This window comes from Pseudomonas sp. B34(2017) (assembly GCF_002112915.1).
GTDB lineage: Bacteria > Pseudomonadota > Gammaproteobacteria > Pseudomonadales > Pseudomonadaceae > Aquipseudomonas > Aquipseudomonas pharyngis.
Genome location: NZ_NEJA01000001.1, coordinates 398,720 through 623,587, shown reverse-complemented (window position 1 = coordinate 623,587; position 224,868 = coordinate 398,720). Strand labels below are relative to the sequence as shown.

The following is a 224,868-nucleotide window of genomic DNA, read 5'->3' as shown; positions in this document are numbered from 1 at the left end:
AGACGCTGGGTCAGCGGTGCCCCGCGCCGGGGTTGCAACCCCGACAGCGGCACCATGCCCAGGCTGAAGCGCGCGTATCCGTGACTCTTATAGTGTTGAATCAGACCGACCATCATGAATTCCATGGTCAGCTTGGGGGCGTCCGGGTGCGCGCGCATCAGGTCGAGACTGGCCAGGTCGTGGCTGTAGGTCTCGAGCAGGTTGGCGAACGCTACCGGACGCCCTTCGAAGCGAATCACCGCGATGCGGAAATGCTTCAGGTAATCGTCGCTGAAACGGCCAAGGGAGAAGCCTTTCTCGCGCACGTTCTTGCCGGTCAGCCAGGCATCGGAAATCACCTTGAGCTCATCCATTGGCGCCTGGCCCGGCTCATGGATTTCCAGTGACAGGCCATCGCGAGTGCCACGGTTCCAGGTGTAGCGCAGGTCCTTCATCTCCTTGCCCTTGGCTTCCAGGTCAAAGCGATGCAGATCGACCCGGGCTTCCTCGCCCAGCTTGATCGCGGTCAGGCCGATGTCCATGTAGTACGGCAGGTTCTCGGCGCGCACCTGATAGAACACCGGGCGGGCGTGGTGGATGTCGCACAGGTCGCGGAATTGCCAGATCATCTCGGCCCGTTGCTGGCCGGGGCCGATCGGGTCGTACAGGGCCACCAGACTGCGACCGCGGCGGGCGTACATCAGGAAGGCTTCGTCGTTGGGATGAAACAGCAGCGCCTTGTCACCGGTCAGGGCCAGGCCGCCGTCCGGTTGCGAGGAGGCCATCAGAATCTTCGAGGCGCGTTCCAGCTCATCGGGTGTCGGCAGATGGATCACCGGGCGAGCGGTGCGCAGCAGCCAGGTCAGGGCGATCACCAGTAGCAATACGGCGGCGCCGAGCAGCGAGCGCAGGCCGCGCGGGGCGTCGGCGTCGAGGGTGAACTGCCACCACAGTTGATGGCTGTACGGAACGTCCTGATAAGCGAACAGCAGCAGCCAGGTCGAAGCACCGAGTACGCACAGGCTGGCCACCAGATACAGCGGCGAGAACGGCAGTTCGGTCAGACGGCTCGGGCGGTAGAACGAGCGACGGAACACCCCCAGCAGCGCGGCGGTGAGGGTCATCAGGGTCGCTTCTTCCCAGTCGAAACCCTTGAGCAGCGAGAGCAGGGCGCCCACCAGCAACAGAATGGTGGTCAGCATCCACGCCGCCGACAACCGGCGACGCAAGCCCTGGGCGAGCATCAGGCACAGCACGCCGATCAGGCTGGCGCCAAAGTGCGAGGCGTCGACCAGGCGGTGAGGAATCAGAAAGCCGATGTGTTCCAGACGGGTGTCGATCTCTGGCGTCGCGCCGGAAAACAGCAGCACCACGCCGGACAGGAACACCAGCACCGCGAGAATCGGTGCCGCCAGACCGGAAGCCGCACGCATGGTCTGCGACTGAAACAGGCGCTGGCCTTCGTTGAGCAGCAACAGCACGCACGCCACCAGCAACGGCAGCACCACATAGATCAGGCGATATAGCAGCAGAGCGGCAGCCAGTGGAGCGGCGCCGAGCTTGTCGGCGAACGCCGCGAGCAGAATCGCTTCGAAGACCCCCACGCCACCCGGAACGTGACTGAGTACGCCCGCCGCCAGCGCCAGCAGATAAACCAGCAGGAACGCACCGAAGGGCGGCGCTTCCGGCAGCAGCAGATAAAGGACGGTCGCAGCGGCGGCGACGTCGAGGGCGGTGATGACCAGTTGCAGGAACGTCAGGCGACGACCCGGCAGGCGCAGGGTGCGACGACCGGCCCGGACCAGCAGGTTGTCCGGATAAGGTTGTTCCGGCAGGCGACGGCGATAGATGCCGATGGCCAGGATCGCGCCGAGCAGCAGCACCACGCCGGCAATCGTCCCCAACAAGGTCTCGGACAACCCCAGTGCCTGCGATGCAGCAGGCAGGTTGCTCAGGGTCGCAAGAGCAGCCAGCGGCGGCAGGGCGCAGCCCAGCGACAGGCTGGCGAACAGGGTCATGTGCGCGACTTCGGAAGCGCCCAGGCCATGCCGTGCATATAAACGGTAACGCACCGAACCACCGGACAGCATCGACAGGCCGATGGCGTTGCCGATGGCAAACGCGGTGAAGCCGCCAAGGGCCAGAACTTTCGGTGCCAGCGTCACGCGGGCATAACGACTGGCCGACCATTCATAGCCGAGCAGAATAATGAAGCCGACGACCGTCGCACCGAGGGCGCCGAGCAGGGCCGGTTTCGGCACGTCGAGAATCGAGTCGTGCAGGGCGTCGAGATCGAGTTCGCTGAGCAGATGGCGACAGGCAATCAGCGCGATGGCGAACAGCAGCAAAGTGACCGCCAGACCGATCGGCTGCCGGTATTTGCTGATCCGATCCAGCAGGCGCAGACGCTCAGGCTTGATCGGTGGGGTCGCTGTGACGGTGTCTTGTGAATCAGACGAGTTGGCGCGCATCAATCACCTCTTGGATTGTGCGCGACAGGATGGAGGTATCCAGCCAAGTAACCAATCCCTGTAGAAAAAAATAATCACAAAATACTACGCCTCTCACCGGGTATCGGCGAGGGCAGCTCCTGGATTGCAGATGCCTTGTCCGCGACTCAAGCATAGTCGCATCTCGGCGGGTCTGAAGATCCTGAACGGTTCACTGCACAGTGACAGATCATTGTTGCGAAAGGACTTTTTCCACAGATACAAAAAAGGCCACTCTTTCGAGTAGCCTTTTTTGATGTTTGGTTGCGGGAGCCGGATTTGAACCGACGACCTTCGGGTTATGAGCCCGACGAGCTACCAGACTGCTCCATCCCGCGTCTGTGTGGCGGCATTCTACAGGCGAACGGCGAGGTGTCAACCGATAATCCCGTGATGGGTCAAATAAGTGTGCAATCGCGGCAAACGGTCGCAGGGGAAGCGCTAAGTTTCGGAATCGGAACGATTTCCGCTTTGCGCGACTGGATCCGAAAAACCGACGCGCACAAAAAAGGCCAATCTTTCGATTGGCCTTTTTTGATGTTTGGTTGCGGGAGCCGGATTTGAACCGACGACCTTCGGGTTATGAGCCCGACGAGCTACCAGACTGCTCCATCCCGCGTCTGTGTGGCGGCATTCTACAGAGGAACGCCGGGGTGTCAACCTTCAATTTGGATAAAACCTCTTCAGCTTCAATCGGTTAGCGCTGACGGACGGTCTTTTCGGGGGCTGCAGGTCAGGCAGGGCAAGGGTTTCAGCTCTATTGGAGGTTGGTTTTCGATTGAGAAAATAAATTCAAAGTCCGTTTCCTACAAACTGAAAGGAACATTCATACCACTGGTGCTATATACAGGTGTCAGTGAGATACTGCCGGTCCGGCTCGCCATGTTTCCTTTTCTGTCATGACTCAGCGAAAAATCATCCACGTCGACTGTGACTGTTTCTACGCCGCCATCGAGATGCGGGATGACCCGAGCCTCGCCGGCAAGCCGTTGGCGGTCGGTGGTTCGGCGGACCGGCGCGGAGTGATCGCCACCTGCAACTATGAGGCGCGGGCTTACGGCGTTCGCTCGGCGATGTCGTCCGGGCACGCCCTGAAACTGTGCCCGGACCTGACCATCGTCAAGCCGCGGATGGACGCCTATCGCGAGGCATCGAAGGAAATTCACACGATCTTCAGCGATTACACCGACCTGATCGAGCCGCTTTCCCTGGACGAAGCCTATCTCGACGTCTCGGACAGCGCGCACTTCGGCGGCAGCGCCACGCGGATCGCCCAGGACATTCGCCGCCGGGTTTCCAATCAATTGCACATCACCGTCTCCGCCGGCGTGGCGCCGAACAAGTTTTTGGCCAAGATCGCCAGCGACTGGAAAAAGCCCAACGGCTTGTTCGTGATCACCCCGGATCAGGTCGAAGACTTCGTCAGTGGCCTGCCGGTGAGCAAGTTGCACGGGGTGGGCAAGGTCACGGCCGACAAGCTGGGCAAGCTCGGTATCAGTGACTGCCTGCAATTGCGCGAGTGGGACAAGCTGGCGCTGGTGCGGGAATTCGGCAGTTTCGGCGAGCGTTTGTGGAGTCTGGCCCGTGGGATCGATGAGCGGCTGGTGCACAACGACAGCCGCCGTCAGTCGATCAGTGTCGAAAACACCTACGATGTCGATCTGCCGGATCTGCGCAGTTGCCTCGACAAACTTCCGGAACTGTTGGAAACCCTGAAAACCCGCATGGCGCGGATCGACAGCAGCTACCGGCCGGGCAAGCCGTTCGTCAAAGTGAAGTTTCACGATTTCACCCAGACCACACTTGAGCAGGCCGGGGCAGGGCGGGATCTGGGCAGTTACCAGTTGATGCTGACGCAGGCGTTCAACCGCGGTGGCAAACCGGTGCGGCTATTGGGAGTGGGCGTGCGGCTGGAGGATTTACGCGGCGGGTTCGAACAAATGGAGTTGTTCGAGCGATAGACGGACAAAAAAATGCCCGAAGCAGGTTCGGGCAATTTTTCAGGGGATTCAGTTCGGCCCCGGATCCGCCACCAGACGCCCCGCATCCCGGGTCAGGGACTTGAGGAATTCAGCTTGCAACTCGGGATCGTTGCGGGTCAGTTCGATCAGGCTTTGTTCCAGTTCACTGGCTTCTTCTTCCAGACCCAGTTCCGACAGACGCTTGACCCGGTGCACCCATTGGCTCACTTCGTCGTCTTCCAGATCGTCGTAGATCAGCCCGTGAGCTTCCAGCAGCTTGCCGCGCAGGTGACTGCTGATCGCCAAAGACGAGTCGGAATGCACGTCATCCTTGCCGTCTTCGACGCTGATCTGCAGTTTGTCTACATGATTGAGGTCGTTTTCGGCGAACGGGCTGTCCAGCAGGTTCAGACGCAGCACGCCGTTGCGATCGGTGGTCATGTCGAAGGTCTGCTTGCCGGCCTTGACCTGAACCGGGCGCTCGCTCCACGGCAGGCTCGAATATTCCGTGCGCTTGTCGCGCTGGACTTCGTCGATACCGGCCAGGTTCTGTTGCGCGCGACCGTTGGATTGCACGTTCATGAACGGGTTGAGCCCGGCGAAACCGTAGCTGAGCCAGTCCCGTGTCACGCTGTCGGGCAGATTGCCGAGGGCAAACACGTTGACCACGTTCGCGCCGACGCCGCCGACCACCGCGACCGCGCCCAGCGGGATCTCGTAGATCTCCCGCCATGGCTGGTAAGGCGTGTAACGGTCGTAATGGCGGGTAACCTCGAACTCGGTGACTTCGAAAGTCTTCTGTTCGTTGATCTTCACGCGCCGTTGCGGCAGCTCAAGCACCTTGGGCTCGCCGACATCGATCTGCAGGCTGTGATCGAGCAGTTTGCGCTCGACACGTTCCTCGTGCTCGCTGCGTTGTGACATGTGATTGGCACAGCCGCTGACCAGCAGGGTGCCGCACAGGGCGGCACCACCGAGGCCTAAGGTGTTTCGCTTGAACATGACGTCTCTATCTGGTTTCAGCGGCGGATACGGGCCTGAAGGAAGGACAGCACGTCGGCAACCGGCAGCGCTTGCGCCTGGCCTTCGGTACGGCTCTTGTATTCCAGGTTGCCTTCGGCGAGGCCGCGGTCGCTGACCACGATCCGGTGCGGAATGCCGATCAGCTCCATGTCCGCGAACTTGATGCCCGGGCTGGTTTTCTTGTCGCGGTCGTCCAGCAGCACTTCGAAGCCGGCCGCGGTCAGTTCCGCGTACAGCTTGTCGGTGGCTTCGCGTACCAGCTCGGTTTCATAGCGCAGTGGCACCAAAGCGATCTGGAACGGTGCCAGGGCGTCGCTCCAGATGATGCCGTTTTCGTCGTTGTTCTGCTCGATGGCGGCAGCCACCACGCGGGACACGCCGATACCGTAGCAACCCATTTCCAGGGTCACCGGCTTGCCGTTCTCTCCCAGCACTTCGCACTTCATCGCCTTGCTGTACTTGTTGCCCAGCTGGAAGATGTGCCCGACTTCGATGCCGCGCTTGATTTCCAGGGTGCCCTTGCCGTCCGGGCTCGGGTCGCCGGCCACGACGTTGCGCAGGTCGGCCACGGTCGGAACCGGCAGATCACGCTCCCAGTTCACGCCGAAGTAGTGCTTGTCGTCGATGTTGGCACCGATGGCGAAGTCGCTCATCAGCTCCACCGAACGGTCGATGATGATCGGCAGCGGCAGGTTCAGCGGGCCGAGGGAACCGGCGCCGGCGCCAATGGCGTCACGCAGTTCGGCATCGGAGGCCATGACCAGCGGGCTGGCAACGCCTGGCTGGTTGGCAGCCTTGATTTCGTTCAGCTCGTGGTCGCCGCGAATGATCAGGGCGATCAGCTTGCCTTCTTCTTCGGCGTGCACGATCAGGGTCTTGATGGTCTTTTCGATCGGCAGACCGAATTTCTCCACCAGGGCCGCGATGGTCTTGGTGTCTGGCGTATCGACCAGACGCAGCTCTTCGCTTGGCGCGGCGCGCGAGGTCTCACGCGGCACGGCTTCGGCTTTCTCGATGTTCGCCGCGTAGTCGGAACCGTTGCTGAAGACGATATCGTCTTCGCCGGACTCGGCCAGCACGTGGAATTCGTGGGAACCGGCGCCACCGATCGAACCGTTGTCGGCTTCCACCGGACGGAATTTCAGGCCCAGGCGGGTGAAGATGTTGCAGTACGCTTCGTGCATGCGGTCATAGGTGATCTGCAGCGACGCCTGATCCGCATGGAACGAGTAGGAGTCCTTCATGATGAATTCGCGACCGCGCATCAGGCCGAAGCGTGGACGGATCTCGTCACGGAATTTGGTCTGGATCTGGTACAGGTTGATCGGCAGCTGTTTGTAGCTGCTCAACTCGTTGCGCATCAGATCGGTGATCACTTCTTCGTGGGTCGGCCCCGCGCAGAAATCACGACCGTGGCGGTCTTTGATGCGCAGCAGCTCAGGGCCGTATTCTTCCCAGCGCCCCGATTCCTGCCACAGCTCGGCCGGTTGGGTGCTCGGCATCAACACTTCCAGAGAGCCGGCGGCGTCCATTTCTTCACGAACGATGGCTTCCACCTTGCGCATCACTCGCAAGCCCATCGGCAGCCAGGTGTACAGGCCCGAGGCGAGTTTGCGGATCATGCCGGCGCGCAGCATCAGCTGATGGCTGATCACGACCGCGTCGGAAGGCGTTTCTTTCTGTGTGGCGAGCAAAAATTGACTGGTGCGCATGGTTGGCCGTTGTCGGTTGCTATGACTGGAAATGACGGAGCAGTGTAACGGCGAGATCCGCCGACGTACAGAAGTGCAGCCCCGGCGCAAACCCTCTCGCCGGGTGCGAGATGTCTTACGATTCTTCCACGACGGAGGTCGGTGCAGGTTCCGGCGTCGGCGTCGGGCCTTCGCGGCGGCTTTCCTGGAACCAGTGCAGGGCGATCAGCACCAGGGTCGGAACGCCGAGCAGCGCGGTGATCAGGAAGAAGTTGTGATAACCGAACTTCTCCACCATCACCCCGGAGTAGCCGCCGATCAGGCGTGGCAGCAGGAGCATGATCGAGCTGAGCAGGGCGTACTGGGTGGCGGAGAACTTCAGGTTGGTCAGGCTCGACAGGTAGGCGACGAACGCTGAGGTGGCCAGGCCGGAGCTGAAGTTGTCGAGGGAGATCGTCACCACCAGCATCTGCAGGTTCGGGCCCATGTCGGCGAGCATCAGGAACAGCAGGTTGGTGCCCGCCGACGCGGCACCGCCGATGAACAGGATCGGCAGGATACCGAAGCGCACGATCAGCAGACCGCCCATGCCGGCGCCGACGAGGGTCATGATCAGGCCGAAGATCTTGCTGACGCTGGCGATCTGGTCCTTGGTGAAACCCTGGTCGATGTAGAACACGTTGGCCATCACGCCCATCACCGTGTCGGACATCCGATAGGTGGCGATCAGGCCGAGCAGCAGCAACGCCTGCCAGCGGTAGCGCAGGATGAAGTCGTTGACCGGTGTCAGAACCGGCGCCAGACCACGGCGCCCCATGGCCGAGAGGCACAGGCAGGTCAGCGTGGTGTAGAGAATCGCGCGCAGGAACGCCCGGTCTTCCAGCAGCAGGTCCAGCGGGCTCATGTCGCCAAACAGCACGCTGGCGAAATCGGTGTTGTAGAGCTGGGTGAACATGGCCGGTACGGAGACCAGCAAAATGATCAGCACGAACACCGACATCAACTGATGCATGAAGGTGTAACGCCCCGCCTGCAACTGGGTGCGCAACGGCACCGGCGGCTCGCGCATCAGCAGGGTGGTGAGCAGGGCAGGCACCATCAGGGCACCGAACAGCACGTAGGTGCCGGTCCAGGCCGAATGCTGGTACTTGAAGCCTGTAGAGCCGAAGCCCTCGGCGAAGAACAGCGCACCCGCGGTCGCGAGCAGGGCGGCGATCCGATAGCCGGACATATAGCTGGCGGCCAGCGCGGCCTGACGGCTGTCTTCGGCGATTTCCAGGCGATAGGCGTCGACCGCGATATCCTGGGTGGCGGAAGCGAACGCCACGACCACGGCGATGGCGATCAGCCAGGACAGGTGTTTCTGCGGGTCGCAAAAACCCATACCGATCAGGCCGAGGATTACCAGCGTCTGTGAGAGCACCAGCCACGAACGGCGACGACCCAGCTTGCCCAGCAGCGGCAGGCGCCACTGGTCGAGCAGGGGCGACCAGACCCATTTGAAGGCATAAGCCAGACCAATCAGGCTGGCGTAGCCGATCGTCTCACGGGCCACACCGGCTTCACGCAGCCAGACCGAAAGTGTCGAGAACACCAGCATGTACGGCAGGCCGGCGGCGAAACCCAGCAACAACAGCACGAGCGTCGAAGGACTGGCATAGGCGGCGAGCGCGGCGCGCCAGGTTTTACGGGGCATGGGCTGAAGTCTGCCTCAAGATTGCGAAAACAAAGCGCGCACTCTAACCGCTGTGCTCTACCGGACGCCAGCCATGGCGCCGAATATCCACACGATTGTTCAGGACGGTGATGCCTTCCATGCGCAATCGCGCCCGCTGTTCGTCCCCGGACGGGCTGCCCGCCGGCAGGCTGATCCGACCGCCGGCGCCGAGCACGCGGTGCCAGGGCAGTTTGGTGTCGCCGGGCAATTGGCTCAGGGTCCGACCGACCCAACGGGCGGCGCGCCCCAACCCCGCCAGTTCGGCCAACTGACCATAGCTGACGACTTTGCCCTCAGGCACTTGGGCGAGGGTGGAATAGAGTGCCGTGCGTCGGATTTGCGGATCGTTTTCGCAGGCATGCATCGGGTCTGTCACGTGCGCGGTTCCTGAACTTGATCGCGTTATGTGCTTAAGCGTAATCGGTGGATGGGCAATTGAGAAATGAACTCAACAGAATTAGCCGGGTCACTCCTTGTCAGGGAATTATTCCTACGGATAATGCCGACCCTTTTTTCGCAACCTTGAGTCTTCGATTCGCTTATGTTGTCCAGAACCCTGCTGTGCCTTGCTGTCTTCAGTGCGTCCACACCTTTGCTTGCCGACACCGTCTGGTTGAAGAACGGTGACAAGCTGAGCGGTAAAATCACGCTGTTCGACGGCGGCAAGTTGCTGGTCCAGACCCAGTACGCCGGGGCCGTTACCATCGACTGGAAGCAGGTCAAGACCCTGGAGAGCGATCAGGAACTGCTGGTCAAGCAGGACGCCTACAACGGCGAGAAGGCCAAGTCCCTGAGTGCTGCCGAAGAGGGCAAGGTCACCCTGGCCAACGGCGAGGCGCCGAAAACCGTGGAGCTGGCGAGCATTCAGCAGATTCTCAAGCCGAAACCGGTGGTCGAGGATCTGGTGTGGAAGGGCAACGTCGATCTGGCGCTCGACTACCAGCGCGCCGAGAAAGATACCGACGACTACGATGTCGGCTTCAAGACCACTGCTCGTCACGGCCGCTGGCGCCATATCGCCGAGGGCGAATACAACCGCGAAGTGCAAGACGACGTGACCACCACCGATAACTGGCGCGCCGAGTACTCGCTCGACCGCTTCCTCACTGATCAATGGTTCTGGCAGGGGCGGTTGAACTACAAGCGCGATCACATCGAAGAGCTGGCGCGCCAGCGCGTGGTGGGTACCGGCCCGGGTTACCAGTTCTGGGATGACGAGCTGGGAGCGTTCTCCCTCGGTTCGCTGCTCAACCGAACCGATTACGAGTACCGCGATGGCAGCAAGGACAACTTCTATTCGGTCGCCATGAAGTGGGACTACAACCGCTACCTGATCGGGAAGAAGGTCGAGTTCTTCACCAATGGCGAAGTCGGCAAGCCACTCTCCGGCGTGGCCGACTACGCGCTGGATGCGGAAATGGGCCTGCGTTACAAAGTCACCGAGTGGGCGTCCCTCAACCTCAAGGCCGAACGCGACATCATCAGCGGCACCGAGGACGCGGATCTGAGCAAGACCCGCTACACCGCCGGCTTCGGCGTGGCCTGGTAAGCAACGCAAAAGATCGCAGCCTTCACGGGCTGCGATCTTTTTTGCGCCCGGAAAAACAGACGCCCACAAAAAAGCCCCGCTTTTGAGGGCGGGGCCTTTTTCTAAAGAAGCTACAAGTTAGATAACTTGTACTTCTTCAGCTTGCATGCCTTTCTGACCGCGGGTAGCGATGAAAGAAACCTGTTGGCCTTCTTTCAGGCTTTTGAAGCCGTCGGATTGGATAGCTTTGAAGTGAACGAACAGGTCGTCACCGGATTGTGGAGTGATGAAGCCGAAGCCTTTTTCATCGTTGAACCACTTAACGGTACCGGTTTGGCGATTAGACATGGTGTAACTCCTTGAACAAAGATAACTGCGACTCAGGAAGAACCCTGGCCGAGACTGAGTGCAAAGAGCAGGAAAAATTCTTGTAGATGGTTGGATCGAAATTCAACATATCGTGTAGAGATTCTCAGTGACACAAGCAGCACAGTGGCGCCACCTTAACCCTTTTTCCGGAACGTGCCAATGCTTCTTGCGAAGGTTTCTCTGTTTTAGGGATCGACGGTGTGACGGTTCGTCGCGAAGCCGCGTAAATCCCGCACGTTCGGCGAGAATTGCACCCCGCACTTTGAACCCGGCGGCGCGCCCGGTAAGATGCCGGACAGATTTTTTCCACCTCGCTATTCAGGACACCCGCCATGAGCATCAAATCGGACAAGTGGATTCGCCGCATGGCGCAGGAACACGGCATGATCGAGCCGTTCGTCGAGCGCCAGGTACGTGGCAGCGACGACAGCCGTGTGATCTCCTACGGTGTGTCGAGCTACGGCTACGATGTGCGTTGCACCAATCATTTCAAGGTGTTCACCAACATCAATTCGGCCATCGTCGATCCGAAGAATTTCGACGCCGGCAGCTTTGTCGACGTCCACAGCGACGTCTGCATCATCCCGCCAAACTCCTTCGCCCTGGCCACGACCGTTGAATACTTCCGTATTCCACGCAACGTCCTGACCATCTGCCTGGGCAAGAGCACCTACGCCCGCTGCGGCATCATCGTCAACGTCACCCCGCTCGAGCCGGAGTGGGAAGGCCAGGTGACCCTGGAATTCTCCAACACCACCAACCTGCCGGCGAAGATCTACGCCAACGAAGGTGTGGCGCAGATGCTGTTCCTGGAATCCGATGAGGAATGTGAAGTCTCCTACAAGGACCGTGCCGGCAAGTATCAGGGCCAGCGTGGCGTGACCCTGCCGCGTACCTGATCCGTCCATCCGGCAGTTACCGGGAATTCTTCGGCGGGTAGACACTCTATGAGGTGTACTGCCCGTTTCGCGAACAGCGGGACGGGCCTTCGCCGAGGAGTGCTCCATGAAGATCGATCCGCAAATCACTGCCGAACTGGCAAGGCTCGAGCCCAATCAGGTTGGCGTAATGGCCTGGTCGTTGTTGGCACACCCCCCCATCACCACGGCCGGCGGAATCCCTCACCAGCCCGATCCCGATACCCCCAACGAAGAACCGACCGAGCCCGGCGAACCTACGTTGCCGGACAAACCGCCACCCGCGCCCGTCGCCTGATTGAACGTATGGCCCGTCGGCTGAATCCTGAACAGGACGTCAGCCGACGGGCCATATTTCGTTGTCGCCAATGACGAAGATCCGACAGCTGTCTTCCTTCTCTACCGGATAACCGCCGGTGAAGGCGCCGAAGGCCGGCAACAGGCTGATGCGTTCCCCCAGCCTGAAACACGCCAGCCGCAAACGCTGGCGCCCCTTGCCGATCAATCGATAAACCGGGTGTACGTGCCCTGCGAGGACATGCCGTTCAGGGTGCGGATCCGGCTCGTGCTGCAGCGAGAAGGGACCCAGCAGCATGGGCTCCGGCACCACCCGGATGTTCAGCGCTACCGGTGGATCGCCCGCGCGCTTGTCGTGATTGCCGCGAATCAGTGTCATCGGCAGATCGGCATGACGCGCCCGCCACTGCGCCAGTGCCTGCAAGGTGCCGGGTGCATGGGAGCCGGGTCCGTGCAGGAAATCCCCCAGGAAAATCAGTTGCCGACATGGCAGCTTTGCCAGCAACTGCTCGATCACGGCGATATTGCTCGTCGTGGTGCCCTGCGGCACCGGCTGTCCCAGGCGACGATAAGCGGCCGCTTTGCCGAAATGCACATCGGCAATCAGCAGCTTCTGCTGCGCCGGCCAGTACAGCGCCTTTTCCGGCAGCAACCAGAGGTCTTCGCCCGCCAGGCGCACGGGGTAGGGCGCGTTCATCAGGATTGGCCCTTATCGGCGGTGTTCTCCAGATCGCCGACCATACGCCGGATGCGGTCAGCGAGTTTTTCCGAGCTCATGCTTTCGCGCATGCGTTCCACCAGCAATGGAAAGCCGAGCGGTGTCGGACGTTTGATCAAGTGCATATCGAGTTCCATCCGGTTGATTCGCTCCAGTGTCTGCTCCAGCCGACGAATATCCAGTTCTTCCCGCAGGACTTCTTCCCCGGCCTGGGCCAGCAGCAGATTGTCGGCGTCGTATTGTTTGAACACTTCGAAGAACAGCCCGCTGGAGGCCTGGACCTGACGGGTACTTTTCGGCGCGCCGGGGTAACCGGCGAACACCAGTCCGGCAATCCGCGCGATTTCCCGAAACCTGCGCAGCGCCAGTTCGCCCGCGTTGAGGCTGGCCAGCACATCCCTCAACAAACCCTCGGGACCGAGCAGGGCGCCATCCAGTTGCACAGACCAGTCAACGGGCGTGGCGCTGAGCAATTCCAGTCCGTAATCGTTGACCGCAATCGAGAAGGTCACCGGCAGGCGCTGGCTCACCCGCCACGCCAGCAGGCTGGCCAGCCCCAGATGCACCTGACGTCCGGCAAACGGGTAGAGGAAAAGGTGCCAGCCTTCGCGGGATTTCAGCACTTCGGCCAGCAGATTGTTGACGGTCGGCAGGCCTGACCAGCGCATCTGGGTTTCCAGCAGCGGTCGCAAGGCCTGCATTTCCGGGCCGGCAAACTCGCCTTGTGCCGCCGCGCTGAACCGGTTGACCACCGCTTCGGCCAATTCATTGGAGAGCGGCATGCGTCCACCATTCCAGCGCGGTACGGCGGCTTTTTTCGCCGTGCTGCGTTTGACGTAGGCGGTCATGTTTTCCACCCGCACCAGTTCCAGCAAGCGCCCGGCGAACAGAAAACCATCGCCGGGTTTGAGGCGTGCGATAAAACCTTCTTCAACACTGCCCAGTTGTTTGCCGCCACCGCCCTTGCTCCAGAACTTCAGATGAATGCTGGCATCGCTGACGATGGTGCCGATGCTCATCCGATGGCGGCGCGCCAGGCGGGCATCGGGGACGCGCCAGATCCCGTGTTCATCCGGCTCGACCCGGCGGTAATCCGGATACGCCGTCAGCGACATCCCGCCGTGACGCACGAACGCCAGCGCCCAGGCCCAGTCGGCGGGTGTCAGGTCGCGATAGGCCCAGGCGCCACGGACTTCTTCGTACAGCTCATCGGGAGCAAAGCCACCGCCCAGGGCCATGCTGACCAGATGTTGCACCAGCACATCCAGCGGTTTGTGCGGTGACAGTCGCGGTTCGATCCGCCGCTGTGCCACGGCATCGCCAGCGGCCGCAGCTTCGATCAGCTCCAGGCTGTGGGTCGGCACCAGGGTGACCCGCGACGTTCGACCGGGCGCATGCCCCGAACGTCCGGCACGCTGCATCAGCCGCGCCACGCCTTTGGCCGAGCCAATCTGCAGCACCCGCTCCACGGGCAGGAAATCCACCCCCAGATCCAGACTTGAAGTGCAGACCACGGCTTTGAGCTGGCCATTCTTCAGCGCTTGCTCGACCCAGTCGCGAGTGTCGCGGGATAGCGAGCTGTGATGTAGCGCGATCAATCCGGCCCAGTCCGGCCGCGCTTCCAGCAAGGCCTGGTACCAGATTTCCGACTGCGCCCGGGTGTTGGTGAACACCAGGCTGCTGGCGCAGACGTCCAGTTCGGCGACCACCTGCGGCAACATCTTCAAGCCGATATGCCCGGCCCAGGGAAAACGCTCGATGGCCGGTGGGAGCAAGGTATCGACCTTGAGCGACTTTTCGCTTTGCCCCTGAATACTGACGCCACCGCCCTGTGGGATCAGCACCTGTTCGGCGTGGGACTGATTGCCGAGCGTCGCGGAAACGCCCCAGACGATCAGCCCCGGCTGCCAGCGCCGCAGGCGGGCGAGGGCCAGTTGCAATTGCACGCCGCGCTTGTTGCCGAGCAATTCGTGCCACTCGTCCACCACGACCATGCGTAGCGTCGACAGCGCCGTTTGCGCGTCGGCACGGGCGAGCATCAGGGTCAGGCTTTCCGGGGTGGTGATCAACGTGGTGGGCAGGCGCCGGTTCTGCCGGGCGCGTTCGCTGCTGCCGGTGTCGCCGGTGCGCAGGCCGACGCTCCAGGGGATCTGCAGATCGTCCAGCGGCGCTTGCAGGGCGCGCGCGGTGTCGGCGGCCAGCGCCCGCATTGGGGTGATCCACAAGACAGTCACCGGTTCGGCGGGCGGTTTGCGTTTACGGGTGGTTTCAGCAACAGGCCCGGAGCGGGCAAAGCGATTGAGCGCGGCAAACCACACCGCGTAGGTTTTACCGGCGCCGGTGCTGGCATGCAGCAGGCCGGATTCGCCACGTTTGACCGCGGCCCACACCTGTTTCTGAAAGGCGAACGGCTTCCAGTCGCGGGCGCTGAACCAGTGTTTGGCGAAGTCGGTGGAGGTGCCCATGCCGGCGACGTGTGCTCTGAAGATGTTCCTTCAATGACCGCGCCGACCGGGCAATAGTTTTACTTGAGATTGCCGCTGAGAAATTGCTTCAGGCGTTCGCTCTTCGGATTGCCCAGCACTTCTTCCGGCGCGCCTTCCTCCTCCACCAGCCCTTGATGCAGGAACAGCACCTGGCTCGACACCTTGCGGGCAAAGCTCATTTCGTGGGTGACCATGATCATGGTCCGACCTTCTTCGGCCAGGCCCTGAATCACCTTGAGCACTTCGCCGACCAGCTCCGGATCGAGCGCCGAGGTCGGTTCGTCGAACAGCATGACTTCCGGCTCCATCGCCAAGGCTCGGGCAATCGCCACCCGTTGCTGCTGGCCGCCGGAGAGGAACGCCGGATACTGATCGGCCACCCGTGCCGGCAGACCGACCTTTTCCAGATAACGCCGGGCGCGGTCGTCGGCTTCCTGTTTGCTGCAGCCCAGCACCCGGCGCGGGGCCATGGTGATGTTTTCCAGCACGGTCATGTGGCTCCACAGGTTGAAGTGCTGGAACACCATCGCCAGCCGTGTGCGCAGGCGTTGCAGTTCATCGGCGTCGGCGACGTGCATGCCGTGGCGGTCGGTGACCATGCGGATCGCCTGGCCATCGAGGCTCATCGCGCCGTCGTTGGGTTGTTCGAGAAAGTTGATGCAGCGCAAAAAGGTGCTTTTGCCCGAGCCGCTGGCGCCGATCAGGCTGATCACATCGCCGGTCCTGGCCTTGAGCGAGACGCCTTTGAGCACCTGATGGTCGCCATAGCTTTTGTGCAGGCCTTCAACGGTCAATTTGTACATGGGACAGGGATCCTCAAGGCGAAAGTAGATAGCCGCTGCGATAGGCTTCGGCGCCCGCGACGTGGGCGATCACCATCCCGGCGGTGGCCATGCGCCGCAGCGAGCGGGCATAGAGCAGACCGGAAGCGGTGCAATGGACTGGCGTGACCCGGTCACTGATCGGGTCGATGATTTCGGCGATTTTCTGCCCGGCTTCCAGCCACTGGCCGGGCGTGGCGCTGTACACCAGCAGCCCGCCGACAGGAGTGGCCACCGGTTCCACACCGGCCAGCGGTGTGGCGGGATGTGGCAGGGCCGGCAAGGCTTTGGGTTCGCCGACGATGGCGCCGAAATGGATCAGGTAATCGATCAGCGCCTGGCAATCGCGACTGGCCAGCGGATGGGTGACATCCCCCTGGCCGCGCAACTCGACGGTGACCGAAAAGCTGCCGAGCGGAATTTCGAAGTGTTCGCCGAAGCGCTCCTTCAATTGCCACCACAGCAGGGTGAAGCACTCGTCGAACGACTGGCCGCCGGAGTCGGTGGCCAACAGGCTCGCCTGGGATTCGATATAGCGCGCCAGCGGCTCGACCTGCGACCAGGCCTCGGGCGTGGTGTAGAGGTGAACCACGGATTCGAAATCGCAATGCAGGTCGAGCACCATGTCCGCATCGCAGGCCAGCCGTTGCAGGGTCAGGCGCTGGGATTGCAGCTGAGTCGTGGCGGTGTGGCGGGCGAGGGCGTTGCGCAGGCTGGACCGGATCAGCTCAAGGTTGCGCTGCGGGTCGTCGCACAGCTGTGTTTCGATCTCGTTGCCGATTTCTTCGCTGAGGTCGATGAACCAGCGGTTGAAGTTCTGCCCGCTCTCCAGTTCGTAGCGGCCCAGCGGCACATCCATCAGCACCTGTTCGAGGCCGACCGGGTTGGCTACCGGCACCAGCACGATTTCGCTGCGCAGGCGGCCGGCAGCTTCCAGCTCCGCCAGACGCTGCTTGAGGTGCCAGGCCACGAGCATGCCGGGCAGTTCGTCGGCGTGCAGCGAGGACTGGATGTAGATCTTGCCCTGGGCCTTGTCCGGGCCGAAATGAAAGCTGTGGATCTGTCGAGCGGTCCCCGGCAGCGGGGCCAGCAGGTCGTGTATCTGATGACGCATCTCTAAAGGGTCCTAGTGGGTCGGGCCGAGGAACGCCAGCCATCGGCGTTCGGCAAGACGGAACAGGCCGACCAGCGCAAAGGTGATGGTCAGGTAGATCAGCGCGGCGATGCCGAACGACTGGAAGGTCAGGAAGGTCGCCGAATTGGCGTCCCGCGCGACTTTCAGGATGTCGGGGATGGTCGCGGTGAAGGCCACGGTGGTCGAGTGCAGCATCAGGATCACTTCGTTGCTGTAGTACGGCAACGAACGGCGCAGCGCCGACGGCATGATCACGTAGGCATAGAGCTTCCAGCCGGTCAGGCCGTAGGCCTTGGCTGCTTCGACTTCGCCGTGGTTCATGCTGCGGATAGCCCCGGCGAAAATCTCCGTGGTGTAGGCGCAGGTGTTGAGGGCGAAGGCCAGGATCGTGCAGTTCATCGCATCGCGAAAGAAACTGTCGAGCAGCGGTTGCGCACGCACGGCGGCCAGGCTGTAGATCCCGGTGTAGCAGATCAGCAATTGGATATAGAGCGGCGTGCCACGGAACAGGTAGGTGTAGAACTGCACCGGCCAGCGAATGTAGAAGTGCGGCGAGACCCGGGCGATCGACAGCGGAATCGACACGATAAAACCGAAGAAGATCGAGGCGCTGAGCAGCCACATCGTCATCGCCAGCCCGGTGATGTTCTGGCCGTCGGTATAAAGGAAGGCTTTCCAGTATTCCTGCAGGAGTTCGATCATCGTACGGCCTCCCGGGCACCGGCGGCGTAGCGGCGTTCGAGCCAGCGCAGAATGAAGTTCGAGGCACTGGTGATCAGCAGGTAAATCAACGCGGCGAGGACCAGGAAGTAAAACAGTTGATAGGTGCTTTTACCGGCGTCCTGCGCGGCCTTGACCAGATCGGCCAGACCAATGATCGAAACCAGCGCGGTGGCCTTGAGCATCACCATCCAGTTGTTGCCGATGCCCGGCAGGGCGAAGCGCATCATTTGCGGGAACACCACGAAACGAAAGCGCTGGCCGCGCTTGAGGCCATAGGCGGTGGCGGCTTCGACCTGCCCGCGCGGCACGGCGAGAATCGCCCCGCGAAAGGTTTCAGTGAAGTACGCGCCATAAATGAAGCCCAGGGTCAGCACCCCGGCGCTGAACGGGTCGATCTCGATGTATTCCCATTCCAGGTAATCGGTGAGCGTCGTCAGCCAGGTTTGCAGGCTGTAGAAGATCAGCAGCATCAGCACCAGGTCCGGCACCCCGCGAATCAGCGTGGTGTAGAGCTGGGCGGGCAGGCGCAGCAGTTTGACTTTTGACAGCTTGGCACTGGCGCCGAGCAGGCCGAGCAACACGGCCACCAGCAGCGACAACGCCGACAATTTGATGGTCATCCAGGTGCCTTCCAACAGCAAAGGGCCAAAGCCCTTGAGGCTGAAGGCGGAGAGCCCCAGATTTTGCAGGAGGTTTTCGAACATAAATCAGCAACCTGACTGAATGAAAAAGGCGCCCATCGAGGATGGGCGCCGGGGCATTATTTGCCGCTGTACAGATTCAGGTCGCCAAAGTGTTTCTTTTGAATCTCGGCGTATTTGCCATCATCGTGTAACGCTTTGATACCTTTATCCAAAAGCGCTTTCAGCTCGGTGTTACCTTTCTTAATACCGACAGCGGTCTTGGCTGGCAGCAAGTGGTTGTCGACCGGCTTGCTGACTTCATAATCAGCACCTTGCGGCGACTTCAGAAAGCCCAGTTCGGCCTGCAGCATGTCCTGAATGCCCGCATCGAGACGGCCGGAAGTCAGGTCGGAATACACCTGGTCCTGGTTCTGATAGGCCTGGGTCTTCACGCCGGCCTTGTCCAGCACGGCTTTGGCATAGGCTTCCTGGATGGTGCCTTGCTCGTAGCCGACGGTTTTGCCTTTCAGCGAAGCGACGTCGTCGGTGATGCCCGAACCTTTTTTCGACACGTAGGCCGTCGGGCCGGAGAACAGCTCGCTGGAGAAATCGATGACTTTTTCACGGGCTTCGGTAACGGTCATCGACGAGATCACGCCGTCGAATTTATTGGCCTTGAGGCCCGGAATCATACCGTCGAAGTCACTTTCGACCCATTTGCACTTGACCTTCAGCTCGGCGCAGATCGCGTTGCCCAGATCGATGTCGAAGCCAACCAGGCTGCCGTCTGCCGCTTTCGACTCGAACGGTGCGTAGGAAGGGTCAACGCCAAACCGCAGTTCTTTGTATTCCTTGGCCAGCGCGGAGCCGGCGGCCATGCACAACGCCAGTGCAGAAAGGGTCAGCAATGCTTTTTTCATTATTCAATCCCTAAGAACCAATATGAGCGCTTGTGGCGCGGAATGATTGTTACTGGAGCGCTTACGACTTATAGAAAGTAGCAATTTCCGAACCAGAGTCCCGAACAAGTGTTTTAAAAGGTGTAGCAAGTGCATGCCGGGGCCGGTCAGTGCACGAAAACGGGCACGCCGGAAAAGCTGCACCAGGTTGGTTCGGGGGATCGTTCCCACGCTCTGCGTGGGAATGCAGCCCGGGACGCTCCGCGTCCCAAAGCGGACGCAGAGCGTCCATTGAGGCATTCCCACGCGGAGCGTGGGAACGATCGGGGTGAGGGGGGAGTATCGGGGGAAGGGAATCAGACCAACAGGTTCTGCAAGGTCGCCAGGCTGTCGGCCTCGTCCACGGTTTTGTCCTGGCGCCAGCGCAGCATGCGCGGGAAGCGCACGGCGATGCCGCTCTTGTGTCGACGGGAGAGGGCGATGCCTTCGAAGCCCAGTTCGAACACCAGGCTCGGCTTGACGCTGCTGACCGGGCCGAATTTTTCGACGGTGGTCTTGCGCACGATGCTGTCGACTTCGCGCATTTCCGCGTCGGTCAGCCCGGAATAGGCCTTGGCGAAGGGCACCAACGCCCGGGCACCGGAACCGGGCGGGCCGTCCCACACCGCAAAGGTGTAATCGCTGTAGAGGCTCGCGCGGCGACCATGCCCGCGCTGGGCGTAGATCAACACCGCGTCGACGCTGAACGGGTCGACCTTCCATTTCCACCACACGCCCATGTCCTTGGTCCGGCCGACGCCGTACATCGCGTCCCGGGCCTTGAGCATCATGCCTTCGACCCCCAGGCGCCGGGAGGCTTCACGTTGGCGGGCGAGATCGAACCAGTCGTCACCGGTCAGGGTCGGCGAAGGCAGCAGTACCGGGTTGTTGCAGTGGGCGATAACTTGTTCCAGTTGTTCACGACGCCTGGCCTGGGGCTGGTTGCGCCAGTCTTCGCCCTGCCATTCGAGCAGGTCGTAGGCGAGTATCACCACCGGCGCGTCTTCGAGGATTTTGCGGTCCAGCGACTTGCGGCCGATCCGTTGTTGCAACAGTGCGAAGGGTTGCACCGCCGGGGCTTCTGTCGACTGCAGATCGAACGCGTCTTCGGTGACCGGGCGGTTGTTTTTCCAGACTACGATCTCGCCGTCGATCACCGTGCCGTCGGGTAAACCGTGCAGGAGCGTGTCGAATTCGGGAAAACGCTCGGTGACCAACTCCTCGCCGCGCGACCAGACCCACAATTTTCCATCACGCTTGACCACCTGCGCCCGAATGCCGTCCCACTTCCATTCCACCTGCCAGTTGCTCGGCGGCCCGAGCAGGGCCTCGAAGGTTTCTACCGGTTGCGCCAGCGCATGGGCGAGGAAGAACGGGTAGGGCTGGCCGCCGCGCTGGGCGTGCTCGTCGCTGGATTCGGGGGCGATCAGTTTCAGGTAAGCGGCGGCGTTCGGCCGGTTGGACAGGTCGGTGTAACCCACCAGCCGTTGCGCCACGCGTTTGCTGTCGAGCCCGGCCATGGAAGCCAGAGCGCGGGTCACCAGCAATTTGGACACGCCGACCCGGAAGCTGCCGGTGATCAGTTTGATGCACAGCATCAGGCTCGGCCGATCCAGTTGCGCCCACAGAGCGGGCAATTGGTGGGCGAGGTATTCCGGGGTTTCACCGCGCAGGGGCAGCAGTTTGTCTTCGATCCATTCGGCGAGCCCGGCCTCGGAGGTGTGCGGGTGTTCCGGCAGCACCAGCGAGATGGTTTCCGCCAGATCGCCGACCGCTTGATAGCTCTCCTCGAACAGCCACGGCGAAAGCCCGGACACTTCGACCGCGAGTTCCCGCAGGATCCGCACCGGCACCAGTTGCCGAGGCCGCCCGCCGGACAAGAAATACACCGCCCACGCGGCATCCTGCGGTTGCGCCTGGGCGAAGTAGGCTTGCATGGCCGCCAGTTTGGCGTTGCTGGAGGTGGTGGCGTCGAGTTCGGCGTATAACCCGGCGAAGTCTTTCATGGTTGCACCTCGGCAACCGCAGGCGTGGCGGTGGAAAGCTCTTCTTCATCGTCACCGTATTCGGTGTTGAAACCTTGTGCGTCCAGCCCTTTTTCGCGCAGATGGCGCACCAGCACGCCAATCGAGCCGTGGGTGACCATCACCCGTTCAGCACCGGTCTGTTCGATGGCCCACAACAGACCGGGCCAGTCGGCGTGATCGGAAAGCACGAAACCGCGATCGACCCCGCGCCGCCGACGGGTGCCGCGCAGGCGCATCCAGCCGCTGGCGAAGCTGTCGCTGTAATCGCCGAACCGGCGCATCCAGCTGCTGCCGCCGGCCGAGGGCGGGGCGATGACCAGCGCCTGGCGCATCATCGGGTCGTTCTTTTTCACCTCGCCGGCGTAGATCGTCGGCGGCAGGTAGACGCCGGCCTCGCGGTACACGCGGTTCAGCGGCTCGACCGCACCGTGGCTGAGGATCGGCCCGAGGGTTTCGTCGATGCCGTGGAGAATCCGCTGGGCTTTGCCGAACGAATAGCAGAACAGCACGCTGGCCTTGCCGGCCTCGATGTTGGCCTGCCACCACTGATTGATTTCGGCGAACACCTGCGCCTGCGGCTGCCAGCGGTAGATCGGCAGGCCGAACGTCGATTCGGTGATAAAGGTGTGGCAGCGCACCGGTTCGAACGGCGCGCAGGTGCCGTCGGGTTCGATCTTGTAATCGCCTGACGCGACCCAGACTTCGCCGCCGTATTCCAGCCGCACCTGGGCCGAGCCGAGCACATGACCGGCGGGATGAAAGCTCAGGGTGACGCCGTGGTGGGTCAGGCGCTGGCCGTAGTCGAGGGTTTGCAGGTTGATGTCCGCGCCCAGACGCGCACGCAAAATCCCTTCGCCGGCGCTGGCGGCCAGGTAATGCTGATTGCCGCCACGGGCGTGGTCGCCGTGGGCATGGGTGATCACCGAACGCTCGACGGGCCGCCACGGGTCAATGTAGAAGTCCCCGGCGGGGCAGTAGAGGCCTTCGGGGCGGGCGATAACAAGGTCCATGGCGTTACCGGAATGGAGGGACTTGTTAGCTATGAGGTTGGCGCGAAGTCAGAAGTTCTATTGATTTTCTGAACTGTCGCATGATCGTTCCCACGCTCTGCGTGGGAATGCCTCAGGGGACGCTCTGCGTCCAGTGACGCGGAGCGTCACGGGCTGCATTCCCACGCGGACGGTTCGACGCCTCGACGTGGGAACGATCATGGGGGGTTACTTGCCGGGAGTCAGGGTCAACCGCGTCTTGCCATACACCCGGTCAAAGTTCTGCGGCTGCATCGGCAAGCCGATGTACTGGCCCTTGAGCCAAGCATCGATGCCGTTCAGGTAGTTCGGGCTCACTGGATTTCCGGATTGCCCCGTCCCGTTCTGGCCCATCAGTGGCTCGCTCTGACCGAAATCGACAATGAAACGCATCGACGGCGCACGCGTGGTGTTGAAATCCTGGCCCCAGGCAAACGCCGCGGTGTTGAGGGTGGTGTGGTCGCCGCCTGCCGCGAGCGGGCCGCGGACGGTCTGGCCGTTGGCATTCTTCCACTCGTAGCGGTGCAGTTTGCCCCACTGCCAGGCCCGGCGGTCGCCGCCCAACTGACTGTCGCCGGCGCTGATCGCTGCCGCCAGGCTGCGGGCGAGGATCGCCGGTTTGTCTTCTTTTTGCGGGGTGCGGGCGTCGTCCCAGAACGGACTGTCTTCGCGGCCCAGCAAATGATCGGCCTGGGCGGCGTAGGACAGATCGCCATTGGCGATAAAGGCTTTCCACGCCGGGCTGCTCTGCGGGCCGAGCTCGTCAAGGAAGATCTGTTTCATGCTTTCCTGCAGGAACAACTCGTAGATCGCCGCATCGGCGGAAGTCGGGCTGAGCTTGCCGTCGAAGGCCATCAAGCGGGTATAGGCTTCGCGCGCCTTACTGCGCTCGGCTTCCGGCAGTGCGTCGATCGCCTGTTTCAGCGGCTGCGCCATGCCCGGTGCTTCAAACATTTTCTTCAGTTTGGCGGCGAAGGTGGTGGTCTGGTCGTACTGCATGGCAATCACGCTGCGACTGTCATGCTTGCCGCTGCCGGCCAGTTCGGCCAGGCGCTCGCCACGCTCCGGCGCGGCCCAGGAATTGGACAGTTGCATGCCGTAGCCGTGGGGAATGACCCGCTGGTTGGCGGTGCCGAGCCAGCCCTGGGCCGGATCCTGATCGTACGGGTGCAGCATCGGGTCGGCGTAACCGTCCCAGTCGTAGCGACCTTCCCAGCCCGGCGACGGCAGCAGGCCCTCGCCTTCGCGGCGGTTGGGGAAGCGCCCGGTAACTTGCCAGCCGATGTTGCTGGCGTCAGCAAACACCAGGTTCAGCGCGATGGCGCGGATTTCCCGGCTGGCGTCCGAGGCGCGTTCCACGTTCTGGGCGCGGCTCAGATCGAAAAACGCATCGAGGGATTTGTCATCGGTGAAGCTCGGCGTCTGCAAGGCCAGGCCGAAGCCTGCGCCCTGAGCAGCGGCCTGGGCGCTGTTGAGCAGCGCGCCATGGCGGGTTTCGTACACCGCTTCGCGAATCGGCCGCTGGCCTTTGACGAAGTAGGTTTCGTTGCGCACGGCGACCGGTTGCCACTTGCCGTTGACCTCGTAGGACAACGTGCTGCCCTGACGACGGATTTTTTCCAGAAACAGGTCCTGGTTATCGCCGAGCACGCTGGTCAGGCTCCACGCCACCTTGCCGTTGAAACCGCCGAGCACCATCGGCAGACCGGCCACGGTCACGCCGGCGGCCTGGTATTTCGGCGCGCGGATCTGCACGAAACTCCACAGCGACGGCGCGGCCAGCGGGCCATGGCTGTCGCTGGCCAACAGGCTCTTGCCGCTGCGGCTGCGTTGTGGGGCGATGGCCCAGTTGTTCGACGACTGAGTGCCCAGCAGGTTGATGGCGGCCAGTTGTTCGCTGGCGTTGCTCAGCTCCGTCAGCCCCGGAATCTGCCCGTTGAGCTTGATGCCTTGCAGCTTGTCGGCCTCGGCCAGCGGCAGGTTTTCATCGGGAGCGGACGGGGTCAGCCACGCCAGTTTGTCATTGGTCACGGTCTGCGCCAGCACCAGCGAAGCGATTTCTTCCGGCAGGTTGGCCGACTGGCTGAAGTTCAGCAGGCAGAAGATCAGCGCCGAATCTTCCGGTTTCCAGTATTCAGGCTTGTAGCCGCTGGAAGCCAGATCGCCCGGCAACTTGTCGGCGTAGCGGAACAGGTAGGCGTTGACGCCCCGGGCATAGACCTCGAAGAAGCGCTTGAGCCGTGGCGACGAAACCTTGTACAGCTCGCCGGCGCTTTTCTTCAGGTTAACGGCGCGCATATAGCGGTCGGCGTCGAGCATCGACGAACCGGACATTTCCGCCAGACGGCCCTGGGCCAGCAGGCGCAGGGTGACCATCTGATTGATCCGGTCGCTGGCATGCACGTAACCGAGGGCGAACAGTGCGTCGTGGAAGCTGTTGCTTTCGATCAGCGGCATGCCCATGGCATTGCGGCGGACCGAAACGTTCTGCGCCAGGCCCTTGAGCGGCTGCACACCGGAGGTCGGCGGGAGGGTGTCCTGGGCGTTCCAGGTCTGACAACCGGTCAGGCTCAGAACACCGGCCACTGCTGCGGCAACGCCGAACCGGGGAAGAAAATGTGAAAGGGCTGGCGAGGCCATGGCAAAGCTCCTGCGGGGGTGTAGAGGCTGGGGGCGCAATAAAGCCGCTACGTTAGTGAGCAGGAGGGGGCCGCGCAAGCGGGGCGAGCGGTTATTTCTTCCCGCTCACGCAGATCGTTCCCACGCTCTGCGTGGGAATGCAGCCCGGGTCGCTCCGCGGCCCATTTCTACGCGGGCGGTTCGACGCCTCTACATGGGAACGATCAAGGCAGGTCAGGACTTCGGCGGATTGATCTTCTGCACCAGCGCGTAGGCCTTCACGGTCGCCGGGCGATCCTTGATGTGGTTGAACCAGCGCTGCACGTTCGGGAAGTCTTCCAGGTTCTGGCTCTGCCATTTGTGGGAGACGATCCACGGGTAGATCGCCATGTCGGCAATGCTGTATTCACTGCCGGCGACGAACTCGTTGTTGGCCAGTTGCTTGTCCAGCACTCCGTACAGGCGGGCGGTTTCATCGATGTAGCGCTTTATCGCGTAGGGGATTTTTTCCGGGGCGAACTGGCTGAAATGATGGTTCTGCCCGGCCATCGGCCCCAGCCCGCCCATTTGCCAGAACAGCCATTGCAACGCCACCTGGCGGCCACGCAGATCCTTGGGCAGGAACTTGCCGGTCTTTTCCGCGAGGTACAGCAGGATCGCCCCGGACTCGAACAGCGACAACGGTTCGCCGCCGTCAGCCGGTTCATGATCGACGATTGCCGGGATGCGGTTGTTCGGGGCGATTTTCAGAAAGTGCGGCTGGAACTGCTCGCCCTGGCTGATGTTGATCGGGTGCACGTTGTAGCGCAGGCCCGCTTCTTCGAGGAACAGGGAAATCTTGTGGCCGTTGGGCGTGGTCCAGTAATACAGGTCGATCATGGAAAGCTCCAAATCAGGAAAATGGCTTACGTGCGGACAGCAAACGCCGGCTTCAGGTTGTCCTGTGTGCGTTCGATAGCTTGCTTAGTCACAGGAGGTGATGCTCAAGTACGGGAAATTCAATGACCCCGCGTGAGAAAAATCGCCATGGAACTCAAGGCCAACGCTGCACTGATCATCATCGACCAGCAAAAAGGCATTCTGGAACCGCGTCTGGGTCGACGGAATAATCCGTTGGCCGAAGAACGAATCCTCGACTTGCTGAACTTCTGGCGGCGCAGCGGACGGCCGGTGATCCATGTGCAGCACCTGTCGCGCTCGCCGGATTCGGTGTTCTGGCCCGAGCAATCAGGCGTGGATTTTCAGGAAAGGTTTTTACCGCAGGAAGGCGAGTGGCTGATCCAGAAACAGGTGCCGGATGCGTTTTGTGCGACGGGGCTTGAGGCGAAGTTGCGTGAGGCGGGGATCGGGCAGTTGATCATTGTCGGCGTGGCGACGAACAACTCGGTGGAATCCACGGCGCGCACGGCGGGCAATCTGGGGTTTGACGCGTGGGTGGCGGAGGATGCGTGCTTTACCTTCGACAAGGCCGACTATTTTGGCACGTTGCGTTCGGCGCAAGAGGTGCATGCGATGTCGCTGGGGAATCTGCACGGGGAGTATGCGACGGTGGTCAGTAGTGCCGAGATTCTTGCGGCCCGATAGGGCTTTGCTGAATGTGCCGCCGCCATCGCTGGCAGGCCAGCTCCCACAGTGGGGTGTATTCCATCTGAGGGAACCGGATCCCAATGTGGGAGCAAGCCTGCTCGCGATGATGATCGATCAGGCGAAGAAAGTCTTCGCCCGAAACATCAAGCGCCGTGGCACTTCTTGAATTTCTTGCCATTGCCACAGGGGCAAGGGTCATTGCGGCCAACGTCTTTCAGGGCGTTGCGCACCGGTTCCTGGTGAGCGTGGCCGCAGTTCGGGCCGTGGACATGGCCATGGTCGTGATCATGGTGGTGATGGTCATGATCGTGGTTGCAGTCTGGGCCATGGACATGAGGTTGCTGGGTCATCGGGGTCACTCCGTAATCAAATCGGCGGGGATTATCACGCCATTGCGCGCCAGGTGCACGTAGTGAGCGATGAATAAACCGGTTTCCATCTCGCCCTCCAGTCGATAGGGAATCTGTTGATTCGGGTTTTTCAGCATTTTCACCACCTCTTTCACCTTCGGCCACAGGTTGGTACGGATCGGCACCTTGTAAAACGCGCTGCTTTTGGGGTTCACCGTGATCCAGTGTTCGTGCTCGCCTTCGGCCAGCAGCATGTCGGCCAGGTGTATGCGGTATTCCAGGCCGCGCACGGTCAGGTCGCTGTCATTGGGGTTGTCGATGCGAAAGTGCAGGATGAATTTCTGTTCCAGCAACTTGGCGCGCACCACTTCGACTTTCACCAGGTGCACGGCGGGGTCGCGGGCGTCGTCGGTAAACCAGGACGCGCAGCCGCCGACCCCCAGAAACATGAGCAGTGAGAAGACCTGGATTGTGCGCCAATGACCGAGCATGGTTTAACTCCCTTTGCTGCCCAGTCTAGCCTCAGCTGCCGAAATACCCCGCACAGCATTTCTTGAACTTCTGGCCGCTGGCGCACGGGCAGGCGTCGTTGCGGCCCAGCTTCAGTTGCACGGTCGGGTCGATGAAGTACCAGCGCCCGCTGTTCTGCACGAATGACGAGCGCTCGCGGTGGCTGTGTTCGCCCTGACCGTCATGCCAGCGCGCGGTGAAGGTGACGAACGCGTGCTCCGGCTGGCCGCCGAGCACTTCCGAGCTTTCCACGTCCAGACCGAGCCAGGTGCTCTGGGCGCTCCAGTTGCTGATCGACTGGCGATCCAGCCCCGCTTGCTGGGCGGGCAGGGTGGTGGCCACCAGATAATCGATCAGGCCCAGCACGTAGGCGCTGTAGCGCGAGCGCATCAGGGCTTCGGCGCACGGGGCCGGGTGGCCGGCGTGATAGTGACCGCAGCAGGCATCCAGCAGGTTGCCGCTGCCGCAAGGGCAAATGGCTGTACTCATTGCATTACCACCAGTATTTCCCGAAGTTTTCCGGATTGGCCCAGAACCGCGAGTTGAGCCAGTCGGGGACTTGTTTGTAGTCAAGCAGATCGTAGGTGAAGAGTGTCAGTACCTGCTCGTCACGGGCGAAGCGTTCGCTGGCTTGCAGGGCCAGAGAGTAAAAATCGGTTTCCTGCCAGCCGCTGGCCGGCAGATCCGCCAGCACGGCGATGCGGCTGGCGTTGAGGTTGCGGATCCCGCCCAACAGATTCAGGCCGTCGCGCTTGGGCAAATGTTCCAGGCAATCGACCACCAGCGCCAGGTCGAAACGGCGGGCCGCCAATTCCGCCGGCAGCGCACCGGGCGCGGCGTGCGCGACGCAGGTGTCCGGGTGCGCTTCCTTGAAGGCAGCCAGCGCCGGGAACTCGCTGGCGCCGATCAGCAGCAGACGTGCAGGGGCGTAGCGGTCGAGCAGGGCGGCCAATGCCTGCTGCGGCGTGCGGGAAGAAATGGCGACGTTCATCGAAGCTCCTCAATCAGAGCGCCAAGACTAGCCTGCCCGGGCGCCAAGGCCTAGATCTCTGTCCTGCGGGTTTGCGGCAAATTCGTCGAAGTCCCGTGAACAGGCGCACAAACAGCAATGGCCTATTGCTGGCGGAGATTAAAACTCCGGTCTTTACTCCCTGAATCGGTTCTAAGCCGATCCCTCAGGAGAAAACTAGATGAGCATAGTTCGGACAGCATTACCCTTGGTTCTGCTAACCAGTGTGTTGACTGGTTGCGCAGGTTTGCAGAAAACCGACTGGCCGACCTGTGCGGCAGTCGGTGGTGTCGTCGGTGCGGGGCTCGGTGCGACCGAAAGCTCCGCATGGGCGGGGTATGGCGCGTTACTCGTCGGCGGTACGGCAGCGGCCTATTGCTGGGTTCACGGTGACGGCGATGAAGACGGCGATGGTGTGCCGGACAGTCGCGACAAGTGCCCGGGCACGCCTAAAGGCGTACAGGTCGATGCCGACGGCTGTCCTCCACCAGCCCCTGCACCAGTGGTCGAAGAAGCTGTAGTGGTCAAGGAAGAAACCATTGTCATCCGCGATGTTCACTTCCAGTTCGACAAGGCCACGCTGACCCCGTCCGACAAACTGGTCCTGGATAAGGTCGCTTCGCGCCTGAAACAGGAATCCAGCACGGCGCAACTGACCGTGACCGGCCACACCGACAGCGTCGGCAGCGATGCCTACAACCAGAAACTGTCGGATCGCCGCGCGCACTCGGTGGTCAAGTACCTGGTTGAAAGCGGCGTACCGCAAAGCAGCTTCGTGTCGGTGACCGGTGCCGGTGAAAGCCAGCCGGTGGCAGACAACAAAACTGCTGACGGTCGCGCGCTGAACCGTCGTACCGAAATCAAAATCAACCGCTAGCCCCCTCGCATCCGCGGCTTGTGCAGTCGCGGATGCGGGTCTTTACTCCTGTGTAACCGGTATGGGCCGGTGACACAGGAGCTTTAACGATGAGTGTTCTTACAAGGTCCGTCTTGCCGGTTCTGCTGCTGGGCAGCCTGTTGACCGGTTGCGCCACCCACAGCGATGGCACCGCTCCCCTCAATCAACGTACCTGGCCGATCTGCAGCCTTATTGGCGGACTGGTCGGCGGCGGTCTCGGCGCGCTCGAAAGCAGCGGTTGGGCCGGCGGTGGCGCTGCGCTGGGGATCCTCACCGGCGGATTGATCTGCTATGCCCAGGATGGCGATGAAGACGACGACGGCGTGTTCGATCGCCGCGACCGTTGCCCCGATACCCCGGCCAACACACCGGTTGACCACCGTGGCTGTCCGCTGCCGCAATATCCGGTCACCGAGAAACCCGCCGAACCGGCCCCGCAAACCGAAGTCATCACCCTCAACGATGCCGGCAACGTGTTGTTCGATTTCGACAAGTCGGATTTGAAACCGGCCGCAAAAAGCCAGCTCGACACGTTGATGGACAAACTGCGCAATGCCGATGTGGTGAGCATCAAGGTCATCGGCCACACCGACAGCAAGGGTTCGGATGCCTACAACCAGGCACTTTCGGAACGTCGCGCCAGCAGCGTGGCGGAATATTTGCTGAGTCAGGGCCTGGCGCCGAACAAACTCACCAGTGAAGGGCGCGGCGAGAGTGAACCGGTCGCCGATAACAATACGGACGAAGGGCGTGCGCAGAACCGTCGGGTGGAACTGCACATCAATCGTTAGGATGAGTCTGTAGTCCGCAGGCTAGAGCTGTCGGTCGATGAACGTCATCGAACCGGCAGCCATCCGGCGGCAGTCCGCATTTTTTCATTTTCCCCTCTGGCTTATCCCCTGCAGAAGCCGTTACTGTGCGCCCAAAGAATAATTCGCAACACGGGGGAGCGTATGAAGGTGTTCTGTGGGCTGGGGCGATTGTTGACCCTGCTGTTCTGCTGCGTGGTGCTGGCCAATCAGCTGGTGCCGTTTGTTCATCCGCTGCACCTGCTGGTCAATCTGGCCGGCGGTCTGCTGCTGGCGATCCACGTGCTCGAAGTGCTGCTGTGCAACCGCAGCCTCAAGGGGCGTCCGCACCCTTGGCGTGATCGTGGCCGCATCCTGTTGTTCGGCGTATTCCACCTGCAAACCATCCCGGCCCCGGCCGCTCCGGAGGCTTCCCATGCGTAAACTCTGCCTGCTTGCTGCATTCATCAGTCCCCTGGCCTGCGCCCAGGTGGTCAGCGTCGAAACCAACTCGCTGATGCGTCTGCCGAACACCGCCAGCACTCTGCAACTGGAGAAACTGGTGGTCGCCGATTACGGCACTTTGCTGATTCCCTCGAACGTGACCGAACTGAGTGTCGGCGAATTGCAGCTGGGCCATGAAGCGCGCATTGCCATCGTGCCGAGCGAACAGGCGCTGGAGATGAAAGTCAGCCGCGCCGAACTCGCCGAAGGCAGCCAGATCACCGCCCGTGGCGCACCGGGCACCTACGAAAAAGCTGCCCGCGCCGGGCGCAATCTGAATCTGCAGTTCAAGGCGTTGAACGCGCCGAAACTGGTGGTCGATGCCCGTGGCGGCACCGGTGCGCCGGGATTTGTCGGGCTTGATGGCGCCAACGGTCAGGAGCCGGGTTGCACCTGGGGTCAGGCGGGACACGGTTTTGATGGCAGCAACGGCAGCGATGGTCAGCCGGGTGCACCGGGCGCGCTGGTGCGACTTGAAGTACCGCGCGAGTTTCCGGCCGAGCTGATCAAGGTCGAAGTCGCCGGCGGTGCCGGTGGCCCGGCCGGTCCTGGCGGCAAACCGGGGGCGGGTGGCAAGTCCAAGGGCTGCCTGGTGTATCGCGCCGACGGCGGCAAGAGCGGCAAGCCGGGGGCTGACGGGCAGCCGGGGCCTGCGGGTGCGGCGGGGTCTGTCACCGTACAGCGCCTGTAATCGATTGCTCCCACCCTCTACGTTGATCGTTCCCACGCTCTGCGTGGGAATGCCTTTAGGGACGCTCCGCGTCCAGTGACGCGGAGCGTCACGGGCTGCATTCCCACGCAGAGCGTGGGAACGATCAGGTAAAACGCGCTTGTCAGAACGAGGGGCGCGCAGCAGCCACGGCCACCAGCAGCACCCCGATCAGCAGGTTGAACCCGACCACCTTGCGAATCCGCCCCAGCACTGCCGCACCCGCCGGCCAGTCCTTCGCCTGCACCGCCGTGCGCAGTTCCGGCAGCATCAATGCCTGAATCCGGATGAACAACGCGGTCATCACCACATACAACCCCATCATCACCTGCACATAGCGCGGTGCGTTGTCGAAGGCGATGTGTTGCAGGTGCAGCATGCCCACCCCGGTCACCGGCAGCAGAATCACCGCTCCCCACACCCAACGAAAAAAACCTTGAAACACTTCCACCCAGAGCGTCAGGCGCCCGGGACCGTCCAGGGCCTTCATCGCCGCAGGGCGCAGCACCATCCAGGCGAAAAACATACCGCCGACCCACACCAGCGCGGCCATTACATGGATGGGGTAAACGAGGCTAAAAGGTGTCATTGGGGTACTCCGTTCTGCGCGGGATCGATTCGCGGGGTATGATAGCCGCCGAACCGAACCACTGAAAATTTATCCAGCGTTTTTTGCGCCCGACACTCAATGATCAGCACTGAACTCAAAACCACGATCCAGGGCGCCTACTCGCGTTTTCTAGAGGCCAAGAGCCTCAAACCGCGTTACGGCCAGCGCCTGATGATCGCTGAAGTCGCCAAGGTCCTCGGTGATATCGACACCGACGACGAAGGCCGGCGCAGTGGCGACCCCGCGATTGTCGCGGTGGAAGCCGGCACCGGTACCGGCAAGACCGTGGCCTACAGCCTGGCGGCGATCCCGACCGCCAAACTGGCCGGCAAACGCCTGGTGATCGCCACCGCCACCGTCGCCCTGCAAGAGCAGATCGTCTACAAGGACTTGCCCGACCTGATGCGCAACAGCGGGCTGAACTTCAGCTTCGCCCTGGCCAAGGGCCGTGGCCGCTACATGTGCCTGTCCAAGCTCGACATGCTGTTGCAGGAAGGCCACGCACAGACCGCCACCGCCCAGTTGTTCGAAGAAGAAGGCTTCAAGATCGAGGTCGATGAGGCCAGCCAGAAGCTGTTCACCAGCATGATCGAGAAACTCGCCGGCAATAAATGGGACGGCGACCGCGACAGCTGGCCCAACGCGCTGGAAGACGCCGACTGGGCGCGCCTGACCACCGATCACAGCCAGTGCACCAACCGTCATTGCCCGAACTTCGGCCAGTGCGCCTTCTACAAGGCCCGCGAAGGTATGGGCAAGGTCGACGTGATCGTCACCAACCACGATATGGTGCTGGCTGACCTCGCACTGGGTGGCGGGGCCGTGTTGCCAGACCCGCGCGACACCATTTATGTATTCGACGAAGGCCACCACCTGCCGGACAAGGCCATCGGCCACTTCGCTCACTACACGCGCCTGCGTTCCACCGCCGACTGGCTGGAAACCACCGCCAAGAACCTCACCAAACTGCTGGCCCAGCACCCGCTGCCGGGCGATCTCGGCAAGCTGATCGAGCAGGTGCCGGAGCTGGCGCGGGAGATCAAGACCCAGCAGCAGTTCATGTTCACCGCCTGCGAACAGATCGCCGACTTCAAGCCCGGTGAAGATGTCGAAGGCCGCGAACGTCCGCGTCACCGCTTCATCGGTGGGGTGATTCCCGAGCACATGCGCGAGATGGGCATCGAGCTGAAAAAAGGCTTCGCCCGCCTCAACGACCTGTTCACCCGCCTGACGGATCTACTCAAGGAAGGCATGGACGGCGAGGTCAACATCGGCATCGCCAGCAATCAGGCCGAGGAATGGTATCCACTGTTCGGCAGCCTGTTGTCCCGTGCCTCCGGCAACTGGGAACTGTGGACCGCGTTCACCGCCGAAGACCCCGAAGACAACCCGCCGATGGCCCGCTGGCTGACCCTGGCCGAAAGCGGTTCGCTGTTCGACATCGAGGTCAACGCCAGCCCGATCCTCGCCGCCGAAACCCTGCGCCGCAGCCTGTGGAACGTGGCCTACGGCTGTCTGGTGACCTCGGCGACCTTGACCGCCCTCGGCACCTTCGACCGCTTCCGCATGCGTGCCGGCCTGCCGAAAAAAGCCGTCACCGCCGTGGTGCCGAGCCCGTTCCATCACGCCGATGCCGGTGTGTTGCGGGTGCCGGACCTGAAGGCCGACCCGCGGGATGCCGCTGCCCACACCGCCGCGATCATCCGCGACCTGCCGGAACTGGTCGAAGGCTCGCGCGGCAGTCTGGTGCTGTTCTCGTCGCGCAAACAGATGCAGGACGTGTTCGACGGCCTCGACCGTGACTGGCGCAAGCAAGTGTTCATTCAAGGCAACCTGTCGAAACAGGAAACCCTGAACAAGCACAAGGCGCGGGTCGATGGCGGCGATTCCAGCGTGTTGTTCGGCCTCGCCAGTTTTGCCGAAGGCGTGGATTTGCCGGGGGCCTACTGCGAACACGTGGTGATCGCCAAGATCCCGTTCTCGGTGCCGGACGACCCGGTCGAGGCGGCGCTGTCGGAATGGATCGAAGCCCGGGGCGGCAATCCGTTCATGGAAATCTCGGTGCCCGACGCCTCGCTGAAGCTGGTCCAGGCCTGCGGCCGTCTGCTGCGTACCGAAGAAGACCGCGGCACCATCACCTTGCTGGATCGGCGGCTGGTCACCCAACGCTACGGCAAGGCGATCCTCAATGCGTTGCCTCCTTTCCGTCGTGAAATATCCTGAGACATCGGTGGGCAGTTTTGCCCGCCGCGCTGTCTATCTCTCTGTCACTGCTTTTCCATTGGCCCTTGCGGGTCGTTAGGGAGAATTCCGTTCTCATGATTCGTCGTTCGTTGCCTGCCGTTTTTGCCCTGGTTTTCGCTGCGCCTTTATTCGCGGCACCTGCCGGCCAGCAGACCCTGTTCAACTTTGTTCGCCCCGCCGATGTGGTGAAGGTCGCGACCGAAAACGCCGACCTGCCGCAAGCCAACGCCGAGCAGACTCCCGAGGGTGAAGTGCTGCGCCGGGTGACGTTCAACCCGACGGCCCGCCCGACCTTGCGTCTGTCCCCGCAGACCGGTGCCTGGGACTGGTCACAGTCCGGCATGATGAGCCTGCGTATCCAGAGCGCGATGAACTGGGCGGTGACCGTCTACGTTCAGATCCAGAGCAATGACGGCAAGACCCTGGTCAGCCGCGTTGACCTGCCGGCCGGCCCGGCGCAGACCTTGCTCGTGCCGTTGACCGCGACCTCGCCACTCAGCCAGGGCATGAAAGCCGGCCCGGTGATGCCGATGACGATCGATGGGCAGCGCATTCTGCTGGCGAGCAGCAGCGGTGAGCTGGATCGCAGCCAGGTGGTATCGGTCAGCCTGTCGATGGACCAGCCGAAAGCCGCGCAAAGTCTGTTGCTCGAGCGCTTTGGCGTGCAGGACGAGGGCGAGGTGATCAAATCCGCCTACGGCAATCTGGTGGACGCCTATGGCCAGTCGACTCGCGGCAAGTGGCCGGAGAAAGTCGCCAATGACGAACAACTGAAATCCGCCGCCGCCAAAGAACAGCAACAACTGAACACCTGGCTGGCCGAGCGCGAAAAATCCTCGCTGGACAAGTTCGGTGGCTGGAGCAAAGGCCCGGCGTTCAAGGCCAGCGGTTTCTTCCGCACCGAGAAACGTGACGGCCGCTGGTATCTGGTGACGCCCGAGGGCCATCCGTTCTATTCCCTGGGCGTGAACACCGTCAGCCCGGAGGTCAACCAGACCTACGTGGCCGGCCGTGAATGGATGTTTGAATCCCTGCCAAAACCGGAAGAGCCGCTGGCCAGCCACTTCGGCGAGGGTGATAACCGTGGCGGCAACGGCGCCGATCAGGGCCGTGGCTACAACTTCGGGCGTTGGTACGACTTCTACGGCGCCAACCTTCAGCGTCTGTATGGTGAGCCGTGCACCCCGGACAGTGGCAACAAGGCCGGAGTGGCCGAAGCCGCCAAGGCCGGGGCCGCTGAAGAAGCGGCGACCAACGCCAGTGCACCGGTAGCCGCCTCCGAACAGCCGAAATCCGGGGTTGCCGAGTCGGCCGCGACAACCGGGCAAAATGTCGCGACACCGTGCAAAAACACGGTCGACGAACAAAAGTGGGCCAGCCACACCCTTGATCGCCTGCAAGCCTGGGGCTTCAACACCATCGGTAACTGGAGCGCCCCCGCCCTCAGTGACGCCGAGCGCATGCCGTACACCTTGCCGCTGTCGATCGTCGGCGATTACACCAGCATCAGCACCGGCACCGACTGGTGGGGCGGCATGCCTGACCCGTTCGATCCGCGTTTCGCCATGGCCACCGAACGCGCCGTGGCGATTGCCGCCCGCGATCATCGCGATGATCCGTGGCTGATCGGCTACTTCGCCGACAACGAACTGGCCTGGGCCGGCCCCGGCGATGATCCGAAATCCCGTTACGCGCTGGCCTACGGCACCTTGAAAATGACCACCGACGTTCCGGCCAAACGCGCGTTCCTCAAGCAGTTGCGCGACAAGTACCGCAATCAGGCGGGGCTGTCGAAGGCCTGGGGCATTGATCTGCCGGCGTGGGAATTGATGGAAGACCCGGGTTTCGAGGCGCCGCTGCCGAACCCGGAGCATCCGGAAATCGAGGCCGACTTCAAATACTTCCAGAAGGTCTTCGCCGATACCTACTTCAAGACCATTTCCGACTCGCTGAAATGGCACGCGCCGAACCAGTTACTGCTCGGTGGCCGTTTCGCCACCAGCACCCCGGAAGCCGTGGCGTCCTGCGCCCAGTATTGCGACGTGCTGAGCTTCAACATGTACACCCTGCAACCGCAGGACGGTTATGACTTCGCCGCGCTGCGCAACCTCGACAAACCGGTGCTGATCACCGAATTCAACTTCGGCTCCACCGACCGTGGCCCGTTCTGGGGCGGCGTGACCCCGTTGAGCAAGGAAGAAGATCGCGGCCCTGCCTATGCCAACTTCCTCAAACAGGCGCTGAGCGAACCGTCGATTGTCGGCGTGCACTGGTTCCAGTATCTGGATCAACCGGTGACCGGGCGCCTGCTCGATGGCGAGAACGGTCACTTTGGTCTGGTCGGGGTCACTGATCTGCCGTTTCAGGGCTTTGTCGAAACAGTGCGCAAAAGCAACCTGGCGACCGTCGATCAGTTGAGCAAAGAGGCGCAGAAAGCGGCTGCCGCAGCGGACAAGGCCGGCCACGAAACCGAAGGCGGCCGCAAGGCTGACGCCGGCAAAGGCCCGGGGCATGGCGCAGGCCACACCGGCGGGCATTCCGGCAACGGCCACTGATCAATACGAAACGTGAAGACCGCCCGGCCCGCAGCGGTTCCCAAAAGCCTCACGGGCTGGAACAATGCGGGCCACTTTGTAGAGCGTTTTCGCGGGGGAGTTGCGGGTGCAGATTCAGGGACATTACGAGCTTCAATTCGAAGCGGTGCGCGAGGCCTTCGCCGCACTGTTCGACGATCCCCAGGAACGCGGCGCCGCGTTGTGCATCCGGGTCGGCGGGGAAACCGTCCTCGACCTCTGGTCCGGCACCGCCGACAAGGACGGCGCCGAGGCCTGGCACAGCGACACCATCGCCAATCTGTTCTCCTGCACCAAGACCTTCACCGCGGTCACCGCGCTGCAACTGGTCGCCGAAGGCAAGTTGCAGCTCGATGCGCCGGTCGCCCGTTACTGGCCGGAATTCGCCGCCGCCGGCAAGGAAACCGTCACACTGCGCCAACTGCTTTGCCATCAGGCCGGTCTGCCGGCCCTGCGCGAATTGCTGGCACCGGAAGCGCTGTACGACTGGCAAACCATGGTCGACGCCCTCGCGGCCGAAGCACCGTGGTGGACGCCGGGCACCGGTCACGGCTATGCCGCGATCACCTACGGCTGGCTGATCGGCGAATTGCTGCGGCGCGCCGACGGTCGTGGACCGGGGGAGTCGATCGTCGCGCGGGTCGCCAAACCTTTGGGGCTGGATTTTCATGTCGGTCTGGCCGACGAAGAATTCCATCGCGTGGCGCACATTGCCCGTGGCAAAGGCAACACTGGCGACGCCGCCGCCCAGCGCCTGCTGCAAGTCACCATGCGCGAACCAACAGCGATGAGCACTCGGGCCTTCACCAATCCGCCGTCGGTGCTCACCAGCACCAACAAGCCGGAATGGCGCCGCATGCAGCAACCGGCGGCCAACGGCCACGGCAATGCGCGCAGTCTGGCCGGGTTCTACGCCGGTCTGCTCGACGGCAGCCTGCTGGAAAGCGAAATGCTCGACGAACTGACCCGTGAACACAGCCTCGGCGAGGACAAGACCTTGCTGACCCGCACCCGTTTCGGTCTCGGTTGCATGCTTGATCAACCCGACGTGCCGAATGCCACTTACGGCCTCGGCCCGCGTGCATTCGGGCATCCGGGTGCGGGTGGTTCCATCGGTTTTGCTGATCCGGAGCACGATGTGGCCTTCGGATTTGTGACAAATACCCTTGGGCCGTATGTCCTGATGGATCCGCGCGCGCAGAAGCTGGCGCGGGTACTTGCCACTTGTCTGTAAAGCGTCGTCCGAGGTTCCAGGGCCGGAACCTCATGGCGAATTTCGTTTCAAAGCGTCTGTTTATCCGGGCGAAAGTCCTCTGATTGTTCACTAATTATTTTTGTGGGTTTCCAATGTCGTCCAAACAAACTCTCGCCCTGGCCCTGTGTTTCGCAATGACCGGTTGTGCACAGACTCCGAAGAACGACGCCGATGGCGGCAGCTGGTGGCCGTTCGGTTCTTCCGACAAAGTCGCAGCCAAGGAGCCGGCTCCGGCGCCTGCGCCGTTGAAACCGGCCGCCACCGCGCCGGTGGCCAAGGCTGAGAGCAGCAGTCCGTGGTACTGGCCGTTTGGCTCGGACGACTCGGCGGCAGCCAAGCCAGAAGTGAAAGCTGAAGCCAAGCCCGAAGCAAAACCGGTCGAAGTCGCCAAGGCTGAGGCCGACAAGGGCGGCAAATGGTGGTGGCCGTTTGGCGGCAAGGAGCAGGACACGGCCAAAGTCGTGCCGATGCCCGATCCGAAAGTCACTCAAGCCTGGCTGGATGATTACGAACCGCGCCTGCGCACCGCGATCAAGGACAGCAATCTGCAACTCGAACGCCGTGAAAACGTGCTGGTCGTGACCGCGCCGGTGGAAGGCTCGTTCAACCCGGATCGCCCGGCCATGCTGCTGCCAGTGACTCTCGGCCCGTTCACCCGCGTGGCGAAAATCCTCGAAGCCGACCCGAAAACCGCCGTACTGGTGCTCGGTCACAGTGACACCACCGGCGCCGCTCCGGCCAACGTCAAGTTGAGCCAGGAACGCGCCCAGGCTGTGGCGGCGATCTTCCGCCTCAGCGGCCTGCAGCGTGATCGCCTGATGTTGCGCGGCATGGGTTCTGAAGCACCGCGTGCCGCCAACGACAGCGTTGAGGGCCGTGCCCTGAACCGCCGTGTCGAACTGCTGGTGACTCCGCAAAACACCATGGTCGCGCTGCTGAGCAAATACAACATGCCAGCACCTAAGCCGGTGACCATGGTCGCCGCCCAGGACGTCAAGCCTGCCGCCAAACCGGTAACCCCGGCGCCGGCTGCGAAGAAGGCCGCCGTACCGGCCACCAAAAAGGCTCCGGCCAAGAAAGCTGCTGCCAAGGCTCCAGCGAAGAAGGCCCCGGCCAAGGCTCCGGCGAAAAAGACCGCACCCGCCAAAGCCGCTGCAACCGACAAGAAAGTCGCTGCGACCGATACCACCAAAAAGTGATCCGCTAACGAAAAGGAATGCGCCGTGACCCAGTCTCTGGCAGATATGCGTCGTGATTACACCCGGGACGGCCTGACCGAGGCGCAAGCCCCGGCCGAGCCCTTTGCGTTGTTTCACCAGTGGTTTGCCGAAGCGGTGAAAACCGAACAGGCGCCAGTGGAAGCCAACGCGATGACCCTGGCCACGGTGGATGCGGACGGCCGTCCGCATTGCCGCATTCTGCTGCTCAAGGGGCTGGACGAGCAGGGCTTCACCTTCTTCACCAACTACGAAAGCGCCAAGGGCCAGCATCTGGCGGCGAACCCGTTTGCTGCCATGACATTCTTCTGGCCGACCCTGGAGCGCCAGGTGCGGATCGAAGGGCGGGTGGTGAAGGTCACGCCCGAAGAGTCGGATGCGTACTATCAGGTGCGACCGCTGGGGAGCCGACTCGGCGCCTGGGCGTCATCGCAGAGCCGGGTGATCAACGGCCGGGGTGAACTGGAAGACTTGCTCAAGGCGACCGAGCAACGCTTCACCGACACTCAGCCTCACTGCCCGGAACACTGGGGCGGTTACCGCCTGCTCCCCGAGCGCATCGAGTTCTGGCAGGGCCGCGCGAGCCGTCTGCACGATCGCCTCAACTACCGTGTGCAGGGCGCCGACTGGATTCTTGAACGTCTGGCACCCTGAGCAGTCTACCGAGCGGGATAGCCTGCCGCAGCGGCCTCAAGCCACTTCGGCAGGTCCCGGCGCTTGATCTTCTGCGCCTGAGCCTGCTTCAGCCGTTCGAGCATGAAGGCGCGTTTGCCTTCATCCTTGCCGGCCAGTGACAATGCCAGATCGCGATCCATCCAGCGTTTGATCCGCACATACAGCCACCAATGAAAGTACAGGCCGGCGGCTGTGGTGACGACAATGATGAAGTAATCCATGGAAATCCTTGGGTCGGCGGCGCAGGAAATGGAATTTGGCGCTACTGTTGGGTGAGTTCGCGGGCGCCTGTACCGGGCCTGAATGAAAGCAACTTAATCCGGGCGACGCCGTGACAGGCGTCAAGCTGCGGAGTTTAATGAATACCTGTCCTTTGGAGTTGATGCTATGCGTAAGTCTGTTCTGCTGGTTGCTTCCTTTTCCACGATGGCGATGTTGCTGACCGGCTGCCAGTCGAGCCTGACCGGTGACTCCTACTCCCGTGACGAAGCGCGTCGCGTGCAGACGATTCGCATGGGCACCATCGAATCCCTGCGTCCGGTGAAAATTGAAGGCACCAAGACCCCGATCGGCGGCGCTGCCGGTGCAGTGGTTGGCGGCGTCGGTGGCAGCGCGATCGGCGGCGGCAAAGGCAGCATCGTTGCAGCCGTTATCGGTGCCGTGGCCGGCGGCCTGATCGGTTCGGCCACCGAAGAAGGCCTGACCCGCACCCAAGGTGTTGAAATCACCGTACGTGAAGACGACGGCAGCATGCGCGCCTATGTGCAGCAAGTGCAGGAGAATGAAGTGTTCCGCGTGGGTGAGCGGGTACGGATTTCGACCGTTGGCGGGACCAGCCGCGTTTCGCACTAATCGCAAACGAGCGGTAAAAGAAAACCCCGATCAGGTGACTGGTCGGGGTTTTTCTTTATATGTTCACGAGCTCGCACGAGTACCAATGAAGTATTCCAAGCCTTGCGGAAAGTCGACTTTAAGTAGCTCAGCTGCCTGTCTGACCTGACTCTCTGTCATCTCCAGCTCTCCTGGTTCTATTTCCTCAAGTGGTTTGGATTCAGTGATTTGCGCTAACGCTTGGCTCAATCCGTAGTCTTTGACCTTAAGCTCGAATTGCAACGAGTCATCCTGTTTCTCATCGGGGAAAAATCCGGTGATCGATAAATAGCGCATCTCTTTCTCTTTAGTGAGTTATTTGGGAGTCGTTCTGCCTGGCTTTGCTTTTTTTGTTCGCTCTCCGGTCAAATGATTGAATTCTCCCAAATGAATTCCCAGCTTGTCGTACAGCTCAATAGCGCCGGTTTTGGAGTCCCATTCATATATCCGGCCTTTTCCATCAAGCCAGCGGGCTCTCTTTTTCCCACCACCTCGTACTGAGGCCTTTGACTTCACCCTTTGAGTGTCGGGGAACGCAGGAAGTGTTTCGGGATCATCGTAGTACTTATGGTCTCCAGGTTTGCTGACAACAATGTACAGCGGCTTAACCCCGGACTCCGCCGGAAACACCAATATGAAATCCCGATACTCCGGCGGATAAACCGGATTCACCAGAATCCCGTCCGCCGCTTTCGTCGGCGGGTACACCCAGATATGCGGCGCCTGCGGAGCAGCCTCCAGTTCCGGAATACCAAGAATGTCGGAACCATCCACGGCAGGCGTCCAGACCAGCTCAACACCTTCACCAAGGTCTGCGACAAACCGGCTATCGCGTGCAGCGAACTGCACAACATCAACCATCTCCCAATCGCGATTCTTGCCGGTGTAGAAGTCGTAGCCCTTAAGGCTGCCATCGGCCTGCTGTTCAACGCGCAAGCGCACACGGGTTCGGGCCTGTTTGAGGGCGAGCAACTGGTCTTCGGTATAGAGCGCGCTGTCGCCCAGGTTCGAGGGCACGAACATCGCCACCAGCCCGAGCAACGGACTGATGACAGCGGCGGAGGCCATCGCGGGCAATGCCTTGAACGCCTCACCGGCAAGGGAAAAAGTGCCCAGCCCCGCAGGAATGGCGGTGCCGCTGATTTTCTTGAGCTCAACCCCGCCGCTGCCATCGGCTTCCCGGCCACCGAGCAAAATCAGCTCGCCGTAATCCTTCAGGCTGTCAGTCGGCACCATCCCCGAAGGATTCGAGTAATCGATGATCGCGTCCGGCAACTTGCAGGACTTGGCAAATACGCAGCCCGCGCACCGGCTCAGGCTTGTTCGCCGCCACCTCACGGCTACGCTCGAAGGCGTCCTGCCTCGCTAGCATGGCGTCGTACTTGTCTTGTCGTTCTTGCTGATCGGCTAGTTCGGTGGCCGTCATGTAGCGGTAGGTAACGTGATGCCCGTCGCCTGCCGGTGGGTTGGGAACCCGGGGAATGTCCTTTTGACCAGCCACTAATTGTCCTTTCGTTCATGCATCGGCAACCCCTCGCAAGGGGCTGCACGACGTTAACGAAGCAGGAAAATCGTGGCTGTAGGACGTATCTCTAAAGACGTGGGGATTGTTCGCTACGGCTATCGCAGCGCGCTGTTCTTTCTGCTCGCCGCCAATGTCACCGCATAACCGATCAATGCCGCGAACACCGACCCGGTGAGAATGCCCATCCGGTCCATCCCGGCGTATTCACTGGCGCCCGGCACGAAGGCGAGGGAGCCGACAAACAGGCTCATGGTGAAGCCGATCCCGCAGAGGATCGCCACGCCCAGCACCTGGCCCCAGTTGGCGCCTTGGGGCAGGGCGGCGATGCCGATTTTTACGGCGAGCCAGGTCAGGCCGAACACGCCGAGGGTCTTGCCCAGCAGCAGGCCGACGGCGATGCCCATCGGGACATGGTGGGTGAAGCTTTCGGCGGTGACGCCAGTCAGCGACAGGCCGGCGTTGGCGAAGGCGAACAGCGGCAGAATGCCGTAGGCGACCCACGGGTGCAGCGCGTGTTCGAGGGTCAGCAGCGGCGAAGGCTCGGCATTCTTGGTGCGCAGCGGGATGCAGAACGCCAGGGTCACACCGGCCAGCGTCGCATGGACACCGCTCTTGAGCACGCAGACCCAGAGGATCAGACCGATGATCATGTACGGCCCGAGCTTGACCACGCCGAGCCGGTTCATCGCCACCAGCGCCGTGATGCACGCCGCCGCCAGGCCCAGCGACAGGGTCGAGAGCTCACCGGAGTAGAAGATCGCAATGATCACGATGGCACCGAGGTCATCGATGATTGCCAGGGTCATCAGGAACAGCTTCAGCGACACCGGCACGCGCTTGCCGAGCAAGGCCAGTACGCCAAGGGCGAAGGCGATGTCGGTGGCGGTCGGAATCGCCCAGCCATCCAGGGCTGCGGGATTGTCACGGTTGAGAAACCAGTAGATCAGCGCCGGCACCAGCATGCCGCCGATGGCCGCCGCGCCGGGCAGGACGATCTGCGACGGTTTCGACAGCTGGCCGTCGAGGACTTCGCGCTTCACTTCCAGGCCGATCAGCAGGAAGAACAGCGCCATCAGACCGTCGTTGATCCACAGCAGCAAGGGTTTGGCGATCTTCAACGCGCCGATCTGCGCCACCACCGGGGTGTCGAGCAGGCCGTTGTACAACCACGACAGCGGCGAGTTGTTAATGATCAGAGCCAGGATGGCTGCGGCGATCAGTAACAGACCGCTGGCAGCTTCCAACTGAAAGAAACGCGTGAAAGTGCTACGCAGAGGCAAGGTCGCTCTCCATCGATAAAGTCAAAAGGTGGCACACCCTAACCCGTACCGTTAGTTGTTAAAACAAAAGTTATATTCTTTTTTGTTATATATGGTTACAGGCATCGGCCCCCACGTGCAGGAGAGCCTAGCAGTTGCCCAAGGGATTGAAGTTCAGCTGTATCTGTCGGTGCCGTAGGTTTTTTCCTAAGCTTGGGGGCTGAGCCTGTAAAGGCACTTCTGCCCGATTCAACGAGAACGACAGCCATGAGCGACAACCGACAGTGGGCCCGCGAAGCCATCCGGATCATCGAAGCGGACTTCCAGCGCAGCGCCGACACCCACCTGATCCCCTTGCCGCTGCCGGGTTTTCCGGGCATCGAGTTGTATTTCAAGGACGAGTCCAGCCACCCGACCGGCAGCCTCAAGCATCGACTGGCCCGTTCGCTGTTTCTCTACGCCTTGTGTAACGGCTGGCTCAAGCCCGGCGCGCCGGTGATCGAGGCGTCCAGTGGTTCGACGGCGATTTCCGAAGCGTACTTCGCGCGGATGCTCGGCCTGCCGTTCATTGCGGTGATGCCGGCGACCACTTCCAAGGAAAAGATTGCGCAGATCGCCTTCTACGGTGGCCAGAGTCATCTGGTGGATGATCCGACCCAGATCTACGCCGAATCCGAACGCCTGGCCCGCGAACACGACGGTCACTTCATCGACCAGTTCACCTACGCCGAACGCGCCACTGACTGGCGGGCGAACAACAACATCGCCGAATCGATCTTCCAGCAAATGCGCTACGAACAGCATCCATGCCCGGCCTGGCTGATCTCCAGCCCCGGCACCGGCGGTACCACCGCGACCCTCGGGCGTTACGTGCGTTATCGCCAGCACTGCACCCGCGTGCTGTGCGCTGATGCCGAGCGTTCGGTGTTCTTCGATTTTTACCAGACTGGCGACGCGAGTTTGCGTCTGGACCACGGTTCGCGGATCGAAGGCATCGGCCGGCCTCGGGTGGAGGCGTCGTTCCTGCCCAAGGTGATCGACGCGATGGTCAAGGTGCCGGATGCGTTGTCGCTGGCGGCCATGCATTACCTGGCGCAGCGTCTGGGCCGGCATGTGGGCGGGTCGAGCGGCACCAACCTGATCGGCGCGCTGATGGCGGCGCAGCAGATGAAAGCGGCGGGGGAGTCAGGCTCGATCGTGGCGATCCTGTGCGATGGCGGCGAGCGCTATGCGGACACCTATTACGATCAGGCGTGGCTCAAGGCGCAGGGCTATGAGCTGGAGGGATTGATGGCGGCTGTAGCGGCGAGTGCCGAGAGGGGTGAGGCGCTGCCGACCTCGGTTCTGCGCGCCAATATTTGATACACCCGGAACCTGATGTGGGAGCAAGCCCGCTCCCACAATTTTCCGGTGTCAGGCCTCGAGACCGAGGATGTCACGCGCCACTGCTTCCGCAATCCGAATCCCGTCAACACCCGCCGACAGAATCCCGCCCGCATAACCCGCGCCTTCACCGGCCGGGAACAGCCCTTTGACGTTCATGCTCTGCAGCGCCTCGTTACGCGTGATGCGCAGCGGTGACGAGGTGCGGGTCTCGATTCCGGTCAGCACTGCATCGTGCAGCGAATAACCGCGTATCTGCTTCTCGAACGCTGGCAGTGCTTCGCGGATCGCTTCGATGGCGAAGTCCGGCAGGGCAAGGGCCAGATCGCCCAGGGCCACGCCCGGTTTGTACGACGGTTCGACTTCGCCCAGTTCAGTCGAAGGAATGTCGTTGATGAAGTCGCCGACCAGTTGCGCCGGTGCCTTGTAGTCACTGCCGCCGAGGATGAAGGCGTGGGACTCCAGACGTTCCTGCAACTCGATCCCGGCCAGCGGGCCGCCCGGATAATCGACTTCAGGAGTGATGCCGACGACGATGCCGGAGTTTGCGTTGCGCTCATTACGCGAGTACTGGCTCATGCCGTTGGTGACCACGCGGTTCGGCTCGGAGGTCGCCGCCACCACGGTGCCGCCCGGGCACATGCAGAAGCTGTAGACCGAACGGCCGTTCCTGGCGTGGTGCACCAGTTTGTAGTCGGCGGCGCCCAACTTGGGGTGACCGGCGTACTTGCCCAGACGCGCGCGGTCGATCAGCGATTGCGGGTGCTCGATCCGGAAACCCACCGAGAACGGCTTGGCTTCCATGAACACGCCACGGCTGTGGAGCATGCGGAAGGTGTCGCGGGCACTGTGGCCGAGGGCCAGGACCACGTGTTTCGAATGCAGGATTTCGCCGCTGGCCAGCTCGACGCCGACCAGTTGGCCGTCTTCGATCAGCACGTCGGTGACGCGTTCCTGGAAGCGCACTTCACCGCCGAGAGCGCGGATTTCTTCGCGCATGGTCTCGACCATGCCGGTCAGACGGAACGTACCGATGTGCGGTTTGCTGACGTAGAGGATTTCTTCCGGCGCACCGGCCTTGACGAACTCGTGCAGGACTTTACGGCCGAGGAATTTCGGATCCTTGATCTGGCTGTACAGCTTGCCGTCGGAGAACGTGCCCGCGCCGCCTTCGCCGAACTGCACGTTGGACTCGGGGTTGAGCACGCTTTTGCGCCACAGGCCCCAGGTGTCCTTGGTGCGCTGGCGCACTTCGGTGCCGCGTTCGAGGATGATCGGCTTGAAGCCCATCTGCGCCAGCAGCAGGCCGGCGAAGATCCCGCACGGACCGAAACCGACCACGATCGGGCGCTGGCTCAGGTCGCTCGGCGCCTGGCCGACGAATTTGTAGCTGACATCCGGCGCCACGTTGACGTTACGGTCGTCGGCGAACTTGCCCAACACTTTGGCCTCGTCGCGCACTTCGAGGTCGATGGTGTAGATGAAGCACAGTTCGGAGGACTTTTTGCGCGCATCGTAGCTGCGCTTGAACAAGGTGAAGTCGAGCAGGTCATCGCTGGCAATGCCCAGGCGTTGCACGATGGCAGCGCGCAGGTCTTCGTCGGGATGGTCGATCGGCAGCTTGAGTTCGGTGATTCGTAACATGACAGGATCCGGTTCGCGGGGCGCACAACTGCGCCAGGGCGTTTGAAGGCGGCGATTATAAGCCGCATCGGCCGGATCCCGTGAGGGTAAAACGATCAGTCGTTGCGCGAGCCGCCGAAATACCCGCAACCGCGCTGTACCTGGCCGTCGATACGCAACTCGGCGCTCATGTGCTGCACGCTGCCGGTGCTGCTGTCGACGCAGCGCTGCGGCGCCACCCACAGTTCGATGCGCTGGTTGTTGGCTTCGCTGCTGAGGTTGAAGCGGCCATCGCCCAGTTGTTCTTCGACGTAAGGCACGGCGAGCGGCGGCTGGCCTTCGCGGTCGATGACCAGGCCCTTGCCGCTGACTTTTACGTTCCATTCCGGACCATGGCCGGCGGCGCGCAGGATCAGCTGTTTGAAGTTGGGATCGTCGCAGGCAGTGCCGGAGCGTTCGACGCGATAGAGCTGGGTCAGGTCGAGGCGGTCGCCGGCGATCTTTCCGCGCACGTCGGCGAACAGTTTGCCCTGCTCATCGGCCAGCGTGGCGGCCTCTTGCAGGACGCTGGTGCCGCCGATGTCATTGACTACGTATTGGCGCTGCTCGCCGCAGGCCTGGAACACCAGTTTGCCGTCGGCAGCGGTCAGTTGCCCCTGCATCCGCGTCTGGCCGACGTGGGAGGCGCTTTCCCGCGCCCCATCGAACAACTGGCACGCGGCAAACAACGGGAGCAGGGCAACAACGATCAGGGAACGGGCAACACGCATCTTCGGCTCTCCAGACAAGTGCCGCCACGTTACGCAGGCTGACCGTTCATCACAAGGGTTTAGCCCACGTGAAATGTCTGACCTGTCTGCAAGCCTTCGACACTCTTGGCGTAGGCCAATGCCACATCCGCCGCAGGAACCGGCTTGTAGCCACGGAAGTACGGGGCGTAGCTGCCCATGGCTTCGACCAGCACGGTCGGGCTGATCGAGTTCACGCGCAGGCCGCGTGGCAGTTCGATGGCGGCGGCGCGCACGAAGCTGTCCAGCGCGCCGTTGACCAGTGCAGCCGAGGCGCCGCTGCGGATCGGATCGTGGCTGAGCACGCCGGTGGTGAAGGTGAACGAGGCGCCGTCGTTGGCGAATTCGCGGCCGATCAGCAGCAGATTGACCTGGCCCATCAACTTGTCTTTCAGGCCGAGGGCGAAGCTGTCTTCGGTCATGTCACCCAACGGGGCGAAGGTTACGTTGCCGGCGGCGCAGACCAGCGCGTCGAACTTGCCGGTCTGTTCGAACAGCTTGCGGATCGATGCGCTGTCGCTGATATCCACCTGCAAATCGCCGCTGCTGCGACCGATACGAATGACTTCATGACGCTGCGACAGCTCTTTGTCCACGGCCGAACCGATGGTGCCGCCCGCGCCGATCAACAGAATTTTCATCGTGATTGCCTCAAGTGATTGAACGAGGTTTCAGTCTAGAGTGGTTTTTTCTGCGGATAAGCGCACTAATGGGCAACCTTTGGTTTTCAAATGGAAACAATCCATGAGCGAGATGGATGATCTGGCGGCGTTCGCAGTGTTGATCGAAGCCGGCAGTTTTACCCTGGCGGCGCAGCAACTGGGATGCAGCAAGGGACAGTTGTCCAAGCGCATCAGTCAGCTGGAGGCGCGGTTTTCCGTGGTGTTGCTGCAACGCACCACGCGTCGGCTGAGCCTGACAGCGGCCGGCGCGGCGTTATTGCCACAGGCTCAGGCACTTGTAGTCCAGGTGGAGCGGGCGCGTCAGGCTTTGGCGCGATTGAAGGACGACATGGCCGGCCCGGTGCGTATGACGGTTCCGGTGTCGCTGGGGGAAACCTTCTTCGACGGTCTGCTGCTGGAGTTTTCCCGGAAATACCCTGAAGTGCAGATCGAACTGGAGCTGAGCAACAGCTACCGAGACCTGTCCCGCGAAGGTTTCGATCTGGCGATCCGCACTGAAGTGGCCAATGACGAGCGACTGGTGGCCAAGCCGTTGCTGGCCTGGCAGGAAATGACCTGCGCCAGCCCTGAATATCTGGAGCGCTTTGGTGAGCCGCTGACGCCGCAGGCGCTGGCCGAACACCGTTGCCTGCTCAACAGTCACTACAGCGGTCGCGAGGAATGGCTTTATCACCAGCAGCACGAACTGCTGCGGGTGCGGGTGTCGGGGCCGTTCGCCAGCAATCACTACAACCTGTTGAAGAAAGCCGCTCTGGCTGGCGCCGGCATTGCCCGCCTGCCTTCCTATCTGCTGCAGGCGGAATTGGCTGACGGCCGATTGCGCTGGCTCCTTCGCGATTTTCAGACCCGCCGCATGCCGATGTACCTGGTGCATCCGTACCAGGGCGGGTTACCGAAACGCACCCAAGTGCTGGCGGATTATCTGATCGGCTGGTTCAAGCTCAGCGGCGAGGCGCTGGACCGGTTGTAGTGCCGGGCGATCAGGTGATCGATCGACACTTTTCCCGGCCCGGTGGCCATCAGGTACAGCAACACCGCCATCCAGGTGCCGTGGGTCGGGTAGGCATCCGGATACACGAACAGTTGAATGGTCAGGGTCATGCCCAGCAATGCCAACGCCGAAAAGCGCGTGGCGAAGCCAATCAGGATCAGGACCGGGAAAAAGTGCTCGGCAAACGCGGCCAGATGCGCGGCGATTTCCGGCGACAGCAGCGGCACGTGGTACTCGCTCTTGAACAGCGGAATCGTCGAGTCCGCCAGATGCGGCCAGCCGAACTCGAAGGTGCCATCGATCAGGTCGACGGCCAGCCCTTCGACCTTGGTCTGCCCGGATTTCCAGAACACCGCTGCGATGGAAAAACGCGCGATGAAAGCGATCAGACTGTGGGGGATTTTTTCCAGCAGCGCGATGGCGCGGACAATGAGGCTGTTCATGACGACACCTTTGGATGGAAATGAGTGATGACTTGGCGACTGATCAGCAGGGCGAGGGTCTGGCTGAGGTCGAAGGCCTCGGCGGATTCCAGAGCCTGCGTGAGTGACAGGCCGGCCTTGAGCTGGCGAATGAACTGGCTGGCGCCGAGCTCCACGGCGAACACCTCGACCTCCAGTCCGTTGCGCAGGATCAGCGCGTGTTGGGCGTGATTGAGATCGATCCCGGCCAGGGTCGCGTCGTGCTGATGCGCGGCCCAGATGTCCACCACGGCGAAGTTTGAATCGAGCAGATACAGCGAAGGGTGCACGCCAATGCGCAGTTCATTCAGCGCATCGGCATCTGCGAATACGGCAGCGATCCGCTCCTGACTCAGAGGCAACGCATCGGCCGCGTGATAGGCCAGCGTACGCAGGCGTTCCAGCCTTGCGACGTCGGCCAGATAGGGAACGCTCGAGGCTGGTTCGAAGCCTCTGAGGAAATCCTCCAGCTCACTGCCGTAGTCGCTCATCAACGGACTGTGGGGCGGACGGCTTTGCACGAAAATTCCGGCCATGGCCCGGAAGAATTCGTCCCCCACCAGCTGCATCACCACGGGATAACTGTCGGCCAGTGCATTGATCAACGAACCCTGCACGTTGTTGCGGTACACCGCGAAACGGCTGGCCGGATCGGCGCCGTTGGCACTGCACAAACCCTCGGGGCAGGGCAGGTCGATATCGAGCAACGCTGCGCTGAATGCGGCTTGAGTGTTCATGGCCGACCTCCCGCGCACAGCAACAGCTCATCGGCCTGCTGCGCTTCCGCCAACAGCACGTTGAGGGCCGGCACCTGATTGTCCCGTTCGATCAGCGTCGCCACCGGGCCGACACGTTCCAGCGCTTGCCGGTACAACGACCAGACCGCTTGATCGATCGGCGCACCGTGATCGTCGATGAGCAAGCGATCACCGAGGCTGTCGGAGTCTTCGGCAAACCCGGCCAGATGTATCTCGCCCACCGCGTGCAGCGGCAGTGCATCGAGGTAAGCCAGGGGATCGCGTTGATGGTTGATGCACGAGACGTAGACATTGTTCACGTCCAGCAACAGCCCGCAGCCAGTACGCCGGATGACTTCGCGGATGAAGTCCGCTTCGTCGATTGTCGAGCGCTCGAATGCCAGGTAGGTCGCCGGGTTTTCCAGCAGCATCGGACGTTTGAGGGTGCTTTGTACCTGGTCGATGTGGTCGCAGACGCGGTTCAGCGTCGGCGTGTCGTAAGCCAGGGGCAGCAGGTCATTAAGGAACACCGGGCCATGGCTCGACCAGGCCAGGTGTTCGGAAAAGGAGTGGGGTTGATAGCGCTCGATCAGCGCGGCCAGGCGTTTGAGGTGCTGGACATCCAGCGGGCCTTCGGCCCCGATGGACAGCCCGACCCCATGCAACGACAGCGGATACGCGTCGCGGATCAAACCCAGAAAATGGTGAAACGGGCCGCCGGCCACCATGTAGTTTTCGGCGTGGACTTCAAAGAATCCGATGTCCGGACGTGAATCGAGCACTTCGCTGAAGTGCTCGCTCTTGAGCCCCAGCCCGGCACGGGACGGGAGCCCGGTGAGGGCTGCCCGAGTGCGGCGCAAGGCATGGTCGCGGGATGTGATCATGATCGACACTCGGGCGGCTCCCGGATCAGGACTTGGCTTTGAACGCTTCGAGCTGACCGAAACCGGTCGGCGAGGTTTTGCTTTCGGTGGTGGTGCAGGTGCCTTTCGGAACCAGCTTCCAGGCGTTGGCCTGATGATCCATTTTCGCGGTGCCGGCACAGGTGGTGCCCGCGCCTGCGGCGCAATCGTTCTTGCCTTTCATGGCCACGCCGAAGCATTTTTCCATGTTGTCGTCAGCGGCGTGGGCGGTGGAGACGGCAGCGATGCTCAGGGCGGAACCGAGGGCCAGAACCAGGGCGGTGGCGGACAGGGTGCGGGTGGTAGCAGTCATGATGTTTCTCCGGTTTGAACTTGGGTTTGAACAAGCGATTGCGCTTGCTTGCCCCACTAGAGAAACGACTCGGCGATGCGTTACAGCGATCGGTAAAAGTTTTTTGCCGGGCACAAAAAAAACGGCCCGAAGGCCGTTTTCTGTTTGAAGCGATCCATCAACCGCCGAGGTACGCCTCGCGTACTTTCGGGTCGGTCAGCAGCGCTTCTCCGGTGCCTTGCATCACCACCCGGCCGTTCTCCAGAACGTACGCACGGTCAGCGATTTTCAGCGCCTGGTTGGCGTTCTGCTCGACCAGGAACACCGTCACACCGTCCTTGCGCAGCTGTTCGATGATGTCGAAGATCTGCTGGATGATGATCGGTGCCAGGCCCAGCGACGGTTCGTCGAGCAGCAGCAGTTTCGGCTTGCTCATCAGCGCACGGCCGATGGCGAGCATTTGCTGTTCGCCGCCGGACATGGTGCCGCCGCGCTGGTTGAAGCGTTCTTTCAGGCGTGGGAAAAGTCCGAGAACCTTGTCCATCTGTTCCTGATAGTCGCCCTTGTCGGTGAAGAATCCGCCCATGGACAGGTTTTCTTCGACGGTCAGACGGGCAAACACCCGACGACCTTCCGGCACCACGGCGATGCTCTTGCGCATGATTTGCGACGAGTCCTGGCCGACCAGTTCCTCACCCATGTAGCGGATGCTGCCGCTGTGGGCCTGCGGCGAACCGCACAGCGTCATCAGCAGCGTGGACTTGCCGGCACCGTTGGCGCCGATCAGGGTCACGATCTCGCCCTGGCGGACTTCGACGTTGACGCTGTGCAGCGCCTGGATCTTGCCGTAGAAGGTGGAAACGTTTTCGAACTGCAGCATTTACGCTTCCCCCAGGTAGGCTTTGATCACTTCAGGATTGTCGCGGATCTGTTCCGGCGTGCCGTCGGCCAGGGGCGTGCCCTGGTTGATTACGACGATGTGGTCGGAAATGCTCATGACCAGTTTCATGTCGTGTTCGATCAGCAGCACGGTCACGTTGTGCTCTTCACGCAGCACGCTGATCAGCGCCTTGAGGTCTTCGGTTTCCTTCGGGTTCAGGCCGGCGGCCGGTTCGTCGAGCATGAGGATCCGCGGACGGGTCATCATGCAGCGGGCGATTTCCAGACGACGCTGCTGACCGTAGGCCAGGGTGCCGGCGGGGCGGTTGGCGAACTCTTTCAGGTTGACCTTTTCCAGCCAGTACTCGGCGAACTCCATGGCCTCGCGCTCGCTCTTGCGAAACGCCGGGGTCTTGAACAGGCCGGACAGGAAGTTGGTGTTCAGGTGACGGTGCTGGGCGATCAACAGATTCTCGACCGCCGTCATGTCCTTGAACAGGCGCACGTTCTGGAAGGTGCGCACCACGCCTTTGAGGGCGATCTTGTGGCCCGGCAGGCCGTGGATCGGCTCGCCGTCCAGCAGGATGCTGCCGCCCGATGGCTGGTAGAAACCGGTCAGGCAGTTGAACACGGTGGTCTTGCCGGCGCCGTTCGGCCCGATCAGTGCCACCACCTGTTTTTCCTTCACGGTCAGGGCCACGCCGTTGACCGCCAGCAGGCCGCCGAAGCGCATGCTCAGATTTTCGACTTTCAGGATCTCGCGGCTCATTTGCGCAGCTCCATGTGAGGACGTTGCATGGGCAGCAGACCTTGAGGTCGCCAGATCATCATCAGCACCATCAGGGCGCCGAACATCAACATGCGGTACTCACTGAACTCACGCATCATTTCCGGCAGCAGGATCATCACCACGGCCGCGAGAATCACGCCCAACTGCGAGCCCATGCCACCCAGCACCACGATGGCGAGGATGATGGCGGACTCGATGAAGGTGAACGATTCCGGCGTCACCAGACCCTGACGGGCGGCGAAGAAGCTGCCGGCGAAACCGGCGAAGCTCGCGCCCAGGGTGAACGCCGAGAGCTTGATCACGGTCGGGTTGAGACCCAGCGCGCGGCAGGCGATTTCATCTTCACGCAGTGCTTCCCACGCACGGCCGATCGGCATGCGCAGCAGGCGGTTGATGATGAACAGCGCCGCCAGCGCCAGCAGCAGGGCAACCAGGTAGAGGAAGATCACCTTGTTGATCGAGTTGTATTGCAGGCCGAAATACTCGTGGAAGGTTTGCAGGCCTTCCGCAGCCTTGCGTTCGAAGGTCAGGCCGAAGAACGTCGGTTTCTCGATGTTGCTGATGCCGTTCGGGCCGCCGGTGATGTCGGTCAGGTTACGCAGGAACAGGCGGATGATTTCCCCGAAACCGAGGGTCACGATCGCCAGGTAGTCGCCGCGCAGACGCAACACCGGGAAGCCGAGCAGGAAGCCGAACGTCGCCGCCATCAGACCGGCAATCGGCAGGCAGATCCAGAAGCTCAGGCCGTAGTAGTGCGACAGCAACGCGTAGCTGTAGGCGCCGACGGCGTAGAAACCGACGTAACCCAGGTCGAGCAGACCGGCCAGACCGACCACGATGTTCAGGCCCAGGCCGAGCATCACGTAGATCAGGATCAGCGTCGCGATATCCACTGCGCCGCGGGAGCCGAAGAACGGCCACACCAGCGCACCGATGATCAGCGCGATGATGAAGTAGCGCTGGGTGGAAGGCAGGGTCAGGAAGTTGCTGGCCTTGGCCGGGATCAGCGGCATGCCAGGCGAAGAACGCCACGCCTTGCTGATCTGCTGGTTGAACAGCACTCGCAGGAACATCAGCACCGAGCAGATGGCGATGGTCGCCAGAATGGCCGGGCTGGTGTTGTGCACTTCCAGGTTGATGCCGACGATGGTCAGTTTCAGACCCAGTACCGGATAGGCCACGGCCCAGACCAGCAAGGCGCTGAACAGCGCCTGTTTAAGATTCCTAGTCATACTTTCTCAACCTCCGGACGGCCCAGAATGCCGGTCGGACGGAACAACAGCACCAGAACCAACAAGCCGAAAGCCACGACGTCCTTGTACTGGTCACCGAAGATATCGGCGCCAAAGGCTTCCGCCACCCCGAGCACCAGCCCGCCGAGCATGGCGCCGGGGATGCTGCCGATCCCGCCCAGTACTGCGGCGGTGAAGGCCTTGAGGCCGACGAGGAAACCGGCGTTCGGGTTGATCACGCCGTATTGCATGCTCAGCAGCACGGCCGCGACGGCCGCCAGCGCAGCACCGATGACGAAGGTCAGGGCGATGATGTTGTTGGTGTTGATGCCCAGCAGGTTGGCCATCTTGATGTCTTCGGCGCAGGCGCGGCAGGCGCGGCCCAGGCGAGAGCGGGAGATGAACAGCGTGAGGCCGAGCATGGCGATCAGGGTCACCACGAACACCACGATTTGCATGTAGGAAATCAGCACTTCATGTGCGCCACCCGGGCCGAAGGCGAAGTTGCCCGGAATCAGGTTGGGGATTGCTTTGTCCTTGGAGTCTTGCGCCAGCAGAACCGTGTTCTGCAGGAAGATCGACATACCGATCGCGGAAATCAGCGGGATCAGACGGTTGCTGCCGCGCAACGGGCGGTAGGCAATGCGTTCGATGCTGTAACCGTAGGAACTGGTGACGACGATGCTGGCGATGAACGCCACGGTCATCAGCAGCGGGACGCTTTCGAGTCCCATCATGGTCAGCCCGGCGATGGCGATGAACGCCACGTAGGAACCGATCATGTACACCTCGCCGTGGGCGAAGTTGATCATTCCAATGATGCCGTAGACCATCGTGTAGCCGATGGCGATCAGGGCATACATGCTGCCAACGTTCAAGCCGTTAACCAGCTGTTGGAAGAAGTGATAGATGTCAGGCATTACAGCGCTCCTAAAAACCTGATACGCATTTCACTGGTGGAGTCATTTTCCCGCCCGGTCCCGTGGATCTTTATCCACTTCGAATCCGGGTTTTGCCAGCGAACCGCTGATGACGGTTTTGAGATTTTCAGGTGGGGAGACTGGCGGATCACGCCAGCGCGGCCCAATACATTCGTAAAACAAAGCCCACGGCACGCCGTGGGCTTTATTGGCAGTCAGTCAGGCAGCGCCTTACTGAGGCGACACTTCGGTTTTAGGTTTGCCGTTGTGCCACTCGTAAACCACGAATTTGAAGTCCTTCAGGTCGCCCTTGTCGTCGAAGCTCAGGTCGCCGGTAGGTGTCTTGAAGGTGCCTTTGTGGATGGCTTCAGCCACCTTGGCAGCATCTTCGGACTTGGCAGCCTTGATACCTTCGGCAATCACTTCAACGGCCGAGTAGGACGGGAACACGAACGGACCGCTCGGGTCTTCTTTCTTGGCCTTGAATGCATCGGCCAGGGCCACGTTGGCCGGATCCTGGTCGAAGGACTTCGGCAGGGTCACCAGCAGGCCTTCGGAGGCGTCCTTGGCGATCTGGGTGATCGAGTCGTTACCCACGCCTTCCGGACCCATGAATTTGGCTTTCAGGCCTTTTTCCTGGGCTTGACGCAGGATCAGGCCCAGCTCCGGGTGGTAGCCGCCGTAGTAGACGAAGTCGACGTTGGCTTGCTTGAGCTTGGCGATGATCGCGGAGAAGTCCTTGTCGCCGGCGTTGACGCCTTCGAACACGGCAACCTTGGTGCCTTTCTTCTCGAGGGTGGATTTGACGGCGGTGGCGATGCCTTCACCGTACTGCTGCTTGTCGTGCAGCACGCCGACGATTTTCGGCTTCACGTGATCGGCAATGTAGTTACCGGCGGCAGGGCCCTGGGCGCTGTCCAGACCGATGGTGCGGAAGACCATTTTGTAACCACGGTTGGTGATGTCCGGGCTGGTGGCAGCCGGGGTGATCATGATCACGCCTTCGTCTTCGTAGATGTCCGAAGCAGGCTGGGTGGAGCTGGAGCACAGGTGACCGACCACGAACTTGACGCCGTCGTTGACGACCTTGTTCGCAACCGCTACCGCTTGTTTTGGATCGCAGGCGTCATCGTATTCAACGGCTTCGAGCTTCTTGCCGTCGACGCCGCCCTTGGCGTTGATCTGTTCGATGGCCATTTTCGCGCCACTGAACTGCATGTCGCCGTACTGGGCTACTGGACCGGTTTTAGGGCCGGCGATACCGATCTTGATGGTGTCAGCTGCGAACGAATGGCTGGCAACCCCGGCCAGAACCATAGCGGCAAACAGTTTGGAAATCTGCTTAGTAGCCTTAGTCATAGTGCTCCACTCTTACTGTTGTATTTTTTTAGAGTCCTGACGCCGTAGCAGCAGAACCGGGACAGATATCTGGGCGATACCCTCCGGAAAAGCCCCCGGCAACTGTACCGGTACAGTGTAGAGCGCCGGTTGTTGGCCTGGGAAGCTGGCGCCAGGGGGCAAAACCTGAGGGTGTCGCTTTAATGAAAGAAAAAGACAGAATTGCGGCGGGACGTTCAAAGGGCTTATGCCCCAATCATCAGCATTCCTTGGCGTTCCTGCTCTTTTCGTTCGGTACGGCCTTTTGCAACCGGGTTTTTCTGCCGGACCACCGACGTTATCATTCGCGCCGATTTCTTTTCCGGACAGTCCCATGAATCAAGAACCTAGCACCCTCTATGCCAAGCTGCTTGGTGAAACCGCATCTATTACCTGGAAAGAGTTGGAGCGCTTCTATGCCCAGGGTGCCCTATTGTGGGTCGACGCCGGCCTGGATTTGATCGCGGTCGCCGAGGCCGTGGCATCGGATCATGGCGAGAAAGTCGCTGCCTGGCTGGCCGAAGACAAGGTCGCCAAGCTGTCTGAAACGCGGGCGCTGGATATCTTCGAGCGTGATCCCGAGATGTGGGCGGTGGTAGTCCGGCCGTGGATCCTGGTCCAGGAAAGGGCAGTGGTTTAATGGTTTGCACTTTGTTGGTGCTAGCTGTGATCGCGAAAAAGTGTGTAGCGGAGTAGCGTGATGGCCGATTGCCGTAGAGAAATGCCACAGGCGGGGGTGGCATAACGGTGACGTAAACGTAACGGGCACAGTTCAGTGAGCAGCCTGACGGCTGCTTAATTGTTTCGGGATGTTGGAAAAACTGAATAAACCGGGAATTTGAGCGCCTTATCGCGAGCAGGCTCGCTCCCACAGGAAATGCATTCCATTGTGGGAGCGAGCCTGCTCGCGATGGGGGCGCCTCGATCTGGTGTCAGACCGAGTAAGACTTGCCAGTATGGTTATTAAGGGAAATAACCTTGGTCTTGCCGATCCGGTGACGGTAGATCTCGCGCAGGTACTTGATCGACTTCTTCACGCAATCGCGCGACAGGCGAATGTCATTGATCGAGACAAACTTCTCTTTGTCGTTGATCAGTTCGCGGTACTTCTTCTCATACATCGGCTTGATCGCGTACCAGTTGGTATCGAGGATCTTCGCCGGGTTCTCGAATTCGTTGAGCAGGTCGTCGATGCGGTCCTCATCGAACTCTTCCTGAATGATGAAATCGAGGATCGAATTGTCCAAGGTCTCGTCGAATCGGTACGGGGTCTTGGCGAAGCAACGCTTGATGAACGCCACGATCAGCGTCAGGAAGTCGTCCGACAGGCACGGACTCTTGGCGATAAGGGTGGTCAGCGACAAGTTGGCGGACGCACCGATCACCAGCGCATAACGCTTGAGCGTGGTGTTGGGGAACAGGCTGTTGAGGTGAGTCTTCAACCGGTTCAGGTCCATGTACGACAGCTTGTAGTCTTTCGGCAGCGAAACGATCGAGACCACCGACGAGCAGTTCTTGAAGAAGTGCAGGTCGTGCAGCGCGGCCGCGTCGTAACCGGAATTCTTGTACTGCTCAAGCGAGGCGCGATAACGCTTGGACTCGATCGGCAACAGGCTGATGCCTTCGATGGCCTGGGTCACTTTATTGAAGTGCGGCAGGTCGATCGAGCGGAAGAACAGGTCGTCGATGTTCAGGCGCTGCGGCTCTTTGTCGAACACCTTGAACTTGTCGCTGCTCGGCGGCGGGGTTTCCGGCACCACGGATTCGGCGTAGGCAATCGCCACCGGGCCGGCCAGACTCATGAACAGGTCGTTGGCGTCCAGGCGAATGGTCTCGCCGATGTCGATGCCGGCGCGACGGAAATAGTTCTGGTCGTAGTCGGTCGTGACCGCCTGGGCCGTCAGAATGTTGAAGATCTGCTGCGAGATGTATTGGTTGGCGTGCTTCTCCATCGCATTGACATCAATGTTCTGGATGTTGCCGTCATCGCTCTCTTCGGCGTAACGCATGATGTCGTTGGAAATCAGCATCATCGCGTTCCATGGGCGGATACGGCCCATGACGCTGGCTTCGCTGCTGTCTTCGTTGGCGAAGTTGTACGAGAAATCCCATTCTTCCGAGAGGTATTTGCACAGCAGACGACCGGCGTTGATGTGCAGCGCCTCGGACATTTCGCTGCGGTGATCGGAAATGTTCGGCAGCACGCAGATGCCGCTGGTGAAGATCGGTTCGAACACGAAGGAATGACCGCTCTTGCCGTCATGCTCGTCCATCGGCTTGGTGTCGAACGTCTTGTTCATGTACGAGTGCTGCTGGGCCAGGCCGAATTCCGAGGCCATGCCCGAACCGGTACCACCGCCGGCACTGAAGATCGAGAAATACAGGCGCGACTGGTTGGCCTTGATGCCGCAGCTGTCGATCAGGTACGAGTGGATCATTTTCCAGTCGGGGCTGGAGAAACGCTGGGTGTCCTTGTTGAGGATGATCTTCGCCAGGTACTGGCCGAGGATCGGCGCGTTACCGGCGCCACCGGCGTGGACTTCCGACAAGTCCATGATCTTCATCTTGCTGTAGTCGCGCAGGAAACCGCTTTTTTCGCCCTTGCGCGAGAAACGGATGCGTCCGGCGATGTCCTTGTCGAGGTCGCCGAGCATCACCAGCGGTTCCACCAGGAACACCGGTTTGCTGCCCTTGTTCGGGCCGATCCGCAGGTTGGTCTTGATCCACTGGGCCGGGCTGTAGCCCTTGTCGGCCAAGCGACGATCGCTCGAAGGGCGATCCTCGTTGTTGAATTCGTTGAGGTAGAACTTGCGCGCGTTGTACACCAGCTCCGCCACATCGAGGGCGATGTTGGAGCCGCAGCGACCGAGGCCGATCAGGCACACCGACGGGAATTCCTGATCGTTGTGCTGTTCGTTGTCGCCTTCCAGGTGCGGCGGGCGCGGGAACACCAGGTCACGCAGGCCATCGAGGTTGTCGAGGATGCGGTCTGTGTTGGTTTCGGTGAAGTACAGGTATTGCTGGGTACCCAGCGGGCGCGAGGGTGGCAATGGCTTCATCGGGGCAGGGCTGTTCGCCGCAGGGCTCAGAGTCAGATCGGATACCGCAGTGGCCGGATTGTTTTTAGAAGTCATTGTGCGCCATATACCTGGACTGGTTGGATCAACGACCGCTGTCGTCGAGCCTCACGGAATGGGAATCTCGCGTCTTTTTTCTGCGCGTATTTGGCCCGTGCGTCAGGGTTATGGCCTGAGTGTCGCGCGGGGGAATCCTTTCCTGATTGATGATGGATCGGCCATTATTCGGCGATCTTTAATCAAAAGGAGGCTAAATGATGTCAACGCGACCTTCGTTGGGATTTGCCGGAATCGGCCTGATGGGCCTGCCGATGTGCCGCCGTCTGCTGGCCGCCGGTTATTCGCTGACCGTGTGGAACCGCAACCCGGCCAAATGCGCGCCGTTGGTTGAGGCCGGCGCCCGGCAGGTGGCGACCCCCGCTGAACTCTGTGCACAGGCTGACGTGGTGATGCTGTGCCTGGCCGACACGGCGGTGGTGCGCGAAGTGGTGTTCGGTCCGGCCGGCGTGGCTGAGGGGGCGAAACCCGGTCAGTTGCTGGTGGATTTTTCCAGCCTTGAACCGACGGCCACCCGTGAAATGGCCGCCGAACTGGCCGACAAGGCAGGCATGGCCTGGCTCGATTCGCCGGTGTCCGGCGGGGTGGTCGGGGCCGAGGCCGGCAGCCTGGCGATCATGGTGGGCGGTGATGCAGCGGATCTTGATCGCGTACGACCGGTACTGCTCGAACTCGGGCAGCGCGTCACGCACATGGGTGGCGTCGGCGCCGGTCAGGTAACCAAGGCCTGCAATCAGATGATCGTCGCCTGCAACGCTTTGGTGATCGCCGAAGTGGTGGCGCTGGCCGAGCAGGCCGGGGTCGATGCCAGCCTGATTGCCGAAGCGCTGGCCGGTGGTTTTGCCGATTCGAAACCGTTGCAGATCCTCGCCCCGCAAATGGCCGAAAGCCTTTTCGAACCGGTGAAGTGGCACGTGCGCACGCTGCTCAAGGATCTGGATACCGCGGTGAAATTTTCCCGGGAAACCGGCTCGGCCACACCGATCAGCGGATTGGCCGCACAACTGATGCGCCTGCATGGGGCACAAGGTTTTTTGCAGAAGGATCCAGCGACACTGGTGCAAATGTACCGCGCGCCAGACTCAGCGGATTGAGCACGTGCGCGTGTTTGCGCTGGTTGATTTCCTCCAGCACCGGGCGCAGTTCGGCCAGTGGCACCGGGCGGCTGAGCAGGTAGCCCTGAATGAAGTCGCAGCCCGAGCGCTCAAGAAACTCGTATTGCTCCAGGCTTTCGACGCCTTCGGTGACCACCTGCAAATGCAGAGTGTGCGCCATGACGATGATCGCCTGGACGATTTCCATGTCGGCGGTGGCCTTGGGAATGTCGAGGATGAACGAGCGGTCGACCTTCAGGGTGTTGAGCGGCAGGCGCTTGAGATAGGCCAGCGACGAATAGCCGGTGCCGAAGTCGTCGATCGACAATGACACGCCGAGGGCGCGGATCTGCCGCAGCAGCACCAGGGTATTGGCGATGTTGCCCATCAAGGCGTTTTCGGTGACCTCCAGTTCCAGCCGTTCCGGGGCGACCCCGGCGCTGCGCAAGGCGTGCTCGATTTCATTGGCCAGTTCTTCCCGGGCCAGATTCAGCGGTGAGCAGTTCCAGGCGATCTTCAGCTCTTCACAGCCATGGCGCGACAGCTCGCCGAGATCTTCACAGGCTTTGCGCAGGACCCAGTTGTCGAGCTCGGCAATCAGGCCGTTGTTTTCGGCGATGGCAATGAAGCGATCCGGGGTGAGCAGGCCGTGTACCGGATGCTGCCAGCGGATCAGCGCTTCGAGCTTGGTGACCTTGCCGGTCTTGAGTTCGAAGATCGGCTGGTAATACAGCAACAGACCGTTCTCCTGACGCAGCGCGTGGCGCAGTTCTTCCTCCAGTTGCAGTTCGAGGCTGGCGCGGTTTTTCAGGTTGGAATCGAAAAAGTGCACGCCGTTGCGCCCGGCGCCTTTGGACTGGTACAGCGCCAGATCCGCATGCTTGAGCAGTTCATCGCAGGTCGAGCCGTCCTCGGGAAACAGGCTGATGCCGATGCTGGTGGTCATCACCATGCGTCGTCCGGCCAGTTCGATCGGTTCTTTCATCTTGAGCATGATGCGCTGGGCCAGATTGCGCGCTTCTTCGCGGTCGCGCAGGCCGATGAGGATGCAGAACTCGTCGCCGCCGAATCGCGCCACCACGTCTTCATGGCTGCGCACCGAGCCCTTGATGTGCTGGGCGATGACCTTGAGCAGTTCGTCGCCGGCGTCATGGCCGAGGCTGTCGTTGATGCGTTTGAAGTGGTCGATGTCGAGAAACATCACCGCCAGCATCCCGCCTTCGCTGGTTTTCTGGCTGAGTTTTTCAGCGAAGATCTGATTGAAGCCGCGCCGGTTGATCAGGTTGGTCAGGGCGTCGTAGTTGGCCACGTGCTGCAGCGACATGCGCGCCTGATCGAGCTGGCTGAGCAGGGCGTTGACCCGGCGCAGATCGTGTTCCTTGTTCTGCAGCTTCTTGTCGGCCAGCGCGGCGCTGATTGCGCTGCCCAGGATCAGCAATGTGATCAGGGCGACGGTGAGGCCCAACTGCAAGTGACTGGATTGCGACGCCAGGGTCGGCAATTGCCCCTCGGGCAGCACCAGTTGCAGCGCCGCCATGCCGGTGAAATGCATGCTGAGGATGCCGGCGCCGAGAATCAGCGCGGCCAGGTATTTGAGCATCTGGATGTGCAGGCCACTGCCTTCGCGCAAGTTGCCGGCGACCCACAACGCCGCGAAGCTGGCGCCGATGGCGATCACGATCGACGACAGGAACAGGGTGGGCTCGTAGTAGGCCGTGGCGGCGGATTCGATGGCGGCCATGCCGACGTAGTGCATGCCGGCGATGCCGAGGCCGATGACGATGGCGGTCTTGAGGTATTGCAGCAGACTCGGCTGCGGATGGCTGAGGGTGTGCATCGCCAGCCAGGACGCCAATAACGCGATCACCAGAGAAAACAGGGTCACGGGCAGGTCGTACTGAATGTCGATCGGCGCCTGGAACGCCAGCATGCTGATGAAGTGCATGGCCCAGATGCCGCCGGCCAGGCAGGTTGCGCCGATCCAGCGCCACAGGCGTTGCGAACCGGGCTCTTCAGCGTGGACGACCCGTTCGGCCATGTCGAGGGTGGCAAAACTCGCGGCGCAGGCAACCAGATAGGCCACCAGCACCAACAGGGGATTGTGTGTGCAATTGAGGATGAGCTGCCCGCTCTCCGGCTGCTCGGCAACAAATTGCAAACCAAGCCACTCCATAGCATGCCCCGTCTCTGAATACGTCCTTACTGCGTCATCAACGCAGGCGAATGTTTGCAGTATAGAGGCGGTTTTTGCCGTGCAAGCGGTAGTGGCACATTGGCGCTAATGATTTCGGCATTAGCGTCATAGCGTTTGGCTCTAAGCGTTGAAGCGCCTGAATTCAGGCGACTTCGTTCCAGTGCGGTTGCAGCGGTGGCAGGCCGAACCGGGCACGTGCCTTGTCGCAGTCGGTATTCTGTTCGCCGTTTTCCCACGACGCTTCGAACTCCCGGCAGGGGCTGGAACGCTTGTCGTAGATCGTGCAACTCACGGCTGTTCCGACTTCGCCTTCCAGCGCGGTGCAGCGCGGCGCCTTGCGGTCGGTGCCGATCATCGCGACCCGGCTGGGCGTGATCTGGGTGACCAGTTCATCGGGTACGGTCCCGCCGGAGGATGCGCATTCACCCCAGAAAAATGACACACGAAAATGGGAACAGCAGGCACCGCAATTCAGACACGGACTGACTTCGGACATGGGCGGGATATCAAAGGGGTTGATCGGCAGGATCCGGACGGATCCGGCGGCCATTCTAGGCTTCGCCACGGCGTTGGGAAGGGGGGCGAGAAAGTATTTTTTCATTGCCGGATTTTTCTGCAAAACCCCCGGTTTTCGGGGGATTCGAAGCATTTCAAGGGCTTACGTTTCGTTACACGGCCATGGCCCGTCATCAGGCTGGCGAATGATCACAGACAGCCCCGACGAGCGTGACTAGATTGCAGGTTCCGGGCTCGATGCGTTGGCAGTGAAGCCCTCATAACAATAAAGAGACGGACCCATGCAGAACTCGACCCAAGCGGCGAATGCCTGGCGCATTCTGTTCCTGCTGTTCCTTGCCAACCTGTTCAATTTCTTCGACCGGACCATTCCGGCGATCATCATCGAGCCGATCCGCATGGAATGGCACCTCAGCGATTTTCAGCTGGGGATCGTCGGCACCGCGTTCACTCTGGTTTACGCGATTGCCGGATTACCACTGGGCCGCCTGGCCGACACCGGTTCGCGCAGCAAACTGATGGGCTGGGGCCTGGCGACCTGGAGCGCGCTGACGGCGGTCAACGGTCTGGTCGGCAGTTTCTGGAGTTTCCTGCTGGTGCGCATGGGCATCGGCATTGGTGAAGCCAGTTACGCGCCCGCCGCCAACTCGCTGATCGGCGATCTGTTCCCGGCCCATCGCCGGGCCCGGGCCATGGGCATTTTCATGCTCGGCCTGCCGCTGGGGCTGCTGCTGGCCTTCTTCACCATCGGCTGGATGGTCAAGGCGTTCGACAGCTGGCGCGCGCCGTTCTTCATCGCCGCCGTGCCGGGGCTGGTACTGGCGGTGTTCATGTTCTTCATCAAGGAACCCAAGCGCGGCGCGGCGGAAACCGTGCAGGTGTCCCAGGAGAAAGTCGACAAACCGATCCGCCGCGTCCTCGCCGTGCCGACCTTCCTGTGGCTGGTGATGGCCGGGCTGTGCTTCAACTTCGCGACCTACGCCTGCAACTCGTTCCTGGTGCCGATGCTCCAGCGCTATTTCCTGATGCCGTTGCAGGACGCGGCGGTGGCGACCGGGGTGATCGTCGGTGTGACCGGATTGATCGGCCTGACCCTCGGTGGCTGGATCGCCGACAAGATTCACCAGCGGGTGGCTAACGGGCGACTGCTGTTTGCCGCGTTCAGCCTGATCATCTCGACCCTGTGCACGGCGTGGGCGCTGCATGCCGGGCGCATCGAGATCGGGGTGTTTGTCGCTGTGTTCAGCGTTGGCTGGCTGTTCGCCTACAACTTCTACACCTGTGTGTACACGGCGATTCAGGACGTGGTTGAACCGCGACTGCGGGCCACGGCGATGGCGCTGTTCTTTGCCGGGTTGTATTTGCTCGGTGGCGGCTTGGGCCCGGTGGTGGTCGGTGGTTTGTCGGATCACTTCGCCAAGTCGGCGATGGCCTCGGCGGGCGCCGAGCAGATGACCGAAGCCTTCAAGGCCGTCGGCCTGCATGATGCGATGTACCTGATTCCGGTGGCGCTGTTCCTGACCATGGTGTTCCTGTTCCTCGCCTCGCGCTGCTTTGTGCGGGATGCGAAGCGGATGAAGGACGGGATGGTGGCGGTGGTTGAGCCGCAGAGTCAGGCCGTTACCGCTTGATGACCTGCATCGCCTGATCGTTCCCACGCTCTGCGTGGGAATGCAGCCCGGGACGCTCTGCGTCCGATTCGAGAACTGGAACGCGGAGCGTCCCTTGAGGCATTCCCACGCGGAGCGTGGGAACGATCAGTGAGGGGGGCAGACAAAAAAAGGCCCGCATCGCTGCGGGCCTTTTCGTTTTTGGCGATGGAGCAGGGCAGTTTAGCCCGCCACCAGCACCCGGATCGCTTCCAGTCGCAGCGCGGCCTTGTCGAGCATCGCCAGACCTTGTTCACGCTGCTTGCGCAGGGCATCCAGTTCGCTGTCGCGCACGGTCGGGTTGACCGCTTGCAATGCGGTCAGGCGTGCCAGTTCTTCGTCGGTGTCGGCTGCCAGACGGCGGCGGGCCTCGGCGACGCGCTCGGCGTGGCGCGGGGTGACCTTGTCTTCACCGGCGTTGATCCGTGGCGTCAGCTGATCGCGCTGGGCCTGGATGAACTTGTTGGCGCTGGCGCGCGGCACGCTTTCCAGTTGATCGTTCAAGGTCTCGAACGCCACGCGCGATGACAGGTCGTTGCCGTTGGCGTCGAGCAGGCAGCGCAGGGCGGCCGGCGGCAGGTAACGGCCCAGTTGCAGCGAGCGTGGGGCAACCACTTCGCTGACGTAGAGCAGTTCCAGCAGCACGGTGCCTGGCTTGAGCGCCTTGTTCTTGATCAGCGCAACGGCGGTGTTGCCCATCGAACCGGACAGCACCAGATCCATGCCGCCCTGCACCATCGGGTGTTCCCAGGTGATGAACTGCATGTCTTCGCGTGACAGCGCCTGGTTGCGGTCGTAGGTGATGGTCACGCCTTCGTCGTCGCCCAGCGGGAAACTGGCGTCGAGCATCTTCTCGCTCGGCTTGAGGATCAGGGCGTTTTCCGAATGGTCTTCGCTGTCGATGCCGAACGCGTCGAACAGGGTTTCCATATAGATCGGCAGGGCGAACTGGTCGTCCTGTTCGAGGATGGCCTCGACCAGCGCTTCACCTTCGCCGGCGCCGCCGGAGTTGAGTTCCAGCAGGCGGTCGCGACCGGTGTGCAGCTCGGCTTCCAGGCGCTCGCGCTCGGTGCGCGCCTCGTCGATCAGCGCTTGCCACTCGCCGTCGTCGGCCTCTTCGAGCAGCGGCAGCAGGCGCGAGCCGAACTGATGCTGCAAGGCGTTGCCGGTCGGGCAGGTGTTGAGGAATGCGTTCAGTGCTTCGTGATACCACTGGAACAGGCGCTCTTGCGGGCTGGTTTCCAGGTACGGCACGTGCAGTTCGATGATGTGCTTCTGGCCGATCCGGTCGAGACGACCGATCCGCTGTTCCAGCAGGTCCGGGTGCGACGGCAGATCGAACAGCACCAGGTGGTGGGCGAACTGGAAGTTGCGACCTTCACTGCCGATTTCCGAGCAGATCAGCACCTGTGCGCCGAACTCTTCGTCGGCGAAGTAGGCGGCGGCACGGTCACGCTCGAGGATGTTCATGCCTTCGTGGAACACCGTGGCCGGGATGCCGGAGCGCACGCGCAGGGCATCTTCCAGGTCCATCGCGGTTTCGGCGTGGGCGCAGATCACCAGTACTTTGGTGCGCTTGAGCATCTTCAGCTGGTCGATCAGCCACTCGACGCGCGGGTCGAATTTCCACCAGCGTTCTTCTTCGCTGGCGTCCGGCTGGGCCTGGAAGCTGACTTCCGGGTACAGCTCGGCGTGTTCGCCCAGGGGCAGTTCGAGGTATTCGTCCGGGCATGGCAGCGGGTACGGGTGCAGTTTGCGCTCCGGGAAACCCTGCACGGCGGCGCGGGTGTTACGGAACAGCACGCGGCCGGTGCCGTGGCGGTCGAGCAGTTCACGCACGAGGCGGGCGCTGGCTTCGGTGTCGCCATCGTTGACGGCGGTGAGCAGGGCTTCACCTTCGTTGCCGAGGAAACCGTGGATGGTCTTGTGCGCGGCCGGCGACAGGCGACCCTTGTCCAGCAGCTCCTGAACGGCTTCGGCCACCGGGCGATAGTTTTCGCTCTCGGCGCGGAAGGCGGCCAGGTCATGGAAACGGTTCGGGTCGAGCAGGCGCAGACGGGCGAAGTGGCTGTCCTGACCGAGTTGTTCCGGGGTAGCGGTGAGCAGCAGCACGCCGGGAATGACTTCGGCCAGCTGTTCAACCAGCGAGTATTCCGGGCTGACTTTCTCTTCGTGCCACACCAGGTGGTGGGCTTCGTCGACCACCATCAGGTCCCAGCCGGCAGCGAACAGGGCGTCCTGCGCCTTTTCATCGTCGACCAGCCACTCCAGTGCCACCAGGGCCAACTGGGTGTCTTCGAACGGGTTGGTGGCATCGCTTTCGATGAAGCGTTCTTCGTCGAACAGCGCGACCTGCAGGTTGAAGCGGCGGCGCATTTCCACCAGCCATTGGTGCTGGAGGTTTTCCGGCACCAGGATCAGCACGCGGTTGGCGCGGCCCGACAGCAACTGGCGATGGATCACCAGACCGGCTTCGATGGTCTTGCCCAGACCCACTTCGTCCGCCAGCAGTACGCGCGGCGCGATGCGGTCGGCGACTTCACGGGCAATGTGCAGCTGGTGGGCGATCGGTTGCGCACGCACGCCGCCCAGGCCCCAGAGCGAAGACTGCAACTGGCGGCTGGTGTGTTCCAGAGTGTGATAACGCAGGGAGAACCACGCCAGCGGATCGATCTGCCCGGCGAACAGACGGTCGCTGGCCAGGCGGAACTGAATGAAGTTCGACAGCTGGGTTTCCGGCAGGGTGACCGCTTCGTTCTGTGCGTTGAGGCCGTGGTAGACCATCAGGCCGTCGACGTCGTCGACTTGCTGGACGGTCATCTTCCAGCCTTCGAAGTGAGTGATCGAATCGCCCGGCGAGAACCGCACGCGGGTGAGGGGCGCATTCCGTAGCGCGTACTGGCGAGTCTCGCCAGTGGCCGGGTAAAGCACGGTCAACAAGCGGCCGTCCTGTGCCAGAACGGTGCCTAAACCAAGCTCTGCTTCGCTGTCACTGATCCAGCGTTGCCCCGGTTGATACTGCTGCGCCATGCTGCCTGACTCCCACCTTGAAAAAGCGGGCTATCTTAACGGAATGAGGGCCCGAGGCCAAAGGATAAGGAGCGGTAACGAGCTTTTGGCTGCACGCTGCAAGTAAGGCAAATGTGGTCATCTGTCAGTTTTACGCAGGGCCGGGGCACCTGTGAGTGCCAACCCGGTCACAAGTTTGCGACAGATGGTTCAAGGCAACCTCGCCCCAGCCGATAGCTTGCTGACAGGAGACCCTTCATATGCTGCCACCGATGCTCCCCCTGAGCGCCGTGCCGATCACCTCCCAGCAGGATCCGATCCGCCAGCGACCGGACATTCCCCCTGTGGTGCCGGTGCAGGAAAGCTCCAACGAAAGCACCATCGACCTGCAAAAGCGCGACCCGGAAGAGGACGGCTATCTGCTGCGCGAAGAGCAGCGCCGCCAGCAGGAACGCGATCGCCGCCGCCGCGAAGCCGACGACGACCCCGAAGCGCACCTCGCCGTTCCCGGCACCGAACTCAATGCCGACAACACTGTGCCGGTGGCGCCGCTGATGGACGATCAGCCGCGTCAGGGGCTTTGGGTCGATATCGAAATCTGAGGCCGGGCGGCCAGCTCCGTCAGGTTTTCCAGCAACACGTCGATCTCTTCTTGTGTGTTCAAGTAGCTCACCGCCACCCGCGCAATATTTGTCAGCCCGCGCGCCTGCATGTCCAGCGGCGTGTAGGCCACGCCATTGGCGCCGATGTTGATTCGTCGTTCGGCCAACGTCTGTTTCAGCGCCACGCTGTCCCAGCCTTCGAGCGTGAAGGCGATCAGCCCGGATTGTTGATTGGCCGCGCCGAGGTCCCGTAGCGTCAGTCCGGGAATCGCCTTCAGGCGTTGGCGCAATTCACTGCTCAGCTGTTCGATCCGTTGGCGGATGGCGATCGCGCCGAGGCGGTTGTGCTCCTCCAGCGCATTGGTCAACCCCGCCAGCAGGGCCAGCGACACCTCGCTGGTTTCAAAGCGCCGCGCGTCGTCACGCAGGGTAAATCGCTTGCCGTCCCACGGCGCCGACAATACATCGCGTTGCACGGGGAGCAGCCGTTGCAGAAATTGCGGCCGAATGTACATCAACGCCGTGCCGCGCGGCCCGCGCAGGAACTTGCGTCCGGCACCCTTGAGCACGTCGCACTGCAAGGCCTGGACATCGCAGGGCAACTGTCCCAGTGCCTGGCCGGCGTCGACGAAATAAGGGATGCCGTGGCGCCGCGCGACATTGCCGATCTGCGCGGCGGGGTTGATCAGACCGCCGTTGGCCGGCAGCCAGGTCAGGGCGATCAGGCGTACCTGGCCGTCGATCATCTGCGCCAGGGCTTGCGGGTCGACCGCGCCGTGGGCGTCACAAGGAATCACTTCGAGCCGCGCGCCGGCCTTCACCGCTTCGGCCATGCACGCCAGGTTGCCGGCCCATTCATGGCGACCCACCAGAATCCGTTCGCCGGGCTGCCACGGCCCCAGCGCGTTGAACGCCTGGCTCCAGGCCGCCGAGCCGCTGCTGGCGAAGGCGATGTCTTCGGGCTGGGCGTTGAGCAGGGCGGCGGCCGCATTGCGCGCGCGTTCCTGGACCCGGTTGTCCGCTGACTCCATCGGCCCGCCGAGTGCTTCGCGTTGCAGCTGTTCGATCACCGCATCGAGGGTGGCCTGGCTTGGCAGCGAGGCGCCGGCGTGGTTGAAGTGGATCACCTGGGCGCAGCCGGGCGTGGCGGCGCGCAGACGCAAGATGTCGTCGATGTTCACGGCTTGAGCTCGAAGATCGCGTCGATTTCCACCGCGACGCCGGCCGGCAGGCTCGCCACGCCGACCGCGGTGCGCACGTGTCGGCCCTTGTCGCCGAGGGCGTTGACCAGCAGATTCGAGGCGCCGTTGGCGACGACGCCCTGAGCCTTGAAGTCCGGCGTGGCGGCCACGAAAACCCCGAGGCGCAGGATGCGCACCAGCTTCGACAGGTCATCGCCCAGCGCATGGCTCAACTGGGCGAGCAGGCCCAAGGCAGCCAGTTCAGCGGCGTTGGCGCCTTCTTCGTCGGAGATCGCTTCGCCCAGTCGTCCGATGAACGCAGGTTTGCCGTCGAGCAATGGAATCTGCCCGGAGATGAACAACTGGTTCTGGCTGACCACGTGGTTGACGTAATTGGCGATCGGCTGGCTCGGCTCGGGCAGGCGCAGGCCGAGTTGTTGCACGCGTTGGCTGAGGGAATCGGTCATGGGAAGTCCTCCTGAGTGAGGGCTTCAGCATGTTGGGGCGAGCGAAGGGCGACAAACGGATAGATTTAATCCGACGCATCCAAAAAGCTCATGCGTTCGCGGTTTCCTCCAGCCATTCGCAGAAACTCTGCGCCGCCGGCGTGGGCGGGCGTTGCGGCGTGACCAGCCAATAACCGATCTCGCCGAGCATCGGCGGGGTGTCGAAGGCCGGTACCAGCGCGCCTTCCTTGATCCGCCGTTCGATCATTCGCTGGCGACCCATGGCAATGCCCTGACCGGCGACGGCCGCTTCGACGACGATGTTGTAGTCGTGGAGCATGACGCTGGGCACATGAGCCAGATCGATGCCGCTGTGTTGCTGCCAGTCGATCCATTCGAACGGCTGGTGCGACTTGGCCATCAGCAAGGGGCCGTTGGTCACGCCTTTGGCCTTGAAGGCCGGGCTGCAGACTGGCGTCAGGGTTTCAGCCATGAACCGCCGGGCCTGGACTTTCGGCCAACCGCCCTTGCCGTAGCGGATCGCCAGATCCACCTCGCCGGCATCGACGTCGGCCAGTTGCACGGCGGGCAGCAGTTCGACATGGATGTTCGGGTATTTCGCGTTGAAGTCCGCCAGACGCGGCGCCAGCCACAAGGTGGCGAAGGAGGCGAGCAGGCCGATGCGCAAGGTGGTGGGGCGCTCGCCGCGCAGGTCGTGGGTGGCGGCGGCAATCGCGGCGAGGGCCGGCTCGATCTGCCGATAGTAATGTTCGCCGGCGGCCGTCAGATCGATCGCCCGGGTGCGGCGCACGAACAGTCGCTGATCGAGGAATTCTTCGAGTTTGTGTACCTGATGGCTGATCGCGCTTTGGGTCACCGACAGCTCATCGGCAGCCTTGATGAAACTCAAATGACGGGCCACGGCCTCAAAGGCACGCAAGGCCATCAGCGGTGGCAGGTCCTGATGCAGGGGCACGGCGCAGATCCTTCGGGTTCAGGGCGAGGCGCCGATTGTGCAAGCAAATCCGGTGGGCGGTACATGAAATGTTGTAGAGGGTTCAGGTGAGTGGCTGGTCAGCGTTCGCGCCAGGCCGCATTATTGGCGCAGTCCTGCCGTTGAAGCGGCAGTTGTGATTCAGTCCAAGCGATGCACCGAACGCCATGAGCCAAGACGACAAGCTGATCGACCTCAACACCGAACGCGCCAAGCGGGTTCATGACCTCAACGAGAAGCGCCTGAATGAAGTGCGCCAGGCTTTCGAGCAGGCCATGCCGTTGGGTAAACCCAAGAAAAAGCCGAAAAACAAACCGAAAAAGCGTTGATCTCCCCTGCATCCGTTGATGCAGGTCAGTTATTTCCCTTCCTTTCCTCCTCTCTGTGACCGGCATTGATCCCGGTCAATTCCTGCGCCTGCCTGATTGGTTAACTTAGTTCCATCGCAGCAAAGCAGGGGCCAGGAGGCCAGTCATGTTTTTCGATAACGTGGTGTTTGCCGGGGTCCTGACTGTGGGGCTGATGGTTCTGTTTTTTGCAGGGTTTGGATTTTTTATCTGGAAGGATGCGAACAAGCGCAAGAAGCCTTGATTCTTCCGGGTTTGATGAGCACGCAAGGCATTTTGGGCAACTTCGGTTGCCCTTTTTTTTGTGTCTTGGCGGCCTTTGGGCCGACCATGCTCTTGGGGTTTTGGGTGAATATCCGTTTCTTCGGGGGGTGCGGCTGGCGGTTTCGCCCTTACGGCGAGTCCCTTTTTCAGACGCCAAAAAGGAACCAAAAGGCTGGGCCCCGGCGTTCGGCACCTCGCTTTGGCTCGGTGTTCCTTCGTTCCGGGATTCATCCGGGGGCATCGCCTACGGTTTGCTTCGCTGCACCTCCTCTCGATGCATGCGGCTTCGCCGCACGGTCGCTGCGCTCCCACCCCCGGATAAATCCCTCCACTCAGCCTTCCGATGGGGCCGGCACGTCAAGAGCGGTACTCGAGCTAACGCTCATCGTGTTGAGTGGTTAGAGGCGAAAAGCGACTGCTTTTGCTTTGATCGTTCCCACGCTCCGCGTGGGAATGCAGCCCGGGACGCTCTGCGTCCCATTTCTGGAAGCAACAAAAAAGGCGTGATCCTCTCGAATCACGCCTTTTTCATTTCAGCGGTCTATCAGCTACCCAGCGCCTTCGATGCCAGCCAGAACAGGCCGGCCGACAGGGCCACGGTGGCTGGCAGGGTCAGGACCCAGGCCAGCAGGATGGTTTTCACCGTGCCGCCTTGCAGGCCGCTTTTGTTGGCGACCATGGTGCCGGCCACGCCCGAGGAGAGGACGTGGGTGGTGGACACCGGCAGGCTGAAGATGTTGGCCATGCCGATCAGGCTGGCGGTGGTGATCTGGGCCGACATGCCTTGCGAGTAGGTCATGCCTTGCTTGCCGATCTTCTCGCCGATGGTCAGTACCACGCGTTTCCAGCCGACCATGGTGCCCAGGCCCAAGGCCAGGGCGACCGCCAGAATTACCCAGAACGGGGCGTATTCGGTGGTGGTGGTCAGGTCTTTGCGCAGTTTGTCCAGGTCAGCCTTTTCACGCGGGGCGAGGCCTGGCAGTTTGCTGACTTTCTTCGCAGTGTCGTCCAGGCAGAGCAGGTAACGACGCACTTCGATGCGGCTTTCCGCGGACAGCGAGTGGTAGTCGGCTACGCCTTTGAGGGTGTCGAGCAGGGCGGCGATGGTCGGTTCGGTCTGTTGCGGGTTGCAACGGAATTTCTCCGGCAGGTCGCCTTCCACGCTTTTGCCCAGGGCCAGGAATTCACCCAGGGTGTCGGCGTTGCGCTTGTAGAACTGGCTCAGGTGCAGGGTCGCGTCGCGAGTGCGTTCGATCTGGTAGGTGGTGCTGTTCAGGTCGAGTACGAACTGCGCGGGCACGATACCGATCAGTACCAGCATGATCAGGCCGATGCCTTTCTGGCCGTCGTTGGAACCGTGCACGAAGCTCACGGCCATGGCCGAGATCACCAGGACCAGGCGGTTCCAGAACGGTGGGTGCTTCTTGTCGTCGATCTTGCGGCGCTGTTCCGGCGTCTTGTGCATCTTCGACAGCGGACGCCACCACTTCAGGCCGATCAGCACCAGCGCGGCGATCAGGAAGCCGGCCATCGGCGAGAACACCAGCGAGGCGCCGATATCGATCGCTTTCTGCCAGTTGACGCCGTCAGCCAGTGGAATTTCGTTGATCAGGGCGTTGGCCAGGCCGACACCGAGGATCGAACCGATCAGCGTGTGCGAACTGGAGGCCGGGATACCGAAGTACCAGGTGCCCAGGTTCCAGGCGATCGCGGCGGCGAGCAGCGAGAACACCATTGCCAGACCATGGCCGGTGTTCACGTTGATCAGCAGTTCTACCGGCAGCAGGTGCACGATGGCATACGCCACGCCAACGCCGCCCAGCAGTACGCCGAGGAAGTTGAACACGCCCGAGAAGAACACCGCCAGATGAGGCGGCATCGCTTTGGTGTAGATAACAGTGGCTACCGCGTTAGCGGTGTCATGAAATCCATTGATGAACTCGAAGGCGAGGACAAATGTCAGGGCGAGCAGGAGGCTCACAAGCACCCAGGCATCCAGTCCGCTGAATAAATCGATCATGAAGGTTTTCTGACCCGGTCATAAGGGGGCGCGATTATGCCAGAAAAGACTGGAAATCGATCCCCTACCTGCTCATCGGTAACATTCTTCAACGAATTAATTTGTGTCAGGGGGCATTACCCAAGCTTTTTGCAGGGTTTTGCAAGGTGTTGATTTGGTTGATAAAAATTTGAGACGCCGGCGGATTCGCCAGTTGTCGGGAGGGGACTGAAACTTGTGTGAAATATCTGAGAAATGCGTCTGACATGCTCCAGACCTGTGCAATACAGGGGAGTTGGCCGCTGCCCGCGGGTAGCGGGCGCGCAAGGCATCGTCAGTCCACCGTGCTTGTAGCCCGGTGAGTACGCTTACCTTCGGAAGGTGCAAAGGACGGCTTCAAGGCTCTTCGGCTTTGAGTTCCTCTTCCATTTTTTTCAGTTCTTGCTGAAAGACCTGATCCTGAACGGTAGGGCGTTTACGCCAGGCTTTGCGTTCTGGTTCGGGCTGGGCGGCGTAGGTGGTGACTTCCCCGCCGTAAACTTCCTTGTAACGTTGTTCCTGGCGCTCAAGTTCCGCGCGCAGTTCGTCTTTCGTCACAGTGCTACCTGTATGAGTTGAGATAAATGTCTGGTGAAACGCACTGCAACGAATCATTTAACCGGTTCATCAACAAGCGCTTGCCCGGACAGGCAGCGGTGTTGTCGGGAAGACGGTCAGGACTTCCATGTTGCAGGCGGCTACGGCACCAGATTAAAACTGACGCAGCATCAGTTTCCTGTTTCAGCGAGCGCGCTGGCGGTGCATGAGTAATGAGCGTCAGGCGCTGGCCGGGGCCGGCAGCGATGGACATCGCGCCAGCGGGTGGCACCGTCGGCAAATAAGAGCGCGGTGTCACTGAGGTGCATTATAGCGGCCGAATCGGGATTGACTATCTTTGCCAAGTTAAAAACGGTTCCGGATGTGTGATTGTTTTGTGACGTGCAACTTTCATCAATAGTTGCATCGCCGTTGCGCAGTGTTTGATTTCTGGCGCCATTTAGTCGGACAACTAAGGCGCTTAAACCACACCGGCGTTCCAAGTTCAAATCTGTTCCGCACAACCCAAACGAGTAGGTGAGGGCGATTGCGATTATCGGTCGACGGTTCGATAATCGCCCGGTGTTGGCGGTCTGTCGCTTGTGTATCTGCCAGCGAGCCGCTTGTATAGCCGTTGATCCGAACAAGAAAAAAAGGACCTGACATGAACGATCAAATGCGCAATTCCTTCACCTCGGTAGCGCCGCCGATCGTCGCTTCGCCGGCCAAGCGTATCCAGGCCCTGACCGGCGACCCGGATTTCATGACCTCCCTGGCCCGTGGCCTGGCGGTGGTGCAGGCGTTTCAGGAGCGCAAGCGCCACCTGACCATCGCCCAGATCAGCCATCGCACGGAAATTCCCCGCGCCGCCGTGCGCCGTTGCCTGCACACACTGATCAAGCTCGGCTACGCCACCACCGATGGGCGCACTTATTCGCTTCTGCCGAAAGTGCTGACCCTCGGTCACGCCTATCTGTCGTCGACGCCGCTGGCGGTCTCGGCCCAGCCGTATCTCGACCGCATGAGCGAGCAACTGCACGAGGCCTGCAACATGGCCACGCTGGAAGGCGACGACATTCTCTACATTGCCCGTTCGGCCACCACCCAGCGTCTGATTTCGGTGGACCTGTCGGTGGGCGGGCGCTTGCCGGCGTACTGCACGTCGATGGGGCGAATCCTGCTGGCGGCGCTGGACGACACCTCGCTGCGAGAATATCTCGACCACGCCGAACTGGTGGCCAAGACCAGCCGCACGATTCACACCCCCGACGCCTTGCTCGAATGTCTGCAGGAAGTCCGGCAGCAGGGCTGGTGCATCGTCGATCAGGAACTGGAACAAGGTCTGCGTTCGATTGCCGTGCCGGTGTATGACGCTTCCGGCCAGGTGGTGGCCGCGCTCAATGTCAGCACCCACGCCGGTCGTGTCAGCCGTACCGAGCTCGAGCAGCGCTTTCTGCCGGGCCTGTTGAGCGCCAGTCGCGACCTCAGTGCGCAATTGTTTGCCTGATGAAGCTGTTCGATAAACGCACAGAGTTGCGTTTATCGAATTGACGCTAAAACCCCCGGATCATTAATGTCGCGGCAGCGTCATCCGGCACGAATGTGAATGAGCCCGCCGGATCGTCGACTCCCATAATAATGACAAGAGGCAACTTCCCATGCGCACGTTCCCCGACTGTCGCCGCTCCCGTTCCTGTTGCCGGTATTAGCGCAACGCCTGATTTCTTCCTTATATAGTTGTGACCGTGCCGCTCTCTGGCCGGCCGCCGTTCGACTGCGTTTTCTTGCGTGGAATAAAAATAATGAACCAGCCTCAGTCCGCTGTAGGTCACTGCCTCGACGTGCAGTCCTTCATCAACGCCCAACCGATCTCGCGCTATCAGTGGCGAGTGGTGATCCTGTGTTTCCTGATTGTGTTCCTCGATGGCCTCGATACTGCGGCCATGGGGTTTATCGCGCCGGCCCTGTCCCAGGACTGGGGCATCGACCGCGCCAGCCTCGGCCCGGTGATGAGTGCCGCGCTGATCGGAATGGTCTTCGGTGCGCTGGGCTCCGGGCCATTGGCTGACCGCTTCGGGCGAAAAGTCGTACTGGTCGGCGCGGTTTTTCTGTTCGGTGCTTTCAGCCTGGCGTCGGCCTACGCCACCAATGTCGATCAGTTGCTGGTGCTGCGTTTCCTCACTGGTCTGGGACTGGGCGCCGGGATGCCGAACGCCACCACGCTGCTGTCGGAATATACCCCGGAGCGCAAGAAGTCCCTGTTGGTGACCAGCATGTTCTGCGGCTTCAACCTGGGCATGGCCGGTGGCGGGTTTATTTCGGCCAAGTTGATCCCGGCATTCGGCTGGCACAGTCTGTTGCTGATCGGCGGGATCCTGCCGCTGATCCTCACCGTGGTGTTGCTTCTCTGGCTGCCGGAGTCGGCGCGTTATCTGGTGGTGCGCAATCGCGGCACCGACAAGGTGCGCAAGACTCTCGCACCCATTGATCCTGCCATCGTCGCTCAGGCCGCGAGTTTCAGCGTGCCGGAACAGAAAACCGTGAAAGCGCGCAACGTGTTTGCGGTGATTTTTTCCGGCACCTACAGCGTCGGCACGTTGCTGCTGTGGCTGACCTACTTCATGGGTCTGGTGATCGTGTACCTGCTGACCAGTTGGCTGCCGACCCTGATGCGTGACAGCGGCGCGAGCATGGAACAGGCGGCGTTTATCGGCGCGCTGTTCCAGTTCGGCGGAGTGTTGAGCGCGGTGGGCGTAGGCTGGGCGATGGACCGCTTCAATCCGCACAAGGTGATCGGCATTTTCTACCTGCTGGCCGGGGTGTTTGCCTACGCGGTCGGGCAGAGTCTGGGCAACATCACGCTGCTGGCGACGCTGGTGCTGGTGGCGGGCATGTGCGTCAACGGTGCGCAATCGGCGATGCCGTCGCTGGCAGCGCGGTTTTATCCGACGCAGGGCCGGGCGACGGGGGTGTCTTGGATGCTCGGGATCGGCCGGTTTGGCGCGATTCTCGGAGCGTGGATGGGCGCGACCCTGCTGGGCCTGGGCTGGAATTTCGAGCAAGTGCTGACGGCGCTGGTGGTTCCGGCGGGCCTGGCCACGGCAGCGGTGGTGATCAAGGGTCTGGTCAGTCACGCGGACGCGACCTGAGTTTCATTGCAGGATCGTTCCCGCGTCGAACTGGCCGCAGAGGTTGCTCCGCGTTCGGCTCCGGAAGGGACGCGGAGCGTCCCGGGCTGCATTCCCACGCAGAGCGTGGGAACGATCAGTGACGGAATGATAGGCAGATAACAATCTGTTCGATAAACGAACACTCAGTCGATTATCGGATTGTTTGGCGAAAATCAGCGGCTTAATCTTCAGTGACTCCGGCGCAGAACCTCGCGCCTTTTTATTCACTGGCGATTCATTACAAAAACGGGAGCCCGCTCCATGGCTGAGATCCTTTCGCTGCACGACGCGGTGAAGCAATTCGTCAACGACGGCGATACCGTCGCGCTCGAAGGCTTCACTCACCTGATCCCTACGGCGGCGGGTCACGAAATCATTCGTCAGGGCAAGAAAGATCTGACCCTGGTGCGGATGACGCCTGACCTGATCTACGACCAACTGATCGGCGCCGGCTGTGCACGCAAGCTGATCTTCTCCTGGGGCGGCAACCCTGGCGTGGGTTCGCTGCACCGTCTGCGCGACGCGGTCGAGAAACAATGGCCGCACGCGCTGGAAATCGAAGAGCACAGCCACGCCGACCTGGCCAATGCCTACGTTGCCGGCGCCTCCGGCCTGCCGTTCGCGGTGTTGCGGGCCTACGCCGGTTCCGACCTGCCGAAGGTCAACCCGCTGATCAAATCCGTGACTTGCCCGTTCACCGGCGAAGTGCTGGCGGCGGTGCCGTCGGTGCGTCCGGACGTGACCGTGATCCACGCCCAGAAAGCCGACCGTCAGGGCAACGTGCTGCTGTGGGGCATTCTCGGTGTGCAGAAAGAAGCCGCACTGGCCGCCAAGCGTTGCATCGTCACCGTCGAAGAGATCGTCGACAACCTCAACGCCCCGATGAACGCCTGCGTGCTGCCGACCTGGGCCTTGAGCGCGGTCTGCCATGTACCCGGTGGCGCGCATCCATCCTACGCCCACGGTTACACCGAGCGTGACAACCGCTTCTATCAGGCGTGGGATCCGATCGCCCGCGACCGTGAGACGTTTACCGCGTGGATCAACGAATACATCCATGGCTGCGCTGACTTCAGCGAGTTCCAGGCCAAGTTGGCCGCTGCTTCGGAGGCCAAGTAATGACTTACACCACCAATGAAATGATGACCGTCGCCGCGGCCCGTCGCCTGAAGAACGGCTCGGTGTGCTTCGTCGGCATCGGCCTGCCGTCGAAAGCCGCCAACCTGGCGCGCTTGACGTCGTCGCCGGACGTGGTGCTGATCTACGAGTCGGGCCCTATCGGCGCCAAACCCAGCGTATTGCCACTGTCGATCGGTGACGGCGAACTGGCGGAAACCGCTGACACCGTCGTACCAACCGGTGAGATTTTTCGCTACTGGCTGCAGGGCGGACGCATCGACGTCGGTTTCCTCGGCGCAGCGCAGGTCGACCGTTTCGGCAACATCAACACCACCGTGGTCGGCGACTATCACCAGCCGAAAGTGCGCTTGCCGGGTGCCGGCGGTGCGCCGGAGATCGCCGGTTCCGCCAAAAGCGTGCTGATCATCCTTAAACAGTCGGCGCGTTCGTTTGTCGACAAACTCGATTTCATCACCTCGGTCGGCCATGGCGAGGGCGGCGATTCGCGCAAACGTCTGGGCCTGCCGGGCGCCGGGCCGGTCGGGATCATCACCGACCTGTGCATCATGGAACCGGAAGAGGGCACCCACGAATTCGTCGTTACTGCCCTGCATCCGGGCGTGACCCGCGAGCAAGTGGTCGCCGCTACCGGTTGGGCCATCCGTTTTGCCGACAACGTTGACACCACCGCCGAACCGACCGAAGTCGAGCTGACCGCCCTGCGCGATCTCGAAGCCCGCACCGCAGCGGCCCACGGCCAGGCACCGGGAGAAGCATGATGCGCGACGTTTTTATCTGCGATGCGATTCGTACTCCCATCGGCCGTTTCGGTGGCGGTCTGGCGGCTGTTCGCGCCGACGACCTGGCCGCCGTGCCGATCAAGGCCTTGATGGAACGCAATCCGTCGGTGGACTGGAGCGCCATCGACGAAGTATTCCTCGGCTGCGCCAACCAGGCCGGTGAAGACAACCGCAACGTCGCGCGCATGGCGCTGCTGCTGGCCGGTCTGCCGGAGACCGTGCCGGGCGTCACCCTCAATCGCCTCTGCGCGTCGGGCATGGATGCCATCGGCACCGCGTTCCGCGCCATCGCCAGCGGTGAAATGGAGCTGGCGATTGCCGGTGGCGTCGAGTCGATGTCCCGCGCACCGTTCGTGATGGGCAAGGCTGATGCGGCGTTCTCGCGCAACATGAAGCTGGAGGACACCACCATCGGCTGGCGTTTCATCAACCCGTTGATGAAGGCCCAGTATGGCGTTGATGCGATGCCGCAGACCGCCGACAACGTCGCCGACGACTACGAAGTTTCCCGCGAGGATCAGGACGCTTTCGCCCTGCGCAGTCAGCAACGTACGGCCGCTGCCCAGGCTGCCGGCTACTTCGCCGAGGAAATCGTCGAAGTACGGATCGCCCACAAAAAGGGCGAAACCGTGGTCAGCCAGGACGAACACCCACGCGCCGATACCACGCTTGAAGCCCTGACTAAACTGAAACCGGTCAACGGCCCGGACAAGACCGTCACCGCCGGCAACGCTTCGGGCGTCAACGACGGTGCCGCCGCGCTGATTCTGGCCTCGGCCGAAGCGGTAAAAAAACACGGCCTGACCGCTCGCGCCAAAGTGCTCGGCATGGCCAGCGCCGGTGTTGCGCCACGGGTGATGGGCATCGGCCCGGTGCCGGCGGTGCGCAAACTCACCGAACGCCTCGGCGTTGCGGTCAGCGATTTCGATGTGATCGAACTCAACGAAGCCTTCGCCAGCCAGGGTCTGGCGGTATTGCGCGAACTGGGGCTGGCGGACGACGCGGCGCAGGTCAACCCGAACGGTGGCGCTATTGCCTTGGGCCACCCGTTGGGCATGAGCGGCGCGCGGCTGGTGCTGACTGCGCTGCATCAGCTGGAAAAGACCGGTGGCAAGAAAGGTCTGGCGACCATGTGCGTCGGTGTCGGCCAGGGTCTGGCCCTGGCCATCGAACGCGTCTGACGCAAGCCGTGACGAAAAAGAACAGAGGAAAGCGAAATGACTGACAAGCCTGGTTACCGCCGCCCGCAGGAAGGCACCCAGCCGCCGTACCTGCACCCGACCTATCAATCCACCAATCTGCGCTCGCCGTCCAAGCCGTTGGTGTTTCTGCCGCACTCGCTGTCGGAAATCACCGGGCCGACCATCGGTGCCGAGCGTGTGGCCGATACCGACAACGATTTGACCGCCCAGCATCAGGGCGAACCGCTCGGTGAGCGGATCATCATTCACGGGCGTGTGCTCGACGAAGACGGTCTGCCGGTGCCGGGGATTCTGGTGGAGATCTGGCAGGCCAACGCCGCCGGTCGCTACAACCATGCCCGTGACCTGCACGACGCACCGCTGGATCCGAACTTCACCGGCACCGGCCGCACCGTGACCGACGCCGACGGCTGGTATCAGTTCCAGACCATCAAGCCCGGCGCCTATCCGTGGGGCAACCACCACAATGCCTGGCGTCCGGCCCATGTGCATTTCTCGCTGTTCGGGCCGAGCATCCTGACGCGCCTGGTCACGCAAATGTATTTCCCCGGCGACCCGCTGCTGGCCTACGACCCGATCTACAACTGCGTGCCGGACACCTCGGCCAAGGAACGCCTGATCGCCGCTTTCGATCTGGAAAAAACCATTCCGTCCTACGCCCTCGCTTATCGCTGGGACATCGTGCTGCGCGGCCGCGAAGCCACGCCGATGGAGAAATGAGATGACCCTGACTGCGACCACGTCCCATACCGTCGGGCCGTATTACCACATCGGCCTGACCTGGCTGAACCGTGAAAACCTCGCCAACGAACTGACCCTCGGCCAGCGTGTGGCGATCACCGGGCAAGTGGTGGACGGCAACGGCGATGTCGTCAACGACGCCATGCTCGAAGTCTGGCAGGCCAACGCCGCCGGCAAATATGACCACCCGGAAGACGAGCAGGCCAAGCCGCTCGACCCGAATTTCGAAGGCTTCGGCCGGGTGCCGGTGGATGCGGAAGGGCGCTTTCGTTTCACCACCATCAAGCCGGGCACGGTTGAAGGCCTCAAGGGCTCGACCCAGGCGCCGCATTTGGTGGTGCTGGTGTTTGCGCGCGGGTTGGTGAAGCACTTGCTGACGCGGATTTACTTCGAGGGCGATCCGGCGAACGTCAATGATCCGCTGCTCGAATGCGTACCGGCCGAGCGCCGCGATACGTTGCTGGCGAAGCCGGACGCGGCGGGTGTCTATCAGTGGAATGTGATCCTGCAGGGCACTGATGCCGAGACGGTGTTCTTCGATTACTGAACCGGATACTGATCGTTCCCACGCTCTGCGTGGGAATGCATACCGTGACGCTCCGCGTCACATTGGACGCAGAGCGTCCATGGCGGCATTCCCACGCGGAGCGTGGGAACGATCAGAGATCGGGTCTGGCTGGTGATCCAATGTGGAACGGGGCTGTTGCAAAGTGTGTCTAGACTCTCACTGTCCCTATCGAGTGAAAAACAATGACAACCCTCACCTCCCATTACACCGGTGAAGAGCGCAGCAAGCGCATCTTTGCCATTGTCGGCGCGTCGTCCGGCAACCTCGTCGAATGGTTCGACTTCTACGTCTACGCCTTCTGCGCGATCTATTTCGCCCCGGCGTTTTTCCCCTCCGACAACCCCACGGTGCAGTTGGTCAACACGGCAGGCGTATTCGCCGCCGGGTTCCTGATGCGACCGATCGGCGGCTGGATTTTCGGCCGGGTCGCGGACAAGCACGGGCGCAAGAACTCGATGCTGATCTCGATCCTGATGATGTGCTTCGGCTCGTTGCTGATCGCCTGCCTGCCGACCTACAAGGACATCGGCGTCTGGGCGCCGCTGCTGCTGTTGTTCGCGCGTCTGCTGCAAGGCCTGTCGGTGGGCGGTGAATACGGCACCACCGCGACCTACATGAGCGAAGTCGCGCTCAAGGGCCAGCGCGGGTTCTTCGCCTCGTTCCAGTACGTGACCCTGATCGGCGGGCAACTGCTGGCGGTGCTGCTGGTGGTGATCCTGCAACAGTTCCTCTCTGAAGAAGAATTGCGTGCCTACGGCTGGCGGATTCCGTTCGTGGTCGGTGCGGCCGCCGCGCTGATTTCGCTGTTCCTGCGTCGCTCGCTGAAAGAAACCACCAGCAAGGAAATGCGCGAGAACAAGGACGCCGGCAGCATCCGTGCACTGTTCCGCGATCACAAGGCTGCGTTCATCACCGTGCTCGGCTACACCGCCGGCGGCTCGCTGATTTTCTACACCTTCACCACGTACATGCAGAAGTACCTGGTGAACACCGCCGGCATGCACGCCAAGACCGCCAGCTACATCATGACCGGCGCGCTGTTCCTGTACATGTGCATGCAGCCGCTGTTCGGCATGCTCGCCGACAAGATCGGCCGGCGTAACTCGATGCTCTGGTTCGGCGGCCTCGGCACGTTGTTCACAGTGCCGATCCTGCTCAGCCTGAAAAGTGTCGGCAGCCCGTTCCTGGCCTTTGTGCTGATTACCGTGGCGCTGGCGATCGTCAGTTTCTACACCTCGATCAGCGGTCTGGTGAAAGCCGAGATGTTCCCGCCGGAAGTCCGCGCCCTCGGCGTCGGCCTGGCCTATGCGGTGGCCAACGCGATTTTCGGCGGTTCGGCAGAATACGTGGCCCTGAGCCTCAAGGCTGGCGGAATGGAAAACGCGTTCTACTGGTATGTCACGATCATGATGGCCGTGGCGTTCCTGTTCAGCCTGCGCCTGCCCAAAGAAGCGAAGTATTTGCACCACGATCTTTAAACCGATGCGCGCGGGCCATAACGGCCCGCGCCGGCAAGGACTGTTTATGACTCAGCGACCGGGCAATCAGTTGTTCGATGCCTACTTTACTGCCCGCGATATGCGCGACGTGTTCTGCGATCAGGGCCGGGTGCAGGCGATGCTCGACTTCGAAGCGGCACTGGCCCGGGCCGAAGCACGCGTCGGGTTGATTCCGGCGGGTGCTGTCGCGTCGATCGAAAACGCCTGCCGCGCCGGGCTGTTTGATTTCGCAGCACTGAGCGAGGCGATTGCCACGGCCGGCAATTCGGCGATTCCACTGGTGAAGGCGTTGGGCAAACAGATCGCCGCGACCGATGCCGAAGCCGAGCGCTATGTACATCTGGGTGCCACCAGTCAGGACGTGATGGATTCCGGGCTGGTGCTGCAATTGCGTCAGGCGCTGGAATTGATTGAAAGGGAGCTGGCGCAACTGGCCGACGCCCTCGCCATTCAGGCGCAGCGCCACGCCGCGACGCCGCTGGCAGGACGTACCTGGCTGCAACATGCGACGCCGGTGACGCTCGGCATGAAGATCGCCGGTTGGCTCGGTGCGATCACGCGCAGCCGTCAGCGTCTGCGCGAGCTCAAGCCACGGCTGCTGGTGCTGCAATTCGGCGGCGCGTCCGGCACCCTCGCGGCGCTCGGCGAACAGGCGTTGCCGATCGCCCGGGCGCTGGCCGAAGAACTGCAACTGACCCTGCCGGAACAACCGTGGCACACCCAGCGCGACCGCATCGTCGAGTTCGGCGCGGTGCTCGGTCTGATCGCCGGCAGCCTCGGCAAATTCGGCCGCGACATCAGCCTGTTGATGCAGACCGAAGCGGCGGAAGTGTTCGAACCGTCGGCGCCGGGCAAGGGCGGTTCCTCGACCATGCCGCACAAACGCAATCCGGTGGGCGCGGCGGTGTTGATCGGCGCCGCCACCCGCGTTCCGGGGCTGGTCTCGACGCTGTTCAGCGCCATGCCTCAGGAGCACGAACGCAGCCTCGGTTTGTGGCACGCCGAATGGGAAACCCTGCCGGAGATCTGCTGCCTGGTGTCGGGCGCACTGCAACAGGCGCGGCTGCTGGCCGACGGTCTGGAGGTCGATGCCGCGCGCATGGCCCGCAACCTGGAACTGACTCAAGGTCTGGTGCTGGCCGAAGCAGTGAGCATCGTGCTTGCGCAACGGGTCGGCCGCGACACCGCGCATCATCTGCTCGAGCAATGCTGCAAACGAGCGGTGGCCGAACAGCGTCATCTGCGAGCGGTCCTCGGTGACGAGCCGCAGGTGACCGCCGAACTGAGCGCAACCGAACTGGATCATCTGCTCGATCCCGCCCATTACCTCGGTCAGGCACAGGTCTGGGTCGAGCGGGCAGTGGCCGAACACAACGCATTGTCTGACTGAAAGGAGAGGGCTGTGGCTTTCGTTCAACTCGCCGATGGCGAACTGCATTACACATTGGAAGGCCCGGTCGATGCGCCGGTGCTGGTGCTGTCGAACTCGCTGGGCACCGACCTGCACATGTGGGACGTGCAGATGCCGGCCTTCACCGAACATTTTCGCGTGCTGCGTTTCGATACTCGCGGGCACGGCCAGTCGCTGGTGACGCCGGGCCCTTACAGCATCGAGCAACTGGGCCGCGACGTGCTGGCGTTGCTGGATGCGCTGCACATTGAACGCGCGCATTTCTGCGGTCTGTCGATGGGCGGCCTGATCGGCCAGTGGCTGGGGATCAACGCCGGCCAGCGGTTGAACAAACTGATCGTTTGCAACACCGCGGCAAAAATCGGCGATCCGTCGGTGTGGAACCCGCGCATCGAAACCGTGCTGCGTGACGGCCCGGCGGCGATGGTCGCGTTGCGTGATGCATCGATTGCCCGCTGGTTTACTCCGGACTTTTCGGCAGCCAACCCGGCAGCCGCGAAGCAGATCACCGACATGCTGGCCGGGACCAATCCTGAAGGTTACGCCGCCAACTGCGCAGCGGTGCGCGATGCGGATTTCCGCGAGCAGTTGGCGTCGATCACGGTGCCGCTGCTGGTGATCGCCGGTACCGAAGATGCGGTGACGCCACCGTCCGGCGGGCACTTCATCCAGGAGCATGTGCGCGATGCCGAGTACGCCGAGTTTTATGCGGCGCACCTTTCCAACGTTCAGGCCGGCGACGCGTTCAGCGACCGTGTGCTGACATTCCTGCTGGCTGACTGAAGGAGGATTTTCGTGGACGAGAAACAACGTTACGACGACGGCATGCAAGTGCGCCGCGCGGTGCTTGGCGACGCTCATGTCGATCGCAGCCTGACCACGCTGACCGAGTTCAACTCGGAGTTCCAGGAGATGATCACCCGTCACGCCTGGGGCGACATCTGGACCCGCCCGGGCCTGCCACGCCACACCCGCAGCCTGATCACCATCGCCATGCTGATCGGCATGAACCGCGAAGGTGAACTCAAGTTGCACCTGCGGGCGGCGGCCAACAATGGCGTGAGTCGCGGCGAGATCAAGGAAGTGATCATGCAGAGCGCGATCTACTGCGGGATTCCGGCGGCGAATGCGACCTTTCATCTGGCCGAGTCGGTGTGGGATGAGCTGGGTACCGAATCCCGCGAGTGATCGTTGAACTCAAGGGATCGCAGTCTTCAACTGGCTGCGATCCTTTGAAAATCACACCTTGGCGACAATGAAAATCCGCTTGAACGCAAACAACGTATGGCCATTTTCCTCCTGCGGATAGTGCGTATGCACCCGCATCAGGTAGTGATAAATAAAGCGCGCCTGTTCCTCTGACGTCAGTCCCTGCATCACCGGCCGCAGCGCCGACACCTTCACCCAGTCATAAACCGGCGACTTGCCGTCGACCACCTGCAATTGCTCTGTTTCCCAGATATCCAGTGACTGGGTCAGCGGGGCCAGCAGCCGGTAGTAAGCCTCCAGCGACAACAACGGCCGCGCGGCCATGCGCTGGCGCAATTGTGCAGTGCCGATGGGGCGACCGCAGGGTCCGGCGTCGTCGAGGGTGTCGAGCATCAGCTGATACCACAGCGCATCACGCCAGTCCGGCATGTGCGCGGCGAGGCACCCGCCAGGGTTTATGTGGCCGAGCAGACGGGGCAGCAGTTGCTCATGGTCGTCGATAAAGTGCAGCACGGCTGCGGCCAGCAGCAGGTCGGCCGATTGCTCGGGTTGCCAGTCGAGCAGGTTGCAATGCTGCCACGACGCCTTGATCGGCAGGCTGCGGGCCTGATCGAGCATCTGTGCCGAACTGTCGATGCCCCGCAACTGCGCACGCGGCCAGCGTTCGGCCAACAGTCGCGTGGCAATCCCGGTGCCGCAACCGAGGTCATAAATGCGCTGAGGATTGTCCAGGTCTACGCGGCCGAGCAATTCAACGACCGGTTGTTGCCTGAGACGGAAAAACTGCTGGTACGCCTTGGCGTCCCAGTCGGAGCAGGGCTTGCCCGGCGTTTCGAGTTTTACGCTCATGAGGTGATCCTCTCTGGCGAGTTAAAGTTGTCTTCCGATGACGTTGAGCGCTTTCAGGACAACGGCTACTCCTTTGCGTGTATCGCTGTCGTTCAACAGTTTGAGCAGTGCAACGGCGCTTGGTGCCTGGTGGTGCGCAGCGACTTCAGCCTTCGCCAGACGCAGAGCATTGGCCATCTCCCAACTGCAGGCTGCCGCCTGTTCGACCAGCAAGGACAGCTTCTCCACCATGGCTTCATCCAACAGGTCGACCAGATCCGACAGCAGGGAAAGCAGATCGATAATGTTCTCCAGCCGTCCGCCATCAATCAATGGCTGTAGTTTGGCCATCAGGGCGGTGTAGCCGGGTGTGGCCGACAGGGCTTCAGACTCTTTCATCAGCAATCACTCCTCCCTGTGCAGGGTCAAAGCATTCCACGGGCCACCGCCCAGTACAGACCGCGATTGAAGCTGTTGCGCAGCAGACCCCCGAGTTTGGTCGGTGGCGTCGGCAGTACGTCACGGCTGTAGTCGTACCAAAGCGGCATTCCGGCATTCAGGCCCATTTGCGCAACGGCCTGAACGCGACCGTCATAGGCACTGATGGGGTGCCCCAGACGGATTTCGGCGGCGATGTTGTTGGCGATCACCGGTGCCTGGTTATGGCAGGCGCCTCCGGCCTTGCTCACTGGCAGGTCAACGGTGTCGCCGATCACATAGACCCCCTCATGGCCATAGACCTGCAGCGTTTCGTGGTTGGTCGGCAACCAGCCTTCGTTGTTGGGTGCCTGGGAAATTCCGGACTCCAGCACCGCATCCACGGCGCGGATCGGCGGGGTTGCCATCAGGATGTCGAACTGTTCGTCCGCGCCTTCATGGGAGTAGGCGATTTTTGCGTCGGGATCGACCTGGCTCAGAGTGAAACCGCGCCGATACTGGATGCCCGCTTTGTCGAAAATGCCCGGCAGGATCTCTCCGGTCGGGCGTTGCAGGAACAGACAGTTGCGCAACAGCTGGGCGGTAGTCGGGTAGGTGTAGATGATCTCCACGTTCTTGCGAACACCACGACGGCACAGAAAATCATGCAGCATGAGTGTCGTTTCTACCGGAGCAATACCGCATTGGTGCGGCACATTGGGAGTCTGCGGAAAAGACACGGTAATGAAAATCCGACCTTTTTCAATCGTGCTCAGACGTTGCGCCAGTTGGCGCGCCGGTTCGTATTGATAGAAATGGTCGCCGGCCTCTTTCAACCCTTCGATGCGTTCCGGAGCGGGTACACAACCGGTGGCGATGACCAGAAAGTCGTAGACAAAAAACTTGCCGCTATGGGTTTTGAGGCGCTGGTTGTTGAAGTCGAACCGTATGACCTTTTCAACCTGAAAGTCGATTTCAGGGCGCAACAACGAGCGTTCCGGGCGTTTGAGTTCTTCTTTGAAGAACTGGTTGAACGCCACGTACATGAACGCAGGTTTGTAGTAATGATCGGGGTATTCCGACAGGAGGATGATCGAGACTTCGTCGCGCAGGATTTCGGGATACAGCTTGCCGACCAGTTGATTGGCCAGCATGGTTCCGCCTACGCCGCCACCGACGATCACTATTCGCTTTTTCATACCTGACCTCCATGGTCAAGGTGTGCTTCGCGTACGGCATCCGGAGATAACGGAAGGTAAATGACTCCTACTGCAGGCTGGAGAATAAAAAGTACCACTCAAATGTAACCGGGTCTTGGTGGCTTGCCAGACTCAAATGACCAGCGGTCAAAGACGGCGCTCGCCGGGAGCGCCGTTTTCACAGTCACAGCAAACTGATCGGATAACTGATAATCAGGCGGTTCTCGTCGAACTCGTTGTTGCTGAAGTCGCGGCGCATGGTCGAGTTGCGCCATCTGACGTTCAGGTTCTTCAGCGCGCCGCTCTGCACGGTGTAGCCCAGTTCCGATTCGCGGCCCCATTCCTTGCCGTCGGTGATGGTGCCGGTGTGCACGTTGTCGCCGCTGATGTAACGGTTCATCAGGGTCAGGCCGGGGATGCCCAGGGCAACGAAGTTGTAGTCGTGGCGGACCTGCCAGGAGCGTTCCTGCGCGTTGTCGTAGCTGGCGTTGTAGCTGTCGTTGGCCAGGGTGCCGCCGCTGGTGCCGTTGACGCGCATCCAGGCGCTGTCGCCGGTGAGTTTCTGCAGGCCGACGTAGAAGGTGTGGCCACCGTATTTTGCGGAGAACAGGCCTGACCAGGTCTTGTTGTCGAGTTCGCCGGCGCGGGCGCTGCCGTCGTCCTTGCCGTAGAAGAAACCGAGGTTGGCGCCCAACGTCCAGTCGCCGAGCGGCTGGCTGTGGATCAGGTTGACGTATTGCTGGCTGTAGATGTCCTTGAGCTCGGCGTTCCACAGGCCGATCTGGGTGCGCTTGTCGTTGAACACGTATTCGCCGCCCTGAAAGTTGAAGCGATCGGAAGTGAACGCGGCTTTGCCGGTCATCGACATGTCGCTCATGCTGCTGTCGTCGCGCGGGCTGTTGGCGCGGAACTGGCCGCCGTAGAGGGTCAGGCCGTCGATTTCCTTCGAGGTGATCTGGCCGCCGCGAAAGGTCTGCGGCAGCGAGCGGCCGTCGTCCGAACGCAGGATCGGCAGCACCGGCATCCACTCGCCGACCTTCACTTCGGTTTGCGACAGCTTCGCCTTGAAGGCGACGTTGGTGCGGCCGAAGTTGTCCGCCGGGCGTCCGTCATGATCCAGCGGCAACAGTTGCGTGCCGCCGGTGCCTTTGCCGCCATCGAGCTTCACCGAGTACAACCCCAGCACATCCAGACCGAACCCGACGGTGCCTTGGGTGAAACCGGATTTGGCGTCGAGGATGAAGTTCTGCGTCCACTCTTCAGCCTTGCCCTGAGCCTTGGTCGGGTTGGTGAAGTTGCGGTTGATGTAGAAGTTGCGCAGGTTCAGGTTGACCTTGGCCCCGTCGATAAAACCGGCTTCTTCAGCCGCAGCGGGCAGCGCGATGCCGGCCAGGGCGAGGGCGATCAGACCGGGAAGTGCGTAGGGCGCAGGGGAGGTTGTCATGGGCTCGGGTCTCTCTTGTTTTTTTGGGGCAAACGGGGGCGCTGCGGCCGTTTTTCAAGGCGCAGACATTCGATGGATTCAGAGGCGAAGCGGCGGCGATCAGCCGGGAGGAGCAGGGCGCGGGAGCATGGTGTCGAACCTGTTGTTATTGGTTTTGTGGCTCGAATGGTGCGGGGCGCGGGCGAGGCGATTCAATCGGCGAAAGTGAAATTTGGGCGATTATCGAACGCAAGATTTGCGGGCAACAAAAAGCCCACCAAACGGTGGGCTTCTTGTATTCAGCAGATGATCAGAACAACTTCATCTTCGGCGCTTCTTCTTTGAGCGGCTCGTTCTGCGCGGTCTGCGCATTCCAGCCACCGCCCAGGGCCTTGTACAGGTTGACCGCACTGGTCAGCTGCGCGAGGCGGTCGGTGATCAGCGATTGTTGTGCGCTGAACAGCTGACGCTGGGCATCGAGGAAGGTCAGGTTGCTGTCGACGCCAATGCGATAGCGACGTTCGGCCAGGCGGTAGTAGTCCTGGTTGGCCTGAACGAAATCACGCTGAGCCTGCAACTGCTCGGTGTAGGTCTGGCGCGCGGCCAGGCCGTCGGCGACTTCCTGGAAGGCCGTTTGAATGGACTTCTCGTAGTTCGCCACGCCAATGTCCTTCTGGATCTTGGCGTAGTCGAGGCTGGCGCGCAGGCTGCCGGCGTTGAAGATCGGCAGGTTGATCTGCGGCTGGAACAGCCACGTGCCCGAACCGCCCTTGAACAGGCCGGACAGGTCCGGGCTCAGGCTGCCCGCGTTGGCGGTCAGGCTGATGCTCGGGAAGAACGCTGCACGGGCCGCGCCGATGTTGGCGTTGGCGGCCTTCAGGTTGTACTCGGCCTGCAGGATGTCCGGACGGCGTTGCAGCAGATCCGACGGCAGACCGGCCGGTACGTCGGCCAGCAGGTCATCCGACAGCGGCTTGGCCGCTTGCAGGTTGGCCGGGATGCCGGTGCCGAGCAGCAGGGTCAGGCTGTTTTCGTCCTGGGCGACCTGGCGGGTGTAACGCGCCAGTTGTGCCCGGGCGTTTTCCACCGAGGTGCGTGACTGCGCCAGGTCCAGCGCCGAGGCCACACCGACTTCGTTGCTGCGACTGGTCAGCTTGTAGCTTTCCTCGAAGGCACCGAGGGTGTCCTGGGTCAGCTTGAGCAGTTCCTTGTCGGCCTGCCAGGTCAGGTAGGCGTTGGCCACGCTGGCCACCAGGCTGATCTGGGTGCTGCGGCGCGCTTCTTCGGTGGCGAAGTATTGTTGCAGCGCTTGTTCGCTCAGGCTGCGAACCCGACCGAACAGGTCGAGTTCGTAGGCGCTGATGCCGACGGTAGCGGAGTAGGAACTGCTGATGGCCGCTTCACCGGTCTGCGACGCACGGGCCGGAACCCGCTGGCGGCTGCCGCTGGCATTGGCCGACACGGCCGGGAACAGATCAGCACGCTGGATGCGGTATTGAGCCGCGTAGGCGTCGATGTTCAGCGCCGCGACGCGCAGGTCGCGGTTGTTTTCCAGGGCGACCTGGATCAGCTGCTGCAGGGCCGGGTCATGGAAAAACTGCTTCCAGCCCTGTTCGGCAGCGGCCTGCGCCGGTGCCTGGGCCGGCGAGTACGCCGGGCCCTGCGGGTATTGGCCCGCCACCGGTGCTTGCGGCTGCTGATAATCCGGTATCAGCGAGCAACCGCTCAGCACGAAGGCGGCGACTGCGATGGAGAGTAGCGACTTGCTCATTGGCCAGCCTCTTTAGGAGTTTCTATGGCGTCATCCTTGCCAGCGTTTTTGCGCTGACCCATGGACGACACAGTGACGAAGAACAGTGGAACCCAGAATATCGCCAGGATCGTCGCGGTGAGCATACCGCCAATCACGCCGGTACCGATCGCGTGTTGACTGCCCGAGCCTGCGCCGGTGGAGATAGCCAACGGTACAACACCGAGGACGAAGGCCAGCGACGTCATGATGATCGGTCGCAGACGCATGCGGCAGGCTTCAATCGCCGCATCGCGCAGACTGCGTCCCTGCTCGTGCAATTCCTTGGCGAACTCGACGATCAGAATGGCGTTTTTAGCCGCCAGACCGATGGTCGTCAACAGACCCACCTGGAAGTACACGTCGTTCGACAGACCGCGCAGGCTGGTGGCCATCAGCGCACCGATGATCCCCAGCGGAACCACGAGCATGACCGCGATCGGAATCGACCAGCTTTCATACAGCGCCGCCAGACACAGGAACACCATCAGCAGCGACAGGGCGTACAGCGCCGGAGCCTGCGAACCGGACAGTCGTTCTTCGTACGACAGACCGGTCCACGAGATACCCACACCGGCCGGCAGTTTCTTGGCAATCGCCTCGACTTCGGCCATCGCTTCACCGGTGGAGTAACCCGGCGCCGGGGCACCGAGGATCTCGACCGCTTCAACGCCGTTGTAACGCGCCAGCTTCGGCGAACCGTAGATCCACTCGCCCTTGGCGAACGCGGAGAACGGAACCATGGTGCCGGCGGCGTTGCGTACGTACCACTTCTTCAGGTCTTCCGGGCTCATTCGCGAGTCTGGCCGGCCCTGCACGTACACCTTCTTCACCCGACCGCGGTCGATGAAGTCGTTGACGTAGCTACTGCCCAGCGCAATCGACAGGGTGTTGTTGATGTCGGAGATGGTGATGCCCAGGGCACTGGCCTTCTCGTCATCGATTTCCAGCTGGAACTGCGGTTCATCGTTCAGACCGTTCGGACGGACCTGCGTGAGCACCTTGCTCTGCGCGGCCATGCCGAGGAACTGGTTGCGTGCAGCCATCAACTTCTCGTGACCGATACCGGCGCGGTCCTGCAGGAACACGTCGAAACCGGTGGCGTTACCCAGCTCCAGTACTGCCGGCGGGGCGAAGGCGAACACCATCGCATCGCGGAAGCTGAAGAAGTGCTGCTGGGCGCGGGCGGCGAGTTTGAACACGCTGTTGTCGGCGTTACGTTCGTCCCACGGCTTGAGCATGATGAACGCCATACCCGAGCTCTGGCCACGGCCGGCGAAGTTGAAGCCGGTCACGGTGAACACCGAGGCTACTGCGTCGCCTTCACCGCCGTCCTTGGTCGGACGCAGCAGGAATTCACGCATTTCATCCACCACCACCTGAGTACGCTGGGCACTGGAACCGGCTGGTGTCTGCACCTGGGCGAACAGAACGCCTTGGTCTTCTTCCGGCAGGAACGCGGTCGGGATGCGGGTGAACAGCCAGATCATGCCGACCACGATCAGCAGGTACGCCAGCAGATACGGCGCCTTGCGCGACAACATGTTGCCAACACCGCGCTCGTAGCTGTTGACGCCACGGTCGAAGTTGCGGTTGAACCAGCCGAAGAAACCTTTTTTCGGCGTGCCGTGCTCACCGTGCGGAATCGCCTTGAGCATGGTGGCGCACAGCGCCGGGGTGAAGATCAGCGCGACCAGTACCGACAGCGCCATGGCCGACACGATGGTGATCGAGAACTGCTTGTAGATCACACCGGTGGAGCCGCTGAAGAATGCCATCGGCAGCAACACCGCCGACAGCACCAGGGCGATACCGACCAGGGCGCCCTGGATCTGGCCCATGGATTTTTTGGTCGCTTCCTTCGGTGACAAGCCTTCTTCGCTCATCACCCGCTCGACGTTTTCCACCACGACAATGGCGTCGTCCACCAGCAAGCCGATGGCCAGCACCATGCCGAACATGGTCAGGGTGTTGATGCTGAAACCGGCCGCTGCGAGGATGCCGAACGTACCGAGCAATACCACCGGCACGGTCATCGTGGTGATGACGGTGGCGCGGAAGTTCTGCAGGAACAGGAACATCACCAGGAACACCAGCGCAATCGCTTCGACCAGGGTGTGAACCACGCCTTTGATCGACTCGGTCACCACCGGGGTGGTGTCGTACGGGAACACCACTTCCATGCCTTGCGGGAAGAACGGCTTGAGGTCGTCAATCGTCTTGCGCAGTGCCTTGGCGGTGTCGAGAGCGTTGGCGCCGTTGGCCAGTTTCACCGCCAGACCGGACGCCGGGCTGCCGTTGAACTGGGCGCTGATCGCATAGTTCTCGCCACCCAGGCCGACGTCGGCGACGTCTTTCAGACGGACCTGAGAGCCATCCTTGTTGACCTTGAGCAGAATCTCTTTGAACTGCTCGGCGGTCTGCAGACGGGTCTTGCCGATGATCGTGGCGTTCAGCTGCTGGCCCTGCACGGCAGGCAAGCCACCGAGCTGACCGGACGACACCTGGACGTTCTGCGCCGCAATCGCGGTTTTCACGTCGACCGGGGTCAGGTTGAAGTTGTTCAACTTGGCCGGGTCGAGCCAGATGCGCATTGCGTACTGGGCACCGAAGACCTGGAAGTCACCGACACCGGCGGTCCGCGAGATCGGGTCCTGCATGTTCGACACGATGTAGTTGGACAGGTCGTCCTTGGTCATGCTGCCGTCACGCGACACCACGCCGATCACCAGCAGGAAGTTCTTCACTGCCTTGGTCACGCGGATACCCTGTTGCTGCACTTCTTGCGGCAGCAGCGGGGTGGCCAGGTTCAGCTTGTTCTGGACCTGGACCTGCGCGGTGTCGGAGTTGGTGCCTTGCTCGAAGGTCGCGGTGATGGTCATGCTGCCGTCGGAGTTACTTTCCGAGGACACATAACGCAGGTTGTCGATACCGTTGAGCTGCTGCTCGATCACTTGCACCACGGTGTCCTGAACCGTCTGTGCCGAAGCACCCGGGTAGGTCACGGAGATCGCAATGGCCGGTGGCGCAATGCTCGGGTACTGGTTGATTGGCAGTTTCAGGATCGAAAGTGCCCCGACCAGCATGATCACCAGGGCAATTACCCAGGCGAAAATCGGACGGTCGATGAAAAATTTTGACATGGATTACTCCCCTTTGCCGCCGGCGGCTTTGTCAGCTGCCTGAGCGGGGGCCGGGTTCTTCTTGCCGACGTTGGTCGCTTCGGTCGGTTTGACCTCAACACCCGGTTTGACGAATTGCAGCCCTTCGGTGATCAGACGATCGCCAGCCTTCAGGCCATCTTCGACCAGCCACTGGCTGCCGACGGTGCGGCTGGCCTTGAGCTGACGCAGTTCGACCTTGTTGTCCGGACCGACGACCAGCGCAGTCGGGGTGCCCTTGAGGTCGCGGGTCACGCCTTGCTGCGGCGCGAGGATCGCGGCGCTGTTCACACCGGCCTGCAACTGCGCGTGGACGAACATGCCCGGCAGCAGGGTGTGATCCGGGTTCGGGAACACGGCGCGCAGGGTCACGGACCCGGTGGTCTGGTCGACCGACACTTCGGAGAATTCAAGCTTACCGTCGAGTTTGTACTGGCTGCCGTCTTCGAGGGTCAGCTTGACCGCAGCGGCGTTGTCGCCGGCCTTCTGCAGACGACCGCTTTCCAGTTCGCGGCGCAGTTCCAGTAGTTCCACCGAGGACTGGGTGACGTCGACGTAGATCGGGTCCAGTTGCTGGATCACGGCCATCGCATCGGTCTGGCCGCTGCTGACCAGCGCGCCTTCGGTCACCGAAGAACGGCCGATGCGACCGGAGATCGGTGCGTAGACCTTGGTGTAACGCACGTTGATCTGCGCGCTTTGCAACGACGCTTCCGATTGCAGGCGGTTGGCTACGGCGGTGTCGTATTCCTGACGGCTGACGGCCTGCTCGTCGACCAGTTGCTTGTAGCGGTCGGAGATCGACTTGGTCGAACGCAGGTTGGCTTCGGCGCTTTTCAGGGTCGCTTCATAAACCGACGGATCGATCTGATACAGCTGCTGGCCGGCTTTGACATCGCCGCCTTCCTTGAACAGACGCTTGAGAATGATGCCGTTGACCTGCGGACGAACTTCGGCGATGCGGAATGCACTGGTGCGGCCCGGCAGTTCGGAAGTCAGGGTAAAGGCTTGTGGTTGCAGGGTGACGACGCCGACCTGAGGAGGTGGTGCGGCGGGAGCCGCCTCTTCCTTTTTACATCCGCTGAGCAGCGATGCCAGGGCGACGGCAGTGACCAGAGCGGTAACAGCTGGCTTGAATTGCATGAAGATCCTCGGGTCAGGCGCGCGAAAAGCGCACAAGAAGTGTGGAAGGGTAAAAAAGGGTTACCGGGTGGATAAGTAGCTTGCTAATGAATATACTTACGTTCATGGTTGTTTGTAAACACCTTGGCGTCGTATCCACCCTGTTACAAAAGTCGTCGCAAGGTCTGAAATTGTAGGCCGGGGAGCCGATCCGCGAGAGATCGACCCTTTTTTATTCAGCGGATATTCAGCCATCCCTGAAACATCCTGTTTGAGGTTTTACTGCCATGGTCCGTCGTACCAAAGAGGAAGCTCAGGAAACGCGCAGCCAGATTCTCGAAGCGGCCGAGAAAGCCTTCTATGAGCGGGGCGTGGCGCGCACGACGTTGTCGGATATCGCGACCCTGGCGGGGGTGACGCGAGGTGCCATCTACTGGCACTTCAGCAACAAGGCAGATCTGTTGCAAGCCATGCTCGATACTCTGCATGAGCCGCTGGACGAACTGGCCAAGGCCAGCGAAAGCGAGGACGAACCTGATCCACTGGGCTGCATGCGCCAATTGCTGATTCATTTGTTTCATCAAGTTGCACTGGATCCGAAGACCCGGCGTATCAACGAAATTCTGTTTCATAAGTGCGAGTTCACCGATGAAATGTGCGATCTGCGTCAGCAGCGCCGGACCGCCAGCCTCGATTGCAATGTGCGGATCGCGCTGACACTGAGTAACGCGGTCAATCGTGGGCAGTTGCCGGCGGACCTCGACACCGCCCGGGCAGCCATCAGCATTCACGCCTATATCGACGGCCTCCTTTATGGATGGCTCCTGGCGCCAGACAGCTTCGATCTGTACGCCGAGGCGGAGCGTTGGGTCGATACCGGGCTGGACATGCTGCGCTGGAGCCCCAGCCTGCGCAAATGAAACAAAATTCGTTATTGGTCCGTGGGTGTCAACCGTGATGTTGAAAATGAACGGTGCTTCACGCACGGTGCGGTAATGGGCTGCTTTTATATACGCACGTTCACTTGATTGACAGATTGCTAGCTCAGTATTTTGTAGGAATTTTGTGTCTGGAATGTGAGAGAGGGTAAGTGCCAGGCAATCAATCCTGACGTGATCCCCTATTGGAGCTGCGTCAGGCCTACGATAAACAAAAAAGCCCCGACTCTTTTGAGTCCAGGGCTTTTTTCGTATTTCTGTAATTGACGAATACTGTCGGTAGTCGATGTGGCCGACCGTGGAGCATCCTTGAGTGCATACCGCTTTACGATCAAAGGGATCTTTTTACTTGAATGGTTGCGAACTAAGTAATCTCGGTTCACAACAGCCCAATAATTGGTTATACGGGCGGTCGTGCTTAACCTAAGTTGATCACTATGGCATAGCTGTAAGGACGAGCGGACTGGTGCCGGGTTATATGAGATTTGACGGTGAGTGGTTCTTTACCAATAGAACGAACGTTATGTTCGCGGTTGGGGATTATTTTCGTGTCAAAGGCGAACGGTTCATAGGGGGCCGTTAACTTTACTGAGGTTGTGAAATCAAAGGCTTGCTTTTCACCGGAGTAAGTAAACGCATGTCCGACGGGAGTTGATCTTCGCCGTTTCGCCCCACCAGAAAGCGCTGGAGGCGTACTGCGTAGTATGAACTGCATGTATTGCCAAGGGTGGATGACCAGATCCTCTCCTTGGAGTCCACTGGTATCCCAGCTGCATTGAGTGAGTGAAAATGTTTCCGAAGTTCCATTGTAAATATTAATTAGAATACTGTTATTGCCTTCGTGTTTAATCGTATTCCAGGTTTTTTCTTCCTGTTGTTGAGCTTTTTTGATAACGGTTTGAAATTCGTCTTCAAGTTCTAAGTGAGTAGTAGTCTTGTTGTGTTCGTCGTCGGTGATGTTGAAAAGTACAGTGCTTAAAATACTGGCGGCGACTGGATTAATTAAATAGGTTGAGCTTGATAAAATGGAAGTTAAAGTAGTGTTTTCAAATGTTTTGATTTGAGTTTCTTCATGGTTGTTTTCGTCTTTTGAAATGGTGTCGTTTGTTGTGTCATTCATGACGGTTTCTCTTTTTGTTTAGTTGGAGGGTGCGAAAATAACAGTGCCAAGGTCGAAGTGCATGCGATCTATGTAATGGTTTATTTCGCAAGTAGTCGCCCCCCTGATAAACAAAAAGCCCCGGCTCTTGCGAGTCCGGGGCTTTTACATTGCAAGGCGTAGTGATTACAACGTTGGGTAGTCGATGTAGCCGACCGGGCCCTTGCCGTAGAACAGTTCTGGACGCGGTTCGTTCAGCGGAGCATCGGCCTTCAAACGAGCCGGCAGGTCAGGGTTGGCAATGAACGGGATGCCGAATGCCACGGCGTCAGCCTTGCCCTCGGCCAGCCATGCGTTGGCGCTGTCCTTGGTGAAGCGCTCATTGGCAATGTAGGCGCCGCCGAAGGCTTCCTTCAGTTGTGGGCCGAGGCTGTCGGCACCTTCTTTCTCGCGGGAGCAGATGAAGGCGATGCCACGCTTGCCCAGTTCGCGAGCGACGTAGGTGAAGGTCTCGGCCAGGTTGTCGTCGCCCATGTCATGGGAATCGGCACGCGGTGCCAGGTGTACGCCGACACGACCGGCGCCCCAGACTTCGATCGCCGCGTCGGTCACTTCCAGTAGCAGGCGGGCACGGTTTTCCAGGGAGCCGCCGTAGTTGTCGGTGCGCTGGTTGGTGCTGCTTTGCAGGAACTGGTCGAGCAGGTAGCCGTTGGCGCCGTGGATTTCCACGCCGTCGAAACCGGCGGCCTTGGCGTTTTCTGCACCGACGCGGTAGGCGTCGACGATGTCGGCGATTTCAGCGTTTTCCAGTGCGCGCGGGGTTGGATAGTCGGCCAGCGGGCGAACCAGGCTGACGTGGCCTTTAGGCTGGATGGCGCTCGGTGCAACCGGCGTTTCGCCGTTCAGGTACGACGGGTGGGAGATCCGGCCGACGTGCCACAGTTGCAGGACGATCTTGCCGCCGGCGGCGTGAACGGCCTTGGTCACGTTGGTCCAGCCGCGCACCTGGTCGTTGGACCAGATGCCCGGGGTGTCCGGGTAGCCGACGCCCATCGGGGTCACCGAAGTGGCTTCGCTGAGGATCAGGCCGGCCGAGGCGCGTTGTACGTAATACTCGGCCATCAGCGCGTTCGGTACGCGGCCTTCGTCGGCGCGGCAGCGGGTCAGCGGCGCCATGATGATGCGGTTGGACAGCTCGAGGTCGCCCAGTTTGATCGGATCGAAAATTGTTGCCATGAGATACAACCCTCGTGAGGTAAGTGAGTGAATCAGTTAGCGGTGGCCAGCTCGGGATTGCCGTTCTGGCGGAATGTGATCAGGGTCACCAGCAGCGCGAGGACCGCCAGCGCAGCAGCGGCGAGAGGCACGCTGGTCAGGCCGTAGCCGTGGGCGATGACGCTGCCGCCGACCCAGGCACCGAGGGCGTTGCCGACGTTGAAGGCGCCGATGTTCAGGGTCGACACCAGGTTCGGTGCGGCCTGGCCGTAGGTCACGACGTTCACTTGCAGAGCCGGCACGGCGGCGAAACACGCGGTAGCCCAGAGGAACAGGGTGATTTCGGTGGGGATCAGGGCGATGCTGGTCCAGGTCAGGACGGTGGAGGTCACGGCCATGGCGATGAACACGCCGATCAGCGTCGCGGCGAGGCCCTTGTCGGCTAGTTTGCCGCCGATGATGTTGCCGACGGTCAGGCCCAGGCCGATGAGCATCAGGGTCCAGGTCACGCCACGGGGCGAGACGCCGGTGACATCGCCCAGCAATGGAGCGACGTAAGTGAACAGGGTGAATACCGAGGCGGCGAACAGCGCGGTCATGCTCAGCGACAGCCAGATGCCGGCGCCCTTGAGGGCGGCCAGTTCGGCACGCATGTCGAGTTTTTCTTCGTCACGCTTGGCCGGCAGGAAGCGGATCAGGCCGATCAGCGCGATCACCCCGATCACGGTCACTGCCCAGAAGGTTGAGCGCCAGCCGGCTTCCTGACCGAGGGCGGTGCCCAGCGGTACACCCAGCACGTTGGCCAGGGTCAGGCCGGTGAACATCAGGGCCACGGCCGAGGCGCGCTTGTTCGGTGCCACCAGGTTGGCCGCCACCACCGAGCCGATGCCGAAGAACGCACCGTGGCAGAGGGCGGTAACCACTCGGGCGAACATCAGCACGTTGTAATCAGTGGCGATGGCGCAGAGCAGGTTGCCGATAATGAAGATGCCCATCAGCGTTACCAGTGCAGCCTTGCGCGGCAGTTTTGCAGTGGCCATTGCCATGAACGGTGCACCAATCGCCACGCCCAGGGCGTAGCCGGTCACCAGCCAGCCGGCACCGGGAATCGACACGCCGAGGTCAGCCGCCACATTGGGCAGCAGGCCCATGATGACGAACTCGGTGGTGCCGATGGCGAAGGCGCTCAAGGCGAGTATGAGTAGCGAGAGGGGCATCGTTTAATCCTTTTGGCTGGCTGACGTTAAGGGTCAGAGCTCTTTGCTGAGGGTGCTGAGGAACGCCTGGATCACGTCCTCGTTGCGTTTGAAAAAGTGCCACTGGCCGGCCTTCTGGCTGCTGATCAGCCCGGCCCGTTGCAGGGTGGCCAGGTGGGCGGAGACGGTCGACTGCGACAGGCCGCAGCGTTGATCGATCTGCCCGGCGCAGATGCCGTACTCGTGGTTGTGGATCTGTTCCGGAAACTGGGCTTTCGGGTCTTTCAGCCAGTTGAGGATGTCTCGCCGTACTGGGTGTGCCAGGGCTTTTATTATTTCGTCGAGGTCAATGTTCATGGCTGGGTGCTCGTGATGTGTGTAGCGCTATATCGCGATGAGGCGAACTTTATATCGGTACTTCGCGATACACCAATATGAATTTGATCTGATGACCGCATAAATCGGTATATCGGGTTATAACGATATGTGAGGTGTAAACAATTGCGGGCGCGGTGCTAAGCTGCGCCCATGAACTATCTCGCACATTTACACCTCGGTGGCCAGCGCCCCGGTCAACTGCTCGGCAGTCTGTATGGCGATTTCGTCAAAGGGCGGCTGCAAGGGCAGTTCGAGCCGGAGATCGAAGCGGCGATTGCCCTGCATCGACAGATCGACGTGTTCACTGATCGCCATCCATTGGTGGACGCTTCACTGGCGCGGTTTTCGACGACTCGCCGCCGTTACGCGGGCATCGTTCTCGACGTGTTTTTCGACCATTGCCTGGCGCGGGACTGGACGCAGTACGCCGACCGTCCGTTGGGCCAATTCACCACCGACGTTTACCGCGTGCTGTCCAGCGAGCGGCAATTGCCCGAGCGCCTGGCGAAGATCGCCCCGCACATGGTGGCCAATGACTGGTTGGGCTCGTATCAGGAGTTCGAAGTGCTGGAGCAGGTGTTGCGTGGAATCTCCCGGCGCCTGACCCGACCCGAAGAGCTGGCGGGGGCGATGGAGGAGTTGCGGCGGTTGTATGAACCGTTGAGCGAAGACTTTCGTTTGTTCTACCCACAGCTGCAGGACTTTGCCGGCCGGCAGCTGTAGATAGATGTCGCCGATCAGGCCGCTATCAGATCGCGGGCATGTTGTGCTTCGACCGGTTTGAGCACATCACCGAACAAGGCTTTCTGCACCGCTTGCTGGGCCTCGTACGCCAATGCCGCGCGCTCCCGACCGTGGCAGGCAATCGGCTTGAGCAGATGGATTTCGACATCGCCGCAGTCGTTGCTGAACAGGCGCATCAGGTGCGACAGCAGATCATCGTCACCAATGAACGGCGCCAGCGAATCGATCTTGCCGTCGCGCAGGTAACGGATCGCCACTGGTTGCAGCATCACCTCGGAATCAATCGCCGCCGACAACAGGCGACCATGAAAGGTGCGCAGCGAACGGCCATCGGTGGTGGTGCCTTCCGGGAACATCAGCAGCGGATGAGCGGTTTGCAGGTGACGGGTCATCTGCTTGCGGATCAACTGGCTGTCGCCCGATCCGCGACGGATGAACAGGCTGCCGGCCTTCGCCGCGAGCCAACCGGCCACCGGCCAGGTGCGTACTTCGGCCTTGGACAGAAACGACAGCGGCGTGAGCATCCCGAGCAGCGGAATGTCGGTCCACGAAACATGGTTGCTGACCCACAGCATCGGCTGCTTCGGCAGCTCACCATGCACGGTCACGCGAAAGGGCAGGGCATTGCTCAAACGCGCCATGAAAAACCGCGACCAGCGCTGCCGACGCTCCATCGAATGGGCCAGCCCCAGACGTTCGAATAATCCGAAGACACTGGCCATGCTCAACCCCAGTGTCACCACCAGCAGCACTCGCGCGATCCGCGCGTACACCCGCAGCCGGCTCATTACACGGCCGCCTTGAAGTGCTTGGCGTAGCGCGGGCAGAGTTCGTCGCGCTTGAGCAGGATGAACACGTCGGCGACCTGGAAGTCTTCGTCCCAGCACGGCTCGCCGCAGATCTTCGCACCCAGGCGCATGTAGGCCTTGAGCAGCGGCGGCATTTCGGCGATCACGTTCGACGGAATGTCGAGGCTTGGCAGCGGATTCTTCGGTTCGGCGCGCAGGTGTTCGGTGCACAGATAACGCTCGCGCAGGCGCTGCATGATCGCGTGGGCCTGCACGCCGCCGTCCTGCATCGGGATGCTCGCGCAACCCATCAGGTAGCTGTAGCCGCCCTGATTCAGGACTTCGGCCAGTTCGCCCCACAGCACGGCGATGGTGCCGCCGTTGCGGTAGGCCGGGTCGACGCAGGTGCGGCCGATTTCCAGGATCGGGCCTTGCAGACCGGCGAGGCCGTGCAGGCTGAATTCTTCTTCGCTGTAGAACTTGCCCAGGCTGCTGGCGGCGGTGTGATCGAGCAAACGGGTGGTCGCCACCAGGCGGCCGGTGTTCAGGTCACGCACGCCGATGTGGCTGCAGTGAACATCATAGTCATCCATGTCCAGACCCAGCTCCGCGCCGTTCAGCTTGGCGTTGAACTCGCCGCTGAACACGTTGAAGCGCAAGGCCTGGGCTTGCTGCAAGGCCTCGGCGCCGATCAGGCGTTCGGCTTGCAGGCGGCGTTCATTGCCGGTGTCGCTGATGCGGGCGATCTGAGTCATGTGAATCTCCGTACGGGCCTTGAACCCGTCATGGGTTGCAGCCGATCGACTTTCTTTATGCAGCCGTGTTGTGCAAAGTCAGGCTATGTAGCCCCGGTGTCATCGCCATGAATGTTTGGTGATGCTTATATGACAGCCCACGAGGAGCCTCTGATGACCTGGTCGACCCTGCTGGAATGCCGCGAACGCCTGCCCGCCGTTGCCGATCTGGCGGAGGGCTTCGCCACGTTGCTGCAGCAACTGGGCAGCGTGACGCCGTTCGAACTGGCGGTGGCGGGAGGGCGGCGGATGGCGACGCCGGGGCTGGCGTTTCTGGTGGGTTATCAGGCGGCGCTGCGCATGCTCTGGCCGAGCGCGCCGCCGAGCCTCGGTGCGATGTGCGCGACCGAGCAGCGCAGCCTGCGCCCGGCGGACATGCAGACCCGGCTCACGGATCTGCGCCTCACCGGGCAAAAGGATTTCGTCACCGCCGGCGATGCGGCCGACTGGCTGCTGATCGCCGCGCGCAGTGAACAACCCGGCGAATCACCGCGCCTGAGTCTGGCGGTGGTGTACCCTGGCGAACCCGGCGTGCGGGTGGAAAAACTCCCGGCGCTGCCGTTGATGCCGGATATCAGCCATGGCCGGTTGCATCTCGACGATGCGTTGTGCGAGTTGCTCGCCGGGGACGGTTGGGATGCTTATGTCAAACCGTTCCGCACCCTTGAAGACGTTTACGTGTTGAGCGCAATGACCGCGTGGCTGTACGGCGTCGCTCAGGACAGCGGCTGGCCGCAGCCGCTGCAATTGCGCCTTCTGGCGCTGCTGGCCGGGTGTTCGGAAGTCAGTCGTCAGCCGCCGAATAATCCGGCGGGGCATGTGTTGCTCGGCGGATTGTTTGCGCAGTTCGACGGGCTTAAAACGGAAGTCGATCAGGCCCTGCGCAACGGCAATCCTGAGTGGGCGGCGATGTGGCAGCGCGATCAGTCGGTCATGCAACTGGCGGCAGGCGCGCGGGCCAAGCGTCTGGCCAAGGCGTTGGCGGCAAACCAAAACACATCTGTCATGAACGCCGGCTAGTCTTCTCAGGTTCATCCCCAGAGCCCTCACCATGTTCAAAGGCCTGTCCCTGTTTCTGCTGCTGATCAGCTTCACGGTTCAGGCCGAACAATGGCCGGGCGAGCAATGGCCGACCGGCGCGAAACTCACCGGCCCAGCCGTCGAGGCACTGGAGGCCTATGCCTTCCCGACCCGCGATGACAACACCCGCAAAGGCATCCGCACCGATGCCTTGCTGGTGATCCGCGACGGCCAGCTCATCTACGAACGCTACGCCGCCGCGACCACCGCCGACACCCCGCACCTGACCTGGTCGATCAGCAAAAGCCTGATGGCCACGGTGCTCGGCGTGGCGTACGGCGAAGGCCTGTTCAAGCTCGATGACCCGGCCGCGAAATATTACCCGGTGCTGGAAAAACACCCGGCCATCACCCTCAAGGATCTGCTGCACTGGGCCTCGGGCATCGACTGGCAGGAAGACTACGAATACGCCCCGCTGAAATCCTCGGTGGTGGCGATGCTCTACACCCGTGGCCACCGCGACATGGCCGCCTTCACCGCCGATCACGACCGCTACGCGCCAGCGGGGCAGGTGTTCCGCTATTCCAGCGGCGACAGCAATCTGTTGGCGGCGGCGCTGAAAACCATCGTCGGCCCACAGCGTTATCCCGACTATCCGTGGACAGCGCTTTTCGATCCCCTGGGCATCCGCCATGCCACGTGGGAAACCGACGCCACCGGCACCTTCGTCGCCTCCTCCTATGCCTATATGACGGCCCGGGATCTAGCGCGAATCGGCCTGCTGATGGAACGGGACGGACGCTGGAACGACCGGCAGCTGCTGCCCAAGGATTGGGTCGCCTTCAACCGCCAACCCTTTTCCGGCTACAAAGCCCATCAGGACGAAGCCGTGCCCGGCGGCCAGTGGTGGCTCAATCGCCCGGCAGACGGCGCCGCCTCGCCATGGCCCGACGCACCACCCGACACCTTCGCCGCCCTCGGCCACTGGGGCCAGGCGCTGTACGTGATCCCGAGCGAAAAACTGCTGATCGTGCGCTACGCCGATGACCGCGACGGCAGCTATCGCCACAACGAATTGCTCAAGCGCGTGCTCGGGGCGGTGCGGCCATGAAACTGTTCAGACGCATCCTGCTGGTGCTGCTGGTCGTGCTGCTGGGCTGGGGCTGGCACGAGCGCGAAAACCTGTGGGCCTTCCCGGACATCATCAGCGCCTACACCGCCAAGGAATATTGTTCGTGTCGCTACGTGATGAACAACGACGCCGAGTATTGCCGGGGCTACGTGAAGCAGTGGCTGCCCAGCGAACTGACCGATGACCGCACGCAAAAAATCGTCACCGCCAGCGGCCTGGGACGCAGCAACAGCGCCCAATGGTTAGGCGAACGCCAGGGCTGTCGCCTGCAACACTGATCCGGTTCCACCCTGTGGAACCACATTCGATTGTCCTCTCGCGTGTCTCGCGGTTATCTGGCGGTGAGAACGACCTGCCGTTCACGTGTCGTGAAACAACACCGAACAAAAAGACCGGGAACACCCGCGCGAGGAGATCCGTCATGCCCCGACATCAGCACATTCTGGCCTGGCTCAACGATGTGGCCAGCGACCTGCACGCCACTCGCCAGGACATTCACGCCCACCCTGAACTCGGTTTCGAGGAAAGCCGCACCTCGGCGCTGGTCGCCAGGTCGCTGGAAGAGTGGGGTTATGAAGTTCACACCGGGGTCGGCAAGACCGGCGTGGTCGGCGTGCTGCGCAACGGCAGCAGCACACGCAAGCTCGGGCTGCGGGCCGACATGGATGCGCTGCCGATCATCGAGAACACCGGCGTCGCCTACAGCAGCCGGCATCAAGGCTGCATGCACGCCTGCGGCCACGACGGGCACACCGCGATGTTGCTCGGTGCGGCGCGTTATCTGGCGGCGACCCGCCAGTTCGACGGCACCCTGACGCTGATTTTCCAGCCCGCCGAAGAAGGCCAGGGCGGGGCCGAAGCGATGCTCGCCGATGGCCTGCTCGAACGCTTCCCGTGCGATGCGCTGTTCGGCATGCACAACATGCCGGGCCTGCCGGCGGGGCATCTGGGCTTTCGCGAAGGGCCGATGATGGCTTCGCAGGACTTGCTCACCGTGACCATCGAAGGCGTCGGCGGCCACGGTTCGATGCCGCATCTGGCGGTGGATCCGTTGGTGGCCGCAGCCAGTGTGGTGATGGCTTTGCAAACCGTGGTCGCGCGCAATATCGATGCGCAGCAGGCGGCGGTGGTAACGGTCGGCGCATTGCAGGCCGGCGAAGCGGCGAACGTGATTCCGCAACAGGCGATCCTGCGCCTGAGCCTGCGTGCACTGAACGCCGAAGTCCGCGTTCAGACACTGGACCGCGTGCGCTCGATCATCGAGTCCCAGGCCGAAAGCTTCGGCTGCACCTCGACCATCGAACACCGCCCGGCCTACCCGGTGCTGGTCAACCACGCCGCCGAAACCGAGTTCGCTCGTCAGGTCGGCGTCGAACTGGTGGGCGCCGATGCCGTCGATGGCAACACTCCGAAACTGATGGGCAGCGAAGACTTCGCCTGGATGCTCCAGCGCTGCCCCGGCGCGTACCTGTTCATCGGCAACGGCGTGGCGCGGCCGATGGTGCATAACCCGGCGTACGATTTTAACGATGACATTCTGCTGACCGGCGCGGCGTATTGGGGCGCGCTCACCGAGAGCTGGCTCAAGCCGGCCTGATTTCTTCACTTTTTGCTGCCGCTGGAAAGCAGGTGCGCATGTGCCTGCGTGGTCAACCCACAGCTTCTGGAGAATCCCCATGCAGACTTCGAACGCAGGCGTTTCGCGCACCCGGCAAGTGGTCGCCGCCGTCATCGGCAACGCCCTGGAATGGTACGACTTCATCGTTTATGGCTTTCTGGCGAGCATCATTGCCCGGCAGTTTTTCCCGTCCGACGACGACTACGCCTCGCTGCTGATGGCGCTGGCGACCTTCGGCGTCGGCTTTTTCATGCGCCCGGTGGGCGGCATCCTGCTCGGCATCTACTCCGACCGCAAAGGGCGCAAAGCCGCGATGCAGATGATCATCCGCCTGATGACCGTGTCCATCGCCCTGATCGCGTTCGCGCCGAACTACGCCGCCATCGGCATGGGCGCGCCGCTGCTGATCGTGGTGGCGCGAATGCTTCAGGGCTTTGCCACGGGCGGTGAATATGCGAGCGCCACGGCGTTTCTGGTGGAGAGCGCACCGGCCCATCGCAAGGGTTTGTACGGCTCGTGGCAACTGGTCGGGCAATGCCTGGCGGTGTTCAGCGGCGCGGCGATGGTGGCGCTGGTCACGCACCTGTTTTCCCCCGAGGCGCTGGACAGTTGGGGCTGGCGGATTCCGTTCGTGCTCGGCCTGTTGATCGGCCCGGTGGGCTTGTGGATTCGCAAGCACATGGAAGAACCGGAAGAATTTCTCGAAGCGCGCAAGAAAGCCAAAGGCGCAGCACCGGGCCTGTGGCAGGTGCTGCGCGAACATCGCCGCAGCCTGTTGGTGTCGATGGGCCTGGCGTGCGGCGCGACGGTATCGTTTTACGTAGTGCTGGTGAACATGCCGACCTTCGCCCACAAGAACCTCGGCCTGCCGTTGGATCAGGTGTTGCTGGTGCAGATGCTGGCGGTGGGGTTGATGACCGTGGTGATTCCATTGTCCGGCGCGCTGTCGGATCGCCTCGGTCGGCGGCCGGTGCTGATGGCCTTCACCCTGGCGTTCTTCGTCATGGTTTATCCGCTGTATGTGTGGGTCGCGGCAGCGCCTTCGATCGAGCGCTTGCTGGTGATGCAACTGCTGCTGTGCGCGGCGATTGGCGGGTTCTTCGGCCCGGCTCCGACGGCGCTGGCCGAGCAGTTTCCGATTGAGGTGCGCTCCACCGGCGTGTCGGTGGCCTACAACGTGGCGGTGATGGTGTTCGGTGGTTTTGCGCCGCTGATCGTCACCTGGCTGAGTAAAGTTCTGAACACCCCGGTGGCGCCGTCGTTCTATGTCTTGTTCGCTTGCCTGCTGACCCTGCTCGGTACTTACTGTTTGCAGGAGGCTCCACGCGCGAAGAAATCCGTTGCGCTCAACCTGGGAGTGAAGCCGTGAGTCCGTTGGCCATTGATCCGATTGTCGCCCTCGACGCCGATGCGCTGTCCCGGGCGATCCATGCCCGCAAGGTGTCGTGCCGCGAGGTGATGCAGGCGTATCTGACGCACATCGACCGTTTCAATCCGGCGGTCAACGCGCTGGTCTCGCTGCGCCCTCAGGACGTGTTGTTAAGCGAGGCCGATGAGTGTGACCGGCAACTGGATCGCGGCGAGTCCCGAGGCTGGATGCACGGCATGCCCCAGGCGATCAAGGATCTGGCGGCCACCGCCGGATTGCGCACGACCCTCGGCTCGCCGCTGTTCGCCGAGCAAGTGCCGCAGCACGATGCGATCAGCGTGGCGCGGGTTCGCGACTGCGGCGCGATCATCATCGGCAAGAGCAACGTCCCGGAGTTCGGCCTCGGTTCGCAGACCTACAACAGCGTGTTCGGCACCACCACCAACGCCTACGATCCGGGCCTGATCGCCGGCGGCAGCAGCGGCGGGGCGGCAGTGGCGCTGGCCCTGCGCCTGCTGCCGGTGGCCGACGGCAGTGACATGATGGGCTCGCTGCGCAACCCGGCGGCGTTCAACAACGTGTTCGGCTTCCGACCGTCCCAAGGCCGCGTGCCCCATGGGCCGATGCCGGAAGTGTTCGTCCAGCAACTGGCCACCGAAGGCCCGATGGGGCGCACGGTCGCCGACGTCGCGCGATTGCTCTCGACCCAGGCCGGCTACGATCCGCGGGTGCCGCTATCGCTGGCCGATGAACCACGGGACTTCAGCCTGGATCTGCAACAGGACTGCAACGGCCTGCGCCTCGGCTGGCTTGGCGATTACAACGGCTATCTGCCGATGGACGACGGCGTGTTGAGCCTGTGCGAGTCGGCGCTGGCGGATTTCAGTGCGCTGGGCTGTCAGGTCGAGGCCTGCCAGCCGGACTTTTCCATGGAGCGCCTGTGGCAGACCTGGCTCACCCACCGGCATTTTCTGGTGCAGGGCAGCCTCGGCGCGGCGTATGCCGATCCGCAAAAACGGTCATTGCTCAAACCCGAAGCGCAATGGGAAATCGAGGGCGGTCTGCGTCTGACCGCTGCCGAGGTCTATCAGGCGTCGGTCGCGCGCAGCGAGTGGTATCGCGCGTTGAGCGAGTTGTTCGAGCGTTACGATTTCCTGCTGCTGCCCACCGCCCAGGTGTTCCCTTTTGATGCACAGCAAGCGTGGCCGCGAGTCGTCGGCGGGCAGACCATGGACACCTATCACCGCTGGATGGAAGTGGTAATAGGCCCGACGTTGGCGGGGTTGCCGAGCATCAGCGTGCCGGTGGGTTTCAACCCGGCCGGGTTGCCGATGGGCCTGCAAATCATCGGCCCGGCCCAGGCGGATCGGGCGGTGCTGCAACTGGCCTACGCTCATGAACAGCTGACCCGCTGGGTCGAACGGCGACCGCCGGCATGCCTGCAATCGGCCTGAGCGGCCCGCATCTTGCTGCACGAAGTGATCTTTCATCCGCATCCATGGAGGTCGAACACATGGGCAGCAAGGCAGACACCGGCAGCGTGCGCTCGGTCGAACGGGCGCTGGCCATCGTCGAGTTGCTCGGCGAGCATCAGGCGTTGGGGCTTGAAGAGTTGCACTACCTGACGACTCTGCCCAAGGCCACCGTGTCGCGGATGCTCGCGACCTTGCAGGAGCAGGGCTGGATCTATCGCGGCCTCAGCGACCGCCGCTACCGGTTGTGCGCCAAACGGCTGTTCGGTGATCGTCAGCAACGTTTCAAACGCCACCTGGTGGAAAGCGCCGCGCCGATGCTGCTGGAGCTCAGCGAGCGCACCGGGCTGGTGGCGGATCTGTCGTGCTTCGATGGCGAACGGGTTGAAGTGATGGAAAGTGCGATCCCGCAGGTGTTGCGCAAGCGCTATCCAACGAACTGCCAGATCGTCGGCCATCACGCCAGCCTGTTTCATTCGGCCATGGGCCGCGCGTGCCTCGGCGAACTCGACAGCCAGGACGTGAAACGTCTGGCCGAGCGCGAACAATTGGCGGATGACGGTGTATTGCAGGCCACCGAACAAGCCTTGCATCAGGGTTTCGGCCAGCGCACCGAAGGTTATTGGGAATACCCGGTGCGCCTGCCGTTCCTGATTCGCGCGGTGGCGTTGCCGATTTGTGCGCAAGGGCGGCTGGTCGGCAGCATGGCGCTGCACTGGCCGATGGATCAGGCGCCGGTGGAACGGGTGCTGAGCCTGCACCTCAACAGCCTCGCGTCGACCATCGGCGAGGTGCAGCAGGCATTGGCCTGAGTGTTTGCACAGACTGACAGTTTGCAATAACGCCAAGGCCAGTTAAGGTTCGTGCACGTTTATCGGCCCCACGAGTTTTCAATGTTCAACCGTTCTCTGTGCAACGCCTTCGCCGGTCTGCTGCTGGGCGCCGCTGCGCTGCCGGCCCAGGCCAACTGGTATCTGGACGGCGAGTCGTCGCGGCTGTCGTTCGTCAGCACGAAAAGCGCCAACGTGTCCGAAGTGCAGCGCTTTCTGGTGCTGCACGGCAAGGTCGATCCCGACGGGCGCGCCGTGGTCGAGGTCGAGCTGGACTCGATCAACAGCGGCATCCCCCTGCGCGACGAGCGCATGCGCAAGGAGTTGTTCCAGATCGAACAATTCCCCGAAGCGACCATCACCACCCAGATCGACCTGCGCCCGATCAACGATCTGGCCCCCGGCGCGCAGCTTGAATTGCGCCTGCCGCTGACCGTCAACCTGCACGGCAAACAGCATGAATACCCCGCCGAGCTGCTCGCCACGCGCCTCGATGACCGACGCTTTCAGGTGGTGACCCTGGAGCCGCTGGTGATCAGCGCCGAGGATTTCGATCTGCTGCCGGGCCTGGAAAGCCTGCGCAACATGGCCGGCCTGTCGGCCATCAGTCTGTCGGTGCCGGTGGGTGCGGTGCTGATCTTCACGGCGCGCTGACATGCGCGGCGCGGTGTTTCCGTGGCGTGATGGCAATCGCTTCGAGCTGTTGATTGACGGCCCGCAATTCTTCCCGCGCATGCTCGACGAGATTGCCCGCGCCCGCGAGCAGATCGAACTGGAGCTGTATCTGGTGGAGGCCGGTGCCTGTGCCGAAACCATCGTGCAGGCGCTGGTGCTGGCGGCGGAGCGGGGCGTGCGGGTGCGTTGTCTGTTCGACGATTACGGCAGCCTCGCCTTCACCCTCACGCTGCGCCGGCGGCTGACCGGGGCCGGGGTCGAGCTGCGTTTTTACAACCGGCTGAACTGGCGGCGCTGGGTCGGCAATTTCTATCGCGATCATCGCAAGCTGTTGCTGGTCGACCAGCGTCTGGCGGTGGTCGGCGGCACCGGGGTCACCGACGAGTTCTGGACGCCGGGCCACGACACCAGCGAATGGCACGAGGTCATGGTGGAAATCACCGGCCCGCTGGTGCTCGACTGGCAGTTGCTGTTCGACCGCCAATGGATCGCCAACCGCCATCGCCGGGCCTGGAGGCCCAACGCGCATTTCGGCCTGCCACGGCTGCCGCGCGTGCCGGACACGGGCGAGGGCATGGGCCGCGTGGCCTACGCCGACGCCCGCCAGCATCGCGACATTCTGCAATCGCTGTTCCGCGCGCTGAACAGCGGCCAGCAGCGGATCTGGCTGGCCACACCGTACTTTCTGCCGACCTGGAAAATCCGCCGCTCCCTGCGCAAGGCTGCCGCCCGTGGCCTCGATGTACGTCTGCTGCTGACCGGGCCGCGTACCGATCATCCGTCGGTGCGTTATGCGGGGCATCGCTACTACCCGCGCCTGCTCAAGGCCGGGGTGAAAATCTACGAGTACCAGCCGTGTTTCCTGCACCTGAAAATGGTGCTGGTGGACGATTGGGTCAGCATCGGCTCGTGCAATTTCGATCACTGGAATCTGCGCTTCAATCTTGAGGCGAATCTGGAAGCGCTGGACCCGTCACTGACGGCAGCGGTGGCGGCGAGTTTCGAGAAGGACTTCGGCCTGAGTCAGCAGGTGAGCCTGGAGGAATGGCGGAAACGGCCACTGTGGCGGCGGGTGAAGCAGCGGGTGTGGGGCTGGGTAGATCGGGTGGTGGTCAACTTGCTCGACAGACGCGGCTAAGCGCAATTGATCGTTCCCACGCAGAGCGTTGATCGTTCCCACGCTCCGCGTGGGAATGCAGCCCGGGACGCTCCGCGTCCCAAAGCGGACGCAGAGCGTCCATTGAGGCATTCCCACGCGGAGCGTGGGAACGATCGGTTACAGGTTTTGCAGCGCTTGGCTAATTACAGCAATTCAAAGCTCTGCTGCGTCACGTCCTGGGAATCCAGGCCGATCTGCACGTTGAACTTGCCAGGCTCGGCCGCGTACTTGAGCTGGGCGTTGTAGAACTTCAGGTCATCTTCGGTGATGGTGAAGTGCACGACTTTCTGCTCGCCGGCCTTGAGCATGATTTTCTGGAAGTTCTTCAGCTCCTTGACCGGACGGATCATCGACCCGGTGACGTCCTGGATATACAGCTGCACCACGGTTTCGCCGTCACGCTTGCCGGTGTTCTTGACCATGACACTGGCGTCGAGCTTGCCAGTGGCGTTCAGGGTGGTCGAGGACAGCGCCATGTCAGTCAGACTGAAGTTGGTGTAGCTCAGGCCGAAACCGAACGGGAACAGCGGCCCGGTGGTGTCATCGAAATACTGCGAGGTGTAGTTGCCCGGTTTGCCCGGCGTGAACGGCCGGCCAATGCTCAGGTGGTTGTAGTAGGTCGGGATCTGGCCCACGGAGCGCGGGAAGGTCACCGGCAGTTTGCCCGACGGGTTGTAGTCGCCGAACAGCACGTCGGCGATGGCGTTGCCGCCCTCGGTGCCGCTGAACCAGGTTTCCAGAATCGCGTCGGCCTGTTCCTTCTCCTCGAGGATGGTCAGCGGACGGCCGTTCATCAGCACCAGCACCAACGGCTTGCCGGTGGCTTTCAGGGCACGGATCAGCTCGCGCTGGTTTTCCGGGATGTTCAGGTCGGTGCGGCTCGACGATTCGTGGGACATGCCACGGGACTCGCCCACGGCCGCGACCACCACGTCAGCATTCTTGGCGGCTTTCACCGCCTCGTCGATCAACACGTTGGCCGGGCGTGGGTCATCGACCACTTCCGGGGCGTCGAAGTTGAGGAAGTTCAGGTAGTCGAGCACCTTCTTGTCGCTGGTGATGTTGGCGCCACGGGCGTAGATCAGGTTCGCCTTGTCGCCGATCACATTGCTCATGCCGTCGAACAGGGTCACCGATTGCGCCGGACGACCGGCGGCCGCCCAACTGCCCATCATGTCGATCGGGGCCTTGGCCAGCGGGCCGACCAGCGCAACTTTGGCGGTTTTCTTCAGCGGCAGGGTTTCGTTCTGGTTTTTCAGCAGCACCAGGCTGCGACGCGCCACTTCACGGGCGTCGGCGCGGTGCAGGCGACTTTCGGCGTAGGTGTCGGCCGGATCGTCTTCAGCCTTGCCGATGCGCAGGTACGGATCCTTGAACAGGCCCATGTCGTACTTGGCGGCGAGCACTTCACGCACCGCGTTGTCGATGTCTTTCTGTTCGATCTCGCCGGACTTGAGCAGCCCCGGCAGCTCTTTGCCGTACAGGGTGTCGTTCATGCTCATGTCGATGCCGGCCTTTATCGCCAGCTTCGCCGCTTCACGACCGTCGCGGGCCACGCCGTGCTTGATCAGCTCGAAGATCGCGCCGTGGTCGCTGACCGCCAGGCCCTTGAAGCCCCAGTCCTTGCGCAGCAAGTCGTTCATCAGCCAGGTGTTGGCGGTGGCCGGGATGCCGTTGATCGAGTTCAACGCCACCATCACGCCGCCGGCGCCAGCGTCGATGGCTGCGCGGTACGGTGGCAGATAGTCCTGGTACATCTTCACCGGGCTCATGTCGACGGTGTTGTAGTCGCGACCGCCCTCGACCGCGCCGTACAGGGCGAAGTGCTTGACGCTGGCCATGATGCTGTCGGCCGCGCTCGGGGTCTCGCCCTGATAGGCCTTGACCATGACTTTGGCGATGCGTGAGGTCAGGTAGGTGTCTTCACCGAAACCTTCGGAGCTGCGGCCCCAGCGCGGGTCGCGGGAGATGTCGACCATTGGCGCGAAGGTGATGTCGAGGCTGTCGGCGGCGGCTTCCTTGGCGGCAACGCGCCCGGACTGGCCGATGGCGTCCATGTCCCAGCTCGACGCCAGGGCCAGCGGAATCGGGAAAATCGTACGGTGACCGTGGATCACGTCGTACGCGAAAAACATCGGGATCTTAAGACGGCTACGCATGGCAGCGTCCTGCATCGGACGGTTTTCCGGGCGGGTGATCGAGTTGAACGTGCCGCCGATGTTGCCGGCGGCGATCTCTTTACGAATCAGCTCGCGGGGCATTTCCGGGCCGATGCTGATCAGGCGCAACTGGCCGATTTTCTCGTCGAGGGTCATCTGTTTCATCAGATTACTGATGAACGCATCCTTGTTTTCCAGGGGGACCGGGGTCGTGGCGGCCAGTACTTGATGACTGGCCAGGCTGACGAACAGGCCCAGCAAACACAGCTTCTTCATGAATAGTTTTCTCAAGGGCCTAAACGGCGTTACAACACCGGCCAGCCAAAATGTAGGGAGCGACTATTGTTGTTCGGGTGCTGATTCAGAAAACGACAGCCGAATGTACGTCGAACGTTTCGGCGACGTGATCGCGCAGGGCCTCTTTTTAGCCCATCGGCCCGCCGCAATCCAGTGGCGGGGGCGATTATGCCCCAACCGTCGGCTGAGAATGTTTCGCGATTCATTATTCATGAAATGTGCAAGGGAGCACCCGTCCGATGAATGTCAGTCCTGTCTACCGCTCGCGTTTGCAGGTCGCCACCCTGCTGGTGCTGGCCACGTTGTTGACCGCCTGCGGCATCAACAACATCCCCACCCTCGACGAACAGGCCAAGGCTGCCTGGGGCCAGGTGCAGAACCAGTACCAGCGGCGCGCCGATCTGATCCCCAATCTGGTGGAAACCGTGAAGGGCTATGCCAAACACGAGGAAGCAACCCTGACGGCGGTTATCGAGGCGCGGGCCAAGGCGACGTCGATCCAGGTCGATGCCAGCACTCTCGACAATCCGGAAAAACTCAAGCAGTTCCAGCAGGCCCAGGATCAGCTGACCGGTGCCTTGAGCCGGTTGATGGTGGTGTCCGAACGCTATCCGGACCTGAAAGCCAACCAGAACTTCCTCGCCCTGCAATCGCAACTCGAGGGTACGGAAAACCGCATCGCCGTGGCGCGTCGGGATTTCATTCTGGCAGTGCAGAAGTACAACACCGAGATCCGCACCTTTCCCGGTCGTCTGTGGCACAGCGTGATGTACAGCAATTTGCCGATACGCGAGACCTTCGAAGCCACCAGCCCCGGCGCGGACAAGGCCCCGGAAGTGAAGTTCTGACCCGGTGATGCCCATGCGTGTGTTGAAGATGGGCCTGGTGCTGATGCTGTGGCTGTTTGCCGTCAGCGCCCGGGCCGAGTTGACCTTTCCGGCGCTGACCGGGCGGGTGGTGGACGAGGCGCAGATGATCGAGCCGTCGGTGCGCACGCAACTGAGCCAGCAGTTGCAGGCCCACGAGCAGGCGACCGGCGAACAGTTGGTGGTGGTGACGTTACCGAATCTGCAAGGCGCCACCATTGAGGACTATGGCGTCGAACTCGGCCGGCATTGGGGCATCGGCCAGAAGGACAAGAACAACGGCGCCCTGTTGATCGTCGCCCGGGACGAGCGCAAATTGCGCATCGAAGTCGGCTACGGGCTGGAGGACCGGCTGACCGACGCCCAGAGCTCGGTGATCATCCATCAGGTGATCACGCCGTCGTTCAAGGCCGGCAATTTCAGCAAGGGCATCAGCGACGGTGTGGCGGCGATGCTGGTGGTGCTCGGCGGCAATCCGCTGGACGAGCCGTCCACGGTGTATGAATCGGCCGGCGATCCTGCGGATGATTTTGTCTCGCGGCACCCGGCATTGTTCGTATTTCTGGTGATGTTGTTCATCCTGACTGTTTTTGTCTGCCAGATGCTCGGTATCCTTCCCGCCGGCCGGGGCGGCTCCGGAGGAGGGGGCGGCTTCGGTGGCGGTGGATTTGGCGGCGGCGGAGGCGGCGGGGGCTTCAGCGGCGGCGGTGGCAGTTTCGGCGGGGGCGGGTCCTCCGGCGGCTGGTGATAACAATAATGAGCAGGCACTTCACGACATGGCATTACTGACTGAACACGAACAACGCAAGGTCGCCGAGGCCATCGCCCGGGTCGAGCGCGACACCGACGCCGAACTGGTGACGGTGCTTGCGGCCCGCGCCGACGACTACGCGTACATCCCGCTGCTGTGGGCCAGCCTGCTGGCGCTGGTGGTGCCGGGGATCGTGCATTACCTGACCGGCTGGCTGACCATGCACAGCCTGTTGCTGGTGCAGTGGGTCAGTTTTGTCGTGCTGTGCCTGGTGTTTCGCCTGCCCAGGGTCACCACTCATCTGATCCCGCGCCACGTCCGGCACTGGCGCGCCTCGAACCTGGCGCGGCGGCAGTTTCTCGAACAGAACCTGCATCACACGGTGGGCAGCACTGGCATGCTGATTTTTGTCTGCGAGGCGGAGCGGTATGTGGAAATTCTGGTGGATGAAGGGATTTCCAAAAAGCTGGATAACAAGAGCTGGGACTCGATTGTCGCGACGTTTACCGAGCAGGTGCGGCAGGGGCAGACGTTGCAGGGGTTTGTCACGTGTATCGAGGCGTGCGGCGAGTTGCTCAAGGTGCATGTGCCAGTGACGCAGGTGAGGAATGAGTTGCCGAATCGGTTGGTGGTGTTGGGATAAGCCGTTCGGGAAATTAGCCGTGCCCTCGAACGCCATCCCCCCTAAACTAGCGCCCATTCCCGATTTGCCCGTCCGAGGCCGCTTTTTCCCATGTCCGTTACCGCTCCCTCCGCATCCGCCAAACCGGCGCCCGATCACCACACCCGGTTCATCGAGCTACTGCAAACCAGCCTCGAACTGAATGGTTTCATCAAACTGGTGCTGGCCAAGTACGTTGGTGAAGAAGCGGATCTGCAGCGGATCATCATCAAACCGGTGACGGTCAAGGCGCAGCCGTGCCTGTCGTTCGTTTACCGCTACAAGACCCGCGACATCACCAAGAACCTGCCGCTGGACGAAGCGGTGGCGACGATTGCCGGGCTGCTGCCGGCGGCGTTCAAAAATGCGCATTTGCTGGCGCTGACGGACGAAGCCCAGCTCGAATACAGCAAAAAGGGCAAGAGCTCGCTGTTCATGAGCAAACCCCAGCAATTGCGTGAAGTGCCGTCCGCCGAGCACAACCGCGAGAAAAACCGCTTCCTCGATCTGAACCGACCGTTCCTCAAGGATCTGGGCGTGACCAACGCCCAGCATGAGCTGATCCCGGCGATGTCGCGCAAGTGGAAGCAGATCAACAAGTTCATCGAAGTCTTCAGCCACGCGCTGACCTCGTCGCCGCTGGCCCTGGACAAACCGGTGCGGGTAGCGGATTTCGGTTCGGGCAAGGGTTACCTGACGTTTGCCATTCATGACTATTTGCGCAACACCCTGAAGGCCGAAGGCGAAGTCACCGGCGTCGAACTGCGTGAAGAGATGGTCAACCTGTGCAACACCGCCGCCGCGAAGCTGGAACACCCAGGGCTGGTGTTCAAGTGCGGCGATGTGCGCAGCGTGGCGCCGAGCGACCTGGATGTGATGATCGCCCTGCATGCCTGCGACATCGCCACCGATTACGCGATCCACACCGGCATCCGCTCCGGCGCCTCGATCATCATGTGTTCGCCGTGCTGCCACAAACAGATCCGCTTGCAGATCCAGAGCCCGGCGCTGCTCAAGCCGATGCTGCAATACGGCCTGCACCTGGGCCAGCAGGCGGAAATGGTCACCGACAGCTTGCGTGCGCTGTTCCTTGAAGCCTGCGGTTACGAGACCAAGGTGTTCGAGTTCATCTCCCTGGACCACACCAACAAGAACAAGATGATCCTCGCCGTGAAGCGCGCCGAGCCGGTGGACCCGACTCAGCTGCTGGTGAAAATCCAGGAATTGAAAGCGTTCTACCAGATCAGCGAGCACTGCCTCGAAACCCTGCTGCTCGCTGACGGTTTGCTGAAGCTCAAGGCTTGAGCTGAACCCCCGCCGGTAACGTGCCCGGTTGAGCCGGGCGCACCGCGGTCTTGCGCCCGAGCATCACCGTCGCGATCACGCCGCAGGCGAACAGCCAGGTGATCGGCTCCACGTGTTCACCGAAGAACAGCGCGGAAAACGCGATGGTGAAGAAGATCTGCAACAACTGGATCTGACTGACCCGGGCAATGCCACCCATCGCCAGCCCGGCGTACCAGGCGAAGAACCCCAGAAACTGCGAAAACAGCGCGACGTAACCGAACGCCCACCAGGTTTTTGCCGATACCGCGCCCTGATGCTGCAACGCCAGGTACAGCACCGGGCCGATCAGCAGCGGCGTCGACAGCACCAGCGCCCAGCAGATCACCTGCCAGCCGCCCATCTCCCGGGCCAGGCGCCCGCCCTCGGCGTAACCCAGACCACCCACCGCAATCGCACCCAACATCAACAAATCCCCGGCCTGAATGCTGCCGGCACCGGTGTACAACGCGTATCCCAGCACCAGCGCACTGCCCAGTGCGGCGCAGGCCCAGAAGGCTTTTGAAGGACGTTCATGGGACAACCACGCGGCATAAAGCGCCACGCACAACGGCTGCAAACCGTTGACCAGCGCGCCATGGGAGGCCGGCAAGGTCTGCATGGCCCACGCCGACAGCACCGGGAAACCGAGGATCACCCCGGCGATCACCAGGCTCAGGCCTTTGACTTGCTTCCAGGTCGGCCACTTTTCCCGTTGCCATAACAACAGCGCCGCCGCCGGAATCGCCGCGACCAATGCACGGCCCAAGCCGTTGAGCAGCGGGTGTAATTCCTGCACCACGATGCGGGTGAAGGGCAGGGTAAGGCTGAAAATCACCACGCCGAGCAGGCCGAGGGCCATGCCGGTGTTTTCGCGCGAAGACATTGAGGGCAACTCGATTCGAAGGTAACGGGAAGGTGTCTTCATCTAGCCACAAACCACGGCAGTCGGGCTGTTACAGCTGAGCGCAGAGTTATCCATACAGTTTGCGAACGCCATCGCGGTCCTTGGGCTACTGTGAATATTCCTGCGCATTCACCAGAGGAGTCCTGCCCATGGCCGCGAAAAAGATACTGATGCTGGTCGGCGATTACGTCGAAGACTACGAAGTGATGGTGCCGTTCCAGGCCCTGCAAATGGTCGGTCACACCGTGCATGCCGTGTGCCCGGACAAGGCCGCCGGCAAGACCGTGCGCACCGCGATCCATGACTTTGAAGGCGACCAGACCTACAGCGAGAAGCCCGGTCACCAGTTCGCCCTGAACTTCGATTTCGCCAAGGTCGATGCCAAGGATTACGACGCCTTGCTGGTGCCCGGCGGGCGTGCGCCGGAATACCTGCGGCTGAACGAAAAAGTCCTCGAACTGGTGCGTGCTTTCGACAAGGCCGGCAAGCCGATTGCCGCCGTCTGTCACGGCGCGCAACTGCTGGCGGCGGCGGGGATTCTCGAAGGTCGCGAGTGCAGTGCTTATCCGGCCTGTGCCCCGGAAGTGCGCCTGGCCGGCGGCACCTACATCGACATCCCGGTCACGGACGGCCATGTCCAGGGCAACCTGGCCACTGCGCCCGCCTGGCCGGCGCACCCGAAATGGCTGGCCGGTTTCCTCGGGTTGCTTGGAACCAGAATCACCCTGTGACACATCGAAAAGGAGAAACACCATGTCCGGATGGTATGAGTTGAGCAAAAGCAGCAACGGCCAGTACAGGTTCGTACTGAAAGCGGCGAACGCCGAAACCATTCTGACCAGCGAGCTGTACACCAGCCGCGCGGCTGCCGAAAACGGCATCGCCTCGGTGCAGGCCAACAGCCCGCTGGACGAACGCTACGAGAAAAAATCGACGAAGGACGGTCACCCCTACTTCAACCTCAAGGCGGCCAATCACCAGATCATCGGCAGCAGCGAATCCTATTCATCGGACGCGGCGTGTGCCAAAGGCATCGCCAGCGTCAAGGCCAACGGGCCGTCCAAGGTGATCAAGGACAAAACCCTGCCGGTGCTTTGAACCACCCATGACGTTCAGTCGCCAAATCCTTGGCGACTGAATTCTGGCTATGTGCCATCATTTCGCTTATCCTCCGCCGCCAATCCATGGAAGGGGCGCCGAGATGACTCTTTCGCGGAATTTTTGAACAACTGCCGCCAGAGTTTTCCCACTGATGATCCGCCTTTTCGCTGTCCTGACCCTGCTGCTCGGCTTGAGCGGCTGCTATAGCCTGTCCCCGACCCAAATCGATGATGAACTCGCACCGAGTGCCGATTCCGGCACCGCGTATCTGGTGGGCGTGGTCGGCATCTGGCCAAAAGCATCCTATGCGGCCCAGGAACAGATGCTGCTGATCCGCAAACGTGGCAGTGACGAATTCGCCAGCGCGCGCCTGCACAACGAGTTCTATGCCCGTACCGCACGAGACGTGCGCGAGACCGGTCGTGGTATCGGCACGCTGTTCGTGATGCCGCTCAAACCCGGTCGCTACGAGATCTACAACGTGCGATTCGATCGCGGCAGATCGGTGTCCTGGAGCCGTGAGGACTTCACCATCGGCATGCAGCTTGAAGCGGGCAAGGCTTACTACATCGGTGACTTCCGTGCCGGCTGCGTGTCCCCCAGCGACAGCACCTGCCTGTTTCTGCACAGCGATCATCTCGAACGCGACGCCGCGCTGGTCCGCGCCAGGTATCCGCAAGTACCCGGCCTGCAACGACTGGACATGCCGAACCTGTACACCGCCACACCGTTTATTCGTGAAGAGAACGGCACCAGCGCCTCCGTCTACAAAGCCATGCTCTCGGGGAAATTCTAATGCTCATCAAACGTCTGCTTCTGGGCTTGCTTCTGCTGCTCGGCGGCTGCCAGGCCACCCATTCGCTGAAGGCGCCGGACGTCGATTACAGCAGCCAGCAATTGCCGGCCATCAACGTCAGTGTGATCGGCATGCCGAGCTGGATGCTGCGTGACGAGCTGCGTCGGCGTGGCACCTTTGAAGAAGTGAAGGCCGGCCGCAGCGAAGATGGCTACAACGTTTTGGTGATTGCCAACAGCGATGTCGGCGGGATTCAGCCGCAGATGCTTCTGAGCGCCTTTACCCTGTTTCTGGTGCCGGTGCCAGTGAGTTTCGACAGCACGGTGGTGTTCAGCCTCAGCCATGGCAAGCAGATACTGGGCGTCTACACCGTGAAGAACCACACCGAATCCTGGCGCGGCGCATTCAATGCCTCGGGCGGTCAGTTCGAACACATGCGCTTGATCAGCGACACGTTCATCGCGCAGATTCTCAAGGATCAGCCGTTCCACCGCGAAGCCATGAAGCGCGCCGCCAGCCTCTGATCGACGGCCACAAAAAATCCCGCCCGGCGTAAACCGGGCGGGATTTTTTTCGTTCAACGCAAGGTGTTCAGCAAGGCCTGCAATTGCGTACGCCCGGCCTCAGCCAGCGGGAACACCGGCAAGCGCGGATCGCCGACTTCCAGACCGGTCAGGCGCAGACCGGCCTTGATCGTCGCCGGCAAGCCGCCCTTGAGGATGAAGTCCAGCAGCGGCAACTGGCGGTAGAACAGCTCTCGCGCCTTGCCGAGATCCCCCGCCAGTGTGGCTTCGTACAAATCCAGGTTGAGCTGCGGGATCAGGTTCGGTGCCGCCGTGCACCAGCCTTTGGCCCCTGCAGCGAAGGCTTCCAGCGCCAGCGGGTTGCAGCCGTTGTAGAACGGCACCCGGCCTTCGCCCAGCAGTTGCAGCTTGTGCATGCGCTGGATGTCGCCGGTGCTCTCCTTGACCATGGTCACGTTTTCCACGCCGTTGACGATGCGCAGAATCAGCTCCACCGACATGTCGGTGCCGCTGGTGGCCGGGTTGTTGTAGAGCATGATCGGCACGCCGATGCTGTCGCCGATGGCGCGGTAGTGGGCGAGGATTTCCGCCTCGGTGAGTTTCCAGTAGGACGTCGGCAGCACCATCACCACGTCGGCGCCATGGGCTTCGGCGAAGCGTGCGCGGCGCACTGCTTTGGCGGTGGTCAGGTCGGACACGCTGACCACGGTCGGCACGCGCTTGGCCACGTGCTTGATGCTGAATTCGGCGACCTGGTCCCACTCCGCATCGCTCAGGTAGGCACCTTCGCCGGTGCTGCCCAATGGCGCGATGGCGTGGACGCCGCCGGCGATCAGACGGTCGATGGAGCGGCCGAGGGCCGGCAGGTCGACGCCTTCGCCATTGGCGCCGAACGGGGTGATGGTGTAGCCGATGATGCCGTGAATGTTGGACATGAGAGTGCTCCGCAAGGATGAGGTGTTCAGTTCAGGCAATCGGCGTGCTGCCGCAGGTTCTGCCGGGCGTAGTAGTTGAAGGCCGCGGCGTGGCGTTTGGGTTTCGAGACCCAGTCATGGGCCTCGCGGCCGAGCTCGGGAATGATCGGTTTGATCGTCCCGGCGGCCATTGCCAGCAGTTGCAGTTTGGCGGCGCGTTCGATCAATTGCGCGATGACACAGGCTTCCTCGATGGTCGTCCCGGTGGACAGCTGTCCGTGGTGGGAAAGCAGGATCGCCCGTTTGTCGCCCAACGCCCCGGCAATCAGTTCGCCTTCTTCGTTACCCACCGGCACACCCGGCCAGCCTTCAAGGAACGCGCAATCGTCGTACAGCGGGCACAGGTCCATGTGGGAAATCTGCAGCGGCACTTCCAGCATCGACAGCGCGGCAATGTGTGTCGGGTGGGTGTGGATGATGCAGTTCACGTCCGGTCGGGCGCGGTACACCCAGCTGTGGAAACGGTTGGCCGGGTTGGCCATGCCGTGGCCTTCGAGCACTTCGAGGTCTTCGTTGACCAGCAGCAGATTGCTCGCGGTGATTTCATCGAAACCCAGGCCCAGTTGCTGAGTGTAGTAAGTGCCTGGCTGCGGGCCACGGGCGGTGATCTGCCCGGCGAGGCCCGAATCGTGGCCGTTTTCGAACAGGATCCGGCAGGTCAGGGCCAGCTTTTGCCGGTCTGTCCACGTATTATCCGCCAGGGTTTTTTGCATCTGGGTCAGCGCTTGCTTGACCAGTTCGTCTTTGGGTAGTGCTAATGTCTTCGCCATATCCGTGTCCTGTGGTGGTTGCCATGTATGACACTTACGAGGCTATATGACACTTTGTGTCATTGGCAAGGACAAATCGTCTTTCCTTTGCTGGATTAATCGCTTCGCATGTCTATCCGTTTGAAATTATTGAGAAAAAAACTTGGCGTAACCCTTGAGGCGCTGGCCGAGAAATCCGGCATGACCAAGAGTTATCTGTCGAAGGTCGAGCGCGGGTTGAACACACCGTCGATTGCCGCCGCGCTGAAACTGGCCAAGGCGCTGAACGTGAAAGTCGAGGAGCTGTTCTCCGAAGACAACGTCAGCCTCGACGGCTACAGCCTGGTGCGCAGCCATGAGCGCCAGTCGCTGGCGGCCAACGACCACAGCCCCGGTTATGCGGTGCTGGCCCATCAGGTCAGCGAACGCAGCCTGCTGCCGTTCATCATTTACCCGCCGAGCGAATTCACCGACAAAACCTTCAAGGAACACTTGGGCGAGGAATTTCTGTTCGTCCACGAAGGCCAGGTCGAAGTGGACTTCGTGAACGAGCGGGTGCTGCTGGAACGGGGCGATGCGCTGCACTTCAATGCGCAGAAACCCCATCGCATCCGCTCAGTGGGCGAGGTGCAAGCGCAGTTGCTGGTGGTGGTGCACAGCGGCGAGGAGTGATCAGACCTCGACCGGCACCGACAGCTTCGGATGGCCCAGCGTATGGCTCTTGGAATCAAAGAAGCGCAACTCGACACCCGTGCCCTCGAACACCTTGGCGTAGTGGCGTTTCTGGTGCTGGATGAACGCCGCGCTGCGCGGGTAGATCGAGATCGCCACGGTCTTCGGTTTCGCCAGACGCAGGGCGCGCACGAGGTGGCTGTCCTGCTCGCCGAGGGCGTGGCCGAAGATGCACAGATTGTCGCCGTGCTTGAGTAACTGGTCGTAGCAGAACGACAGGTAATCGGAACTGCGAATGGTCTTGAGCTTGTCGGCGCTCGGCCCTTCGTTGACGAACAGCGGCACGTCGTCGAGCGTCTTGATCGTGTTGTTGATCGCGAAACTGCCGAGCAGCGTGCCCTCGGTGGCGGTCAGTTTGCGCGCGGTGCCGTCCTGGTTGCGCACCAGATGCAGGCCACCGTGCAGGTACAGCAGACGCGGTTTGTCCGTGCTGCTGTCGCACAGATCGAAACTCGCATCCGGGCCGTTGAACAGGTCGTCGATCGCCTCGGCCTGATGTTGCAGGGCCCAGTAATTGAGCAAATCGTAATTGGTGGTGAACACCGTGCGATAACGCGCCAGTTCACTGTTCAGGGTCGCCAAAGTCGAGGCTTCGATCAGCCGCCACGGGATGTGTACCGCGTGCACGGTGTTGATCAGCGCTTCCTTGATCGCGTAGTAGCGGTTGCGCGGTGCGGCCGAACTGACGGCCAGCGCCTTGTTGACCCGGCTGGTGGTTTTCAGCGCGCCGAGCACCTGCTCGAAGCTGCGCGTTTGCAGGGCGTCGAACACGCTCAGTTCCGACGGGGTCAACGGTTTTTCTTCCACCGTGCGTGCGTTTTCGAACAGCGAGTCGTAGCCGAAATCGTCCCACACCGCGCGACTGGCGCCGTTGCCCAGCAGCAGGCCGCTGAAGTCGGTGGTGGCGCGCAACGCGTTCCAGTCTTCGAGGGTGGCGTCGACATCCAGAAAATCGGTCATTGCAGGGCACGTCTCAAAACAAAGGGCAGATGGACGGCGACTTTATCACGAGCGGGCATTGAGCCAGATCAACATCCGCCGTGACCGATCGGTCGATCCTGTGTGCATCTGCCGAATTGCACGAGTCGATTCGGCCCCAGTCAGGAGACGCGCCATGAGCAGCACCTTTTTCATTCCCGCCGTAAACATCATGGGCAGCGGCTGCCTTGACGACGCCATGAACGCGATCCGCAACTACGGTTTTCGCAAGGCGCTGATCGTCACCGACGCCGGTCTGGCCAAGACCGGCGTGGCGACGATGATTGCCGAGAAACTGGCGATGCAGGACATCGATTCGGTGGTCTTCGACGGCGCCAAACCCAACCCGAGCATCGCCAACGTCGAGGCCGGACTGACGCTGCTCAAGGACAGCCGCTGTGATTTTGTGGTGTCCCTCGGCGGCGGTTCGCCCCACGACTGCGCCAAGGGCATCGCGTTGTGCGCCACCAACGGTGGGCAGATCCGCGACTACGAAGGCGTCGATCAATCGACCAAGCCACAACTGCCGCTGATCGCCATCAACACCACCGCCGGCACCGCCAGCGAGATGACCCGGTTCTGCATCATCACCGACGAAACCCGCCACGTGAAAATGGCCATCGTCGACCGCAACGTCACGCCGCTGCTGTCGGTCAACGACCCGGCGCTGATGGTCGCCATGCCGAAAAGCCTGACCGCCGCCACCGGCATGGACGCACTGACCCACGCGATCGAAGCCTACGTCTCCACCGCTGCCAACCCGATCACCGACGCCTGCGCACTGAAGGCGATGACCCTGATCAGCAACAACCTGCGCCTGGCCGTGCGCGACGGCAGCGACCTGGCCGCTCGGGAAAACATGGCCTACGCGCAGTTCCTCGCGGGCATGGCGTTCAACAATGCGTCCCTCGGCTACGTGCATGCGATGGCGCACCAGTTGGGCGGTTTCTATGATCTGCCTCACGGGGTGTGCAACGCGGTATTGCTGCCGCATGTGCAGACATTCAACGCGCAGGTCTGCGCCGATCGTCTGACCGACGTGGCCCACGCCATGGGCGCCGACATTCGTGGTTTCAGCCCGGAGGAGGGTGCAAAAGCCGCGATCGATGCGATTCGTTGCCTGGCCAGGGACGTGGAGATTCCCGGTGGCCTGCGTGATCTGGGCGCCAAATGCACCGACATCCCGGTGCTCGCCGCCAACGCCCTGAAAGACGCCTGCGGCTTCACCAATCCGCGGGCGGCGGATCAGCGGCAGATCGAGGAGATTTTCCGCAGCGCGTTTTAAGCGGGCTGACGATCGGGCGTTAACCTCGTGCAGAGCACCGCGCCAAATGCCAGAACGCAGCACAGCATCGATAGCGGCCACGCCTGCGGACTAGCGAACAGGCTGGCCACCGCGCCGATCAGTGCAGCCATCAATTGGTGGATGAAACCGCTCAGGGCCATCGCGTAAGCGCCGGCAATCGGCGCGCCATCGTTGGCCCGTGACAGGCTGATCGGATAGTTCAGCGACTGGCCGAACACGGCAACGCAATAAGGCAGCCAGAGCAGCCAGGCCATCGAGCTGGCCACCAGACTGCCGGCCAGCATCACGCCAGTGCCGGCCATCACCAGGCTGACCCCCAGTGTCATCAACCGGTGCTGACCGATACGCAGTACAAAGCGATTGACCCCCAGCGCCCCCAGAAAATATGCGGCGCTGATCGGCCAGCCCAGCAACCCGTATTCCGTCGCCGACCAATTGAACGGGCCTTGCAGAATCACTGGCGCAGCGCTGTTGAACGCGATGATCACGCCATAACCCAGACCGCCCGCAAGCGCCGGCAGCAGAAACGCCCGATGGATCAGGATCGTTCGATAGACCGCCCAGGGCGAAGCGGTTGTGGGCGCTTCGACGAGTTTCGGGAAACTCAGGCGCGAGACTATCGCGGCCATCAACAGGCTGACCGCGCCCAGCAGATAAAAGATCGCCTGCCAGCCCAGCGTCACCTGAATGAGCGAACCGGCGTATTGCCCGATCCCGAGCGCGACAACGAACGAAATCGAAATCCACGACAACGCCTTCGCCAGCAGATCCCCCCGAAAGCTGTCTCGAATCAGCACCCGCGCCATCACCGAAATGCCGCTGGCGCCGATCCCCTGAAGCAGTCGCAGCAGCAGGAATGTCTCCAGCGTCGAGCCCAACGGCAGAGCCAGATTCGCCGCGCCATAAATTCCCAGCGCCGCCAGCAGCACCGGCTTGCGGCCGATGCGCTGCGCCAGACTGCCCCACAGCAGCATCGGCAGCGCCATGCCGATCAGGTACAGCGACAAGCCCCAGGCCACCTGCGTCGCACCGACCTGCAAATACCCGGCTATCTGCGGCAACGCCGGCAGGTAAATGCTCATGCCCAGTTGGGCGAGGAACACGGTGGAACAGGTGATGAGCAGGATGAGGCCGGGGTTCATAAGTCGTCCGTGAAGGTTCAGCGGTGGCGATCGCTACCGTGAGTCATTAACAGGTCGGTGATCAAATCACAGAAGTGGTGGATCAGTGTCGATTCCATGTCGGCGCGCAGCGTAACGCGGATCGCGGCTTTGCCCTGGGCTACCACCGGGAAAAACACGGCGCTGGTGAAAAAGCCGTGTTCGGCCAGTTCAATGGCGATTCGATTGGCCAGGGCGGCGTCGCCACAGTTGATCAAGCGGATGGCCATGGAGCTGCCGTGCTGTTCGGTGCTCAAGAGGCTGTCGAACAGGCGAATATTGGCCTGGAGCCGAACCTGCAAAGCCCTCAGTTCTGCACTGCGATGCACCTGGATCGACGCCAGGCCCGCACCGATGGCCGCGCAATTGAGACTTTGCGACCAGTTGCTTGGCCCGCCGTAACGCTGAATCAACTTCCTCTGCCGTTCATTCCCGAGCATCACCAGGCCGCCGCTGGCCCCGAATGATTTGGCCAGAGATGCGACGATCAGACAGTCCTCTTCCAGCGCCGGCATTCTTGGTCGTACCAGACCGGCACCGTTGCTGCCGACTGCCGACAACGCGTGGGAGTCATCGAGATAAAGAAACAGGCCGTAACGCTCCTTCAGATACAACAGACCGTCCAGATTGGCAACGCCACCCATGCTGTAGGCACCGTCGGCGACATAGGCGACGGTGGAGTGGCGCTGGCACACCGATTCGAGAAAATCCATGTCGTTGTGGGGGCAGGTCAATACCTGGGTCTCGTCGGCGCAACTGGCCTTCAGGTGATTCATCGAGTAATGGGCCAGGCGATCAAACACCATCACCGGCGGGCGGTTCTGGGTGAACACGCCACTGGCCAGCAGCGGCAGGATACCGGCGCTCGCGGCGCTGCAGGACAGAGTGGTCAGACACACCGCGCCAAACAATTGCGACAACTCGCTTTCGTATTGCTCGAGCAGCGCCAGTTTGCAGCGGTTTTTCGAGTTGGCAACGCGCAACGTACCGGTTTCACGCAGCGCCGTGATGGCCCCCTCAAGCAGCGCGGGGTGGTGATCGAGACCCAGATAGGAGGTGGTGCAGAAATGATGGAACTGGCGCCCGTGCTGATCGAGCAAGTGATTACAGCCTTTGACCTCGACGTTGAGGGCGGCGATTTTTCCAGCTTCCGCAGCCTCCCAATCGTGGTCTGCCAAAGCGATGACCTTGCGGTAATTGGAGAAAGTGTTGGCGGATTCCGACAGGTGATTCATAGGCAGCTCTCCTTGAGCAGGGCAATCCATGGGGTGTTGCAAATTGTGTGTGTTGCCAGACTTTACAGAGAGCTATGCAGGGTCAGAATCGGCCGCGTCCGATAGCATTGACGGCTGTTGGAGATTTGCTTGTAGGGCGAAGCCTTGCCGGGCTGTGAGACGATGAAAAAAACGACAAACCCGGCGCGTCAGTGCCTACGCCCGAACCCTTATCCAACGGCTGTGGCGCTCTTTTCCAGCACTGGGGAGAACTGAATCAACAATACTCCCGCCACCAACAACAGCGCGCCGAACAGGCGCGGCAATGTCAGGTGCTTCTCCACCAGCCCGAACAGGCCGAAGTGATCCAGCACGATTGACGTGATCATTTGCCCGGCCAGGGCCAGCGCCAGAAATCCCGAGGCCCCCAGCTTTGGCAGCAACACCACCGCCAGGGCGACGAAGCACACCCCGAACGCCCCGCCGGTCCACATCCACAGCGGCAGCTTGCCGAGCGGGGCCAACGACGGCAGTGGCAAGCGCAGGACGACAATCACCGGCAACAACACCAGCACGCTCACCACCAGCGAGGTGAAAGTCGCCCACAGCGGATGCCCCAACCCCCGCGCCAGATTGATGTTGATCGCACTCTGAAACGGCACCACCGCCCCGGCGAATACCGCCAACAGCAGCAATCCGACCCACTGCATCGTTCCCATGATCGTTCTCCGGCAAGGTTTTGCTGGACTGTAGGGTATTCGTCGCGCAGATTTAAATTCTGTTTTGGTATCCGGAACATGCATCGAATGAATGATCTGCGCCGCATCGACCTCAACCTGCTGGTAATCCTTGACGCCTTGCTCGGCGAGCAACACGTGACCCGCGCCGCCGAGCGTCTGCACCTGAGTCAACCGGCGGTCAGCCACGCATTGGCGCGTCTGCGCGACTTGCTCGGTGATCCATTGTTGGTGCGTGCCGGTTCGGGGCTGATGCCCACCGCGCGGGCGCTGGAGCTGGCGGCGCCGCTGGCCGAAATTCTGGCCCAGGTGCAATCGCTGCTGGCGCCGAACACCTTCGATCCGGCCAGCGCCCGTCGGACCTTTCGCCTCGCGATGTCGGACTACGGCGCGGCGATCATCCTGCCCGGGTTGATTCGCACCTTGCGCGCGGAAGCACCGGGCATCGACCTGCAAATCAGCCATGCCAGCCGCGAAGGCATGGTCGAAGGCCTGCTCAATGGCGACATCGACCTCGCCGCCGGCGTACTCCCCGAATTGCCCGGCGAACTGCGCAGCACGCCGCTGTTCGAGGAACGCTACGTGTGTTTGCTCGATCGCCACAGCCTGCCGGCCGACGGCCAGCTCGACCTGCCAACCTATCTCTCCCGTCCCCATGTCCTGCTGGAAATGCGCGGCAGCGGCACCCCGGAAATCGAACGCACCCTGACCGCCCTGCGCGAACGCCGCCGCGTCGCCATCAGCCTGCCGCACTGGAGCGCCGCGCCGCGGTTCATCAGCGGCACGGACCTGATCCTGACCGTCGCTTCGCGGGCGTTGAATGAGGTGGATGAAGAATCGCTGATCGTCGTGCCGCCTCCGTTCGAAATTGCGCCGTTCACGTTTGTATCGGCATGACACAAGCGGCGGGGTGGGGATCAGGCGTTGAACTGGTTGAATCGACGGATTGAGCAGGGGATAGTGCGCGGCTGAAAAACATCAAGGAGCGGGGCGTGACAGTGAAGTCTGGGGTTGTTGTGGGGCTGGCGCTTTGTGGGGCGCTGATGGCGGGGCAGGTGTTGGCTGATTGTGTGCCTGCGCCGGTGGCGGGTGATCTGGATTTCTCCGTGTGCAAGGAGTGGCCGGCGTATCCGGGGTTGATCATCAGCGCGAATGCGAAATTTGAGCGCAGCTCCGTGCCGGAGAGCACCGACACGAGCGGCACCTATGATTTCAATTTATCGGTCTTGAAAAGCGACCAAACGAAACCGGTTGCCACTTATCACCAGGCCTCCGCTTTCTTCTCGGGTGGGGTGGCATTGCGAGATATCTCGCTTGATACCGCACGCTACAAACTAACCCCAGAAGTACGGGCGTTTGGCGTTCGCGTGCAATTCACCAATGCCTCTCGCCTCAACCCGCTTGAAGAAACGCACCTCTCTCTTTATGTGAGAGAGGGCGATAAGTTACGTCCCGTGCTAAGTCAATTAGTGGTTTATGAGTACGGCGGTGAATGGGACGGTGATTGCGCCGGCGAGCGATATGAGACGACCAGAACGGTAGAAATCGCCAAGACCAGCTCCCATGGTTATGCCGATCTGATCATCAAAACCAAGACGACAGGGACGACCAATGTCGTCGAAGGCGACACTTGTGAAGATAAGATCAGTGTCAGCAGCCCTGAACTGACAACCCTTCGCTACGACGGAAAATCATACGTTTTGCCTAAAGGTTTCAAAGCCATCGAGTGATACAGAGCCAACGCGACTTATTTCAAGGAAGAACAATGTTCACTCCAACTCGACTTTTCATCGCCCTCGGCTTGCTGGCCATCACCGCACCAGCCCAGGCCCAGGTTTCCTGCGTCACCAAGGATTACAACGACCAGTCATTGGCACGCTGCAAGGCATGGCCGGCGTTCAAGGATCAGGCGATTGCCCTCAAATCCACCTACGTGCCGGATGCTGGTAGTGACGATGCCGGTGTGTTTGATCTGGATCTGGCGATCATCGACACCAGCAACTGGAAGACGCTGGCGACGTATGCGAAACCCGGTGCCTACAATTCCGATGCCATTCGTTTCACCGATCTGCTGGTCGATACCGCTCGCTATCGGCTGGCCCCGGATGTTCGCGCGTTCGGGCTGCGGTCAAAGTTCTCGCACAATTCAAGCGCCATTCCCTACGAAAAAACCGACCTGACACTTTATGTGCGCGAGGGTAATAAACTGCGCCCGGTACTTGATGGCCTGGTGGTCTACAAGAACAACGGTGAGTGGCTTGAAAACTGTGTGGGTGAAGGTCAGCAAATTCGCCGAACCGTGGAAATCGGCCCGACCAGCCACAATGGTTATTCCGACCTGATCGTCACCTCAAGCGGCACGGCTATGAAAACCGTCAAGGCCGGCAAGGAGTGCGTTTCCCATGATTCCCCACTGAAGAAAACCCAAATCACCCTGACCTACGACGGCAAGCAATACTCCATCCCCGAAGACCTCCGAGGTTACTGACCGATGCTCACCGGCCTCAATCACCTGACCCTCGCTGTCACCGACCTGGACCGCAGCCTCGCGTTCTACCGCGATATGTTGCAGCTGCGAGTCGAGGCCACCTGGGACGCCGGTGCCTATCTGTCGCTCCCGGGCCTGTGGTTGTGCCTGTCCCTCGATCCGAAGCGCCATCCCGAACCCGCCGCCGACTACACCCACTACGCTTTCAGCATTGGCACTGCGGATTTCCCGCTGTTCGTACAGCAGCTTCGCGCCGCCAACGTGCAGGAATGGCGCGACAACCGCAGCGAAGGCGCGTCGTTCTACTTCCTCGACCCGGACGGGCACAAACTCGAAGCCCACGTCGGCGACCTGGCCTCGCGTCTGGCCGCGTGTCGGCAAAAGCCCTACGCGGGCATGGGTTTTTTCAACGAGTCGTGAATATTCACAAACTGCTGGGATAGACTGGCGGCCACGTTTTCCGGGACTTGCAGGTTTTCCATGACTCCATCGTTGCTAATGGCCGTGCTGGCCTCGGGTTTCATTTACGGCATCACGCCGGGGCCGGGTGTGCTGGCGGTGTTCGGCATTGGCGCCGCACGTGGGCGGAGGGCTGGGGCGGGGTTCTTGTGCGGGCATCTGCTGGGCGACGTGATCTGGTGCAGCACCGCGCTGATCGCGATTGTCGGCGCCCGGGAAATCGGCAGCACCGCGTTCGATGTACTCGGCGTACTCAGCGGCCTGTACCTGTTCTGGCTCGGCTGGCGTGCGGTACGGGCCAAGCGCAGCAACGGCGATCAACCCCAGGGTGCGGCGCGTCAGCCGTTCTGGCACGGCATCCTGTTCGGCCTGACCAACCCCAAAGCCTACCCGGTGGCGGTGGCGACCTTCACCGCGCTGCTGTCGAGCCGCGCCGAACTGCTCAACTGGTCGATGCTGCCGATGCTGATCGCCTTGAGTTTCCTCGGCGGATTGTTCGCCTACGCTATCCTCATTGGCATCGTCGGGGCGCGGCAGGTGCGTACGTTGTACCAGCGTCATGAGCTGGCGATCACCCGGTTGTGCGGGATCATGTTCATCGGTTTTGCCATCAACGCGCTGGTGCATGCACTGCCGGGGTTGATGCCGAACAAGGCTTGAAATCGATCGCAGGATGCGAGGTCGGGGTCAGGGACGGTGGATCAGCGCTGCATTGTCCGGACACCTTTTCTGAACCATGGAAAGCCGAAATTCCGCGCCGTTGGCGAGTTACATCGATCTGTTGCTGGACGCCGTCTGTGCCGTGGACAAGCAGGGCCGTTTCGTTTTTGTCAGCGCAGCCTGCGAGCGGATTCTCGGCTACACGCCTGACGAGCTGATCGGCCAGTCGATGATCGACTACGTCTACCCGGCCGACCGTGAGCGCACCCTGGCTGCCGCGAACGACATCATGGGCGGCGAACCCAAGCACAATTTTGAAAACCGTTATGTGCGCAAGGACGGCAGCGTCGTGCATATCCTGTGGTCGGCGCGCTGGTCGGAGGTCGACCAATTGCGCATCGCCGTGGCCCGGGACATCACCAAGCGCAAACTCGCCGAATCTCGGCAGGCGGCGCTGTACGCCATCTCCGAAGCGGCCCATGCGGCGGAGGATCTGCTGGCGCTGTTCAAGCGCATCCACCTGATCATCGGCGAGTGGCTGCCGGCGCTGAATTTCTCCGTGGCGCTGTACGACGAACACTGTGCGCAACTGAATTTTCCCTATCACGTCGACGATGACGAGTTGCAACCGGAACAACCCGGCACCGTCACCGGTCGCCTGTGTGCGGAAGTGATCCGCAGCCGCCAGCCAATCCTTTTGACCCCGGATTGCCCCCACGCGCCACCGGAGTTCGCCGCGCTGGTGGCCGGGCAGCAATCGCCGTGCTGGCTCGGCGTACCGCTGAGCTCGAAAGACCGCACCATCGGCGCGCTGATCGTCAAAAGCCTGCCCGGTGGCGAGCGCTACACCGAACGCGACAAGGAACTGTTGCAATACGTCTGTGCCCAGGTCGCCACCGCCATAGAACGCCAACAACTGCACGCCCGCCTGCGACGCATGGCGCAATACGATCAACTGACCCAGTTGCCCAACCGCGAACTGCTGCGCGAACGCCTCAAGGCTGCTCTGAACCATGCGCGGGAACAGTCCGGGCACATGGCCCTGCTGTACGTCGATCTGGATCGCTTCAAACAAGTCAACGACACCTTTGGCCATGCGGTGGGCGACATGCTCTTGCAGGCGGTGGCCAACCGGCTCAAGGGCTGCGTGCGCGAGACCGACACCGTGGCGCGGATTGGCGGCGACGAATTCGTGGTGCTGCTGCACAGCGTCCACGCCGCCGACGATGCCGACAGCGTGGCGGAAAAGATCCGACAGGTATTGGTGCAACCCCTGCGCCTGGACGGGCACAACCTGCACATCGAACCGAGCATCGGTGTGGCGCGGTATCCCGAGCATGGACGTGAGGAACAGCAACTGTTCCGCCACGCCGACCAGGCCATGTACGCTGCCAAACGTTTGAATCATCGGGCGCTGGACCACTGACTGGCAGCTCACCGTTCGTCGCGGCGACGGCAACTTTTCTAAACCTTTGGCGGTCAGGAAATTCTCAATCTAGGCGGGCACCTGCTCGCCGCGATCAAATACCAAGGGGTAGAGAATCATGCCTAATTCAAGAAACTCGAACTCGGGAAACTTCGCCAACGATAAGACCAAGGCGTCTGAAGCCGGTCGCAAGGGTGGGAAAACCACCACCACGACGGTCGACAAAGAGCCTAAAACCGAGATGGGCCGCAAGCCTGCTCAAAAGTCGAAGTAGTCGGTGAAGGTTGTTTTGATTGAGAGGCGGGGGCGCAAGCTCCCGCTTGAATCTGCAAAGAAGGAGGGCGCGACCATGAGCCGGATGGCCACCCGAGTACGCCACATCAGTTTTGTCAGCCTGCTGGGGTTGTTCGCCAGCAGCGCGTTTGCCCAGTCGCCCGCCGACTTCATCAACGAAGCCTCGGCCAAAGGCATGGCCGACATCGAGGCTAGTCGTCTGGCGCACAGCAAGGCCGAGTCCAAAGAGGTCAAGGACTACACCATCCAGGTCATCAACGACCGCACCACCGCCAATCAGCATCTGGCGAAAATCGCCAAGAAACTGGACCTGCCGGTGGCGCCTCGCGAAGAAGTCGCCGACAAGGCCAAGACATTGATGCCGGAGGTCAAAGAGGGCGCCAGCTTCGATCAGGCCTACGCTGCCAGCCAGGTCAAAGCCACGGAAGAGGCCATTCAGCAGATCCAGCAGGAGGCTCAGACCACCGACGTGCCGGAGATCAAGGCGTTTGCCGACGAGACCCTGCCAAAACTGCAGAGTCATCTGGAAATGGCCCGAGCCCTTCAGGCCAGTCGCTGAATCCGCAGCAATGAAAACGGCGCTTTTTTAGCGCCGTTTTTTTTTGCCTGTCAGCATTCATTCAGATCCTGCTTCGGCTTGCTCTTGTCCCCCAGACCTTCGAGGTCAAACACCTCATTCTCACCCATCGCCCGGTAATGCCGACGCAGCGCCTCCAACTGCTTGAGATCCAGCGACTCCAGCCCGAGCATCGCGTTCTGCGCCTCCTTGTTCACCCGCAGCAGTTCATCGAGTTTCAAATGCAGGATGTCGGTGTCGCGGTTCTGGGTGTTCTGGATCAGAAACACCATCAGGAACGTGATGATCGTGGTCGAGGTGTTGATGATCAGTTGCCAGGTGTCGTTGTAATCGAAAATCGGCCCGCTCAACCCCCAGAGCCCGATCAGAATCAACGCCCCCATGAACGTCTTGGGGCTGCCGGCCCAGAGGGCGAGCTTCTGGGAGATTTTTGCGAATTTCATGGTTGTGTTCCTTGTGGGGGGCGCTTGAAATTCAGACATCGGAGGGGGGCGGAAAATTCTACTTACAGAGACGTGCTGTCTTTGAAACTTGACTGTTCCAGGTCCCGGTTTTGAACACTTTTGGAAGTGGGAACTTTCTTTGTATGGGTTTGCGTCTAGGATGAAATGGCAGTCAATTTGCCAGCATGCGAGTGCACGGATAGAAACCCAGTCAGAGGCCGCTCATGGAATTCTTCGAAAAGTTAGCCAGTCTTGCCGCCAAAGTCCGGTTGCAGAGCGCTGCAATCCAGACGGAAGAAGCGACAAAAAATGCGTTTGTCATGCCTTTCATCAGTACTGTTCTGGGTTACGACGTGTTCGACCCGACAGAGGTGACGCCGGAATTTGTTTGCGATATCGGCACGAAGAAGGGCGAAAAAATCGATTACGCCATCATGAAAGAGGGCGAAGTGCAGATCCTCATCGAGTGCAAGAAAATCGGCGAGCCACTGCACATCAATCACGCCTCGCAGCTGTTCCGTTATTTCCACGTAACCAGCGCTCGAATCTCCATCCTCACCAACGGCCAGGTCTACAAGTTCTTCACTGACCTGGATGCGCCGAACAAGATGGATGAAAAACCCTTCCTTGAACTGGACCTTCTGGACATTGATGAATATTCGGTGCCAGAACTTATCAAGCTCACCAAGTCTGCGTTCGACGTTGATTCGATCATCAACGCGGCGGGTGAGCTGAAGTACGTCAGCCAGATCAAAAAAGTTATCGCCTCGCAAGTCAGCAAGCCGGATGACGATTTCGTCAAAGTGTTTGCTTCGCGTGTCTACGACGGAGTCATTACGCAGAAGGTGCGGGATCAGTTTCACGAACTGACGAGAAAAGCGGTCGTTCAATTTCTCAATGACCAGATCAATGACCGCCTCAAGTCGGCCATGAGTGGTGCGATCCAGCCGGCGCTAGCGTCTATTCCGGCCGCGTCTGGAGGGACGGATCCAGTAGATCCCCGTGACGAATCCGACGATAAGGTTTTGACCACTCTGGAGGAACTGGAGGGGTATCACATTGTTCGTGCATTGGTTCGATCTGTGGTCGATGCCAAACGAATCGTTCAGCGCGATACACAGAGCTACTTTGGCATCCTGCTGGACGATAACAACCGAAAGCCGATTTGCCGCCTGCATTTCAACCGTTCGCAGAAGTACATCGGCATTTTCGACGAGGAGAAAAACGAAACCCGCCATCCCATTAACTCCGTGGATGATATCTACGAGTATTCAGATCAGTTGAAACAGACTGTGGGCTATTACGACTAGTGTGGGATTTTCCAAAGAACCGGCCATCGGCCGGTTTTTTTATGCAAGCGAAGTCCGCGAAAAAGGTGCTTGCCGCAGTCACGTCTTAAGTCGGATAGGGGATGCGCAGGGAGTCGATGTATCGTAGGGAACCACTGCAAAAGTCCTTACAGGAGAACGCAATGACCTGGTCCGCCAAGCAATACGTCACTTTCGAAGATGAACGCACCCGCCCGGCCCGCGACTTGCTGGCGGCAATTCCCACGCCCGAGGCGCGTTCCGTGGTGGATATCGGGTGTGGTCCGGGCAACTCGACCGAGTTGTTGGTGGAGCGTTTTCCGGGGGCGAAAGTGCAGGGGCTCGACAGTTCGCCGGACATGATCGATGCCGCGCGCAAGCGTCTGCCGCAGTTGCAGTTCGCGGTGGCGGACATCGATAAATGGGCGGATGCAGGGCCATTCGATGTGATCTTTGCCAACGCCGTTTTGCAGTGGGTGCCGGATCACGCGACGTTGCTGCCGGCGCTGGCGGGCAAGTTGGCGCAGGGTGGCAGCCTGGCGATTCAGATGCCGGACAACCTCAACGAGCCGTCCCATCGGTTGATGCGCGAAGTGGCTGCCAACGGGTCGTGGGCCAGCAAACTGGCGGGCGCGGCGGGGCAGCGGACCGAGATGGCGGATGCCAGTGCCTATTTCTCGATGCTGCGGCCGCATTGCGCACGGGTCGATGTGTGGCGCACCACGTATCACCATCAGCTGGCGGGCGGGGCTTCAGGCGTTGTCGAGTGGTTCAAGGGCAGCGGTTTGATTCCGTTCCTCAGTCCGCTGACGGAAGCGGAGCGGGCGGACTATCTGGCGCACTATCTGGCGGAGGTCGCGAAGGCGTATCCGGCGCTGGCGGACGGTTCGGTGTTGTTGCCGTTTCCGCGGTTGTTCATTGTCGCCACACGTTGAAATGAAAAAGGGCCGATTTGATCGGCCCTTTCTTTCGCGGTCAGCGCTGTACGGCGACCAGCATCATCATCGGCCGCACGCGTTCTTCGGCGAGGGCCGGTTGCGCGGCCACGTCTGCATCGCTCGGGCCCCATTCGTTGACGTGTTGAATCGTGAACCCGGCGTCGATCAGCGCGTTAAGCAGCCTCCCGACCGTGCGGTGCTGCTTGATCACCCCGTCGGCCAGCCAGTTGGTCACCCGCTCGCCTTCCATCTGATAACTGTCCAGCGGCCAGCGCTTGTTGCCTTCGCTGTCGATCAGCCAGCCCGGATTGCGCGGTGCCATGAAGATCGGGTGCTCGATGGAAAACACGAAATGCGCTCCGGGTTTAAGTGCCGAATGCAGGTTGGCGAACAGCCCCGAAAGATCCTTGATGTAGTGCAGGGCCAGTGAGCTGTAGGCCAGATCGTAAGTGCACGCAGGCAAGTCGAGGTGTTCCAGGTCGGCACGTTCGTAGCGGATGTTCGCGGCCGAAGTAGTTTCCTTCGCCCGCTCGAGCATTTTCTCCGAGACATCCAGACCCAGCACTTGGGCAGCGCCGTGTTCGCTGGCCCAGCGGCAGAACCAGCCGTAGCCGCAGCCCAGATCCACCACCTGTAAACCGTGCAGGGAGGGCAACAAGGCTTTCAGCGCCGGCCATTCCGGCGCAGCATCGAGGCCGCCGATGGAGCGGTTCATCTGGCTGTAGCCGTGGAAAAATTCGGGGTCGTCGTAGATGTTCTGGGTCATGGATTGCTGCTCTTTTGAATTTGATTTGGGTGGCTCGCAGGCCACGGATTTGAATCCCTCGAAACGTGAAGGCGCGTATTCGTCGATGGCCGCGCAGGGGGAGGGTGGTGGGTGATGGGGAAATGCTAGCGGGTCGTGGCGAGTGTGAGAACCGGGGGAGTGTTGGGGATCTGTAAATGTGGTTTTTCGATTCAGGATGTTTAAAGAGTTGGCCCTGTTTACTGAACCTTCCCACAAGGTTTTCAGGTTGTCCGTCGGAAGTGCGGGCTCTAGCCTGTAAGGGTCGCTGATGAATCGGCGATCGGGATTGGAACCCCGGCGACTTCCCAAAAAAGCAAAAGCAGCTTTCATGACGTATGCTTGCCCGCCTTCATGGTGTGCACTCTGTTATGGCGGCTGTGCGCGAGAGACTTCGAGTCTGTCGGGCTTTTGGCTTTTTTCGCCCGGGTTCCAACTCGCGTACAGCTGCCACCTCTTCGATTGGAACCGAGTAGGTCAGCTCCACCTATCGACTAGAAAGAAGCCATTATGAAGAAGCCAACCCCGAATCCCCCCGAAGTCGAAACCGACCCAACATCCCCGTACGTCTCGATCGACTGCAGAAAACTCCACGACGCCGCCAACCGCGCCCTCGATCATTACCTCTGCCCCGGCGCCCATGTCATGGGCACGAACAACCAACCCGACCCGATGTACTTCGCCAACCCGGCCTACGACACCGAATCCCTGCTGGCCAACGCCAGCGAATCACTGGGCTCGGCATCCGAGATGCTCAACAACTTCGCCGCCACCCTCGACCCCACCCACCGCAGAACCGCGATAGGCATTGCGCAACTGGTGATGCTGGGTGAATTGGCGGTGAATCAGGCGCTGGATCATGTTGAGGTGAAGGACTGAATTGCAGCTGTTTTGGCAGGCATAAAAAACCGGTCACGCGACCGGTTTTTAGTTTCATTTCAACCTGGCTGCAAAGCGTCGAGTGTTGTCGAAGTCCGTATCGGGCGAGTATTCGAGTCAGTATTTCAGACGCAATGCTTGTGTGGGTGACAGAGTTCAGCCCAATAAATAGCAAAATATAGTGAAATCTAAGGGTGTATAGGGATATCTGCTATACAACGATATATTCGTGTAGAGACAAGCATTTGTGAGGCTTTCATGGATCCATACCGTAATCCATTCGCTCCAGGCGCAGGCAGCAGACCGCCTGAGTTGGCAGGACGCGACACAATCCTTGAGGCAGCCAGGATTTCATGTGGGCGAGCCATCAACGGACGAAGCGCCCGATCCATCATGCTTCTTGGATTGAGAGGCACGGGTAAAACGGTACTGCTGAACGAGATTGGAAAAATTGCGAGGGAAGAGGGACTTCTCGTTTCAAAAGTAGAGGCTCCGGAGCGTGAAAGTCTTGCACGCCTTCTCTTTCCTGAAATGCGGAAAGTCATGCGCTCACTTTCTGCAGTAGAAACTGCCAAGCAAATTGCGACCCGTGGACTGAATGGTTTGCGCGGTTTCGCCTCTATTTTCAAGATCGATATCGCAGGCGTGGAGATTGGTGTCGAACCGGAGCCAGGATTCGCTGACAGCGGGGATCTTCAATACGATCTTCCAGACCTTTTTGCCGTGATAGGTCAAGCCGCGCAAGCTGCAGGCAAAGGCTGGATTCTTCTGATTGATGAAGTTCAGTACCTTTCCGAAGCAGATTTATCTGCGCTTATTGTGTCGATCCATCACATGTCTCAAGAAGGGCTGCCGGTACTTCTCGTCGGTGCTGGTCTTCCCCAGGTTGCTCGTTTGGCAGGCGAAGCAAAATCCTACGCAGAGCGGCTTTTTCTATACCCTGCGGTTGATGCGCTTGATCAAGTATCTGCAATTCAAGCAGTTCAGAAGCCAATCGCGGATGAGGAGGCTTCGATCGAACTCGCAGCACTTGGCAATATTGTTGATCGGACGAGAGGGTATCCTTTCTTCCTTCAAGAGTGGGCATCCACTGCTTGGAACAACGCTGAAGGACCTGAAATCACAGTCGAAGATGTGGACCATTCATACGCGGAGACGTTGGCTTCTCTTGATGCGGGCTTTTTCAGGGTGCGCATTGATCGACTGACAAAGTCGGAAGTGCAGTTCGTGAAGACGATGTCGGAGCTCGGGGATGGCCCCTATGCAATGGCCGATATTGCGAAAGCGATGGGGCGTACACAGTCATCGCTTGGTCCGACTCGTGCCAACATAATCTCTAAAGGAATGATCTACAGCACAGATCACGGCTACTTGAATTTCACCGTCCCACTTTTTGCGGAATATATGCGTCGACAAGGATGAACCGGTCTCAGACGCGAGACTGAGACCAGAATGCGCGACTGATCCCGCGTGAAAGTGGAAACCGCTGGCTGCTTCTAACTCCAACAGTTTGGGGCTTATCTCGGTTTAGTCGGGATAACTCACAATTAAATGGAGTTAGCTGCAGTTGAGGTTACGCGTGCACCATTGTTGAGTGTGTTCTGATTCATTCGGCTTGCTCCAGATCCCAGACACAAAAAACCGGTCATCAAGACCGGTTGGATGCAGGGGGGATACTACTGCGGCACCGCGAACACCGCACTGGCACGGGCAACCATTCGATCACCGACATGCAACCCAACAGTGGCAAACGCCAGCTGCCGTCCTTTTTTGGAGTGCTCAACGCGTACCTCAAGCCACTCATTGATCTGCACCGCGCTGAGATAGTCCAGTGTCATACTCGCCGTGATCAATGGCAGGGGAGGGTCGCTGGAGAATGCCATGGCGTAACCCATGCCGACATCCGCCAAAGTCGCCAATACACCGCCATGCAACGTGCCCCGTCCGTTGGCATGTCGTGAGTCTGTCCGCAGACCGATTTCAAGTTGCAAGCCACTGCCTCTGGTATAGATCGGGCCAAGCAAGTCGAGCAGCGGACTGCTGCGGGTCAGCGGAGTGAAGCCCTCGGGAATAGCGGTGTCGTTCATGGTCGATCCCTCTTCCGGTTGGTTACCAGCTTATTTAGCCTGGATACGGAGCGTTGCTTATGAGGGTTTAATCCTGATTTCGCCGTCGGAGAAGGATCATGCGTATGGGGAATTTGCAGCGATAAGCTGATCACGATGGAGCAGTAGGGGGCAGGGTTGTTTCGACGGTAGCGATCTTTGGATTTACTAATGAAAACTCAAATCCCGGACACAAAAAAACCGGCCATCAAGGCCGGTTTTTTCTGTTTGCGCATCCCCCGTCAAACCACAACGCAGGACATAAATTCGATTGGAGCGGGTGAAGGGAATCGAACCCTCGTTATCAGCTTGGGAAGCTGGAGTAATGCCATTATACGACACCCGCTCAGAGCGGCTGACTTTGTACCAGACTCGGCCACGGATTTGAAGTTTTCTTTGCACGCGAACTACGGAAAGTCCTGAAACAGAGCCGAAATCGGTCAATCGCGGGCAAGCGCTGCGGGCTGGAGGACGGCTGAATCTCAGCCTCGCAGGCTTGCTCGCGACGACACTGTTTCAAATGGCCAATGCATGGTGATCCTGGACAAACTGGTAACGCGTTCGGCTGGCCTGTTGCGCCGGTTTCAGGAAACCGAGCAGGGCGTTCTGGCTGTCCCGGCAGGCGGATTTGTGTTCCATGTCGAGGAAGTGCCCGGTGGCCTGCAGGGTAGTGAAGGTGCTCTGCGCGACATGGTTGCCGAACAGTCGGGCGTCTTCGGCGGCGGTGTATTCGTCCCATTCGCCGTTCAGGAACAGCACCGGTACGTTGATTTTCTTCGCCGCGTTCAAATAGCACTGACGGTCGCTGTGCAGCACGTCGTTGATGTGGAAATGCATCTGCCCGTATTCGTGCTCGGCCAGGCTGCTGACGTGGCGATAGTTGAAGCGCTTGAACAGCGACGGCAGGTGTTTGCCGATGGTGTCGTTGACGAGGTGCCCGACTCGGTCGCCGTCGCGTTTGCCGAGGCATTCGACGCCGCGTTCGAGGTAATCAAGCATGTGCGCGTTGATTACTGGCGAGAACGAGCTGATCACGGCTTTTTCAATGCGCCGAGGCTGATGCGCGAGGGCGACCATGGTCGCAGCGCCGCCCCAGGAGAACGACAGCACGTGTTCGGCCGCGAAGTGATCGATCAGCTCCAGCAGGATCAGACCTTCGACTTCTTTCGTCAGATGTTTCTCGTGGCGGTTGTGGACTTTCGACTTGCCCGCGTAGGGCTGGTCGTAGCAGACCACGTTGAATTGCGGGTGCAGATTTTTCACGGTTTGTGCAAACGACGCAGTCGTGGCCATCGAGCCGTTGACCAGGATGATGGTCTTTTCTGCGGCGTCTGCGCGATAGAACTCCGTGTAAACCCGATACTGACCCTGTATATCCAGCACAGCGATTTCTGGCCTCATGTCATAAGACTCCTGGCAAGCAAGCGGGTATGCGCGCAAATGAGATTGCACGAGCTTTGTGACAGGTAGGCATATGCCTGGAATTTTGTGGCCCATGTCGATCCGGTACGGCAGGTCGACGGGTGTTGTTATTGGCGGGCAGTCTGCCGGCTGAGGCGCAGCCCTTGAGGGCTGTCTACCGACAAAAAGTTTCTTGGATGTTATGTGTGACTCATCGGTCACAATTTGGCCGACGACCTGATTCAAGCAGGGGGATCCGGATCGCGCAAGTGCCGTTGGTAAATTGTTCGACAACTTCTGCTGAGCGGTCGGCTGCTTAGAACAAATGAATCTCTTCGGTGCGCAAAGCGCGGTACTCGCCCGGTTTTAGCGCGTGATCGAGCGGCAGCGGGCCCATGGATTCGCGGTGCAGGCGCAGCACTTTGTTGTTGAAGTGGCCGAACATGCGCTTCACCTGATGGTAACGACCTTCGACGATGCTCAACCGCGCAGTTCGCGGGCCGAGCACTTGCAGCTGCGCCGGTTGGGTGGTCAGGTCCTCAAAGGCGAAGTAGATCCCCTCGGCGAACTTGATCGCATATTCCGGGCCGATCTCCTGTTCGGTCTCGACGTAATAGACCTTCGGCAGTTTGGTCTGCGGCTGGGTCAGGCGCCGCGACCAGTTGCCGTCATTGGTGATCAACATCATCCCGGTGGTGTTGAAATCCAGCCGCCCGGCGATGTGCAGGTCGTCTTTGTCCGGCTCGTGGATCAGGTCGAGCACGGTCGGATGCTCGGGATCGCGGGTGGCGCTGACGCAGCCCTGCGGTTTGTACAGCATGAAGTAGCGCGCCGGTTTGCCGGGTTGCAGCACTTCGTCGTCGACCTCCACGCGGCTGAACTCAAGGACTTCGCTGTGGGGATCGCTGACGACTTTTCCGTCAATGCGCACGCGCTTTTCCACCAGCAACAGGCGAACCTGCTTACGGTTGTAGCGGGGCAGGTTACTCAGGAAACGGTCGACGCGCATGATCAGGAATCGGCAGGAAGCGGGCCGCGCATCTTACGGGATCGACGGCCTGGCCGCTTGCAGTTGCGCCTCGACCTGAGCGCAGCGTGGGCACAGGCAGGACTTGTCACGCAGTTCCGCCGGCAGGGCTTCGAGCACTGCCGGGTCAATGGAAACACCGTAGCACCAGCAGGCACGGTCGGCGGTGCGCGGGTCGGCCAGGGTGCAGTCGTTGCGCGCGCCGCAGGCCGGGCAGAGGTCAGGTTTGTTCATGAGTGTCAGGCATAGGTCGAGTGAGGCATTTCCACGCAGGTGCGGTTACGGCCGGTCTGTTTGGCCCGGTACATCGCATGATCGGCCCGGGACAGCAGACTGTGCAAGGTGTCATCCGGTTGCAGGGTGGTGGCGCCGATGCTGACCGTCAGATTCAGGCTGTGACCGTTGTAGGCATATTCATGCTGTTCGACGTGCTGGCGGATCTTCTCGGCAATCTTCTGACCGGTCTCGCCGTCGGTGTCTTTCAACAGAACGATAAATTCCTCACCGCCCCAACGGCAGACGATGTCGGAATGCCGCAGGCAACTTTGCAGGTCCCGGGCGAACCCGATCAGCACCTGATCGCCGGCCATGTGCCCGTAGGTGTCGTTCAAAACCTTGAAGTGGTCCAGATCCAGCAGCAGCGCGGTCAGCGGTTTCGGCTCACGGTGCGCTTCGTGCAGCGCTTGCACGGCGAGCAGGTCGAAGCCGCGGCGGTTGGGCAGTTCGGTGAGGCTGTCGAGGGTGGCCTGGGCGTGGATTTTTTCCTGATAGCGGCGGATCAAGCGGTTGACCAGGGCCAGCACGATCAACGTCACCAGCAGGCAGATCAGCAGGTTGAGGTACAGCGACTGGCGGATTTCGCTCAGCGCGCCGTCTTCGCGTTTATCGACAAACAGGTACCAGTTCAGCTCCGGAATGAACCGCACGTTGAGGAAATGCCCCTGGCCATGGGTGGAATATTCATAGCTGCCGCTGTGGGGTTTGGGCAATTGGCTGACCAGGCCTTTCATGCTGTCGAGGTCGGTCAGGCTTTTCCCGACCCGCGCACTTTCCGGCCCGCCCTCGGCGCCGGTCAGCACCAGTCGGCCGAAGGTGTCGACGAAGTACACACTGCGTTGATAGCGCTGCTGGTACTTGTCGATCAGCTTGATCACCGCATCCACCGTCAGCCCCACGCCAGCGGCGCCGATGAAGCGATTGTTGTAGTCGTAGACCTTGTAGTTGATGAAGAAGGTCATGTTGTCTTTGTTGGCCAGGTCCGGGTCGACGTTGATCTCGTACGGATCCTTCATGTCGCGCACCCGGAAGTACCAGGCGTCGCGCGGCTCGTCGATTTTCACCTGCTTGAGCACGCCCTTGGCGTGGTAGTAAGTGTGGGTGCTGTTGGACACGAAGAACGCGGTGTAGGCGCCGTAGTGGGTCATGACCTCGTCGAGGTAGCGGGTCATCTGGTCGCTGTCTTTCTCGCCGTTCACCACCCAGTCGCGCATGAAGGTGTCGCGGGACATCATCGAGGAAATCAGGATCGGTCTGACGAGGTCTTTCTGGATTTCCGAGTACACCGTGTCGGATGTCAGCGGCAGTTCGGTGTTGACGATGTTGTCGCGGATCGACGCCCGTGAGGCGTAGTAGCTGAGCAGCGAGGTGGCGAGGAAACCTGCGCCGAGCAGGGCGATCAGGGTCAGTACCAGCGAACGTTGGGAGTGAAACGCAGATCTGAGCGGCATTGGCAATTCCGTTGACAGTGACCCGATGGGCAGCATTCTAGTGGCACGGCGGGGAAAAGACTGCGGGATTTGTGCCTGAAATGCGGGGGGATCAGCCGGGCAGGGGTGTCTGGAGAATGGCTCGCTCATCCAGCCCCCTCCCGGAACGAAAGGAGGCCGGTTTTCGAATCAGTTTCCGGTTTGCAGATACGCGCGCCACCCACCCAAGTGGCTGATATCGATTGCACCTTCCAGGCCGTAGGGTTCGCAGATGAAACCGCTCTCCCAGCGGCCATCCGCCAGTTGCACCTTGCCCAGGCCCAGCGGCGCCGGGATGCCGGTCAGGAACGAGCCCAGCTCACGGCTCGGCAATTCCCAGACTTCCACCTCGATGGCCACGCCACCGTCGGCCACGCGCAGCATGCCGGGGCGCAACGGCGGGCCACCGGCCAGGGCATAGAGTTTGTAGTCCTTCGAGCTGTAAGTGGCCTCGATCAGGCGTGCGCCGCGTTGCCGCAACTGCCAGTTCAGGGCCAAACCGTCCAGATGCGCACCGCAGACCACCAGTCGCGCACGGTCATGGCGCGCCGGGTTGTTCGGCGTCGGCAGCGCACGATCCTGCTGGCGCTGCAAGGCATCGGCCACGCCCAGCAGATACTGATCGGTGAACGCCCGGCCAAACAGCGTCACACCCCACGGCAGCCCGTTGGCCATGAAACCGCTGGGCACGGCGACGGCGGCGTAATCGAGCAGGTTCATGAAGTTGGTGTAGTAGCCCAGTTCGGAATTGCGCAGCACCGGTTCGGCGTCGAGTTCCGCCAGCGTCACCGGACGACCGATAGTAGGCGTGAGCACGCAGTCGAGTCCTTCCAGCGCTTTATCGCAAACGGCTTTCAGCGCTTGCAGGCGGTATTGCGCACGGAACGTCTGCACGCCGCTGACGGCCGGTGCTTTGGCCAGCACCGCGCGGATCACCGGCAGCACTGCTTCGGGATTTTCTTCCATCAACTCGCCGGCCACGCTGTAGCGCTCGGCCACCCACGGCCCTTCATAGAGCAACCGCGCCGCTTCGAGGAACGGCGACAAGTCCAGTTCGACCGCTTCACCGCCCAGAGCTTTCAGACGGTCGATGGCGTCGCCGAACAGCTGCGGGCCTTCCTCACAGCCGAAAAATTCCAGGTCTTGCGCACGCGGTACACCGAAGCGAAACGGCCGAGGCACACCGAACGCGGAGCCGTCGTTCCATGACGGATTGCTGCGGCTGTATTCGTCCCGTGGATCGAGGCGCGCGGTCAGCGCCAGTAGCTGACTGGCTTCCCGCGCCGTTGCGGTGAACGTGGTGACGCAGTCCAGCGTGCGACAGGCCGGCAGCACGCCGGCGGTGGAGATCAGGCCTTTGCTGGCCTTCAGTCCAACCAGATTGTTCAACGCCGCCGGCACCCGGCCGGAGCCGGCGGTGTCGGTGCCCAACGCGAAACTGGCTACACCGAGCGCCACGGCCAGTGACGAACCGGCGCTGGAGCCGCCCGACGGATACTCCGGCAACACGCTGTTCGGGCAAGCGCCATAGGGCGAACGGCTGCCGTTGAGGCCGGTGGCGAACTGGTCTAGGTTGGTCTTGCCCAGCGGGATCGCCCCCAGCGCCAGCAGTTGCTCGACGATGGTCGCCGAACGCTCCGGCACATAGGCGAACGCCGGGCACGCGGCGGTGGTGGGAATGCCGGCGAGGTCGATGTTGTCCTTGATCGCGAACGGCACGCCATACAACGGCAGGCTGTCGAGGTCGCGACCGTCGAGGGCGGCCAGATACGGTTCCAGTTCTTCGACGCTGAGCAAGTGGATGAACAGGTGGTAGTCCGGGTTCAGCGCCGCCGCTTTGTCCCGCAGCGCCAGCAGCAATTGCCGCGGTGTGGTGTCGCCATTGCGGTAGGCCTGGCGCAGGGCATCGAGTTGCAGATTCATGGGTTGATCCTTTGGCAAATGGTTTCAGTCGAGTTCCAGCACCACGACCCGTTGTCCGGCACGCACCGCCGATCCCGGCTGCACGCGAATGTCCTGCACCACCCCGGCCATGGGCGCGAGCACGGGGATTTCCATCTTCATCGACTCCAGAATCACCAGCACATCACCGGCCGCCACGCGGCTGCCGACCTCGACCTGCACCTGCCAGAGGTTGCCGGCAATGTGGCTGTCGATACTTTGCTGGCCGCTGGTCAGCGGTGTGTCTTCGCTGCTGTCCGGCACGGCTTCTTCGCTGTCGAAGTGCGCCTGGCCACTGGCGATCCAACGTTCGCGCTCCGCCTGGAAGGCACCCTGTTGCTGCGTCCGGAAAGCGTCGATGCTCTCGGCTTCGCGTTGCAGAAAAGCCTGGTAGTCGGCGAGGTTGAGCTGGCTGTGTTCGATGTTCAACTCGAAGCGGCCGAGGGGAAAATCCCGGCGGATGCGCAGCAGTTCTTCGGCGCTGACCGGGTAGAAACGGATCTGATCGAAAAACCGCAGCAGCCACGGTTTGCCGTCGAACGCGGCGACTTCGCGATAGCGGTTCCACATCTGCAAGGTGCGCCCGACAAACTGGTAACCGCCGGGCCCTTCCATGCCGTACACGCACATGTAGGCGCCGCCGATGCCCACCGAGTTCTCGGCGGTCCAGGTGCGTGCCGGGTTGTACTTGGTGGTCACCAGCCGATGGCGCGGGTCGAGCGGCGTGGCGACCGGCGCACCGAGGTAGACGTCGCCGAGGCCCATCACCAGATAGCTCGCGTCGAACACCGTGCGTTGCACCTCGTCGAGGTTGGGCAGGTCGTTGATGCGGCGAATGAACTCCAGGTTGCTCGGGCACCACGGCGCGTCCTTGCGCACGGTGGTCATGTATTTCTCAATCGCCAACTGGCAGGCCGGATCGTCCCAGGACAGCGGCAGATGGACGATGCGCGACGGTACTTGCAAGTCCTGGGCGGCGCACACCGCATCCCATTCACCGGCGACGATGCCGAGCAGATCGGCCAGCGGCAATTGTTCGGGCTGGTAGTGGATCTGCAGCGAACGAATGCCCGGTGTCAGGTCGATCACGCCGTGCAGGTTTTTGCCTTCCAGCGCCTGCATCAGGGCATGGGCGCGAAAGCGCAGGACCAGATCCAGTTCCGGCGCGCCGATTTCCAGCAGCAGATGGGTATCGCCGGATACACGCCCGACCAGCCGCTTGTCGTCCTGACCCAACTCCAGAACCACAGGCGAAACCAAGCCATGTGGGAGCTGGCTTGCCAGCGATGGGGCCCGAGCAGACACCGCGTCAACTTCATCGCTGGCAGGCCAGCTCCCGGAGGCATCCCATTTCAGGGCGAGATCGCGGGCAGTCTTGAGATCGACCGGCTCAAACTGCACCCTGTCCCCGGCCTTCAGTTGCCCGAGCTGCCAGAGATCCGCTTCGATCACGGTCACCGGGCACACGAAACCGCCAAGGCTCGGGCCGTCCGGACCGAGAATCACTGGCATGTCGCCGGTGAAGTCCACCGCACCGATGGCATAGGGGTTGTCGTGAATGTTCGATGGATGCAGCCCGGCTTCACCGCCGTCGGCGCGCACCCATTCAGGCTTTGGCCCGATCAGGCGCACGCCGGTGCGGCTGGAGTTGAAATGCACTTCCCATTGCGTGGCGAAGAACGTGTCGATGTAGTGTTCGGTGAAATATTCCGGCGCGCCGTGGGGGCCGTAGATCACCCGGATCCGGCGCACGGCGGGCAATTCGCTGACGTGATGCGGGGCCAGGGTCTGCCCGACGCTGCGGTCGCTCAGTGGGGCTAGGTGCAACACGTCCCCGGCGCGCAGAGCGCGCCCGCCATGACCGCCGAACTGACCGAGGGTGAAGGTGCTTTTGCTGCCCAGATAATCCGGCACCTGCAGGCCGCCGCGCAGGCACAGGTAGCTGCGGGCGCCAGCGTCGAGCAAACCGCCGAGATGTAACTGGCTGCCTGCTTCAATCAACAGCACGGTGTTCATCGGCACCGCTTCGCCGTCGAGGGCCAGCGCCAACGGTGCCCCGGTCACCGCCACCACCGCGTCGCAATTGAAGCGCAGCAGCGGCCCGTTCATGGTGATTTCCAGTGCCGCCGCGCCTTCGTCATTGCCCAGCAAGCGATTGCCCAGGCGCAACGCGCGGCTGTCCATCGGCCCCGAGGGTGGCACGCCGACCGCCCAGTAACCGAGGCGACCGGGGTAGTCCTGGACGCTGGTCTGGGTGCCGGCGCTCAGCACTTCAAAGGTGTTGGCTCGATACACCAGACCTTCCAGGCAACGGGTCCAGGGCTGGCCGCTGGCGAACGGTGTATCGAGCAGAATCTGCCGCAAGTAGTCGCGGTTGGTTTCCACGCCGTACAGCAGGCTGTCGCCGAGGGCCTGATGCAGATCGGCGCGGGCCTGTTCGCGGGTCGGCGCCCAGCTGATGACTTTGGCGATCATCGGATCGAAGTAGGGCGGGATCTCGCAACCGGCCTCGACCCAGGTGTCGATGCGCAGTTGAATGCCGTTGGCCGCAGGAAACTCCACAGCGGTCAACAGCCCCGGACTCGGCTGGAAATCTCGCCCCGGATCCTCCGCATACAGCCGTGCCTGAATCGCGTGGCCTTGCGGTTTCAGGCCTTCAAATAACTCGGCCAGCGGCGGCAAGTCACCGGCCGCCAACTCGACCATCCAGCGCACCAGATCAACGCCCCACACCTGTTCGGTGACGCCGTGCTCTACCTGCAACCGGGTGTTCACTTCCAGAAAATAGAAGCGCTGCGCATCGCTGTCGAAAACGAATTCGACGGTGCCGGCGCTGCGGTAATTCACCGCTTTGGCCAGTTTGATCGCCGCCGCGCACAGCTCATCCGCCATGCTGTCGGGCAGGTTCGGCGCCGGGGTTTCCTCGAGGACTTTCTGGTTGCGTCGCTGCACCGAGCAGTCGCGCACGCCAAGGGCGATCACTTCGCCATGGCCATCGCCGAACACCTGGACTTCCAGATGCCGTGCACGCTGGATGTACTTCTCGATGAACACTCCGGCATCGCTGAAGTTGTTCTGGCCGAGGCGCTTCACCGCCTCGAACGACTCGCTCAGTTCGCTGGCGTTGCGGCACACGCGCATGCCGATGCCGCCACCGCCAGCGGTGCTTTTGAGCATCACCGGATAACCGACCTCTGCGCCGGCAATCAGCGCGGCGTCGAGGCTGTCGAGCAGTTCGGTGCCTTCGAGCATCGGCACGCCGTGCTGTTTGGCCAGCGCGCGGGCGGTGTGCTTGAGGCCGAACACCCGCAGCTGTTCCGGAGTCGGGCCGATGAAGGCAATGCCCTGGTTGGCGCAGGCTTCGGCGAATGCGGCGTTTTCCGAGAGGAAGCCGTAGCCGGGATGGATCGCTGTGGCACCAGTGGCTTTGGCGATGGCGAGGATCTTTTCGACGGCCAGATAGGTGCCGGCCGCTGCGCCTTCACCGAGGCTGTGGGCTTCGTCCGCTTGCAGGATGTGCAGGCTGGCGGCATCGGCTTCGGAGTACACCGCGACGCCTTCGACGTGCAGTTCACGCAAGGTGCGCAGAATGCGGCAGGCAATCGCGCCACGGTTGGCAATCAGGACTTTTTCGAACATGGAGAAACCCCCGGAGTCCGCGCTGGGTGCGGGCTCGACTGGGAGGCGGGCCGTCCCGCCGTTTTTGTTCAGGCGCCAGGGTCGTCCCCGACGGCGAAATCACTTCACTTTTTCAGGCACTGGCCCGAGCGCGCCTGGCACAGGGCGAAAAGCCAACGGCGCAGACGGGCGAATGTCAGTTCCATACCAGCAGCTCCGCAGGCGTCGGGTTGTAGGCGTTGCACGGGTTGTTCAATTGCGGGCAGTTGGAGATCAGCACGATCACGTCCATCTCCGCGCGCAGGTCGACGTATTTGCCGGGGGCGGAAATCCCGTCTTCGAAGGTCAGGCCGCCCTCGGCAGTCACCGGCACGTTCATGAAGAAATTGATGTTCGGCCCGATGTCACCTTTGCCCAGCCGACCGTCATGGGCGCAGGCGCGCAGGTAGTTGTCGCGGCAGCTGTGCATGTAGCGTTTTTCCAGGGCGTAGCGCACGGTGTTGCTCTCTTGCGCGCAGGCGCCGCCGAGGGTGTCGTGGCGGCCGCAGGTGTCGGCGATGATGGTCAGCATCGGTTTGCCAAGGTTGGAATACAAAACGCTGCCGGTGCTCAGGTATACGCTGTTCTGCCGGCGCAAAGTGCGTTGCACGTCGTAGCGCTCGCGGGGATCGGCGAGGCTGTAGAACAGCGTATCGACCGCCTGGTTGCCCTCAAGGTCGAGGATGCGCAGGGTCTGGCCGGCCTTGACCTCCATCAGCCAGGGTTCGCCGGCCGGGATGGTGGCGCGGTACACCGCAGCGTCGGGTTGTTTTTGCGAAGTGGCGATAGCAACTGACATGGCGATGATCCTCAGGCGAACAAACGGTCGGTGTTGATAAAGCCGCGCTCGTTCTCCGGGCGCGAGGTACGGCAGTGCTCGGCGACGCTGGCGTCGGCGTTCATCCAGCTCAGCTTCAGTGGTTTTGGCGCGTAGTCGGGCGACGGGTCCATCGGGTGTTGCAGGGCAGTGAGGACGACGAGGGTGTCCATCGGTGCATACAGCTCGATGTAATCGCCGGCCTTCGAATGGCCTTCGACGAAATGGAAGCGCCCGGCTTCATCGACGTTGACCCGGCTGAACAGGTTGAGGGTCATCAGCAGGTCGGACAGGCCCAGCCCCCACTTGCCGAGTTCCACCAGCAGGTTGTCGGTGCCGTTGCGAAAGAAGCCGTTGCGCAGTTCCTGATAGCGGCCCTGACCGTATTTTTCCGTGACTTCCTCGGCGCACAGCACACCGCCGAGGCTGTCGCTCCAGCCGCAGGTATCCGCCGTGATTGCCGCCAGCACGCGGCCCATGTCCGAGTACAGGCAATGGCCGGTGGTGAGCTTGGCGGTGTGTTGGCATTTGAGGCTGTCGGGCAGGTTCAGGCGTTCGGTTTTTTCGTTGGCGTTGAGCAAGGTCAGGCTGACGTTGGCCCCACCGCGCAGGTCGGTCAGACGCAGCAGTTGCCCGCGCTTCAAGACGAAGGAGCGGTGGCCGCCGCCGGGCAGGGTTTCTTCGGCGAAGGGTGGAAACAGTTGGGTCGAATCAGTCATGGGAGCAGTCCTCTCAGGCAATACGAAGCGTGCCGGCCAACGCGGCGGGCAGGGCGTCGACGGCGGCGCGTTGGGCGCGACGGTCGCTGTTCAAAGGGATGTCGTAGGTGATGCGGGCGCCATAGGCGCCGGGGGCGTGCGGGTCGAGGCGGACCTTGTCGAACACCAGCAGGCGAGTGCCGAGGCTGAAGCCTTCGGACAGGTCGTGGGTGACCATGAACACGGTCAGTTGCGTTTCGCGCCACAGCTCCAGCAGCAGCGCGTGCATGTCCTTGCGAATGCCCGGATCGAGCGCGCCGAACGGTTCGTCGAGCAGCAAAACCCGCGGTTTCATGATCAGCGCCTGGGCGATCGCCAGCCGCTGTTGCATGCCGCCGGAGAGCTGCGCGGGGTACTTGTCCAGCGCATGGCCGAGGCCGACTTTTTGCAGCAGCGCCGAAGCCTGTTCGCGGGCGTCTTTTTTCGCGCTGCCGAACAAGCGCCCGAGCAGTGGCGCCCGGGGCAGTTCGAGGCCGAGGGCGACGTTGTCCAGCACGCTCAGATGCGGGAACACCGAGTAGCGCTGGAACACCACGCCACGGCTGGCATCCGGCTCGCGCGCCAGTGGCTGACCGTCGAGCAGAATCTCGCCGCGACTGGCAGTTTCCTGCCCCAGCAGCAGGCGCAGGAAGGTCGACTTTCCGCAGCCCGAAGCACCGACCAGCGTGCAGAACTCGCCCTCGTTGACGTTGAGGTTCAAGCCTTCGAGCACCACTTGGTCGGCGTATTGCTGCCAGACGTTTTTCACCGTGATGAAGCTCATTTGGCGGCCCCCTCATACCAGGGGAATGCCCGACGGGTCAGGTATTTGAGGCCCCAATCCATCAGCCAGGCGAGCAGGGTGATCCAGACCACGTACGGCAGGATCACCTCCATCGCCAGGTAACGGCGCACCAGGAAAATCCGGTAGCCCAGACCGTCGGTGGAGGCGATGGCTTCGGCGGCGATCAGGAACAGCCACGCCGAACCGAGCATCAGCCGCAGCGAGATCAGCAGACGCGGCAACAGTTGCGGCAGCACCACACGCAGCATCAATGTCCAGGTCGAGGCGCCGAGGGTCTGGGCCTTGATCAGCAGTTCGACGGGGATGTCCCGGGCCCGTTGTTCCAGATCACGGGCGAGGGCCGGGGTGATACCGATCACGATCAGCATCACTTTCGACAGCTCGCCGAGGCCGAAGACGATGAACAGAATCGGCAGAATCGCCAGCGGTGGCACCATCGACAGCACCGTCAGCAATGGCGACAACGGTGCGCCGAACAGCGGCAGGGTGCCGGCGGCCATGCCCAGGCATAACCCGGCCAGTGCCGCGATGCCGAGCCCGATGGCCAGGCGTCGCAGGCTCGACGCGGTGTCTTGCCAGAGCAGGTATTCACCGGTGCGGCTGTCGGCGTTGAAGGCCAGGCGTTTCACCGCATCGGTCATCTGCACCGCACTGGGCAGCAGCTTGTCGTTGGGATTGTCCGCCAGGCGTTCGGCCGAGCCCATAAAATAGGCGAACAGCACCAGGGCGAACGGCAGGATCACCAGCAACAGGCGACTCGGGCGATCCGGGTGGCGATTGATCAGGCGCATGGCCAAATCCTCCGTGGCTTACAGCTTGGCGTCAGCGGCCATCTGCACGTAGGTCGGATCGAAACGCAGCTTGAGGTTGCCGGTATCGCCGCTGGTCACGCCGTTGGCGAACGCCATGCCGACCGCGCTGGTGTCTTTCGCGCCTTCACCGAGCAAACCGTGCTGGAACGAGAACTCGGCGACCCTGCGCATGGTTTCCGGCAGTTGCTTGCTGGTGGCAAACGCCAGGGCTTCTTTCGGTGTGGCGAACAGTTTGGTGGTGTCCAGTTGCGCCTGGAATCCGGCCAGGTCGGTGCCCGAGGCCTTGGCCATGTGCTCCAGCGCGGCTTTGCTCGCAGCGTTTTTCGCGTTCATCAACTCGACCACTTCGAACCAGGCACCGGTCAGTGCCTTGCCCAGCGCCGGGTTGTCTTTGAGGGTGGCGCTGTTGACCACCATCATGTCCATGATTTCGCCGGGGATCTGGCTGGAGTTGAAGACTTCGGTCACGCCCGGTTTGGCCTTGATGTCCGAAAGCATCGGGTTCCAGGTGGTGACGGCGTTGACCTGTTCGGTGTTGAAGGCGGCGGAAATGTCGGCGTCGGAGGTGTTGACCACTTTCAGGTCTTTTTCGGTCAGATCGACCGAGTCCAGCGCGCGGGCCAGCAGGTAATGCGAGACCGACAGTTCGACCAGGTTGACGTCCATGCCCTTGAGGTCGGCGACTTTCTTGCCTTCGCCCTTGAGGACGATGCCGTCGTTGCCGTTGGAAAAGTCGCTGACGATCAGCGCGGTGCTGTCGACGCCGCCAGCGGCCGGAATGGTGAGGGCATCCATGTTGGTCATGGTGCAGCCATCGAACTGGCCGGCGGTGTATTGATTGATCGACTCGACGTAATCGTTGAGTTGCACGACATCAATCTTGATCCCGTACTTCTTCGCCCATTTGTCGACGATGCCCTGGCTGCCGGCGTATTCCCATGGCATCCAGCCGGCGTAGATCGTCCAGCAGACGCTGAAGTGGTCTTTCTGCGCGGCGGGGGATTGAGTGCTGATAAACGCGGCGAACGCGGCGGCGAGCAGGGCGGGCAAACGTAGTCGGGACATGGTGGCTTCTCCAGTTGATCGAGGGCGGACAGGAAGGCAACGCGGCACCGCGAACGGTGGCTTGTCTCCCGGGCTTTTGTCCCGCCGTGTAACCTCAACTGGAGGTCGCCAACTCTCGGACCAGCCACTCGCAGATGCGAGCCGGAACCCTAGTCAGCCATTGCAAATTGTGGTGCCGCGAACCTGTGATGACTCCTGCACGGGTTTGTTAAAGCGAGAGGCGTGCCAAGTTGCGGCGAGCCGTCTGCTATGTGGGTTGTGGGTGGAGGGGCTCAGTTCGCAGATGCGGGCGACGCTTTGTGTTGGTGCGCGCTTGCACCGTGATGCAGCGCGATAGCCGCTGATCCGATGCCCGAGAGGGTTGGGCACTCGCTGCCGGTCAGCCAGTCAAATCTGATGTCAGCCGGTCTGTGCCGACTGCTGTCACAGGTCTTTCAGGAGGCCGCCATGCGTATTTCAAGATTGCTGCGTCGGGTGCTGCTGGGAGCAGTGCTCGGTCTAGGGCTGTCCGGCTGTTACTACTACGCCGGCGGTTACGATGTTTACTCCACGCCCTACTACTATCCCGGCTATTACTCGCCCTATTACTACGGTGGATATTACGGTCCGCGTTACTACGGTGGCGCTCGCTATTACTACGGCGGCCATGGCTATCGCGGCGGCTACGGACGGGGTTATCACGGCGGCGGATACCACGGTGGGCACCACTAATCAGCGGCTGAATGACGGCGTTTCTGTATGAACAAGGTTTCATCAATCACTTGTTTCAAGTTGTTGCAGAAACGCACCGGATGCCGAAATCGCTGTCAGATATTTCGTCAGTCGCCGAATGAAAGACTGACGCCTGCCAGCGTCGCTGGTGTGGCTACCCGCGGTCCAGGAGGCCGCCATGTATCGCCGAATTCTTCTGTTTACCGTGATGCTTTTTTCCCTTGGCGGATGCGTCCCTTATTCCTACGGAGATGGCTACTACAGCTCAGAGGTCTACACATCGCAGGCACCTTCGTATTACAGCGGTGGCACTTATTACAGCGGCGGCAGCACGTACTACTCGGCGCCGCGCTACTACCAGCCAGCACCGCGCTATTACCAACCGGCTCCACGCTATTACTCGGCGCCTCGTTACTACCAACCGGCCCCGCGCTACTACGAGAACCGTCGCTGGCACGGTCATGATCGCGGACGCTGGGACGACCACCGTCGCGGTGGCTGGGATGACCGCCGGGGTCGTGGCAACTACGACCGTCACAGTGGACGTGGCGATTACAACCGGCACGGCAACCGCTGGTAACCCCCCGCAAAAAAGCGGCGCATTGAGCGCCGCTTTTTTTGTGCCTGTTTTTTTGCAATGCGTGTATCGCACCATCTCCTAGGAGGTTCTCGGAACCCTCCTACAGTTTTATTTCTGGGCATTTGTTAGCGTTTGTATGCACATGTTGATGTTGAAAAACTTCAATTTCATGGAGGTGTATAAGCGCGGGATATTGCTCGGATATGAATCTTCTTATCATTCATCAGAATTTTCCCGGTCAATTTCGTCATGTGGCGTTGGAAGCATTGCGCAGGCGTCTGGGCGTCATTGCAATTGGACGCGATACAGCGCCAGGTATTGCCGGGATAAAGTTATTTCGATATCGACCATCAAGGAAGATGACTAATGGCGCTCATGACTATTTGCATAAATATGAAGAAGCTGTTTCGGACGGGCAACAAGTTCAACGAATACTGAAGAGGATCAGTCAGGCAGGCTTTTGGCCTGATGTAGTTCTCGCTCATCCTGGGTGGGGTGAATCGCTATTCGTCAAAGATGTTTACCCCGATGTGCCGCTAGTTCATTTCTGTGAGTACTATTACCGAGCGCACGGGGCCGACTCTGGTTTTGATCCTGAATTTCCCTGTGCGATGGACGCGACTTCAAGGCTTTGAGTCTTGAATTCGATGCATCTCCTGAATGTTGAACAGTGTGATGCCGGGATTGCACCTACACAATGGCAGCGCGGTCTTTTTCCTAATACATATCAGTCTAAAATCCGCGTCATTCACGAAGGCATTGTTCAATTTGCCGAATCAGAAAAGGTCGAATCTGTAACGCTGCCGAGTGGGCGCGTGATAAGAGCAGGTCAGCCTATCTTGACTTATGTCGCCAGAAACCTGGAACCTTACCGAGGCTTTCATGGTTTTATGAGATCCATTCCCTATATTCAGGAAAAGTGCCCGAGCGCGCAGGTCATTGTAGTGGGTGGGGATGATGTCAGTTATGGGCGGATGCCCATTGGATACCCGAACTGGCGAAGCAAGATGGTCGCCGAGGTGGATGTTGATATTTCCAATGTTCACTTTGTTGGGAAGTTGCCTTATCAAACATACAGGTCGGTTCTGAGTCTTTCAAAGGCTCACGTGTATTTGACATATCCGTTTGTTTTGTCTTGGTCTCTGTTGGAAGCAATGGCATCTGGCTGTGTTGTCGTAGGTTCAAATACCGCTCCCGTGCAGGAAGTTATCGAAGATGGAATCAGCGGGATACTTGTTGATTTTTTTGACGCTGAAGAAATCGCCACGGCAGTGTGCAGGGTTTTAACGTCTTTCGCTGGTTTTGAGTCTATGAAGGATGCGGCGAGGTTGAAGGCAAGCGAATTCGATGTGGTTAAAGGAGTAAGCGGTTACTTTGGAGTGTTTAAGGAGTTGATGAGGTGAGTTGTTTCAAGTGATGTGATTGGTCATTTTAAAATGGAGATTTGAAATGCTTAAGATGTCTCGCAAGGAAGTTTTTCGCCAGTGCAGAAGGGGAATTAAATATGGAGTGTTACTAGCGATCTGTTATTGGGTCGTTGATTTCTGTATTCGATGGGAGGAGGCCGCAGTAGCGCGCGAGATTTATCAGAAGAAACAAGGGGCGTGCAGCAGGAAGCTGGCGGGTATGGAGCAGGTCCCGATACTTGGCGGCAGCCTGCTGGATCGTACAAGGATTCCCGGGTTCTATTTTGGATCGACTTTAAGGAGCGACGGTTCCTGTATTGCCGATCTTCTTGATGGGGCATTCTGGTGGACGGGAAAAGAACTGGTTCCTGTGTATGAAACTCTTGGGGTAGAACCACCCACCAGCTGGACGCATTTCCACGTTACCGCCAGGCTTTTCACAAGAAGGGATACCACGGCACCGCACAACATGGGCGGGCGGCATGTGAATTGGCCGGATGAACTGATTGTTAAGCTGAAAAATTATCCAGGCCTGGAACTTTGGCTTACCGCATCACCACCCAGTATCAAAAATGAATTCTCTGTTCGAACGTTTGTTATGCACGACTGGCGCCGGCGTGATGGAACACCACGGACGATAAATTGTGATGGTTTGAATTCGCCAGAATCTAAAGCTTCGGCCAGTGGTTTGAGTAAAGCATATCTTCTGAAAATGAGTAAGGAGCAGCTGGAGAATTTGGAGTTTGGTAGTTTGCGTGCGTACTGTACGGTCGAGTTGCATAGTTTTGACTTTACAGGTGGGGATGGCCGTATACATTTGGGTACAGAAGGATTACGGGGCGCTCCTGAAGCGCTTAAGTCTGTTAGTGACTATCTTTCACGTTCAATTATTACAGGGAAGTAAATATGACTTATATATTCAGCGATTTGGAAAAGACGGCAATTTTGCAGGCTGCAAATGTTTGTGATGGGATGGAGTTCAATGTCGAGCGGCAAGAGTATCGTGCTGTGGCGGTAGAGGGGCGAAGCTGTGCTGTACTTTACCGCGTATTGTCAAATATTTTGGGTGAAAAATTTTAGATTGTTCTGCGTTCGATGAGAACGTAATGGGTATTTTTAAAAATGCCAAACTCTGGCTCGATGTAGCAATTGATGCGAATGGCGGGGTGGGCGCTTACTCTACATTGATCCGAGCCTACACCCTGCGGCAGGGGGAGTTGAGGCTAAATAAAAAGTTTAGCGATTTCAAGATGCAAGAGTCATCTAATCAGGTGGCTGTCAATTTCATGAATGCGCTGATAAAAGGGTCCGTTGAACATGATTTGGCGCCATGGGCTGTGCCCTCCATAAGCCAAATTGCAGCAATCGATGCGAGCGCTATTGGTAAAGTATTATTTCGTGAAGATGTTGGTGACATTGATACAGCTACCAGTCGTAATGCGGGATGGTCTGGAACAATCGGCTTTAGTCTGCTGGGTGGAGAAAGACCCTATGAAACCTGGCGATTGATCTCCGCGGGTGATCCGGACTCCCACATCAAAGGTAATCATGACCTCGCCAAGTTCAATAGGCTGGACGATCTAAAGAATATTCTGTTTGCCGTGGACTCATACAGTGTTGCATTGCAGGCAGTGATTAAAAACTTCGGGTCGAATATGGTTGAAAGCCTGTTTTCAGTCCTGCCCGAACAGATAAACATCGCTCTTGCCAGTGGCAACATCAATCCGCTGATTCAGCATGTGGTGAAAGGTACGCCCATCTCACCTATTGTCAGCTTGATATTGCGATATAACCTGAATGATTTCTTTGACATGCTCAGGCGAACCTACGACGGAAACTCGGCCGCCACGCCTACCACCGACGAAACCTTCGCCTCCAATGCCTACACATTTTTCTCCGCACTTTCTCCGTCTCAATCGCAAAGCATCGTTACCAGAACCATTGGCGAGTATGGCAGTGCCAAGGACTGGGCAACGTTGGCCAGTCAGGCAACGCCAATCGGCGCCGCGTTACGCAATTCCCTCAAGCAACTAAGCGAAATCGTGATTGAGCGGGCCGACGGTTTTTCCGGACGCGAACTGGAGCTTTACGATCCCGAAACGGGGGAGGGTTTCATCACTGAGCAGTGGCTTGCTGATCGCTCGGAAATGCTGGCCCGGCTGATTGCCCGAACCAATGGATCGTTCGGTCGAAATACTGTCCAGACCTTTTCCTATTCGGATTTGGCTTCGGGCAAACAGGGTGCCGATTATTTGATCAGTGGGCCGGGAGAAGATTGGCTTTACGGCGAAAACGGTCCCGACACTTACATAGTTGAAGCGCATGATGGCGCAACCACCATTATTGCCGACGTGCTTAATCCTGTTTTTTTGCGTCCCGAGGTTGGAGTCTCTGGGTGGCATGAAGAGTTTGCGGGGCTTGATGTTGATACAGTCGTTCTTCCGGAAGAGGCGAAACCAGATAAGTTGAAGCTAACCTAGGGCGCTGTGTTGGTTGAGACGGTAAATATCGAACTCTCACCCGCCCCACCACGTAGCGCTCATCGTCAACCGCCTCGGGCCCAGATGTTGTACACCACACTCGATATCGAATGGGGCGGAACTCAAAAAGTACGAATCGTTTTGCCCAATCCGGATGACATCGGTGGTTCCGGTATTGAACGGGTGAGGTTTTCTGACGGGTCGAGCATCAGTTTTAAAGATCTCGTTAGCCGATTAGGCATTGCCCCCGATACTTATCATCATGGCATCACCGTTCAGTACGCTACTCAGGTTAAGTCTTTTCGAGACAACCGTTTTCTACCGCTCGTGGGCGGTCGCGGTAATGACACCCTCAGCGGCGCTGGTGAAATAAGAGGGATGCAAGGAGATGATCTGCTCGGCGGTGGTTCAGGCGATGACGTGCTTTACGGTGGGCCGGGCAATGACACCTTGTCCGGTGGCGGGGGCAATGATGTTTATAAATATGATGGTCTCGGACGAGATCTGGTAGTCAATGCCGGTGGCGGAACCGACGGTATAGACTTTTCGGAGGTCGGACTGTCGATTGATCAACTCCAGTTTCACCGTGAACGGGATGATCTCGTCATCGTAGTGAGTTATGGCATGTCTCCAAAGATACGTGTCTCCGAACACTTTTCAGGAGGCGATGCCGCTATCAGCTTCATCAGTGTTCAAGGAGAAGAGAGAGCTGTTAAGAATTACACTGCGAACCAGCTCGCTGAGCTTTTGCACCCTCTACCTCCCTTACGGGACGTAGAGGACATCTTGCCGAGAAATGATGAGGAGGCGTTGCGGGCAATGAAGGAAATAATCGCGTTTTACGAGTTGAATGTTTGATCGCAGATAGTTTCGCAACGGGCTCAAACTTCCCGCGACAGAGCTTAGGAGACTGCCATCGCGGGCAATGATCGGTTTTAGTATTGCGACAGATCCGCCAGCGGATGCCGCCCCTCCCACACCTTATGAAAGTGCGCCTCGACCACCGCGTCCGGCACCCGGGCGATGTCCGGCCAGTGCCAGTGCGGTTTTTGATCCTTGTCGATCAGCCGCGCCCGAACTCCTTCGCTGAACTCCGGATGCCGGCAGCAATTGAGACTCAGGGTGTATTCCATCTGAAAGACTTCGGCCAGCGACATGTGGCGGGCGCGGATGATCTGTTCCCAGACCAGATGCGCGGTAAGCGGCGAACCTTCACTCATGGTTTTCGCGGCACGGGCAATCAACAGATCGCTGCTGTCGCGATGCAGGCTGATGGCTTTCCAGGCGCAGGTCACGTCGCTGACATCCAGCCATTCATCGATCTGCTGCCGACGCGGCAGCCATTGCGCCTCAGGCATCTGCGCCACGGCTTCCTGCTGTAACGCCTTGAGCAGGCTGTTGAGCTGCATGGCGGTCTGTTCCTGCCAGTTCAACTGCAACAAACCGTCGATCAGTTCCTGCTGCTGTTCGTCGAGCAGGAAACGGTCGGCCAGATCCAGATCGATCGCATCGCGACCGTTCATGTGCGCGCCGGTCAAGCCAAGGAACAAACCGAGCTTGCCCGGCAGCCGCGACAGAAACCAACTGGCGCCGACATCCGGGTACAGGCCGATGCTGATTTCCGGCATCGCCAGTCGACTGCTCGGCGTGACGATCCGGATGCTCGCGCCTTGCAGCAGGCCCATGCCGCCGCCGAGCACATAACCATGGCCCCAGCAGATCAACGGTTTCGGATAGGTGTGCAGGCTGTAGTCCAGACGGTATTCAGCGTTGAAAAACTGTGCGGCCAGCGGCGGCACCTCACCGGGATGGGCCCGGCAGGCTTCCACCAGGCTGCGGACTTCGCCGCCGGCGCAGAAGGCCTTGGCGCCGTTGCCGCGCAGTAGCACGCAGACGATTTGCGGATCCTTGGCCCAGGCGTTCAGTTTGTCGCTCAGGGCGTGGATCATCGGCAGGGACAGCGCATTGAGCGACTTTTCGGCATCCAGCGTGGCCACGCCGATGCGCGCGCCGTCGGTGCCGGTGAGTTCTTCGAAGTGCAGATTCATCGTGACCTCGATCGGGAATTTGAACGATCAGTATGATCGCTGTGTGGGAAAGTGCCGGATCTGCGTCAGATCAATTGACAAGCGTGGTCGGCTTTCCTAGGGTTCGCCCCATTGTTTTTGCCGGGTATGACCATGACTGCTGACGACCGTATCAAACTCGAACCGAGCTGGAAGGAGGCACTGCGTGCCGAATTCGACCAGCCCTACATGGCAGAGTTGCGCACTTTTCTGCAGCAGGAGCGGGCGGCCGGCAAGGAAATCTATCCGCCGGGCCCGATGATCTTCAACGCGTTGAACTCGACGCCGCTGGACAAGGTAAAAGTGGTCATCCTCGGCCAGGATCCGTACCACGGCCCGGGCCAGGCCCACGGCTTGTGCTTTTCGGTGCAACCGGGCGTGCCGGCGCCGCCATCGCTGGTCAACATCTATAAAGAGTTGAAGCGCGACCTGAACATCGACATCCCCAATCACGGCTATCTGCAGAGCTGGGCCGATCAGGGTGTGCTGATGCTCAACACCACCATGACCGTCGAGCGGGCCAACGCCAATGCGCACAAGGACAAGGGCTGGCAGTTCTTCACGGATCGGATCATTGAAGTGGTCAGCCAGAAACAGCCGCATCTGGTGTTCATGCTCTGGGGCGCCCATGCGCAGAGCAAGCAGAAGCTGATCGATGCCACCAAACATCTGGTACTGACCTCGGTGCACCCGTCGCCGCTGTCGGCTTATCGCGGTTTCCTTGGTTGCGGGCATTTCAGCCGCACCAATAAATTCCTGGAGCAGAATGGCGAAGCGCCGATTGAATGGCGCCTTCCGTCGGTGGTCTGACGTTCAGGGCTGGCGGCTAATTTCGTTCCCACGTCGAGGCGTCGAACCGTCCGCGTGGGAATGCCTCAATGAGCGCTCTGCGTCCGCTTTGGGACGCGGAGCGTCCCGGGCTGCATTCCCACGCAGAGCGTGGGAACGATCAAACACCGGCTCAGGTTTCGGGATTACGGTTCCAGTATTTGAACAACGGTTCCGCCAGAAACAGCACGAACAACAACCGCATCACCTGCATCGCCGTCACCAGCGGCACCGACAGTTGCAGGGTTTCCGCCGTCAGACTCATCTCGGCGATCCCGCCGGGCATCATGCCCAGGGTCAGCGATCGTAGATCCAGATGGGTCAGCGCACTCAATCCCAACGCCGCCAGTGTCGCGATCAACATGGTCAGCGCCGTGCCGATCAACGTGCGTCCCATGAACGATGGTGCGCGGCGGAAGAACTGGCGGTTGAAGTGACAGCCCAGACCGCTGCCGATCAGCCACTGGCCGATCTGACTGCCGCCATTGGGCAGGCCGATGTGCAGATCCCAGCCGATGCTCACTGCCGCGCTGACCAGCAGCGGGCCGAACAGCCAAGGGTTGGGTTGACGCAGACGTTGCCAGAGCCAGGCGAGCAGGCCGCCCGCCGGAAAAAGAATCGCCAGCCAGCGCCAATCGACGCTGCCGGCGTGTGAAATCGGGGTGCCGTCACCCAGCAGATACTTGAACGCCGCCGGAACACACAACACCACCACCAACACCCGCAGACTCTGCCCGGCCGCGACATGGCTGAGCAGCGCGCCGTTGCGGGCGCCGAGGTTGACCATCTCCCCGGAGCCGCCGGGCATGCTGGAGAAAAACGCTGTGGCGCGATCCTCGCCGGTGCGGCGCATCAGCCACACGCCGACCACCGCCGAGAGGCTGGTGACCAGCGCGCCGAAGAAGATCAGGCCGAAGTGGCCGAGCACCTGTTCCATCACCAGCGGGGTGAAATGCAGGCCGATGCCGATCCCGACGATCCACTGGCCGCACTTGCGGCCGCCAGGGATTTCGGTCAATTGCCAAGGGGTCAGGCAGCGCACCAGGATGATCGCCAGCAACGAGCCGACCATCCACGGCAGCGGCCAGCCGATCTGGCTGGCGATGTAACCGCCAAGCAGACCGACCAGCGGGGTTCCCCACCAGGTTTTGAGGGAGAGCCGATCAGACATCGGCAACGGCGCGTTGCGCGGCCGAGCGTTTGCGCCAGATGCGCAGCAGCGGCATCAGCAACATGATGGCAGTCAACACCCAGACGCCGAAGGTGATCGGGCTCGACCAGAGGATTTCCAGCGCACCGTTGGAAATCGACAGCGCCCGGCGCAGGTTCTGCTCCATCAGCCCGCCGAGGATGAACCCCAGCAGCACTGGCGACAGCGGGAAGTCCAGTTTGCGCAGGATGTAGCCGAAGATGCCGATGCCGACCATCAGGAACAGGTCGAATGTGGTCGCGTGTACGGCGTACACACCGATCCCGGTGATGATCGCGATCACCGGCACCAGAGCCCAGTTCGGCACGGCGAGGATACGGGTGAAGATGCGGATCATCGGGATGTTCAGGATCACCAGCATGATGTTGGCGATGAACAGCGAGGCGATCAGGCCCCAGACGATGTCCGGTTGTTGCTGGAACAGCAGCGGGCCGGGAGTGATGTTGTACAGCGACAGGGCGCCGATCATCACCGCCGTGGTGCCCGAACCCGGAACGCCGAGGGTCAGCATCGGCACCAGCGCGCCGCAAGCGGAGGCACCGATGGCGGTTTCCGGTGCGGCGAGGCCGCGGGCGTCGCCCTGGCCAAACTTGCCGCTGGCGCCGGCGATGCGTTTCTCGGTCATGTAGGCCACGGCGCTGGCGAGGGTCGCACCGGCACCCGGCAACACGCCCATGATGAAACCGAGCAGGCCGCAACGGATGTTCACCACGAACACCGACGCCGCTTCCTTGAAGTTGAACATCATCCGCCCGGTGGCTTTCACCGCTTCCTGGCCGCGATGGGTTTTTTCCAGCAGCAGGAGGATTTCGCTGACCGAGAACAGGCCCAGTACCAGCACCACGAACTGAATGCCGTCAGTCAGGTGAATGTTGTCGCCGGTGAAACGGTAAACGCCGCTGTTGGCGTCGATGCCGACGCTGGACAGGAACAGGCCGATCAACGCCGCAATGAAAGTCTTCAGCGGTCGGTCACCGGCCATGCCGCCGAGACAGACAATCGCGAACACCATCAACACGAAGTATTCCGCCGGACCGAAGGCAATCGCCCATTTCGCCAGCAGCGGGGCGAACAGCACCATGCCGCAGGTGGCGATGAAGGCGCCGATGAACGAACTCCATGCCGACAACGACAGCGCCACGCCAGCCAGGCCTTTGCGGGCCATCGGGTAACCGTCGAGGGTAGTCATTACGGTGGAGGCTTCGCCCGGAATGTTCAGCAGGATCGAGCTGATCCGGCCGCCGTATTCGCAACCCAGATAAACCGCTGCCAGCAGGATCAGTGCCGATTCCGGCGGCAGCCCGAGGGCGAATGCAATCGGGATCAGCAACGCCACGCCATTGATCGGGCCCAGGCCCGGCAACAAGCCGACCACGGTGCCGATCAACGTGCCGGTCAGGGCCGTGACCAGGTTGTATGGACTCAGCGCGACGCCGAAGCCCTGACCCAAATAACCGAGAGTATCCATATCAGTTCTCCAGAACGTCGAGCAGGCCGAGGGGCAGCGGTACGTCCATCACGCGGTCGAACAACACGTACAAACCAATCGCCATCAGCGTCGTGACAATGACGCTGGGCACCCAGCGCCCGCCATACAGGCGCGCCATCGGGATGCCGATCAGAATGCTGCTGAGGATGAAGCCCAGCGGTTCGAACAAACCGGCGAACACCAGCAGCAGGGCGACGCAGATCGCGATCTTGGTCAGGGTTTCGCGATCCAGCGGCGGTTCGTCCTCGCTGTGTTTGATCGGCGCCGGGCGGAACACCATGTACAGCAGCGCCAGGCCCATCAGGCCGAGCATCAGCAATGGAAACGCCCGAGGGCCCACCGGTTCGTAGGAAAAAGCCGCCTGATACGGCCACGCCATCAGTGCCAGGCCGGCACAGGCCAGCAACAGCACCGAGGCAAAAATGCGTTGAATAAGCATGAGGGAACTCCTGCCATGGCCCCGGTGAGAGGGCCATGGACGCTAGACAGAGACGATCACTGAATCAGGCCGAACTCTTTGGCCAGCACCTTGTAGTCCGCCACTTGCTTCTTGACGTAGGTGTCCAGCTCGGGACCGGTCATGGCGAACGGGAACAGTTCACGCTGATCGCGCAGCTTGGCGAAGTCGTCGGAGGCCAGCAGTTTGTCGAAGGAGTCTTTCCACCAGGCGTAGTCTTCATCGCTGACTTTTGGCCCGAGGTAGAAACCGCGCACCACCGGCCAGACGATGTCGTAGCCTTGCTCGCGCGCGGTAGGAATGTCCTTCATTTCCGGCTCGTCCAGGCGTTTCTCGGCAAACACGGCCAGCAGGCGCATGTCGCCGCTCTGGATATGCGGCATGGAGTCGGAAATGTCGGTACTGCCGACCTGGATATGACCGCCGAGCAGGGCGGTGGCGATCTCGCCGCCCCCTTCGAGGGCGACGTAGCGCAGGTCGCGCGGGTTGATCCCGGCGGCTTTGGCGATCAGTGCAGTCTGCATCCAGTCCTGGCTGCCGACGGTACCGCCGGAGCCAATGACCACGGAACTCGGATCTTTCTTCAGCGCCTGCACGAGATCATCAAGGGTTTTGTAGGGCGAATCGCTTTTCACCGCGATGGCGCCGTAGCTGGTGCCGACCGCCGCCAGCCAGCGCACGTTGGTTTCATCGAACCGACCGAACTTGCCCTGGGCCAGGTTCAGCAGCGAGCCGCTGGACCACGCCACCAGCGTGCCGGCATCGGCCGGACGCTGCGCCACAACGGCGTTGTACGCCACCGCGCCGACGCCGCCGGGCATGTAAGTCACGCGCATCGGTTTGGTCAGCAGTTTTTCGTTGACCAGCGCGCTTTGCGCCAGTTTGCAGGTCAGGTCGAAACCGCCGCCGGGGGAGGCGGGGGCAATGCATTCGGGGCGTTTCGGTTCGGCCATCAGTTGGCCGGCGAACAGCACGCAACCGGCAGCGAGGGCGAAACGGCGCAGGGATCGGTTCATGAGTGTCTCCACGGGAGTTGTTGTTTTTGGGGATGTTTCAGGTGCGGCGGTTTCGCGCGCGCAGGCTAACAGGCTCAGACCCGGACGGGTTGAACGCCGCGCAGCCGACGACGGCGCTGACAAGCGAAAACGGGGAAATTCGAGAGGAAGAATGAAACGGGTCAACCTGAAGCTGTGTGGACAGCATGGTGCAGTACCTCGTTATTGTTCTTATTGGCGAAAACGCATCGAGGCGTTTTTCGAGAGCTACGTTTTGAAGCTACGGTGTATGGACAGACAAAACGGCGAAGGTCGGCAGTCGGGACCTTCGGTGAAGCGACTCTAACGGCCCAACCTTTCGCTAACCTTTCAGTATTCTTTCGCGTGTTTTCAGGCTTCACAGTGGCGGTTGCGGCTGTAAACTCCGCCGCAAAGAATGGCGTCGGCCATCCCTGAATGAGGTAGAGATCCATGCGTGTCCTGCTCGTTGAAGACCATTTGCCGCTGGCCGAAAGCGTCGCCCAAGCGCTCAAGAGCACCGGTCTGACCGTGGATGTCTTGCACGATGGCGTGGCCGCTGACCTGGCCCTGGGCAGCGAGGAATACGCGGTGGCGATCCTTGATGTCGGCCTGCCGCGCATGGACGGTTTTGAAGTGCTGGCGCGCCTGCGGGCCCGGGGCAAGAACCTGCCGGTGCTGATGCTGACCGCTCGCAGCGACGTCAAGGATCGGGTCCATGGGCTCAATCTTGGGGCCGACGATTATCTGGCCAAACCGTTCGAACTCACCGAGCTCGAAGCACGGGTCAAGGCGTTGCTGCGCCGCAGTGTGCTTGGTGGCGAACGCCAGCAGCGCTGCGGTGTGCTGGCCTATGACCTCGACACCCGGCGCTTCACCCTCGGCGATGAATTGCTGACACTGACTTCTCGCGAACAAGCGGTGCTCGAAGCGCTGATCGCCCGTCCGGGTCGAGTGATGAGCAAGGAGCAACTGGCTGCGCAGGTGTTCGGTCTCGACGAAGAGGCCAGCCCCGATGCCATCGAAATCTACGTGCACCGCCTGCGCAAGAAGCTCGACGGCCATTCGGTGGCCATCGTGACGTTCCGCGGTCTGGGCTATTTGCTGGAAAGCCGCGATGCATAAGCCCAGCAGCCTGCGCTGGCGGTTGCTGTGGAACCTCGCACTGCTGCTGGTGGTGTTGATGCTCGCCAGCGGATTGAGTGCGTACTGGAACGGTCGCGAAGCTGCCGACACCGCCTACGACCGCACGCTGCTGGCCTCGGCGCGAACTATCGCCGCCGGTCTGTCGCAGCGCGATGGCAGCCTCAGTGCCGACGTGCCTTACGTGGCGCTCGACACCTTCGCTTACGACAGTGCAGGGCGCATCTATTACCAGGTCAACGACATCAACCAGAAGTTGATTTCCGGTTATGAAAACCTGCCGGGCCCGCCGCCGGGCACGCCGAGAACCGACAGCTATCCCGCCCTGGCGCGGTTTTACGACGCGAAATATCAGGGGCAGAACGTGCGTGTGGTGAGCCTGCTCAAAGCGGTCAGCGAGCCGAACATGAACGGCATGGCTGAAATCCGCGTTGCCGAAACCGATGAGGCGCGCGTCAGCATGGCCCGCAGCCTGGCGGCCGACACCTTGCTGCGGCTCGGGATGCTGGCGATTGGCGCGTTGTTGCTGGTGTGGTTTGCGGTGAGTGCTGCGCTACGGCCGATCGAACGTCTGCGCACGGCAGTGGAAGAGCGCCAGCCTGACGACTTGCGTCCGTTGCCGCTGGTGGAAGTCCAGCATGAGTTGTCGCCGCTGGTGCGTGCGCTCAATCACTTTACCGAACGCCTGCGCGGGCAATTCGAGCGGCAGGCGCAATTCATCGCCGATGCGGCCCATGAACTGCGCACCCCACTGGCAGCGCTCAAGGCGCGGCTTGAACTGGGCTTGCGCTCGAACGAGCCGCAGACCTGGCGCGAAACGCTGGAATCCTCGGCACAAAGCACGGATCGCCTGACCCATCTGGCCAATCAATTGCTGTCGCTGGCCCGGGTGGAAAACGGCGCCCGGGCGATTGCCGAGGGCGGTGCACAGTTGCTCGATCTGAGTCAGTTGGCCCGTGAGCTGGGCATGGCCATGGCGCCGTTGGCCCACGCGCGTGGCGTGGCGTTGGCGCTGGAAGCGGACGAGCCGGTGTGGCTGCGCGGCGAGCCGACATTGCTCAACGAACTGCTGAGCAATCTGGTGGACAACGCACTGGCGCACACGCCGCCGGGCGGCAACGTGATTCTGCGGGTCACCGCGCCCGCGGTGCTGGAGGTTGAAGACGATGGGCCGGGCATTCCGCTGGAAGAGCGGGATCGGGTGTTCGAACGTTTTTACCGGCGCAACCAGCAGGTCGCTGGTTCCGGGCTGGGGCTGGCGATTGTCGGGGAGATCTGCCGCGCGCATCTGGCGCAGATCAGTCTGCACGATGGTGAACAGGCGGGTTTGAAGGTACGGGTGAGTTTTGTCGCCGGTTGATCAGTAGAACATCGACCGCGATTCTTCCAGATCGGCGCACAGCGCCTTGTTTTCCGGATCGATACCAAGCTTGCGGAACGCCGGCACGCTGAACGGATCGATGCGGGCCAGCGGATGGTCGGTGTCCTTGTGGCAATACAGGCTGGCCACTTGCACGATGTCGACGTAATCGATGTGCTGCGATTCGCGCTTGAGGTCCTGATACAGCCCCGGCAGCTCCACCAGGCGCTCCGGAAACTCCCAGACCCGCAGCAGCTTGTCGCCGAGCAACGGGTGAATGTGGTCGATCACATGATTGAGGCTGACCGGGTCGGACAGCAATTCGTAGTGGTCTTCGGCGTAGGTCAGGATCGGCAATACGCCGATCTGATGAACCAGTCCACCGAGCGCAGCCTGATCGGGCTTGAGCTGGGTGTAACGGCGGCAGAGGGCGTAGCTGACGCCGGCGATCTCCAGGCTCTTGCGCCAGACTTCGCGCATTTTCTGTTCGACCACGTCGGAGCGGGCGTGGAAGATCTGCTCCATCACCAGACCGATCGCCAGGTTGCTGCTGTAGTTGACGCCGAGCCGGGTGATGGCGGTGTGCAGGTCGGTGACTTCCTGGGTGGCGCGCAGCAGCGGGCTATTGACCACTTTGATCAGACGCGCCGACAGCGCCGTGTCGCGGCCAATCACTTTGCTCAGGTCGCTGACGCTGATGTCCGGGTCTTCGGCGGCCTTGCGAATCTGCAGGGCCACTTCCGGTAACGTTGGCAGAACCAGGTCATCGTTATCGATGGCCTCAACCAAATCCTGTTGGACCTTATCCGCCAGCTCACTCATGTCGTTTCTCTAGGGTGTTGCAACAAATGCTGCGATCAACGCTGGATTTCGCGGTCGCGATCCAGTTCGTATGGCAGGTCGAGCAAGTGCAGCGCCGGACCTTCGGCCGAGCCCAGATGCAAGTCGCCCGCTTCGGCAGCTTCGGCCTGCAACACCGCCAGCAGTTCAATATTCTTTTCGGTACGGGCGGCCAGCACCACTTCGCCGATCGAACTGCCGTGGCTCGGGGCGAACAGCGGGGTGCCGGGCTCCGGCAGCTCAGCGGCGTCCAGTTGCACGCGGTACAGGCGACGCTTGAGTTTGCCCAGGTACTGCATGCGCGCGACGATTTCCTGGCCGGTGTAGCAGCCTTTCTTGAAACTCACACCGCCGACGGCCTGCAGATTGAGCATCTGCGGGATGAACAGCTCGCGGGTGCTCGGCATGACCTGACCGATGCCGGCGCGGATCTGGCCCAGCAGCCATTGATTGAGTTCGGCTTCGGTCAATTGCGCGGACAGCTTGCCTTTGATGGTGTCGGCCTGATCGGCGGGCACCCAGAGTTCGGCACGATTAGGGGAGACGCGAATAGCGATCAGCCCTTCGTTGCGGGCCACGCTGTCGGTGTCTGCCGGCAGTTCCAGGCCCAGACTGCTCAGGACCGCATCGCCATCATCGAGGCCGAAGCGCACCCAGGAGGCGCTTTCGTCGGTCAGTTTCGATTTGGAGAACACTGCGTACTTTTTCAGGTCCGCCAGTTGCGGCTCCAGCAGCTCGCCGGCCATCGCCAGCAGCACGCCGTCGCCTTCCAGCACGATGCGGAAACTCGACTGCATCCGGCCTTTCTGCGTGCAGCGGGCGCCGAGGCTGGCCTGGGTTTCGCTCAGATAATTGATGTTGCAGGTCAGCTGGCCTTGCAGGAATTTGCCGGCATCCGCGCCGCGAACCGCGAGAACGCCTTCATGAGACAGGGTGCAGAAAAAAGCAGAATCGGCCATGGGTCATCGCAGGGTAAATAGACTGGGGCACATCATAAGGGGGCGGTGTTGAAATGGGTAGTTCATAAAGGATCGATGGTGCCCGACCAAAGCCGACTGTTCGGGCCGCTTCGGGCCTGTATACTTGCGGCCTATTTGAGGAGGGCTCCATGGTCGAACAAGTTGAACTGAATCGCCTCTTTTGGCACAGCCGTCGCGGCATGCTGGAACTCGACGTGTTGCTGGTGCCGTTCGTGAAAGAGGTCTACGCCAATCTGAACGAGGTGGATCGCGCGCTGTATGTCCGCCTGCTTGAGTGCGAGGATCAGGACATGTTCGGCTGGTTCATGGAGCGCAGCGAATCGGAAGATCCCGAGCTGCAACGCATGGTTCGCATGATTCTGGATCGTGTCCAGCCCAAGTAACACGTTTGAATGCCGCTGGCATGCCTCACGGCAGTTGCTGGCGGCGTATCTGTTGGCCCAGGCATTCGCGCTGGGTTCTCTGTTTCTGTTATCGATTCCATTCTGGGCTGGGTTGCTCGGGGCTTTCGCGTGTCTCGGCCATGCTGCGCGGGTGTTGCCGCGGCAGATTCTGCTGAGTCATCCCAAGGCATTTTGCGGATTGCGTCGTGACGTCGATGGCTGGCAATTGTGGAATCGGGCCGATGGCTGGCAGGCGGTGCAATTGCGCCCGGACAGCCTGGCGCTGCCGCTGATCGTGGTGCTGCGCTTTCGATTGCGTGGTGAGCGGCGAGTCAGATCGATCTGCGTGCCGCGGGATGCGCAGGCGGCGGATCTGCACCGGCGCCTGCGGGTTCGCCTGAAGTTCAGCCGGCGTAGGTGGGCGGCACCAGAATAGTGTCGAGTGCTTCGGGCAGCAGGTCCGGATAGTCGAGGGTGTAATGCAGGCCTCGGCTTTCCTTGCGTTCCATGGCGGAACGGATCATCAGTTCCGCCACTTGCGCCAGGTTGCGCAGCTCGATCAGATCGCGACTGACTTTATAGTTGCTGTAGAACTCGTCGATTTCGTCCAGCAGCAGACGCACCCGATGCTGAGCCCGTTGCAAGCGCTTGTTGGTACGCACGATGCCCACGTAGTCCCACATGAAGCGCCGCAATTCGTCCCAGTTGTGGGCGATGATCACGTCTTCGTCGGAGTCGGTCACCTGGCTGGCGTCCCAGGCGGGCAGGGCGTGCGGGATGGCGACGTCGGGCAGTTGCTCGAGAATGTCCGCCGCTGCCGATCGGGCGTAGACGAAGCATTCGAGCAGCGAGTTGCTGGCCATGCGGTTGGCGCCGTGCAGGCCGGTGAAGCTGGTTTCGCCGATGGCGTACAGACCGGGGACGTCGGTGCGGCCCTGTTGATCGACCATCACGCCGCCGCAGGTGTAATGCGCCGCCGGCACGACCGGGATCGGTTGTTTGGTGATGTCGATGCCGAAGCCGAGGCAGCGCTCGTAGACGGTCGGGAAGTGCGATTTGATGAAAGCTTCCGGCTTGTGGCTGATGTCGAGGTAGACGCAATCGACACCCAGGCGCTTCATCTCGTGGTCAATGGCGCGGGCGACGATGTCCCGTGGCGCCAGTTCTGCACGTGAGTCGAAGCGCTGCATGAAGCGCTCGCCGTTCGGCAACTTCAAATGAGCCCCTTCGCCGCGCAGGGCCTCGGTTACCAGGAAACTCTTGGCTTGCGGATGATAGAGGCAGGTGGGGTGGAACTGGTTGAACTCCAGGTTCGCCACCCGGCAACCCGAACGCCAGGCCATGGCGATGCCATCACCGCAGGCTCCGTCGGGGTTGCTTGTATATAGATAGACTTTGGCGGCGCCGCCGGACGCCAGGATCACGAAGCGTGCGCCGAAGGTATCGACTTCGCCGGTTTTGCGGTTGAGCACGTAGGCGCCCAGGCAACGTTCGCCCTCCAGCCCCAGCCGGCGCTCGGTAATCAGATCGACTGCTACGCGCTGTTCGAGCAACTCGATGTTCGGGCGTTCTTTGGCCTGGGCCAGCAGGGTCGTGAAAATCGCGGCGCCGGTGGCGTCGGCGGCGTGGATGATGCGGCGATGGCTGTGGCCGCCTTCGCGGGTGAGGTGAAATTCGAAGCCGCCGTCTTCAGTCCCGGACTGATCGTCGCGAGTGAAGGGTACGCCCTGATAGATCAGCCACTGGATCGCTTCTTTACTGTGCTCCACGGTGAAACGCACCGCGTCTTCATGGCAGAGGCCGCCGCCGGCATTCAGGGTGTCATCGACATGGGATTCGATGGTGTCGGTGTCGTCCAGTACGGCCGCGACGCCACCCTGGGCCCAATAGGTCGAGCCGTTGGCGAGGTCGCCTTTGCTCAATACGGCGATGCGCAAATGACCGGGCAGGGTCAGCGCCAGACTCAGACCGGCAGCGCCGCTGCCAATCACCAGAACATCGTGTTGAAACTGTTGGCTCATTTCAGGATTCCGCTCAAAGCGACCCGGGTCGGGGTTGGCGCAGGACAGGCGGATGGGCGAGTCGAGACAGCCACACAGCCCACTAGTATATAGAGGGGTTGGGCGGCACAATAGTCGGGCCGATATGGCATTGTGAAACTACCGTGACGAAAAAATACGGACGCTTTGTCGGGAAGTTTTTTCATCGGTTTTAGGAAAAAGCGACTGTATCGCAGATGAAACACGCTTTTTCAGCTCACGGTTGCACAATGTCGGCGCGGCACGTCTATAAATATTTGGAACTTTTGCCAAAGGCCCAAGATCAATAGACAGTTGCCCGAAACAAGGGACAGTGTCGGCTTCAATGCGGAACCTGCGGTTGGGTTCTTGCCGGCGAGCCGATGACAAGATTATTCGCGCAGCCGGTTCATCCCGCGCTGCGTTTTTCGTGCGTGCCAAATCAGAGCCCGCAGGAAACTTGCTTGGAGGGGGAGAACTTTTGCGAAAAGCCCGAGTCTATGTTTGCAAGTCCGGTCGTTTGGTCATGCAAGCCTCCTTCGAGTTTATCGAGGAGTGTTCATGCTAACCCAGGAAGAGGATCAGCAGCTGGTCGAACGCGTTCAGCGTGGCGACAAGCGAGCTTTCGATCTGCTGGTGCTGAAGTATCAGCACAAAATTCTCGGGTTGATCGTGCGTTTTGTGCACGACACCCATGAAGCCCAGGACGTCGCACAAGAAGCCTTTATCAAGGCGTATCGAGCGCTTGGAAATTTCCGCGGCGACAGTGCGTTTTATACGTGGCTGTACCGCATCGCCATTAACACGGCGAAGAACTATCTGGTTTCACGCGGCCGTCGGCCGCCGGATAGCGATGTAAGTTCCGAGGACGCAGAGTTCTATGATGGCGATCACGGCCTGAAAGATCTCGAGTCTCCAGAGCGGGCATTGCTGCGGGATGAGATCGAAGGCACCGTCCATCGAACCATTCAGCAATTGCCAGAGGATTTGCGCACGGCGTTAACTTTGCGCGAATTCGATGGTCTGAGTTACGAGGACATCGCGAGCGTCATGCAATGTCCGGTTGGTACCGTGCGCTCCCGGATTTTCCGCGCCCGGGAGGCCATCGATAAAGCCCTGCAGCCGTTGCTGCAGGAAAACTAAAGACAGCGGCGACAGCCAAGAGAGGAACGCCATGAGTCGTGAAGCCCTGCAGGAATCGCTGTCCGCAGTGATGGATAACGAAGCGGACGAACTGGAACTGCGTCGAGTGCTCAATGCGCTGGACGATGTTGAAACCCGTGAAACCTGGGCTCGTTACCAGATCGCTCGGGCAGCCATGCACAAGGATCTGTTGCTTCCACGTCTGGATCTCGCTGCGGCGGTTTCTGCTGCACTGGAAGATGAAGCGACTCCTGCCAAAGTGTCTCGTGGCCCATGGCGCAGCCTCGGTCGTCTGGCCGTAGCCGCTTCGGTGACTGTTGCCGTTCTGGCGGGTGTTCGCCTGTACAACCAGGACGAAATCGCCGGCGTCGAACTCGCTCAGCAATCCAATCAGCCAGTGTTGGCCACTCCTCAGGTCAAAGGCCCGGCGGTATTGGCAGGTTATAGTGAGAGTTCGGAAGCTACTGGCCCAATGGCCAATGGCGTATTGCAAGGTCAGCCAGGCTGGCACGATCAGCGTCTGCCAGGTTACCTGCGTCAACACGCTCAACAGGCTGCCTTGAAAGGCACCGAGAGCGCGCTGCCTTATGCACGTGCAGCAAGCCTGGAAAACCGTTAAGGGGGATCATGCGCGCCATACCTCTACTTTCGCTTCTGCTCAGCGGCTGGTTCATTGTTCCAGCCCACGCCGACGAGGCTCAGGACTGGTTGACCCGCCTGGGCCAGGCCGAGCAGCAGCAAAGCTTTCACGGCACATTCGTTTACGAGCGTAACGGTAGCTTTTCTACCCACAACATCTGGCATCGAGTCCAGAATGGTCAGGTTCGCGAGCGTTTGCTTCAGCTCGACGGTTCGGCTCAGGAAGTCGTGCGCATTGATGGGCATACTCAATGCGTTAGCGGCACCCTGATTGCGGGTCTGGGAGATTCTCCCAATTCCGCCGCTCGCCCTCTCGATCCTCAGAAGCTGAAGAACTGGTATGAGCTTGCCGTCATTGGCAAGTCGCGTGTGGCCGGGCGTGAAGCGGTGATCGTATCGCTGACGCCGCGTGATCAGCACCGCTACGGTTTCGAACTGCACTTGGACAAGGAAACGGGTCTGCCGCTCAAGTCGCTGCTGTTGAACGACAAGGGGCAGTTACTCGAGAGATTCCAGTTTACGCGACTGGATACCTCTGAAATTCCATCCGACAAAGATCTGCAAGCCAATTCCGATTGCAAGACAGTCACCCTCGACAGCGACAAGGCTTCTGCGGTCAAGACCGCTCAGGTATGGCGTTCCGACTGGTTGCCTCCTGGCTTCGAACTTACCAGCAGCTCCTCGCACAAGGATCCGGAAACCAAGACCCAGGTCAACAGCCTGATGTATGACGATGGTCTTGCACGATTTTCTGTCTTCCTGGAGCCGCTGAACGGCGCAACCGTCACCGATACCCGGACTCAACTGGGCCCGACCGTTGCCGTATCCCGCCGTCTGACAACGCCTCAAGGCGAAATGATGGTGACGGTGGTTGGCGAGATTCCAATCGGAACCGCCGAACGGATTGCCCTGTCGATGCGCAATGATGGCGCTGCAACCAGCAAGCAGTGAGCTGATTCCAGCTATCTCCACTTCGTCGTCGAGACGTGAAATGTTTGCTGAGCATTTTCATTTGCAAAACACCCGAAAATTTTTTATAGGTCAGAGCCTCTCGGCTCTGGCCTTGTTTGTTGTTCCCGGAACAAAAATGCCGGCCTGTGGTTTCCGGTGTTCCTTGCTCCATATCGCTTAACCCTGCTCGTCGTAACGGGAGCTGTATGTCGATACCAAGCTTGAAGTCTTATCTCTCCATTTTCGCCACGGTGCTGGTGCTCGGTCAGGCTGTTCCTGCAGCCATGGCGGCTGAAGCGGTCAGCCCGGCCAGCCTGCCTGATTTCACCCAACTGGTCGAACAGGCCTCGCCTGCGGTGGTGAACATCAGTACCACACAAAAGCTGCCGGATCGCAAAGTTAACCAGCAGATGCCTGACCTTGAAGGCTTGCCACCGATGCTGCGCGAGTTCTTCGAACGCGGCATGCCGCCACAACAGCGTTCTCCGCGTGGTGATCGCCAGCGTGAGGCGCAATCGTTGGGTTCGGGCTTCATCATTTCGCCGGATGGCTACATTCTGACCAACAACCACGTGATCGCCGATGCCGACGAAATCCTCGTGCGTCTGGCTGATCGCAGTGAAATGAAAGCCAAGCTGATCGGCACCGACCCACGTTCCGACGTCGCGCTGCTGAAGATCGAAGGCAAGGATCTGCCAGTGCTGAAGCTTGGCAAATCCCAGGACCTGAAGGCGGGCCAGTGGGTCGTGGCAATCGGTTCGCCATTCGGCTTTGACCACACCGTAACCCAGGGCATCGTCAGTGCCGTCGGCCGCAGCCTGCCGAATGAAAACTACGTGCCTTTCATCCAGACCGACGTGCCGATCAACCCGGGTAACTCCGGTGGCCCGCTGTTCAACCTGAACGGTGAAGTGGTCGGGATCAACTCGCAGATCTACACCCGTTCCGGTGGCTTCATGGGCGTGTCGTTCGCCATTCCGATCGACGTGGCCATGGACGTTTCCAACCAGCTGAAAAGCGGTGGCAAGGTCAGTCGTGGCTGGTTGGGCGTCGTCATCCAGGAAGTGAACAAGGATCTGGCCGAGTCGTTCGGTCTGGACAAACCGGCCGGTGCGCTGGTTGCACAGATTCAGGATGACGGCCCGGCTGCCAAGGGCGGCCTGCAAGTGGGTGACGTGATCCTGAGCATGAACGGTCAACCGATCGTCATGTCCGCTGACCTGCCACATCTGGTGGGTGCGTTGAAGGCCGGCGCCAAAGCCAATCTCGAAGTGATTCGTGACGGCAAACGCAAGAATATCGAGCTGACTGTCGGCGCCATTCCTGATGAAGACAAGGAACTGGATGCCCTGCCGAAATCCGGTGCCGAGACCAACAGCAATCGTCTGGGTGTTTCGGTTGCCGAACTGAGCGCCGAGCAGAAGAAAACCTATGACCTGAAGGGCGGTGTGGTGATCAAGGAAGTGCAGGACGGTCCTGCGGCGCTGATCGGTCTGCAACCGGGCGACATCATCACGCACCTGAACAACCAGGCCATTGGCTCTTCGAAGGAGTTCGCCGAGATCGCCAAGGCGCTGCCGAAAAACCGTTCGGTGTCGATGCGCGTTCTGCGTCAGGGTCGTGCCAGCTTCATCACCTTCAAACTGGCTGAATGATCCAGTTATCGAAGAAGTAAAAGAAACCGCCTCGAAAGAGGCGGTTTTTTTGTGTCCGGAATTTGTCTTGGCGCGGGTTTAACCCATCATGTCCTTGACCATGCGCTCCTGTTCCATCAGCTCGCGCTGGCGGGCATCGATACGCGACGACAGCGGGAAGTTGCTGCCGGCCTTGCGCTTGGCGAAGTCCAGTTGCTGGATGGCCTGACGATAATCGCCGACCAAGGCGAAATATTCGGCACGCGCCTGATGCAGGCCAATGATGTTGCCGGACAGACCACGAGTCTCGGCGACCTGATACCACACGTCCGGATCGTCCGGACGCGATTTCAACAAACCTTCCAGCGCCTTCTCCGCATCGGCGGTACGGTTTTGTTTCAGCAGCAGATCGACGCGTACCTGGTTCAGCGGATAGTTGCCCGGGTACTGACTGAGCATCCGGTCAACCCGGGACTGGGCATCGGCCAGCTTGTTGTTGGTGATGTCCAGATCGATCTGCGCCAGGTTGTAGATGATCTCGTTCGGCGATTTGGCCAGCAGTTGCTTGAGATTCTCTCGTGCCTCGTTCAGCTGACCGCCCTTGATCTGGGCGATCGCCAATCCGTAACGGGCCACATCGTTATTCGGATTATCGTCCAGTTGCGCGCGAAAGCGCTTGGCACCAAGGCCCGGCGTTTCTTCGTAGGTCAACTGCACCCGCGCGCGGATCAGTTGATAGCGCTTGCTGTCTTCGATACCGCCGGGTTTTGCCTGCTCGGCGCGGTTGCGGGTGTCGGCGATCCGCGATTCGGTGACCGGGTGCGTCAGCAGGAACTCCGGCGGTTTGGCATCAAAGCGATACTGGCGCATCAAACGCTCGAACATGGTCGGCATCGAGCGCGGATCGTAGCCGGCCTTTTCCAGGTTGAGAATGCCGATGCGGTCGGCTTCCTGTTCGTTCTGGCGCGAGAAACGCCGTTGTTCCTGGATCGCCGCCGCTTGGGTGCCGGCAATCGCCGCGATGCCAGCGTCGCCCGCGCCGGCAGCGGCGATCACGATGCCGGCCAGCAGCGCCGCCATCATCGGCACCTGCATCCGCTGCGAGGCCTCGACGCCACGAGCGAAGTGGCGTTGGGACAAGTGAGCCAGTTCGTGAGCCAGTACCGAGGCATATTCGCCCTCGGTCTGGGCATTGAGGAACAGGCCGCCGTTGACCCCGACAATCCCGCCCGGTGCCGCAAAGGCGTTGAGCTGCGGGCTGTTGATCAGGATGAATTCCAGGCGTCGGTCATTGACCTGGCTGGTTTCCACCAGCTTATAGACACTGGACTCGACGTAGTCCTTGAGTTGTGGATCGTTGAGCTGCGAAACCTGGCTGCGCAGCAATGCCAGCCAGGCGCGACCCAGTTGATATTCCTGTTGTGGTGAGACGATGGCAGAGCTGGCGTCACCGAGTGACGGCAGGTCGTCGGCGAAGCCCGGTGAGGCGAGCAGGCAAGCGAGCGTCAGCAGGGTAGGGCGCAGAAATGTCATGCACAAAGCCTTAGTCGACAAAGACCTTACTGTAGCCGGACACCGGGCTTGCGACCAGATATTCTAGGCAGCCTGACTACCTGATCCGGAGTGACGCATGACCGACGCTGTAGCCCATGACTGTGAACTGGACGCCAGTGGCCTGAATTGTCCGTTGCCGTTGCTCAAGGCCAAAATGGAGCTGAACAAGCTGCCCAGTGGCGCAGTACTCAAGGTGATTGCCACGGATGCTGGCTCGCAACGCGACTTTCGCACCTTTGCCAAATTGGCCGGTCATACGCTGCTGCGTGAAGAGGACGAGGCGGGTGTCTACCGTTACTGGCTGAAAAAAGCCTGAAACCGACCGCGTAAATGACCTAAGGAAAATTGATGTTCAAAGTGTTGCGCGACTGGATTCAGCGCTACTTCTCCGATGAAGAAGCCGTGGTGCTGGCGGTTTTGCTGTTTCTCGCCTTCACCGCGGTGCTGACGCTTGGCGGAATGCTTGCGCCGGTGCTGGCCGGGATGGTGCTGGCGTATCTGATGCAGGGGCTGGTACTCACGCTCGAACGTCTGCGCGTGCCCGGTGGGGCGGCGGTCGGTCTGGTATTTGCGCTGTTCATGGGCGTGCTGATGGTGTTCATCGTCGTGGTGCTGCCGCTGCTCTGGCATCAGTTGATCACGCTGTTCAACGAATTGCCGGGGATGCTCGCCAAGTGGCAATCGCTGCTGTTGTTGCTGCCCGAGCGCTATCCGCATCTGGTCTCCGATGAGCAGGTGCTGCAAGCCATCGAAGCGGCGCGAGGCGAGATCGGCAAGTTTGGCCAGTGGGCGCTGACGTTCTCGTTGTCGAGCCTGCCGCTGCTGGTGAACATCATGATCTATCTGGTGCTGGTGCCGATCCTGGTGTTCTTCTTCCTCAAGGACCGGGCGATGATCGGCGAGTGGGTGCGCGGCTATTTGCCGCGTGAGCGGGCACTGATCACCCGGGTCGCCGAGGAAATGAACCGGCAGATCGCCAACTACATTCGCGGCAAGGTTATCGAAATCGTGATCTGTGGCGGCGTGACCTATATCGCTTTCGTCGCACTGGGCCTCAACTACGCGGCGCTGCTGGCCCTGTTGGTCGGCGTGTCGGTGGTGGTGCCGTATGTCGGGGCCGTGGTGGTGACCGTGCCGGTGCTGCTGATTGCGCTGTTCCAGTGGGGATGGAGCGATCAGTTCATCTACTTGATGGCGGTCTACGGAATCATTCAGACGCTGGACGGCAACGTGCTGGTGCCGTTGCTGTTTTCCGAGGCGGTCAACCTGCACCCGGTGGCAATCATCTGCGCGGTGCTGTTGTTCGGCGGGTTGTGGGGATTCTGGGGCGTGTTCTTCGCGATTCCGCTGGCGACGTTGTTCAAGGCTGTGCTGGATGCCTGGCCGCGCAAGGAGCCAGTTGTAGCTCCGCTGCTTTGAAAATGAAGCGGCGCCCGCAAGGGCGCCGACAGCATCAGGCCTTGTTCAGCGCCTGAGCAGCAGCCAGTACTGCATCCACGTGTCCTGGCACTTTCACGCCGCGCCATTCCTGACGCAGTACGCCGTTCTTGTCGATCAGGAAGGTGCTGCGATCAACACCCAGGTATTCCTTGCCGTAGAGTTTCTTCAGCTTGATCACGTCAAACAGCTGGCAGACGGCTTCGTCCTTGTCGCTGATCAGCTCGAACGGAAACTCCTGCTTGCACTTGAAGTTCTCGTGGGACTTCAGGCTGTCGCGGGAAATCCCGAAGATTTCCGTGTTGGCAGCCTTGAATGCCGCGTATTGATCGCGAAAGCCCTGGCCTTCGGTGGTGCAGCCCGGGGTGCTGTCCTTCGGATAGAAGTAGATCACCACTTGCTTGCCCTTGAGGGCCGACAGGCTGACAGTCTGCCCGCTGGTGGCAGGTGCTTCGAAATCCGTAACCGGTTGGTCGATGACAACGGCCATGAAAGCTTCCTTACATTGGGTTCTGTGGGCGCCACGGTTCGATCAGTGCATCCAGGTTCATGGCGTCGGCGAAATCCAGGAACTGGTCGCGCAGCCAACTGATCTGGGTGCCGGCGGGCAGGGTCACGGTGAACGTGGCGTTGAGCATGGTGCCGCCGGTCTGCGGTGCCTGATAGGTATCGCAGGTCAGGTTTTCCAGCTCGACGTTGTGATCCATGAAGAACTGGCACAGCTCGTTGATGATGTCCGGACGGTACGCCGAAGACACGTAAGCCACGTACGGCAGGGCTTGCGGACGGTTTTCCAGGGCGGCGCTGCGCACCACGTTGACGGTGAACGCATGACGCTTGGCCAGCACCGGCAGGCTGCCTTCAAGGCGTGCCAGGGCGTCCCAGCTGCCGGAGACTTCGAGCACCAGCGCGCTGCACTCGCCGTGACGGGTCAGGCGCGAGGTGACGACCGCGCAGCGGTTTTCATGGCTGGCGCGGCACAGGACGTTGGTCAGCTCCATGGGATTGGCGCCGAGGGCACTGATGACAAGGAATTGTTCGCGAACTGTGGGGGTGGACATGCAGCATTCCTAAAGCGATGAGCGGTCGGTAGCGAGAGGGCGTTGATTGCCGGGGCAATGCCTGTCCGGAAGACCCGATTCGTGTGGCGCTACGGCTCCATGAACAAGCAAGCGTACGGCAACGACACTGGAACGGGGCCTGGGAGGCCGAAACGGGAGACTGGAACCCGGCGTACAAGCTGATCAGTACCGATCAAAGTCTGAAGGGTAGCGAAAAGCGGCGCCAAGGGGAATGGCGGCACAGTACTTCGCTTGTGCAAGCATCTTGGCGCCAGTACCATTACCGCTCTCTTTTTCCGGCAGGAGCGGTTTCATGATTGCGGGCAGTATGGTGGCACTGGTCACACCCATGGATGCACAAGGGCGTCTTGACTGGGACAGCCTCAGCAAACTCGTGGACTTCCATCTCAAGAACGGCACCCATGCCATTGTCGCGGTCGGCACCACCGGCGAGTCGGCAACCCTTGATGTAGAAGAACACATCGCCGTCATCAAAGCCGTGGTCAAACAGGTTGCCGGTCGTATTCCGGTGATCGCCGGTACTGGCGCCAACTCGACCCGCGAAGCGGTCGAGCTGACCCGCAACGCCAAAGAAGCCGGCGCCGATGCCTGCCTGCTGGTCGTCCCGTACTACAACAAGCCGACTCAGGAAGGCCTGTACCAGCACTTCAAACACATCGCCGAAGCGGTCGACATCCCACAGATTCTCTACAACGTTCCTGGCCGCACCTCCTGCGACATGCAGGCCGAGACCGTGATCCGCCTGTCCACCGTGCCGAACATCATCGGCATCAAGGAAGCGACCGGCGACCTGAAACGCGCCAAGGCGATCATCGACGGCGTGAGCAAGGACTTCATCGTGCTGTCCGGCGATGATCCGACCGCAGTCGAGCTGATCCTGCTGGGCGGCAAGGGCAACATCTCCGTCACCGCCAACGTCGCCCCGCGCGAAATGGCCGACCTGTGCGAGGCCGCGCTCAAGGGCGACGCCGAGACCGCACGGGCCATCAACGAAAAACTGATGCCGCTGCACAAGGACCTGTTCATCGAAGCCAACCCGATTCCGGTGAAGTGGGCTTTGGTCGAAATGGGCCTGATGCACCAAGGCATCCGCCTGCCGCTGACCTGGCTGAGCGCTCCTTGTCATGAAACGCTGCGCTCGGCCCTGCGCCAGTGCAACGTCCTGGTTTAATTGAGGAAGTACAACGCATGAAGCGAATGGCCGGACTTTCCGCACTTGCCTTGATTATCTCCAGCACCAGTGGCTGCGGATGGATCTGGGGCCCGGAAGGTTATTTCCGTGACCGTGGTAGCGATTACCTGGAAGCGCAACAGACTGCACCGATGCAACTGCCACCGGACGTCAGCACCTCCAAGCGTCTGGATCCGCTGCTGCCGATCCCGCGCAACGTGGCCGACGACACCGCCAAGGGTGAGTACATCGTTCCGCGCCCTCAACCACTGTCGACCGTGGCCGACGCTAGCGACTACTCGCTGCAGAAGAGCGGTGATTCGCGTTGGGTCATGGCCCAGCATCCACCGGCCGAAGTCTGGCCAGTGGCGGTGCAGTACTTTCAGGACAACGGTTTCCGTCTGGATGAACAGCGCCCGCAAACCGGCGAATTCACCACCACCTGGCAGCATTCCGACGAACTGTCCGCCGCCATGGCCAAGCGCCTGAGCGCCGCCGGCGTCAGCACCGACAGCGAAACCCGCGTGCGGGTGCGCATCGAACCGGGCGTGCAGCGCAACACCAGTGAAGTCTATGTGGTCAGCGCCGAGCGTCCTGCCGGCAGCACCGCCAGTGTCGATTTCACCAACCGTTCGGTCAACACCGGCCTCGACGCTGCGCTGGTCGACGACATGCTCGCGAGCATGAGCCGAACCTCCGAGAAGGGTGGTTCGGTGTCGATGCTGGCTTCGCGTGATTTCGATACCCCGAGCCGTGTCAGCCTGAGCGAAGACGGCAGCGGCAACCCGGTACTCAACGTCGGTACGGACCTGGATCGTGCCTGGTCGAGCGTCGGTCGTGCGCTGGAACAGGGCGAGTGGCGCGTTGAAGACATCAACCGTAGCCTCGGTCTCTACTACATCAACTTGTCCGAAAAGGCCGAGAAGAAAGACGAGAAGCCTGGTTTCTTCAGCAGCCTGTTCGGCAGCGCGCCGACCAAGGAAGAAGTTGAAGCCCGCGCCGAGCGTTATCAGGTTCGCCTGAGCAAGGTCGGCGAGAACGTTCAGGTGACCGTCGAGAAAAACATCAACACCGTTGCGCCGGCCGATGTGGCCCGCAAAGTGTTGAGCGTGATTCAGGACAACCTGGGCTGATCCAATGCGTTTTGCCGTTCTCGGCAGCGGTAGCCAAGGGAACGGCACGCTGATCGCCAGTGCTGATACGTATGTGCTGGTGGATTGTGGTTTTTCCCTGCGGGAAACCGAAAAACGCCTGTTGCGCCTGGGTGTGAACCCGGCGCAACTGAGCGCGATACTCGTAACCCACGAACATGCCGACCACGTGCATGGCGTGGGTTTGCTGTCTCGGCGCTACAATCTGCCTGTCTACCTCAGTCGCGGCACACTGCGCGGGATGCGCAAACCGATTGAACCTGCCGGTTTCGTGACCGGTGGCGAGCAACTGCAGATCGGTGCTCTGAACATCGGGGTCATTGCCGTGGCCCATGATGCGCAGGAACCGACCCAGTACGTATTCAGCGATCAAGAGCAGCGGCGCTTCGGCCTGCTGACCGACCTGGGTTCATACTGTGAGCGGGTGCTGGACGGCTATCGGGACCTCGATGCGTTGATGATCGAGTCCAACCATTGTCGCGACATGCTGGCCCGTGGTCATTACCCGTACTTTCTCAAGCAGCGGGTGGGTGGCGAGCTGGGACATTTGAACAACCATCAGGCGGCATTCCTGGTGGCCGAGTTGGGCTGGCAAGGCTTGCAACACCTGGTCCTGGCCCATCTGAGCAGCAAGAACAACCTGCCGCAGCTGGCCCGGCAATGTTTTGTCGACACCCTCGGGTGCGACCCGGACTGGCTGCAACTGGCCGATCAAGATTCAGGGCTCGACTGGCGCCACATCGCCTAGCCCATCTACTTAGCAAGCGGAGCCCATCATGGAAAAACGTGAAGAACTCTACCGCGGCAAAGCCAAATCGGTTTACAAGACCGACGACGCTGACCGCTTGATCCTGCTGTTTCGCAACGACACTTCGGCGTTCGACGGCAAGCGCATCGAGCAGCTCGACCGCAAAGGCATGGTGAACAACAAGTTCAACGCCTTCATCATGCAGAAACTCGAAGCGGCCGGTATTCCGACCCAATTCGACAAACTGCTGGCCGACAACGAAGTGCTGGTGAAAAAACTCGACATGATCCCGGTCGAGTGCGTCGTGCGTAACTACGCCGCCGGCAGCCTGGTCAAGCGTCTGGGCGTCGAGGAGGGCATGAAGCTCAACCCGTACACCTTCGAACTGTTCCTGAAGGACGACGCCAAGGGCGACCCGTTCATCAACGAATCCCACGTCGTGGCCTTCGGCTGGGGCACCGCCGAGCAACTGGCGCGCATGAAAGAACTGTCGCTCAAGGTCAACGAAGTCCTGAGCAAACTGTTCGACGACGCAGGTCTGCTGCTGGTGGACTTCAAGCTGGAATTCGGCGTGTTCAGCGACGGCTCCATCGTCCTGGGCGACGAATTCAGCCCGGACGGCTGCCGTCTGTGGGACAAGGACACCAAGAAGAAGATGGACAAGGACCGCTTCCGCCAGGGCCTCGGTGACGTCATCGAAGCCTACGAAGAAGTCGCCAACCGTCTGGGCGTACCGCTTTAATCGACGCAAGCATCTGATAGCACGGAAAAAATTTCGTCTGGGGGTTTCCCATTCAGCGAAAGTGTTGTTATGATGCGCGCCGTTGGAGAGATGCCAGAGTGGCCGAATGGGACGGATTCGAAATCCGTTGTACCTTCACCGGTACCTAGGGTTCGAATCCCTATCTCTCCGCCATACATAGAAAAAGCCCCGTAGCTGAGAAGCTGCGGGGCTTTTTCGTTTCCGATCCAGCGCAATTCGTTACCCCAACTACTTCTGCCCCAAATCCACCACCTCCCAACTATCATCCGGATCAAACCGCTTCATCGCCTTCGCCACCTTCTCCCCATCCGGTCCGAGGTCCTTCTGAAACACCTGGCCTTCATGGCTGATCATGAAGCTCATCACCCCGGTGTCGTTGTATTTCGCTGGCCACGCGATCAAGGCGAACCCGCGACTCATCTTGTCTCCAATCAGATAGCTGTAAGCGCCGCCCGGGGCTGACGGGCCTTGGGCGTCGAGGATGCGGAAGTGGTAGCCGTGCCAGTCTTCGTCGTTGATGGCCTGGCCGAAGGCGGGGCCGAGGGGGCTGATCTGGCCGCTGTCGTCTTCTGGCCAATAGAGGCCGTCGTGTTTGCCGGGGGAGCTGAAGATTTTCTGTGCGTATTCGAGGGCGCCGTCGCCGTCGCGGTCTTCCGAGGCGTAGTCCATTTGCGCGTCGTGATAGGCCAGCGCCGATTGCACCGCCGCCAGTTCGTTACGGCCGATGCGGCGGGCGCGGATTTCGACCTGCGCGGCTTTCATGTCGAAGCGCCAGCCGGTTTTGTCTTTGATGAGCGGGATGGGCAGCGTCCAGTGATCGGGCCCTACGGAAAGCACCGCCTTGCTGTCGCCGGTCTTTTCCAGAGTGTGCTGTTCGCGATATTGCTGCAGGAAGGCATCGACATCGCTGCGCTGCACGCCTTCACGGGGGATGAAACTGTGCCATTCCTCGCCCAGCAGTTCGGTCAGGCGTTTTTGGTCGGCGTGTTGCGTGCCGAGGGCTTCGACGAAGGCGTCCGCGGCTTTTTCCGGGGTTGGAAATACCTGCTGGGCCGAGGCGAAGCTCGACAATGCGAGGCCGGCCGCGAGGGTCAGGCAGTTTTTGACCAGAGAATGGATGTTCATCGACGGCCACCTCCTCTCTGACGCATGCCCCCGCCGGATGGCCGGCTGATCTGATGTCCGGCGGCGCGGGAGGTATTGGGACGTTGCGCGGAAATCTGGCTGGCCCGGCCGCGATCAGCCTGGACTCGGGTCTGAGACGGGGAGCGCGCGCCGGCGAAAGCGTTGTTCCGCGCACTGCCCGCGGCGGGTCGGGCTTGGGACGCACGGTTGTCACGTTGATTGACGCCCGGCTGGCGCGCCTCCCGCGTGTTGCCCTGAGCGCGGTCGGCGGCTCTGGGCCTGTCCGCGCCGCCTTGCATGCGGTTGCCGACATTGGCAGATTGCGCTTCGCGGACTTGATTGCGGGCTTCGCGATTGCTGGTGGCGGGACGTTCGATGCCGGCCCTGTCCATCGAACTGCGGGCCCGTTCCCGAGCCTGCGCCCGCTGCGCGTTGTCGCCGCGATAGACGTCACGCTGAGCCGCACCGTCCAGCTGCCGGCCATACTGCGCGCGGCTGCGGTTGTCACGGTAGGGCACGCCATCGCGATGCACGGTGTTGTGCTGCCATTTGTTCTGGTTGTTGGTGATCCGGTTGTTGGCGTTGATGTTGTTGTAACGGTTCACATCGATGTCGATGTCGTTATTGCCCCAGTCGCAGTCGCCCCACAACGACGCGACGACCGCCACGCCCGTACCGAAGGCCAGCCCGGCCACCAGTGCCTGACCCGGATAGTAAGCGGGCGGCGGCGGGTAATACACCGGCGGCGAGGCCGGATAAGGCCAGGTGCCGTAAGTAGTAGTCGGGTTATAGGTCGGAACGTAGACCACCTGCGGATCGGCGGGCTGAATGATGATGGTCGTGTTGTCGGCCGGCTTGGTTGACCCGGAAGAGATGGGCGGCGTTACGTTCTGCACCGTCACATTCTGATATTGATTGCTCTGTAGATTGCCCGCCGTCTGGGCCTGACGCCGCAAGCGCTGAACGCCGGCCATGAGTTCGTCAGGCTGGGCCAGGAAGGCATCCCCCAGACGTTGCACCCAGACCGGATCCTGCCCCAGCGTCGCCAAAACCTGCGGAAACGCCACCAAGGCCTGCACGCTCGGATCCCACGTCTGGCTGGCCACTTGCTTGACCGCATCATCGCCCTTGGCGTCCGGGTGGGCCTTGGACCAGGTCACGGCTTCGGCGACCTCTCCCGGATAGGTGGCGGCCATCAGCACTTGAGCGAGCAGTGGATCGGGATACAGGGCAATCGACGCGAGCATCTGATCGAGCTGTTCCGTGGTAAACACGGCATCTTTGGTCGCAGCGCTGGCAGCTGCCGGGGCCGCAGGCGCATCGGCGGCCTGCAACAAGAGCGGTGCAGTGCTCAAGGCGAGCAGGAGCGACGCGGCACGCAAGAGCGAACTGTGCATGACCTCTTCCCCACATCCAAATGGCAGGTTTGCATCCAGCGAGACATCCACGGCCAACATCGGACGCTGCGCCGTGATGGAGGATGGTTGGCGATTGGCGTTCCGTCAAAAACTGCACAGGCTTTTTCGAAATAAGCACGTTGTCTGTGACTTACTGCACGTTTCCTTGCGTTTTGCGATAAATGACTAAACTTTCCGGTTCCAGGTCATGCATTGCCAACGAGCCTGGCTGTCGTTCCAACCCGAGAGGTCTGGTCATGGCAAAGGGAAAGAAGAAAGACTCGCCCCGAGAAAAACCTGACGAACATACAAAACTGTCGAACAAGGACTACCTTGCCGAGTTGCGCCGCCTGCATATCGAACTGGTGAAAATGCAGGAGTGGGTGAAGGCCGAAGGCATCAAGATCTGCATCATCTTCGAAGGCCGCGACGGTGCAGGCAAGGGCGGCACCATCAAGGCGCTGACCGAGCGGGTCAGCCCGCGAGTCTTTCGCGTGATCGCGTTACCGGCCCCGACCGATCGCGAGAAGAGTCAGATGTACATGCAGCGCTATCTGCCACATTTGCCGGCGGCCGGCGAAGTGGTGATCTTTGATCGCAGTTGGTACAACCGCGCCGGCGTCGAGCGGGTGATGGGCTTTTGCACGGACAAACAGGTCGACAAGTTTCTCAAGACCGTGCCGCTGGTGGAGCGCGCCGTTGTCGGTTCGGGGGTGATCCTGCTCAAGTACTGGTTGAATGTCAGTCAGGAAGAACAGACCCGGCGCCTGGAGGCGCGCATTGTCGACGGTCGCAAGATCTGGAAGCTGTCGCCGATGGACCTCAAGTCCTACAGCCGCTGGTATGACTACTCCCGGGCGCGGGACGACATGATTGAAGCGACCGACACCGATTACGCACCGTGGCTTGTGGCCAACTCGAACGACAAACGTCGGGCGCGGCTCAATATCATCTCCGACCTGCTCAGTCGCATCCCCTACAAAGAGGTGCCGCGAGAGAAGGTGACATTGCCCAAGCGGCAGAAACCGGGGGGATACAAAGAGTCGGATTATCCGTTCAGGCACATTCCCGAGAGGTTCTGAAACCGCATTCGTCAAGTCGCCGGAGCTGCCAATACAGGCAGCTCGGCGTCTTGGGTTTTCCTCAGATCTCCTTGACCGGTGTCTCACCCTTCACACCTTTGATCAACTCGATCACATGCAGACAATCCGCCTTGTTCACATACGATTCGCCACTGGCGACCGTCTCGTGATTCCCCGCCCTTAATCTCCAGCGCCATTGGCCTTTACCGGTGCTCGGGGTGCCTTTGGATTGCCTGTAAATCTCGAAATACATTCAGTTCGCTCCATGCGATGCGTTTGTGCGACAACCTGTCGCTTCGACGCAAGCCTAGCGGAGCGCGGTTTTTTGGCTATCGAGGATTTGTTTCCAATCGTTCGTGAATGTTTCTGAAAGGCACGGGCCAGAGCGCAGGGATCGTCCTCCGGATTGGCCGGAACGCCCTCGTTTCACCCTTGCATGACATTCAGGGCTGCTGCTTAATACGGTGCGGCTCATGGCGTCGAACAGCGTTCGGCGACCGACAATCACTATAAAAAAGAGCAGTCCATTGACCCACTCGAATGGAACGCAGCACGCGGGCCCGGTGACGTTGTCGCTGGTAGTGCCCGTATTCAATGAAGAGGACAGCCTCGACGGCTTTCTCCTGCGCATTCATCAGGTTTTCGAGCAAGAGGCGCTCGTCCAGCTGGAACTGGTGTTCGTCAATGACGGCAGTTCCGATACGACGCTGGAACGCTTGCTGCATTGCCAGCAGAGCGATTCGCGCATCCGAATTGTCGATCTGAGCCGCAATTTCGGCAAGGAAGCGGCGTTGTCCGCCGGATTGCAGGTCGCAACGGGACAGATCGTGGTGCCGATCGACGTTGATCTGCAGGATCCGCCCGAGGTCATTTTGCAAATGATCGAGCGTTGGCGTGAAGGCTTCGAGGTGGTGCTCGGCCATCGCCTTAGCCGGCGCAACGATACTTGGGCCAAGCAAACTTCCGCCAGTTGGTTCTATCGCCTGCACAACAAAATTGCCGAACAGTCATTGCCGGAAAACGTCGGTGATTTCCGGCTGATGGATCGCTGCGTGGTCGACGCGCTACTGACGCTGCCCGAATCCCGGCGCTTCATGAAAGGCCTGTTCGCCTGGGTCGGATTTCGCACCACCCAGGTCGAGTACGAACGCCCGGAGCGGGCGGCGGGGCATAGCAAGTTCAATGGCTGGCGGCTGTGGAATTTTGCCCTGGAGGGCATCACCAGTTTCAGCACCGAACCGTTGCGGATCTGGACGTATCTGGGGGCGCTGGTCTCTCTGGTGTCGTTCGCCTTTGCGATGTTCATTGTGCTGCGCACGCTCATTCATGGCGTTGACTTGCCCGGTTACGCCTCGCTGATGGTTGCTGTGACGTTTCTCGGCGGCTTGCAGTTGATCGGCATCGGCGTGCTCGGCGAGTACCTGGGCCGCACTTATATCGAAGCGAAGCGCCGGCCGGTTTTCCTGGTGCGCCGCATTTACGAATCCAAGGACTGAAGCATGGATCTCAAGGAAACCGACATCCTCGGCGACAGCATCGGCGAGCATTGGTATTACTGCTCCAAAGCGGCCGCCACCCGCCGCCTGCTGGGTGAGGCGCCGATCAAACGAATTCTCGACGTCGGCGCCGGTTCAGGATTCTTCTCCCATCATTTGTTGACCCGCACGGCGGCGCGCGAAGCGTGGTGCGTGGACATCAGCTACCCGGCCGATTCAAGCGCCACCACCGCCGGCAAACCGGTGCATTACCGTCGCTCGATCGACAACGTCGACGCTGATCTGGTGTTACTGATGGATGTACTGGAACACGTCGAAGACGACCTCGGCCTGCTCAAGTCCTACGTCGACAAAGTGCCGTCCGGCAGTCGCTTTCTGATGACCGTGCCGGCGTTCCAGTTCATGTGGAGCGGGCACGATGATTTCCTCGAACACAAGCGTCGCTACACCCTGGGGCAATTCGAGGCTCTGGCGGGCAACGCCGGATTGACGGTGGAGCGGGGCGCCTATTATTTCGGAGCGGTGTTCCCGCTTGCGCTGGCGTCGCGCCTGATGCCCGGCGGCACTCGGGGTTCGGCACCGCGTTCACAGCTGAAAAAACACCATCCGTTGGTCAATATGCTGCTGAAAACCCTGTGCAGTCTTGAGCTGCCGTTGATGGGTATCAATCGCCTCGCTGGTCTGAGTGTCTTCGTGCTGGCGCGCAAGCCGTGACACCCACTGAAAGATCCGCCTTGATCCAGCGCGGCTTGCGCTTCGCCGTGACCGGTCTGTTTGTCACGGCGCTGCACGCGCTGGTGGCGGTGCTGTTCATCAACTTCGTCAGCCCCCTGCCTCCGTTGGCCAATGGTGTGGCCTTTATCGTGGCGACGGTGGTGTCCTACATCATCAACACCACCTGGAGTTTTTCCGCCCGGTTGCACGGCAAGACCCTGCTGCGTTTTCTGATGGTTTCGGCGGGTGGCTTTCTGTTGGCGATGTTCGTGGCCTGGGCGGCGCAGATGGCCGGGCTGCATTATCTGGCGGGTATCGGTGCAGTGGCGCTGACGATTCCGGCGTTCACGTTTGTACTGCATAACTTCTGGACGTATCGATGAAGGATTCACGCGAGCATCCGGCTCTATTTCTATTGCCCGTGTTATTGGGTGTTCTGGTGTTTTTTCTGGTAGTCGGGCCGCAGGCGCTGAACCCGCAGAACATTGCCTGGCTGCAGCAGGGCGATCCTGCAACGCATTATCTGGGCTGGGCGTTTTTCCGGCATTCGCCGTGGGTTTTTCCGCTCGGGCTCAATCCTTCTTACGGGTTGGAACTGGGCAGTGCGATCATTTTTTCCGACTCCAATCCTTTGCTGGCGCTGCTGTTCAAACCATTCAATGCCTGGTTGCCGGACACCTTTCAGTATTTCGGATTGTGGCTGCTGGCCTGCTGTGTCCTGCAGGCCTGGTTTGGCTGGAAACTGATGGGGCTGATGACGGCCAATCCCGTGATTCGACTACTGGGTGCCGGGCTGCTGGTGTTCTCGCCAGCGATGTTCTTGCGCATGGGCGGGCATCTTTCACTGGCCGGCCATTTCCTGATCCTGGCCTCGCTGTACCTGGCGCTGCTGCCAAATCTGCGCCGACGGCGCCTCGCCTGGGGAGCCTTGCTGGCGGTGACGGCATGGGTGCACGCCTATCTGCTGGCGATGGTTGCGCTGATCTGGGTGGCGGATCTGCTGGGCAAGACATTCAATCAGTCTTTGAGCCGGCGTCAGAGTGTGATCGAAGGGGGCATGCTTTTCGCCCTGGTGAGCGTGTGCTGCTGGCAGGCCGGCTATTTCAGCATCGCCGATGGCGCGGCATCCGGTGGTTTTGGTCTGTACCGGATGAATCTGCTGTCGCCCGTCGACCCGGCCGGCTGGTCATTGATCCTGCCCGATCTGCCGAAGGGGAGTGGGGACTACGAAGGTTTCAACTACCTTGGTCTGGGCGTTCTCCTGTTGATACCGCTGGCGCTGATGGCCTGGTTTCGAAACCGCCAACCCTTGCGGGATCAGGTGCGCGCACGTCCATGGCTGTTGATGGCGTTGTTCGGTTTATGGCTGTTCGCGCTGTCGAATCAGGTCGGCATCGGGGTGTGGAACCTCGGTTATCCACTGCCGAAAAGTGTTGTCGCGCTGGCCAATATCTTCCGCGCCTCGGGCCGGATGTTCTGGCCGGTTCTGTACGTCTGCATCCTGGCTGCGATTTTTCTGGTGGTGCGCGGTTATCGACCGCGTATCGCCATTGGTCTGCTCGCGGTGGCGCTGCTGGTCCAGGTCGCCGACAGCCGCAACGGCTGGATGGGGCTGCGGCAGGGAAAATGGGTGGCGCCTTCGTCGGTCTGGGCCAGCCCGATGACGGATCCTTTCTGGGCAAGTGCCGCTGCGCGTTATGCCAATGTCCGCAGCCTGATGCCACGGAATCAGGGTGAGCGCTGGCAAATGATTGCCGGTTTCGCAGCGACCCACGGGATGAAAACCGACGCGGTCTACCTGGGACGCATGAGCACTTCGGCGCTGGCGCGGGCACAGCAGAAAGCACGCGCGATGCTCGATTCGGGGCAATACGACGCGGATTCTCTGTACCTGCTGGACGACGATGCGCTGGTCGATGCCGCCAGAACCATCAACAGTGAAACCGATCTGCTGACGCGCGTGGATGGGATCGCGGTGCTGGCGCCGGGCTGGAAACGCTGTGTGCAGTGTCTGTCCGTACAGGATGAGGGGCGGCGGATGTCACTGATTCCGCTCACTCGCCCGGGGCAAGCGCTGACTTTCAATTATCGAAACCGACAACTGGCCAGCGGCTGGTCGACGCCGGAAAGCTGGGGGACGTGGACGGAAGGGCAACAGGCGAAGATCGAATTGCGGGTGTTGCCGCCGGCGCGTTCGATCGTGATCGACGCATTGGCATTCATCCAGCCCCGGCACCCCGGCCAGCGGGTGATCGTCAGTCTGAACGGCCAACAGGTACTGGAGACCCGTTTGACGCAGTTTCAAGGCAATCGCCTGGAAATCCCCATCAGCGCTCAGCTTGGTCAGCGCCTCGGGAGCGATGACCGGCTCGATATCGAATTGCAGCTGCCGGATGCCGTCAGCCCTCGGCAGCTGGGTATCAACGACGATTCGCGGATTATGGGCTTGGGGCTGAAGACGTTGACGGTGCAATGACGCCGCGTTTCGATGGACGCCGCCCTCACGGCCTTTCTACACTGCCGCCATCTGGGAATCGGGGGGGCAATGGATGAACCGCAATGAACTTCGCAAGGCCGACATCAACCTGATGGTGGTGTTCGAGACCTTGATGCTCGAACGCAACGTGACCCGGGCCGCCGAGAAACTGTTTCTCGGCCAGCCGACGATCAGCTCGGCACTCAACCGTCTGCGCACCCTGCTTAACGATCCGTTGTTCATTCGCGTCGGCCATCGCATGGAGCCGACTGCCCGCGCCGAAGACATTTATCGCCATCTCAAGCCCGCGCTCGATTCGCTGTCGGTGGCGCTGAGCCTGACTCGTGATTTCGACCCCGCCGTCAGCACCATGACGTTTCGCATCGGCCTGTCGGACGACGTCGAATTCGGCCTGCTGCCGCCGCTTTTGCGCGCCTTGCGTCAGGAGGCGCCGAGCGTGGTTTTCGTCGTACAGCATGTCGATTACTGGCGGATTCCCGACTTGCTGGCGGCGGGCGATATCACCGTCGGCATCAGCCAGACCCGCGGCCTTCCGGCCAATGCCAAGCGCAAATTGTTGCGACACATTCAGCCGAGCATCCTGCGTGCCGACAAGTCCGACACGCCGCTGACCCTCGATGAATATTGCGCACGACCGCACGTGCTGGTTTCCCACACCGCGAATGTCAGCGGCTACGCCGATGAGTGGCTGGCGGACATCGGCCGCACCCGTCAGGTGGTGCTGTCGGTGCCGCAGTACAGTTCGTTGCCGGCGTTGCTGGCCGGTACCGATCTGATCGCCAGCCTGCCGGACTACACCGCCGATGCCATGGCCGCATCCGGGCTGCTGTTCAAGGAGCCGTTCCCGTTCAAGACCCCGACCCTTGACCTGTCGATGGTCTGGCTCAGCCACGTCGACAGCGACCCGGCCGAGCGCTGGTTGCGCTCGCGGCTGGAGCAGTTCATGAGTGAGCGTCCGGTGATGTCATCGCTGGAGTGAGTCAGACGATGCTGTGTTATATGTACGACCTTTCTGCCGAACCGCTGGAGCACCGAGATGCCACATCTGCACCTGGAATACACCGCCAACCTGCCGCAACTGAACGCCGACGTGGCGTTGATCCGGCTCAACAACACGCTGGTGGGTTCCGGTCAATTCGCGGCGGAGTTCGATATCAAGAGTCGTGCCACCAAGGTTGAAACCTTCAAGGTCGGCACCGCCATGAACGAGCGCGCCTTTGTGGCGGTAAGGCTGGCGCTGCTCAGCGGTCGTTCCTCGGAGATCAAGACGCAACTTTCGCAGAGCCTGCTGGCGGTGTTGCAGGAACTGTGCGAATGGCCGGTCGGGGTCGAGGTGCAGTTGAGCGTGGAACTGCTCGACATCGACCGTGGGTCCTACAACAAGACCGCCATTGGCGTGTAGGACTCAGGCGGCTTCCAGCTCCGCGCAGGTCTTGATGATCTGCTCGCGCAGCCAGAGGTTGGCGCTGTCCTGATCGACGTTGTGGCTCCACTGCATGTCGAGGGTGAACCCCGGCAGACCATTCGGCGCCTCGCAATGGTTGAACACCGCGTCGTTGGTCAGCAAACGCTGGATACGCCGGGGCAGGGTGAGGATGAAATCGGTGCCGGTGATCATCTTCAACGCTGCGCTGTAACTGTTGGAGCGGGCGACGATCTGGCGTTTCTGCGCCTGGCGCGCCAGCCAGCCATCGACCATGTTGGTGGTCGACGTCCACGGTGTCGGGAACACATGCCGGCGTTCGGTGAAGGCTTGCAGGCTCAGGCGCGGTTCCAGCGGCGTGGCGCGTTTGTCGAAGACGCAGACCAGGTCATCTTCCAGCAGCATGCGTGATTTCAGGTCGGCGTGACTGCGATGGAAGTTCGGACCGAAACAGATCACCAGATCGAGACTGCCGTCGCGCAATTCTTCGACCGGCACGTCGGTCTCGAACTTGTGCATGTTGACCATCACCGGCAAATCATCGAAGTCGAAGCGTTTCAACATTCGCGGCAGGATCAGTTGCTCGAAGTATTCCGGTGCGCAGATGTTGAAGGTCACCGGTTGCGCCATCGGGTCGAAGGTCGGGGCGCCGGCGTGGCACAGGTTGATGCTTTCGAGGATTTTCTGCACATGGCCGTACATGCTGCTGGCCTTGTAGGTCGGACGCATGCCTGTGCGGGTGTTGACGAACAATTCGTCTTCGAAGCTGGTGCGCAGTTTTTTCAGGCAGTAACTGACGGTGGACTGACTGACAAACAGCGCCTCCGAGACATCGGTGACGCTGCTTTGCTCATACACGGCGACAAACACCATGAGATCCTGCATGTCGAGCTTTCTAAGCAAGTTACTGTTCAGCATCCGTTCTGTCTCGCTGTGCTCCTTGCGCCGAATCCGCGCAAACGTGTGCGCTTGATCGTAACGGAACGATGGTGCCAGGAGAAAGCCCTGTAGGACGTTTCACGGTCAGTTGTGGGACAGAAAGTTTTAGTAACACGACGTGCCCAATCAAACCCGGCAAAGATGGCCAGAAGCCTTTATCCAGACGGGTCGGTCAGATTAGCCATGTGCCGTGCGTAATGCCGTGGATTGAAACGCAGCACCATCAGCAGCATGAGCGCCATCACTGCTGTCAGTGACCACCACGCCCACTCGAAGCTGCCCAGTCGATCGCGAACCACGCCGGCCATCAGCGGCGACAGTGCGGCAATCAGGTAACCGATGCCTTGTACAAATGCGGTCAGCCCGCCGGCACGTTGCGGTTCGTCGAGGTGATCTAGGGACACGATCAGGCTCATCGGGAACAGTCCGCCGATGCCTAACCCGAGCAGGCAGGGCCACAGCAGACTCAGGTGCAGCGGGCTGAGGATCAGACCCAGGAATCCGGCGATGATCAGGCCGAGCAGGGCGCCAAGCACCAGGCGTCGGTCACGGCTGCGATTGGCGATGGCGGGCACCACCAGCCCGGAAATCACCTCCATGGCCGTCAGAAAACCCAGCATCAGGCCGGCGTTTTGTTCGCTCCAGCCTTTTTCCACGTAGTACGGCGCCAACCAGGCGAGCACGCAGGTGTAGGACGCGGTGCCCAGACCGAAGAAGATCGCGAGCAACCAGGCGCGGGAATTCGTGAAGAAAAATTCTTTTCTGACGACGGTCCGGATGGTGTCCGGTGACGTGGCGCGGGTTGTCCACCACACAGGAATGGCGAGCAGTGCCAAAACCGCCCAGACCGCCAGACCTGCCCGCCAATTGCCGGTCTCCACCATCACCCACGGTGCGAACGATGCGGCCAGCGCCGCGCCGCCCATGATCGAAGTGACGTAAAGCCCCATGCACAGCGCCACGTTGTCGGGAAACCGCGATTTGATCAGCGCTGGCATCAAGGCCTGGATCAGTGCAATGCCGATCCCGGCCAGCACGGCGCTGGCGATCAATCCCCCCGCCGAGTCGAGGAACAACCGCGACAGCGTTGCCACGCCAATGATCAGCAACGACAGCAGCACCGTGCGCTGTTCACCGAGGCGCTGGCTGACCGCCATGCCGAAAAACATCGCCAGCCCCATCGCCATCACCGGCAGCAGGGTCAGTAACGCTGCAAGGCTGAAACTCAGCGGCACATCGCCGCGAATGGCCGAGAGCAAAGGCCCCACCGCCGCCATCGACGGACGCAGATTGAGGGCGACCAGGATGATGCCGGGCATCAGCCAGACAGCGGGGCGGGCAGTGGCGCGAACGTTTTCCATCTTCAGACCTTTGAACCGTAGGCGGTCGATTAGGCGGGCAGGCGAGCAGGGCGGCAAATCAGAAAGTCAGGAGCGCTATCGAGAAATTCGATACGGCGTTTTCGTTGCCCGCGACTGAACCACAGCTGAATCATTCTCAAATACTCTGCAAGTTTCATGGTTATTTCATGTGCCAACTAATCGTTGGCTTCTTTTTCACAAAAAATTGATGGTTGCCTGCATAAAGTTTGTGTGGTCTGAGTCAATGAAATTTTCACAATTGACGACGGCACTTATTCCAAGGAAATCGCCACTCGCCATGTTCAAGTTAAAAGCCGTGCGCCCGGAATGGGTGACGTTGTTTGCCAGCGCCTTTCTTTTGGCCGGATTCAATTTCGTTCTCTGGCAGCACCTGTTCGATATCACCGCTGCGGACGGCAAAGGCATTGCCATGCGCATTGCGTTCGGGGTGATGATCTTCGCGGCGTATAACATCGTGCTGACGTTGCTGGCGTTTCGACCCGTGTTGAAACCCGTGTTGACGTTGTTGTTTATGGTCAGTGCCGGCGTGGCTTATTTCATGAGCCAATACGGGGTCATGATCGATGCCGGCATGTTTCGTAACTTTGCTGAAACCAATGCCACTGAAGTGCGCGATCTGCTGTCTTTGAAGTTGCTGGCTTATATCGTGTTTCTGGGTGTCTTGCCGTCCTGGTTGTTGTGGAAAGTTCCAGTCAACTATCGTCGCTGGCATCGCGAGTTATTAAGCAAAGTTGTGGTTAGTGTCGCGTCGGTCGCGCTCATTGGCGGCGTTGCGCTGGCCAATTATCAAGGGCTGTCGTCGCTGTTTCGCAATCACCACGAAATTCGCTTGATGCTGGTGCCGAGCAACTACATCGGCGCCTCGGCCGGTTATCTGCGTGAGCAGGTGGCTTCGGCGCAGCAACCGTTCGTCACGATTGGCGAAGACGCCCAGCGCAATGCCGCCGTGCAAAATCATCCGCGCAAATCCCTGACGGTGCTGGTGGTGGGGGAAAGTGCCCGGGCGGAAAACTTCGGCATCCTCGGTTATAACCGCGACACCACGCCGAAACTGGACAAGGAAGCCGGCCTGATCGCCTTCACCGACGTGCATTCCTGCGGCACGGAAACCGCCGTGTCGGTGCCGTGCATGTTCTCCAACATGGGCCGCAAGGATTACGACGCCAGCAAGGCGAAGAATGAGGAAGGGCTGCTGGACGTGCTGAAACGGGCCGGGATCGACGTGATCTGGCGCGACAACCAGTCCGGCTGCAAAGGCACCTGCGATCGCGTCACCCTGCAGGACGTCAGCAACCTCAAGGATCCGGCGCTGTGCGCCAACAGCGAATGCCGCGACGAAATTCTCTTGCAAGGCCTGCAAAGCTTCATCGACCACCTGGACAAGGACACCGTGCTGGTCCTGCATCAGATGGGCAGCCACGGCCCTGAATATTTCAAGCGCTATCCGAAGGAATACGAGCACTTCACCCCGGTATGTGAAAGCAACGCGCTGAACAATTGCAGCCGCGAGAGCATCGTCAACGGCTACGACAATACGCTGGTGTACACCGACCATGTGCTGTCGAGCCTGATCGACGTACTGCGCAGCAATCAGGACAAGGTCGATACCGCCATGCTGTACCTGTCCGACCACGGCGAATCCCTGGGCGAGTACAACCTGTTCCTCCACGGCACGCCGTACATGCTGGCGCCGGAGCAACAGAAACACGTGGCGATGCTGGCGTGGTTCTCCGACAGCTATCAGAAGTCCTACTCGGTCGACACCCATTGCCTGCAAATGAGCCGTGACAAGCCGCTGAGCCAGGACAACCTGTTCCACTCGATGCTCGGGCTGCTGGAGGTGCAGAGCAAGGTCTACCAGCAGGATCTCGACATGTTTGCCGGTTGCCGGGGCGCGGTGATCGACGGGGTGTTGGCCAAGGACTGAGCCGGCAGACTCACTCTGTAAGACTATTCTTTCCCTCAGGCAGGAGATTTCATCAAGCTCTTGCCCTGTAGAGGCGCGGAAAGCGCCGGTGGCGATATATACTGCGCGCCATTCTTGAAGGGAGAGCCGTGTGGCCATCGATATTCACTGGATTCGCGACAACGATAGCCTCGCGCAGTTTTGCGCCGAGTGGCAGCAGCTGCCGTTCGTTGCCCTCGACACCGAATTCATGCGGGTCGACACCTTCTACCCGATTGCCGGGCTGTTGCAGGTCGGCGACGGCAAACGCGCCTACCTGATCGACCCGCTGACCATCAACGCCTGGCAACCCTTGGCCGCGTTGCTGGAAAACCCGGCGGTGCTCAAAGTCCTGCATGCCTGCAGCGAAGACCTCGAAGTCCTGCTGCGCCTGACCGGCAGCCTGCCGGCGCCGCTGTTCGACACCCAACTGGCCGCTGCCTACCTGAACCTCGGGTTCTCGATGGGCTATTCGCGTCTGGTGCAGGAAGTGCTCGGCATCGAACTGCCGAAGGGCGAAACCCGTTCCGACTGGCTGCAGCGTCCGTTGTCCGACACGCAAATCAGCTATGCCGCCGAAGACGCCGTGCATCTGGCGGAGGTTTTCGTGCAACTGCGTCCGAAACTGTCTGACGACAAATTCGCCTGGGTGCTGGAGGACGGCGCCGAACTGGTTGCCAACCTGCGCCGCGAGACCGATCCGTACGAGGTGTATCGCGAGGCCAAACTGGCGTGGAAACTGTCCCGCGCCCAACTGGCCGTGCTGCGCGAACTGTGTGCCTGGCGCGAGCGCGAAGCCCGTGCCCGCGATCTGCCGCGCAATCGTATCGTGCGTGAACACTCGCTGTGGCCACTGGCCCGGACCCAACCGGACAACCTCAGCGCGCTGGGCAAGATCGAAGACATGCACCCGCGTACCGTGCGTCAGGACGGCGAGTTTCTGCTTGATCTGATCAAGCGCTCTGGCAGTGTGGGGCCTGATCAATGGCCGCCAGCCGTGCCGGAGCCGCTGCCGATCGAAGCTGCCGCGCTGATCAAACAGCTGCGGGCGCTCGGTCAGGCCGAAGCTGAGCGTCTGGGCATCGCGCCGGAACTGATGCTGCGCAAGAAAACCCTCGAAGCGCTGGTCAAAAGCGGCTTCCCCGAGGGCCCTTACCAATTGCCTGATTCGCTGCGTGGCTGGCGCCGCGAATTGATGGGCCAGAAGCTGCTCGACAGCCTGGCCACCGCCGGAGAACAGCCTTGAAACGTATTTGTTCCATTTATCAAAGTTCGAAGAAAAGCGGCATGTACCTGTACGTGCTCAAGAGCGATGCGCTGGAGCGCGTGCCGGAAGGCCTGATGGCGGCGTTCGGCAAGGCCAGGCATTCCTTCGATCTGGTGCTGACCCCCGAGCGCAAGCTGGCCAGCGAAGACATCGCCGTGGTCCTGGAAAACCTCGAAAAGCAGGGCTATCACCTGCAGATGCCACCGGCCGAGGAAGAGTACATCGAACACTTGCCCGAAGAGTTGCTGCGACGCAACGACCCGGTCTGATCCGCGAGGCCCTGTCCTGGGCCTCTGGTAACCCCTGGAACGGTTTTTACGGCGACGGCTGCCACGAAGTGGACGGCCGCCTGCACGGTTTGCGAAAGGTTTGAAGATGCGCGTTCTGATTGCTGAACACGACCACGCGATATACGCCCGACTGCTGCGTCAGGCGGCCCCGGAGCTTGAAGTGCTGACCAGTGGCGACTCCGCCGAACTGGCCCGCCAGGCTGCTGATTGCCCGGTGTGGCTGGGCCAGCCGGATCTGTTGGCGACCCTGTTGCGTCAGGGCCACCAGCCACAATGGCTGCAATCGACCTGGGCCGGCATCACGCCGCTGCTGGCCGACGGCTTGCGCCGGGATTACCGCCTGACCCGGGCGGTCGGCATTTTCGGTCAGGTGATGGCCGAGTACGTGCTGACCTACATGCTCGGCCACGAGCGCGAAGTGCTGGCGCGGCTGGTCAGCCAGGTCGAGCGCAAGTGGGACAACCGCACCGGCCAGAGTCTGGTCGGACGCAAGGTGCTGATCGTCGGCACCGGTGACATCGGCCAGAGTGTGGCGCAGTTCCTGCTGCCGTTCGGCGTCGAGTTGTACGGCATCGCCAGCAGCGCCCGCGAGCAGGCGCCGTTTGTCGAAGTCGGTTCGATGGCGGACTTGCCGCGTCTGGTCGGCGAGGTGGATTACGTGGTCAATCTGCTGCCCAACACCGAGCACACCCACGATATCTACGACGCTGCGCTGTTCAAGCAATTCAAGCCGACCGGTTTGTTCATCAACGCCGGACGCGGTGTGGCGGTAGTCGATGCAGATCTGGTCGAAGCATTGAAGGAAGGCCATCTGGCCGGCGCGGTAATCGACGTTTGCCGTCAGGAACCGCTGCCGCAGCGGCATCCATTCTGGACCGCCTGGGGCTTGTTGTTGACCGGGCACAGCTCGGCGCCGACTTCGCCGCCGATGATGGTGCAGTTGTTTCTGGATAACTTGCGGGCGTATCAGGCGGGAGAGGCGTTGCGCGGGGAAGTGGATTTCGCACGCGGTTACTGACTAGAGATCGTTCCCACGTCGAGGCGTCGAACCGTCCGCGTGGGAATGCAGCCCGTGACGCTCCGCGTCACTGGACGCGGAGCGTCCCTTGAGGCATTCCCACGCAGAGCGTGGGAACGATCAAACGGGGCTTAGAGGGTGAAATCGCCTTCAGCCGCCAGTTCGCTCAGCGGACGACGCGGGCTCGGGACTTCCCGTGCTTGCAGGTATTCGGCCAGGGTTGCCTTGTCACCCAGCTTGCCCACCGCCACGGCGGCATGCAGCGCGTAACCTTGCGGAATGTTCAGCTCCTTGCGGGTCAGCTCCTGATCGAAACCGGCCATGCCGTGGGTGTGCCAGCCGCTCAGGCTCGCTTGCAGCGCCAGATGGCCCCACGCGGAACCAGTGTCGAAGGTGTGCCACAGCGCTGGCGTTTCTTCGGTGGCGCCCGGTGCGGTGAAGGTGGTTTTCGAAATCACGATCACCAGCGCCGAAGCGTGCTGTGCCCAGCTGCGGTTGAATTCATTGAGCAGGCCCAGGTAACGCTCCCAGTTCGGCGTGTCGCGACGGGCGTAGAGAAAACGCCACGGCTGCGAGTTGTACGCCGATGGCGCCCAGCGTGCGGCTTCGAAGAAGCTCAGCAGGGTTTCTTCCGGGATCGCTTCGCCGGTGAAGGCGCGGGGCGACCAGCGATCGGTGAACTGCGGGTGAATGGCGTATTCGGCAACGCGAGGGTTGGCACTCATCGAAAGATTCCTTGCTACGTTTGAGGACAGGTTGGAAGTGAAACCCGGCGGGATCAGTTGGGCTGAACGATGGGGTTGTGGCGCAAGCCTGCAGTTCACCGGATGCGACGCGGTCGAGTGTTAATGGCATCCGGCAAAGGCCTGGTGTGACCGGCAAAGCTACTTGGCCGTGCAAAAACTGACAAGCCCCGCACAACCGGCAGTCGCCAGCGCTTGGCCCACGGGGCCTTGGGCACTAGACTGGCGGCCTTTTCACCACCTGATGTTGATGCTTGAGCCATGGCCGCCAAAGTCGAACCGTTCTGGATACGCAAAACCCTCGATCAACTCGATCACGAGGAGTGGGAATCGCTGTGCGACGGTTGCGGCCTGTGCTGCCTGCAAAAGCTCGAGGATGAAGAAGACAACAGCGTCTATTACACGCGCATCGCCTGCAAACTGCTGGACCTGAAAACCTGCCAGTGCAGCGATTACCCGAACCGCATGAAGTTTGTCCCGGACTGCATCCAGCTCACCCCGGGCCAGGCCGAAGAATTCAAATGGCTGCCGCCGACCTGCGGTTATCGGTTGGTCAGCGAAGGCAAGGATCTGCCGCTGTGGCATCACTTGGTCTGCGGTGATCGCGATGCGGTGCACCACGAACGGATTTCCCAGTCCGGGCGCATGCTGGCCGAAGGCAGCGTGCCGGAAGACGACTGGGAAGATCACCTGATTTTTCGCGCAGGCTGACGATTGACCAAGGAGCAGGTATGGCGACGGGATTGCGCCGGGCGCTGATCGTCACGCTGCTGGCGCTGAGTGCGCCGGTGTGGGCGGCGAAGAAAGTCGATCTGGATTATCAGGTACGCCTGCTGCTGCAGAGCGATCAGGCCGAAGTGCGCCTGACCCTCGCCAAAGGCGAAGCGGTGCGCAGTCTGGATTTCGACCTGGGCGATGGCAGCCACTACAGCGACTTCAAGGCTGACGGCCTATGGCAACTGACGCCGGGCAAACCGGCGCGCGGGGTCTGGCGCCCGACGGCGGACAAGGCCAGTCTGACCTACCGCGTGCGCATCAGCCACGGCCGCAAGAACGGCAGCTTCGACACGCGCATGACCCCGACCTGGGCGTTGATGCGTGGCGATGAACTGGTGCCGCCGGCCAAGCTTGATCAGCAGGATGGCATCGAGCTGGTCGCGCGCCTGCACTTCGAATTGCCCGACGGCTGGAAAAGCGTCGAAACCGCCTGGCCGCGCATCGGCAAGAACCAATTCCGCATCGACAATCCGTCACGCCTGTTCGACCGCCCGACCGGCTGGATGCTCGCCGGCCACCTCGGCAGCCGCCGCACGCGGTTGGGGGAAACCGAAGTCACCGTGGCCTCGCCCCAAGGGCAGGGCATGCGACGGATGGACGTGCTGACGCTGCTGACGTTTGTCTGGCCGCAGGTGCAGGCGGTGTTTCCGCGCCACCCGAGCAAACTGCTGATCGTCGGCGCCAATGACCCGATGTGGCGTGGCAGCCTGGCGGCGCGGGAGTCGATCTACCTCAACACGCGCTTGCCGCTGGTCAGCGAAAGCGGCAGCAGTGCTTTGGTGCGCGAACTGGCACAGGTGTTCGGGCGGATCAACGACGAACAGCGCAGCGACTGGATCAGCGAAGGGTTTGCCGAGTATTACGCCATCGAACTGGTGCGCCGTGCCGGCGGCATGAGTGACGAGCGTTATCAGAGCTTGCAGGCGAAACTCGCGAAGGACAGTCAGAAAGTCACGACCCTGCGCGGCGAGCAGATCAGCCCCGCGCAGCTGTCGAAAGCGGTGCTGTTGTTGCAGGAACTGGACGGCGAGATTCGCCTGAAGACCCGCAACAAGCGCTCGCTGGACGACATGCTGCGCGGGGCGATGCATCTGGGGACGGTGAACACCAAAGAGTTCGTGCAACTCGCCGAAAGCATTCTCGGCGAGTCGTCCAAAGTCCTTGATAGCGGGTTGCTTCGGTAGTGGTCAAACCCCGGCTTTCGGCGATTTCACCGAGTCATTGCCGGTCACGGTGGCGGTGTTGGTCGCCGCCTCGGCATTGGCCTTGAGCTTGCTCAGCTCTTCACCGGCCCGCTCGATCTTCGCCCGCACGTTGTTCATGTCCTGACGGCTTTTCTCCAGCAGGCTTTTCACCGAACTGTGGCCGGTGATGCCGCGGGCCATGGCCACGCCGCCAATCGCCACCTGAATCAGCCCGAATACGCCGCCACGGCGCAGGCCCTTGCCGACCATGATCACGCCGCCGGCCAGCGAGCCGATGCGCTCCCAGCCTTCGACGTTCTGCTCAGGACGGCTCTGAAACGGGGTGGATTCGATACGTTCGACGCGTTTGAGCTCGGTCATGATCTTTCTCCAGGCAATGAGTAATCGATAAACAAGCTGACTGCGCAGGCGGTCAGCTCGTTCCATCGGATGTGCGGCGTTTCAGCGGAATTTCGGTCCGGAGCGGGTGTTCAGGCCTTTGGCCATGCGGTCGTAGAGCACAACGTTGACCGTGGCGGCGAGGTTCATGCAACCGGTGGTCGGGATGTACACGACGTCTTCGCACCAGTCGCGGATCTCCTGATCCAGCGAGCCGTCTTCGGGGCCGAAGATGTACAGGGCGCGATCCGGATGAGTGTATTCCGGCAGCGGGCGGGCGCCGTCAACCAGTTCCACGGCAACCGGGACGCAATTGAGCGGCAGGATCTTTTTCAGGTCGTCGATGCCGATCAGCGGGATGTCGTAGTGCACGCGCTTGGTATCAGTGACGAAATCGGCGGCGCGCTCATAGCGCTTGCCGGTGTAGAACACGGTCGACACGCCGTAGCAGCCTGCGGCGCGCATCACCGAACCGACGTTTTCCGGTGATTTGGGGTTATACAAACCAATGCAGCTGTACCGTTTGTCTGCCACGAGCGGGGTGCCTTCGGGAAAAAGAGGGCGATTATACGGGGATTGGGGGAGGGCGGGCAGATTCAGGACAGATCGTTCCCACGCTGTTGATCGTTCCCACGCTCCGCGTGGGAATGCAGCCCGGGACGCTCCGCGTCCCAAAGCGGACGCAGAGCGTCCATTGAGGCATTCCCACGCAGAGCGTGGGAACGATCACATCAGAGTTGGGGAACTCAGTCTTCTTTTTTCATGAGACCGGCCAGTGCCGCAAACGGATTGTGCGTGGCCTTGGCGATTTTCGGCGTGCTCAGCGAGCCTTCGCCGAAATACTGCTGATCGGTGTAGCGCGAGTGTTCGTTGTCGTGGCAGTACAGGCACAGCAGTTCCCAGTTGGAACCGTCCTGCGGGTTGTTGTCGTGGTTGTGGTCGCGGTGGTGCACGGTCAGTTCGCTCAGGCGCTTGCCGGAAAACTCACGGGCGCAGCGGCCGCACACATGCGGGTACATCTTCAGGGCCTTGTCGCGGTAGCCCATTTCCTTGTCGCGCTGGTTGTCGGCGAGGATGCGATCCAGCTTCGAGGTGTTGGTCGGGGTGGACGAACTCATGGGTTCACCTTTGCAGAAGACTAATGACGGTTATGACGCAAGTTTAGCTCAGCCCTTGAGCTTCTCGGCAATCCAGATCGTGTGGCGCGTGCCCTTGTTGCCGTGGGCGAAGACCTGGACTTCCTCGGCCTTGAAACCGGCCTTCTTCAATTTGTCGGAAAACTGCCGGTCGGCGCTGGCCGACCACACCGCCAGCACGCCTTTGGGCCGCATCGCTTTGGCGCAGGCGGCCAGGCCTGCGGCGGAATACAGCCAGCTGTTGGCCTTCTGGGTCAGGCCTTCGGGGCCGTTGTCGACGTCGAGCATGATTGCGTCGAAACCGTTCGGCTCACTTTGCAGCACCTTGGCCACGTCTTCCTGACGGATCACCGTGCGCGGATCGAGCAGCGGGCGCCCGGACTTTTCACCGAGCGGGCCACGGTTCCACTCGACCACGCCGGGCACCAGTTCGGCGACCACCACTTCGGCACCTTTGCCCAGGTGCTTGAGCGCGGAGGCAAGGGTGAAGCCCATGCCCAGACCGCCGATCAGCACCCGCGAGTTCGGCCGGCCGGCGACCTTGCGGCACGGGATCTCGGCCAGCGCATCTTCGGAGCCGTGCATGCGGGTGTTCATCAATTGGCCGCCGTCGCCACCCTGGATCTTGATGACGAAGTCCTCGCCATACTCGAACAGGCACAGGGCGCCGCCGTTGTCAGGGATCGGCGTGGTGTCGAGCAGAACGAAACGTTTCATGGAAATCTCTACAGGGGGGAAGGCAAGCCGGCGCGTTGGGAGTAGCCTGAAGGCAGACTTCAGGCCAACGGAGACCTTGATGAAGCGCACCATTCTAACGGTCATTACCCTGGCCGCGCTCTCGATAACTGCCGTACAGGCGCAACAGACGATTCCCGTCAGCCCGACACCGCAACCGGGCTCGCCCGGTACTGCGACGCCAACCCCGTATCCGCAGATCAGCCCGGTGCCGATTCCCAAAGCCGGCCCCGGCAGTGGCGGCCCGCCGCTGGTGCCGATCGAAATGCCCAGCCCGCCGACCAAGGATCAGCCATTGCCGGGCCTGGAACAGAACGACAGCAAGCCCAAATCCCCGGGGGGCTAGATCTGCTGGGCGGCGAGCTGGCCGTCGGCCATGCGCAGGCGTTTGGAGAGGGAGACGGCAAGGGCGCGGATGATCTTGGCGGCGATCTTCGGCGCGTCGTTGAGCATTTTTTCCAGCGAGTCCTTGCCGAGGTTGAGCAACTGGCAGTTGCTCGCCGCCACACAAGTCGCCGAACGGCGTTCGCCGTCGAGCACGGCCATTTCACCGAATGCCCGACCGCTGCGCAGGGTAGCCATGGTAACGACCTGACCGTCGCCGCCGGTTTTCTGCACGGCCACCTGGCCGGTGTGGATGATGCACATGAAACTGCCGGCATCGCCTTCGCGAAAGATCGCTTCGCCTTCAGCCACGGTGCTGATGCTGAAGTAACCCGAGGCGGCGGCGAAATCCGCCAGTTGCAATTGATCGAACAGGCCGCAGTCCATCAGCCAGTCGCGGATTTCGTTGTTCAGTAGAGTGGGTTCTGACATGTCGTGCGGTCTTTTTTTGTTTTCACTGTTTCAAGGCGTTGCACAGAACTCCTGTGGGAGCGAGCCTGCTCGCGATGGCGGAGTGTCAGCCAACATCAACATGACTGACAGATTGCTATCGTCGGATCGCCGCCCGGAGCAGGCTCGCTCCCACAGGGGATTGATGTGCTATCGGCCTATCGGGTCTGGAATTAAGACCCAAGTGACCGGCGGAGTTCCTCAGGCAATGCCCAGAACCTTGAAAACAAATGCATATTCGAGCGCTACGTCACGTAATCCCTTATAACGCCCGCTCATGCCGCCGTGGCCGGCGCCCAGTTCGGTCTTGAGCAGCAATGGATTGTCATCGGTCTTGGTCGCGCGCAATTTCGCAACCCACTTGGCTGCTTCCCAATATTGCACGCGGCTGTCGTTGTAGCCGGCGATCACCAGTGTTGCGGGATACGCCTGTGCAGTGACGTTTTCGTACGGCGCATAGGCCTTGATCCGCTCGTAGACCTCCGGCTCTTCGGGATTGCCCCACTCGTCGTATTCAGTGACGGTCAGCGGCAGATCCGGGTCGAGCATGGTGTTAAGCACGTCGACGAACGGCACTTCGGCAATCGCCACACCGAACAGATCCGGACGCTGGTTGAGCACAGCACCGATCAGCAGGCCACCGGCGCTGCCACCGCTGATCGCCAGTTGTGGCGCGGTGGTGATGCCGTTGAGGATCAGGAATTCGGCGCAGGCGATGAAGTCGCTGAAGGTGTTGTGCTTGTGCTCCTGCTTGCCAGCGCGGTACCACGCTTCGCCCAGCTCACCGCCGCCGCGCACGTGGGCGATGGCGAACGCCATGCCGCGATCCAGCAGACTCAGGCGGGCGTGGGAGAACCACGGGTCGAGGCTTGAACCGTAGGCGCCGTAACCGTACAGGTACAACGGCACGGGTTTGCCAACCATTTCCCGTTTCATCACCAGGCTGATCGGCACCTGGGTGCCGTCCGGCGCGGTCGCCCACAGGCGCTGGCTGACGTAGGCGTCGGCGTCGAACGGGCCGAGCACCGGGGTTTCCTTGAGGACAGTCTGCTCGCCGGTGGCGAGGATCAGTTGCCGAACCTGAGCCGGACGATTCAACGCCTCGTAGCGCAGGCGGATGCGGTCGCTTTCGAATTCCAGGCTGTTTTGCACGTAGAGGCTGTAGGCCGCGTCCGGCAATTGCACGCGATAAGGCGCCAGACCGTGTGGGCGAACTTCGATGATCGGCAGCCCACCTTCGCGCAGGCTCAGGGTCAGGGCTTCGGCGTTGAGGGTCACGCCATCGAGCATCACCGAATCGCTGTGCGGGATCAGGTTCTGCCAGTCGGCTTCGCTCGGTGCGATGCCGGTGTCCGGCGCCTGATACAGGGCGAAGTTGATGCCGTCGCGGTTGGTGCGGATGAACCAGGTCCACTCACCATCGAGCTTGCCGTGGTCGACGTCGTATTCGTGATCCTCGACCCGTGGCGCCAGGCAGGTGAACGGCTGCTGCGGCTGATGGGCGTCCAGCGCCCAGACTTCGCTGGTGGTCTTGCTGCTCAGCGACAACAGCAATTGCTGCTCGGAGCTGGCGCGGTAGCAGTGCAGGAAGAAACGCCCGTCCGGTTCGTGGAACACCTCTTCGGCGGCCGTGCCGTCGAGGCGATAGCGGAACAGCTTGTGCGGGCGATGGGTGTCGTCGAGCACACCGAAGAACAGCGTCAGGCTGTCATTGGCCCAGGTCATGCTGCCGTCGCAGTCCTGGAATTCCAGTTCGCTGACGCGCTCGCTGGACAATTCCTTCACGAACAGCGTGTAAATCTCATCGCCCGAGGCGTCGACGCTGTAGGCCAGACGCTGGTGATCCGGGCTGATGCTGAAGGCGCCGAGGGAGAAAAAGCCGCCGTTGGCCAGTGCGTTCGGATCGAGCAGCAGTTGTTCGCGGCTTTCGTCGAGGGTCAGGCTGTCATCGGCCGGGCGCGGGCAGCGGTAGTGGCGGGCATATTCGTCACCCGCTGTGGTGCGGGTGTAATACAGGTACGGGCCCCATGGCGACGGCAGAGACAGGTCGGTTTCGAGGATCCGGCCCTTGATCTCTTCGAACAGGGTTTCGCGCAGCTCAGCCTGATCGGCGGTCTGTGCCTGCTGATAGTCGTTTTCAGCCTTGAGGTAGTCGAGCACCGCGTCGGTGTCGCGTTCCTGCAGCCAGGCGTACGGGTCGTGACCGGCGGCCTTGTGGGCAATCGGGGCGCTGATGACGTTGGCGGATACGGGCATGGAAAGCTCTCGGACATGACAAATAAGGGCAGCACGGACGGCGGGGAAGCCTGACGTGCGAAAAGTCGTTACTATAAGCGCCTCTTTGCCTGCCTTGCCATGGACACCATGACCGAGAACGACTATCTGATCGCCTGGGGCCTTTACGCCTTTGCCGCCGTGGGCTGCCTGCTGGTGTGGATGCGCATGACCCGCTGGATGTGGCGTTGGCTGCGCGAGCCGCTGCGTGTGCTGATGGCGGTGTTGCTGTTCAGCCCGACCATCATTGACCCGGTGAAGGAAAAATTTGCCCCGGCTATCGCCATCACCGTGCTGGATCTGGCGTTCAAGGTCGGCAATAACGCCTGGCGCGCCATTTCCGAACTGCTCATGTACGCCATGATCGCGTTCGGTCTGTATCTGATTTTTGTGCTGATCCGCCTGCCGATCGAACGCGCCTCCAAGGCCCGCCGGGAGCAGGCTGAAGCCGCCCGCGCAGCGGCCCGTGCCGATGACGAGCGTGACGCCGATCAACCGTTCGGCGGTGCCGGCGATGACCGCTATGGTCGCCCGCCGGTGCCGAGCAATCCGCAGCGCATGCGGGTCGAGCCGCGTCTGTAATCACGAGAGTCCGCACATGTGTGAATTACTGGGCATGAGTGCCAACGTGCCGACCGACATCGTGTTCAGCTTCACCGGGCTGATGCAGCGCGGCGGCCGCACCGGCCCGCACCGCGACGGTTGGGGCATTGCCTTCTACGAAGGTCGTGGGCTGCGCCTGTTCCAGGACCCGGCGGCCAGCAGCGAGTCGGAAGTGGCCAATCTGGTGCAGCGTTATCCGATCAAGAGCGAAGTGGTCATCGGGCATATCCGTCAGGCCAACGTCGGCAAGGTCTGTCTGTCCAACACCCACCCGTTCGTCCGCGAACTGTGGGGGCGCAACTGGTGCTTCGCGCACAACGGTCAGCTCGCCGATTTCACCCCGATCAAGAGTTTCTACCGCCCGGTCGGCGATACCGACAGCGAAGCGGCGTTCTGCGATTTGCTCAACCGGGTACGTGCAGCGTTTCCGGAACCGGTCGACATAGAAGTGCTGCTGCCGGATCTGGTCGCGGCCTGCGCTGAATATCGCAGCAAAGGCGTGTTCAACTGCCTGCTCAGCGACGGCGACTGGCTGTTCTGCTATTGCTCGACCAAACTGGCGCAGATCACCCGACGCGCACCGTTTGGCCCGGCGCGGCTCAAGGATGTCGATGTGATCGTCGATTTCCAGGCCGAAACCACGCCCAACGACGTGGTCACGGTGATTGCCACCGAACCCTTGACCGAAAACGAAACCTGGACCCGCTACGAACCGGGCCAATGGAGCCTGTGGCGACGCGGCGAATGCGTCAGCCAGGGCACGACCGAATAAGGATTGCACCCCCATGTTGCTCAGTTATCTACGGCTGGTGTTGTTTGCGGCGGGCCTGTTGATCGGTGTCCAGGTGCCGGGCTTCATCAACGATTACGCCAAGCGGGTCGAAGCGCACCTGATCGAGGCGCAGACTGGTCTACGCGGCTTCCAGGGCACCGCCGAGCAGTTTTTCAAGGGTGATATCCAGGCACTGGTCGCCCATTACCGTGCCAGCGAAGACCCGGTGTTTCGCAGCGATGCCGACAGCCTGAGCACCTTGCTCAACCGTCAGCTGGCGCTGGACAAGCAATTCCAGGCGATGCAGGGCCCGTGGTACATCCGCTTCCTGCAAGTGGTGCTGGCCGCCGACCCGGACATCCGCAAGGAAACCTGGAACGGCTACAGCTACCAGATCCTGCTGACGCCGGAAGCGATGATCTGGGGCATGAGCGGCGCGATGTTGCTGTCGTTCGGCCTTGAATGCCTGTTCCGTCTGATCGACTGGGTGGTGCTGGGCGGCAAGCGCCTGCGCCAGAGCCGGCCGATCGAAGACCGGGATGTGCGCGGGCTGTAAGACTTATGAAGATCGTTCCCACGCTCCGCGTGGGAATGCAGCCCGGGACGCTCCGCGTCCCTTCCAAAGCCGAACGCGGAGCGTCCGTTTAGGCATTCCCACGCAGAGCGTGGGAACGATCAACTTAGAACGATGTAATCCGTACCTACCTTGCGCGCATATTCCTCCAGCACCTGCTGACACAACGTCACGATCTCCTCGACCCATTCCACACCGACCCGCCACGACACCACCACCTGCAGGTTCGGCGGACGCTGTTCGATGTCAAGCAGGGTCAATTCCCCTCGCGCCAGTTCCTCGGTCACCAGTACCGGCGGCAACGCGCCAATACCGAATCCGTCGCGCAACAGACGGGTGATCGCCGACACTGAATTCACACAGTTCAAGCGTGGCGCCAGCACGCCCTTGGCCTGCATCAGCGCCAGGATGTCCTGATGCGGCCGGGAGTTTTTCGAGTAGGTGATTATGCGTTCCTGCGCCAGGTCGGCGAGGTTTTGGTAGTCGCGGTTGTAGATCGAATGGCTGGCGACGATCCAGCCAATGGGGTGGCTGGCCAGCTCCAGGCTGCGCACGCTTTCCTGGCGCACCAGATCGGTTTGCAGGATCAGATCGAGAAAGCCTTTTTGCAGCTGATCGCAGAGGTTCAGCGAGGTATCCGCCACCAGCTCGATTTCCACCCTTGGGTACAGATCGGTCATCTGCGCCACCAGCGGGCTGAGCCAGGTGTGGATCACCGTGTCCATCACCCCGATGCGCACCCGGCCGACCTTGCTCGATCGGGTCTCGATCGACTGCTTCAGCGCCTGCATCGTGTCGAGCATCTGCTCGGCATAATCCAGCACTTTCAAACCTTCGGGCGTCAGACTGACGCCGCGTGAGTCACGCAGGAACAGCTTCACCCCGAGCTCGCCTTCGAGTACTGCAATCCGGCTGGAAATCGAAGCCTGGGTGGTGAACAGCTTGTCGGCGGTCAGGCGAAAACTTTTCAGCCGGGCGACCCAGACGAAGGTTTCGAGAAACTTCAGGTTCATGGCAACAAATTTTTCTTATGTCTTGGGCGGGTTTTTATTCGTTGGACGCGACCGGGTGACGCACCCAAGAATCGACGCATCCGGTTCCCACGATAGGCGTCGTCGGAGCTTCGAACAAGACTAATAAAAGCCTGCGGAGACATGCCATGAGTGCGCCCGACACCCTCGACCTCCCCAAGACTGCGGCCCGTCCCGGCCCGTTCGACTGGTATCGCAACATCAATCAGCAGGAGCGCCGGACCTTCTGGAGCTGCAAGATCGGCTACGGTCTGGACGGCATGGACACCCAGATGCTCAGCTTCGTGGTGCCGACCCTGATCGCGATGTGGGGCATCACTACCGGCGAAGCCGGCCTGATCCACACCAGCACCCTGATCGCTTCGGCCATCGGCGGTTGGGTGGCGGGGATTCTCTCCGACCGCATCGGCCGCGTGCGCACCCTGCAACTGACGGTGCTGTGGTTCGCCTTCTTCACTTTCCTTTGCGGCTTCGCCCAAAACTACGAACAACTGCTGATCGCCCGAACCCTGATGGGCTTCGGTTTCGGCGGTGAATGGACCGCCGGCGCGGTGCTGATCGGTGAAGTGATCCGGGCCAAGGACCGCGGTAAAGCGGTGGGTATGGTGCAATCCGGCTGGGCCTTGGGTTGGGGCCTGACGGCGATTCTCTATGCGCTGCTGTTCTCGGTACTGCCACCGGAAGACGCCTGGCGCGCACTGTTCATCCTCGGCATCGTGCCGGCGGTGTTCGTGATTTTTGTCCGGCGTCTGGTGAAAGACCCGGAGATCTACCGCGAAGCCAAAGCCAAGCAAACTCTGGACAGCCCTTCGAAGTTCTACGAGATCTTCGCCCCCGGCATGCTCTTCACCACCATTCGCGCCTCATTGCTGACCACTGGCGCCCTCGGCGGTTATTACGCGATCACCTCCTGGCTGCCGACTTTTCTGAAGAACGAACGCGGCTTGAGCGTACTCGGCACCGGCGGTTATCTGGCGATGGTGATCATCGGTTCCTACGTCGGTTATGTGATCAGCGCCTATTTGACCGACCTGCTGGGCCGCAAGAAGAACTTCATCCTGTTCGCGGTCGGCTCGTTCACCATCGTTCTGCTCTACACCCAATTACCGGTCAGCAATGGCGTGATGCTGTGGTTGGGTTTCCCGCTGGGCTTCTTCGCCTCGGGGATTTTCAGTGGCATGGGCGCGTTTCTCACCGAGCTGTTTCCAACCCGGATTCGCGGCTCGGGGCAGGGCTTCTGCTACAACATCGGCCGGGCACTGGCGGCGTTGTTCCCGCTGTTGATCGGGTTGCTCAGCCAGAAAGTGCCGCTGAGTGTAGGCATCGGTGCCTTTGCGGCGGTGTCCTACGGGGTGGTGATTCTCGCGGCGTTGAGCCTGCCGGAAACCCGTGGCAAGCAACTGGACGCGCAGTAACTGATAACCTGCGGGACACTGTCTGTCCCACAGCAAAAAAAGAAAAGAACTACAGGAGTGTTCACCGTGAGCCGCCTGCTATTGAACTGTGACATCGGCGAGAGCTTCGGCAGCTGGACCATGGGTCTGGACGCGGAAGTCATGCCCTTCATCGACTGCGCCAACATTGCCTGCGGCTTTCACGCCGGCGACCCGAGCATCATGCGCAAGACCGTCAGCCTGGCCCTGAGCCACGGCGTGCAGATCGGTGCGCATCCGGCCTATCAGGATCTGGTGGGGTTCGGCCGCCGCTCCATGGCCTACACCGCCCAGGAACTGCAAGACATCCTGCATTACCAGATCGGCGCCCTCGACGGCATTTGCCGTGCCCAAGGTGGCAAAGTCAGTTACGTCAAACCCCACGGCGCGATGTACAACGACATGATGGCCAACCCGGCGCAGTTGCGGGCGGTGATTCAGGCCGTCGCGGCTTACGATCGCAGCCTGCCACTGATGCTGATGGCGACCCGCGATAACACGGCCGCGCAACAGCTCGGCGACGAATACGGCGTGACCCTGTGGTTCGAAGCCTTCGCCGACCGCGCCTACGACAGCGTCGGCCGACTGGTTTCGCGACAACTGCCGGGCGCGGTGCACCACGATTCCGAAACCATCATCGGGCAAGCGCTGACCATCGCCCGTGGCGACAACCTCACGGCCAGCGACGGCAGCGCGCTGCACCTGCAAGCCAACACTTTGTGCGTGCACGGTGACAACGCCAGTTCAGTGGCCGCCGTGCAGCGCATTCGTCAGGCCCTGAACGAGCAGAGCGCGCCATGAATCCGTGCGTGGAAGTGGTGGCGCTGGATTGTCTGATGCTGCGCCTGTTCGATGAAATTGCCGAAGCCAACATGCCGTGGATGCTCGCCGCCAGTGAGCGGTTGCGCACGGTGTTCGGCGCACATCTGATCGATCTGGTGCCGTCGTACACCACGTTGATGGTGCATTACGACCTGACCGAATTGAATCCGGGTCAGGCTCGCGAATTGATCGCCGAAGCCTTGATCGACCTGTCGCCGAACGCGCGCACCGGCGGCCAGTGTCATGTGCTACCGGTGTGGTACGACCTGAGCGTCGGACCGGAATTGAGTCTGCTGTCACAACGCAGCGGTTTGGCGGTGGAAGAAGTGATCCGCCGTCACAGTGCTCGTGAATATCAGGTGTTCGCCCTAGGCTTTGCGCCGGGTTTCGCGTTCATGGGGCTGGTGGAAGAAGTTCTCGCGGCACCACGTCTGAATACCCCACGCAAGAAAGTCGCCGCCGGCAGCGTCGGCATCGCCGAGCGGCAGACGGCCGCGTATCCGGTGGTGTCTCCCGGTGGCTGGAACCTGATCGGTCGCACGCCGGCAAAACTGTTCGACCGTGAACGCGATGGCTACAGCCTCATGCAGCCCGGGGATACCGTGCGTTTTGAAGCGGTGAGCCACGCCGAATTCATCCGCCTCGGTGGTGACGACACGCCTCTGGAGGCCCTGGCATGAGCCGACTGACGATTGATGCGAGCACACCGCTGTGCCTGTTGCAGGATGCCGGGCGGTTTGGCGTGCGCCATCTGGGCGTGACCCAGGGCGGCGCGGCGGACTGGCGGTCGATGGCCTGGGCCAACTGGCTGCTGGGCAATGGCCTGGACTTGCCCGTGATCGAAATCACCCTCGGCGGGTTCACGGTGGTGGCTGAAGAAGATTGCTTGCTGGCATTGGCTGGCGCCGACCTTGGCGCGCAGATCGACGGCGAGGCGTTGGCGCCGTGGCGCAGTTTCAAGCTGCGCAAAGGGCAGACCTTGAAGTTCACCCAACCGTTACTGGGGGCGCGGACCTATCTGGCGGCGCCCGGCGGTTTCAGTGCGCCGAAAGTGCTGGGCAGCAGTGCCACGGTGGTGCGTGAGGAGCTTGGCGGTCTTGATGGTTTTGGATTGCCGCTGGCCAAGGGCGCTTCGCTGAGTTATCAGGGCGAAACCCTGTTGATGTGTGAGGTTCCGGCGGAGCATCGACCGGACCTGCGCCTCGACGCGCCACTGGATCTGGTGCTGGGCGCGCAGATCGGTCAGTTCAGCGGGCAGAGTCTGTTCGATGCCTTCAACCGTGCCTGGACGCTGGACAGTCGCGCCGATCGCATGGGTATTCGTCTGTTGGGCACGGCGTTGCAGTATCAGGGCAAACCGATGATTTCCGAGGGCATTCCGCTGGGCGCGGTGCAGGTGCCGCCGGACGGGCAGCCGATCGTGTTGCTCAATGATCGGCAGACCATTGGCGGCTATCCGCGATTGGGTGCCTTGACGCCGCTGGCGCTGGCTCGACTGGCACAGTGTCTGCCGGGGGCGAAGGTCAGATTGCGCCCGGTGGTGCAGGACGTCGCACACCGGGAACACCTCGAATATCTACAGCGCTTTACTTGATCGTTCCCACGTCGAACGCGTCTGCGTTTGATCGTTCCCACGCTCCGCGTGGGAATGCCGCCCGGGACGCTCCGCGTCCCAGTGACGCAGAGCGTCACTTGATGCATTCCCACGCAGACGGTTCGACGCCTCGACATGGGAACCATCCGCTTACTTGGACAGAAACCGCATCCCCTCTTCCAGCCCGCGCAACGTCAGCGGATACATCTGATCCTCGATCAAGTCCCGCACGATATTGGTCGACGATGTATAGCCCCACGTATCTTTCGGATACGGATTGATCCAGATGAGCTTCTTGTACTTCTCCATGAAGCGCTGCATCCACACGTAACCCGGCTCTTCGTTCCAGTGCTCGACGCTGCCGCCAGCCTGGGTGATTTCATAAGGCGCCATCGCGGCGTCACCGATGAAGATCACTTTGTAGTCGGCGCCGTACTTGTGCAGCAGGTCCTGGGTCGACGTGCGCTCGGAAGTGCGGCGCATGTTGTTCTTCCACACCGATTCATAAATGAAGTTGTGGAAGTAGAAGTACTCCAGATGCTTGAACTCGGTCTTGCAGGCCGAGAACAATTCCTCGCAGATCTTCACGTGGGCGTCCATCGAGCCGCCGATGTCGAACAGCAGCAACAGCTTCACCGTGTTGCGCCGCTCCGGGCGCATCTGGATGTTCAGCAGGCCGGCATCCTTGGCGGTGTGGTCGATGGTGCCGTCGATGTCCAGCTCTTCCGCCGCGCCCTGACGAGCGAATTTGCGCAGGCGACGCAGGGCGACCTTGATGTTACGGGTGCCCAGTTCCACGGAATCGTCGAGGTTCTTGTACTCGCGCTGATCCCAGACTTTCACCGCTTTGCCCTGGCGCTTGCCGGCATCGCCGACCCGGATGCCTTCCGGGTTGAAACCGCCGGAGCCGAACGGGCTGGTGCCGCCGGTGCCGATCCATTTGTTGCCGCCGGCGTGGCGTTCCTTCTGTTCTTCCAGACGTTTCTTGAACTCCTCGATCAGCTTGTCCAGGCCGCCGAGGGACTGGATCTGCGCGCGTTCCTCGTCGCTCAGCGAACGCTCGAATTCCTTGCGCAACCAGTCTTCGGGGATCAGCGCCTGCAAGTGATCGTCGAGCTTTTCCAGACCGTTGAAGTAGGCGCCGAACGCACGGTCGAACTTGTCGAAATACCGTTCGTCCTTCACCAGAATCGCCCGCGACAAGTAGTAAAACTCGTCCATGTCGGCGAAGGTGACGCGCTGTTTCAGCGCGTTGATCAGGTCGAGCAGCTCGCGCACCGAGACCGGCACCTTGGCTGCACGCATTTCATTGAACAGGTTGAGCAACATGGCATCAGCCTCTTAGCGGGTGCCGCGACGGCTCATGAACGCCAGGCGCTCAAGCAGTTGCACGTCCTGTTCGTTCTTCACCAGCGCACCGGCCAGCGGCGGGATGGCTTTGGTCGGATCGCGTTCGCGCAGCACCGCTTCGCCAATATTGTCGGCCATCAGCAGTTTCAGCCAGTCGACCAGTTCCGAGGTCGACGGCTTCTTCTTCAGGCCCGGCACCTTGCGCACGTCGAAGAACACGTCCAGCGCTTCGCTGACCAGATCCTTCTTGATGTCCGGGTAGTGAACATCGACGATTTTCTGCAGGGTGGTTCGGTCGGGGAAGGCGATGTAATGGAAGAAGCAGCGGCGCAGGAACGCGTCCGGCAGCTCTTTCTCGTTGTTGGAGGTAATGATGATGATCGGACGCTTCTTGGCCTTGATGGTCTCGTCGATCTCGTAAACGTAGAACTCCATCTTGTCGAGTTCTTGCAGCAGGTCGTTGGGGAACTCGATGTCGGCCTTGTCGATTTCGTCGATCAGCAGGATGACGCGCTCTTCGGACTCGAACGCTTCCCAGAGTTTGCCCTTCTTCAGGTAGTTGCGTACGTCGTGGACTTTTTCATTGCCCAGTTGCGAGTCGCGCAAACGGCTGACCGCGTCGTACTCGTACAGGCCCTGATGGGCCTTGGTGGTGGACTTGATGTGCCAGGTGATCAGCTTGGCGCCGAACGATTCGGCCAGTTGCTCGGCGAGCATGGTCTTGCCGGTGCCCGGTTCGCCCTTGACCAGCAGCGGCCGCTCCAGGGTGATGGCGGCGTTGACCGCCAGCTTCAGGTCATCGGTGGCGACGTAGGCCTGGGTGCCTTCGAACTTCATCTGCTAATCCTCGAACGGTAACGCCGACCTGAACGGGCAGGGCGGGGGCGAAATAATCGGATGCCCGACTATAACGCGCGGCCCGGTCGACTGTGAACGCAGACGGCTTATTCAGTCTCTGAATGGGGCGTCACATGTTGACTCAGTTTCGGCACGAGGCCAGTATTCCTGGTATCGCCGATTTGGCGATAGCCTTCGGGCATGACTACCAAATACCGATTTCGCGAAAAATACCGCATTCAGTTGCGCGAGAAGGATCACCCTCCACCCCATGTTCACCTGACCGGTGGTGGAGTGGATGTGATGCTGAGCCTGGAAACCGTCGAGCTCATGATGGGCAAGGCACCGCCACTGATCGTCAAGGAAGCGTTGGCGTGGGTTTCGGCCCATCAGACGCAATTGCTGGAGGACTGGAAACGATGTTACCCATGAAGCGGCCACGATTGGCCGCAGTGCAGGCTGTTGGCGATGCTTGCCTGTCGCTGACCTTTATTGATGGCCAACGGCTGAACCTGGACTTGAGCCGCGATCTGCAAACCTATCCGGGGCTCGCTCCGCTACTGGACGCTGAAGTGTTTGCAACCGCTGAGTTGGGTGACGACGGCTGGAGCGCGGAGTGGCTGGAACCGGATATCCAGATTGGTGCCGATACCTTGTATCGGGACGCGCTCGCGCAAAATGCGCCGGACGAAAACACACGGATTTTCATGGATTGGCGCGCTCGCACCGGTCTAACGTTGAATGAGGCGGCCGAAGCATTGGGTATCAGCGCCCGCAGCATCAGTCGCTACAGTAATGGTCGGGAAGCGGTGCCGCGATCATTGGCCCTGGCCTGTCTGGGTTGGGATTCGTTGCAGGAGAAACCTGCACTGATCGCGGCAGAGGATACCGGGCGCTACATCGTCAACCGTAAAACTTAGCCCGCATCCGGCTTCGGCCGTTCATACCGGGCATTGAAGGCTTGAATGAATCCGTTGCGCAAAATCTGCAAAAACGCTTCGAACGCGCTGATATCTTGCTGATGCACGCTGCCGCTGAGTTCGACTCGGGTGGCAAACTGGTTCTTGCCCTGGTTTTTCAGCACGGTTTCCGTGCCGCCGACCAGTGCTTCCCAGATCGAGCGGAAGATCCCCTTGTTCTTGTTCTCGACATCCTGCTGCCAGTTGAAGACGTCGACGTCGCGCAGCAGCGGTTTGATGTAGCCCTTGAGCTGGCCCTTGTTGGCGGCGGCTTCGATGACCACGTCGCCGTGGCCGGCGTTGAAGTCGAATTTGCCGTAGGCCGAGGCGAAGTCGTTCATGCGCTTGAGTTCGATGTCCCGGGCCCGCAGGCGAAATTCGAAGTCTTCGAAATTGCTCAAGGGGTCGAAGGTGGCTGTGGTTTCCAGTGGGGCATGCCCCAGCAGCAGAGCCTTGCCTTCGAAGCGAGCATCGCGTTTGCCTTCTTTGTCGACCACGTTGGTCAGGTTGTAAATGCTGGCGTCGACGTTGGTTGCATTCATGTTTACCGGTGGTTTGGAGTTGAAGTTGCGAAAGCTGATCCGCCCATCGCTGATCTGCACTTCGTCGAGCGTGATAGGCAACAGTTTGCCCAGTTGCTCACGCCAGTCGGTGCCCTGACCGGTCTGGGAGTTCTGCTTGTTGGCACCACCATCGACGAAGTTCACCTGAGGTTTAAAGAATTTCACCTGCGCCACGACAGCATGGTCGTACCAAAGCGAGTGCCAACTGACAGACAGGTCGATAACCGGCGCATCGACGAATGGCACCGGCACCTTGCCGTCGGCCTTGACGATTTTCAGGCCATTGATCTTGTAGGCCCCGCGCCAGAGCGCCAGATCGACGTCGGTGATCTGGCCGCGGTAGTCGCCCATGTTGGCCAGCTTGTCATTCAGATAGTCGCGCACGAGGTAGGGCAGGGCGATGTGCAGGGCGACCAGCAACACCACAACAGTGGCGAAAATCCACAATGGCCAACGGTAGCGACGCTTCATGGCAGCAAATTCCGAACGATGTAAAGCGATTGACTGCCGCCTGCCGCAGACGTTCGGCCCGACTGGACTGACACGGGCAACAGGCTTACCTTGGAAGGCTGAATTCAACGCTGCACAAGGACCCAGCCATGAGCCGTATTTTTGCTGACAACGCCCATTCCATCGGCAACACGCCGCTGGTGCAGATCAACCGCATCGCGCCCCGTGGCGTGACCATTCTGGCCAAGATCGAAGGTCGCAACCCGGGCTACTCGGTCAAGTGCCGGATTGGCGCCAACATGATCTGGGACGCCGAAAGCAGCGGCAAACTCAAGCCGGGCATGACCATCGTCGAGCCGACCTCCGGCAACACCGGCATCGGCCTGGCCTTCGTGGCGGCCGCGCGCGGTTACAAATTGCTGCTGACCATGCCGGCCTCGATGAGCATCGAGCGGCGCAAAGTGCTCAAGGCGCTGGGCGCAGAGCTGGTGCTGACCGAGCCAGCCAAGGGCATGAAAGGCGCTATCGAAAAGGCCAACGAGATCGTAGCCAGTGACGCGGGCAAATATTTCATGCCGGCCCAGTTCGATAACCCGGCCAACCCGGCCATTCATGAAAAGACCACCGGCCCGGAAATCTGGAATGACACCGATGGCGCCATCGATGTGCTGGTGGCGGGCGTCGGCACCGGCGGAACCATCACCGGCGTGTCGCGGTATATCAAGAATACGGCAGGCAAACCGATTCTGTCGGTGGCGGTGGAGCCGGTGTCTTCGCCGGTGATTACCCAGGCGCTGGCAGGTCAAGAAATCAAGCCGAGCCCGCACAAGATTCAGGGCATCGGCGCCGGTTTTGTGCCGAAGAACCTTGATCTGTCGATGGTTGACCGGGTCGAGCTGGTGACGGATGACGAGTCCAAAGCCATGGCCCTGCGCCTGATGCAGGAGGAAGGGATCCTGTGCGGGATTTCCTGTGGTGCGGCCATGTCGGTGGCGGTGCGCCTGGCGGAAACTCCGGAAATGCAGGGCAAGACCATTGTGGTGGTGCTGCCCGACTCCGGTGAGCGTTATCTGTCGAGCATGCTGTTCAGTGATCTGTTCACCGATCAGGAGAACCAGCAGTAAGGGGTGCGTTGATTCAGGTCAGCCAGGGTTCAGGATCGTTATGTTAATAAGTGCTTTGTTGCGCAATTCTTAACACTGAATCTTGAGTCGGGCGGGTTTTTCCCGGAGCCGGTAGTGTTTATCATGGCCGGCCGCCATCTCGGGTAAATGACATGGCGTGGCGTTGTCTTATTTCAAGGAGTTGTTGATGACCTTTTCGTTAGCCGCCAAGGTGTCGGTGTTGCTGCTGTTTGTGGGCAGCATCCTCTACGTGCATTTGCGCGGCAAGGCGCGTTTGCCGGTGCTGCGGCAGTTCGTCAACCACTCGGCGCTGTTCGCCCCGTATAACGCCTTGATGTACCTGTTCTCGGGCGTGCCATCCAAACCATATCTGGATCGCAGCAAGTTTCCGGAGCTGGACGTGTTGCGTGATAACTGGGAAACCATTCGCGACGAAGCCA

221 protein-coding genes, 4 tRNA genes, 3 pseudogenes and 1 riboswitch (2 of these 229 only partly in view) are annotated in these 224,868 nt (G+C 61.0%); of the genes and pseudogenes, 116 read left to right on the top strand and 112 right to left on the bottom strand.

The window, feature by feature from the left end:
* The 3 genes from mprF to CAF80_RS02980 all read right to left on the bottom strand — a co-directional run.
* Positions 1-2,450 carry the 5' portion of a bifunctional lysylphosphatidylglycerol flippase/synthetase MprF gene (gene mprF / locus CAF80_RS02990; protein WP_074691373.1) on the bottom strand. The gene continues 190 nt to the left of window position 1, outside the view, so 2,450 of the gene's 2,640 nt are visible here — the first part of the coding sequence; the start codon lies at positions 2,448-2,450; its stop codon lies off the left edge, out of view.
* A gap of 279 nt (positions 2,451-2,729) precedes the next feature.
* Positions 2,730-2,806 (bottom strand) — tRNA-Met (locus CAF80_RS02985).
* Between the two features lie 204 nt (positions 2,807-3,010).
* A tRNA-Met gene (locus CAF80_RS02980) sits at positions 3,011-3,087 on the bottom strand.
* A gap of 280 nt (positions 3,088-3,367) precedes the next feature.
* Here CAF80_RS02980 and dinB point away from each other — a divergent pair.
* Positions 3,368-4,429, top strand: a complete 1,062-nt coding sequence (dinB, locus tag CAF80_RS02975) for a DNA polymerase IV (RefSeq protein WP_039771321.1) — start codon at positions 3,368-3,370, stop codon at positions 4,427-4,429.
* 48 nt (positions 4,430-4,477) lie between these two features.
* Here the strand turns inward: dinB and CAF80_RS02970 are convergent, their stop codons facing one another.
* The 4 genes from CAF80_RS02970 to CAF80_RS02955 all read right to left on the bottom strand — a co-directional run bounded on the left by CAF80_RS02970 (position 4,478) and on the right by CAF80_RS02955 (position 9,224).
* On the bottom strand, positions 4,478-5,431 hold the full coding sequence (locus CAF80_RS02970; RefSeq protein ID WP_074691374.1) for a hypothetical protein: 954 nt from the start codon (positions 5,429-5,431) through the stop codon (positions 4,478-4,480).
* A gap of 17 nt (positions 5,432-5,448) precedes the next feature.
* Positions 5,449-7,164, bottom strand: a complete 1,716-nt coding sequence (locus tag CAF80_RS02965) for a proline--tRNA ligase (protein WP_064593895.1) — start codon at positions 7,162-7,164, stop codon at positions 5,449-5,451.
* A gap of 115 nt (positions 7,165-7,279) precedes the next feature.
* On the bottom strand, positions 7,280-8,839 hold the full coding sequence (locus tag CAF80_RS02960; RefSeq protein ID WP_011332760.1) for an AmpG family muropeptide MFS transporter: 1,560 nt from the start codon (positions 8,837-8,839) through the stop codon (positions 7,280-7,282).
* A gap of 43 nt (positions 8,840-8,882) precedes the next feature.
* Positions 8,883-9,224: an MGMT family protein gene (locus CAF80_RS02955; protein ID WP_011332761.1), complete on the bottom strand. Its 342-nt coding sequence runs from the start codon at positions 9,222-9,224 to the stop codon at positions 8,883-8,885.
* Between the two features lie 177 nt (positions 9,225-9,401).
* Between CAF80_RS02955 and CAF80_RS02950 the strand changes: the two genes are divergently transcribed.
* Complete coding sequence (locus CAF80_RS02950; protein WP_074691375.1) at positions 9,402-10,409, top strand: DUF481 domain-containing protein; 1,008 nt, start codon at positions 9,402-9,404, stop codon at positions 10,407-10,409.
* A gap of 117 nt (positions 10,410-10,526) precedes the next feature.
* On the opposite strand, the gene CAF80_RS02945 is transcribed toward CAF80_RS02950, so the two are convergent.
* Positions 10,527-10,736 (bottom strand): cold-shock protein, encoded by a 210-nt coding sequence (locus CAF80_RS02945; protein WP_002554837.1) that lies wholly within the window; start codon positions 10,734-10,736, stop codon positions 10,527-10,529.
* Positions 10,737-11,089: 353 nt separating this feature from the next.
* On the opposite strand from CAF80_RS02945, the gene dcd reads away from it, so the two are divergent.
* Positions 11,090-11,656 (top strand): dCTP deaminase, encoded by a 567-nt coding sequence (gene dcd / locus CAF80_RS02940; protein ID WP_007954988.1) that lies wholly within the window; start codon positions 11,090-11,092, stop codon positions 11,654-11,656.
* Positions 11,657-11,762: 106 nt separating this feature from the next.
* Positions 11,763-11,972, top strand: coding sequence for a hypothetical protein (locus CAF80_RS02935; protein ID WP_011332763.1), 210 nt, complete (start codon positions 11,763-11,765; stop codon positions 11,970-11,972).
* Between the two features lie 39 nt (positions 11,973-12,011).
* On the opposite strand, the gene pdeM is transcribed toward CAF80_RS02935, so the two are convergent.
* The 11 genes from pdeM to CAF80_RS02880 all read right to left on the bottom strand — a co-directional run bounded on the left by pdeM (position 12,012) and on the right by CAF80_RS02880 (position 25,968).
* A complete protein-coding gene (gene pdeM, locus CAF80_RS02930; protein ID WP_085666833.1) occupies positions 12,012-12,668 on the bottom strand; it encodes a ligase-associated DNA damage response endonuclease PdeM in 657 nt (218 codons plus the stop codon).
* Positions 12,668-15,154 carry a ligase-associated DNA damage response DEXH box helicase gene (locus CAF80_RS02925; RefSeq protein ID WP_085666832.1) on the bottom strand — a complete coding sequence of 829 codons (2,487 nt, stop codon included), beginning with the start codon at positions 15,152-15,154 and terminating at the stop codon, positions 12,668-12,670. Before CAF80_RS02925 ends, pdeM begins: the two co-directional genes overlap by 1 nt.
* 59 nt (positions 15,155-15,213) lie before the next feature.
* A complete protein-coding gene (locus CAF80_RS02920) occupies positions 15,214-15,978 on the bottom strand; it encodes an ABC transporter ATP-binding protein (RefSeq protein ID WP_039771333.1) in 765 nt (254 codons plus the stop codon).
* Between the two features lie 13 nt (positions 15,979-15,991).
* Positions 15,992-17,110, bottom strand: a complete 1,119-nt coding sequence (locus CAF80_RS02915; protein ID WP_085666831.1) for a succinylglutamate desuccinylase/aspartoacylase family protein — start codon at positions 17,108-17,110, stop codon at positions 15,992-15,994.
* A 12-nt stretch (positions 17,111-17,122) separates the two neighbouring features.
* Positions 17,123-17,833, bottom strand: a complete 711-nt coding sequence (locus CAF80_RS02910) for an ABC transporter permease (protein ID WP_011332767.1) — start codon at positions 17,831-17,833, stop codon at positions 17,123-17,125.
* Positions 17,830-18,558, bottom strand: coding sequence for an ABC transporter permease (locus tag CAF80_RS02905; protein ID WP_064593908.1), 729 nt, complete (start codon positions 18,556-18,558; stop codon positions 17,830-17,832). The genes CAF80_RS02910 and CAF80_RS02905 overlap by 4 nt, the downstream gene beginning before the upstream one ends.
* Before the next feature lie 56 nt (positions 18,559-18,614).
* On the bottom strand, positions 18,615-19,397 hold the full coding sequence (locus CAF80_RS02900) for a transporter substrate-binding domain-containing protein (protein ID WP_011332769.1): 783 nt from the start codon (positions 19,395-19,397) through the stop codon (positions 18,615-18,617).
* A gap of 335 nt (positions 19,398-19,732) precedes the next feature.
* The gene (locus CAF80_RS02895; RefSeq protein WP_085666830.1) at positions 19,733-21,421 is read right to left on the bottom strand and encodes an ATP-dependent DNA ligase; all 1,689 of its coding nucleotides are present in this window, start codon (positions 21,419-21,421) and stop codon (positions 19,733-19,735) included.
* Positions 21,418-22,452: a ligase-associated DNA damage response exonuclease gene (locus CAF80_RS02890; RefSeq protein WP_074691386.1), complete on the bottom strand. Its 1,035-nt coding sequence runs from the start codon at positions 22,450-22,452 to the stop codon at positions 21,418-21,420. Before CAF80_RS02890 ends, CAF80_RS02895 begins: the two co-directional genes overlap by 4 nt.
* 207 nt (positions 22,453-22,659) lie before the next feature.
* The gene (locus tag CAF80_RS02885; RefSeq protein WP_085666829.1) at positions 22,660-25,110 is read right to left on the bottom strand and encodes a penicillin acylase family protein; all 2,451 of its coding nucleotides are present in this window, start codon (positions 25,108-25,110) and stop codon (positions 22,660-22,662) included.
* A gap of 213 nt (positions 25,111-25,323) precedes the next feature.
* Positions 25,324-25,968, bottom strand: coding sequence for a glutathione binding-like protein (locus CAF80_RS02880; protein WP_085666828.1), 645 nt, complete (start codon positions 25,966-25,968; stop codon positions 25,324-25,326).
* Positions 25,969-26,115: 147 nt separating this feature from the next.
* On the opposite strand from CAF80_RS02880, the gene CAF80_RS02875 reads away from it, so the two are divergent.
* Positions 26,116-26,673, top strand: coding sequence for a cysteine hydrolase family protein (locus CAF80_RS02875; RefSeq protein WP_085666827.1), 558 nt, complete (start codon positions 26,116-26,118; stop codon positions 26,671-26,673).
* 146 nt (positions 26,674-26,819) lie between these two features.
* Here the strand turns inward: CAF80_RS02875 and CAF80_RS02870 are convergent, their stop codons facing one another.
* Genes CAF80_RS02870 through CAF80_RS02855 form a run of 4 tightly spaced genes read right to left on the bottom strand, consistent with a single transcriptional unit; the run spans position 26,820 to position 28,527 of the window.
* Positions 26,820-27,026 (bottom strand): SEC-C metal-binding domain-containing protein, encoded by a 207-nt coding sequence (locus tag CAF80_RS02870; RefSeq protein ID WP_007955014.1) that lies wholly within the window; start codon positions 27,024-27,026, stop codon positions 26,820-26,822.
* Positions 27,027-27,031: 5 nt separating this feature from the next.
* Positions 27,032-27,517: an LEA type 2 family protein gene (locus tag CAF80_RS02865; RefSeq protein WP_085666826.1), complete on the bottom strand. Its 486-nt coding sequence runs from the start codon at positions 27,515-27,517 to the stop codon at positions 27,032-27,034.
* A gap of 31 nt (positions 27,518-27,548) precedes the next feature.
* The gene (locus CAF80_RS02860; RefSeq protein WP_011332777.1) at positions 27,549-28,025 is read right to left on the bottom strand and encodes a YchJ family protein; all 477 of its coding nucleotides are present in this window, start codon (positions 28,023-28,025) and stop codon (positions 27,549-27,551) included.
* A gap of 4 nt (positions 28,026-28,029) precedes the next feature.
* Entirely contained in the window at positions 28,030-28,527 is a 498-nt protein-coding gene (locus tag CAF80_RS02855; protein WP_011332778.1) for a DUF6231 family protein, read from the bottom strand.
* A gap of 199 nt (positions 28,528-28,726) precedes the next feature.
* Between CAF80_RS02855 and CAF80_RS02850 the strand changes: the two genes are divergently transcribed.
* The 4 genes from CAF80_RS02850 to CAF80_RS02835 all read left to right on the top strand — a co-directional run bounded on the left by CAF80_RS02850 (position 28,727) and on the right by CAF80_RS02835 (position 31,426).
* On the top strand, positions 28,727-29,422 hold the full coding sequence (locus CAF80_RS02850; protein WP_064593923.1) for an OmpA family protein: 696 nt from the start codon (positions 28,727-28,729) through the stop codon (positions 29,420-29,422).
* A gap of 89 nt (positions 29,423-29,511) precedes the next feature.
* On the top strand, positions 29,512-30,234 hold the full coding sequence (locus CAF80_RS02845) for an OmpA family protein (RefSeq protein WP_039771352.1): 723 nt from the start codon (positions 29,512-29,514) through the stop codon (positions 30,232-30,234).
* A gap of 162 nt (positions 30,235-30,396) precedes the next feature.
* Positions 30,397-30,675 (top strand): DUF1145 domain-containing protein, encoded by a 279-nt coding sequence (locus CAF80_RS02840; RefSeq protein WP_039771353.1) that lies wholly within the window; start codon positions 30,397-30,399, stop codon positions 30,673-30,675.
* Positions 30,668-31,426, top strand: a complete 759-nt coding sequence (locus tag CAF80_RS02835; protein ID WP_039771355.1) for a collagen-like triple helix repeat-containing protein — start codon at positions 30,668-30,670, stop codon at positions 31,424-31,426. The genes CAF80_RS02840 and CAF80_RS02835 overlap by 8 nt, the downstream gene beginning before the upstream one ends.
* Positions 31,427-31,568: 142 nt before the next feature.
* On the opposite strand, the gene CAF80_RS02830 is transcribed toward CAF80_RS02835, so the two are convergent.
* Complete coding sequence (locus CAF80_RS02830) at positions 31,569-32,033, bottom strand: CopD family protein (protein WP_085666825.1); 465 nt, start codon at positions 32,031-32,033, stop codon at positions 31,569-31,571.
* 99 nt (positions 32,034-32,132) lie between these two features.
* On the opposite strand from CAF80_RS02830, the gene dinG reads away from it, so the two are divergent.
* The 5 genes from dinG to pdxH all read left to right on the top strand — a co-directional run bounded on the left by dinG (position 32,133) and on the right by pdxH (position 39,997).
* Positions 32,133-34,277, top strand: coding sequence for an ATP-dependent DNA helicase DinG (dinG, locus tag CAF80_RS02825; RefSeq protein ID WP_007952008.1), 2,145 nt, complete (start codon positions 32,133-32,135; stop codon positions 34,275-34,277).
* Positions 34,278-34,372: 95 nt separating this feature from the next.
* The gene (locus CAF80_RS02820; protein WP_085666824.1) at positions 34,373-36,853 is read left to right on the top strand and encodes a beta-galactosidase; all 2,481 of its coding nucleotides are present in this window, start codon (positions 34,373-34,375) and stop codon (positions 36,851-36,853) included.
* A gap of 106 nt (positions 36,854-36,959) precedes the next feature.
* Complete coding sequence (locus tag CAF80_RS02815; protein WP_085666823.1) at positions 36,960-38,105, top strand: serine hydrolase domain-containing protein; 1,146 nt, start codon at positions 36,960-36,962, stop codon at positions 38,103-38,105.
* 113 nt (positions 38,106-38,218) lie between these two features.
* On the top strand, positions 38,219-39,325 hold the full coding sequence (locus CAF80_RS02810) for an OmpA family protein (protein WP_085666822.1): 1,107 nt from the start codon (positions 38,219-38,221) through the stop codon (positions 39,323-39,325).
* A 24-nt stretch (positions 39,326-39,349) separates the two neighbouring features.
* Entirely contained in the window at positions 39,350-39,997 is a 648-nt protein-coding gene (gene pdxH, locus CAF80_RS02805) for a pyridoxamine 5'-phosphate oxidase (protein ID WP_085666821.1), read from the top strand.
* 5 nt (positions 39,998-40,002) lie between these two features.
* Here the strand turns inward: pdxH and CAF80_RS02800 are convergent, their stop codons facing one another.
* Entirely contained in the window at positions 40,003-40,239 is a 237-nt protein-coding gene (locus tag CAF80_RS02800) for a hypothetical protein (RefSeq protein WP_007959143.1), read from the bottom strand.
* A 166-nt stretch (positions 40,240-40,405) separates the two neighbouring features.
* Between CAF80_RS02800 and CAF80_RS02795 the strand changes: the two genes are divergently transcribed.
* Positions 40,406-40,870 carry a glycine zipper 2TM domain-containing protein gene (locus tag CAF80_RS02795; protein WP_007969461.1) on the top strand — a complete coding sequence of 155 codons (465 nt, stop codon included), beginning with the start codon at positions 40,406-40,408 and terminating at the stop codon, positions 40,868-40,870.
* 63 nt (positions 40,871-40,933) lie between these two features.
* On the opposite strand, the gene CAF80_RS02790 is transcribed toward CAF80_RS02795, so the two are convergent.
* The 3 genes and pseudogenes from CAF80_RS02790 to nhaA form a co-directional block, all read right to left on the bottom strand.
* On the bottom strand, positions 40,934-41,185 hold the full coding sequence (locus CAF80_RS02790; RefSeq protein ID WP_039771372.1) for a pyocin S6 family toxin immunity protein: 252 nt from the start codon (positions 41,183-41,185) through the stop codon (positions 40,934-40,936).
* Positions 41,186-41,203: 18 nt separating this feature from the next.
* A pseudogene (locus CAF80_RS02785) lies at positions 41,204-42,389 on the bottom strand (S-type pyocin domain-containing protein).
* A gap of 119 nt (positions 42,390-42,508) precedes the next feature.
* Entirely contained in the window at positions 42,509-43,693 is a 1,185-nt protein-coding gene (gene nhaA, locus CAF80_RS02780) for a Na+/H+ antiporter NhaA (protein ID WP_039771376.1), read from the bottom strand.
* 246 nt (positions 43,694-43,939) lie between these two features.
* Between nhaA and CAF80_RS02775 the strand changes: the two genes are divergently transcribed.
* Positions 43,940-45,034, top strand: coding sequence for a PLP-dependent cysteine synthase family protein (locus CAF80_RS02775; RefSeq protein ID WP_039771378.1), 1,095 nt, complete (start codon positions 43,940-43,942; stop codon positions 45,032-45,034).
* A gap of 51 nt (positions 45,035-45,085) precedes the next feature.
* On the opposite strand, the gene CAF80_RS02770 is transcribed toward CAF80_RS02775, so the two are convergent.
* The 3 genes from CAF80_RS02770 to CAF80_RS02760 all read right to left on the bottom strand — a co-directional run bounded on the left by CAF80_RS02770 (position 45,086) and on the right by CAF80_RS02760 (position 48,107).
* Positions 45,086-46,699, bottom strand: a complete 1,614-nt coding sequence (locus CAF80_RS02770) for an NAD(P)/FAD-dependent oxidoreductase (RefSeq protein ID WP_085666820.1) — start codon at positions 46,697-46,699, stop codon at positions 45,086-45,088.
* 95 nt (positions 46,700-46,794) lie between these two features.
* Positions 46,795-47,448, bottom strand: a complete 654-nt coding sequence (locus CAF80_RS02765) for a COG3650 family protein (protein ID WP_064593947.1) — start codon at positions 47,446-47,448, stop codon at positions 46,795-46,797.
* Between the two features lie 59 nt (positions 47,449-47,507).
* A complete protein-coding gene (locus CAF80_RS02760; protein WP_085666819.1) occupies positions 47,508-48,107 on the bottom strand; it encodes a short chain dehydrogenase in 600 nt (199 codons plus the stop codon).
* A gap of 103 nt (positions 48,108-48,210) precedes the next feature.
* Here CAF80_RS02760 and CAF80_RS02755 point away from each other — a divergent pair, with 103 nt between their 5' ends.
* Positions 48,211-49,119 carry a LysR family transcriptional regulator gene (locus CAF80_RS02755; protein WP_085666818.1) on the top strand — a complete coding sequence of 303 codons (909 nt, stop codon included), beginning with the start codon at positions 48,211-48,213 and terminating at the stop codon, positions 49,117-49,119.
* On the opposite strand, the gene CAF80_RS02750 is transcribed toward CAF80_RS02755, so the two are convergent.
* The 9 genes from CAF80_RS02750 to CAF80_RS02705 all read right to left on the bottom strand — a co-directional run bounded on the left by CAF80_RS02750 (position 49,068) and on the right by CAF80_RS02705 (position 56,712).
* A complete protein-coding gene (locus CAF80_RS02750) occupies positions 49,068-49,583 on the bottom strand; it encodes a DoxX family protein (RefSeq protein ID WP_085666817.1) in 516 nt (171 codons plus the stop codon). The genes CAF80_RS02755 and CAF80_RS02750 overlap by 52 nt on opposite strands.
* Positions 49,580-50,338, bottom strand: a complete 759-nt coding sequence (locus tag CAF80_RS02745) for a DUF2063 domain-containing protein (protein WP_085666816.1) — start codon at positions 50,336-50,338, stop codon at positions 49,580-49,582. Before CAF80_RS02745 ends, CAF80_RS02750 begins: the two co-directional genes overlap by 4 nt.
* On the bottom strand, positions 50,335-51,222 hold the full coding sequence (locus tag CAF80_RS02740; RefSeq protein WP_085666960.1) for a DUF692 domain-containing protein: 888 nt from the start codon (positions 51,220-51,222) through the stop codon (positions 50,335-50,337). Before CAF80_RS02740 ends, CAF80_RS02745 begins: the two co-directional genes overlap by 4 nt.
* Positions 51,223-51,247: 25 nt before the next feature.
* Positions 51,248-51,553, bottom strand: coding sequence for a DUF2282 domain-containing protein (locus CAF80_RS02735; protein ID WP_011332799.1), 306 nt, complete (start codon positions 51,551-51,553; stop codon positions 51,248-51,250).
* Between the two features lie 157 nt (positions 51,554-51,710).
* On the bottom strand, positions 51,711-52,412 hold the full coding sequence (locus tag CAF80_RS02730) for an ABC transporter ATP-binding protein (protein WP_003222380.1): 702 nt from the start codon (positions 52,410-52,412) through the stop codon (positions 51,711-51,713).
* The gene (gene livG / locus CAF80_RS02725; RefSeq protein ID WP_007959160.1) at positions 52,413-53,180 is read right to left on the bottom strand and encodes a high-affinity branched-chain amino acid ABC transporter ATP-binding protein LivG; all 768 of its coding nucleotides are present in this window, start codon (positions 53,178-53,180) and stop codon (positions 52,413-52,415) included.
* Positions 53,177-54,433 (bottom strand): high-affinity branched-chain amino acid ABC transporter permease LivM, encoded by a 1,257-nt coding sequence (locus CAF80_RS02720; protein ID WP_039771392.1) that lies wholly within the window; start codon positions 54,431-54,433, stop codon positions 53,177-53,179. Before CAF80_RS02720 ends, livG begins: the two co-directional genes overlap by 4 nt.
* Positions 54,430-55,353 (bottom strand): high-affinity branched-chain amino acid ABC transporter permease LivH, encoded by a 924-nt coding sequence (livH, locus tag CAF80_RS02715; RefSeq protein ID WP_007959165.1) that lies wholly within the window; start codon positions 55,351-55,353, stop codon positions 54,430-54,432. Before livH ends, CAF80_RS02720 begins: the two co-directional genes overlap by 4 nt.
* A gap of 231 nt (positions 55,354-55,584) precedes the next feature.
* The gene (locus tag CAF80_RS02705) at positions 55,585-56,712 is read right to left on the bottom strand and encodes a branched-chain amino acid ABC transporter substrate-binding protein (RefSeq protein WP_039771394.1); all 1,128 of its coding nucleotides are present in this window, start codon (positions 56,710-56,712) and stop codon (positions 55,585-55,587) included.
* 352 nt (positions 56,713-57,064) lie between these two features.
* Here CAF80_RS02705 and CAF80_RS02695 point away from each other — a divergent pair, with 352 nt between their 5' ends.
* Positions 57,065-57,370: a DUF2288 domain-containing protein gene (locus CAF80_RS02695; RefSeq protein ID WP_085666815.1), complete on the top strand. Its 306-nt coding sequence runs from the start codon at positions 57,065-57,067 to the stop codon at positions 57,368-57,370.
* A gap of 292 nt (positions 57,371-57,662) precedes the next feature.
* On the opposite strand, the gene CAF80_RS02690 is transcribed toward CAF80_RS02695, so the two are convergent.
* Positions 57,663-59,864 (bottom strand): hypothetical protein, encoded by a 2,202-nt coding sequence (locus CAF80_RS02690; protein WP_074691419.1) that lies wholly within the window; start codon positions 59,862-59,864, stop codon positions 57,663-57,665.
* 197 nt (positions 59,865-60,061) lie between these two features.
* Between CAF80_RS02690 and CAF80_RS02685 the strand changes: the two genes are divergently transcribed.
* Complete coding sequence (locus tag CAF80_RS02685) at positions 60,062-60,958, top strand: NAD(P)-dependent oxidoreductase (protein ID WP_170844888.1); 897 nt, start codon at positions 60,062-60,064, stop codon at positions 60,956-60,958.
* On the opposite strand, the gene CAF80_RS02680 is transcribed toward CAF80_RS02685, so the two are convergent.
* The gene (locus tag CAF80_RS02680) at positions 60,849-63,131 is read right to left on the bottom strand and encodes a bifunctional diguanylate cyclase/phosphodiesterase (protein WP_074691425.1); all 2,283 of its coding nucleotides are present in this window, start codon (positions 63,129-63,131) and stop codon (positions 60,849-60,851) included. The genes CAF80_RS02685 and CAF80_RS02680 overlap by 110 nt on opposite strands.
* Positions 63,132-63,294: 163 nt before the next feature.
* A complete protein-coding gene (locus tag CAF80_RS02675) occupies positions 63,295-63,648 on the bottom strand; it encodes a YkgJ family cysteine cluster protein (protein WP_039771496.1) in 354 nt (117 codons plus the stop codon).
* A 301-nt stretch (positions 63,649-63,949) separates the two neighbouring features.
* Between CAF80_RS02675 and CAF80_RS02670 the strand changes: the two genes are divergently transcribed.
* A complete protein-coding gene (locus tag CAF80_RS02670) occupies positions 63,950-65,299 on the top strand; it encodes an MFS transporter (RefSeq protein ID WP_039771403.1) in 1,350 nt (449 codons plus the stop codon).
* Between the two features lie 201 nt (positions 65,300-65,500).
* Here CAF80_RS02670 and rapA read toward each other — a convergent pair whose 3' ends face one another.
* Positions 65,501-68,347 carry an RNA polymerase-associated protein RapA gene (gene rapA, locus CAF80_RS02665; protein ID WP_039771405.1) on the bottom strand — a complete coding sequence of 949 codons (2,847 nt, stop codon included), beginning with the start codon at positions 68,345-68,347 and terminating at the stop codon, positions 65,501-65,503.
* Positions 68,348-68,586: 239 nt separating this feature from the next.
* Here rapA and CAF80_RS02660 point away from each other — a divergent pair, with 239 nt between their 5' ends.
* A complete protein-coding gene (locus tag CAF80_RS02660; RefSeq protein ID WP_074691426.1) occupies positions 68,587-68,928 on the top strand; it encodes an aspartate-semialdehyde dehydrogenase in 342 nt (113 codons plus the stop codon).
* On the opposite strand, the gene CAF80_RS02655 is transcribed toward CAF80_RS02660, so the two are convergent.
* From CAF80_RS02655 to CAF80_RS02645, 3 genes are all read right to left on the bottom strand, one after another.
* The gene (locus CAF80_RS02655; RefSeq protein WP_085666814.1) at positions 68,898-70,109 is read right to left on the bottom strand and encodes an aminotransferase class V-fold PLP-dependent enzyme; all 1,212 of its coding nucleotides are present in this window, start codon (positions 70,107-70,109) and stop codon (positions 68,898-68,900) included. The genes CAF80_RS02660 and CAF80_RS02655 overlap by 31 nt on opposite strands.
* Positions 70,106-70,576 carry a RidA family protein gene (locus CAF80_RS02650; protein ID WP_074691428.1) on the bottom strand — a complete coding sequence of 157 codons (471 nt, stop codon included), beginning with the start codon at positions 70,574-70,576 and terminating at the stop codon, positions 70,106-70,108. Before CAF80_RS02650 ends, CAF80_RS02655 begins: the two co-directional genes overlap by 4 nt.
* Before the next feature lie 88 nt (positions 70,577-70,664).
* On the bottom strand, positions 70,665-71,531 hold the full coding sequence (locus CAF80_RS02645; protein WP_085666813.1) for a LysR substrate-binding domain-containing protein: 867 nt from the start codon (positions 71,529-71,531) through the stop codon (positions 70,665-70,667).
* Between the two features lie 185 nt (positions 71,532-71,716).
* On the opposite strand from CAF80_RS02645, the gene CAF80_RS28815 reads away from it, so the two are divergent.
* Together CAF80_RS28815 and ccoM are read left to right on the top strand one after the other, a co-directional pair.
* Positions 71,717-71,878 (top strand): hypothetical protein, encoded by a 162-nt coding sequence (locus tag CAF80_RS28815; protein WP_007959203.1) that lies wholly within the window; start codon positions 71,717-71,719, stop codon positions 71,876-71,878.
* A 145-nt stretch (positions 71,879-72,023) separates the two neighbouring features.
* Complete coding sequence (gene ccoM, locus CAF80_RS29150; RefSeq protein WP_007959205.1) at positions 72,024-72,140, top strand: cytochrome c oxidase subunit CcoM; 117 nt, start codon at positions 72,024-72,026, stop codon at positions 72,138-72,140.
* Between the two features lie 564 nt (positions 72,141-72,704).
* Here ccoM and CAF80_RS02640 read toward each other — a convergent pair.
* Together CAF80_RS02640 and CAF80_RS02635 are read right to left on the bottom strand one after the other, a co-directional pair.
* Complete coding sequence (locus CAF80_RS02640) at positions 72,705-74,180, bottom strand: inorganic phosphate transporter (RefSeq protein WP_039771417.1); 1,476 nt, start codon at positions 74,178-74,180, stop codon at positions 72,705-72,707.
* Positions 74,181-74,555: 375 nt separating this feature from the next.
* Entirely contained in the window at positions 74,556-74,756 is a 201-nt protein-coding gene (locus CAF80_RS02635; protein ID WP_007957826.1) for a hypothetical protein, read from the bottom strand.
* Between the two features lie 643 nt (positions 74,757-75,399).
* Here CAF80_RS02635 and pcaR point away from each other — a divergent pair.
* The 11 genes from pcaR to pcaC all read left to right on the top strand — a co-directional run bounded on the left by pcaR (position 75,400) and on the right by pcaC (position 86,433).
* On the top strand, positions 75,400-76,242 hold the full coding sequence (gene pcaR, locus CAF80_RS02630) for a pca regulon transcriptional regulator PcaR (protein ID WP_007917109.1): 843 nt from the start codon (positions 75,400-75,402) through the stop codon (positions 76,240-76,242).
* A 295-nt stretch (positions 76,243-76,537) separates the two neighbouring features.
* Positions 76,538-77,884 (top strand): MFS transporter, encoded by a 1,347-nt coding sequence (locus CAF80_RS02625; protein WP_085666812.1) that lies wholly within the window; start codon positions 76,538-76,540, stop codon positions 77,882-77,884.
* Between the two features lie 282 nt (positions 77,885-78,166).
* Positions 78,167-79,024, top strand: a complete 858-nt coding sequence (locus CAF80_RS02620) for a CoA transferase subunit A (RefSeq protein ID WP_003222404.1) — start codon at positions 78,167-78,169, stop codon at positions 79,022-79,024.
* A complete protein-coding gene (locus tag CAF80_RS02615; protein ID WP_085612381.1) occupies positions 79,024-79,803 on the top strand; it encodes a CoA-transferase subunit beta in 780 nt (259 codons plus the stop codon). Before CAF80_RS02620 ends, CAF80_RS02615 begins: the two co-directional genes overlap by 1 nt.
* On the top strand, positions 79,800-81,005 hold the full coding sequence (pcaF, locus tag CAF80_RS02610) for a 3-oxoadipyl-CoA thiolase (protein ID WP_170928267.1): 1,206 nt from the start codon (positions 79,800-79,802) through the stop codon (positions 81,003-81,005). Before CAF80_RS02615 ends, pcaF begins: the two co-directional genes overlap by 4 nt.
* A 36-nt stretch (positions 81,006-81,041) precedes the next feature.
* On the top strand, positions 81,042-81,746 hold the full coding sequence (gene pcaH, locus CAF80_RS02605) for a protocatechuate 3,4-dioxygenase subunit beta (RefSeq protein WP_011332820.1): 705 nt from the start codon (positions 81,042-81,044) through the stop codon (positions 81,744-81,746).
* A gap of 1 nt (position 81,747) precedes the next feature.
* On the top strand, positions 81,748-82,314 hold the full coding sequence (pcaG, locus tag CAF80_RS02600) for a protocatechuate 3,4-dioxygenase subunit alpha (RefSeq protein ID WP_039771428.1): 567 nt from the start codon (positions 81,748-81,750) through the stop codon (positions 82,312-82,314).
* Between the two features lie 203 nt (positions 82,315-82,517).
* A complete protein-coding gene (locus CAF80_RS02590) occupies positions 82,518-83,813 on the top strand; it encodes an MFS family transporter (protein ID WP_039771430.1) in 1,296 nt (431 codons plus the stop codon).
* Between the two features lie 46 nt (positions 83,814-83,859).
* Positions 83,860-85,224 carry a 3-carboxy-cis,cis-muconate cycloisomerase gene (locus CAF80_RS02585; protein WP_085666809.1) on the top strand — a complete coding sequence of 455 codons (1,365 nt, stop codon included), beginning with the start codon at positions 83,860-83,862 and terminating at the stop codon, positions 85,222-85,224.
* 12 nt (positions 85,225-85,236) lie between these two features.
* On the top strand, positions 85,237-86,028 hold the full coding sequence (pcaD, locus tag CAF80_RS02580) for a 3-oxoadipate enol-lactonase (RefSeq protein ID WP_039771434.1): 792 nt from the start codon (positions 85,237-85,239) through the stop codon (positions 86,026-86,028).
* Positions 86,029-86,040: 12 nt separating this feature from the next.
* Positions 86,041-86,433, top strand: a complete 393-nt coding sequence (gene pcaC, locus CAF80_RS02575; protein WP_011332825.1) for a 4-carboxymuconolactone decarboxylase — start codon at positions 86,041-86,043, stop codon at positions 86,431-86,433.
* Positions 86,434-86,484: 51 nt separating this feature from the next.
* On the opposite strand, the gene CAF80_RS02570 is transcribed toward pcaC, so the two are convergent.
* The 7 genes from CAF80_RS02570 to emhA all read right to left on the bottom strand — a co-directional run bounded on the left by CAF80_RS02570 (position 86,485) and on the right by emhA (position 96,414).
* A complete protein-coding gene (locus CAF80_RS02570) occupies positions 86,485-87,303 on the bottom strand; it encodes a methyltransferase domain-containing protein (protein WP_085666808.1) in 819 nt (272 codons plus the stop codon).
* 21 nt (positions 87,304-87,324) lie between these two features.
* A complete protein-coding gene (locus CAF80_RS02565; protein ID WP_052266600.1) occupies positions 87,325-87,681 on the bottom strand; it encodes a DUF1641 domain-containing protein in 357 nt (118 codons plus the stop codon).
* A gap of 26 nt (positions 87,682-87,707) precedes the next feature.
* Positions 87,708-88,898, bottom strand: a complete 1,191-nt coding sequence (locus tag CAF80_RS02560; protein ID WP_085666807.1) for an FAD/NAD(P)-binding oxidoreductase — start codon at positions 88,896-88,898, stop codon at positions 87,708-87,710.
* A gap of 184 nt (positions 88,899-89,082) precedes the next feature.
* Positions 89,083-90,342, bottom strand: coding sequence for an OprD family porin (locus CAF80_RS02555; RefSeq protein WP_074691044.1), 1,260 nt, complete (start codon positions 90,340-90,342; stop codon positions 89,083-89,085).
* Between the two features lie 289 nt (positions 90,343-90,631).
* Entirely contained in the window at positions 90,632-92,092 is a 1,461-nt protein-coding gene (emhC, locus tag CAF80_RS02550; RefSeq protein WP_064593991.1) for an efflux RND transporter outer membrane subunit EmhC, read from the bottom strand.
* Positions 92,089-95,253: an efflux RND transporter permease subunit EmhB gene (gene emhB, locus CAF80_RS02545; RefSeq protein ID WP_039771443.1), complete on the bottom strand. Its 3,165-nt coding sequence runs from the start codon at positions 95,251-95,253 to the stop codon at positions 92,089-92,091. The genes emhC and emhB overlap by 4 nt, the downstream gene beginning before the upstream one ends.
* Positions 95,254-95,256: 3 nt before the next feature.
* Entirely contained in the window at positions 95,257-96,414 is a 1,158-nt protein-coding gene (gene emhA / locus CAF80_RS02540; protein ID WP_085666806.1) for an efflux RND transporter periplasmic adaptor subunit EmhA, read from the bottom strand.
* 266 nt (positions 96,415-96,680) lie between these two features.
* Here emhA and CAF80_RS02535 point away from each other — a divergent pair, with 266 nt between their 5' ends.
* Positions 96,681-97,313, top strand: coding sequence for a TetR family transcriptional regulator (locus tag CAF80_RS02535; protein ID WP_085666805.1), 633 nt, complete (start codon positions 96,681-96,683; stop codon positions 97,311-97,313).
* 436 nt (positions 97,314-97,749) lie between these two features.
* Here CAF80_RS02535 and CAF80_RS28455 read toward each other — a convergent pair whose 3' ends face one another.
* From CAF80_RS28455 to CAF80_RS02520, 4 genes are all read right to left on the bottom strand, one after another.
* Complete coding sequence (locus CAF80_RS28455; RefSeq protein WP_139831656.1) at positions 97,750-98,451, bottom strand: hypothetical protein; 702 nt, start codon at positions 98,449-98,451, stop codon at positions 97,750-97,752.
* 165 nt (positions 98,452-98,616) lie between these two features.
* Positions 98,617-99,666 (bottom strand): alkene reductase, encoded by a 1,050-nt coding sequence (locus tag CAF80_RS02530; RefSeq protein ID WP_085666804.1) that lies wholly within the window; start codon positions 99,664-99,666, stop codon positions 98,617-98,619.
* Between the two features lie 32 nt (positions 99,667-99,698).
* Positions 99,699-100,862 carry an MFS transporter gene (locus CAF80_RS02525; protein WP_011332833.1) on the bottom strand — a complete coding sequence of 388 codons (1,164 nt, stop codon included), beginning with the start codon at positions 100,860-100,862 and terminating at the stop codon, positions 99,699-99,701.
* 33 nt (positions 100,863-100,895) lie between these two features.
* The gene (locus tag CAF80_RS02520; protein WP_007957866.1) at positions 100,896-101,198 is read right to left on the bottom strand and encodes a helix-turn-helix transcriptional regulator; all 303 of its coding nucleotides are present in this window, start codon (positions 101,196-101,198) and stop codon (positions 100,896-100,898) included.
* Between the two features lie 171 nt (positions 101,199-101,369).
* Between CAF80_RS02520 and CAF80_RS02515 the strand changes: the two genes are divergently transcribed.
* Positions 101,370-101,942, top strand: a complete 573-nt coding sequence (locus CAF80_RS02515; RefSeq protein WP_039771450.1) for an ACP phosphodiesterase — start codon at positions 101,370-101,372, stop codon at positions 101,940-101,942.
* A 14-nt stretch (positions 101,943-101,956) separates the two neighbouring features.
* On the opposite strand, the gene CAF80_RS02510 is transcribed toward CAF80_RS02515, so the two are convergent.
* Entirely contained in the window at positions 101,957-102,751 is a 795-nt protein-coding gene (locus CAF80_RS02510; RefSeq protein WP_074691046.1) for a 1-acyl-sn-glycerol-3-phosphate acyltransferase, read from the bottom strand.
* Positions 102,751-103,506, bottom strand: coding sequence for an L-ornithine N(alpha)-acyltransferase (gene olsB / locus CAF80_RS02505; protein ID WP_007957877.1), 756 nt, complete (start codon positions 103,504-103,506; stop codon positions 102,751-102,753). Before olsB ends, CAF80_RS02510 begins: the two co-directional genes overlap by 1 nt.
* Positions 103,507-103,659: 153 nt before the next feature.
* Here olsB and CAF80_RS02500 point away from each other — a divergent pair, with 153 nt between their 5' ends.
* The 9 genes from CAF80_RS02500 (at position 103,660) to CAF80_RS02460 (ending at position 112,799) form a co-directional block, all read left to right on the top strand.
* On the top strand, positions 103,660-104,565 hold the full coding sequence (locus CAF80_RS02500) for an acyl-CoA dehydrogenase family protein (RefSeq protein ID WP_085666803.1): 906 nt from the start codon (positions 103,660-103,662) through the stop codon (positions 104,563-104,565).
* A gap of 31 nt (positions 104,566-104,596) precedes the next feature.
* On the top strand, positions 104,597-105,676 hold the full coding sequence (locus tag CAF80_RS02495; RefSeq protein ID WP_085666802.1) for a serine hydrolase: 1,080 nt from the start codon (positions 104,597-104,599) through the stop codon (positions 105,674-105,676).
* Positions 105,673-105,975: an amidase gene (locus CAF80_RS02490; RefSeq protein ID WP_085666801.1), complete on the top strand. Its 303-nt coding sequence runs from the start codon at positions 105,673-105,675 to the stop codon at positions 105,973-105,975. Before CAF80_RS02495 ends, CAF80_RS02490 begins: the two co-directional genes overlap by 4 nt.
* A gap of 143 nt (positions 105,976-106,118) precedes the next feature.
* Positions 106,119-107,294 (top strand): M20 aminoacylase family protein, encoded by a 1,176-nt coding sequence (locus CAF80_RS02485; RefSeq protein WP_085666800.1) that lies wholly within the window; start codon positions 106,119-106,121, stop codon positions 107,292-107,294.
* A 79-nt stretch (positions 107,295-107,373) separates the two neighbouring features.
* Positions 107,374-108,684, top strand: coding sequence for a citrate-proton symporter (locus CAF80_RS02480; RefSeq protein ID WP_064594013.1), 1,311 nt, complete (start codon positions 107,374-107,376; stop codon positions 108,682-108,684).
* Positions 108,681-110,138: an amidase gene (locus CAF80_RS02475; protein WP_085666799.1), complete on the top strand. Its 1,458-nt coding sequence runs from the start codon at positions 108,681-108,683 to the stop codon at positions 110,136-110,138. Before CAF80_RS02480 ends, CAF80_RS02475 begins: the two co-directional genes overlap by 4 nt.
* A 59-nt stretch (positions 110,139-110,197) precedes the next feature.
* Positions 110,198-110,968, top strand: a complete 771-nt coding sequence (locus CAF80_RS02470; protein ID WP_039771471.1) for an IclR family transcriptional regulator — start codon at positions 110,198-110,200, stop codon at positions 110,966-110,968.
* Positions 110,969-111,049: 81 nt separating this feature from the next.
* Positions 111,050-111,640 (top strand): YceI family protein, encoded by a 591-nt coding sequence (locus tag CAF80_RS02465; protein WP_085666798.1) that lies wholly within the window; start codon positions 111,050-111,052, stop codon positions 111,638-111,640.
* Position 111,641: 1 nt separating this feature from the next.
* Positions 111,642-112,799 (top strand): phosphatidylserine/phosphatidylglycerophosphate/cardiolipin synthase family protein, encoded by a 1,158-nt coding sequence (locus CAF80_RS02460; RefSeq protein WP_039771477.1) that lies wholly within the window; start codon positions 111,642-111,644, stop codon positions 112,797-112,799.
* Between the two features lie 164 nt (positions 112,800-112,963).
* Here the strand turns inward: CAF80_RS02460 and bglX are convergent, their stop codons facing one another.
* Positions 112,964-115,255: a beta-glucosidase BglX gene (gene bglX / locus CAF80_RS02455; protein ID WP_074691053.1), complete on the bottom strand. Its 2,292-nt coding sequence runs from the start codon at positions 115,253-115,255 to the stop codon at positions 112,964-112,966.
* Between the two features lie 260 nt (positions 115,256-115,515).
* Between bglX and CAF80_RS02450 the strand changes: the two genes are divergently transcribed.
* The 4 genes from CAF80_RS02450 to CAF80_RS02435 all read left to right on the top strand — a co-directional run bounded on the left by CAF80_RS02450 (position 115,516) and on the right by CAF80_RS02435 (position 118,859).
* A complete protein-coding gene (locus tag CAF80_RS02450) occupies positions 115,516-116,124 on the top strand; it encodes a LemA family protein (RefSeq protein WP_039771481.1) in 609 nt (202 codons plus the stop codon).
* Between the two features lie 13 nt (positions 116,125-116,137).
* A complete protein-coding gene (locus CAF80_RS02445) occupies positions 116,138-116,890 on the top strand; it encodes a YgcG family protein (protein ID WP_039771483.1) in 753 nt (250 codons plus the stop codon).
* A gap of 28 nt (positions 116,891-116,918) precedes the next feature.
* On the top strand, positions 116,919-117,536 hold the full coding sequence (locus CAF80_RS02440; RefSeq protein WP_085666797.1) for a TPM domain-containing protein: 618 nt from the start codon (positions 116,919-116,921) through the stop codon (positions 117,534-117,536).
* A gap of 90 nt (positions 117,537-117,626) precedes the next feature.
* Entirely contained in the window at positions 117,627-118,859 is a 1,233-nt protein-coding gene (locus CAF80_RS02435) for an SAM-dependent methyltransferase (protein WP_085666796.1), read from the top strand.
* Here CAF80_RS02435 and CAF80_RS02430 read toward each other — a convergent pair.
* On the bottom strand, positions 118,849-119,763 hold the full coding sequence (locus tag CAF80_RS02430; RefSeq protein WP_085666795.1) for a DMT family transporter: 915 nt from the start codon (positions 119,761-119,763) through the stop codon (positions 118,849-118,851). The two genes, CAF80_RS02435 and CAF80_RS02430, sit on opposite strands and share 11 nt — an antisense overlap.
* A gap of 170 nt (positions 119,764-119,933) precedes the next feature.
* On the opposite strand from CAF80_RS02430, the gene CAF80_RS02425 reads away from it, so the two are divergent.
* The 4 genes from CAF80_RS02425 to CAF80_RS02410 all read left to right on the top strand — a co-directional run bounded on the left by CAF80_RS02425 (position 119,934) and on the right by CAF80_RS02410 (position 122,205).
* Positions 119,934-120,515, top strand: coding sequence for a DJ-1/PfpI family protein (locus tag CAF80_RS02425; protein WP_064594029.1), 582 nt, complete (start codon positions 119,934-119,936; stop codon positions 120,513-120,515).
* 22 nt (positions 120,516-120,537) lie between these two features.
* A complete protein-coding gene (locus CAF80_RS02420) occupies positions 120,538-120,882 on the top strand; it encodes a YegP family protein (protein ID WP_039772744.1) in 345 nt (114 codons plus the stop codon).
* A 154-nt stretch (positions 120,883-121,036) separates the two neighbouring features.
* On the top strand, positions 121,037-121,681 hold the full coding sequence (locus CAF80_RS02415) for a hypothetical protein (RefSeq protein WP_039772743.1): 645 nt from the start codon (positions 121,037-121,039) through the stop codon (positions 121,679-121,681).
* Positions 121,681-122,205, top strand: coding sequence for a hypothetical protein (locus CAF80_RS02410; RefSeq protein WP_064383015.1), 525 nt, complete (start codon positions 121,681-121,683; stop codon positions 122,203-122,205). Before CAF80_RS02415 ends, CAF80_RS02410 begins: the two co-directional genes overlap by 1 nt.
* Positions 122,206-122,258: 53 nt before the next feature.
* Here the strand turns inward: CAF80_RS02410 and CAF80_RS02405 are convergent, their stop codons facing one another.
* Positions 122,259-123,140 (bottom strand): dihydrodipicolinate synthase family protein, encoded by an 882-nt coding sequence (locus CAF80_RS02405; protein ID WP_085666794.1) that lies wholly within the window; start codon positions 123,138-123,140, stop codon positions 122,259-122,261.
* A 26-nt stretch (positions 123,141-123,166) separates the two neighbouring features.
* Entirely contained in the window at positions 123,167-123,949 is a 783-nt protein-coding gene (locus tag CAF80_RS02400; protein ID WP_064594034.1) for an aldolase, read from the bottom strand.
* 108 nt (positions 123,950-124,057) lie between these two features.
* On the opposite strand from CAF80_RS02400, the gene CAF80_RS02395 reads away from it, so the two are divergent.
* Complete coding sequence (locus CAF80_RS02395) at positions 124,058-124,600, top strand: helix-turn-helix domain-containing protein (RefSeq protein ID WP_039772739.1); 543 nt, start codon at positions 124,058-124,060, stop codon at positions 124,598-124,600.
* Here CAF80_RS02395 and CAF80_RS02390 read toward each other — a convergent pair whose 3' ends face one another.
* On the bottom strand, positions 124,601-125,620 hold the full coding sequence (locus CAF80_RS02390; RefSeq protein WP_039772738.1) for a DUF4917 family protein: 1,020 nt from the start codon (positions 125,618-125,620) through the stop codon (positions 124,601-124,603).
* Positions 125,621-125,774: 154 nt separating this feature from the next.
* On the opposite strand from CAF80_RS02390, the gene yiaY reads away from it, so the two are divergent.
* Positions 125,775-126,923, top strand: a complete 1,149-nt coding sequence (gene yiaY / locus CAF80_RS02385; RefSeq protein WP_085666793.1) for an L-threonine dehydrogenase — start codon at positions 125,775-125,777, stop codon at positions 126,921-126,923.
* Here yiaY and CAF80_RS02380 read toward each other — a convergent pair.
* From CAF80_RS02380 to CAF80_RS02370, 3 genes are all read right to left on the bottom strand, one after another.
* Positions 126,920-128,086, bottom strand: a complete 1,167-nt coding sequence (locus CAF80_RS02380) for an MFS transporter (protein WP_085666792.1) — start codon at positions 128,084-128,086, stop codon at positions 126,920-126,922. The two genes, yiaY and CAF80_RS02380, sit on opposite strands and share 4 nt — an antisense overlap.
* Before the next feature lie 17 nt (positions 128,087-128,103).
* A complete protein-coding gene (locus tag CAF80_RS02375) occupies positions 128,104-129,339 on the bottom strand; it encodes an aminotransferase class I/II-fold pyridoxal phosphate-dependent enzyme (RefSeq protein WP_085666791.1) in 1,236 nt (411 codons plus the stop codon).
* A 209-nt stretch (positions 129,340-129,548) separates the two neighbouring features.
* Positions 129,549-130,037, bottom strand: a complete 489-nt coding sequence (locus CAF80_RS02370; protein ID WP_074691062.1) for a DMT family transporter — start codon at positions 130,035-130,037, stop codon at positions 129,549-129,551.
* Positions 130,038-130,115: 78 nt separating this feature from the next.
* On the opposite strand from CAF80_RS02370, the pseudogene CAF80_RS02365 reads away from it, so the two are divergent.
* The 8 genes and pseudogenes from CAF80_RS02365 to CAF80_RS02330 all read left to right on the top strand — a co-directional run bounded on the left by CAF80_RS02365 (position 130,116) and on the right by CAF80_RS02330 (position 135,941).
* A pseudogene (locus tag CAF80_RS02365) lies at positions 130,116-131,027 on the top strand (LysR substrate-binding domain-containing protein).
* Between the two features lie 20 nt (positions 131,028-131,047).
* Positions 131,048-131,785, top strand: a complete 738-nt coding sequence (locus tag CAF80_RS02360) for a hypothetical protein (protein WP_052266610.1) — start codon at positions 131,048-131,050, stop codon at positions 131,783-131,785.
* Between the two features lie 35 nt (positions 131,786-131,820).
* Positions 131,821-132,543, top strand: a complete 723-nt coding sequence (locus CAF80_RS02355) for a hypothetical protein (RefSeq protein ID WP_085666790.1) — start codon at positions 131,821-131,823, stop codon at positions 132,541-132,543.
* 3 nt (positions 132,544-132,546) lie between these two features.
* Entirely contained in the window at positions 132,547-132,963 is a 417-nt protein-coding gene (fos, locus tag CAF80_RS02350; RefSeq protein ID WP_085666789.1) for a fosfomycin resistance glutathione transferase, read from the top strand.
* Between the two features lie 60 nt (positions 132,964-133,023).
* Entirely contained in the window at positions 133,024-133,662 is a 639-nt protein-coding gene (locus tag CAF80_RS02345) for a LysE family translocator (protein WP_085666788.1), read from the top strand.
* A gap of 76 nt (positions 133,663-133,738) precedes the next feature.
* Complete coding sequence (locus CAF80_RS02340) at positions 133,739-135,088, top strand: bifunctional diguanylate cyclase/phosphodiesterase (RefSeq protein ID WP_085666787.1); 1,350 nt, start codon at positions 133,739-133,741, stop codon at positions 135,086-135,088.
* 118 nt (positions 135,089-135,206) lie between these two features.
* Complete coding sequence (locus CAF80_RS02335; RefSeq protein WP_074691067.1) at positions 135,207-135,362, top strand: KGG domain-containing protein; 156 nt, start codon at positions 135,207-135,209, stop codon at positions 135,360-135,362.
* A 75-nt stretch (positions 135,363-135,437) separates the two neighbouring features.
* Positions 135,438-135,941 carry a DUF4142 domain-containing protein gene (locus CAF80_RS02330; RefSeq protein WP_064383040.1) on the top strand — a complete coding sequence of 168 codons (504 nt, stop codon included), beginning with the start codon at positions 135,438-135,440 and terminating at the stop codon, positions 135,939-135,941.
* A gap of 50 nt (positions 135,942-135,991) precedes the next feature.
* Here the strand turns inward: CAF80_RS02330 and CAF80_RS02325 are convergent, their stop codons facing one another.
* On the bottom strand, positions 135,992-136,402 hold the full coding sequence (locus CAF80_RS02325; RefSeq protein ID WP_039772727.1) for a low affinity iron permease family protein: 411 nt from the start codon (positions 136,400-136,402) through the stop codon (positions 135,992-135,994).
* A gap of 224 nt (positions 136,403-136,626) precedes the next feature.
* Here CAF80_RS02325 and CAF80_RS02320 point away from each other — a divergent pair, with 224 nt between their 5' ends.
* Positions 136,627-137,712 (top strand): type I restriction endonuclease, encoded by a 1,086-nt coding sequence (locus CAF80_RS02320; protein WP_085666786.1) that lies wholly within the window; start codon positions 136,627-136,629, stop codon positions 137,710-137,712.
* 161 nt (positions 137,713-137,873) lie between these two features.
* Positions 137,874-138,644, top strand: a complete 771-nt coding sequence (gene tam, locus CAF80_RS02315) for a trans-aconitate 2-methyltransferase (protein WP_074691070.1) — start codon at positions 137,874-137,876, stop codon at positions 138,642-138,644.
* Positions 138,645-138,684: 40 nt separating this feature from the next.
* On the opposite strand, the gene CAF80_RS02310 is transcribed toward tam, so the two are convergent.
* A complete protein-coding gene (locus tag CAF80_RS02310) occupies positions 138,685-139,413 on the bottom strand; it encodes a bifunctional 2-polyprenyl-6-hydroxyphenol methylase/3-demethylubiquinol 3-O-methyltransferase UbiG (protein WP_085666785.1) in 729 nt (242 codons plus the stop codon).
* A 528-nt stretch (positions 139,414-139,941) separates the two neighbouring features.
* On the opposite strand from CAF80_RS02310, the gene CAF80_RS02305 reads away from it, so the two are divergent.
* Together CAF80_RS02305 and CAF80_RS02300 are read left to right on the top strand one after the other, a co-directional pair.
* Positions 139,942-140,310, top strand: a complete 369-nt coding sequence (locus CAF80_RS02305; protein WP_085666784.1) for a DUF6124 family protein — start codon at positions 139,942-139,944, stop codon at positions 140,308-140,310.
* A gap of 258 nt (positions 140,311-140,568) precedes the next feature.
* Positions 140,569-141,732: an ATP-binding protein gene (locus tag CAF80_RS02300; RefSeq protein ID WP_085666783.1), complete on the top strand. Its 1,164-nt coding sequence runs from the start codon at positions 140,569-140,571 to the stop codon at positions 141,730-141,732.
* A gap of 254 nt (positions 141,733-141,986) precedes the next feature.
* Here the strand turns inward: CAF80_RS02300 and CAF80_RS02295 are convergent, their stop codons facing one another.
* The 13 genes from CAF80_RS02295 to CAF80_RS02235 form a co-directional block, all read right to left on the bottom strand.
* Positions 141,987-142,397, bottom strand: a complete 411-nt coding sequence (locus CAF80_RS02295) for a PaaI family thioesterase (protein ID WP_039772722.1) — start codon at positions 142,395-142,397, stop codon at positions 141,987-141,989.
* A gap of 290 nt (positions 142,398-142,687) precedes the next feature.
* Positions 142,688-142,761, bottom strand: a tRNA-Gly gene (locus CAF80_RS02290).
* A 170-nt stretch (positions 142,762-142,931) separates the two neighbouring features.
* Positions 142,932-143,816 carry an alpha/beta fold hydrolase gene (locus tag CAF80_RS02285; RefSeq protein ID WP_011332879.1) on the bottom strand — a complete coding sequence of 295 codons (885 nt, stop codon included), beginning with the start codon at positions 143,814-143,816 and terminating at the stop codon, positions 142,932-142,934.
* A gap of 316 nt (positions 143,817-144,132) precedes the next feature.
* A complete protein-coding gene (locus tag CAF80_RS02280) occupies positions 144,133-144,825 on the bottom strand; it encodes a pseudouridine synthase (protein ID WP_085666782.1) in 693 nt (230 codons plus the stop codon).
* A gap of 33 nt (positions 144,826-144,858) precedes the next feature.
* Entirely contained in the window at positions 144,859-145,077 is a 219-nt protein-coding gene (locus CAF80_RS02275; protein ID WP_085666781.1) for a cysteine-rich CWC family protein, read from the bottom strand.
* Between the two features lie 5 nt (positions 145,078-145,082).
* Positions 145,083-146,570: a sensor domain-containing diguanylate cyclase gene (locus tag CAF80_RS02270; RefSeq protein ID WP_085666780.1), complete on the bottom strand. Its 1,488-nt coding sequence runs from the start codon at positions 146,568-146,570 to the stop codon at positions 145,083-145,085.
* A gap of 168 nt (positions 146,571-146,738) precedes the next feature.
* Positions 146,739-148,511 (bottom strand): allophanate hydrolase, encoded by a 1,773-nt coding sequence (gene atzF, locus CAF80_RS02265; protein WP_085666779.1) that lies wholly within the window; start codon positions 148,509-148,511, stop codon positions 146,739-146,741.
* Between the two features lie 24 nt (positions 148,512-148,535).
* Positions 148,536-152,168 (bottom strand): urea carboxylase, encoded by a 3,633-nt coding sequence (gene uca / locus CAF80_RS02260; protein ID WP_085666778.1) that lies wholly within the window; start codon positions 152,166-152,168, stop codon positions 148,536-148,538.
* Positions 152,169-152,343: 175 nt separating this feature from the next.
* On the bottom strand, positions 152,344-152,985 hold the full coding sequence (locus CAF80_RS02255; protein WP_085666777.1) for an urea amidolyase associated protein UAAP2: 642 nt from the start codon (positions 152,983-152,985) through the stop codon (positions 152,344-152,346).
* Between the two features lie 11 nt (positions 152,986-152,996).
* Positions 152,997-153,722 carry an urea amidolyase associated protein UAAP1 gene (locus tag CAF80_RS02250; RefSeq protein WP_085666776.1) on the bottom strand — a complete coding sequence of 242 codons (726 nt, stop codon included), beginning with the start codon at positions 153,720-153,722 and terminating at the stop codon, positions 152,997-152,999.
* Between the two features lie 13 nt (positions 153,723-153,735).
* Positions 153,736-154,524, bottom strand: a complete 789-nt coding sequence (locus CAF80_RS02245; RefSeq protein WP_085666775.1) for an ABC transporter ATP-binding protein — start codon at positions 154,522-154,524, stop codon at positions 153,736-153,738.
* Entirely contained in the window at positions 154,521-155,336 is an 816-nt protein-coding gene (locus CAF80_RS02240) for an ABC transporter permease (protein ID WP_085666774.1), read from the bottom strand. The genes CAF80_RS02245 and CAF80_RS02240 overlap by 4 nt, the downstream gene beginning before the upstream one ends.
* Positions 155,337-155,354: 18 nt before the next feature.
* Positions 155,355-156,422, bottom strand: coding sequence for a putative urea ABC transporter substrate-binding protein (locus CAF80_RS02235; RefSeq protein ID WP_064594093.1), 1,068 nt, complete (start codon positions 156,420-156,422; stop codon positions 155,355-155,357).
* 63 nt (positions 156,423-156,485) lie between these two features.
* Positions 156,486-156,586, bottom strand: a riboswitch (guanidine-I (ykkC/yxkD leader).
* Positions 156,587-156,869: 283 nt separating this feature from the next.
* Here CAF80_RS02235 and CAF80_RS02230 point away from each other — a divergent pair.
* The 8 genes and pseudogenes from CAF80_RS02230 (at position 156,870) to CAF80_RS29145 (ending at position 162,457) form a co-directional block, all read left to right on the top strand.
* Positions 156,870-157,133: a hypothetical protein gene (locus CAF80_RS02230; protein WP_085666773.1), complete on the top strand. Its 264-nt coding sequence runs from the start codon at positions 156,870-156,872 to the stop codon at positions 157,131-157,133.
* Between the two features lie 178 nt (positions 157,134-157,311).
* Positions 157,312-157,713, top strand: coding sequence for a hypothetical protein (locus CAF80_RS02225; RefSeq protein ID WP_074691080.1), 402 nt, complete (start codon positions 157,312-157,314; stop codon positions 157,711-157,713).
* 203 nt (positions 157,714-157,916) lie between these two features.
* Positions 157,917-158,462 (top strand): annotated as a pseudogene (locus CAF80_RS29020) (glycosyl transferase family 1); the annotation flags it as partial.
* Positions 158,463-158,528: 66 nt separating this feature from the next.
* A complete protein-coding gene (locus CAF80_RS29015; RefSeq protein WP_256578102.1) occupies positions 158,529-159,116 on the top strand; it encodes a glycosyltransferase in 588 nt (195 codons plus the stop codon).
* Between the two features lie 46 nt (positions 159,117-159,162).
* On the top strand, positions 159,163-160,023 hold the full coding sequence (locus tag CAF80_RS02215) for a hypothetical protein (protein WP_085666772.1): 861 nt from the start codon (positions 159,163-159,165) through the stop codon (positions 160,021-160,023).
* A 2-nt stretch (positions 160,024-160,025) separates the two neighbouring features.
* Positions 160,026-160,199: a hypothetical protein gene (locus CAF80_RS28810; RefSeq protein WP_166742339.1), complete on the top strand. Its 174-nt coding sequence runs from the start codon at positions 160,026-160,028 to the stop codon at positions 160,197-160,199.
* 26 nt (positions 160,200-160,225) lie between these two features.
* Positions 160,226-161,599, top strand: coding sequence for a hypothetical protein (locus CAF80_RS28805; protein WP_166742340.1), 1,374 nt, complete (start codon positions 160,226-160,228; stop codon positions 161,597-161,599).
* A gap of 84 nt (positions 161,600-161,683) precedes the next feature.
* Positions 161,684-162,457, top strand: coding sequence for a hypothetical protein (locus CAF80_RS29145; protein WP_170928266.1), 774 nt, complete (start codon positions 161,684-161,686; stop codon positions 162,455-162,457).
* Positions 162,458-162,534: 77 nt separating this feature from the next.
* On the opposite strand, the gene CAF80_RS02205 is transcribed toward CAF80_RS29145, so the two are convergent.
* Positions 162,535-163,647, bottom strand: coding sequence for an enoyl-CoA hydratase/isomerase family protein (locus tag CAF80_RS02205; RefSeq protein WP_085666771.1), 1,113 nt, complete (start codon positions 163,645-163,647; stop codon positions 162,535-162,537).
* A 132-nt stretch (positions 163,648-163,779) separates the two neighbouring features.
* Between CAF80_RS02205 and ung the strand changes: the two genes are divergently transcribed.
* On the top strand, positions 163,780-164,475 hold the full coding sequence (ung, locus tag CAF80_RS02200; RefSeq protein WP_064384152.1) for a uracil-DNA glycosylase: 696 nt from the start codon (positions 163,780-163,782) through the stop codon (positions 164,473-164,475).
* Positions 164,476-164,626: 151 nt separating this feature from the next.
* Here the strand turns inward: ung and CAF80_RS02195 are convergent, their stop codons facing one another.
* From CAF80_RS02195 to CAF80_RS02180, 4 genes are read right to left on the bottom strand one after another with little or no spacing between them, the layout of a single operon-like run.
* Positions 164,627-165,664 carry an AbrB family transcriptional regulator gene (locus tag CAF80_RS02195; RefSeq protein ID WP_085666770.1) on the bottom strand — a complete coding sequence of 346 codons (1,038 nt, stop codon included), beginning with the start codon at positions 165,662-165,664 and terminating at the stop codon, positions 164,627-164,629.
* A complete protein-coding gene (locus tag CAF80_RS02190; RefSeq protein ID WP_039772694.1) occupies positions 165,657-167,171 on the bottom strand; it encodes a tripartite tricarboxylate transporter permease in 1,515 nt (504 codons plus the stop codon). Before CAF80_RS02190 ends, CAF80_RS02195 begins: the two co-directional genes overlap by 8 nt.
* 1 nt (position 167,172) lies before the next feature.
* Entirely contained in the window at positions 167,173-167,631 is a 459-nt protein-coding gene (locus tag CAF80_RS02185; RefSeq protein WP_039772692.1) for a tripartite tricarboxylate transporter TctB family protein, read from the bottom strand.
* 56 nt (positions 167,632-167,687) lie between these two features.
* Entirely contained in the window at positions 167,688-168,665 is a 978-nt protein-coding gene (locus CAF80_RS02180; protein WP_039772690.1) for a tripartite tricarboxylate transporter substrate binding protein, read from the bottom strand.
* 450 nt (positions 168,666-169,115) lie between these two features.
* On the opposite strand from CAF80_RS02180, the gene CAF80_RS02175 reads away from it, so the two are divergent.
* Both CAF80_RS02175 and CAF80_RS02170 read left to right on the top strand, forming a co-directional pair.
* Positions 169,116-169,787: a response regulator gene (locus CAF80_RS02175; protein WP_007957980.1), complete on the top strand. Its 672-nt coding sequence runs from the start codon at positions 169,116-169,118 to the stop codon at positions 169,785-169,787.
* On the top strand, positions 169,780-171,165 hold the full coding sequence (locus CAF80_RS02170) for a sensor histidine kinase (protein ID WP_039772688.1): 1,386 nt from the start codon (positions 169,780-169,782) through the stop codon (positions 171,163-171,165). Before CAF80_RS02175 ends, CAF80_RS02170 begins: the two co-directional genes overlap by 8 nt.
* Here the strand turns inward: CAF80_RS02170 and CAF80_RS02165 are convergent, their stop codons facing one another.
* Entirely contained in the window at positions 171,166-171,987 is an 822-nt protein-coding gene (locus tag CAF80_RS02165) for an HDOD domain-containing protein (protein WP_085611615.1), read from the bottom strand.
* Positions 171,988-172,022: 35 nt separating this feature from the next.
* Positions 172,023-172,964 (bottom strand): folate-binding protein YgfZ, encoded by a 942-nt coding sequence (locus tag CAF80_RS02160; protein ID WP_074691088.1) that lies wholly within the window; start codon positions 172,962-172,964, stop codon positions 172,023-172,025.
* 149 nt (positions 172,965-173,113) lie between these two features.
* Between CAF80_RS02160 and CAF80_RS02155 the strand changes: the two genes are divergently transcribed.
* Entirely contained in the window at positions 173,114-173,368 is a 255-nt protein-coding gene (locus CAF80_RS02155) for a succinate dehydrogenase assembly factor 2 (protein ID WP_007957989.1), read from the top strand.
* Positions 173,352-173,804, top strand: a complete 453-nt coding sequence (locus CAF80_RS02150) for a protein YgfX (RefSeq protein ID WP_074691089.1) — start codon at positions 173,352-173,354, stop codon at positions 173,802-173,804. Before CAF80_RS02155 ends, CAF80_RS02150 begins: the two co-directional genes overlap by 17 nt.
* Here CAF80_RS02150 and nadB read toward each other — a convergent pair.
* Positions 173,773-175,389, bottom strand: a complete 1,617-nt coding sequence (gene nadB, locus CAF80_RS02145; protein ID WP_074691090.1) for an L-aspartate oxidase — start codon at positions 175,387-175,389, stop codon at positions 173,773-173,775. The two genes, CAF80_RS02150 and nadB, sit on opposite strands and share 32 nt — an antisense overlap.
* A 558-nt stretch (positions 175,390-175,947) precedes the next feature.
* Between nadB and rpoE the strand changes: the two genes are divergently transcribed.
* The 4 genes from rpoE to CAF80_RS02125 all read left to right on the top strand — a co-directional run bounded on the left by rpoE (position 175,948) and on the right by CAF80_RS02125 (position 179,774).
* Positions 175,948-176,529, top strand: coding sequence for an RNA polymerase sigma factor RpoE (gene rpoE / locus CAF80_RS02140; protein WP_003172477.1), 582 nt, complete (start codon positions 175,948-175,950; stop codon positions 176,527-176,529).
* Between the two features lie 31 nt (positions 176,530-176,560).
* A complete protein-coding gene (locus tag CAF80_RS02135; protein ID WP_039772679.1) occupies positions 176,561-177,148 on the top strand; it encodes a sigma-E factor negative regulatory protein in 588 nt (195 codons plus the stop codon).
* An 8-nt stretch (positions 177,149-177,156) separates the two neighbouring features.
* Positions 177,157-178,119: a MucB/RseB C-terminal domain-containing protein gene (locus CAF80_RS02130; protein WP_011332904.1), complete on the top strand. Its 963-nt coding sequence runs from the start codon at positions 177,157-177,159 to the stop codon at positions 178,117-178,119.
* Positions 178,120-178,403: 284 nt separating this feature from the next.
* Complete coding sequence (locus CAF80_RS02125) at positions 178,404-179,774, top strand: DegQ family serine endoprotease (protein ID WP_254778452.1); 1,371 nt, start codon at positions 178,404-178,406, stop codon at positions 179,772-179,774.
* 78 nt (positions 179,775-179,852) lie between these two features.
* On the opposite strand, the gene CAF80_RS02120 is transcribed toward CAF80_RS02125, so the two are convergent.
* Positions 179,853-181,286 carry a M48 family metalloprotease gene (locus tag CAF80_RS02120; RefSeq protein WP_074691092.1) on the bottom strand — a complete coding sequence of 478 codons (1,434 nt, stop codon included), beginning with the start codon at positions 181,284-181,286 and terminating at the stop codon, positions 179,853-179,855.
* A gap of 97 nt (positions 181,287-181,383) precedes the next feature.
* On the opposite strand from CAF80_RS02120, the gene CAF80_RS02115 reads away from it, so the two are divergent.
* Positions 181,384-181,623 carry a sulfurtransferase TusA family protein gene (locus tag CAF80_RS02115; RefSeq protein ID WP_007958011.1) on the top strand — a complete coding sequence of 80 codons (240 nt, stop codon included), beginning with the start codon at positions 181,384-181,386 and terminating at the stop codon, positions 181,621-181,623.
* A 32-nt stretch (positions 181,624-181,655) separates the two neighbouring features.
* The gene (locus tag CAF80_RS02110) at positions 181,656-182,726 is read left to right on the top strand and encodes an AI-2E family transporter (protein ID WP_039772670.1); all 1,071 of its coding nucleotides are present in this window, start codon (positions 181,656-181,658) and stop codon (positions 182,724-182,726) included.
* A 34-nt stretch (positions 182,727-182,760) separates the two neighbouring features.
* Here the strand turns inward: CAF80_RS02110 and CAF80_RS02105 are convergent, their stop codons facing one another.
* Both CAF80_RS02105 and CAF80_RS02100 read right to left on the bottom strand, forming a co-directional pair.
* On the bottom strand, positions 182,761-183,234 hold the full coding sequence (locus CAF80_RS02105; RefSeq protein ID WP_064594118.1) for a peroxiredoxin: 474 nt from the start codon (positions 183,232-183,234) through the stop codon (positions 182,761-182,763).
* A 10-nt stretch (positions 183,235-183,244) separates the two neighbouring features.
* Complete coding sequence (locus tag CAF80_RS02100) at positions 183,245-183,805, bottom strand: glycine cleavage system protein R (RefSeq protein ID WP_007958014.1); 561 nt, start codon at positions 183,803-183,805, stop codon at positions 183,245-183,247.
* 313 nt (positions 183,806-184,118) lie between these two features.
* Between CAF80_RS02100 and dapA the strand changes: the two genes are divergently transcribed.
* From dapA to CAF80_RS02070, 5 genes are all read left to right on the top strand, one after another.
* Complete coding sequence (gene dapA / locus CAF80_RS02090) at positions 184,119-184,997, top strand: 4-hydroxy-tetrahydrodipicolinate synthase (RefSeq protein ID WP_007958015.1); 879 nt, start codon at positions 184,119-184,121, stop codon at positions 184,995-184,997.
* Between the two features lie 17 nt (positions 184,998-185,014).
* A complete protein-coding gene (bamC, locus tag CAF80_RS02085) occupies positions 185,015-186,130 on the top strand; it encodes an outer membrane protein assembly factor BamC (protein ID WP_074691094.1) in 1,116 nt (371 codons plus the stop codon).
* A 4-nt stretch (positions 186,131-186,134) separates the two neighbouring features.
* Complete coding sequence (locus CAF80_RS02080) at positions 186,135-186,896, top strand: MBL fold metallo-hydrolase (RefSeq protein ID WP_011332911.1); 762 nt, start codon at positions 186,135-186,137, stop codon at positions 186,894-186,896.
* 28 nt (positions 186,897-186,924) lie between these two features.
* Entirely contained in the window at positions 186,925-187,638 is a 714-nt protein-coding gene (purC, locus tag CAF80_RS02075; RefSeq protein ID WP_007958019.1) for a phosphoribosylaminoimidazolesuccinocarboxamide synthase, read from the top strand.
* 84 nt (positions 187,639-187,722) lie between these two features.
* Positions 187,723-187,812, top strand: a tRNA-Ser gene (locus tag CAF80_RS02070).
* A 75-nt stretch (positions 187,813-187,887) separates the two neighbouring features.
* On the opposite strand, the gene CAF80_RS02065 is transcribed toward CAF80_RS02070, so the two are convergent.
* Both CAF80_RS02065 and CAF80_RS02060 read right to left on the bottom strand, forming a co-directional pair.
* Positions 187,888-188,784, bottom strand: coding sequence for a DUF2950 domain-containing protein (locus CAF80_RS02065; RefSeq protein WP_074691095.1), 897 nt, complete (start codon positions 188,782-188,784; stop codon positions 187,888-187,890).
* Positions 188,781-190,181 (bottom strand): DUF3300 domain-containing protein, encoded by a 1,401-nt coding sequence (locus CAF80_RS02060; RefSeq protein WP_074691096.1) that lies wholly within the window; start codon positions 190,179-190,181, stop codon positions 188,781-188,783. Before CAF80_RS02060 ends, CAF80_RS02065 begins: the two co-directional genes overlap by 4 nt.
* A 257-nt stretch (positions 190,182-190,438) precedes the next feature.
* On the opposite strand from CAF80_RS02060, the gene ppk2 reads away from it, so the two are divergent.
* Entirely contained in the window at positions 190,439-191,263 is an 825-nt protein-coding gene (gene ppk2 / locus CAF80_RS02055) for a polyphosphate kinase 2 (protein WP_039772662.1), read from the top strand.
* A gap of 61 nt (positions 191,264-191,324) precedes the next feature.
* On the opposite strand, the gene CAF80_RS02050 is transcribed toward ppk2, so the two are convergent.
* Positions 191,325-191,516, bottom strand: coding sequence for a DUF1508 domain-containing protein (locus CAF80_RS02050; protein WP_039772660.1), 192 nt, complete (start codon positions 191,514-191,516; stop codon positions 191,325-191,327).
* A 274-nt stretch (positions 191,517-191,790) separates the two neighbouring features.
* On the opposite strand from CAF80_RS02050, the gene CAF80_RS02045 reads away from it, so the two are divergent.
* The 6 genes from CAF80_RS02045 (at position 191,791) to CAF80_RS02020 (ending at position 197,372) form a co-directional block, all read left to right on the top strand.
* Positions 191,791-192,759, top strand: coding sequence for a glycosyltransferase family 2 protein (locus CAF80_RS02045; protein WP_039772658.1), 969 nt, complete (start codon positions 191,791-191,793; stop codon positions 192,757-192,759).
* A gap of 3 nt (positions 192,760-192,762) precedes the next feature.
* Complete coding sequence (locus CAF80_RS02040; protein WP_074691097.1) at positions 192,763-193,473, top strand: bifunctional 2-polyprenyl-6-hydroxyphenol methylase/3-demethylubiquinol 3-O-methyltransferase UbiG; 711 nt, start codon at positions 192,763-192,765, stop codon at positions 193,471-193,473.
* A complete protein-coding gene (locus tag CAF80_RS02035) occupies positions 193,470-193,856 on the top strand; it encodes a GtrA family protein (protein WP_039772655.1) in 387 nt (128 codons plus the stop codon). The genes CAF80_RS02040 and CAF80_RS02035 overlap by 4 nt, the downstream gene beginning before the upstream one ends.
* Positions 193,853-195,949 (top strand): DUF6311 domain-containing protein, encoded by a 2,097-nt coding sequence (locus tag CAF80_RS02030; RefSeq protein WP_085666769.1) that lies wholly within the window; start codon positions 193,853-193,855, stop codon positions 195,947-195,949. The genes CAF80_RS02035 and CAF80_RS02030 overlap by 4 nt, the downstream gene beginning before the upstream one ends.
* Before the next feature lie 73 nt (positions 195,950-196,022).
* Positions 196,023-196,949 (top strand): LysR substrate-binding domain-containing protein, encoded by a 927-nt coding sequence (locus CAF80_RS02025; protein ID WP_039772651.1) that lies wholly within the window; start codon positions 196,023-196,025, stop codon positions 196,947-196,949.
* 57 nt (positions 196,950-197,006) lie between these two features.
* Positions 197,007-197,372: a 5-carboxymethyl-2-hydroxymuconate Delta-isomerase gene (locus CAF80_RS02020; RefSeq protein ID WP_039772649.1), complete on the top strand. Its 366-nt coding sequence runs from the start codon at positions 197,007-197,009 to the stop codon at positions 197,370-197,372.
* Between the two features lie 3 nt (positions 197,373-197,375).
* Here CAF80_RS02020 and CAF80_RS02015 read toward each other — a convergent pair whose 3' ends face one another.
* Positions 197,376-198,311: a LysR family transcriptional regulator gene (locus CAF80_RS02015; RefSeq protein WP_085666768.1), complete on the bottom strand. Its 936-nt coding sequence runs from the start codon at positions 198,309-198,311 to the stop codon at positions 197,376-197,378.
* Between the two features lie 176 nt (positions 198,312-198,487).
* On the bottom strand, positions 198,488-199,693 hold the full coding sequence (locus CAF80_RS02010) for a cyanate transporter (RefSeq protein WP_074691100.1): 1,206 nt from the start codon (positions 199,691-199,693) through the stop codon (positions 198,488-198,490).
* Between the two features lie 298 nt (positions 199,694-199,991).
* On the opposite strand from CAF80_RS02010, the gene CAF80_RS02005 reads away from it, so the two are divergent.
* The 4 genes from CAF80_RS02005 to CAF80_RS01990 all read left to right on the top strand — a co-directional run bounded on the left by CAF80_RS02005 (position 199,992) and on the right by CAF80_RS01990 (position 204,234).
* Positions 199,992-201,641 carry a phosphoethanolamine transferase gene (locus CAF80_RS02005; RefSeq protein ID WP_074691101.1) on the top strand — a complete coding sequence of 550 codons (1,650 nt, stop codon included), beginning with the start codon at positions 199,992-199,994 and terminating at the stop codon, positions 201,639-201,641.
* A gap of 130 nt (positions 201,642-201,771) precedes the next feature.
* Entirely contained in the window at positions 201,772-202,905 is a 1,134-nt protein-coding gene (gene rnd, locus CAF80_RS02000; RefSeq protein ID WP_007958043.1) for a ribonuclease D, read from the top strand.
* Positions 202,902-203,195 (top strand): YcgL domain-containing protein, encoded by a 294-nt coding sequence (locus CAF80_RS01995; RefSeq protein ID WP_039772642.1) that lies wholly within the window; start codon positions 202,902-202,904, stop codon positions 203,193-203,195. Before rnd ends, CAF80_RS01995 begins: the two co-directional genes overlap by 4 nt.
* A 106-nt stretch (positions 203,196-203,301) precedes the next feature.
* Positions 203,302-204,234 carry a D-2-hydroxyacid dehydrogenase gene (locus tag CAF80_RS01990; RefSeq protein ID WP_039772640.1) on the top strand — a complete coding sequence of 311 codons (933 nt, stop codon included), beginning with the start codon at positions 203,302-203,304 and terminating at the stop codon, positions 204,232-204,234.
* A 131-nt stretch (positions 204,235-204,365) separates the two neighbouring features.
* Here CAF80_RS01990 and CAF80_RS01985 read toward each other — a convergent pair whose 3' ends face one another.
* The gene (locus tag CAF80_RS01985; RefSeq protein ID WP_039772638.1) at positions 204,366-204,959 is read right to left on the bottom strand and encodes a nitroreductase family protein; all 594 of its coding nucleotides are present in this window, start codon (positions 204,957-204,959) and stop codon (positions 204,366-204,368) included.
* Between the two features lie 279 nt (positions 204,960-205,238).
* Between CAF80_RS01985 and CAF80_RS01980 the strand changes: the two genes are divergently transcribed.
* Both CAF80_RS01980 and CAF80_RS01975 read left to right on the top strand, forming a co-directional pair.
* Positions 205,239-205,688, top strand: coding sequence for a YcgN family cysteine cluster protein (locus CAF80_RS01980; RefSeq protein ID WP_007958058.1), 450 nt, complete (start codon positions 205,239-205,241; stop codon positions 205,686-205,688).
* A 20-nt stretch (positions 205,689-205,708) separates the two neighbouring features.
* Entirely contained in the window at positions 205,709-206,938 is a 1,230-nt protein-coding gene (locus CAF80_RS01975; RefSeq protein ID WP_039772636.1) for a hypothetical protein, read from the top strand.
* 3 nt (positions 206,939-206,941) lie between these two features.
* Here CAF80_RS01975 and CAF80_RS01970 read toward each other — a convergent pair whose 3' ends face one another.
* From CAF80_RS01970 to CAF80_RS01955, 4 genes are all read right to left on the bottom strand, one after another.
* Positions 206,942-207,319, bottom strand: a complete 378-nt coding sequence (locus CAF80_RS01970) for a DUF2892 domain-containing protein (protein WP_039772634.1) — start codon at positions 207,317-207,319, stop codon at positions 206,942-206,944.
* An 81-nt stretch (positions 207,320-207,400) separates the two neighbouring features.
* Positions 207,401-207,871, bottom strand: a complete 471-nt coding sequence (locus tag CAF80_RS01965; protein ID WP_007958066.1) for an RNA methyltransferase — start codon at positions 207,869-207,871, stop codon at positions 207,401-207,403.
* A gap of 212 nt (positions 207,872-208,083) precedes the next feature.
* Positions 208,084-208,455: a YajD family HNH nuclease gene (locus tag CAF80_RS01960; RefSeq protein ID WP_007944009.1), complete on the bottom strand. Its 372-nt coding sequence runs from the start codon at positions 208,453-208,455 to the stop codon at positions 208,084-208,086.
* A 48-nt stretch (positions 208,456-208,503) separates the two neighbouring features.
* Positions 208,504-209,190 (bottom strand): hypothetical protein, encoded by a 687-nt coding sequence (locus CAF80_RS01955; protein ID WP_085666767.1) that lies wholly within the window; start codon positions 209,188-209,190, stop codon positions 208,504-208,506.
* 79 nt (positions 209,191-209,269) lie between these two features.
* Between CAF80_RS01955 and CAF80_RS01950 the strand changes: the two genes are divergently transcribed.
* Positions 209,270-209,554, top strand: coding sequence for a hypothetical protein (locus tag CAF80_RS01950; RefSeq protein WP_039772629.1), 285 nt, complete (start codon positions 209,270-209,272; stop codon positions 209,552-209,554).
* Here CAF80_RS01950 and CAF80_RS01945 read toward each other — a convergent pair.
* Together CAF80_RS01945 and CAF80_RS01940 are read right to left on the bottom strand one after the other, a co-directional pair.
* Positions 209,551-210,024 (bottom strand): cyclic nucleotide-binding domain-containing protein, encoded by a 474-nt coding sequence (locus tag CAF80_RS01945; protein ID WP_007956482.1) that lies wholly within the window; start codon positions 210,022-210,024, stop codon positions 209,551-209,553. The two genes, CAF80_RS01950 and CAF80_RS01945, sit on opposite strands and share 4 nt — an antisense overlap.
* Positions 210,025-210,243: 219 nt before the next feature.
* Positions 210,244-212,298, bottom strand: a complete 2,055-nt coding sequence (locus tag CAF80_RS01940; RefSeq protein WP_085666766.1) for a S9 family peptidase — start codon at positions 212,296-212,298, stop codon at positions 210,244-210,246.
* A 99-nt stretch (positions 212,299-212,397) separates the two neighbouring features.
* On the opposite strand from CAF80_RS01940, the gene CAF80_RS01935 reads away from it, so the two are divergent.
* Genes CAF80_RS01935 through CAF80_RS01925 form a run of 3 tightly spaced genes read left to right on the top strand, consistent with a single transcriptional unit; the run spans position 212,398 to position 214,247 of the window.
* A complete protein-coding gene (locus CAF80_RS01935) occupies positions 212,398-212,898 on the top strand; it encodes an MFS transporter (RefSeq protein WP_074691106.1) in 501 nt (166 codons plus the stop codon).
* A gap of 16 nt (positions 212,899-212,914) precedes the next feature.
* On the top strand, positions 212,915-213,691 hold the full coding sequence (locus tag CAF80_RS01930) for a class II glutamine amidotransferase (protein ID WP_025110635.1): 777 nt from the start codon (positions 212,915-212,917) through the stop codon (positions 213,689-213,691).
* Positions 213,692-213,704: 13 nt separating this feature from the next.
* On the top strand, positions 213,705-214,247 hold the full coding sequence (locus tag CAF80_RS01925; protein ID WP_011332934.1) for a DUF2937 family protein: 543 nt from the start codon (positions 213,705-213,707) through the stop codon (positions 214,245-214,247).
* A 119-nt stretch (positions 214,248-214,366) separates the two neighbouring features.
* Here the strand turns inward: CAF80_RS01925 and CAF80_RS01920 are convergent, their stop codons facing one another.
* Positions 214,367-215,278 carry a LysR family transcriptional regulator gene (locus tag CAF80_RS01920; RefSeq protein WP_085666765.1) on the bottom strand — a complete coding sequence of 304 codons (912 nt, stop codon included), beginning with the start codon at positions 215,276-215,278 and terminating at the stop codon, positions 214,367-214,369.
* A 146-nt stretch (positions 215,279-215,424) separates the two neighbouring features.
* Here CAF80_RS01920 and CAF80_RS01915 point away from each other — a divergent pair, with 146 nt between their 5' ends.
* From CAF80_RS01915 to CAF80_RS01900, 4 genes are all read left to right on the top strand, one after another.
* Positions 215,425-216,711, top strand: a complete 1,287-nt coding sequence (locus CAF80_RS01915) for an MFS transporter (protein ID WP_074691107.1) — start codon at positions 215,425-215,427, stop codon at positions 216,709-216,711.
* A 66-nt stretch (positions 216,712-216,777) separates the two neighbouring features.
* Positions 216,778-217,530 carry a 5-oxoprolinase subunit PxpA gene (locus CAF80_RS01910; RefSeq protein WP_039772754.1) on the top strand — a complete coding sequence of 251 codons (753 nt, stop codon included), beginning with the start codon at positions 216,778-216,780 and terminating at the stop codon, positions 217,528-217,530.
* Positions 217,527-218,231, top strand: a complete 705-nt coding sequence (locus CAF80_RS01905) for an allophanate hydrolase subunit 1 (protein WP_085666764.1) — start codon at positions 217,527-217,529, stop codon at positions 218,229-218,231. The genes CAF80_RS01910 and CAF80_RS01905 overlap by 4 nt, the downstream gene beginning before the upstream one ends.
* On the top strand, positions 218,228-219,145 hold the full coding sequence (locus tag CAF80_RS01900; RefSeq protein WP_039772618.1) for a biotin-dependent carboxyltransferase family protein: 918 nt from the start codon (positions 218,228-218,230) through the stop codon (positions 219,143-219,145). The genes CAF80_RS01905 and CAF80_RS01900 overlap by 4 nt, the downstream gene beginning before the upstream one ends.
* Positions 219,146-219,295: 150 nt before the next feature.
* On the opposite strand, the gene CAF80_RS01895 is transcribed toward CAF80_RS01900, so the two are convergent.
* Both CAF80_RS01895 and CAF80_RS01890 read right to left on the bottom strand, forming a co-directional pair.
* Complete coding sequence (locus tag CAF80_RS01895) at positions 219,296-220,474, bottom strand: VWA domain-containing protein (RefSeq protein ID WP_085666763.1); 1,179 nt, start codon at positions 220,472-220,474, stop codon at positions 219,296-219,298.
* Positions 220,475-220,486: 12 nt separating this feature from the next.
* The gene (locus CAF80_RS01890) at positions 220,487-221,332 is read right to left on the bottom strand and encodes a MoxR family ATPase (RefSeq protein WP_007911294.1); all 846 of its coding nucleotides are present in this window, start codon (positions 221,330-221,332) and stop codon (positions 220,487-220,489) included.
* A gap of 201 nt (positions 221,333-221,533) precedes the next feature.
* Here CAF80_RS01890 and CAF80_RS01885 point away from each other — a divergent pair, with 201 nt between their 5' ends.
* Positions 221,534-221,764, top strand: a complete 231-nt coding sequence (locus CAF80_RS01885; RefSeq protein WP_085666762.1) for a DUF4160 domain-containing protein — start codon at positions 221,534-221,536, stop codon at positions 221,762-221,764.
* Positions 221,752-222,252 (top strand): helix-turn-helix domain-containing protein, encoded by a 501-nt coding sequence (locus tag CAF80_RS01880; RefSeq protein ID WP_085666761.1) that lies wholly within the window; start codon positions 221,752-221,754, stop codon positions 222,250-222,252. Before CAF80_RS01885 ends, CAF80_RS01880 begins: the two co-directional genes overlap by 13 nt.
* On the opposite strand, the gene CAF80_RS01875 is transcribed toward CAF80_RS01880, so the two are convergent.
* Positions 222,249-223,325: a DUF748 domain-containing protein gene (locus CAF80_RS01875; protein ID WP_085666760.1), complete on the bottom strand. Its 1,077-nt coding sequence runs from the start codon at positions 223,323-223,325 to the stop codon at positions 222,249-222,251. The two genes, CAF80_RS01880 and CAF80_RS01875, sit on opposite strands and share 4 nt — an antisense overlap.
* 128 nt (positions 223,326-223,453) lie before the next feature.
* Here CAF80_RS01875 and cysK point away from each other — a divergent pair, with 128 nt between their 5' ends.
* Entirely contained in the window at positions 223,454-224,428 is a 975-nt protein-coding gene (cysK, locus tag CAF80_RS01870; protein ID WP_011332943.1) for a cysteine synthase A, read from the top strand.
* A gap of 187 nt (positions 224,429-224,615) precedes the next feature.
* A protein-coding gene (locus CAF80_RS01865) for an aspartyl/asparaginyl beta-hydroxylase domain-containing protein (RefSeq protein ID WP_085666759.1) crosses the window boundary here: on the top strand, positions 224,616-224,868 show its 5' end (the start). 686 nt of this gene lie beyond the right edge of the window; 253 of the gene's 939 nt are visible here — the first part of the coding sequence; its start codon is at positions 224,616-224,618; its stop codon lies beyond the right edge, outside the window.

Bases quoted from the DNA above. Each gene is read 5' to 3' on its own strand.
- CAF80_RS01895 (WP_085666763.1), bottom strand. From the start codon at position 220,474: ATGTTGCTCAACCTGTTCAATGAAATGCGTGCAGCCAAGGTGCCGGTC.
- CAF80_RS02225 (WP_074691080.1), top strand. From the start codon at position 157,312: ATGTATCGCCGAATTCTTCTGTTTACCGTGATGCTTTTTTCCCTTGGC.
- CAF80_RS02770 (WP_085666820.1), bottom strand. From the start codon at position 46,699: ATGTTACGAATCACCGAACTCAAGCTGCCGATCGACCATCCCGACGAA.
- dcd (WP_007954988.1), top strand. From the start codon at position 11,090: ATGAGCATCAAATCGGACAAGTGGATTCGCCGCATGGCGCAGGAACAC.
- CAF80_RS02255 (WP_085666777.1), bottom strand. From the start codon at position 152,985: ATGTCAGTTGCTATCGCCACTTCGCAAAAACAACCCGACGCTGCGGTG.
- CAF80_RS02340 (WP_085666787.1), top strand. From the start codon at position 133,739: ATGGAAAGCCGAAATTCCGCGCCGTTGGCGAGTTACATCGATCTGTTG.
- CAF80_RS02300 (WP_085666783.1), top strand. From the start codon at position 140,569: ATGGATCCATACCGTAATCCATTCGCTCCAGGCGCAGGCAGCAGACCG.
- CAF80_RS02235 (WP_064594093.1), bottom strand. From the start codon at position 156,422: ATGTCCCGACTACGTTTGCCCGCCCTGCTCGCCGCCGCGTTCGCCGCG.
- fos (WP_085666789.1), top strand. From the start codon at position 132,547: ATGCTCACCGGCCTCAATCACCTGACCCTCGCTGTCACCGACCTGGAC.
- CAF80_RS02320 (WP_085666786.1), top strand. From the start codon at position 136,627: ATGGAATTCTTCGAAAAGTTAGCCAGTCTTGCCGCCAAAGTCCGGTTG.
- CAF80_RS02245 (WP_085666775.1), bottom strand. From the start codon at position 154,524: ATGAGCTTCATCACGGTGAAAAACGTCTGGCAGCAATACGCCGACCAA.
- CAF80_RS01925 (WP_011332934.1), top strand. From the start codon at position 213,705: ATGTTGCTCAGTTATCTACGGCTGGTGTTGTTTGCGGCGGGCCTGTTG.
- CAF80_RS02910 (WP_011332767.1), bottom strand. From the start codon at position 17,833: ATGATCGAACTCCTGCAGGAATACTGGAAAGCCTTCCTTTATACCGAC.
- CAF80_RS02860 (WP_011332777.1), bottom strand. From the start codon at position 28,025: ATGAGTACAGCCATTTGCCCTTGCGGCAGCGGCAACCTGCTGGATGCC.
- CAF80_RS02510 (WP_074691046.1), bottom strand. From the start codon at position 102,751: ATGAGCCGGCTGCGGGTGTACGCGCGGATCGCGCGAGTGCTGCTGGTG.
- CAF80_RS02010 (WP_074691100.1), bottom strand. From the start codon at position 199,693: ATGGAAAACGTTCGCGCCACTGCCCGCCCCGCTGTCTGGCTGATGCCC.
- CAF80_RS02885 (WP_085666829.1), bottom strand. From the start codon at position 25,110: ATGGCCTCGCCAGCCCTTTCACATTTTCTTCCCCGGTTCGGCGTTGCC.
- CAF80_RS02170 (WP_039772688.1), top strand. From the start codon at position 169,780: ATGCATAAGCCCAGCAGCCTGCGCTGGCGGTTGCTGTGGAACCTCGCA.
- CAF80_RS02795 (WP_007969461.1), top strand. From the start codon at position 40,406: ATGCGTAAGTCTGTTCTGCTGGTTGCTTCCTTTTCCACGATGGCGATG.
- CAF80_RS02005 (WP_074691101.1), top strand. From the start codon at position 199,992: ATGTTCAAGTTAAAAGCCGTGCGCCCGGAATGGGTGACGTTGTTTGCC.
- dinG (WP_007952008.1), top strand. From the start codon at position 32,133: ATGATCAGCACTGAACTCAAAACCACGATCCAGGGCGCCTACTCGCGT.
- rapA (WP_039771405.1), bottom strand. From the start codon at position 68,347: ATGGCGCAGCAGTATCAACCGGGGCAACGCTGGATCAGTGACAGCGAA.
- CAF80_RS02895 (WP_085666830.1), bottom strand. From the start codon at position 21,421: ATGAAAGACTTCGCCGGGTTATACGCCGAACTCGACGCCACCACCTCC.
- CAF80_RS02345 (WP_085666788.1), top strand. From the start codon at position 133,024: ATGACTCCATCGTTGCTAATGGCCGTGCTGGCCTCGGGTTTCATTTAC.
- CAF80_RS02945 (WP_002554837.1), bottom strand. From the start codon at position 10,736: ATGTCTAATCGCCAAACCGGTACCGTTAAGTGGTTCAACGATGAAAAA.
- CAF80_RS02920 (WP_039771333.1), bottom strand. From the start codon at position 15,978: ATGTACAAATTGACCGTTGAAGGCCTGCACAAAAGCTATGGCGACCAT.
- CAF80_RS02760 (WP_085666819.1), bottom strand. From the start codon at position 48,107: ATGAAAATTCTGTTGATCGGCGCGGGCGGCACCATCGGTTCGGCCGTG.
- CAF80_RS02970 (WP_074691374.1), bottom strand. From the start codon at position 5,431: ATGTTCAAGCGAAACACCTTAGGCCTCGGTGGTGCCGCCCTGTGCGGC.
- CAF80_RS02395 (WP_039772739.1), top strand. From the start codon at position 124,058: ATGTCTATCCGTTTGAAATTATTGAGAAAAAAACTTGGCGTAACCCTT.
- CAF80_RS01975 (WP_039772636.1), top strand. From the start codon at position 205,709: ATGGCGACGGGATTGCGCCGGGCGCTGATCGTCACGCTGCTGGCGCTG.
- CAF80_RS02025 (WP_039772651.1), top strand. From the start codon at position 196,023: ATGAACCGCAATGAACTTCGCAAGGCCGACATCAACCTGATGGTGGTG.
- CAF80_RS28805 (WP_166742340.1), top strand. From the start codon at position 160,226: ATGGGTATTTTTAAAAATGCCAAACTCTGGCTCGATGTAGCAATTGAT.
- CAF80_RS02440 (WP_085666797.1), top strand. From the start codon at position 116,919: ATGGCATTACTGACTGAACACGAACAACGCAAGGTCGCCGAGGCCATC.
- CAF80_RS02690 (WP_074691419.1), bottom strand. From the start codon at position 59,864: ATGACTTCTAAAAACAATCCGGCCACTGCGGTATCCGATCTGACTCTG.
- emhC (WP_064593991.1), bottom strand. From the start codon at position 92,092: ATGAGCAAGTCGCTACTCTCCATCGCAGTCGCCGCCTTCGTGCTGAGC.
- CAF80_RS02765 (WP_064593947.1), bottom strand. From the start codon at position 47,448: ATGCGTGTTGCCCGTTCCCTGATCGTTGTTGCCCTGCTCCCGTTGTTT.
- olsB (WP_007957877.1), bottom strand. From the start codon at position 103,506: ATGACTCAGATCGCCCGCATCAGCGACACCGGCAATGAACGCCGCCTG.
- CAF80_RS02460 (WP_039771477.1), top strand. From the start codon at position 111,642: ATGCGCGGCGCGGTGTTTCCGTGGCGTGATGGCAATCGCTTCGAGCTG.
- CAF80_RS02105 (WP_064594118.1), bottom strand. From the start codon at position 183,234: ATGGCCGTTGTCATCGACCAACCGGTTACGGATTTCGAAGCACCTGCC.
- CAF80_RS01955 (WP_085666767.1), bottom strand. From the start codon at position 209,190: ATGAAACGTTTCGTTCTGCTCGACACCACGCCGATCCCTGACAACGGC.
- CAF80_RS02230 (WP_085666773.1), top strand. From the start codon at position 156,870: ATGCGTATTTCAAGATTGCTGCGTCGGGTGCTGCTGGGAGCAGTGCTC.
- CAF80_RS02955 (WP_011332761.1), bottom strand. From the start codon at position 9,224: ATGCATGCCTGCGAAAACGATCCGCAAATCCGACGCACGGCACTCTAT.
- CAF80_RS02750 (WP_085666817.1), bottom strand. From the start codon at position 49,583: ATGAACAGCCTCATTGTCCGCGCCATCGCGCTGCTGGAAAAAATCCCC.
- CAF80_RS01920 (WP_085666765.1), bottom strand. From the start codon at position 215,278: ATGAACCTGAAGTTTCTCGAAACCTTCGTCTGGGTCGCCCGGCTGAAA.
- CAF80_RS02405 (WP_085666794.1), bottom strand. From the start codon at position 123,140: ATGTCCAACATTCACGGCATCATCGGCTACACCATCACCCCGTTCGGC.
- CAF80_RS02570 (WP_085666808.1), bottom strand. From the start codon at position 87,303: ATGAGCGTAAAACTCGAAACGCCGGGCAAGCCCTGCTCCGACTGGGAC.
- CAF80_RS02160 (WP_074691088.1), bottom strand. From the start codon at position 172,964: ATGGCCGATTCTGCTTTTTTCTGCACCCTGTCTCATGAAGGCGTTCTC.
- CAF80_RS02730 (WP_003222380.1), bottom strand. From the start codon at position 52,412: ATGCTGCAGTTCGAAAACGTTTCCACCTTCTACGGCAAGATCCAGGCG.
- CAF80_RS02530 (WP_085666804.1), bottom strand. From the start codon at position 99,666: ATGGCAACAATTTTCGATCCGATCAAACTGGGCGACCTCGAGCTGTCC.
- CAF80_RS02030 (WP_085666769.1), top strand. From the start codon at position 193,853: ATGAAGGATTCACGCGAGCATCCGGCTCTATTTCTATTGCCCGTGTTA.
- dinB (WP_039771321.1), top strand. From the start codon at position 3,368: ATGACTCAGCGAAAAATCATCCACGTCGACTGTGACTGTTTCTACGCC.
- nadB (WP_074691090.1), bottom strand. From the start codon at position 175,389: ATGAGCCAACAGTTTCAACACGATGTTCTGGTGATTGGCAGCGGCGCT.
- CAF80_RS02840 (WP_039771353.1), top strand. From the start codon at position 30,397: ATGAAGGTGTTCTGTGGGCTGGGGCGATTGTTGACCCTGCTGTTCTGC.
- CAF80_RS02380 (WP_085666792.1), bottom strand. From the start codon at position 128,086: ATGAACCCCGGCCTCATCCTGCTCATCACCTGTTCCACCGTGTTCCTC.
- CAF80_RS02400 (WP_064594034.1), bottom strand. From the start codon at position 123,949: ATGGCGAAGACATTAGCACTACCCAAAGACGAACTGGTCAAGCAAGCG.
- CAF80_RS02615 (WP_085612381.1), top strand. From the start codon at position 79,024: ATGACTTACACCACCAATGAAATGATGACCGTCGCCGCGGCCCGTCGC.
- CAF80_RS02285 (WP_011332879.1), bottom strand. From the start codon at position 143,816: ATGAGGCCAGAAATCGCTGTGCTGGATATACAGGGTCAGTATCGGGTT.
- CAF80_RS01930 (WP_025110635.1), top strand. From the start codon at position 212,915: ATGTGTGAATTACTGGGCATGAGTGCCAACGTGCCGACCGACATCGTG.
- CAF80_RS02190 (WP_039772694.1), bottom strand. From the start codon at position 167,171: ATGGATACTCTCGGTTATTTGGGTCAGGGCTTCGGCGTCGCGCTGAGT.
- CAF80_RS01885 (WP_085666762.1), top strand. From the start codon at position 221,534: ATGACTACCAAATACCGATTTCGCGAAAAATACCGCATTCAGTTGCGC.
- CAF80_RS02110 (WP_039772670.1), top strand. From the start codon at position 181,656: ATGTTCAAAGTGTTGCGCGACTGGATTCAGCGCTACTTCTCCGATGAA.
- CAF80_RS01980 (WP_007958058.1), top strand. From the start codon at position 205,239: ATGGCCGCCAAAGTCGAACCGTTCTGGATACGCAAAACCCTCGATCAA.
- CAF80_RS02355 (WP_085666790.1), top strand. From the start codon at position 131,821: ATGTTCACTCCAACTCGACTTTTCATCGCCCTCGGCTTGCTGGCCATC.
- CAF80_RS02450 (WP_039771481.1), top strand. From the start codon at position 115,516: ATGAATGTCAGTCCTGTCTACCGCTCGCGTTTGCAGGTCGCCACCCTG.
- CAF80_RS01900 (WP_039772618.1), top strand. From the start codon at position 218,228: ATGAGCCGACTGACGATTGATGCGAGCACACCGCTGTGCCTGTTGCAG.
- CAF80_RS02735 (WP_011332799.1), bottom strand. From the start codon at position 51,553: ATGACTGCTACCACCCGCACCCTGTCCGCCACCGCCCTGGTTCTGGCC.
- CAF80_RS02820 (WP_085666824.1), top strand. From the start codon at position 34,373: ATGATTCGTCGTTCGTTGCCTGCCGTTTTTGCCCTGGTTTTCGCTGCG.
- bglX (WP_074691053.1), bottom strand. From the start codon at position 115,255: ATGAAGAAGCTGTGTTTGCTGGGCCTGTTCGTCAGCCTGGCCAGTCAT.
- CAF80_RS02175 (WP_007957980.1), top strand. From the start codon at position 169,116: ATGCGTGTCCTGCTCGTTGAAGACCATTTGCCGCTGGCCGAAAGCGTC.
- CAF80_RS02495 (WP_085666802.1), top strand. From the start codon at position 104,597: ATGTTCAAAGGCCTGTCCCTGTTTCTGCTGCTGATCAGCTTCACGGTT.
- CAF80_RS02960 (WP_011332760.1), bottom strand. From the start codon at position 8,839: ATGCCCCGTAAAACCTGGCGCGCCGCGCTCGCCGCCTATGCCAGTCCT.
- CAF80_RS02470 (WP_039771471.1), top strand. From the start codon at position 110,198: ATGGGCAGCAAGGCAGACACCGGCAGCGTGCGCTCGGTCGAACGGGCG.
- CAF80_RS02410 (WP_064383015.1), top strand. From the start codon at position 121,681: ATGCTCATCAAACGTCTGCTTCTGGGCTTGCTTCTGCTGCTCGGCGGC.
- CAF80_RS01960 (WP_007944009.1), bottom strand. From the start codon at position 208,455: ATGAGTTCGTCCACCCCGACCAACACCTCGAAGCTGGATCGCATCCTC.
- CAF80_RS02205 (WP_085666771.1), bottom strand. From the start codon at position 163,647: ATGAATCTGCACTTCGAAGAACTCACCGGCACCGACGGCGCGCGCATC.
- CAF80_RS02305 (WP_085666784.1), top strand. From the start codon at position 139,942: ATGAAGAAGCCAACCCCGAATCCCCCCGAAGTCGAAACCGACCCAACA.
- CAF80_RS02670 (WP_039771403.1), top strand. From the start codon at position 63,950: ATGCAGAACTCGACCCAAGCGGCGAATGCCTGGCGCATTCTGTTCCTG.
- CAF80_RS02685 (WP_170844888.1), top strand. From the start codon at position 60,062: ATGATGTCAACGCGACCTTCGTTGGGATTTGCCGGAATCGGCCTGATG.
- yiaY (WP_085666793.1), top strand. From the start codon at position 125,775: ATGAGCAGCACCTTTTTCATTCCCGCCGTAAACATCATGGGCAGCGGC.
- CAF80_RS02845 (WP_039771352.1), top strand. From the start codon at position 29,512: ATGAGTGTTCTTACAAGGTCCGTCTTGCCGGTTCTGCTGCTGGGCAGC.
- CAF80_RS02125 (WP_254778452.1), top strand. From the start codon at position 178,404: ATGGCGGCTGAAGCGGTCAGCCCGGCCAGCCTGCCTGATTTCACCCAA.
- CAF80_RS02900 (WP_011332769.1), bottom strand. From the start codon at position 19,397: ATGAAAAAAGCATTGCTGACCCTTTCTGCACTGGCGTTGTGCATGGCC.
- CAF80_RS01950 (WP_039772629.1), top strand. From the start codon at position 209,270: ATGAAGCGCACCATTCTAACGGTCATTACCCTGGCCGCGCTCTCGATA.
- CAF80_RS02515 (WP_039771450.1), top strand. From the start codon at position 101,370: ATGAACTATCTCGCACATTTACACCTCGGTGGCCAGCGCCCCGGTCAA.
- CAF80_RS02185 (WP_039772692.1), bottom strand. From the start codon at position 167,631: ATGCTTATTCAACGCATTTTTGCCTCGGTGCTGTTGCTGGCCTGTGCC.
- CAF80_RS02865 (WP_085666826.1), bottom strand. From the start codon at position 27,517: ATGCTCGGTCATTGGCGCACAATCCAGGTCTTCTCACTGCTCATGTTT.
- CAF80_RS02620 (WP_003222404.1), top strand. From the start codon at position 78,167: ATGGCTGAGATCCTTTCGCTGCACGACGCGGTGAAGCAATTCGTCAAC.
- pcaF (WP_170928267.1), top strand. From the start codon at position 79,800: ATGATGCGCGACGTTTTTATCTGCGATGCGATTCGTACTCCCATCGGC.
- CAF80_RS02745 (WP_085666816.1), bottom strand. From the start codon at position 50,338: ATGAACACTCAAGCCGCATTCAGCGCAGCGTTGCTCGATATCGACCTG.
- CAF80_RS02215 (WP_085666772.1), top strand. From the start codon at position 159,163: ATGCTTAAGATGTCTCGCAAGGAAGTTTTTCGCCAGTGCAGAAGGGGA.
- emhA (WP_085666806.1), bottom strand. From the start codon at position 96,414: ATGCAATTCAAGCCAGCTGTTACCGCTCTGGTCACTGCCGTCGCCCTG.
- CAF80_RS01945 (WP_007956482.1), bottom strand. From the start codon at position 210,024: ATGTCAGAACCCACTCTACTGAACAACGAAATCCGCGACTGGCTGATG.
- CAF80_RS02115 (WP_007958011.1), top strand. From the start codon at position 181,384: ATGACCGACGCTGTAGCCCATGACTGTGAACTGGACGCCAGTGGCCTG.
- CAF80_RS02275 (WP_085666781.1), bottom strand. From the start codon at position 145,077: ATGAACAAACCTGACCTCTGCCCGGCCTGCGGCGCGCGCAACGACTGC.
- CAF80_RS02835 (WP_039771355.1), top strand. From the start codon at position 30,668: ATGCGTAAACTCTGCCTGCTTGCTGCATTCATCAGTCCCCTGGCCTGC.
- CAF80_RS02490 (WP_085666801.1), top strand. From the start codon at position 105,673: ATGAAACTGTTCAGACGCATCCTGCTGGTGCTGCTGGTCGTGCTGCTG.
- CAF80_RS02435 (WP_085666796.1), top strand. From the start codon at position 117,627: ATGTCCGTTACCGCTCCCTCCGCATCCGCCAAACCGGCGCCCGATCAC.
- ppk2 (WP_039772662.1), top strand. From the start codon at position 190,439: ATGGCAAAGGGAAAGAAGAAAGACTCGCCCCGAGAAAAACCTGACGAA.
- CAF80_RS02680 (WP_074691425.1), bottom strand. From the start codon at position 63,131: ATGGAGTGGCTTGGTTTGCAATTTGTTGCCGAGCAGCCGGAGAGCGGG.
- CAF80_RS02935 (WP_011332763.1), top strand. From the start codon at position 11,763: ATGAAGATCGATCCGCAAATCACTGCCGAACTGGCAAGGCTCGAGCCC.
- CAF80_RS02020 (WP_039772649.1), top strand. From the start codon at position 197,007: ATGCCACATCTGCACCTGGAATACACCGCCAACCTGCCGCAACTGAAC.
- CAF80_RS02060 (WP_074691096.1), bottom strand. From the start codon at position 190,181: ATGCACAGTTCGCTCTTGCGTGCCGCGTCGCTCCTGCTCGCCTTGAGC.
- CAF80_RS02325 (WP_039772727.1), bottom strand. From the start codon at position 136,402: ATGAAATTCGCAAAAATCTCCCAGAAGCTCGCCCTCTGGGCCGGCAGC.
- dapA (WP_007958015.1), top strand. From the start codon at position 184,119: ATGATTGCGGGCAGTATGGTGGCACTGGTCACACCCATGGATGCACAA.
- livH (WP_007959165.1), bottom strand. From the start codon at position 55,353: ATGCCTGACATCTATCACTTCTTCCAACAGCTGGTTAACGGCTTGAAC.
- CAF80_RS02695 (WP_085666815.1), top strand. From the start codon at position 57,065: ATGAATCAAGAACCTAGCACCCTCTATGCCAAGCTGCTTGGTGAAACC.
- pdeM (WP_085666833.1), bottom strand. From the start codon at position 12,668: ATGAACGCGCCCTACCCCGTGCGCCTGGCGGGCGAAGACCTCTGGTTG.
- pcaG (WP_039771428.1), top strand. From the start codon at position 81,748: ATGACCCTGACTGCGACCACGTCCCATACCGTCGGGCCGTATTACCAC.
- CAF80_RS02050 (WP_039772660.1), bottom strand. From the start codon at position 191,516: ATGTATTTCGAGATTTACAGGCAATCCAAAGGCACCCCGAGCACCGGT.
- CAF80_RS02705 (WP_039771394.1), bottom strand. From the start codon at position 56,712: ATGACTAAGGCTACTAAGCAGATTTCCAAACTGTTTGCCGCTATGGTT.
- atzF (WP_085666779.1), bottom strand. From the start codon at position 148,511: ATGAATCTGCAACTCGATGCCCTGCGCCAGGCCTACCGCAATGGCGAC.
- purC (WP_007958019.1), top strand. From the start codon at position 186,925: ATGGAAAAACGTGAAGAACTCTACCGCGGCAAAGCCAAATCGGTTTAC.
- CAF80_RS02800 (WP_007959143.1), bottom strand. From the start codon at position 40,239: ATGGATTACTTCATCATTGTCGTCACCACAGCCGCCGGCCTGTACTTT.
- CAF80_RS02310 (WP_085666785.1), bottom strand. From the start codon at position 139,413: ATGACCCAGAACATCTACGACGACCCCGAATTTTTCCACGGCTACAGC.
- CAF80_RS02565 (WP_052266600.1), bottom strand. From the start codon at position 87,681: ATGAAAGAGTCTGAAGCCCTGTCGGCCACACCCGGCTACACCGCCCTG.
- CAF80_RS02165 (WP_085611615.1), bottom strand. From the start codon at position 171,987: ATGAGTGAGCTGGCGGATAAGGTCCAACAGGATTTGGTTGAGGCCATC.
- CAF80_RS02390 (WP_039772738.1), bottom strand. From the start codon at position 125,620: ATGACCGATTTTCTGGATGTCGACGCCACCCTCGAAGACTGGAACGCG.
- CAF80_RS02560 (WP_085666807.1), bottom strand. From the start codon at position 88,898: ATGAAAAAGCGAATAGTGATCGTCGGTGGCGGCGTAGGCGGAACCATG.
- CAF80_RS29145 (WP_170928266.1), top strand. From the start codon at position 161,684: ATGTTGTACACCACACTCGATATCGAATGGGGCGGAACTCAAAAAGTA.
- livG (WP_007959160.1), bottom strand. From the start codon at position 53,180: ATGAGCCGCGAGATCCTGAAAGTCGAAAATCTGAGCATGCGCTTCGGC.
- CAF80_RS02040 (WP_074691097.1), top strand. From the start codon at position 192,763: ATGGATCTCAAGGAAACCGACATCCTCGGCGACAGCATCGGCGAGCAT.
- CAF80_RS02585 (WP_085666809.1), top strand. From the start codon at position 83,860: ATGACTCAGCGACCGGGCAATCAGTTGTTCGATGCCTACTTTACTGCC.
- CAF80_RS02675 (WP_039771496.1), bottom strand. From the start codon at position 63,648: ATGTCCGAAGTCAGTCCGTGTCTGAATTGCGGTGCCTGCTGTTCCCAT.
- uca (WP_085666778.1), bottom strand. From the start codon at position 152,168: ATGTTCGAAAAAGTCCTGATTGCCAACCGTGGCGCGATTGCCTGCCGC.
- pcaR (WP_007917109.1), top strand. From the start codon at position 75,400: ATGAACGATCAAATGCGCAATTCCTTCACCTCGGTAGCGCCGCCGATC.
- CAF80_RS02330 (WP_064383040.1), top strand. From the start codon at position 135,438: ATGAGCCGGATGGCCACCCGAGTACGCCACATCAGTTTTGTCAGCCTG.
- bamC (WP_074691094.1), top strand. From the start codon at position 185,015: ATGAAGCGAATGGCCGGACTTTCCGCACTTGCCTTGATTATCTCCAGC.
- CAF80_RS01935 (WP_074691106.1), top strand. From the start codon at position 212,398: ATGGACACCATGACCGAGAACGACTATCTGATCGCCTGGGGCCTTTAC.
- CAF80_RS02855 (WP_011332778.1), bottom strand. From the start codon at position 28,527: ATGAACGTCGCCATTTCTTCCCGCACGCCGCAGCAGGCATTGGCCGCC.
- CAF80_RS02890 (WP_074691386.1), bottom strand. From the start codon at position 22,452: ATGGACCTTGTTATCGCCCGCCCCGAAGGCCTCTACTGCCCCGCCGGG.
- CAF80_RS02065 (WP_074691095.1), bottom strand. From the start codon at position 188,784: ATGAACATCCATTCTCTGGTCAAAAACTGCCTGACCCTCGCGGCCGGC.
- CAF80_RS02810 (WP_085666822.1), top strand. From the start codon at position 38,219: ATGTCGTCCAAACAAACTCTCGCCCTGGCCCTGTGTTTCGCAATGACC.
- CAF80_RS02195 (WP_085666770.1), bottom strand. From the start codon at position 165,664: ATGTCTGATCGGCTCTCCCTCAAAACCTGGTGGGGAACCCCGCTGGTC.
- CAF80_RS02445 (WP_039771483.1), top strand. From the start codon at position 116,138: ATGCGTGTGTTGAAGATGGGCCTGGTGCTGATGCTGTGGCTGTTTGCC.
- CAF80_RS02425 (WP_064594029.1), top strand. From the start codon at position 119,934: ATGGCCGCGAAAAAGATACTGATGCTGGTCGGCGATTACGTCGAAGAC.
- CAF80_RS01970 (WP_039772634.1), bottom strand. From the start codon at position 207,319: ATGACCGAGCTCAAACGCGTCGAACGTATCGAATCCACCCCGTTTCAG.
- CAF80_RS28815 (WP_007959203.1), top strand. From the start codon at position 71,717: ATGAGCCAAGACGACAAGCTGATCGACCTCAACACCGAACGCGCCAAG.
- CAF80_RS02880 (WP_085666828.1), bottom strand. From the start codon at position 25,968: ATGATCGACCTGTATTACTGGACCACGCCCAACGGCCACAAGATTTCC.
- ccoM (WP_007959205.1), top strand. From the start codon at position 72,024: ATGTTTTTCGATAACGTGGTGTTTGCCGGGGTCCTGACTGTGGGGCTG.
- CAF80_RS02100 (WP_007958014.1), bottom strand. From the start codon at position 183,805: ATGTCCACCCCCACAGTTCGCGAACAATTCCTTGTCATCAGTGCCCTC.
- CAF80_RS01940 (WP_085666766.1), bottom strand. From the start codon at position 212,298: ATGCCCGTATCCGCCAACGTCATCAGCGCCCCGATTGCCCACAAGGCC.
- CAF80_RS02415 (WP_039772743.1), top strand. From the start codon at position 121,037: ATGATCCGCCTTTTCGCTGTCCTGACCCTGCTGCTCGGCTTGAGCGGC.
- CAF80_RS02130 (WP_011332904.1), top strand. From the start codon at position 177,157: ATGCGCGCCATACCTCTACTTTCGCTTCTGCTCAGCGGCTGGTTCATT.
- CAF80_RS02420 (WP_039772744.1), top strand. From the start codon at position 120,538: ATGTCCGGATGGTATGAGTTGAGCAAAAGCAGCAACGGCCAGTACAGG.
- tam (WP_074691070.1), top strand. From the start codon at position 137,874: ATGACCTGGTCCGCCAAGCAATACGTCACTTTCGAAGATGAACGCACC.
- CAF80_RS02270 (WP_085666780.1), bottom strand. From the start codon at position 146,570: ATGCCGCTCAGATCTGCGTTTCACTCCCAACGTTCGCTGGTACTGACC.
- ung (WP_064384152.1), top strand. From the start codon at position 163,780: ATGACTGCTGACGACCGTATCAAACTCGAACCGAGCTGGAAGGAGGCA.
- CAF80_RS02485 (WP_085666800.1), top strand. From the start codon at position 106,119: ATGCCCCGACATCAGCACATTCTGGCCTGGCTCAACGATGTGGCCAGC.
- pcaH (WP_011332820.1), top strand. From the start codon at position 81,042: ATGACTGACAAGCCTGGTTACCGCCGCCCGCAGGAAGGCACCCAGCCG.
- CAF80_RS02375 (WP_085666791.1), bottom strand. From the start codon at position 129,339: ATGAATCACCTGTCGGAATCCGCCAACACTTTCTCCAATTACCGCAAG.
- CAF80_RS02525 (WP_011332833.1), bottom strand. From the start codon at position 100,862: ATGCCCCTCTCGCTACTCATACTCGCCTTGAGCGCCTTCGCCATCGGC.
- CAF80_RS01905 (WP_085666764.1), top strand. From the start codon at position 217,527: ATGAATCCGTGCGTGGAAGTGGTGGCGCTGGATTGTCTGATGCTGCGC.
- CAF80_RS02155 (WP_007957989.1), top strand. From the start codon at position 173,114: ATGGTCGAACAAGTTGAACTGAATCGCCTCTTTTGGCACAGCCGTCGC.
- CAF80_RS02950 (WP_074691375.1), top strand. From the start codon at position 9,402: ATGTTGTCCAGAACCCTGCTGTGCCTTGCTGTCTTCAGTGCGTCCACA.
- CAF80_RS01875 (WP_085666760.1), bottom strand. From the start codon at position 223,325: ATGAAGCGTCGCTACCGTTGGCCATTGTGGATTTTCGCCACTGTTGTG.
- emhB (WP_039771443.1), bottom strand. From the start codon at position 95,253: ATGTCAAAATTTTTCATCGACCGTCCGATTTTCGCCTGGGTAATTGCC.
- CAF80_RS28455 (WP_139831656.1), bottom strand. From the start codon at position 98,451: ATGAATGACACAACAAACGACACCATTTCAAAAGACGAAAACAACCAT.
- CAF80_RS02775 (WP_039771378.1), top strand. From the start codon at position 43,940: ATGAGCGACAACCGACAGTGGGCCCGCGAAGCCATCCGGATCATCGAA.
- CAF80_RS02720 (WP_039771392.1), bottom strand. From the start codon at position 54,433: ATGACTAGGAATCTTAAACAGGCGCTGTTCAGCGCCTTGCTGGTCTGG.
- CAF80_RS28810 (WP_166742339.1), top strand. From the start codon at position 160,026: ATGACTTATATATTCAGCGATTTGGAAAAGACGGCAATTTTGCAGGCT.
- CAF80_RS02875 (WP_085666827.1), top strand. From the start codon at position 26,116: ATGGAACTCAAGGCCAACGCTGCACTGATCATCATCGACCAGCAAAAA.
- CAF80_RS02015 (WP_085666768.1), bottom strand. From the start codon at position 198,311: ATGCTGAACAGTAACTTGCTTAGAAAGCTCGACATGCAGGATCTCATG.
- CAF80_RS02870 (WP_007955014.1), bottom strand. From the start codon at position 27,026: ATGACCCAGCAACCTCATGTCCATGGCCCAGACTGCAACCACGATCAT.
- CAF80_RS02625 (WP_085666812.1), top strand. From the start codon at position 76,538: ATGAACCAGCCTCAGTCCGCTGTAGGTCACTGCCTCGACGTGCAGTCC.
- CAF80_RS02850 (WP_064593923.1), top strand. From the start codon at position 28,727: ATGAGCATAGTTCGGACAGCATTACCCTTGGTTCTGCTAACCAGTGTG.
- CAF80_RS02905 (WP_064593908.1), bottom strand. From the start codon at position 18,558: ATGTTCGAAAACCTCCTGCAAAATCTGGGGCTCTCCGCCTTCAGCCTC.
- CAF80_RS02465 (WP_085666798.1), top strand. From the start codon at position 111,050: ATGTTCAACCGTTCTCTGTGCAACGCCTTCGCCGGTCTGCTGCTGGGC.
- CAF80_RS02250 (WP_085666776.1), bottom strand. From the start codon at position 153,722: ATGACTGATTCGACCCAACTGTTTCCACCCTTCGCCGAAGAAACCCTG.
- CAF80_RS02650 (WP_074691428.1), bottom strand. From the start codon at position 70,576: ATGACCGATTCCCTCAGCCAACGCGTGCAACAACTCGGCCTGCGCCTG.
- CAF80_RS02280 (WP_085666782.1), bottom strand. From the start codon at position 144,825: ATGCGCGTCGACCGTTTCCTGAGTAACCTGCCCCGCTACAACCGTAAG.
- CAF80_RS02520 (WP_007957866.1), bottom strand. From the start codon at position 101,198: ATGAACATTGACCTCGACGAAATAATAAAAGCCCTGGCACACCCAGTA.
- CAF80_RS02480 (WP_064594013.1), top strand. From the start codon at position 107,374: ATGCAGACTTCGAACGCAGGCGTTTCGCGCACCCGGCAAGTGGTCGCC.
- CAF80_RS02965 (WP_064593895.1), bottom strand. From the start codon at position 7,164: ATGCGCACCAGTCAATTTTTGCTCGCCACACAGAAAGAAACGCCTTCC.
- CAF80_RS02295 (WP_039772722.1), bottom strand. From the start codon at position 142,397: ATGAACGACACCGCTATTCCCGAGGGCTTCACTCCGCTGACCCGCAGC.
- CAF80_RS02790 (WP_039771372.1), bottom strand. From the start codon at position 41,185: ATGCGCTATTTATCGATCACCGGATTTTTCCCCGATGAGAAACAGGAT.
- CAF80_RS02590 (WP_039771430.1), top strand. From the start codon at position 82,518: ATGACAACCCTCACCTCCCATTACACCGGTGAAGAGCGCAGCAAGCGC.
- CAF80_RS02555 (WP_074691044.1), bottom strand. From the start codon at position 90,342: ATGACAACCTCCCCTGCGCCCTACGCACTTCCCGGTCTGATCGCCCTC.
- CAF80_RS01985 (WP_039772638.1), bottom strand. From the start codon at position 204,959: ATGAGTGCCAACCCTCGCGTTGCCGAATACGCCATTCACCCGCAGTTC.
- CAF80_RS02925 (WP_085666832.1), bottom strand. From the start codon at position 15,154: ATGGGCACCTCCACCGACTTCGCCAAACACTGGTTCAGCGCCCGCGAC.
- CAF80_RS02660 (WP_074691426.1), top strand. From the start codon at position 68,587: ATGCTGCCACCGATGCTCCCCCTGAGCGCCGTGCCGATCACCTCCCAG.
- CAF80_RS02535 (WP_085666805.1), top strand. From the start codon at position 96,681: ATGGTCCGTCGTACCAAAGAGGAAGCTCAGGAAACGCGCAGCCAGATT.
- cysK (WP_011332943.1), top strand. From the start codon at position 223,454: ATGAGCCGTATTTTTGCTGACAACGCCCATTCCATCGGCAACACGCCG.
- CAF80_RS02640 (WP_039771417.1), bottom strand. From the start codon at position 74,180: ATGATCGATTTATTCAGCGGACTGGATGCCTGGGTGCTTGTGAGCCTC.
- CAF80_RS02135 (WP_039772679.1), top strand. From the start codon at position 176,561: ATGAGTCGTGAAGCCCTGCAGGAATCGCTGTCCGCAGTGATGGATAAC.
- CAF80_RS02500 (WP_085666803.1), top strand. From the start codon at position 103,660: ATGACCTGGTCGACCCTGCTGGAATGCCGCGAACGCCTGCCCGCCGTT.
- CAF80_RS02080 (WP_011332911.1), top strand. From the start codon at position 186,135: ATGCGTTTTGCCGTTCTCGGCAGCGGTAGCCAAGGGAACGGCACGCTG.
- CAF80_RS01990 (WP_039772640.1), top strand. From the start codon at position 203,302: ATGCGCGTTCTGATTGCTGAACACGACCACGCGATATACGCCCGACTG.
- CAF80_RS02120 (WP_074691092.1), bottom strand. From the start codon at position 181,286: ATGACATTTCTGCGCCCTACCCTGCTGACGCTCGCTTGCCTGCTCGCC.
- rpoE (WP_003172477.1), top strand. From the start codon at position 175,948: ATGCTAACCCAGGAAGAGGATCAGCAGCTGGTCGAACGCGTTCAGCGT.
- CAF80_RS02830 (WP_085666825.1), bottom strand. From the start codon at position 32,033: ATGACACCTTTTAGCCTCGTTTACCCCATCCATGTAATGGCCGCGCTG.
- CAF80_RS02915 (WP_085666831.1), bottom strand. From the start codon at position 17,110: ATGCGTCATCAGATACACGACCTGCTGGCCCCGCTGCCGGGGACCGCT.
- CAF80_RS02240 (WP_085666774.1), bottom strand. From the start codon at position 155,336: ATGCGCCTGATCAATCGCCACCCGGATCGCCCGAGTCGCCTGTTGCTG.
- CAF80_RS02430 (WP_085666795.1), bottom strand. From the start codon at position 119,763: ATGTCTTCGCGCGAAAACACCGGCATGGCCCTCGGCCTGCTCGGCGTG.
- CAF80_RS02755 (WP_085666818.1), top strand. From the start codon at position 48,211: ATGAGCGAGATGGATGATCTGGCGGCGTTCGCAGTGTTGATCGAAGCC.
- CAF80_RS01915 (WP_074691107.1), top strand. From the start codon at position 215,425: ATGAGTGCGCCCGACACCCTCGACCTCCCCAAGACTGCGGCCCGTCCC.
- CAF80_RS02180 (WP_039772690.1), bottom strand. From the start codon at position 168,665: ATGAACCGATCCCTGCGCCGTTTCGCCCTCGCTGCCGGTTGCGTGCTG.
- CAF80_RS02370 (WP_074691062.1), bottom strand. From the start codon at position 130,037: ATGGGAACGATGCAGTGGGTCGGATTGCTGCTGTTGGCGGTATTCGCC.
- CAF80_RS02740 (WP_085666960.1), bottom strand. From the start codon at position 51,222: ATGATCACATCCCGCGACCATGCCTTGCGCCGCACTCGGGCAGCCCTC.
- CAF80_RS01890 (WP_007911294.1), bottom strand. From the start codon at position 221,332: ATGAAGTTCGAAGGCACCCAGGCCTACGTCGCCACCGATGACCTGAAG.
- CAF80_RS02335 (WP_074691067.1), top strand. From the start codon at position 135,207: ATGCCTAATTCAAGAAACTCGAACTCGGGAAACTTCGCCAACGATAAG.
- CAF80_RS01880 (WP_085666761.1), top strand. From the start codon at position 221,752: ATGTTACCCATGAAGCGGCCACGATTGGCCGCAGTGCAGGCTGTTGGC.